The 230,686-nt window shown below is 68.7% G+C and carries 179 protein-coding genes and 23 pseudogenes (1 of these 202 running past the window's edge); 104 read left to right on the top strand and 98 right to left on the bottom strand.

Annotated elements, in window-relative coordinates:
- Both ACQEXA_RS50245 and ACQEXA_RS50240 read left to right on the top strand, forming a co-directional pair.
- Positions 1-1,447, top strand: partial view of a carbohydrate-binding protein gene (locus ACQEXA_RS50245; protein ID WP_433133266.1) — the 3' portion only. 806 nt of this gene lie to the left of the window's left edge; only the last 1,447 of its 2,253 coding nucleotides appear in the window; its start codon lies off the left edge, out of view; it ends in the stop codon at positions 1,445-1,447.
- Between the two features lie 266 nt (positions 1,448-1,713).
- Complete coding sequence (locus ACQEXA_RS50240; protein ID WP_433133264.1) at positions 1,714-2,052, top strand: hypothetical protein; 339 nt, start codon at positions 1,714-1,716, stop codon at positions 2,050-2,052.
- Positions 2,053-2,157: 105 nt separating this feature from the next.
- Here the strand turns inward: ACQEXA_RS50240 and ACQEXA_RS50235 are convergent, their stop codons facing one another.
- Both ACQEXA_RS50235 and ACQEXA_RS50230 read right to left on the bottom strand, forming a co-directional pair.
- The gene (locus ACQEXA_RS50235) at positions 2,158-3,801 is read right to left on the bottom strand and encodes a hypothetical protein (protein ID WP_433133262.1); all 1,644 of its coding nucleotides are present in this window, start codon (positions 3,799-3,801) and stop codon (positions 2,158-2,160) included.
- 261 nt (positions 3,802-4,062) lie between these two features.
- Complete coding sequence (locus ACQEXA_RS50230; RefSeq protein ID WP_432939048.1) at positions 4,063-5,490, bottom strand: IS1182 family transposase; 1,428 nt, start codon at positions 5,488-5,490, stop codon at positions 4,063-4,065.
- A gap of 502 nt (positions 5,491-5,992) precedes the next feature.
- Between ACQEXA_RS50230 and ACQEXA_RS50225 the strand changes: the two genes are divergently transcribed.
- Positions 5,993-7,387, top strand: coding sequence for a hypothetical protein (locus ACQEXA_RS50225; RefSeq protein WP_433133260.1), 1,395 nt, complete (start codon positions 5,993-5,995; stop codon positions 7,385-7,387).
- A 239-nt stretch (positions 7,388-7,626) separates the two neighbouring features.
- Here the strand turns inward: ACQEXA_RS50225 and ACQEXA_RS50220 are convergent, their stop codons facing one another.
- The 3 genes from ACQEXA_RS50220 to ACQEXA_RS50210 all read right to left on the bottom strand — a co-directional run bounded on the left by ACQEXA_RS50220 (position 7,627) and on the right by ACQEXA_RS50210 (position 11,356).
- A complete protein-coding gene (locus tag ACQEXA_RS50220; protein WP_433133258.1) occupies positions 7,627-9,210 on the bottom strand; it encodes an ABC transporter substrate-binding protein in 1,584 nt (527 codons plus the stop codon).
- Between the two features lie 649 nt (positions 9,211-9,859).
- Complete coding sequence (locus ACQEXA_RS50215) at positions 9,860-10,252, bottom strand: hypothetical protein (protein ID WP_432923414.1); 393 nt, start codon at positions 10,250-10,252, stop codon at positions 9,860-9,862.
- A gap of 126 nt (positions 10,253-10,378) precedes the next feature.
- A complete protein-coding gene (locus ACQEXA_RS50210) occupies positions 10,379-11,356 on the bottom strand; it encodes a helix-turn-helix domain-containing protein (RefSeq protein ID WP_432923417.1) in 978 nt (325 codons plus the stop codon).
- A gap of 105 nt (positions 11,357-11,461) precedes the next feature.
- Between ACQEXA_RS50210 and ACQEXA_RS50205 the strand changes: the two genes are divergently transcribed.
- Positions 11,462-11,752, top strand: coding sequence for a hypothetical protein (locus ACQEXA_RS50205; RefSeq protein WP_433133256.1), 291 nt, complete (start codon positions 11,462-11,464; stop codon positions 11,750-11,752).
- Positions 11,753-12,106: 354 nt separating this feature from the next.
- On the opposite strand, the gene ACQEXA_RS50200 is transcribed toward ACQEXA_RS50205, so the two are convergent.
- Positions 12,107-13,114: an IS110 family transposase gene (locus ACQEXA_RS50200; RefSeq protein WP_432933167.1), complete on the bottom strand. Its 1,008-nt coding sequence runs from the start codon at positions 13,112-13,114 to the stop codon at positions 12,107-12,109.
- Between the two features lie 269 nt (positions 13,115-13,383).
- On the opposite strand from ACQEXA_RS50200, the pseudogene ACQEXA_RS50195 reads away from it, so the two are divergent.
- Positions 13,384-15,300 (top strand): annotated as a pseudogene (locus tag ACQEXA_RS50195) (PHP domain-containing protein); the annotation flags it as partial.
- Between the two features lie 23 nt (positions 15,301-15,323).
- On the opposite strand, the gene ACQEXA_RS50190 reads toward ACQEXA_RS50195, so the two are convergent.
- Positions 15,324-16,592 carry an ISL3 family transposase gene (locus tag ACQEXA_RS50190; RefSeq protein WP_433128623.1) on the bottom strand — a complete coding sequence of 423 codons (1,269 nt, stop codon included), beginning with the start codon at positions 16,590-16,592 and terminating at the stop codon, positions 15,324-15,326.
- A 159-nt stretch (positions 16,593-16,751) separates the two neighbouring features.
- Between ACQEXA_RS50190 and ACQEXA_RS50185 the strand changes: the two are divergent.
- A pseudogene (locus ACQEXA_RS50185) lies at positions 16,752-18,283 on the top strand (OB-fold nucleic acid binding domain-containing protein); the annotation flags it as partial.
- A gap of 276 nt (positions 18,284-18,559) precedes the next feature.
- The gene (locus ACQEXA_RS50180; protein WP_433133254.1) at positions 18,560-18,781 is read left to right on the top strand and encodes a hypothetical protein; all 222 of its coding nucleotides are present in this window, start codon (positions 18,560-18,562) and stop codon (positions 18,779-18,781) included.
- A gap of 29 nt (positions 18,782-18,810) precedes the next feature.
- Here the strand turns inward: ACQEXA_RS50180 and ACQEXA_RS50175 are convergent, their stop codons facing one another.
- The 3 genes from ACQEXA_RS50175 to ACQEXA_RS50165 form a co-directional block, all read right to left on the bottom strand.
- Positions 18,811-19,086 carry a hypothetical protein gene (locus ACQEXA_RS50175; RefSeq protein WP_433133252.1) on the bottom strand — a complete coding sequence of 92 codons (276 nt, stop codon included), beginning with the start codon at positions 19,084-19,086 and terminating at the stop codon, positions 18,811-18,813.
- Positions 19,087-19,145: 59 nt separating this feature from the next.
- Positions 19,146-19,769: a DUF6000 family protein gene (locus ACQEXA_RS50170; RefSeq protein WP_433133250.1), complete on the bottom strand. Its 624-nt coding sequence runs from the start codon at positions 19,767-19,769 to the stop codon at positions 19,146-19,148.
- 414 nt (positions 19,770-20,183) lie between these two features.
- Positions 20,184-20,768 carry a hypothetical protein gene (locus ACQEXA_RS50165; protein WP_433133248.1) on the bottom strand — a complete coding sequence of 195 codons (585 nt, stop codon included), beginning with the start codon at positions 20,766-20,768 and terminating at the stop codon, positions 20,184-20,186.
- 288 nt (positions 20,769-21,056) lie between these two features.
- Here ACQEXA_RS50165 and ACQEXA_RS50160 point away from each other — a divergent pair, with 288 nt between their 5' ends.
- Positions 21,057-21,479, top strand: coding sequence for a DUF4259 domain-containing protein (locus tag ACQEXA_RS50160; RefSeq protein WP_433133246.1), 423 nt, complete (start codon positions 21,057-21,059; stop codon positions 21,477-21,479).
- 153 nt (positions 21,480-21,632) lie between these two features.
- On the opposite strand, the gene ACQEXA_RS50155 is transcribed toward ACQEXA_RS50160, so the two are convergent.
- From ACQEXA_RS50155 to ACQEXA_RS50135, 5 genes are all read right to left on the bottom strand, one after another.
- Complete coding sequence (locus ACQEXA_RS50155; protein ID WP_433134779.1) at positions 21,633-22,868, bottom strand: IS701 family transposase; 1,236 nt, start codon at positions 22,866-22,868, stop codon at positions 21,633-21,635.
- 166 nt (positions 22,869-23,034) lie between these two features.
- Positions 23,035-23,739 (bottom strand): SMI1/KNR4 family protein, encoded by a 705-nt coding sequence (locus ACQEXA_RS50150; protein ID WP_433133244.1) that lies wholly within the window; start codon positions 23,737-23,739, stop codon positions 23,035-23,037.
- A gap of 104 nt (positions 23,740-23,843) precedes the next feature.
- Positions 23,844-25,295: a hypothetical protein gene (locus tag ACQEXA_RS50145; protein WP_432923439.1), complete on the bottom strand. Its 1,452-nt coding sequence runs from the start codon at positions 25,293-25,295 to the stop codon at positions 23,844-23,846.
- 158 nt (positions 25,296-25,453) lie between these two features.
- On the bottom strand, positions 25,454-25,792 hold the full coding sequence (locus tag ACQEXA_RS50140; protein ID WP_432923441.1) for a helix-turn-helix domain-containing protein: 339 nt from the start codon (positions 25,790-25,792) through the stop codon (positions 25,454-25,456).
- Positions 25,793-25,796: 4 nt separating this feature from the next.
- Positions 25,797-26,984 carry a tyrosine-type recombinase/integrase gene (locus tag ACQEXA_RS50135; protein ID WP_433133242.1) on the bottom strand — a complete coding sequence of 396 codons (1,188 nt, stop codon included), beginning with the start codon at positions 26,982-26,984 and terminating at the stop codon, positions 25,797-25,799.
- Between the two features lie 111 nt (positions 26,985-27,095).
- Between ACQEXA_RS50135 and ACQEXA_RS50130 the strand changes: the two genes are divergently transcribed.
- Positions 27,096-28,286, top strand: coding sequence for a DNA polymerase Y family protein (locus tag ACQEXA_RS50130; protein ID WP_433133240.1), 1,191 nt, complete (start codon positions 27,096-27,098; stop codon positions 28,284-28,286).
- A 1,054-nt stretch (positions 28,287-29,340) separates the two neighbouring features.
- Here ACQEXA_RS50130 and ACQEXA_RS50125 read toward each other — a convergent pair.
- Positions 29,341-29,775: an ATP-binding protein gene (locus ACQEXA_RS50125; RefSeq protein ID WP_433133238.1), complete on the bottom strand. Its 435-nt coding sequence runs from the start codon at positions 29,773-29,775 to the stop codon at positions 29,341-29,343.
- Positions 29,776-29,789: 14 nt separating this feature from the next.
- Positions 29,790-30,275, bottom strand: coding sequence for an ATP-binding protein (locus tag ACQEXA_RS50120; RefSeq protein WP_433133236.1), 486 nt, complete (start codon positions 30,273-30,275; stop codon positions 29,790-29,792).
- Between the two features lie 162 nt (positions 30,276-30,437).
- On the opposite strand from ACQEXA_RS50120, the gene ACQEXA_RS50115 reads away from it, so the two are divergent.
- Positions 30,438-31,838, top strand: coding sequence for a helix-turn-helix domain-containing protein (locus ACQEXA_RS50115; RefSeq protein WP_433133234.1), 1,401 nt, complete (start codon positions 30,438-30,440; stop codon positions 31,836-31,838).
- Positions 31,835-32,716: a phosphotransferase family protein gene (locus ACQEXA_RS50110; protein ID WP_433133232.1), complete on the top strand. Its 882-nt coding sequence runs from the start codon at positions 31,835-31,837 to the stop codon at positions 32,714-32,716. Before ACQEXA_RS50115 ends, ACQEXA_RS50110 begins: the two co-directional genes overlap by 4 nt.
- Before the next feature lie 345 nt (positions 32,717-33,061).
- On the opposite strand, the gene ACQEXA_RS50105 is transcribed toward ACQEXA_RS50110, so the two are convergent.
- Positions 33,062-33,505 (bottom strand): hypothetical protein, encoded by a 444-nt coding sequence (locus tag ACQEXA_RS50105; RefSeq protein ID WP_433133230.1) that lies wholly within the window; start codon positions 33,503-33,505, stop codon positions 33,062-33,064.
- Positions 33,506-33,718: 213 nt separating this feature from the next.
- On the opposite strand from ACQEXA_RS50105, the gene ACQEXA_RS50100 reads away from it, so the two are divergent.
- Positions 33,719-34,816: an integrase core domain-containing protein gene (locus ACQEXA_RS50100; protein WP_433133229.1), complete on the top strand. Its 1,098-nt coding sequence runs from the start codon at positions 33,719-33,721 to the stop codon at positions 34,814-34,816.
- Here the strand turns inward: ACQEXA_RS50100 and ACQEXA_RS50095 are convergent.
- The gene (locus ACQEXA_RS50095; RefSeq protein WP_433133227.1) at positions 34,746-36,488 is read right to left on the bottom strand and encodes an ISAzo13 family transposase; all 1,743 of its coding nucleotides are present in this window, start codon (positions 36,486-36,488) and stop codon (positions 34,746-34,748) included. The two genes, ACQEXA_RS50100 and ACQEXA_RS50095, sit on opposite strands and share 71 nt — an antisense overlap.
- A gap of 60 nt (positions 36,489-36,548) precedes the next feature.
- Between ACQEXA_RS50095 and ACQEXA_RS50090 the strand changes: the two are divergent.
- Positions 36,549-37,134: pseudogene (locus ACQEXA_RS50090) on the top strand (transposase); the annotation flags it as partial.
- Here ACQEXA_RS50090 and ACQEXA_RS50085 read toward each other — a convergent pair.
- Positions 37,121-37,345: a hypothetical protein gene (locus tag ACQEXA_RS50085; RefSeq protein ID WP_432923476.1), complete on the bottom strand. Its 225-nt coding sequence runs from the start codon at positions 37,343-37,345 to the stop codon at positions 37,121-37,123. The pseudogene ACQEXA_RS50090 and the gene ACQEXA_RS50085 sit on opposite strands and share 14 nt — an antisense overlap.
- 407 nt (positions 37,346-37,752) lie before the next feature.
- On the opposite strand from ACQEXA_RS50085, the gene ACQEXA_RS50080 reads away from it, so the two are divergent.
- On the top strand, positions 37,753-38,157 hold the full coding sequence (locus ACQEXA_RS50080; RefSeq protein WP_432923478.1) for a hypothetical protein: 405 nt from the start codon (positions 37,753-37,755) through the stop codon (positions 38,155-38,157).
- Positions 38,158-38,261: 104 nt separating this feature from the next.
- Entirely contained in the window at positions 38,262-38,465 is a 204-nt protein-coding gene (locus ACQEXA_RS50075) for a hypothetical protein (protein WP_432923480.1), read from the top strand.
- Here ACQEXA_RS50075 and ACQEXA_RS50070 read toward each other — a convergent pair.
- Positions 38,462-38,779, bottom strand: coding sequence for a hypothetical protein (locus ACQEXA_RS50070; protein ID WP_432923482.1), 318 nt, complete (start codon positions 38,777-38,779; stop codon positions 38,462-38,464). The genes ACQEXA_RS50075 and ACQEXA_RS50070 overlap by 4 nt on opposite strands.
- Before the next feature lie 308 nt (positions 38,780-39,087).
- Between ACQEXA_RS50070 and ACQEXA_RS50065 the strand changes: the two genes are divergently transcribed.
- Together ACQEXA_RS50065 and ACQEXA_RS50060 are read left to right on the top strand one after the other, a co-directional pair.
- Entirely contained in the window at positions 39,088-39,516 is a 429-nt protein-coding gene (locus ACQEXA_RS50065) for a hypothetical protein (protein ID WP_433133225.1), read from the top strand.
- 196 nt (positions 39,517-39,712) lie between these two features.
- Positions 39,713-39,832 (top strand): annotated as a pseudogene (locus ACQEXA_RS50060) (IS21-like element helper ATPase IstB); the annotation flags it as partial.
- Positions 39,833-39,856: 24 nt separating this feature from the next.
- On the opposite strand, the gene ACQEXA_RS50055 reads toward ACQEXA_RS50060, so the two are convergent.
- Both ACQEXA_RS50055 and ACQEXA_RS50050 read right to left on the bottom strand, forming a co-directional pair.
- Complete coding sequence (locus tag ACQEXA_RS50055) at positions 39,857-39,982, bottom strand: hypothetical protein (RefSeq protein ID WP_432923486.1); 126 nt, start codon at positions 39,980-39,982, stop codon at positions 39,857-39,859.
- Positions 39,983-40,439: 457 nt separating this feature from the next.
- Complete coding sequence (locus tag ACQEXA_RS50050) at positions 40,440-41,750, bottom strand: hypothetical protein (RefSeq protein ID WP_432923489.1); 1,311 nt, start codon at positions 41,748-41,750, stop codon at positions 40,440-40,442.
- A 470-nt stretch (positions 41,751-42,220) separates the two neighbouring features.
- Between ACQEXA_RS50050 and ACQEXA_RS50045 the strand changes: the two genes are divergently transcribed.
- From ACQEXA_RS50045 to ACQEXA_RS50035, 3 genes are all read left to right on the top strand, one after another.
- Positions 42,221-42,475 (top strand): hypothetical protein, encoded by a 255-nt coding sequence (locus tag ACQEXA_RS50045; RefSeq protein ID WP_432923491.1) that lies wholly within the window; start codon positions 42,221-42,223, stop codon positions 42,473-42,475.
- 733 nt (positions 42,476-43,208) lie between these two features.
- Positions 43,209-43,508, top strand: a complete 300-nt coding sequence (locus ACQEXA_RS50040; protein ID WP_432923494.1) for a hypothetical protein — start codon at positions 43,209-43,211, stop codon at positions 43,506-43,508.
- Between the two features lie 9 nt (positions 43,509-43,517).
- Positions 43,518-43,766: a hypothetical protein gene (locus ACQEXA_RS50035; protein WP_432923497.1), complete on the top strand. Its 249-nt coding sequence runs from the start codon at positions 43,518-43,520 to the stop codon at positions 43,764-43,766.
- Between the two features lie 392 nt (positions 43,767-44,158).
- Here the strand turns inward: ACQEXA_RS50035 and ACQEXA_RS50030 are convergent, their stop codons facing one another.
- Positions 44,159-45,166: an IS110 family transposase gene (locus ACQEXA_RS50030; protein WP_433133223.1), complete on the bottom strand. Its 1,008-nt coding sequence runs from the start codon at positions 45,164-45,166 to the stop codon at positions 44,159-44,161.
- Positions 45,167-45,555: 389 nt separating this feature from the next.
- Positions 45,556-46,785, bottom strand: a complete 1,230-nt coding sequence (locus ACQEXA_RS50025; RefSeq protein ID WP_433133221.1) for an IS701 family transposase — start codon at positions 46,783-46,785, stop codon at positions 45,556-45,558.
- A 114-nt stretch (positions 46,786-46,899) separates the two neighbouring features.
- Between ACQEXA_RS50025 and ACQEXA_RS50020 the strand changes: the two genes are divergently transcribed.
- Positions 46,900-47,796, top strand: a complete 897-nt coding sequence (locus ACQEXA_RS50020) for an IS982 family transposase (RefSeq protein WP_433133219.1) — start codon at positions 46,900-46,902, stop codon at positions 47,794-47,796.
- 308 nt (positions 47,797-48,104) lie between these two features.
- On the opposite strand, the gene ACQEXA_RS50015 is transcribed toward ACQEXA_RS50020, so the two are convergent.
- Positions 48,105-48,344, bottom strand: coding sequence for a hypothetical protein (locus ACQEXA_RS50015; RefSeq protein WP_432923506.1), 240 nt, complete (start codon positions 48,342-48,344; stop codon positions 48,105-48,107).
- Complete coding sequence (locus tag ACQEXA_RS50010) at positions 48,341-48,841, bottom strand: hypothetical protein (protein WP_432923509.1); 501 nt, start codon at positions 48,839-48,841, stop codon at positions 48,341-48,343. The genes ACQEXA_RS50015 and ACQEXA_RS50010 overlap by 4 nt, the downstream gene beginning before the upstream one ends.
- A gap of 140 nt (positions 48,842-48,981) precedes the next feature.
- Here ACQEXA_RS50010 and ACQEXA_RS50005 point away from each other — a divergent pair, with 140 nt between their 5' ends.
- Positions 48,982-49,470 carry a hypothetical protein gene (locus ACQEXA_RS50005; RefSeq protein ID WP_433131810.1) on the top strand — a complete coding sequence of 163 codons (489 nt, stop codon included), beginning with the start codon at positions 48,982-48,984 and terminating at the stop codon, positions 49,468-49,470.
- Between the two features lie 81 nt (positions 49,471-49,551).
- Complete coding sequence (locus ACQEXA_RS50000; protein WP_433133217.1) at positions 49,552-51,072, top strand: ISKra4 family transposase; 1,521 nt, start codon at positions 49,552-49,554, stop codon at positions 51,070-51,072.
- Here ACQEXA_RS50000 and ACQEXA_RS49995 read toward each other — a convergent pair whose 3' ends face one another.
- Positions 51,073-51,456, bottom strand: a complete 384-nt coding sequence (locus tag ACQEXA_RS49995; RefSeq protein WP_432923514.1) for a hypothetical protein — start codon at positions 51,454-51,456, stop codon at positions 51,073-51,075.
- 17 nt (positions 51,457-51,473) lie between these two features.
- On the opposite strand from ACQEXA_RS49995, the gene ACQEXA_RS49990 reads away from it, so the two are divergent.
- The 4 genes from ACQEXA_RS49990 (at position 51,474) to ACQEXA_RS49975 (ending at position 54,598) form a co-directional block, all read left to right on the top strand.
- The gene (locus ACQEXA_RS49990) at positions 51,474-51,719 is read left to right on the top strand and encodes a hypothetical protein (protein ID WP_432923516.1); all 246 of its coding nucleotides are present in this window, start codon (positions 51,474-51,476) and stop codon (positions 51,717-51,719) included.
- Between the two features lie 619 nt (positions 51,720-52,338).
- Positions 52,339-52,980, top strand: a complete 642-nt coding sequence (locus tag ACQEXA_RS49985; RefSeq protein WP_433133215.1) for an Lsr2 family DNA-binding protein — start codon at positions 52,339-52,341, stop codon at positions 52,978-52,980.
- A gap of 259 nt (positions 52,981-53,239) precedes the next feature.
- The gene (locus tag ACQEXA_RS49980; protein ID WP_433133214.1) at positions 53,240-53,947 is read left to right on the top strand and encodes a hypothetical protein; all 708 of its coding nucleotides are present in this window, start codon (positions 53,240-53,242) and stop codon (positions 53,945-53,947) included.
- A gap of 132 nt (positions 53,948-54,079) precedes the next feature.
- Positions 54,080-54,598 carry a hypothetical protein gene (locus tag ACQEXA_RS49975; RefSeq protein WP_432923522.1) on the top strand — a complete coding sequence of 173 codons (519 nt, stop codon included), beginning with the start codon at positions 54,080-54,082 and terminating at the stop codon, positions 54,596-54,598.
- 368 nt (positions 54,599-54,966) lie between these two features.
- On the opposite strand, the gene ACQEXA_RS49970 is transcribed toward ACQEXA_RS49975, so the two are convergent.
- Complete coding sequence (locus ACQEXA_RS49970) at positions 54,967-55,845, bottom strand: IS3 family transposase (RefSeq protein WP_433133212.1); 879 nt, start codon at positions 55,843-55,845, stop codon at positions 54,967-54,969.
- A 29-nt stretch (positions 55,846-55,874) separates the two neighbouring features.
- The gene (locus ACQEXA_RS49965; protein WP_432940867.1) at positions 55,875-56,204 is read right to left on the bottom strand and encodes a transposase; all 330 of its coding nucleotides are present in this window, start codon (positions 56,202-56,204) and stop codon (positions 55,875-55,877) included.
- 126 nt (positions 56,205-56,330) lie between these two features.
- Here ACQEXA_RS49965 and ACQEXA_RS49960 point away from each other — a divergent pair, with 126 nt between their 5' ends.
- The 4 genes from ACQEXA_RS49960 to ACQEXA_RS49945 all read left to right on the top strand — a co-directional run bounded on the left by ACQEXA_RS49960 (position 56,331) and on the right by ACQEXA_RS49945 (position 59,539).
- Positions 56,331-56,537 (top strand): hypothetical protein, encoded by a 207-nt coding sequence (locus ACQEXA_RS49960; RefSeq protein WP_433133210.1) that lies wholly within the window; start codon positions 56,331-56,333, stop codon positions 56,535-56,537.
- Entirely contained in the window at positions 56,530-57,510 is a 981-nt protein-coding gene (locus ACQEXA_RS49955; RefSeq protein WP_433133208.1) for a DUF5131 family protein, read from the top strand. The genes ACQEXA_RS49960 and ACQEXA_RS49955 overlap by 8 nt, the downstream gene beginning before the upstream one ends.
- Before the next feature lie 596 nt (positions 57,511-58,106).
- On the top strand, positions 58,107-59,216 hold the full coding sequence (locus ACQEXA_RS49950) for a transposase (RefSeq protein ID WP_432920492.1): 1,110 nt from the start codon (positions 58,107-58,109) through the stop codon (positions 59,214-59,216).
- Between the two features lie 26 nt (positions 59,217-59,242).
- The gene (locus ACQEXA_RS49945; RefSeq protein ID WP_432920495.1) at positions 59,243-59,539 is read left to right on the top strand and encodes a hypothetical protein; all 297 of its coding nucleotides are present in this window, start codon (positions 59,243-59,245) and stop codon (positions 59,537-59,539) included.
- 76 nt (positions 59,540-59,615) lie between these two features.
- On the opposite strand, the gene ACQEXA_RS49940 is transcribed toward ACQEXA_RS49945, so the two are convergent.
- Entirely contained in the window at positions 59,616-59,942 is a 327-nt protein-coding gene (locus ACQEXA_RS49940) for a PH domain-containing protein (RefSeq protein ID WP_432920489.1), read from the bottom strand.
- Between the two features lie 88 nt (positions 59,943-60,030).
- Between ACQEXA_RS49940 and ACQEXA_RS49935 the strand changes: the two genes are divergently transcribed.
- From ACQEXA_RS49935 to ACQEXA_RS49910, 6 genes and pseudogenes are all read left to right on the top strand, one after another.
- Positions 60,031-61,197, top strand: coding sequence for an IS630 family transposase (locus ACQEXA_RS49935; protein ID WP_432920486.1), 1,167 nt, complete (start codon positions 60,031-60,033; stop codon positions 61,195-61,197).
- A 156-nt stretch (positions 61,198-61,353) separates the two neighbouring features.
- The gene (locus tag ACQEXA_RS49930) at positions 61,354-62,775 is read left to right on the top strand and encodes a transposase (protein ID WP_433133206.1); all 1,422 of its coding nucleotides are present in this window, start codon (positions 61,354-61,356) and stop codon (positions 62,773-62,775) included.
- Positions 62,776-62,801: 26 nt separating this feature from the next.
- Positions 62,802-63,398, top strand: a pseudogene (locus ACQEXA_RS49925) (DUF1643 domain-containing protein); the annotation flags it as partial.
- Between the two features lie 163 nt (positions 63,399-63,561).
- Positions 63,562-64,023 (top strand): annotated as a pseudogene (locus ACQEXA_RS49920) (VOC family protein); the annotation flags it as partial.
- The gene (locus tag ACQEXA_RS49915; protein ID WP_433133204.1) at positions 63,962-64,939 is read left to right on the top strand and encodes a transposase; all 978 of its coding nucleotides are present in this window, start codon (positions 63,962-63,964) and stop codon (positions 64,937-64,939) included. The pseudogene ACQEXA_RS49920 and the gene ACQEXA_RS49915, both read left to right, overlap by 62 nt.
- Before the next feature lie 21 nt (positions 64,940-64,960).
- Positions 64,961-65,168: pseudogene (locus ACQEXA_RS49910) on the top strand (integrase); the annotation flags it as partial.
- Between the two features lie 25 nt (positions 65,169-65,193).
- On the opposite strand, the gene ACQEXA_RS49905 reads toward ACQEXA_RS49910, so the two are convergent.
- The 5 genes from ACQEXA_RS49905 to ACQEXA_RS49885 all read right to left on the bottom strand — a co-directional run bounded on the left by ACQEXA_RS49905 (position 65,194) and on the right by ACQEXA_RS49885 (position 72,614).
- The gene (locus tag ACQEXA_RS49905; RefSeq protein ID WP_432923530.1) at positions 65,194-66,120 is read right to left on the bottom strand and encodes an ROK family protein; all 927 of its coding nucleotides are present in this window, start codon (positions 66,118-66,120) and stop codon (positions 65,194-65,196) included.
- Positions 66,117-69,176: an alpha-mannosidase gene (locus tag ACQEXA_RS49900; protein ID WP_432934958.1), complete on the bottom strand. Its 3,060-nt coding sequence runs from the start codon at positions 69,174-69,176 to the stop codon at positions 66,117-66,119. The genes ACQEXA_RS49905 and ACQEXA_RS49900 overlap by 4 nt, the downstream gene beginning before the upstream one ends.
- A gap of 218 nt (positions 69,177-69,394) precedes the next feature.
- The gene (locus tag ACQEXA_RS49895) at positions 69,395-70,321 is read right to left on the bottom strand and encodes a carbohydrate ABC transporter permease (protein ID WP_433129651.1); all 927 of its coding nucleotides are present in this window, start codon (positions 70,319-70,321) and stop codon (positions 69,395-69,397) included.
- Positions 70,321-71,244, bottom strand: a complete 924-nt coding sequence (locus ACQEXA_RS49890) for a carbohydrate ABC transporter permease (protein WP_433133202.1) — start codon at positions 71,242-71,244, stop codon at positions 70,321-70,323. The genes ACQEXA_RS49895 and ACQEXA_RS49890 overlap by 1 nt, the downstream gene beginning before the upstream one ends.
- Positions 71,244-72,614, bottom strand: coding sequence for an extracellular solute-binding protein (locus tag ACQEXA_RS49885; RefSeq protein ID WP_433133200.1), 1,371 nt, complete (start codon positions 72,612-72,614; stop codon positions 71,244-71,246). The genes ACQEXA_RS49890 and ACQEXA_RS49885 overlap by 1 nt, the downstream gene beginning before the upstream one ends.
- Before the next feature lie 451 nt (positions 72,615-73,065).
- Here ACQEXA_RS49885 and ACQEXA_RS49880 point away from each other — a divergent pair, with 451 nt between their 5' ends.
- Together ACQEXA_RS49880 and ACQEXA_RS49875 are read left to right on the top strand one after the other, a co-directional pair.
- Positions 73,066-74,256 carry an ROK family transcriptional regulator gene (locus ACQEXA_RS49880; protein ID WP_432923538.1) on the top strand — a complete coding sequence of 397 codons (1,191 nt, stop codon included), beginning with the start codon at positions 73,066-73,068 and terminating at the stop codon, positions 74,254-74,256.
- A gap of 88 nt (positions 74,257-74,344) precedes the next feature.
- A pseudogene (locus tag ACQEXA_RS49875) lies at positions 74,345-75,779 on the top strand (IS200/IS605 family accessory protein TnpB-related protein); the annotation flags it as partial.
- A gap of 106 nt (positions 75,780-75,885) precedes the next feature.
- Here ACQEXA_RS49875 and mgrA read toward each other — a convergent pair.
- The 3 genes from mgrA to ACQEXA_RS49860 are packed head-to-tail and all read right to left on the bottom strand — an operon-like array spanning position 75,886 to position 81,307.
- A complete protein-coding gene (gene mgrA / locus ACQEXA_RS49870) occupies positions 75,886-76,905 on the bottom strand; it encodes an L-glyceraldehyde 3-phosphate reductase (RefSeq protein WP_432923540.1) in 1,020 nt (339 codons plus the stop codon).
- A gap of 32 nt (positions 76,906-76,937) precedes the next feature.
- Complete coding sequence (locus ACQEXA_RS49865) at positions 76,938-79,976, bottom strand: alpha-mannosidase (RefSeq protein WP_432923542.1); 3,039 nt, start codon at positions 79,974-79,976, stop codon at positions 76,938-76,940.
- A 38-nt stretch (positions 79,977-80,014) separates the two neighbouring features.
- The gene (locus tag ACQEXA_RS49860) at positions 80,015-81,307 is read right to left on the bottom strand and encodes a glycoside hydrolase 5 family protein (RefSeq protein WP_432923544.1); all 1,293 of its coding nucleotides are present in this window, start codon (positions 81,305-81,307) and stop codon (positions 80,015-80,017) included.
- A gap of 223 nt (positions 81,308-81,530) precedes the next feature.
- Here ACQEXA_RS49860 and ACQEXA_RS49855 point away from each other — a divergent pair, with 223 nt between their 5' ends.
- The 4 genes from ACQEXA_RS49855 to ACQEXA_RS49840 all read left to right on the top strand — a co-directional run bounded on the left by ACQEXA_RS49855 (position 81,531) and on the right by ACQEXA_RS49840 (position 86,078).
- A complete protein-coding gene (locus tag ACQEXA_RS49855) occupies positions 81,531-82,664 on the top strand; it encodes a LacI family DNA-binding transcriptional regulator (RefSeq protein WP_432923546.1) in 1,134 nt (377 codons plus the stop codon).
- 265 nt (positions 82,665-82,929) lie between these two features.
- Complete coding sequence (locus ACQEXA_RS49850; protein WP_432923548.1) at positions 82,930-84,210, top strand: ABC transporter substrate-binding protein; 1,281 nt, start codon at positions 82,930-82,932, stop codon at positions 84,208-84,210.
- Between the two features lie 66 nt (positions 84,211-84,276).
- Positions 84,277-85,152, top strand: coding sequence for a carbohydrate ABC transporter permease (locus ACQEXA_RS49845; RefSeq protein ID WP_432923550.1), 876 nt, complete (start codon positions 84,277-84,279; stop codon positions 85,150-85,152).
- Between the two features lie 2 nt (positions 85,153-85,154).
- Positions 85,155-86,078, top strand: coding sequence for a carbohydrate ABC transporter permease (locus ACQEXA_RS49840; RefSeq protein WP_432938873.1), 924 nt, complete (start codon positions 85,155-85,157; stop codon positions 86,076-86,078).
- Between the two features lie 278 nt (positions 86,079-86,356).
- Here ACQEXA_RS49840 and ACQEXA_RS49835 read toward each other — a convergent pair whose 3' ends face one another.
- The gene (locus tag ACQEXA_RS49835) at positions 86,357-87,454 is read right to left on the bottom strand and encodes an integrase core domain-containing protein (RefSeq protein ID WP_433133198.1); all 1,098 of its coding nucleotides are present in this window, start codon (positions 87,452-87,454) and stop codon (positions 86,357-86,359) included.
- An 11-nt stretch (positions 87,455-87,465) separates the two neighbouring features.
- On the opposite strand from ACQEXA_RS49835, the gene ACQEXA_RS49830 reads away from it, so the two are divergent.
- The gene (locus ACQEXA_RS49830; protein ID WP_433133196.1) at positions 87,466-88,143 is read left to right on the top strand and encodes a M50 family metallopeptidase; all 678 of its coding nucleotides are present in this window, start codon (positions 87,466-87,468) and stop codon (positions 88,141-88,143) included.
- Positions 88,144-88,625: 482 nt separating this feature from the next.
- Here ACQEXA_RS49830 and ACQEXA_RS49825 read toward each other — a convergent pair whose 3' ends face one another.
- Positions 88,626-89,063 (bottom strand): universal stress protein, encoded by a 438-nt coding sequence (locus tag ACQEXA_RS49825; RefSeq protein WP_359411664.1) that lies wholly within the window; start codon positions 89,061-89,063, stop codon positions 88,626-88,628.
- Between the two features lie 548 nt (positions 89,064-89,611).
- A complete protein-coding gene (locus tag ACQEXA_RS49820; RefSeq protein ID WP_432923555.1) occupies positions 89,612-90,772 on the bottom strand; it encodes an MFS transporter in 1,161 nt (386 codons plus the stop codon).
- Between the two features lie 333 nt (positions 90,773-91,105).
- Here ACQEXA_RS49820 and ACQEXA_RS49815 point away from each other — a divergent pair.
- A pseudogene (locus ACQEXA_RS49815) lies at positions 91,106-91,261 on the top strand (transposase); the annotation flags it as partial.
- A 55-nt stretch (positions 91,262-91,316) separates the two neighbouring features.
- Here the strand turns inward: ACQEXA_RS49815 and ACQEXA_RS49810 are convergent.
- On the bottom strand, positions 91,317-93,227 hold the full coding sequence (locus tag ACQEXA_RS49810) for a Na+/H+ antiporter NhaA (protein ID WP_432923557.1): 1,911 nt from the start codon (positions 93,225-93,227) through the stop codon (positions 91,317-91,319).
- 175 nt (positions 93,228-93,402) lie between these two features.
- On the bottom strand, positions 93,403-93,921 hold the full coding sequence (locus tag ACQEXA_RS49805) for a hypothetical protein (RefSeq protein WP_433133195.1): 519 nt from the start codon (positions 93,919-93,921) through the stop codon (positions 93,403-93,405).
- Positions 93,922-94,614: 693 nt separating this feature from the next.
- Here ACQEXA_RS49805 and lpdA point away from each other — a divergent pair.
- Positions 94,615-96,009: a dihydrolipoyl dehydrogenase gene (gene lpdA, locus ACQEXA_RS49800; protein ID WP_432923561.1), complete on the top strand. Its 1,395-nt coding sequence runs from the start codon at positions 94,615-94,617 to the stop codon at positions 96,007-96,009.
- Between the two features lie 203 nt (positions 96,010-96,212).
- Here lpdA and ACQEXA_RS49795 read toward each other — a convergent pair.
- Positions 96,213-97,220 (bottom strand): annotated as a pseudogene (locus ACQEXA_RS49795) (ISKra4 family transposase); the annotation flags it as partial.
- Positions 97,221-97,290: 70 nt separating this feature from the next.
- Complete coding sequence (locus ACQEXA_RS49790) at positions 97,291-97,833, bottom strand: hypothetical protein (RefSeq protein ID WP_432923563.1); 543 nt, start codon at positions 97,831-97,833, stop codon at positions 97,291-97,293.
- Between the two features lie 270 nt (positions 97,834-98,103).
- Here ACQEXA_RS49790 and ACQEXA_RS49785 point away from each other — a divergent pair.
- A pseudogene (locus tag ACQEXA_RS49785) lies at positions 98,104-99,490 on the top strand (IS1380 family transposase).
- Positions 99,491-99,651: 161 nt separating this feature from the next.
- Here ACQEXA_RS49785 and ACQEXA_RS49780 read toward each other — a convergent pair.
- The 4 genes from ACQEXA_RS49780 to ACQEXA_RS49765 all read right to left on the bottom strand — a co-directional run bounded on the left by ACQEXA_RS49780 (position 99,652) and on the right by ACQEXA_RS49765 (position 102,205).
- Positions 99,652-100,050 (bottom strand): hypothetical protein, encoded by a 399-nt coding sequence (locus tag ACQEXA_RS49780; RefSeq protein ID WP_359411410.1) that lies wholly within the window; start codon positions 100,048-100,050, stop codon positions 99,652-99,654.
- A gap of 100 nt (positions 100,051-100,150) precedes the next feature.
- A complete protein-coding gene (locus ACQEXA_RS49775) occupies positions 100,151-100,675 on the bottom strand; it encodes a hypothetical protein (protein WP_433133193.1) in 525 nt (174 codons plus the stop codon).
- A 233-nt stretch (positions 100,676-100,908) separates the two neighbouring features.
- Positions 100,909-101,091 (bottom strand): hypothetical protein, encoded by a 183-nt coding sequence (locus tag ACQEXA_RS49770; RefSeq protein ID WP_432923567.1) that lies wholly within the window; start codon positions 101,089-101,091, stop codon positions 100,909-100,911.
- Between the two features lie 148 nt (positions 101,092-101,239).
- A complete protein-coding gene (locus ACQEXA_RS49765; RefSeq protein WP_432923569.1) occupies positions 101,240-102,205 on the bottom strand; it encodes a helix-turn-helix domain-containing protein in 966 nt (321 codons plus the stop codon).
- A gap of 104 nt (positions 102,206-102,309) precedes the next feature.
- On the opposite strand from ACQEXA_RS49765, the gene ACQEXA_RS49760 reads away from it, so the two are divergent.
- From ACQEXA_RS49760 to ACQEXA_RS49740, 5 genes and pseudogenes are all read left to right on the top strand, one after another.
- The gene (locus ACQEXA_RS49760; protein WP_433133191.1) at positions 102,310-102,915 is read left to right on the top strand and encodes a hypothetical protein; all 606 of its coding nucleotides are present in this window, start codon (positions 102,310-102,312) and stop codon (positions 102,913-102,915) included.
- A 43-nt stretch (positions 102,916-102,958) separates the two neighbouring features.
- Entirely contained in the window at positions 102,959-103,369 is a 411-nt protein-coding gene (locus ACQEXA_RS49755; protein ID WP_432923573.1) for a hypothetical protein, read from the top strand.
- 234 nt (positions 103,370-103,603) lie between these two features.
- Positions 103,604-103,791 (top strand): annotated as a pseudogene (locus tag ACQEXA_RS49750) (ISL3 family transposase); the annotation flags it as partial.
- Between the two features lie 819 nt (positions 103,792-104,610).
- Positions 104,611-105,171 (top strand): hypothetical protein, encoded by a 561-nt coding sequence (locus ACQEXA_RS49745; RefSeq protein WP_432923575.1) that lies wholly within the window; start codon positions 104,611-104,613, stop codon positions 105,169-105,171.
- Between the two features lie 755 nt (positions 105,172-105,926).
- The gene (locus ACQEXA_RS49740) at positions 105,927-109,679 is read left to right on the top strand and encodes a S8 family peptidase (RefSeq protein ID WP_433133189.1); all 3,753 of its coding nucleotides are present in this window, start codon (positions 105,927-105,929) and stop codon (positions 109,677-109,679) included.
- 390 nt (positions 109,680-110,069) lie between these two features.
- Here the strand turns inward: ACQEXA_RS49740 and ACQEXA_RS49735 are convergent.
- Positions 110,070-110,546: pseudogene (locus tag ACQEXA_RS49735) on the bottom strand (ISKra4 family transposase); the annotation flags it as partial.
- A gap of 681 nt (positions 110,547-111,227) precedes the next feature.
- Here ACQEXA_RS49735 and ACQEXA_RS49730 point away from each other — a divergent pair.
- The 3 genes from ACQEXA_RS49730 (at position 111,228) to ACQEXA_RS49720 (ending at position 112,761) form a co-directional block, all read left to right on the top strand.
- On the top strand, positions 111,228-111,608 hold the full coding sequence (locus tag ACQEXA_RS49730) for an STAS domain-containing protein (protein WP_432923579.1): 381 nt from the start codon (positions 111,228-111,230) through the stop codon (positions 111,606-111,608).
- Positions 111,609-111,663: 55 nt separating this feature from the next.
- Positions 111,664-112,050, top strand: a complete 387-nt coding sequence (locus tag ACQEXA_RS49725; protein ID WP_433133187.1) for a hypothetical protein — start codon at positions 111,664-111,666, stop codon at positions 112,048-112,050.
- Between the two features lie 150 nt (positions 112,051-112,200).
- The gene (locus ACQEXA_RS49720; protein WP_433133185.1) at positions 112,201-112,761 is read left to right on the top strand and encodes a hypothetical protein; all 561 of its coding nucleotides are present in this window, start codon (positions 112,201-112,203) and stop codon (positions 112,759-112,761) included.
- 111 nt (positions 112,762-112,872) lie between these two features.
- Here the strand turns inward: ACQEXA_RS49720 and ACQEXA_RS49715 are convergent, their stop codons facing one another.
- From ACQEXA_RS49715 to ACQEXA_RS49705, 3 genes are all read right to left on the bottom strand, one after another.
- A complete protein-coding gene (locus ACQEXA_RS49715) occupies positions 112,873-113,061 on the bottom strand; it encodes a hypothetical protein (protein WP_432923585.1) in 189 nt (62 codons plus the stop codon).
- 147 nt (positions 113,062-113,208) lie between these two features.
- A complete protein-coding gene (locus tag ACQEXA_RS49710) occupies positions 113,209-113,340 on the bottom strand; it encodes a hypothetical protein (protein ID WP_359393452.1) in 132 nt (43 codons plus the stop codon).
- An 80-nt stretch (positions 113,341-113,420) separates the two neighbouring features.
- Positions 113,421-117,131 (bottom strand): S8 family peptidase, encoded by a 3,711-nt coding sequence (locus tag ACQEXA_RS49705; protein WP_433133183.1) that lies wholly within the window; start codon positions 117,129-117,131, stop codon positions 113,421-113,423.
- A gap of 294 nt (positions 117,132-117,425) precedes the next feature.
- Between ACQEXA_RS49705 and ACQEXA_RS49700 the strand changes: the two genes are divergently transcribed.
- Entirely contained in the window at positions 117,426-118,394 is a 969-nt protein-coding gene (locus tag ACQEXA_RS49700) for a helix-turn-helix domain-containing protein (RefSeq protein ID WP_433133181.1), read from the top strand.
- A gap of 574 nt (positions 118,395-118,968) precedes the next feature.
- Positions 118,969-119,562, top strand: coding sequence for an endonuclease domain-containing protein (locus ACQEXA_RS49695; protein ID WP_433133179.1), 594 nt, complete (start codon positions 118,969-118,971; stop codon positions 119,560-119,562).
- A gap of 303 nt (positions 119,563-119,865) precedes the next feature.
- Here ACQEXA_RS49695 and ACQEXA_RS49690 read toward each other — a convergent pair.
- Together ACQEXA_RS49690 and ACQEXA_RS49685 are read right to left on the bottom strand one after the other, a co-directional pair.
- Positions 119,866-121,305: pseudogene (locus tag ACQEXA_RS49690) on the bottom strand (IS1380 family transposase).
- Between the two features lie 32 nt (positions 121,306-121,337).
- A complete protein-coding gene (locus ACQEXA_RS49685; protein ID WP_433134777.1) occupies positions 121,338-122,492 on the bottom strand; it encodes a group II intron maturase-specific domain-containing protein in 1,155 nt (384 codons plus the stop codon).
- Positions 122,493-122,563: 71 nt separating this feature from the next.
- On the opposite strand from ACQEXA_RS49685, the gene ACQEXA_RS49680 reads away from it, so the two are divergent.
- The 4 genes and pseudogenes from ACQEXA_RS49680 (at position 122,564) to ACQEXA_RS49665 (ending at position 125,633) form a co-directional block, all read left to right on the top strand.
- On the top strand, positions 122,564-122,941 hold the full coding sequence (locus ACQEXA_RS49680) for a hypothetical protein (RefSeq protein ID WP_359412606.1): 378 nt from the start codon (positions 122,564-122,566) through the stop codon (positions 122,939-122,941).
- A pseudogene (locus ACQEXA_RS49675) lies at positions 122,938-123,090 on the top strand (DUF5372 family protein); the annotation flags it as partial. The gene ACQEXA_RS49680 and the pseudogene ACQEXA_RS49675, both read left to right, overlap by 4 nt.
- 166 nt (positions 123,091-123,256) lie before the next feature.
- Positions 123,257-123,421 carry a hypothetical protein gene (locus ACQEXA_RS49670; protein ID WP_359412609.1) on the top strand — a complete coding sequence of 55 codons (165 nt, stop codon included), beginning with the start codon at positions 123,257-123,259 and terminating at the stop codon, positions 123,419-123,421.
- Positions 123,414-125,633, top strand: coding sequence for a recombinase family protein (locus ACQEXA_RS49665; RefSeq protein WP_433129891.1), 2,220 nt, complete (start codon positions 123,414-123,416; stop codon positions 125,631-125,633). Before ACQEXA_RS49670 ends, ACQEXA_RS49665 begins: the two co-directional genes overlap by 8 nt.
- Positions 125,634-125,657: 24 nt before the next feature.
- Here ACQEXA_RS49665 and ACQEXA_RS49660 read toward each other — a convergent pair.
- Positions 125,658-126,299 (bottom strand): annotated as a pseudogene (locus ACQEXA_RS49660) (reverse transcriptase N-terminal domain-containing protein); the annotation flags it as partial.
- Positions 126,300-127,074: 775 nt separating this feature from the next.
- Complete coding sequence (locus ACQEXA_RS49655; protein ID WP_433133177.1) at positions 127,075-127,353, bottom strand: VOC family protein; 279 nt, start codon at positions 127,351-127,353, stop codon at positions 127,075-127,077.
- A 230-nt stretch (positions 127,354-127,583) separates the two neighbouring features.
- Between ACQEXA_RS49655 and ACQEXA_RS49650 the strand changes: the two genes are divergently transcribed.
- Positions 127,584-128,837: an RNA-guided endonuclease InsQ/TnpB family protein gene (locus ACQEXA_RS49650; RefSeq protein WP_433133175.1), complete on the top strand. Its 1,254-nt coding sequence runs from the start codon at positions 127,584-127,586 to the stop codon at positions 128,835-128,837.
- Between the two features lie 59 nt (positions 128,838-128,896).
- Here ACQEXA_RS49650 and ACQEXA_RS49645 read toward each other — a convergent pair whose 3' ends face one another.
- From ACQEXA_RS49645 to ACQEXA_RS49635, 3 genes and pseudogenes are all read right to left on the bottom strand, one after another.
- The gene (locus ACQEXA_RS49645) at positions 128,897-129,670 is read right to left on the bottom strand and encodes an IS630 family transposase (RefSeq protein ID WP_432921848.1); all 774 of its coding nucleotides are present in this window, start codon (positions 129,668-129,670) and stop codon (positions 128,897-128,899) included.
- Positions 129,568-129,948 (bottom strand): annotated as a pseudogene (locus ACQEXA_RS49640) (helix-turn-helix domain-containing protein); the annotation flags it as partial. The pseudogene ACQEXA_RS49640 and the gene ACQEXA_RS49645, both read right to left, overlap by 103 nt.
- Positions 129,949-130,421: 473 nt before the next feature.
- Complete coding sequence (locus ACQEXA_RS49635) at positions 130,422-131,411, bottom strand: helix-turn-helix transcriptional regulator (protein WP_433133173.1); 990 nt, start codon at positions 131,409-131,411, stop codon at positions 130,422-130,424.
- A gap of 108 nt (positions 131,412-131,519) precedes the next feature.
- Between ACQEXA_RS49635 and ACQEXA_RS49630 the strand changes: the two genes are divergently transcribed.
- The 4 genes from ACQEXA_RS49630 to ACQEXA_RS49615 all read left to right on the top strand — a co-directional run bounded on the left by ACQEXA_RS49630 (position 131,520) and on the right by ACQEXA_RS49615 (position 138,222).
- Complete coding sequence (locus tag ACQEXA_RS49630; RefSeq protein WP_432923600.1) at positions 131,520-131,780, top strand: hypothetical protein; 261 nt, start codon at positions 131,520-131,522, stop codon at positions 131,778-131,780.
- The gene (locus tag ACQEXA_RS49625; protein WP_433133171.1) at positions 131,777-133,129 is read left to right on the top strand and encodes an APC family permease; all 1,353 of its coding nucleotides are present in this window, start codon (positions 131,777-131,779) and stop codon (positions 133,127-133,129) included. The genes ACQEXA_RS49630 and ACQEXA_RS49625 overlap by 4 nt, the downstream gene beginning before the upstream one ends.
- Before the next feature lie 437 nt (positions 133,130-133,566).
- Positions 133,567-134,559 (top strand): LLM class flavin-dependent oxidoreductase, encoded by a 993-nt coding sequence (locus ACQEXA_RS49620; protein ID WP_433133169.1) that lies wholly within the window; start codon positions 133,567-133,569, stop codon positions 134,557-134,559.
- Between the two features lie 189 nt (positions 134,560-134,748).
- Positions 134,749-138,222, top strand: a complete 3,474-nt coding sequence (locus tag ACQEXA_RS49615) for a phosphodiester glycosidase family protein (protein ID WP_433133167.1) — start codon at positions 134,749-134,751, stop codon at positions 138,220-138,222.
- Here the strand turns inward: ACQEXA_RS49615 and ACQEXA_RS49610 are convergent.
- Both ACQEXA_RS49610 and ACQEXA_RS49605 read right to left on the bottom strand, forming a co-directional pair.
- Positions 138,219-138,740 carry a hypothetical protein gene (locus ACQEXA_RS49610; protein ID WP_433134775.1) on the bottom strand — a complete coding sequence of 174 codons (522 nt, stop codon included), beginning with the start codon at positions 138,738-138,740 and terminating at the stop codon, positions 138,219-138,221. The two genes, ACQEXA_RS49615 and ACQEXA_RS49610, sit on opposite strands and share 4 nt — an antisense overlap.
- Positions 138,741-138,859: 119 nt before the next feature.
- A complete protein-coding gene (locus ACQEXA_RS49605) occupies positions 138,860-140,377 on the bottom strand; it encodes a hypothetical protein (RefSeq protein WP_433133165.1) in 1,518 nt (505 codons plus the stop codon).
- 216 nt (positions 140,378-140,593) lie between these two features.
- Here ACQEXA_RS49605 and ACQEXA_RS49600 point away from each other — a divergent pair, with 216 nt between their 5' ends.
- A complete protein-coding gene (locus ACQEXA_RS49600; RefSeq protein ID WP_433133163.1) occupies positions 140,594-141,391 on the top strand; it encodes an SAM-dependent methyltransferase in 798 nt (265 codons plus the stop codon).
- Positions 141,392-141,596: 205 nt separating this feature from the next.
- Here the strand turns inward: ACQEXA_RS49600 and ACQEXA_RS49595 are convergent.
- A pseudogene (locus tag ACQEXA_RS49595) lies at positions 141,597-141,659 on the bottom strand (hypothetical protein); the annotation flags it as partial.
- Positions 141,660-141,864: 205 nt separating this feature from the next.
- On the opposite strand from ACQEXA_RS49595, the gene ACQEXA_RS49590 reads away from it, so the two are divergent.
- Positions 141,865-142,266: a (R)-mandelonitrile lyase gene (locus ACQEXA_RS49590; protein ID WP_432923610.1), complete on the top strand. Its 402-nt coding sequence runs from the start codon at positions 141,865-141,867 to the stop codon at positions 142,264-142,266.
- 117 nt (positions 142,267-142,383) lie between these two features.
- Here ACQEXA_RS49590 and ACQEXA_RS49585 read toward each other — a convergent pair whose 3' ends face one another.
- Together ACQEXA_RS49585 and ACQEXA_RS49580 are read right to left on the bottom strand one after the other, a co-directional pair.
- Entirely contained in the window at positions 142,384-145,782 is a 3,399-nt protein-coding gene (locus tag ACQEXA_RS49585; RefSeq protein WP_433133161.1) for a phosphodiester glycosidase family protein, read from the bottom strand.
- Between the two features lie 386 nt (positions 145,783-146,168).
- Positions 146,169-148,235 (bottom strand): phosphocholine-specific phospholipase C, encoded by a 2,067-nt coding sequence (locus ACQEXA_RS49580; protein WP_433134773.1) that lies wholly within the window; start codon positions 148,233-148,235, stop codon positions 146,169-146,171.
- Positions 148,236-148,794: 559 nt separating this feature from the next.
- Between ACQEXA_RS49580 and ACQEXA_RS49575 the strand changes: the two genes are divergently transcribed.
- On the top strand, positions 148,795-149,205 hold the full coding sequence (locus ACQEXA_RS49575; protein WP_432923613.1) for a VOC family protein: 411 nt from the start codon (positions 148,795-148,797) through the stop codon (positions 149,203-149,205).
- A gap of 79 nt (positions 149,206-149,284) precedes the next feature.
- Here the strand turns inward: ACQEXA_RS49575 and gap are convergent, their stop codons facing one another.
- The 3 genes from gap to ACQEXA_RS49560 all read right to left on the bottom strand — a co-directional run bounded on the left by gap (position 149,285) and on the right by ACQEXA_RS49560 (position 152,300).
- Positions 149,285-150,283: a type I glyceraldehyde-3-phosphate dehydrogenase gene (gene gap, locus ACQEXA_RS49570; RefSeq protein WP_432923615.1), complete on the bottom strand. Its 999-nt coding sequence runs from the start codon at positions 150,281-150,283 to the stop codon at positions 149,285-149,287.
- A 208-nt stretch (positions 150,284-150,491) separates the two neighbouring features.
- A complete protein-coding gene (locus ACQEXA_RS49565; protein WP_432923617.1) occupies positions 150,492-151,445 on the bottom strand; it encodes a GlxA family transcriptional regulator in 954 nt (317 codons plus the stop codon).
- A 225-nt stretch (positions 151,446-151,670) separates the two neighbouring features.
- Complete coding sequence (locus ACQEXA_RS49560) at positions 151,671-152,300, bottom strand: TetR/AcrR family transcriptional regulator (protein WP_432923619.1); 630 nt, start codon at positions 152,298-152,300, stop codon at positions 151,671-151,673.
- 181 nt (positions 152,301-152,481) lie between these two features.
- On the opposite strand from ACQEXA_RS49560, the gene ACQEXA_RS49555 reads away from it, so the two are divergent.
- A complete protein-coding gene (locus tag ACQEXA_RS49555) occupies positions 152,482-153,471 on the top strand; it encodes a quinone oxidoreductase family protein (RefSeq protein WP_432923621.1) in 990 nt (329 codons plus the stop codon).
- A 125-nt stretch (positions 153,472-153,596) separates the two neighbouring features.
- Positions 153,597-154,163 carry a pyridoxamine 5'-phosphate oxidase family protein gene (locus tag ACQEXA_RS49550; protein ID WP_433133159.1) on the top strand — a complete coding sequence of 189 codons (567 nt, stop codon included), beginning with the start codon at positions 153,597-153,599 and terminating at the stop codon, positions 154,161-154,163.
- Positions 154,164-154,181: 18 nt separating this feature from the next.
- Here the strand turns inward: ACQEXA_RS49550 and ACQEXA_RS49545 are convergent, their stop codons facing one another.
- The gene (locus ACQEXA_RS49545) at positions 154,182-154,754 is read right to left on the bottom strand and encodes a hypothetical protein (protein WP_433133157.1); all 573 of its coding nucleotides are present in this window, start codon (positions 154,752-154,754) and stop codon (positions 154,182-154,184) included.
- A 207-nt stretch (positions 154,755-154,961) separates the two neighbouring features.
- On the opposite strand from ACQEXA_RS49545, the gene ACQEXA_RS49540 reads away from it, so the two are divergent.
- Entirely contained in the window at positions 154,962-156,581 is a 1,620-nt protein-coding gene (locus tag ACQEXA_RS49540; protein ID WP_433133155.1) for an IS200/IS605 family accessory protein TnpB-related protein, read from the top strand.
- A gap of 416 nt (positions 156,582-156,997) precedes the next feature.
- The gene (locus ACQEXA_RS49535) at positions 156,998-157,198 is read left to right on the top strand and encodes a hypothetical protein (RefSeq protein ID WP_432923627.1); all 201 of its coding nucleotides are present in this window, start codon (positions 156,998-157,000) and stop codon (positions 157,196-157,198) included.
- Positions 157,199-157,499: 301 nt separating this feature from the next.
- Here the strand turns inward: ACQEXA_RS49535 and ACQEXA_RS49530 are convergent, their stop codons facing one another.
- Positions 157,500-158,666, bottom strand: coding sequence for a cysteine desulfurase family protein (locus ACQEXA_RS49530; protein ID WP_432923629.1), 1,167 nt, complete (start codon positions 158,664-158,666; stop codon positions 157,500-157,502).
- A 516-nt stretch (positions 158,667-159,182) separates the two neighbouring features.
- On the opposite strand from ACQEXA_RS49530, the gene ACQEXA_RS49525 reads away from it, so the two are divergent.
- The 3 genes from ACQEXA_RS49525 to ACQEXA_RS49515 are packed head-to-tail and all read left to right on the top strand — an operon-like array spanning position 159,183 to position 162,057.
- Complete coding sequence (locus ACQEXA_RS49525; RefSeq protein ID WP_433133153.1) at positions 159,183-159,800, top strand: hypothetical protein; 618 nt, start codon at positions 159,183-159,185, stop codon at positions 159,798-159,800.
- The gene (locus tag ACQEXA_RS49520; RefSeq protein ID WP_432923633.1) at positions 159,797-160,468 is read left to right on the top strand and encodes a DUF5987 family protein; all 672 of its coding nucleotides are present in this window, start codon (positions 159,797-159,799) and stop codon (positions 160,466-160,468) included. Before ACQEXA_RS49525 ends, ACQEXA_RS49520 begins: the two co-directional genes overlap by 4 nt.
- Positions 160,465-162,057, top strand: a complete 1,593-nt coding sequence (locus ACQEXA_RS49515; protein ID WP_433133151.1) for a GMC family oxidoreductase N-terminal domain-containing protein — start codon at positions 160,465-160,467, stop codon at positions 162,055-162,057. Before ACQEXA_RS49520 ends, ACQEXA_RS49515 begins: the two co-directional genes overlap by 4 nt.
- 51 nt (positions 162,058-162,108) lie before the next feature.
- Here ACQEXA_RS49515 and ACQEXA_RS49510 read toward each other — a convergent pair whose 3' ends face one another.
- Positions 162,109-162,354, bottom strand: a complete 246-nt coding sequence (locus ACQEXA_RS49510) for a hypothetical protein (protein ID WP_432923635.1) — start codon at positions 162,352-162,354, stop codon at positions 162,109-162,111.
- A gap of 152 nt (positions 162,355-162,506) precedes the next feature.
- A pseudogene (locus ACQEXA_RS49505) lies at positions 162,507-163,082 on the bottom strand (alpha/beta fold hydrolase); the annotation flags it as partial.
- A gap of 435 nt (positions 163,083-163,517) precedes the next feature.
- Between ACQEXA_RS49505 and ACQEXA_RS49500 the strand changes: the two are divergent.
- The 6 genes from ACQEXA_RS49500 to ACQEXA_RS49475 all read left to right on the top strand — a co-directional run bounded on the left by ACQEXA_RS49500 (position 163,518) and on the right by ACQEXA_RS49475 (position 173,751).
- Entirely contained in the window at positions 163,518-164,525 is a 1,008-nt protein-coding gene (locus tag ACQEXA_RS49500) for a LacI family DNA-binding transcriptional regulator (protein ID WP_432923637.1), read from the top strand.
- Between the two features lie 257 nt (positions 164,526-164,782).
- Entirely contained in the window at positions 164,783-166,117 is a 1,335-nt protein-coding gene (locus ACQEXA_RS49495) for an ABC transporter substrate-binding protein (RefSeq protein ID WP_433133149.1), read from the top strand.
- 7 nt (positions 166,118-166,124) lie between these two features.
- Positions 166,125-167,075, top strand: a complete 951-nt coding sequence (locus ACQEXA_RS49490; RefSeq protein ID WP_432923641.1) for a carbohydrate ABC transporter permease — start codon at positions 166,125-166,127, stop codon at positions 167,073-167,075.
- A 47-nt stretch (positions 167,076-167,122) separates the two neighbouring features.
- Complete coding sequence (locus ACQEXA_RS49485; RefSeq protein WP_432938883.1) at positions 167,123-167,929, top strand: carbohydrate ABC transporter permease; 807 nt, start codon at positions 167,123-167,125, stop codon at positions 167,927-167,929.
- Positions 167,930-167,987: 58 nt separating this feature from the next.
- Entirely contained in the window at positions 167,988-170,717 is a 2,730-nt protein-coding gene (locus ACQEXA_RS49480) for an alpha-mannosidase (protein ID WP_432923643.1), read from the top strand.
- Between the two features lie 58 nt (positions 170,718-170,775).
- Positions 170,776-173,751, top strand: a complete 2,976-nt coding sequence (locus ACQEXA_RS49475) for a glycoside hydrolase family 2 TIM barrel-domain containing protein (protein WP_433133147.1) — start codon at positions 170,776-170,778, stop codon at positions 173,749-173,751.
- A gap of 40 nt (positions 173,752-173,791) precedes the next feature.
- Here ACQEXA_RS49475 and ACQEXA_RS49470 read toward each other — a convergent pair whose 3' ends face one another.
- Positions 173,792-174,502, bottom strand: a complete 711-nt coding sequence (locus ACQEXA_RS49470; RefSeq protein ID WP_432923647.1) for a histidine phosphatase family protein — start codon at positions 174,500-174,502, stop codon at positions 173,792-173,794.
- A 341-nt stretch (positions 174,503-174,843) separates the two neighbouring features.
- Between ACQEXA_RS49470 and ACQEXA_RS49465 the strand changes: the two genes are divergently transcribed.
- From ACQEXA_RS49465 to ACQEXA_RS49440, 6 genes are all read left to right on the top strand, one after another.
- Entirely contained in the window at positions 174,844-175,509 is a 666-nt protein-coding gene (locus ACQEXA_RS49465; protein ID WP_432923649.1) for a response regulator, read from the top strand.
- On the top strand, positions 175,506-176,609 hold the full coding sequence (locus ACQEXA_RS49460) for a sensor histidine kinase (RefSeq protein WP_432923651.1): 1,104 nt from the start codon (positions 175,506-175,508) through the stop codon (positions 176,607-176,609). Before ACQEXA_RS49465 ends, ACQEXA_RS49460 begins: the two co-directional genes overlap by 4 nt.
- Positions 176,610-177,047: 438 nt before the next feature.
- Positions 177,048-177,782, top strand: coding sequence for a carbonic anhydrase (locus ACQEXA_RS49455; RefSeq protein ID WP_432923652.1), 735 nt, complete (start codon positions 177,048-177,050; stop codon positions 177,780-177,782).
- A gap of 87 nt (positions 177,783-177,869) precedes the next feature.
- Positions 177,870-178,454: a TetR/AcrR family transcriptional regulator gene (locus tag ACQEXA_RS49450; RefSeq protein WP_432923654.1), complete on the top strand. Its 585-nt coding sequence runs from the start codon at positions 177,870-177,872 to the stop codon at positions 178,452-178,454.
- Between the two features lie 80 nt (positions 178,455-178,534).
- Positions 178,535-179,071 (top strand): NAD(P)H-dependent oxidoreductase, encoded by a 537-nt coding sequence (locus ACQEXA_RS49445; protein WP_432923656.1) that lies wholly within the window; start codon positions 178,535-178,537, stop codon positions 179,069-179,071.
- Between the two features lie 197 nt (positions 179,072-179,268).
- Positions 179,269-180,510: a cytochrome P450 family protein gene (locus ACQEXA_RS49440; RefSeq protein WP_432923658.1), complete on the top strand. Its 1,242-nt coding sequence runs from the start codon at positions 179,269-179,271 to the stop codon at positions 180,508-180,510.
- Between the two features lie 310 nt (positions 180,511-180,820).
- On the opposite strand, the pseudogene ACQEXA_RS49435 reads toward ACQEXA_RS49440, so the two are convergent.
- Positions 180,821-181,173: pseudogene (locus ACQEXA_RS49435) on the bottom strand (tautomerase family protein); the annotation flags it as partial.
- A gap of 65 nt (positions 181,174-181,238) precedes the next feature.
- Positions 181,239-182,459: an RNA-guided endonuclease InsQ/TnpB family protein gene (locus ACQEXA_RS49430; RefSeq protein WP_433133145.1), complete on the bottom strand. Its 1,221-nt coding sequence runs from the start codon at positions 182,457-182,459 to the stop codon at positions 181,239-181,241.
- 315 nt (positions 182,460-182,774) lie between these two features.
- On the opposite strand from ACQEXA_RS49430, the gene ACQEXA_RS49425 reads away from it, so the two are divergent.
- Positions 182,775-183,359, top strand: coding sequence for a TetR/AcrR family transcriptional regulator (locus tag ACQEXA_RS49425; protein WP_433133143.1), 585 nt, complete (start codon positions 182,775-182,777; stop codon positions 183,357-183,359).
- Between the two features lie 56 nt (positions 183,360-183,415).
- Here the strand turns inward: ACQEXA_RS49425 and ACQEXA_RS49420 are convergent, their stop codons facing one another.
- Together ACQEXA_RS49420 and ACQEXA_RS49415 are read right to left on the bottom strand one after the other, a co-directional pair.
- The gene (locus tag ACQEXA_RS49420) at positions 183,416-183,892 is read right to left on the bottom strand and encodes a tautomerase family protein (RefSeq protein WP_432923664.1); all 477 of its coding nucleotides are present in this window, start codon (positions 183,890-183,892) and stop codon (positions 183,416-183,418) included.
- A gap of 147 nt (positions 183,893-184,039) precedes the next feature.
- Entirely contained in the window at positions 184,040-184,216 is a 177-nt protein-coding gene (locus tag ACQEXA_RS49415; RefSeq protein ID WP_432923666.1) for a hypothetical protein, read from the bottom strand.
- Between the two features lie 270 nt (positions 184,217-184,486).
- Here ACQEXA_RS49415 and ACQEXA_RS49410 point away from each other — a divergent pair, with 270 nt between their 5' ends.
- The 7 genes from ACQEXA_RS49410 to ACQEXA_RS49380 all read left to right on the top strand — a co-directional run bounded on the left by ACQEXA_RS49410 (position 184,487) and on the right by ACQEXA_RS49380 (position 192,707).
- Complete coding sequence (locus ACQEXA_RS49410) at positions 184,487-186,892, top strand: SpoIIE family protein phosphatase (RefSeq protein ID WP_433133141.1); 2,406 nt, start codon at positions 184,487-184,489, stop codon at positions 186,890-186,892.
- 122 nt (positions 186,893-187,014) lie between these two features.
- Complete coding sequence (locus ACQEXA_RS49405) at positions 187,015-188,079, top strand: YihY/virulence factor BrkB family protein (protein WP_433133139.1); 1,065 nt, start codon at positions 187,015-187,017, stop codon at positions 188,077-188,079.
- Positions 188,080-188,307: 228 nt separating this feature from the next.
- Positions 188,308-188,760, top strand: a complete 453-nt coding sequence (locus tag ACQEXA_RS49400; RefSeq protein ID WP_432923672.1) for an SRPBCC family protein — start codon at positions 188,308-188,310, stop codon at positions 188,758-188,760.
- A 183-nt stretch (positions 188,761-188,943) separates the two neighbouring features.
- Entirely contained in the window at positions 188,944-189,801 is an 858-nt protein-coding gene (locus ACQEXA_RS49395; RefSeq protein ID WP_432938885.1) for an AAA family ATPase, read from the top strand.
- A gap of 11 nt (positions 189,802-189,812) precedes the next feature.
- The gene (locus tag ACQEXA_RS49390; RefSeq protein WP_432938887.1) at positions 189,813-191,162 is read left to right on the top strand and encodes a vWA domain-containing protein; all 1,350 of its coding nucleotides are present in this window, start codon (positions 189,813-189,815) and stop codon (positions 191,160-191,162) included.
- 351 nt (positions 191,163-191,513) lie between these two features.
- On the top strand, positions 191,514-192,137 hold the full coding sequence (locus tag ACQEXA_RS49385) for a DUF6230 family protein (protein WP_432923674.1): 624 nt from the start codon (positions 191,514-191,516) through the stop codon (positions 192,135-192,137).
- Between the two features lie 87 nt (positions 192,138-192,224).
- Positions 192,225-192,707 (top strand): DUF6114 domain-containing protein, encoded by a 483-nt coding sequence (locus ACQEXA_RS49380; protein ID WP_432923676.1) that lies wholly within the window; start codon positions 192,225-192,227, stop codon positions 192,705-192,707.
- Between the two features lie 89 nt (positions 192,708-192,796).
- On the opposite strand, the gene ACQEXA_RS49375 is transcribed toward ACQEXA_RS49380, so the two are convergent.
- Together ACQEXA_RS49375 and ACQEXA_RS49370 are read right to left on the bottom strand one after the other, a co-directional pair.
- Complete coding sequence (locus ACQEXA_RS49375) at positions 192,797-193,114, bottom strand: hypothetical protein (protein WP_359398441.1); 318 nt, start codon at positions 193,112-193,114, stop codon at positions 192,797-192,799.
- Positions 193,115-193,402: 288 nt separating this feature from the next.
- Complete coding sequence (locus tag ACQEXA_RS49370; RefSeq protein WP_433133137.1) at positions 193,403-194,644, bottom strand: aminotransferase class V-fold PLP-dependent enzyme; 1,242 nt, start codon at positions 194,642-194,644, stop codon at positions 193,403-193,405.
- Between the two features lie 256 nt (positions 194,645-194,900).
- On the opposite strand from ACQEXA_RS49370, the gene ACQEXA_RS49365 reads away from it, so the two are divergent.
- Positions 194,901-195,602: a FadR/GntR family transcriptional regulator gene (locus tag ACQEXA_RS49365; RefSeq protein WP_432923680.1), complete on the top strand. Its 702-nt coding sequence runs from the start codon at positions 194,901-194,903 to the stop codon at positions 195,600-195,602.
- A gap of 275 nt (positions 195,603-195,877) precedes the next feature.
- Complete coding sequence (locus tag ACQEXA_RS49360; RefSeq protein ID WP_432940042.1) at positions 195,878-196,069, top strand: hypothetical protein; 192 nt, start codon at positions 195,878-195,880, stop codon at positions 196,067-196,069.
- A gap of 20 nt (positions 196,070-196,089) precedes the next feature.
- Here ACQEXA_RS49360 and ACQEXA_RS49355 read toward each other — a convergent pair.
- The 6 genes and pseudogenes from ACQEXA_RS49355 to ACQEXA_RS49330 all read right to left on the bottom strand — a co-directional run.
- Positions 196,090-196,239, bottom strand: a pseudogene (locus ACQEXA_RS49355) (S1 family peptidase); the annotation flags it as partial.
- 194 nt (positions 196,240-196,433) lie between these two features.
- Positions 196,434-196,813: pseudogene (locus tag ACQEXA_RS49350) on the bottom strand (WhiB family transcriptional regulator).
- A gap of 225 nt (positions 196,814-197,038) precedes the next feature.
- On the bottom strand, positions 197,039-197,680 hold the full coding sequence (locus ACQEXA_RS49345; RefSeq protein WP_432923682.1) for a hypothetical protein: 642 nt from the start codon (positions 197,678-197,680) through the stop codon (positions 197,039-197,041).
- Between the two features lie 113 nt (positions 197,681-197,793).
- Positions 197,794-198,531: a hypothetical protein gene (locus ACQEXA_RS49340; protein ID WP_432923684.1), complete on the bottom strand. Its 738-nt coding sequence runs from the start codon at positions 198,529-198,531 to the stop codon at positions 197,794-197,796.
- A 367-nt stretch (positions 198,532-198,898) separates the two neighbouring features.
- Positions 198,899-199,891, bottom strand: a complete 993-nt coding sequence (locus ACQEXA_RS49335; protein WP_432923686.1) for a phospholipase D-like domain-containing protein — start codon at positions 199,889-199,891, stop codon at positions 198,899-198,901.
- A gap of 281 nt (positions 199,892-200,172) precedes the next feature.
- On the bottom strand, positions 200,173-202,035 hold the full coding sequence (locus tag ACQEXA_RS49330; RefSeq protein ID WP_432923687.1) for a M1 family aminopeptidase: 1,863 nt from the start codon (positions 202,033-202,035) through the stop codon (positions 200,173-200,175).
- 590 nt (positions 202,036-202,625) lie between these two features.
- Between ACQEXA_RS49330 and ACQEXA_RS49325 the strand changes: the two genes are divergently transcribed.
- A complete protein-coding gene (locus ACQEXA_RS49325) occupies positions 202,626-203,753 on the top strand; it encodes a metallophosphoesterase (RefSeq protein ID WP_432923689.1) in 1,128 nt (375 codons plus the stop codon).
- A 242-nt stretch (positions 203,754-203,995) separates the two neighbouring features.
- Here the strand turns inward: ACQEXA_RS49325 and ACQEXA_RS49320 are convergent, their stop codons facing one another.
- From ACQEXA_RS49320 to ACQEXA_RS49310, 3 genes are all read right to left on the bottom strand, one after another.
- The gene (locus tag ACQEXA_RS49320) at positions 203,996-204,790 is read right to left on the bottom strand and encodes an SDR family NAD(P)-dependent oxidoreductase (protein ID WP_433133135.1); all 795 of its coding nucleotides are present in this window, start codon (positions 204,788-204,790) and stop codon (positions 203,996-203,998) included.
- A gap of 102 nt (positions 204,791-204,892) precedes the next feature.
- The gene (locus ACQEXA_RS49315) at positions 204,893-205,468 is read right to left on the bottom strand and encodes a TetR/AcrR family transcriptional regulator (RefSeq protein WP_432923693.1); all 576 of its coding nucleotides are present in this window, start codon (positions 205,466-205,468) and stop codon (positions 204,893-204,895) included.
- Positions 205,469-205,570: 102 nt separating this feature from the next.
- The gene (locus ACQEXA_RS49310; RefSeq protein WP_432923695.1) at positions 205,571-206,365 is read right to left on the bottom strand and encodes an SDR family NAD(P)-dependent oxidoreductase; all 795 of its coding nucleotides are present in this window, start codon (positions 206,363-206,365) and stop codon (positions 205,571-205,573) included.
- 283 nt (positions 206,366-206,648) lie between these two features.
- On the opposite strand from ACQEXA_RS49310, the gene ACQEXA_RS49305 reads away from it, so the two are divergent.
- Positions 206,649-210,416, top strand: a complete 3,768-nt coding sequence (locus tag ACQEXA_RS49305) for a carboxypeptidase regulatory-like domain-containing protein (protein WP_432938889.1) — start codon at positions 206,649-206,651, stop codon at positions 210,414-210,416.
- Between the two features lie 154 nt (positions 210,417-210,570).
- On the opposite strand, the gene ACQEXA_RS49300 is transcribed toward ACQEXA_RS49305, so the two are convergent.
- The 3 genes from ACQEXA_RS49300 to ACQEXA_RS49290 all read right to left on the bottom strand — a co-directional run bounded on the left by ACQEXA_RS49300 (position 210,571) and on the right by ACQEXA_RS49290 (position 214,690).
- Complete coding sequence (locus tag ACQEXA_RS49300) at positions 210,571-212,823, bottom strand: LPXTG cell wall anchor domain-containing protein (RefSeq protein WP_432923697.1); 2,253 nt, start codon at positions 212,821-212,823, stop codon at positions 210,571-210,573.
- 53 nt (positions 212,824-212,876) lie between these two features.
- Complete coding sequence (locus tag ACQEXA_RS49295; protein WP_433133133.1) at positions 212,877-213,452, bottom strand: hypothetical protein; 576 nt, start codon at positions 213,450-213,452, stop codon at positions 212,877-212,879.
- Positions 213,453-213,958: 506 nt separating this feature from the next.
- Positions 213,959-214,690 carry a ferritin-like domain-containing protein gene (locus ACQEXA_RS49290; RefSeq protein WP_432923703.1) on the bottom strand — a complete coding sequence of 244 codons (732 nt, stop codon included), beginning with the start codon at positions 214,688-214,690 and terminating at the stop codon, positions 213,959-213,961.
- A gap of 321 nt (positions 214,691-215,011) precedes the next feature.
- Here ACQEXA_RS49290 and ACQEXA_RS49285 point away from each other — a divergent pair, with 321 nt between their 5' ends.
- A complete protein-coding gene (locus ACQEXA_RS49285) occupies positions 215,012-216,346 on the top strand; it encodes a glycoside hydrolase domain-containing protein (protein WP_432923705.1) in 1,335 nt (444 codons plus the stop codon).
- Between the two features lie 54 nt (positions 216,347-216,400).
- Here ACQEXA_RS49285 and ACQEXA_RS49280 read toward each other — a convergent pair whose 3' ends face one another.
- From ACQEXA_RS49280 to ACQEXA_RS49265, 4 genes and pseudogenes are all read right to left on the bottom strand, one after another.
- Positions 216,401-217,489, bottom strand: coding sequence for a metallophosphoesterase family protein (locus ACQEXA_RS49280; RefSeq protein WP_432923707.1), 1,089 nt, complete (start codon positions 217,487-217,489; stop codon positions 216,401-216,403).
- A gap of 28 nt (positions 217,490-217,517) precedes the next feature.
- Positions 217,518-218,738: an RNA-guided endonuclease InsQ/TnpB family protein gene (locus tag ACQEXA_RS49275; protein ID WP_433133131.1), complete on the bottom strand. Its 1,221-nt coding sequence runs from the start codon at positions 218,736-218,738 to the stop codon at positions 217,518-217,520.
- 10 nt (positions 218,739-218,748) lie between these two features.
- Entirely contained in the window at positions 218,749-219,384 is a 636-nt protein-coding gene (locus ACQEXA_RS49270) for a fibronectin type III domain-containing protein (RefSeq protein WP_433133129.1), read from the bottom strand.
- Positions 219,385-219,545: 161 nt separating this feature from the next.
- Positions 219,546-220,434: pseudogene (locus tag ACQEXA_RS49265) on the bottom strand (NAD(P)H-binding protein).
- Between the two features lie 129 nt (positions 220,435-220,563).
- Here ACQEXA_RS49265 and ACQEXA_RS49260 point away from each other — a divergent pair.
- Complete coding sequence (locus ACQEXA_RS49260) at positions 220,564-221,409, top strand: LysR family transcriptional regulator (RefSeq protein ID WP_432923713.1); 846 nt, start codon at positions 220,564-220,566, stop codon at positions 221,407-221,409.
- A gap of 2,003 nt (positions 221,410-223,412) precedes the next feature.
- On the top strand, positions 223,413-223,883 hold the full coding sequence (locus ACQEXA_RS49255) for a hypothetical protein (RefSeq protein WP_432923715.1): 471 nt from the start codon (positions 223,413-223,415) through the stop codon (positions 223,881-223,883).
- A gap of 106 nt (positions 223,884-223,989) precedes the next feature.
- Here the strand turns inward: ACQEXA_RS49255 and ACQEXA_RS49250 are convergent, their stop codons facing one another.
- Together ACQEXA_RS49250 and ACQEXA_RS49245 are read right to left on the bottom strand one after the other, a co-directional pair.
- Positions 223,990-226,392: a SpoIIE family protein phosphatase gene (locus ACQEXA_RS49250; protein ID WP_432923717.1), complete on the bottom strand. Its 2,403-nt coding sequence runs from the start codon at positions 226,390-226,392 to the stop codon at positions 223,990-223,992.
- A gap of 377 nt (positions 226,393-226,769) precedes the next feature.
- Positions 226,770-227,759 (bottom strand): alpha/beta fold hydrolase, encoded by a 990-nt coding sequence (locus ACQEXA_RS49245; RefSeq protein ID WP_433133127.1) that lies wholly within the window; start codon positions 227,757-227,759, stop codon positions 226,770-226,772.
- 512 nt (positions 227,760-228,271) lie between these two features.
- On the opposite strand from ACQEXA_RS49245, the gene ACQEXA_RS49240 reads away from it, so the two are divergent.
- On the top strand, positions 228,272-230,428 hold the full coding sequence (locus ACQEXA_RS49240) for an ATP-binding SpoIIE family protein phosphatase (protein ID WP_433133125.1): 2,157 nt from the start codon (positions 228,272-228,274) through the stop codon (positions 230,426-230,428).
- The last annotated feature ends 258 nt before the right edge of the window (positions 230,429-230,686 follow it).

Here is a 230,686-nt window from a genome sequence, read left to right as displayed (position 1 = left end):
CATCAGCATCGCCCAGCAGCAGAAGCTCGCCCTGGCCATGAAGCGTGAGTTCCGGGCTGCCCACCTCGATACCCAGCTCTACGTGCACGACTTCAACTTCTGGGACTGGCGGGATCCCAACAGCACGGCGACCAAGAACTACCACCGCATCTTCGACGACGCCCCCGACGGCTCGGTGACCGGCAAGCAGGTCCAGAACGCGGCGGACGCCATAGCCTTCCACCCCTACTGGGGTGATCCGCGCGTGATGCGCGACGCGTACGAGCAGACCGGAAAGCCGGTCCACCTCACGGAGACCAGCGACCTCTCGCCGCAGACCATCCTCAGCGACTTCCGACTCGATGCCGGCTCCTACATCCTGTGGGCCCAGACCACGGACCAGGACGGCGGGACTCTGCACTGGACGCCCGCCCGGGACAACAACATCGACTGGGAGAAGGTCGGCGCCACCACCAAGTGGCCCAACCGGCTGGTCACGGTGAACACGACGACCAAGGACTTCACAGTCCGCGACGAGCTGTACGGGATGGGGCAGTTCGCCAAGTACCTCTCCCCCGGTGACGTGCGCGTCGAGTCCAGCGCCGCAGAACACGGCATCAGCAACGTGGTGTTCCGCTCCGGTGCCGACAAGTACGTCGCAGTCCTCGGCAACAGCAACAGCACCGACGGCAAGATCCGGATCGTCGTCGCGGGCCAGTCGTTCGTGGTGACGGTTCCGGCGGGGTCCTTCGCCACCTACCGGTGGAAGGGCCAGGCTCCCTCGGGCCACCGCAACCACGCCCCGGTCCTCGCCGGAGCGGCCGATGTCGTCGCCGACCAGTACAGCACCGTACGCGTTCAGTTGCAGGCCACCGACCGCGACGGGGACCGGCTGGCGTACTACGCCGACGAGTTGCCGGACGGCGTCGACGTGGACCCGGCGACCGGCCTGATCACGATCCACCCGACCACCGCCGGCGAAGAGGACATAATCTTCTACGCCACCGACGGCCGAGCACGCGACCGGGTGAGCGTCCACCTGACCGTGCGGCCCCACGCCGTCCCGGTGGGCGAGAAGATCGAGGCGGAGGGCTACACCGATCAGCACGGCTGGTCCGCGGACGGCAGCAACTTCATCGAGAGCAACCCCGCTGCCAGCGCAGGCAGGGACGTGGGCTGGACGACCGCCGGCAACTGGCTCACGTACCGCGTCGACGTGCCGCAGGCAGGCACCTACGATCTCGAGCTGCGTGTCGCGAACGGCACCGGGGCCACCTCATCCAACGCCCTGTCCCTGCGCGACGAGAGCTCGGCCAAGCTGGCAACGGTGTCGGTGCCTGACACGGGCGGCTGGGGGACGTACCAGTCCGTCCATGTGCCGGTGAATCTCGTGGCCGGGGAACAGACGATCACCGTCTACTGCGAAACCGGCGGGTTCAACCTCGACTATCTGCGCTTCACCCACTAGCCGCCGGTTCTCCGACAGCCCGGGTGCCCCTGCCACGACTCCACGTCCGCGGCCCGCTGCGGGTGAGGACGGTAGCGGCACCCGGTGCTGCGGGGGGATGCTTCACGTCATCAGCTGACCTGAAGGTGGGCGCAGTGTTCGGCGACCTGCCGTTGCAGGTGCGGCGGCGGATGCCGTACCGCGAGCGTGGAGGCGGATACACCTTGATGCGCCACGGAACCGACTACCAGCGGGACCGATCAGCCGAGCAAAGGATCAAGGATCTCGTGGAGACACCCCATTACATCGACTGCTGTCACCGCCCTGAGCTTCGCGCCCTGCGCACCCTGTACGAGTCGACGCATGACATGGAGTCCCTGCAACGGTGTACCTCTTGCGGGACCTACTGGTTCTACCGCTTCCATGAGTACGTCAACTGGTCGACCGGCGACGACGACCTGACCTCGTGGTTCACAGCGCTCACCGACGAAGAGGGCACAAGGTTACGCAATGTGACGGACGGTCATGGGGAGGACTTGTCCTTCCTGACCACGCGCCCGAGCTGGAGAGACGACCGTGATGGCGCCCAGCGCGTCGATGGGGCACCCGATCGTCCTTGGACCTGAACCACGAGGGACCGTGACCCTCGCCGCTCCCGATGTGGGCGTGACGCTTTGCCGACGGCCCCTAGGTCTCCTTGGTGGTCAGAACACGTGCACTTTGCTTGAGTTTCATCCGGCTTTGAGTCGGGCGGTGCGGGTGTAGTGCGCGACGGACTTGTCGATCACGGCGAGGGCGTCGCGCAGCGGTGGGGGTGCGGGTGGGGTGTTGGCTGCCAGCAGGGGTCGTAACAGCCGGTCGTGGACCTTGGTGTAGAAGATCGCGACTCGTTGGCCGTCGTCGGTCAGCACGTAGGTGTTGGTGTGCTCCAGGCGGCGGATCAGTCCGTTGCGGCGTAGCCGGGCAAGGTCGTAGCCCATCTGATTGGTCGAGTATGGGGTGCCCAGCAGGGCGCTCACCTGGGCGCGAAGGCTCCGGTTGGTGAACCCGACGACGGTGGTTAGCAGGATGGACAGGGCGCCGGCCAGGGCCATGACCCGGGGGTCGCCGAACCGCAGGGCCGGGGCCCTCCTGCCGTCGGTGGTCACCGAGGGCAGCGCGACCCGCTCAAAGGCTGGGCTCGCAAGGACGCAGCCCTGGCCGACGCGTTCAGCGTGCAGCAGTCGGGCGTTGACGGCACGGGCTTTGGTCTGAAGTTCCTCGAGGTGGTCCAGGCGGCGCAGGACTGCGAGGTCCTTCGGGGAGTTGACGACGGTCTCGATGCGCAGTGCCCGGCCTTCTTTGAGGTACTGCTTGATCCTGGAGTGCTTGTAGAACAGGTTGACCGTGACGTCGACGCCGCGGGTGACCACCTTGGTGGCGAACCCGGTCTGGGTGTCCGAGCGGATGCGTCGGTCGAAGATGTAGGAGATCTCGTCCGGGCGGCCCAGTCCGAGGTTGTCGCTGACCAGGGCGTCGAAGAACGTTCGAGCGTTGCGGGGTGCGTCGAAGACCAGGGTGCGCGAGACCTCGATCTGGCGCATGGACAGCTCCCACCAGTAGCCGCCGTCGCGTTCGCGTGGACCGAAGGGCAGGGGCAGTTGGGCCATCCAGCGTTCGAAGAACACGGCGATGGCGCCGGAGTCCAGCCGGTCGCAGATCGCCTGTAGTCCGGGCGTATCGCCGCAGGAGGCGAACCCGTTGGACAGGGCCGTGAACGCGATCCCGGCTTGGGCGGCCTGCTGTTTGGCCCACTCGTGGCCGTTGACCCACACCTTGATCGGGTAAGGGAAGTAGGAGCAGATCTTGATGAACGCCGGGCCGAAGTCGGAGTCCCACAGGTAGAAGTAGAAGCAGGTCACCCGCCGGTCAGCCTTGTCGAAACCGAAGCACACGGCTCCGGGTGTGGTAGCCCGGTCGTAGCCGGTGAACACGCGTTGGAACTCTTGGGCCACGCCGATCGCGACCACCTGTGGGCGACCGGACGCCTGCGCGGCGGCCAGGTACGGCTTCATCGCGTCGGCCTTGCGGGCGTCCTTCGCGAAGCGGACCACCGGGATGTGCTCGTCGCGGGCAAAGCGGGCCACTGCCGCGCGGAAGCGGTCGCCGATCTGCCCCAGCAGTGCCGGCGAGGGGGCCGGGTGACCCAAGTGCCCGGTGAGGAACGTCACCACCTGGCCGCCGACTTGAAGGTTCGGCACATAGCCGTTGAGGTAGATCCGGTCCAGGCACTCCAGATCGAGCGCGACATGTCCGTCGAGTACGTCGTGGACGGTGACTGCTCCGGCTGCGTTGCCCGCTGCGATCGCCCTGCGCGCCTGTGCACCAGCCGTCACCCTGACCACCGCCCAACCGAGCACACGAACCAGCTGCTCGCAGCGTCCACCCACCCACCGCGGCTGTCATTCGAACGCCCGGACACCCACCTCGGCGGTCCGAGGCTGGCCTCACTGGGAGCGTGGGTCAGTAGCGAGCAAGCGGCCCGCTGGCCGTGATCGGTCGACGGCCGCTCCGTCGGCATCTGTGAGGCTGTGGTTGGGGCCTGCCTGTCAGGTGTCCGGCTGGTAGGGCCTGTGAGGTGGCCGGGGAGGCCTGGCTCAGGCGGCCAGGGCGGCGAGTCCGGTGGCCCCGGCGTATCGGAAGATCTTGCGGAGGTTGTGGCAGGCGGCCAGCAGTCGCCACTCGGCGCGGGCGCCGTCCTCGCCGCGCAGGAGGAGTTGGCGGCCGTTCTGGCAGGTCATGATCTGGCCGAAGACGGGTTCGACGATGGCCTTGCGGCGGGCGTAGGCGGCCTGTCCGGGCTTGGTCCGCAGCTTGCGGGCCATCCGCTCCTTCAGGGTGGCGCCGGCGGGGATGCGTCCGCGGGGCGCGGGCGGGACCTGTTCGTCGTGGCTGAGTCGGCCGGTGGCCATGAACGTGTCGGTGCCGCAGTCCAGTTGGCGGTCTTTCGCGGCTTCGAGGTTTGCTTCCGAGCAGTATCCGGCGTCGACCAGTGCCTGCCGTGGGTGGACGCCGGTGTTCTGGGCGGACTGGTCGAGCATGCTGGTGTAGTTCAGCGCGTCCGAGGGGTTAGTCGTCACGTCAGCGGCGGTGATGACCTGGTGCTTTTCATCCACGACGGCCTGGGCGTTGTAGGCCTGGATGTAGGCGCCGTCGCTGTTCTTCATGATCCGTGAGTCGGGGTCGGTGAAGTTGGCCTGGGCCTTCGGCTTCGGGCGGGCCTTCGCGGCAGCCGTGTCACCCGCGTCGGTCACGGCCTGCTCGTCGCTGGTACCGGTGCGGTCCTGACGGTGGCGTTCCTTGTCCTCGGCGTGCGCGCGGGCCTTGTCGGCGGCCTCGGCCTCGATCTGCGCGCGGGCGGCCTGCAGCCTGGCCAGGCGCTTCTCACGCCGGTCCAGCTCGGCAGGCAGGTCCACCTCCTTGCCGTCCACGCCGAAGGTCTGGTCCTCGGCTTCGTCGGCGGCCTCCGCGTCGGCCAACAGGGCCTGAGCCTTCGCTTCCAGCTGGGCGATCTCGGCCTCTGTCCGCTCTTCCTTGTCGATCAGTCGGCCGTAGCTCATCGCCTTGTGCTTGGAGGCGTTCGCTTCGAGCTTGGTGCCGTCCAGGGCGACGCGGCCCATCGTGACCATGCCGATCTTCTGGGCGAGGTGCAGCGACTGGGTGAACAGGTTGGCCAGGGCGTCCAGGTGCCGGCGGCGGAACCGAGCGATCGAGCGGAAGTCCGGGGCCTGGCCGGCGGCCAGGAAGCGGAACGCGACATCGTCGGCGCACCGGCGCTCGATGGCCCGCGAGGAGCGGATACCGGTGGTGTAGCCGTAGATCAGCAGCCGCACCATCAGCCGCGGATCGTAGGGCGGGTAGCCGCGCTTCTCGGTGTAATCCGCCAGGACCGGCCCGAGGTCGAGGACCTCGTCGACCAGGTCGGCGACGAACCGGGCGAGGTGGTCCTCGGGCAGCCAGTCGTCCAGCGACGGCGGCAGCAGCAGGACCTGGTGCGGATCGAACGCCCGGAACGTCTTGTCCACCGCCGCCGGACGACCCAGCGTCCTCTTCGGCTCGACTGGCTCGACCTCGAACAGCCCATCGCCACCATGCATACCGTGATCATCCCGCATGAATAACCACGAACCGCAGGCGGGTTGCCGTTACTGACCCACGCTCCCAGTGAGGCCAGCCTCGGACCGCCGAGGTGGGTGTCCGGGCGTTCGAATGACAGCCGCGGTGGGTGGGTGGACGCTGCGAGCAGCTGGTTCGTGTGCTCGGTTGGGCGGTGGTCAGGGTGACGGCTGGTGCACAGGCGCGCAGGGCGATCGCAGCGGGCAACGCAGCCGGAGCAGTCACCGTCCACGACGTACTCGACGGACATGTCGCGCTCGATCTGGAGTGCCTGGACCGGATCTACCTCAACGGCTATGTGCCGAACCTTCAAGTCGGCGGCCAGGTGGTGACGTTCCTCACCGGGCACTTGGGTCACCCGGCCCCTCGCCGGCACTGCTGGGGCAGATCGGCGACCGCTTCCGCGCGGCAGTGGCCCGCTTTGCCCGCGACGAGCACATCCCGGTGGTCCGCTTCGCGAAGGACGCCCGCAAGGCCGACGCGATGAAGCCGTACCTGGCCGCCGCGCAGGCGTCCGGTCGCCCACAGGTGGTCGCGATCGGCGTGGCCCAAGAGTTCCAACGCGTGTTCACCGGCTACGACCGGGCTACCACACCCGGAGCCGTGTGCTTCGGTTTCGACAAGGCTGACCGGCGGGTGACCTGCTTCTACTTCTACCTGTGGGACTCCGACTTCGGCCCGGCGTTCATCAAGATCTGCTCCTACTTCCCTTACCCGATCAAGGTGTGGGTCAACGGCCACGAGTGGGCCAAACAGCAGGCCGCCCAAGCCGGGATCGCGTTCACGGCCCTGTCCAACGGGTTCGCCTCCTGCGGCGATACGCCCGGACTACAGGCGATCTGCGACCGGCTGGACTCCGGCGCCATCGCCGTGTTCTTCGAACGCTGGATGGCCCAACTGCCCCTGCCCTTCGGTCCACGCGAACGCGACGGCGGCTACTGGTGGGAGCTGCCCATGCGCCAGATCGAGGTCTCGCGCACCCTGGTCTTCGACGCACCCCGCAACGCTCGAACGTTCTTCGACGCCCTGGTCAGCGACAACCTCGGACTGGGCCGCCCGGACGAGATCTCCTACATCTTCGACCGACGCATCCGCTCGGACACCCAGACCGGGTTCGCCACCAAGGTGGTCACCCGCGGCGTCGACGTCACGGTCAACCTATTCTACAAGCACTCCAGGATCAAGCAGTACCTCAAAGAAGGCCGGGCACTGCGCATCGAGACCGTCGTCAACTCCCCGAAGGACCTCGCAGTCCTGCGCCGCCTGGACCACCTCGAGGAACTTCAGACCAAAGCCCGTGCCGTCAACGCCCGACTGCTGCACGCTGAACGCGTCGGCCAGGGCTGCGTCCTTGCGAGCCCAGCCTTTGAGCGGGTCGCGCTGCCCTCGGTGACCACCGACGGCAGGAGGGCCCCGGCCCTGCGGTTCGGCGACCCCCGGGTCATGGCCCTGGCCGGCGCCCTGTCCATCCTGCTAACCACCGTCGTCGGGTTCACCAACCGGAGCCTTCGCGCCCAGGTGAGCGCCCTGCTGGGCACCCCATACTCGACCAATCAGATGGGCTACGACCTTGCCCGGCTACGCCGCAACGGACTGATCCGCCGCCTGGAGCACACCAACACCTACGTGCTGACCGACGACGGCCAACGAGTCGCGATCTTCTACACCAAGGTCCACGACCGGCTGTTACGACCCCTGCTGGCAGCCAACACCCCACCCGCACCCCCACCGCTGCGCGACGCCCTCGCCGTGATCGACAAGTCCGTCGCGCACTACACCCGCACCGCCCGACTCAAAGCCGGATGAAACTCAAGCAAAGTGCACGTGTTCTGACCACCAAGGAGACCTAGCCTCCCGGGCGAGACGGCGGCGCGGGTGACACCGACGCGTCCTAGGCTGCCGGGCATGGCGCGTTCCTGGACACGACTGCACGAGCACCTCGGGGCCCCGCCCGGCCCGCTTGACTTCGACATGATCCGCAAGGCCGCTGCCGACTGGCGAGGCGATGCTTGCTCCGAGCATCACACGTGTCCGTGCGGCCTCGGTCAGCCCTTTTTGATCTCCCAGAACCGGAACACCGTGGAGGCGTCGAGGCAGTACTCGAGTCCGTAGACGTTGTCCCGTGTGACGGCGTACTGCTTGGCCTGCCAGATCGGGATGATCGGGAGGTCCGCGGCGACGATGTCCTGGAGCCTGTCGTACGCCTTGTCGGTCGACGAACGGTCGCTCTCGGCGGCCGTCTTCGGGATCAGTTCGCCCGTGATCGTGCTGTTGTCGTAGTGGTTGTCCAGCACGTTGCCCTTGCCGAAGAACGGTGCGGTGAAGTTGTCGGGGTCGGGGTAGTCCGGGACCCAGCCCTTCACGTAGACGCCGTACTTGCCCGCCGCGATGTCCTTCTCGTACTCGTCGAAGGCGACGGACTTGACGGTGGCGTCGAACAGCCCGCTGGCGTTGAGCTGCTCGGCGATCGTCTTCAGTTCCTCGTCGGTGGCGGGCCCGTAGCGCGAGGGCGTGGACCACAGCGTCAGTTTCACCTTGCCGGTGATGCCCGCGGCGTTCAGCGCGGCGGCCGCCTTGGTCTTCGAGGGGCGGTCGCCGTAGGTGTCGAAGAAGGACGTGTGGTGGCCGGTGATACCGGCCGGGATGATCGAGTAGAGCGGGGTCGCCGTGTCTTCGTACACCTTGTTGACGAGGGCACCGCGGTCGAGCAGGTAGGCGATGGCCTTGCGGACGCCGAGCTTGCCGGCCACCGAGTCGTCCATGTTGAAGACGAGGTGCTGGACTTCGGCGCTGGAGCCTTCGATGACCTCGATGCCGTTGCCGGTGGAGGTGTCGTTGGCGGTATCGGCGATGTCGGCGGCGGCGAGACCGCGGTAGGCCAGGTCGATCTGTCGGCCCAGGAGGGCGCTCTTCAGGGCCGACTGGTCGCTGTGGAAGAACCGGAGGGTCACGCCGGAGTTGCGAACCTTGGCGGTGCCCTTGTAGGTGGAGTTGACGGAGAAGACGGCCTTGTCCTTGCCGAAGGAGTCCAGTTTGTAGGGGCCGGAGCCGACTGCCTTGCCGTCCTTGCGCAGCGCGTCGGCGGGGTATGCGCTGTGGTCCACGATTGAGCCGGCGCCGGAGGCTATCTTGCTGGGGAAGGTGGCGTCGGCGTACTTCAGTTTGAAGACAACGGTCTTGGGGTCCGGTGTCTCCACCGAGTCGAGCATGGGAAACATGATCGCGGGTCCGGCGGAGTCGTTGATCTTCAGCATCCGGTCGAAGGAGAACTTGACGTCCTTCGAGGTGAGCGGGTGACCGTTGCTGAACGTCAGTCCGTCCTTGAGGGTGCATGAGTAGACCCTGGTCGCCGTGCCCGTGAACGAGCACTCTTTGGCGGCCTCCGGCTCGGGTTCCGTGCCGCCCTTGGGAAAGCTCAGCAGGGACTGGAAGACGTTGTTGAACAGCAGCCAGGATCCCGGGTCGTAGCCGGAGGCGGGGTCGGTGGCCAGGACGTCGTCGGACATCCCCATCACGATGGAGGAGCCGGTGCCCCCGGAGTCGTTCGTGGAAAAACCGCATCCGGTGAGCAGGCCGGCGGCCAGCCCCGTCGCGACGGAAAGGACCGGCCACTGGGTGCGCATGTTCACGTGCATGTGCCTTGTCTTCGGTTGTCGTTGGGTCCCGACTCCGCGCGTTCCGGGGCCGTGCGGGAGCCTCCGGAGCGTATCGCGAACACGGTGAAGGCCCCCAGGCGGGATGCCCGGTTGCCTTGAAGCGGCCGGTCAGTTGCCCAAGCCGCGGCTGAGCTCCGAGCGCCCTTCAGTTGACCGTCACCATCGCCGCCCCCTCCGGCACCACCCTTCTGGCCCCGGTCGTGACGGATCCCTTCGGCTTCACCGACCGACCCGACTACGCCCGCCGTCCTCACCACGTCCAGCCCGTGACCGCCGCCCGACCCCTGCCGACGAGGACACGGGCCCTCGGCCCCAGAGGAGTTAGCGCGGCAGGCAGTCGTCCGACGCTGTGCGGCGCGCTGCGGCGCTGGATTTTCCCGCTCATCCCCTCGATGGGCAGATCCGGATCTGGGATGTGGCGTATTTCACCAGGTCACATACGCGGGGTGGCCACATCGTGCCACTAGGCATTTTCAGCCTTTCGCGCTAGGCGCAACCGTCTGACCTGCACCGATGCCCTACCACACCCTCGAGAACACAGCTCAACTGTGGAACGCAGGGGTATTTGCTGGATCTGACCGGCCCGCACGGGCGAACCTGTGCGGGCCGGTCACGGCATGGGTCAGTGACAGTCTCCGGAGTAGGCGGTGTCCACCCCGGCGAGCTGGCCGAAGGTGACCGGCTCGGCGTTGTAGACGGTGAGGTGGTAGTTGCCGTAGAGGCCGTAGATCTTTCTTGAGAACGCGTCGCACGAGGACGAGATGGTGCCACTCCCGACTACCTGACCGTTGCCGTCGTCGACCACTCGCCAATTGACGGTGTCCCAGAACGTGAGGTCGACGTAGACCTTGACCCAGTGCCCGGTGCTGTTGGCCGCTACCGAGCCCGTCTTGCACTGGGTGTTGAACAACGCCACCGTGCAGTCAGAGGCTGTCGCGGCAGCGCTCGCGGGTGACCCGGCCTGCAGAAGAGCTGCGGTCATGAACGCGATGACGCCGATCGTGCGCTTGGGCATGCGCATGCCTGTACCCCCCAGATAGGAAGCTGTGCATTGACTTTGCGGTCGGTGCCGCGTTCGAGCCTGCCGGGCGGGTGACGTAAGGGGCATTGTCCCGGCGCGACAGGATGTTGACGGTTCGCGTCATGTTTCGGAGCGCGTCGTGGTGAGGAGCTGGAAGCCCCTGGGGCTGACGCCGTAGGCGGCGCGGAAGGCCCGGGTGAAGGCGGCGGGGTCGCGGAAGCCCCAGCGGGCGGCGGTGGCGTGGATGGGGCGTTCGTGCAGGAGGGGGTCGGCGAGGTCGTGCCGGCAGCGGTCGAGGCGGCGGGTGCGGATCCATGCGGCGGGAGTGGTGCCGTGTGACTGGAAGAGGCGTTCCAGGGTGCGGGTGGAGATGTGATGCGTCGCGGCGATGTGACGGGGGGTGAGATCAGGGTCGGCGAGACGGTACTGGATGAAGGCCAGGATGCGTTCGAACAGCCCGAGTTGGCGGGCGGTGTGTGCGGAGGTGTGCCGGGGGTCCAGGCGATGAGCGAGGAGGGCGGTGATCAGGTCGAGGGTGACGGTGGCAAGGCGGGCGGAGTCCAGGGGGCTGTACTGGCCCGCTTGGGCCAGTAGCGCGCGGAGATGGGCCGCGGTGAGCGCGCCGATCCCCGACCGCCCCGGCAGCGCAGTCACCAGAAGCGACTGCAGTGCGGCCTCGGATATGGGCAGAAGTCCTCGGGGAATGGACACGGTCAAGCCCTGCGTATCGCCGGACTCGGCCCGCAGTGCGATGGTGTACGGACGTGAGGGATCGACCAGTACCAGGGAGCCGGCCGGTACCACCGCCGCACGGTCTGCCTGCGCGAACCACGCTGTCCCCCGCGTGATCAGCGCTAGCTGATAGACCTCTGGATCCGGCCGACTGATCTGTCTCGCGGCAGGTCTGGTCTCCAGGGCCGCTTGGTCGAAGGGCGTCACCTGCACCCGTCTCGCCTCGACGGCGTGGATGGTCGTGTCGAAGTCGGCCGTGTGATCGCTGTGGATCTCGAAGGGCGCCACCATCTGCTCGACCATTGCCATCCAGAAGCCGAAGCGCTCCCGCTGCGGTGACGCGCTCGTACTGATCCTCGTCGTCATGTACAGCCCCCCGTGATGGCCCAGCCGGTGACCGCCCCACGCGGTCCCGAAACATCTGACGGTAAGACACTGGTAAGACGGGGTCCACATAAAGGGATGACCGGGGTGAAGCTCAGCAACGACGTCAGCGCCGCGCTCGCCGAGGACCATCACGTCGTCCGCTACGACGTGCGAGGCGCAGGCCGTTCCGACGCCCCGGCGCGCCGCGGCGGCGACTACCGGCTGGCGCAGCGCGGCAGGCAGTCGTCCGACGCGCTGCGGCGCGCTGCGGCGCGCTGCGGCGCGCTGCGGCGCGCTGCGGCGCTGGATTTTCCCGCTCATCCCCTCGATGGGCAGGTCCGGATCTGGGATGTGGCGTATTTCACCACCCATGAGGGCCGGGCTTGTCAAGCGTAGAAGTGCCCCCGACCTGCGGCTTTTTGTTGTTCGCCGAGGTGCTTTCCTTTGTGGGTCTTCCTCGTGCTCGTCTGGCAGGGCTGCCGTGCAGGGCCCTGGACCGGGAGCGAGGAAGCGTCACCAATGTTCAGGGGTTTGGTCGTTGACGTCCCCGATGTGCTGATGGCCTTGGCGGAGTGAGCTCACATCCACCCATTCGGCGTCTGGCCGGGCGGGCCGGCGCCATGACCGTGGTTCGGGGGATCCGGGCTGCTCAGTCAGGTCATCGAGCACGGGCGACAGCCCGTGCTCGATGGGCAAATGCGAGCTCACCCGGGGTCTGCGACCGCCCCTGGCGGTTGTCGTCGGCTGGTGTCATCGAGTCCTCTGCCGGTCGGGTGGGGCCTGGACTGCGCGCAGCAGATGGTAGGCGCGGGCCAACAGGCGGCGGGCGATCGCGGTGGTGGCGATCTTCTTGCCCCGGCGCCGGGCGAGGCGCTGGTAGGAGGCGGCGAACTCCGGAGACCGCTTGGCGGTCTGGGCGGCTTCACACAAGATCCACCGTAGCCAGTCCGAACCTTGTTTGGAGATGTGGCCGTGCCGGACAGTCATGTCCGAGCCGCGGACCGTCGGGGTGAGCCCCGCCCACGCGGTGAGCTTGCGGGCGGAGGGGAAACGGCTGATGTCACCGATCTCGGCAACGATGATCAGGGCGGTGAGCGTACCCACCCCCGGCAGCTGGGTGAGGGATTTGACCCGCGGATCACCACGGGCGTGCGCGACCAGCTGCTGGTCCAGGGCGTCGATCGGCTCTTTGAGCGCGTCCATCAGGACCAGAAGATCGTCGACCACGCGGTGCGAGGCGTCCGGCAGGTCCAAGCCGTCGAGCCAGACCCGTCCCGGAGCGGTGAAGTAGCCGCCCGGCCGGTCGCAGCCGTAGTCCGCCAGGACGGCATGGACACGGTTGCGTAGCAGCGTGCGCAGACGCACCAGCTGGCAGCGGTGACGCAGCAGAGCCCGTTGCTGGCGCACATCCAGCGGGGCGATCCACGCCTCCGGCAGCAGATCCGCACGGAGCAGTTGGGCAAGGGTCGCCGCGTCGACCTTGTCGTTCTTCAGCCGCGCGGAGGCGATGGCCTTGCACCGCAGCGGGTGCACCAGGTGCGGCTCGAAGCCGTAGTCCTCCAGCAGTTCCACCAGCCAGCCCCAGCCGTAAGCGGCCTCGAAGGCCACCGGGGCTCCGATCGGAAGATCCCCGATCACCGAGAGCACCGTCTCGACCCCGTTGGGCACGTTCCGATTCACCTGCACCGCGCCATCGTGATCAACGACCGCGATCTGTGAGCGCTTGCGGTGCACGTCGATGCCGACGTAGACCGACATTGAGGGCCTCCTTCCCGAGCACGTATGGGACCCGGAACCAGAATCCACCGGGCTGTGCAGGGAAGGGGGCCCGGCCCTCATAGAGTCAGGTCAGTCATGGTGCCCGCGTGGGGCCGTGCGGCCGGTGTTCGAGCCACGCGGCAACGTGAGGAGCCGTGATTCACTCTTTCGAACACTTGCGCGACTCGTGTTTTTGAGAGGTACTGGAGACCCACGACAGGGGAGGGGCGCGCGAGAGACCGGAGGTACAGGACCGTGGATTTACTCATCTGCATGTCGCCTCCGGCTACGCCGCGAGATACGGCGCCTCCCTGCCCGACGTCCTGGTGCAACGGGCGGCCGAGCGCGGGATGAAGACACTCGCCCTGACCGACCGGGACACCGTCGCGGGCATGGTCCGCTTCACCCATGCCGCTACCGCTGCCGGGATCCGCCCGATCTTCGGTGTCGATGTCGCCGTCGCCCCGCTCACGCCGCCGGCCCGGCCCGCTGCCCGGCCTCGCACGCCGGTCCGCGGCGGTGCGCACGTGGTGGAGCCGCCAGTGCGGGTCACGTTGCTCGCTCAGAATGCGGCCGGCTGGGCGCGGCTGTGCCGTCTGGTGTCCGCTGCCTACGCCGAGGCCGACGGTTCACTGCCGGTTGTGTCTTGGCCGGTGCTGCGTCAGTACGCCGACAGTGACCTGGTGGTGCTGCTCGGTCCGATGTCCGAGCCGGTGCGGGCCTTGTCCGCTGGGCGCCCGGACGTCGCGGAGCGGCTGCTTACGCCGTGGCGGGAGCTGGTGGGGTCGCGGCTCCGGCTGGAAAGCGTGTATCTGGGTCGGCAGGGCACTGGTCCGGGGTCGCTGCGGCTCGCCGCACGCACCGTGGGCGCGGCCGACCAGCTTGGTGTGCCGGTGGTGCTGACCAACAGCGTCCGCTATGCCGACCCCGAGCAGCACCGAATTGCTGACGTGCTCGACGCAGCGCGCCTGCTCCGTCCGATCGACCGCCGGTCAGTGGATGACGGTGAACGCTGGCTGAAGGGCCCGGCCGCGATGGCCGATGTCGCCGAACGGATCGCGCAGGCCGTCGGCGAGGACCGCGCGCGGGCCGCGCGGCTACTGGCCGAGACCGAGGCGACCAGCCAGTCCTGCGTCCTCTCCCCCGCCGATCTCAAGCTGGGGCGGCCGCACTTCCCCGAGGCGTCGGTGGTGGGTGCGGGGCCGGAGCACGGTTCGGCGATGCGTCTCCTTCGGCAGCGATGCGATGCCGGGATGATCGCCCGTGGCCTGGACAGGGACGACCGCGCCGTCCGGCAGCTCGAGTACGAGCTCGACGTCATCGGCCGCTTGGGGTTCGAGTCGTACTTTTTGGCTGTGGCCCAAGTCGTGGCCGACACGCGGGCGTTGGGCATCCGGGGCGCCGCGCGCGGCTCGGGCGTCGGCTCCATGGTCAATCACTCATTGTTCGTAGCCAACGCCAACCCCCTCTCGCACCGGCTCCTTTTTGAGAGGTTCTTGTCCGAGCGCCGGACGTCTTTGCCGGATGTCGACCTGGATGTGGAGTCCGCGCGGCGCCTGGAGGTCTACGACAAGATCATCGACCGGTTCGGGCGGGAGCGGGTCGCGGTCACGGGGATGCCCGAGACCTACCGGGCCCGGCACGCCCTGCGTGATGCCGGCCTCGCCCTCGGGCTGCCGCCCCAGGTCGTCGGCGAGGTCGCCAAAAGCTTTCCGCACATCCGCGCCCGGGACATCCGCGCGGCGCTCTCTGAACTGCCCGAGCTGCAGAAACTCGCAGGGCAGAGACAGGACTTCGGGCCGCTGTGGGAGCTCGCCGAAGGCCTGGACGCGCTGCCGCGCGGCTACGCCATGCACCCCTGCGGCGTAATTCTTTCTGATGCGAGCCTGCTGGACCGGGTTCCAGTGCAACCGACTCCGGCCGGCTATCCGATGGTCCAGGCGGACAAGGAGGACGTCGAGCTCTCAGGCTTCGGTCTCCTGAAGCTGGACGTCCTCGGCGTCCGTTCCCAATCAGCGATGGCGCACGCTGTCGCGGAGATCCGGCGCGTCACCGGCCGCCAGTTGGACCTCGACAGCCCAGACCACGTCGACCTTGCCGACCCCGACACCTTTGAACTCATCCGGCGCGGCCTGGTTCTGGGATGCTTTCAGATCGAGTCGCCTGGTCTGCAGGATCTCATTTCCGGCTCTCCGGGCATGGATGTGGGTCAGCCGGTCCGGGTTCGGGGTCGTTCGTGGGGTAGGACAAGGGTGATGGGTCCGCAGGTGAGCATGACGAGGGCGAGGGCGGCTGTGGCGGTGTGGAAGCCGTAGGCGCGGCGGATCAGTAGCCTGACGTGGTTGTTGAGGCCTTCGGCCCGACCATTGTTGATCTTCAGGCGGATGGAGGCCAGGATCCCGTCGCGGAACTTGCGGATGGTCTTGGCTGCCTTGATGAACGCGGGCAGTTGGGAGCGTTGGGCCTGCGAGATCCAGCGGTCGATCAACTCGCCTGCCTCGCCGGCGTCCAGGTCCCCGGCGAAGATCGCGCGGAAGGATTCCTTGAGCCGGTAGGCTCGCCAGACTCCGCCGCCCTTGCGTTTGAGCTTGCGCAGGGTCGTGGCCTGCTCGTCGGTGAGGTTCTCCGGGTTCTTCAGCAGGCTCCAGCGGGCGCCCTTGAACTTCTTTGCCGCAGCCTGATCGCCGAGTTGGCGCAGCTCGTTCCATGCCTCGCGGCGCACGGCGTCCAGGGCGTCACCGACGAGCTTGACCGCGTGGAACGGGTCGATGCAGATCACGGCCTGCGGGGCGTGGCCTTCTTCGCCAACGCTCTTGGCGAAGGCCGGCCCCATGTCCATGCTGACCGCGGCCAGTTCTGCAGCGCGCTCGGGGCCGAGTTCATCGAAGAACTCGTCCAGGGTCTCGCTGTCCTTGCCCTCGGATCCCCAGACGATCTTCTTGCCGGTGTGGTCGGTGACCAGGGTCAGGTAGTTGTGGTGCTTCTTCCAGCTGACCTCGTCCACCCCGATGGTGACCAGGTGGTCGAGTCTGTCCTCGTCGAGGCCGTCGGCGACGACGCGGGCGCAGATGCGGCCCACGGTGTGCCAGTCGATGCGCTGCAGGCGGGTGATGGTGGTCTTGTCGGTGCGGGTGGCCAGGTAGGCGATGACATCCTCGAAGTCGCGGGTGAAGCCGCAGTGGTGCCGGGCGAAGGGCACGGCTTCGATCTTGACGCCGTGCTCGGGGCAGCGCAGGCGGCGCAGGCCGGCCCGGACGACCAGGCCCCAGCGGCCCAGGTCCAGGTGCCTCCAGCAGGAGGACACCGGCCTGGTGTCGTAACGCGTGCGGGTGGTGAAACCGCAGCCGGTCTCCGGGCAGGCCAGACACCGGCGGGTCAGCGCCACGTCCACGATCACCCGGTCCTCGCCGAACGACACGTCGGTGACGCTCACGCCAGGAAGCTCCAGGAGGCGGTTGAATGCGGTGGTGACGCGCACGGTGCGTGGACTCCTGTAGCTTCGGTACGGCCTTCGACAGCCTCCGAATCTACGGTCCGCCCCGTGCGCGTCCTACGTTTCACCACCCCAGGCGGAACGATCCAACCCGATCAATACATTGACCCCGAGATCCCACCCACCAGCCCACACTCATGCCCGGAGAGCCTCATTTCCAGACTGCAGCCCCGTCACATGAACGATGTGATCGCCGACATCAGTCTGTTCAGGCCCGGCCCGGTTGCGGGGGGTATGCCGGCCCGGTTCATTGCCGCACGCCACGGCGAGCCGCCCCGCTACGCGCACCCTGACCTCGAACCGATCCTCAACGACACCTACGGGGTCGTCATCTGGCATGAGCAAATCATCGCAATCTTCGCAAAAATGACGGGTTGCGATCGGGCCGCGGGTGACGTTGCCCGCCGTGCTCTCGCCGACGCCGACCGCCTCTTGAAGGTCGAGGACTGGTTCCGGCGTACCTCAAGCAAGCGCGGCTACGACCCGGCTGTCATCTCGGAAATCTGGAACACGATCAAGGAATTCGGCGCGTACGGGTTCTGCCGTGCGCACGCTGTCGCCTTCGCCGTGCCCGCCGTCCAGTCCGCCTGGCTGAAGGCCCACTACCCGGCAGCTTTCTACGCCGGCCAGCTCGAGCACGACCCCGGAATGTGGAATTCGCGCGTGATCGTCTCGGACGCTCGCCGGCTCGGTGTCCCTGTTCTCCCCGTCGACGTCAATCACTCCCACGTCGCGCACCGCGTGGAGCCCACCGACCGCGGTTGGGGGGGGTGCGGCTCGCCCTGTCCATGGTGCGTGGGATCACCGATGCCGAGTCGGCTCGGATCGAGGCCGGGCAGCCGTACCACTCGCTGCAGGACTTGTGGCGGCGAGCACGGCCGTCGCTGCCGACCGCCCAACGACTCATCCAGATCGGCGCGCTCGGGGAACTGCAGGGCACGCAGACTCGACGGGATCTGCTGCTGCAGGCCACCGAACTGCACCAGCACTCCCGAAACCGGAACGCTACCGACGGCCAACTGCCGCTCGGCGACGAGATGGTCACCGCGGAGGCAAGTGGGCTGCCGGAGATGACCGGACGCGAGCAGTTGACCGCCGAGCTCAACGTCCTGTCCGTAGACGTGACGACACACCTCATGGAGCACCATCACCGCCTCCTGCGCGAGCTCGGCGCCACCGACGCCGCCCACCTGCAGCAACTCCACCCTGGGCAGCGCGTCCTCGTCGCCGGCGTGCGCGCCTCCACCCAAACTCCACCCATCCCGTCCGGAAAGCGAATTATCTTCGTCACACTTGAGGACGGCTCGGGACTGGTGGACCTGGCATTCTTCGAGTCCAGCCACGATGCGTACGCTCATACGATTTTCCACTCTGGGCTCTTGTTGGTTCGCGGCGTTGTCGAGCGGCGCGGCACGCGTCGCACGGTCGTCGGCGAGGCCGCCTGGGACCTGGAAGCGGTTGCCGCCGCACGCCGCGATCACGGCCCGCAAGCGGCACTCGACCTGCTCGGCCAGGCTGCACCCGCTCCGACCCCGGCGCAGCCGACCGCACCAGCGCGCACGCTGACGGACGGCACCGCCGGGGCGCGCCTTCACGCATTCGCTGACCGAAGTGGACGGGTTCCCGGATTCCTGGAGGGGGCTCAGCGGGAACCCGCTGGCCCTCGGGGTGGATGAGGGGGTGTCTGCGATGGGTTCAGCATCCGTAAGGCGATCTACCCGGCCGAGACCATCGAGGCCCATCGCGCCTTCATCGCCCGCCGCAGGGCTATCCGGCCCAGCGATGAGTATCGGACCCCCACCGAGGAGGAATGGGACGCCTTCCTCGCGCACTTCGAGAAGCGCAAGGTCTCCATCGGCACCTGCGCTCGTGCCTTTTCAAGCCCTTGTGTTCATGAACACGCTTGTATTCGTTGCTCGCTCCTCCGGCCGGACCCGGCCCAGCGCGGCCGGTTGGAAGAGATCCGCGACAACCTCGTCGCCCGCATCGCCGAAGCCGAACACGAGGGCTGGCTCGGCGAGGTCGAAGGACTCCGGGTCAGCTTGGCCGGCGCCGAAGACAAGCTCGCCCAGGTCGACGCACTGGCCGAGAGACAGTCGGCTGCGGTCCAGCTCGGAATGCCGGGCTTCAGCTGGTCCGGAGGAACCGCTGGGACGCCGAGACCAACGTCATGATCGAAGCCAGAGGCGAGCGAAGGCGAAGATCAAAACGGAACCGACAGCCCAGCCTCACGCAGCTGGGACAGGGCTGTGGACATGCATTGCTGCACAGTCCTCCCGTCAGCACGCATGCCGTGCTCCAGGGGACCCCCACTGGCGGCGAACGTCCACGCCGGCGCGTTGTCGGCCACCCTCTCGGCGTCCACCCTGATCATGGCGTTTACGCCCTGCTCACCCAGCCATTCCAGGATGAGGAGTGTCACGTCCTCGATGCCACCATCCTGGTCGAACTTTGGCCAGCGGCCCTGGTTTTCTGTCATTGCCCAGACTCTACCGAGAGGTCCGAAGCAGTCGGCGTCCAGCGGTCAGGCCGGAAGGATCAGCGCCCGATTTCCATTCCGGCAAAGAGTTCAGCGCACTCGCTGGCGAAGGAACAGAGCTGCTCAACGACCTGCCGGTACTCCTGCGGATCCCGCACCGTATTCGGCGTGGCATCGGCCCACTGCTGCCACAAGCCACCGGCGGCAAGGTATGGAGCTGCTCGCTCAGTCCCAAGGACGGCATCGAGGTGAAGCAGCGTGCTGAGAACCCCGGTCTGGTCCCAGCGAAGGTCGGGTTGAGGCAAGTAGCGATCAAGGTATCTGCAGACCAGATCGGCGTCCGCGCTGGTACCGAAGGTGGCAAGAGCGATGCAGAGAGACCCCCGGTAGGGACCTCCGCTGGCCAGCAGGAGTTCGCCGATGCGGCTGCGGAACTCGGTCCTGCCAGCCACGGCAACCAGCCAGGAGGCAGTCCTGCGCTCTCGCCATCCGCCCTCGAAAAGGATGCCGAGTTCAGTGGGAGTGATCTCCACGGCAGCCTGGACCAGCTCCCTCACGAACAGGTCGCGCTCAGGCCCGCTCAACCGCAGTGAGCTTCCACCCAGCCGAAGGTACCGCCGGCCGGGCGTGACGAATCGTCGGACCAGGTCCATAAGCTCCGGGTCGGTGTTGGCATAGCGCATGAGTGCATCTTTGCCGGGCGAGGACGCAGCTGCCAGCGGTTTACCCAGGGGCACCGAGTAGCGATGGCTAGTTCAGAGAAGCCTGCGTCCGCTGCCCCGTCCTGATCGTCAACCCGGCCGAGCGGCCCCGGCTGGTCGAGATCCGCGACAACCTCCAAGACCGCATCGCCGAGGCCGAACGCGAGGGCTGGCTCGGCGAAGCCGAAGGCCTCCGCGTCAGCCTGGTTGCGGCCGAAGAGAAGATCACCCAACTCGACTCGCGACAAGAGCGCAGGTCATCGCCGGTGTTCCTCGGAGTCCCCTCGTTCGACCAGATCGGGGCCCGAACCAGTGGGCAGACGTGATCCGGCATCAGGATCTCAGCCGGGCCGCCACGCGGCCCGGCGGCTCCCTAGCCCGGTGCCTGTCCTGGTGTCATCGCCAGAGACGGTTGCGACTCGGCAGCCAGGGGCCGAATAGAGATTCGTACGTCTCACCCGTTTCGACGGTGAGCACGAAGTCAGGCGTGGTGGCCGAGACCGCATCGTGCAGGCGGACAAGCAAGATCGGGACAGGTCGCAGTTCCATGCCCAGGGCTGTCGCCAGATGCGCTCGCTGAGCGCCCAGTTCGGGCTCGTCGCCGAGTTCGTCCTGGCCCAGGTGCTCGGCGGCTGTTCGCATGACCGCCTGGTCGCCACCCCCAGAGAACTTCAGACAGTCCCACCAGGAGGGCAGCCCAACCATGATCTCCAGGGCTTCGGCCAGGCTTTGACCGATCAGGCCGGCCTGACCCTCGGAACTGGCATAGAGCACCGGCCGAGTCCTTTGAGGATCACCGCAGAGGAAGAAGGTCCCGCCGGTGAAGTCGCCCGCGACACCTTCCAAAGCCAGCCCAGACGAGAGCCGAACGGGCTCGCCATGATCGCCACGAGATAGATCGAACTCGCACACGTTCCACAGCAGCTCTGCGAGCTCCGAGTCTTTCCGGATCGAGTCCAGGATGGCGTTGTCGCTCGTCATGCGGCGGACCATAGCAGTGACCGGCCCGGCCAAAATTGCGACGCGATCAGTCGCGCTCCGGACCGACCGCTTCTCGCGCAAGGCGGATGGCCGGGCAGCCCATCGGCGACATATAGGGCAACGAGCAAGGCTCGGGGTCCACCGGGCAGTCCGCAGCCCGCTGGTCTTGTCCACGGGTGGTGAAGTCCGTTCCTCATGACTGCGGGTTCTGGCTCTCGTGCCATGCCCAATGTCAGTGGCTGGTGGAATGCTGCGTTCGTCCGAGATCAGCGATACCAGGAGTAGTGCATGGGAACGTGGGGAACCGGCCCGTTCGACAGCGACCTCGCCGCCGACTTTGTTGATGGACTCGAGGGTCTTGCTCCCCAGCAGGTCATCAACGTGCTCGAGCAGGCATTCCAGCGAGTTGCGAACGCTGGCACACGGGTGGACGGCGGGGACGGTGTCGAGGCAGTCGCCGCTGCGGCGCTCGTCGCGAGCACGATCGCGAACAGCCAGATCGTGATCGATCCAGAAGACGGGCCAGGAGAGCCACTGCCTGAACTACCCGCATCGATTCGCGCAATGGCCCGCAAAGCACTGCACCGTGTCCTCCAAGAGGGATCCGAGTTGATTACTGGGTGGGTGGACAGTGCCGACGCCGACCAATGGCGCCAGGAACTCCAGCAGATTCTCGATGCCCTCGACGCAGACGATGATCACTTGCGGTGAGTCCGCCATGAAGGGTCAGCCAGAACCCGGAGTCCTGCACAGCGGCTCGGCACCGACGGCCAAGATGACTCCCGAGCGCTGTCGAAACAGTGCTCTTCCACGTGCACAGGCCAGCCCGCAGCCGTTTAGTACTCCAGCCGTAGATCGTGATCTTTATGTCTGCGCTGCTTGCCGTCGGTAGTGGCTGGCGCGGGATCGGGCCTGGTGGCAGCGTCGCCAGGTGGACCAGCGGAGCTGGTGGACGGTGTCGGGGACGGGTTGGACAACGAGTGCGGTGAACAGTCGCTGGATCTCGTTGCAGGTGAGTGGGATTAGTTCGTCCGGACCGAGGTGACGGGCGTGTTCATCTGCGCGGACGACGGCCAGGAAGGCATACGCAAGCATGGCCAGGGTGACCCAGCGGGACCAGGACGTGTGGCGGCGGACCTGGTGCTCGTCCAGTGCGGCCAGGCCCTTTCCGGACTGGAAGAACTCCTCCACTCGCCATCTTGATCCAGCCACCCGCACCAGCTCGGTCAGCGGGACTGGCGCGGGCGAGTAGCAGCGGTAGTAGGCAAGTTCTCCGGTGCCGCGGTTGCGGCGGATCAGCAGCTGTCGGCTCCCGGGCCGAGGGTCGGTGAGGTCGATGACGGCCCAGTCGTAGTAGCGGTGGCCCTTCGCTCCGGTCCCGGCGGACAGCTTATGCCAGGCCCGCTTTGGCACCTTCTTGGCCAGGGTGTCCACGCGGAACTTCCCGGCTTTGGTGGTGACTTCGTGCGAGCAGGCCACCGCGAGGACGTAGCCGATGCCGCGTTCCTCCAGCGCGGTCCGCAGCTTGGTGTTGCCTCCGTAGACCTCGTCGCCCGCGACCCATGCGGCCCGGTGGCCAGCGTCCAGGAACCGGGTGACCATCCGGGCGGCCAGTTCCGGCTTGGTGGCGAAGGAGATCTCCTCGGGCAGGCCCGCGGCCCGGCAACGGTCCGGGTCGGTGGTCCACGAGCGGGGAACGTAGAGTTCCCGGTCTACCGCCGCGTGTCCTCGCTCTCCCGCGTAGGCCAGGTAGACGGCGACCTGGGCGTTCTCAATCCTGCCGGCGGTGCCGGTGTACTGGCGCTGGACGCCGACCGTGTGCGTGCCCTTCTTCACGTCGCCGGTCTCGTCGACCACCAGCACGGCCCGGTCGTCGTGCAGGTGCTCCACCACGTAGCCGCATACGTCGCCACGGACGGCGTCGGCGTCCCACTTGGCCCGGCCCAGCAGGTGCTGCATGCCGTCCGGGGTGGTGTCCCCGGCCCACTCGGCGATCGTCCAGCAGTTCTTCCGCGGGAGGTCCGACAGTAGACCGAGCACCAACTGCCGGACGCGACGGCGGGGTTCAACACGGGCGAACCGACACGCGACCCGGCTCATGAGGCCCTCGAATGCCTCCTGCCAGCGGGCAGGGTCTACGCTGCTACCCGCGGCCACCGCGAGATCGTTAGTCTTCACACACCGATGATCAGCGGTGGCCGTTCCCGTGCCCGTCGCCAGCCTCCACCGGTGGGATGGTGGTGCCTGCCACCATGAGTCTTGGACTCTACGAGCCGAACCAGCGAAACCAGATGGGCCTGCCTACGCCCGCGTGCCAGCTCTGGAAAGCGGCACGCCGCTGTTCGGGCGTCGTCAGCGACTCCTCGTGGGTGAGCCAGTCCAGGTACCACTCCGCGAATGTCGCAGCTTGCCGTTCATCGTTGAGCAGCGGGTTCAGGCGATCGCACGTCGCGCGCCCGTCGAACCACATGGTCCCTCGCATGGGCCCGCTGACCACGAGAAGCGTGTAGAAGCCGCAGCCGTCGTCGTTGAGAAAGACGGCCCCGGTGACCCGAGCGGCTTCGATCGCGTCCGCGGTCTCCTGCCAAGCGTCGTGAGCAGTTTGGTAGGCCGCATCAGAGATGTAGTCCTCCCTCTTCGGTTGACTGTCCCACGCGTCCTCGCTCTCCGCCAGCGCGCTGTCATGGTCGGGAAAGGGGACATGAAGCTTGTCGTGCTCCTCATGCCGGGCGCCGTCCCAATCCCAGCGCGAGCCGTTGAACTGCAGCTTCCGCACCCGGCCGCCCGCGCTGACACGCAGCAGGTACTGGCGGTAGTCCTCGGGGAACTCCACGCCGAACTGTTCCTCTGCCTGGCGCACCTGCGTCTCGCTCAGGACTTCCGGGAGACCTTGTCTGCCGAGGCCCATGCCAGGCCGCGCGTACAGAGCAACGGTCCGATCCCGCACCTCATCCCAGTTCACTGCCTGCATGCCCGGCAAGATAGCCGGTCAACCGACTACAGCGTCGGCTTGGCCGGCGCCTCAGAGCCACCACAGCGGCCCGGCTACGAAGATCACGATCTACGGCTGGAGTATTAGGCTCGGATTGGGTCAGGACGCTTGTCCGGGTGGGCTGCGGTGATGTACTTCATCGCGGTTGTCGTGCCCAGACCGAACAATCGCATCAGGTGGACAGGATCCGCGGTGTGTCGGGCCTCGTCGTAGATGCGGTCTCCACGCAGCTTGCGAGCGCTGATGCCCACCCGCTCGAAGACGGTCTTCGTCACTTCGGTGCTCATTCTCGGTCCGGCCTCATCTGCTGCAGAGACCCTGCTCACCAGCAGGTGAGGGTTACCCGTTCGAGGCCAGCGTCGGTATCGCTCTCGCAACCAGGATGTCGCCAGCTCGGAGGTGAGCTCATCGAGGTAGATGACGTGGTCCAGCCGCCCGCGGCGGCGGACGCGCAGCTGACCGCGGGAGCGGTCAAGGTCGTCGAGCAGCAGTGCCGGCAGATCGTCGTGGACAAGGGCGTGAACAGCGACCAGGGCGACGATGAACTGACTTCTGGCGTCCTCGACCTTGCCCAAAATTCCCCTCACACGATCAGAGGGAAGCGGGGTCGGGAGCTTCACCGCCACAGGCAGCGAGACGCTGCGCGCGGGATCTCGGAAGATCTTCCGTTCACGTCGCAGTGCCCGGAACAGCGACCGCAAAGGCGGGTGCACGGAGTGGCGACGAGCGGACGGCAGGCCCATGATTGCGGCTTCGACGTCCTTCTTGGTGATCTCTCTCAAGTCGGTGATCCCGGAGTCCGCCCAAGACTTCAGGGTCGGGTGCGCGTTCTGGACATAGCTGTAGATCGTTCCGGAGGCAAGAGCGGGGCTCGACCGACTGCCCTGGCCCAGGAGCACATCGATCCAGAGGTCTACGGCTCCGGCGAACGGGGCAGGGAGGGAGGCGGCCACTCTCCGGGCCCGGATCAGTTCCGCATCACGCATCGGCTCGGGCTTCAGGATGCCTCGCTGGCGAAGGAAGCAGACCACGCGTCGTCCTTGGTAGTGGCCTCCAAGGGTTGCGATGGCCTTCACGTCCACTTCGCGGATGGGCGCCTCAGCTCCGAGTTGCGCGGTCAGGACACGCAGCGTGCGCAGGCTCGCCGCCCCGCCGAAACGGGGGTCGACTCCCTGATCTCGCAGGTAGTCGGAGAAGTCTCTGAGCAACACATTGGCCGTTGGGGTGAGCGCGAATTCGTCCTGGAGATTCAATCGATCCCAGTCCCGTGGCGGCGTGGGGAACAGTTCCAGCTGCGCAGGGTCGACGAGGTGCGGCGACGTGGGCCGTTTGGCGCGGGACGCGGCTCGGCCTCGCCGTTCCTTGGCCTTGAAGCGGCCCTGGGCGCCGGTCCCGCTCAGGTATCGGTCGCTCTTGCGCAAGGCGAGCTCACGGCCGAACCAGAGCTGGTCGCCGCCATCAAGGGCGATGCCGCTGACGTCGACCTCTGTTTCTCGCAGCAGCAGCGTGCAGAAACGGCACTTGCCCTGCTTCAACGGACGGCGACGCCGGCAACGTTCACACTCCGACACATCGGGGTGCAACTGCCGCCACCCTCGGCAGCCATAGCAGAGGGTAAGTCGGTCGTTCGCCCAGGCCAGGCAATGAGCGCAGCTTCCGTCGGCCCGGTTCTGGCGGGGCATATATCCGTCCTTCAGTTGGGCGGCAGCGAGCGACGTCGGCCCCCGCTGCCTGGCTTCGGGAGCGGACGGACCCGCTCCGTGCTCCCGTTTTCGCCGACGGCGCGCTGCTCGGTCTCGGGCCGTTGCACGACGGCGACCGGCTCGGCCTCCATCAAGTCTGCGACCGTGCATTCCAAGGCCGTGCAGATCATGTCCAGATCGTCGAGCCGGATTGTGATCGGTTTACTCGACCATAGAGCTGCGGTCTTGCTCAGCGATGGGTTGAAGCCGACCTCTTGGAAGGCGGCGAGCAGTTGGGTGGGCCGCCAGATATCGCGGCGAGCAGCGGCCCAGCGCAGGTTCCATTTCATCGGTTCACGACTCCCAACTCAACCGGCGAACTGCTCGCCGGGAAGACTCCAGACTTTGCCGCTCCGGGTCGCCCTTCGCTGTGGCGAGGTAGCCGACCGTGGTGGACGCCCAGGTATGCCCCAACAGAACCTGTACGTCCCAAAGCGGCATACCTCCCTCGTAGTTGTGGGTTGCGCAGGCGTGACGGAGCAGATGCGGGTGGAGCTCCGTGATCGCGTCATTGAGGTGCTGCCTGGATGCTTCCTTGAGCACCTTGCGGAAGGTGTCTGGTACGAGGAACGGCGCCACGGGCAGGTTCAGCGCGGCGATCGCGCTGGGCACACGCTCCGATGGGAAGAGGGGCGCGTGCGGGTCGCTGGGGTCGTCGCAGAACTCGCCACGAACGTCTTCGATGTACCACCACAGCAGGTCACGACCCTCCCGGAAGAGAAACGCTTCTCGCTCACGAGGGCCGGAGCCTTTCGAGCCCTTGCCACGCACGAGGAAGCGGCCCCACCGGCCGTTCTCCCAGTGGATGTCTCCGATCCGGACGCTGCACAGCTCCGCGGCACGCACGCCCGAGATGTAGGTGAGCTTGCCCATCACGTAGTTGCGGGCGGCCACCGGGTACTTCCGGGCAGAGGGAAGGGACTCCCGCCAGGAGGCGAAGAACTCCTTGGTTGCCCGGGCCGAGGGAGGGATACGCAGGCCGAAGTCTCCGCGGTGGCGTGGCCGGTTGAAGGCGTCGATGGGCGATTCGACCGCAGTGCCGAAGCGACGAAGGATCTCGCCTGCATACCGCTGCTCAAGGAAGGCGAAGAAGCCGTCGACTCTGGTGATCTTCGACCTTGTCGTGGAGTGCTTCGGCGCCTTGCCCGGCCCGGCGAAGTACCGGTCGACGTCCCGGGGCGACAGGCGCCACGGCACGGTGTCGTAGAAGGCGCAGAGCTGCAGGACCGGCTTGACCAGGGACTCCAAGGTCGACGGCGCCAGACCAGCAACATCGCGAGCCCACAGATACTCCGCAACCGTGTCCTGAAAGAGCGCACGCTCGTCAGCTGGACTCGAAGACTCCGCTGCAGCGCTCTGCAGCGTGCGCACGTCGGCGAGGCCGGGTTCCTGCCCATGCTCGTCCGGCCGTTCCCTCTGATCGCCACTGCTGCCGCCCACGATGACGGAGAAGCGACGAGTTCCGGAATCCGTCACGAGCATGCAAATTACGGGCCGATCTCCAGGAATCTGCCAGCAATCGTCAGAACCTCACACCATCGAGTGGAAGTTCCTTGAGACCCCTTGACCAGCCTCAACAGCGGTGTTGGCGGAGTGAGGGCAGCCGGAGAACCCGTCGGATCTCCACTATCCAGCCCGCCGGCACCCGCTCGGCAGACCTACGTCGGCTCGGCCACCGCAGCCAGGGAAGCGAGGGTGAGCTCCATGGGACGGAGCATCCTCCACGTCCGTTTCGACCTGCCGCCCAGTCCCGACGCCGACCTGATGGAACGGGTGCGACACCTCCTCGAGGACTTCACGCCGCGCGTTCAGATCATCGAACCGGACAGCACCGTTCTCGACCTCACGGGCGCCCGCCGGTGGTGGCAACGCGACGCCCGCGGCATCACCGAGATCCTCCAGTTGAGACTGCTCGCCCACTACGGGCTGCGCACCTCCGCCGCCGTGGCAGGGAATCCGATGATTGCCGCCATGGCCTGCGCCCTCACCCCGAGCGGGCAGCGAACGGTCGTCGAAGACACCCCCGAGGCGATCGACGCGTTCTTGCGGCCCCGACCCGTGCGGGAACTGCCAGGCGTCGGACCGAAAACAGCCGTCACGCTTGCCCAGTACGGCCTGCACACCGTCGGCAACGTCGCCGACGTCCCCCAAGCCACGCTGCAACGCCTGCTCGGAGCCCGCGCCGGCCGCACCCTCCACGAACGTGCCCACGGCCACGACACCGCAGTGGTGGATCCAAACCCGGCGCCAGCGAGCATCAGCGCCGAGCACCGCTTCGCGCAGGACGAACTCGACCCTGCCGAGCACCGGAGGGCCCTGCTCGCCCTGGCCGACGACCTTGGCGCACGGCTCCGCGACTCCGAGCAAATCGCTCAGGGCTTGACCTGCACCCTCCGCTACGCGGACCAGTCCAGCTCCCGTCGCAGTCGCACCCTGCCCGAGGCGACCCAGCACACGGTGGCTCTGGCCCGGGCCGCATACGGTCTGTACGAGTCGCTCGGTCTGCAGCGGGCCCGTGTCCGCAGCATCGCCCTCCGGGCTGACGCTCTCAAGCCCGCTGTTCACGCCACCCGGCAGCTCACCCTCGACAGCCGCGACGAGAAGCCGCTGGCGATCGAAGCCGTCGTCGATCGGGCCCGCGCCCGGTTCGGACACGCTGTGCTCTATCCCGCTGCCCTCGCGATCAGTGCACGCTCGGCATTGGCCTCGGCCCAGGCGCCGGACCTCGCCCCTTGTCGAGGTGGTCCGCGCAGGCGGTCGCGGCCGGCAGGAGAGACCCGCTGAAAGTGTCTGTCCTCTGGTGTGCGGGCCTCCGATGCCGGTTCGGGGACACGCGGCACCGGACGCCCGTCCTCCAATTTTCCGGCCACGGCGAATGAAATGTCGCGCCGTGACCGCGCCATCTACGTCGGTCGGGTGCAGGCACAGGTTCTATCGCAGGGCCTGCGGTCCTCCTCCTGCGGTGAGCGCCTCGGCCCGGCTGTGTGTCGTGGCCGCTCAAGAATCCCCATACCCCTCGTCGACTCCCGAGGCCCCACGAGAGTGCAGACACTCAAATTCTCATCTCTCACCCACCGCTTACGCTGCAGTGATCCGCGTCGCGTACGGTCGGTGCTGCCGGGCTGGCCGCGACGCAGCGCGGCCAGCCCGGCAGCGCGCATCCGTAGGGGCCATGGTCGCGCCCCATCGCGCGTGAACAGCGGAGTAGCCCGACGACCCGGCCACGCGCCACAAGGCCTCCGACACTTCGGGGGGCCTCGACCGGCAGCAGCACCGTGAGCAGTCGGCCGTGCCGGGTGATGACCGTGCCCTCACCGCAGGCGGCGGACGCCTGCAACTCCGTAAGATGCGCCTCGCTTCGGACTCCGCTCTCGGGCACGGGAGCCGACCCCCGCGCCTGGCGTGATCTTGGCGGGGTCTGCACGGTGTGGGTGGTGAGGTGGACTGCGAGAGCCGTGTGGCGGGGCGGGTTCAGGTCGGAACTGGGCTGGCGCCGGTGCAGGCGCCGTGGGTGTGTGGGTCCCATGTGCGGGATGAGCCAGGAGGGGCGAGCTAGTACAGCCATCCGCTCTCGGGGTCTTCGATGACGGGCCCGCATCCGCTCTGGATCTTGTCGAGCATGGTGGCCACGGCGCGGCCTTCCACCCCGCCGCCGCTGATCACTACGTCGTAGAGGGGGCCGCCGAGCTGGATGCGGATACCTCGCCTTCTGTCGAGGTCGAGCAGAGTGGCGGATCAGGTGTGCGAGGTCCTGCATGTCCGTGGACGGCAGGTGGATTGGGGCCTGCTTTGTCGATCAGTTCGCACATCATGGCCGGGGCGGGGCGGACGGCGGCGGTCACAGGGCCACCGGTCCTGGCAGCATCGTGGCGCGGACCGTCTTGCCGCTGCAGTCGGGAGGCGTGAACCAGGTGACCTCTGCTTGGAGTTGCTGAACGTGCCACAATCCGCAGCCGCTGGCCATCCGGACTCGTTCGAAGTCGGGGAACGCCGGTTTGGGGTCGAGCACGTCGATGATGAGCCGGCCGTCTTGGGTGATGCTCAGGTTGACGGTGACCCCTTCGCCGAGGAGGTCCGGCATCACAGCGTGGGTGACGGCGTTCTCCACGAGGGCGGCGACTACCTCCGTGGCGGCGACGACGTCACCCTGCCATCCGATGACGGTGAGGCCCTCTCGTGCGCGGGTTCGGGCCCGCCTGGGGGCTGTGGGGTCTCCCGGGAGGAAGATTGCGGGGTACTCACGTAACACCGGGACGGGGGTTGCGGGTGGCATGGAGCGTCGGGTCCTTACCTGCGATCCAGATTCGCTTGGCTGTTGTTGATGAGGAAGTTCGCCCACACGTCTTTGCCGCCGGTGACTGGTGAGCAGCCGAAATCGTCGGCGACAGCGATGACAAGGTGCAGTCCTCGGCCGTCCTCTTCAGCGTCGTCCACCGGGGAGAGCTTGGGCGGTGCGGGGTCGAAGTCGCGCACGCAGACGTTGAGCGCTTCGGGCAAGCGGGTGACGGTCAGTTGCGCATTTCTTGATCCACTGCGTGTATCGGGTCGGGCGTGCTTCAGGACGTTGGCAAGCAGTTCCGAAACCGTGAGGGCCGCCGGGTCGATCAGTTCGTGCAGGCCCCACAGCTGCAGGTGAGCGCGCACGATTGTCCTGATGATGGGAACGGTCTCTGGCATGACGTCGAGGTCTATGGCCAGGTGTCCCGTGTTGCTGCGCGTGGTGGCACGCACGCCGACTGCTGGCGCATTGGTCAGTCCTAAGAGGTTGGCCATCACAGGTCCACTTCGGTCTGGCGGGAAACTCACCAACGAGGCTTGATTGCGGTGTGTACTGGTGTGCAACCGGTCGGCAACCATTCAGTCAGGCCGGGAGACCCGCGTGCAGATCCGGATGCGGAGAGTTCAGATATCCGCATCACGACCCAGGGACCGTTGATGCCGCAGCCAGAAAAGGTGCTTACCCCGGACGAGTCGCCGCAGCACTGGTTTGGTGCCGAGCTGCGGTTCTGGCGAAAGCGGCGCCCAGGGCTGCATGCCGCACAGTTAGGCCCGATGGTGCAGGTCAGCTCGGACGTGATCTCCAAAATTGAGAAGGGGCATTATCGGTGCCGGCGAGATCTGGCAGAGCGGCTGGACGCAGTCCTGGAGACGGGCGGCGTGCTCACTCGTGCCTGGGGAATGGTGTTCGGTGATGCGGACAGAACACGGCGTCAAGCGGATAGTGCCCATGAAGGGTTGGTAGAAGGGGCCATTGAGGTCCACCGAGGCCGCATCCTGGGCTCAGACATCACAGCCGCGCTACCTCGGAGCCTTCCGCCAGTGGACCGCCGTGCCTTCCTTGCAGCCACCAGTTTGGCCGCCATCGCCCCGATAGACCTAGCCACTCTCGTAGCCCCGGCCGCACCGCCCGAAGTTCCCAAGCAGGTCCGCCCCACAGACCTGGAGCAGTTGCGCCTCATCGCTGACGGCATCCACCGCTGGGACAACGCCCAAGGCGGCGGCGGCCTGGTTGGCGACTTCGCCAGCCGCTCTTTGGAGTGGGCCGTGCGCCTGCTGCCCGTCAGTTGTCCCGAGGAGCTGCGCCTGCAACTCCTCGGGGCTGTAGCACGGCTGGGCATCGTCGTGGGCGCGACGCACTTCGACGCCTACGCCCACGATGACGCCAGGGTCGCGTTCAAGATTGCGGCTGAATGCGCCGAGGAGGCCGGGGACTGGTGGCTGCGCGCCAAGACATTCTCCTTCCTGTCCCGCCAGGCCAGCTGGCTCGGTGATCCGGACGAGGGCCTGACGTACGCCGAGAAGGGCCTGGTGCGCTCCGATCGGCTCACCCCGACCATCCAGGCGATGCTCCACAGCGCCCGCGCCCGGGCATTCGGCAAGATGCACGACGTTCAGGGAACCTTGGCGGCAGTGGGCGCGGCTGACGACGCCTTTGCGCGCTCGAATCCCGCTGCGGACCCGTCTTGGATGGCGTACTACGACGAGGCGCAGCACAACGGCGATACGGCTCACGCGCTGTTCGACCTGGCCATTCACGCCGACCAGGATCCGGGCCGGGCCGGTGATCGGTTCGGCGCGGCAGTCGCAGGTCACGGCGACGACTACGCCCGCTCGCGTGGCATTTCCCGCACAAAGTGGGCCTCGCTACTCATGGCGAAGGGAGACCCGGTGCAGGCCATCGCTATCGGTCATGAGGCTCTCGACGACGTCGGCCGGCTCACCTCGCGCCGGGCAGCCGACGACCTCAAGGAACTACGGCAATTGGCCGGACGGCACCGCAGGTTGGAGGAAGCCGTGCACCTGCGGCAACGGATCACGGCTACCTTGCCGGCATGACACTCTCGGCTGTCCCCGCCCGCGCCGCGCTGGAGGAGGCCTGCGCTCGTGCCGGTTTCACGCCTGCGGGCGCCGTGCCCGTGCGGATTGCAGAGAACGAGATATGGCGCCTGTCGGGGGGAGTGATCGTCCGCATTGCGCGGCCGGGCCAGTGGCGAGCCGCCGTTCGAGAAGTTCTTGTCGCGCGGTGGCTTACAGATAGCGCGGTCTCAGCCGTCCGCGCAATGCCGATTGAGCAGCCCATCGAGGCAGCGGGCCGACCCGTTACCTTCTGGGTTGAACTTCCACCGCACGAGATCGGCACCGTCATGGACGTCGTGACCTTGCTGAAGCAGCTCCATGCTTTGCCGGTTCCGGATCTGCCGCTTGACGAGCTCGACCCGTTCGTCCGAGTAGGCGAGCGAATCGAGGCGGCCACGTCGCTCCCGGAGGAAGATCGCTTGTGGCTGCGAGATCGGCACGCGGAACTCCGCGAGCAGTGGGCGCACCGGCCGGCGGGTTTGCGGGAATGCGTCGTGCACGGCGACGCGTGGGTGGGCAACGTCGCCCGCACCGCGCGAGGACCGGTCCTGCTCGACTTTGAGCGCGCTTCGATCGGGCCGCCGGAGTGGGATCTCGTGTCCACGGCGGTCAAGATGACCACCACCGGCGCGGTGACCCGGGCAGAGTACAGAGAGTTCAGCGCGGTGTACGGCACGGATGTCACAGAGTGGGAGGGGTTTGGGCTCCTCGCCGGTGCCCGCGAACTACGCATGGCCACCTACGCGGCGCAGCACGCCGCAACACGCCCTGAGTGGCAAGCCGAGGCACAGTATCGCGTCGATTGCCTCCGTGGTCGCACTGCGGCGCCGCCCTGGCACTGGAAAGGCATCATGTAGGTTCGGGGCCGGTCCCGACGGCAACGCTCGCGGTGCGTTGAGGGGAGAATGCGGGCTGCGGTGCCGACTGGTGCTCGGATGTCACGGTGGAACGCGTGATGCACCGCCGCGGCCGAATAGCTGGAGTTCTCGCCGGACGGGGGTTGAGTGGTGTGGTCCGCGCCTCCCGAGCCGGGTGGAAATGCCGAGCCATCGCAAGGCCATCGCATGCTCGGTCGGATGGAATCGGCGTGTAGCCGACCAGGCTGGCCTGCGGAACTAGCAGTCTCCGCATTGTGATGCGGATTTCTGAAGTCTCCGCATCCGCATCTGCACGGGACTGCCCCTGGCCCAACGTCGCTTGATTTAGGCAGCTGATGCCATCTGTCGAGGCAGAGGCGACGTCTCGTCATATGTGGTGATCTGCGGGATGGCTGGGCTGTTCGGTGGTGCGGGGCGTTGGTCTTGGGGGAAGAGCTGGAGCTCGATGGTGTGGGTGACGTGGGTGGTGGCCGGTTCGTCGGGTCGCAGGCTGCGGTAGCCGGTGCCGCTGCGCTTGGTGGCGCGGGGTGCGGCGCGTCCGGGGCGGGGCTTGACGGCCTCGCGGATCAGGTCGTCCTGGACGTCACGGACCTTGGCGGTCAGCTGGCGAGGGGAAAAGTCCGCGCCGACGGAGCGTCGGGCGGCGGCGAGGGTCTGCTTGAAGCTGATGTGCGAGACGGGGAGGTGGGCACGGTGGGCGGAATCGGCGGCCAGCTGGTGGAGGGCCTGGTAGACGCACAGCATGGCCCACAGTTCCTGCTCGACCATGGCGGGGCTGTTCGAGCGGAGGGTGGCGGTTCGCCCGCCGCGCTGCTCGATTTTGATGTGTTTGAAGATCGTTTCGCTGGTCCAGCGCTGCCCCTGCCGAAAACCTCATCCGTGCAGGTGAGAGGCGGTATGCGGGTTCTGCGGGCCGGCGGCCCGCGTGCTCGGGTCGGGGCTCTGGCGCGAGTGCCCAACCCTGCGGGAACATGATCGATCGTGCTGCTGCGACTGGCCTACCTGGGTGTGACGAACGCGTTCGCCATGCTGCGCTTGCTACCGATGAGCGACCGGGACAAGGACGTCGAAATCCTGGCGTTGCGTCATCAGATCACCGTGCTGGAGCGGCAACTGGGAGGGGACAGGCCGCGCTTCAGGCCAAGCGATCGGGCGTTCCTGGCCGCGTTGCTGCACCAGCTCCCGCGCGATGCACTGCGTCGGCTGCGGTTGCTGGTGCGCCCCGACACGGTTATGCGATGGCACCGCGACCTGATCGCGCGCCACCACGCGGCCCGTTCTCGGCCGAAGCGCTCGGGTCGGCCACGCACCGTGCACTCCATCCGCGTGCTGGTGCTGCGCCTGGCGCGGGAAAATCCCACGTGGGGCTACAGGAGGGTGCACGGCGAACTGCTTGTGCTGGGGATCAAGGTGGCCGCCTCCACGGTATGGGAGATCTTGAAGGGTGCCGGGATCGATCCCGCGCCCGGACGGAGCTCCAGTACGTGGGCCGACTTCTTGCGCTCCCAGGCCGAGGCGCTGCTGGCGTGCGACTTCTTCGAGACGGTCACCCTGACTGGAGCGCGGCTGTACGTGTTCGCGGTGATCGAGCACGCCAGCCGCCGGGTCCGCGTCCTGGGCGCCACGGCTCACCCGTCGGCGGCCTGGGTAGTCCAGGCCGCGAAGAATCTCGTCATGGACCTGGAGGACACGGGCTGCCGAGCGCGATTCATGATCCGGGACAGGGACGGGAAGTTCCCCGAGCTGTTCGACACCATCTTGAAGGACGCGGCCATCGAGGTCGTGTTCAGCGGCGTCCAGATGCCCCGAATGAACTCGATTATGGAGCGGTGGGTGCAGACGTGCCGGCGTGAACTGCTGGACCGCACGTTGATCTGGAACCAGCGCCACCTCTGCCACGCTGTGCGGGAGTTCGAGCGGTTCTACAACTCCCATCGGCCCCATCAGGGAATCGCGAACGCCCGACCGCTCCACCCCTTGCCCCAGGCGATCAGCGATCCAGGGCAGATCACCCACCTCGACATACGAAGGCGTGAACGCCTGGGTGGCATCCTCCACGAGTACGAACATGCCGCGTGACCTGGGCGGACGAGGTTTCCGGCAAGGGCACCGTTGGGGTGCGGAATCTGGCTGTCGACGGCGGGATCGTGTGGCCGGCCTCGGCCAGGAGGGGTCGCACTTCCTGGACAGCGCGGGTGAGGGTGCTTCTGGTGACGCCGAAGAGCTGGGCAAGCAAGTCATGGGTGCCGATCTTGCGCTGGTAGAGCACGGTGGCCAGGATCCGGTCGGCGTCGGAGAGCTTGTCCTTGGCCCCTGCGCCGCGTGTTCGGTGTCGTTCGCCGCCCCGTCGCTCGTGGCGGAGCCGCTCGCGCTGTTCGGCCAGGGCAGGGATCAGATCGTTGAGCAGGGTGTCCAGTTCGACGAAGGTCATGCCGGTCAGCTCAGGGTCCCAGAGCATGGAGCCGTCGATGCGAGCCGGTGCTGCAGCCGGCCGGGCGACGGTCGCGGGATCCGTCCTCGGGCCGGGAGTGGGCGGGGCATCGGCGGGGTGGAGCGTGTAGTTCCAGTCTCCGTGGAAGCGGTGCCTGCTCATCGCCAGGGCGTCGATCTCGGCGTCGGTGACTTTGATGCCGGTGTCGTAGGTGTTGGTGTCGAGTGCGGCCTCGACCCGGAGCCCGGTGCCGGTGGTGGTGGCTGCGATGGTATTCACGATGACGTCGTGGCTGGTCAGCGGTCTGCCGCGCCAGTTCATGGAGATGTGGGAGAACAGCCGGTGCTCCACTCTGTTCCATTTCGATGTGCCGGGCGGCATGTGGCAGACCGTGATCTGCAGGCCGGTCTCGGCCGCGAGGGCTGCGAGTTCGGTCTTCCATGCGCGGGTGCGGTAGCCATTGGAGCCGCCGGCGTCCGCGGTGATCAGCAGCCGTGCGGCATGCGGGTAGTCGTGCCGGCCACGGGCATGCCACCAGCGGCCAATCGAAGCGACCGCGAAGGCCGCGGTGTCGTGGTCGCACCCGACGTTGACCCAGCCGGTGTTCGCCGTGATGTCGTAGATCCCGTAGGGGATCGCCTTGCCCGGCCCCTGCCGGTCGAGGAAGTCGTGCGTCTTGACCTGCACCGGCTCGCCCTGAGGCTGCCACTCACGCCCAGCGTTCTTGTACTCGCCGACCAGCTCTTTCTTCTTCGTGTCCACGCTGATCACCGGATCCCCGGCGTCTCGGTGATCGCGGGCCTGTTCGTTGATGTAGCGGAACTGCGCGTCGCGGTCGGGATGCTGGCTGCCCTCGATCGTCTTGGCGTTGGCCTGCAGACTGAAGCCCTCCTCGCGCAGCAGGTCACCGACGGTGTCCGCCGAAACGCGATGGCCCTGCCGAGTGAGTTCACCGGCGAGTTTGCGCGTCGACTTCGTCGTCCAGCGCAGCGGCGACATCGGATCCCCACGCATATCCGGCTCGACCAGCGCCAACAGCGCAGGACGCAACCCCTCGTCCACCTCGGCCGCCCTCTTACGCCCGCCGCCGGGGCGGCGGACCCGTCCCGAAGGCTCCGCACCCGCCTCCAGCTCGTCGACGCCCTTGCGGACGGTGGTCTCGCTGACCCCGGCCGCCTGCGCGACCGCCCGGATCCCGCCGTGTCCCAGGATCCGGGCCTCGGTTCCCATCAGCAGACGGCGCTGACGCTCGTCCAGGTGCGGAACCAACACCGCTAATCTCACAAAGAGTTGATCACGAGTCTCCTGCGATATGGCCATATCACATCAACGAGCCAGATCCACGGAAGCAACACCTTGATTCTCTGCGCGCCCTAAGACCCGCGGCTGATGGTGCGCCTGCTGATCTACGGTTACACCACCGGGGTGCGCTCGTCGCGGGCGATCGAGCGCCGTTGCGTGGACGACGTTGCGTTCCGGTTCCTGGCCGCAGACCAGGCCCCGGACTTCTGGTAGATCGCCCGGTTCCGCCGCCGCCACCTAGACGCCCTGGCCGGCCTGTTCCTCCAGTCCCTGCACCTCGCGCGCAAGCTCGGCATGGTGGGTCAAGATGGGCCGCGTCGCCCTGGACGGCACGAAGCTGGAGGCGAACGCCTCCAAGCACAGAGCCATGAGCTACGGACGGCTGATCGACAAGGAGGAACAGGCCGAGGCCGAGATCGCTGAACTGGAGGCCACGGCCGCTGCACTGCTGGCGGATGCCGAGGCCACCGACACCGCTGAGGACGAGCGGTTCGGCACCGATGGCAAGGAAGTCGACCTGCCCGCCGAGCTGGACCGCCGCGAGAAGCGCCTCGCCAGGCTGCAGGCCGCCCGCGCCCAGATCGAGGCCGAGGCTGCCGCCACCACTCGGTCGGGGCGTCATCGAGCCGGGCGGTCCGCGGCGGACGTTCTCAGCTGTCGCGGTCCTCAACCTCGCCCTGCGCCGTCCAGGTCTTGCGCACGCGTTCGGCGCCGTCGGTCTCCTCGATGAGCCGGATCACCACGGACGGGTTGCTGCCGTAGAGCCCGACCCACTCCGTGTACCGGTCCTGGGTGGTGCCCGGGACGGTCCACTCGCCCTCGACGGCCGGGCCGTCCGCCTCGAACTGCAGCCGGGCGAAGTGCCTGGTCCCCATGTGCTGCTCCTCGCCTCGCTCGGTTTCCATCATCCCGCCCGCGCCCTGCTCCGGCGGGACCAGGGCGTCACGTGCCGGGGCGTCCTCGGCGGCGTCTCGACCGATGCCGGCATGTCCTCCGCTGAGTCGCCTCCGCCCCAGGTCCGGGTGACCCTGCCGGACGGGCAGGAGTTCTCTGGGGGTCGAGCTGTTGCAGCGGCCACGTTCCCGCTTCGCGTCGGAAGACGGCGACGGTGCGTTGACACGTAGCGACGATCATGTCAGTCCGGATCCCCGACGAGTGCCGCCCGGTGTGCGTCGGGATGGTCATCTGGGAGGAGCCGCGGCGGCACGGGTTGCTGCCGCCGGCCTGGCGCTCGCTCGTGTGACAGCCGGGGGTGTCAGTGCGTCGCCTTACGCTCGATCGCATGACCGACGCCCCCGACAGACCGTTCAGCGCGCTCGACTTCCCCGCCGACCTGCGCGCCGCCCAGCGCACGGCCGCCGAGCTGTACGCCGCGCTTCACACCTACCAGGCCACGCTTCCGTGGTCCCGGGAGCCGCATCCCGGCTGGCCGGAGGACACCGAGCGGGGCACGAAGAGCCGCCAGCGCTCCGCGACGGACGGCTGGAGCCCGGACCAGGCCGCGGAATACGACCGGCTGTTCGCTGAGCTTCGCGCCGCCACCGCCGCCGTCCAGTGCGACCCGTGGTGGAAGCGCTGCAAGCACGAGGGGATCACGGGCGCCGACCTGGTCGCCACCCGGCAGGCCCTCAAGCGTGCCGAGGGCGCCGTCCCCCTCGGCCAGGACGACGTCGCACAGACCGCCTGAGTGGCCCGCACGCGGCCAATCCTGTCCGGTCGGACCTCGAGGCCCCCGGAAGGGGTACAGGGCGGGCCCACAGGGGGCCATGCCCCCGCTCGAGAGGCCAGACCATGACTGGGCCCGTCCGCACCTACCTGGTAACCAACTCCAGCGAGCTGTTCGGCCCCTGCGCGCGCGTCATCATCCGCAGCTCCGCCCCGGCCGGTTCGGTCATCGACCGCGTCGTCGACGGCCGCCCGGTCTGTGTCCTGCTCACCGACAACCCGCTGCCCGCCTACGGCAACGTGTTCGCCGCGGAGCTGCAGGACCGCTAGTCGCCCTGGTGGTTCGTGTCGACCCCCCTGGACGGCTCGAAGCGGCTCCGGTGCGCCACCTTCAGCCCCGGCTGACCCCACCGGTACAGGCGCGCCGACACCAAGTTGCCGCCGTGCAGGTCAACGGCCACCTGGTAGTAGATCGAGCCGTCCGCCCAGTCCTGCCGCGCCATGACCGTCGCAAACCGCCACGCGCCGCCCGACCGCACCCACAGTGCTGGGGGGTCGCTCCTGGGCCAGGTCCACACCACGGGTTCCCGCCCGTCCTCCGGGCGCCACGGGCGGGCCGGCTCCGGCTCGGGGATGGTGTCCATGCCCTCGACTGTAAGCCGCCGCACCGCAGGTCAGGCAGTAGGGAGCGACGCAAGGCCTTCAGGCCCTCGAGCATCCGCGGCCTCAACCCTCCCGTCTGAAAGGCGACGCCGTGGAACCCCGACTCCGAATGCTCGAGCGGCTCCGGCGGCGCCAGCGGCACCCCGGGCCCGTAGCGTGGCACCCGGACACACCACCGCGCCCCGGTCGACACCTGACGTCCGGGGCGCGCCCCCTGTTGGCGTCCGCCCGTAAGGTGCGGGCATGACCGACTCCGCCCCCCCTCACCGACAGCCAGACCGACCAGCTCGTGACCGCGCTCCGGACTGGTCAGACCATGGACGACGCGGCAACCATCCTGGGCCTGGACCTGCCCGCGGTGTGGGCCAGGGCGCGCACCGACACCCGGCTGACGATCGCCCTGGCCGGCCGGGACCCCGAAGCGGCCGACGAGCGCCACAGGGTCGCGCGGGCCGAGTACCTGCGGCTCCTGGCGCTCGGTGTGGCCCCGACCCGGGCGCAGCTCATCCTGGGCGCCGGGCACCCGGGTTCATGGCGCGGCGACGATCCCGCGTTCGCGCAGGCCTGCGACGCGGTCTCCGCCGCCTCCGCGCCGTACGGCTACACGGGGATGACCCGCCTCACCACGGAACGGGTGGCCCGGTTCCTGCAGGCGCTGCGCCAGCCCGAGACGACGGTCCTCGCGGCCGCGGCCGCCCAGGAGGCCGGCCGTGTGTGACGTGGGCGCGGCTGCTTCGTTTGGTCTGGTGGCGCGTCTGGTCCGGCTCCCTCACTTGGACCGTCGCGCCCTTCGAGGGGCCCCGTCACCCGGGTGCGGGGCCCCTCCAAAGAGTTGGACCCACTCGGACGGTCCGAAGTGGCCCCATGCGGGGGCGCATTGGTGGTGCACAGGGGTTGTGACGGCTTGAAGTGGCCCCCGTCTCTGCGCGGCGATCGTCGACCGCCTCACCTTCAACGGAGCGATCATCGAAACCAGCACCCAGTCCTACCGCCTCGCTCACACCAAGGCCCAGCAGCTCAGGGCCGTCCCCTGACCCTGCAGCCCACGCGGGAAAGGGTCATCGGCCCCGCTCGGCCCACTCCCTCACGCTGAGCGCCCGCCTCATACGGACAGCGATGTCCGCCTTCGCCGTCGCGTCCAGCGTCTCCTCCAGCTCCTCGAAGCTGGCGGGCCGGATGTCCAAGACTCAGTACTTCCTTGCCGGTCCGGACCGTGAGCAACAACTTGCACCGCCACTGCGGTGACACTTCCGGTCGATGAGTGAGCCAGTGCTCCATCACCGGCAACAGATAGTGCACCGCCGCCATGATGTCGCGACTCAAGGTCGTCGCCGTGACCGGTGCGGACGTGGTTCGTTGGTCCTGGTGGTGCGCCTGTTCGATCCCCCTCCCTTCGAACGCCGCACCCGCTCGAGGGGCCCCGAGACCTTGCAGGCGGGGCCCCTCGAGTGCGTCACGCACCTGACGTTGGCGCCACGTCTGTGCCCGGTCCAGGCGGGCATTTCGTAACTGTGCGCGGCACTTGGCCTTCTCAGCCAAGTGCGGCGCCCGGCTTTGGCGACACCCAGGTGTGGGGCCGGTGTCCCGGAGGTCGCCGGCCCCACACCGTTGTGACGGGCTCGGGCAAACTGCCTGGCCTGGTCAGCCGACGAACTCGACCATGACGGTCGCCGTGCCGGGCACATGCTGGGCGTCGCCCGCGTAGGTGACCGTGTACTGGGGATACGTGTTCCAGTCGGGCGGGGTGTCACTGAAGCTGAAGGTGCCGTTCTGTTTGACCTTCACGTCGGGCAGCTGCACGCCGCTGCGCGTCACCGTGACCGTTCTGTGCTTGGGGAAGGGGGCCAGCGAGGTCAGTTTCCCCATCACGGTGACCGGCGTGCCGACGGGGTTCGTCGGCGGGGCGGACAGAGTGATCGTGCTGGATGCCTTGGCGACGTCGGTGACGATGTCGAGAATGACTTCGCCCGAGTAGGGGAAGCGGGTGGTGAACAGCCTGTTGCCGTCGGGCGCCCAGGCCACGCCTCGGTCAAGCAGATCCGCGTACCCCGGCGACAACGCGACCGTGCGGTAGGCGGCGGTCTCTCCCGGGCGGTAGATGTAGACGTCCCACGCCCCTCCCGCCACGATCCCCGCGGCGACCGTGCCGTGGGAGTCGACAGCGACGGAGTTGGGATAGGGGCCGGTGTCGTACTGGGCCTCCTCCGTCAGGTCCGACAGGCGCCACCGCTGGTGGTAGTAGTTGGAGCCGTTCGCGGTGATCGCGCTGCTGCCGTCCGGGGTCACCGCCACGTCTTCGACATCGCCGACGGCGCCGGTGTAGGCGGTCTCCTGAAGTGTGCCGGAGCCCACGTCGTACACGCGCATGCCCCCGGCGCCCTGGCTCTCCGCGGCGACGAGCCGGTCGGGCGCGCCCGACGACGAGGCGAGTCGCGGCTTGCCGTACCAGACGGGGTTGTCGTCCAGGCTGACGGTCGGGGTCGCCTCGGCGATGGCGACCGACCCGATGCCGGCGTAGAAGGGGTCGGCCTGGTAGCCGAAGAACAGCCGGCCGCCGGCGAGGGCGAGACTTTCCGGTGCGGTGCCGACCCCGGTTGAGATGCGCCGCGTCTCGGTCAAGGTCGCGGTGTCGATGACGGAGATCGCGTCAGCGCCCGGGAGCGCCACGTACAGGCTGGACTCGTCGGCCGACTCGGCCATGCCCCGCGCCCCGACGAGACCCTCCACCTTCTTCACGACCTGCCCGTCGTGGTCGGTGGCCAGGACCGCGTCGTCGCCGGGCGCGCTGACGTACACAAGGCGGCTGTCGGCGAGGGTCTGCCAGTGAGAGCGCACGGGCAGAACGATGCCGCCCTGGGGCTCTGCCGCTGCCGTGCCGGGGGCACCGAGCAGATTGAACGACGCGGCCGCCAGGATGAGCGCGACACCCGCCGCACGTCTTCGTATACGCACCTTAAGGGCTCCTTCCTGAACGGATCCCGGCCGCACGGGCGCGGTCGGTACAGCAACTGTAGTAATCCGCACCGGCATTGGGCCCGCAGGATGACCGCGTGCGGAGCGCACGTCAGGCCACGGACTCGCTGCAGCTACCGCCACGCGTCGCCCGACCACACCCACAGCGCCTGGGGGGTCGCTCCTGGGCCAGGTCCACACCATGGGCTCCCGGCCGTCCTCCGGGCGCCACGGGCGGGCCGGCTCTGGCTCGGGGATGGTGCTCATGACCCCTGACTGTGGGCGGGCCGCGCACGGCTCGGCGTGAGGCGACCCGTACGCCAAGACGGTCTGGTGCGAGGTCACTCTCGGGTGATTGTCAGTACCGTCTGCGACTCAGTCCGGGGGCGCATTGCGGCACGGGCACTTTCGGAGCACGGATTCGCCACGCAGCGCTACGACCGCACCATCCGCGGGGAATGTGTGGATGTATGGACCTGGGCAAAATGTTGGCGCGCCTGGCCGGATACAGCCTGCTGAGCATGGCCGGATTCGCAGTCGGCCTGGTCTGTCTGGTCGGGCTGCTGCTCGGTGCGGTCGCCGTCATCGGGCACTGGGCCCACCGCTGGGGCGGCCACCACGAAGACGGACACGCCGACACGGACGAGGAAATCAACACCCTCGCATCCTTCAGCTGGGAAACGGCGCAGGACCCTGGCGAAGCCCAGGAGAACCAGACCCACTGACCGGTCACGCACACCGCGGCGGGCGACTACGTCCCGGCCGGACCGCGGCCGTGCACCCTGTACGGGACCAGCCACAGCGGCACGGGCGCCGCGGGTACCAACGATTCCTCGAGCACCCGGCAGCCCGCGAAGACCAGCCCGAAGGCCCCCATCGCGAAGCTCGCGGCCGCGAAGGTCCCGGCCGCGCCGAAAGCGCCCGCTGCCCCGCCGGTCGTGGCGGCCGCGTGTGACCCGGCCGCGGCCGCTTCGTTGGATCTGATGGCGCGTCTGATCCGCTCCCCCCACGTGGGCCACGCGCCCACCCGAGGGGCCCCAACCCTGACCGACGGGGCCCCTCGAGGACCGCGCGACCGTAGACAGCGTGTCCGCCGGGCCCCGGTTCGTTGCCCTCGGAAGCGACCGCGACGGGCCGGAGGGGTGATTCACCTCGTTCGAGGCAGGCGAGGGCGTCACGCTGCCCCGGCAAGGGGCTGGAGGAGTGCGACTCAGGCCGAATCCCACACCAAGATCATTCTTGCCCGATTGCGCAAGCCTCTCGGATCAGCCTTGAGCGTTCATCTGTCAATGAAGGACAAGGGTGCTCTCGTACCACCCTGAGTACGGAGGGCAGAGCAGGAGGCGGCCACGCGGCCCGCGCCAAGATGTCGTCACCCATTCGGTCGGTGTGCTGGCACACCGCCGTTCCTCCCGGATACCCTCGCAATCACGAATGGTGATTCCACTCGGAGGAAGCATGAGCGCCCAGCCCGCGGACACCGGCCCCTTCCCTCAGGCCGGGCCCACCATCCGCAGCGTGCGCGCTGCCCTCCCGGCCGAATCCCGCGCCGCCTTCAATGACGAGATCGACAGCACCGAGCTGCCCGGCATCGGAAAGGTTCTGGCTGCCTGGGACGCACGTGCGCGCGGCCTTGCCAGCCCCGCCGTGGTCGCCATGGCGCAGCGCATCGCAGACGAGCGGGCTGGCCGTGCCGAACGCCCTGCCATGCTGTCCGATGCGGTAGTTCGGGCCATCGCCCCTTCCCTGCGGCCGTAGTCTGGCCTCGTGGCCTACGAGATCGACCTCAGCGCCGAGGTCTCCGACGACCTCCAGCACCTCCTGCCGTGGGCGCGACGTTCCCTCGATGCGGCCCTCTTGACGGCCGCTGCTGACCCGTTTCAGCTCCCCACGCTCCCGCAGCATTCCGTGCACGCGCGGATCGTGAGCTTCGCGGACGGACGGGGCCTGTGCATGGTGGAGGTCGACGAGGACAGCAAGCGGCTCGCGGTTCGCCTGATCCAGCCGCCCCTCTGATCATTCCCCCACCCATGAGGGCCGGGCTTGTCAAGCGTAGAAGTGCCCCCGACCTGCGGCTTTTTGTTGTTCGCCGAGGTGCTTTCCTTTGTGGGTCTTCCTCGTGCTCGTCTGGCAGGGCTGCCGTGCAGGGCCCTGGACCGGGAGCGAGGAAGCGTCACCAATGTTCAGGGGTTTGGTCGTTGACGTCCCCGATGTGCTGATGGTCTGGCGGAGTGGGACTCACATCCACCCATTCGGCGTCTGGCCGGGCGGGCCGGCGCCATGACCGTGGTTCGGGGGATCCGGGCTGCTCAGTCAGGTCATCGAGCACGGGCGACAGCCCGTCTCATGGGCAAATGCGAGCTCACCCGGGGTCTGCGACCGCCCCTGGCGGTTGTCGTCGGCTGGTGTCATCGAGTCCTCTGCCGGTCGGGTGGGGCCTGGACTGCGCGCAGCAGATGGTAGGCGCGGGCCAACAGGCGGCGGGCGATCGCGGTAGTGGCGATCTTCTTGCCCCGGCGCCGGGCGAGGCGCTGGTAGGAGGCGGCGAACTCCGGAGACCGCTTGGCGGTCTGGGCGGCTTCACACAAGATCCACCGCAGCCAGTCCGAACCCTGTTTGGAGATGTGGCCGTGCCGGACAGTCATGTCCGAGCCGCGGACCGTCGGGGTGAGCCCCGCCCACGCGGTGAGCTTGCGGGCGGAGGGGAAACGGCTGATGTCACCGATCTCGGCAACGATGATCAGGGCGGTGAGCGTACCCACCCCCGGCAGCTGGGTGAGGGATTTGACCCGCGGATCACCACGGGCGTGCGCGACCAGCTGCTGGTCCAGGGCGTCGATCGGCTCTTTGAGCGCGTCCATCAGGACCAGAAGATCGTCGACCACGCGGTGCGAGGCGTCCGGCAGGTCCAAGCCGTCGAGCCAGACCCGTCCCGGAGCGGTGAAGTAGCTGCCAGAGCGGTCGCAGCCGTAGTCCGCCAGGACGGCATGGACACGGTTGCGTAGCAGCGTGCGCAGACGCACCAGCTGGCAGCGGTGACGCAGCAGAGCCCGTTGCTGGCGCACATCCAGCGGGGCGATCCACGCCTCCGGCAGCAGATCCGCACGGAGCAGTTGGGCAAGGGTCGCCGCGTCGACCTTGTCGTTCTTCAGCCGCGCGGAGGCGATGGCCTTGCACCGCAGCGGGTGCACCAGGTGCGGCTCGAAGCCGTAGTCCTCCAGCAGTTCCACCAGCCAGCCCCAGCCGTAAGCGGCCTCGAAGGCCACCGGGGCTCCGATCGGAAGATCCCCGATCACCGAGAGCACCGACTCGACCCCGTTGGGCACCTTCCGATTCACCTGCACCGCGCCATCGTGATCAACGACCGCGATCTGCGAGCGCTTGCGGTGCACGTCGATGCCGACGTAGACCGACATTGAGGGCCTCCTTCCCGAGCACGTATGGGACCCGGAACCAGAATCCACCGGGCTGTGCAGGGAAGGGGGCCCGGCCCTCATAGAGTCAGGTCATACGCACCACAGACCCTCCGACACTTCGGGGGCCTCGACCGGCAGCAGCACCGTGAGCGGTCGTCCGTGCCGGGTGATGCGCCCCGCTTGGGCTCCGCTCTCGTGCACGGGAGCCGTTGTGCACGCAATCCCTGGCGCACGATGTGACGTCAGCGCTCCTCAACCCCGCCCCTAGTAGGGCTTGGTCAGGTAGGGGGCGAGCGTGTCGTATCAGGGCCAGGGTCTTCGGCAGGTGGGGCACGCCCCGGCCCAGCAGACGAGGAGGACTTGGAGCCCGGCCACGACCTGGTAGATCGTCAGACCGTGGCCGGTGCTGGCGGGCACAGTCGCTCCAGGGTGCAGAACGCCTGCGCCACCGAGGCCAGCGTGAGATGTCGCAGGAAGCCCTGGTAGGTGCGTCCCTCGAAGTGGCCCAGCCCCAGGGCGGTCTTCAATTCCCGGTAGTCGTGCTCGACCCGCCAGCGGATCTTCGCCAGCCGCACCAGGCGCCGCAGGGGAACGTGGGCGGGCAAGGTGGACAGCCAGTACTTGGTCGGCTCCGGCTCTTTGGCGGGCCACTCGGCCAGCAGCCAGCACACCGGCAGGTCCTCACCGGGGTGCGCCCGGCGGACCCGCGCTCCGGCCGGCCGGACCCGCAGCGCGACGAAGTACGAGCGCAGCGGCCCCTTCGAGCCGCGCCGCCAGGTGACGCGGTGCCGTGCGCCGCGCCCGGCGGCCAGCACGATCTCGCGGACCGACACCGGCTTGTCCCGGTAGCAGGGCACCGGCGGCCGCCCGGTGCCCGACCACGGCGGGGCGGTGCGCGCCGCCGTCTGGGGCAACACCGCGGTATCCGACTGCACCCCGACGACATACGCGATCTCCCGCTCCTCCAGTGCCAGGCGAAAGGCCCCGTCCTGCCCGTAGCCCTCGTCGGCCACCACCAGCGGCGGATCCAGGCCCCAGCAGCGCAGCTCGTCGACCATGTCCACGGCCAGCTGCCACTTCGGCACGTGCCCGACCTCATCGGGGACGCGCGCCCGACGGCGCCGCAGGACGGCGCTCTCGGGCTCGTCTGCGGTGGCCGGATCCCATTCGGCGGGCAGGAACAGCCGCCAGTTCACCGGGCAGGAGGCGGCGTCGGTGACCAGGTGCAGACTCGGCGCGACCTGGCAGTTGGCGGTCTTGCCCAGCGCGCCGCAGTACTGCGCGGCCACCCCCGGGGAGGCATGACCGTCCTTGGGGAAGGACACGTCGTCGATCACCCAGGCTGCCGGGTGGATGGCCGGCTCCATCCGCCAGGCCAGCTCGGCCAGCACCATCTGGTGCGACCACGGGGAGTCGGCCAGGAACTGCTGCAGGCCCTGCCGGTCCACCCCCAGCCGGGCGGCCATCGGCTCCATCGACTTGCGCCGCCCCGCGCCCAGCAGCCCCCGCACATACCGCTCGCCCCACCGCCGCTGATCCACCCGCCCGAACGAGCCGAACACCTCGGCCGCGAGCGACTCCAACCGCTGTTGGGCCTCCGTGAGCTCCTGCGGTGTCATTCCCCTCACCTCCGAGAGACGACACACCGCTACTCACCCAAGGTAACCAAGCCCTACTAGGCGAGTCTGTCCAAATGCCTGCGGGCATGAAGAGAGGGTGTTCAAGATCCGTTTGTGACGACAGAACTGAACACCCTCGTGACCGCACTGTACGTGAAGATCGACGACGAGTGGGCGGGGATCGGCCGTCTGCCCGGACGGCCGCCGAAGCTCAGTCACTCGGAGTTGCTGTGCCTGGCCGTCATGCAGGCACTGCTGGGCTTCCATTCCGAGGCCCGCTGGCTGCGGCACCTGCGTGCGCACTACCGACCCCTGTTCCCGTTCATCCCGCAGGACTCCGGCTACAACAAACGGCTGCGGGCCGCGCTGCCGCAGATCAAGCGGGTGATCCGGATACTGGCGAAGGACACGGACTTCTGGCACGACACCGTATGGATCGCCGACTCGACCCCGGTGCCGTGCGGGATGTCCCGTCCCACCGTCAAGCGGTCGGAGCTGGCGGGATGGGCGAACTACGGCTACTGCGCGTCGCATTCACGGTACTTCTGGGGGCTGCGGCTGTACCTGGTGTGCACGCCGGCCGGGATGCCGGTCCTGTGGGCCCTGGCCGACCCGAAGCTCGGCGAGCGGGAGGTGCTGGCCGCCATGCTGGAGATTGACGCCCGTCTGGTTAGTGAGCGGCCCGGTCTGCTGCTGATCACCGACAAGGGCTTCGCATCCAAGCCGTTCGAGCAGTCACTGTCCGCACAGGGCATCACGCTGTTGCGGCCCTCCCGTAGGAAGGAGGTCCTGCGTCCGGGCGAGCCGATGCTTAAGAAGGTCCGCCAGCTCATCGAGTCGGTCAATGACACCCTCAAAGGCCAGCTCGACCTGGAACAACACGGTGCACGCACCCACGAGGGCGTCGCCGTGCGAGTCGCTCAGCGCGTGCTGGCGCTGGCGGCCGCAATCTGGCACAACTTCCAGACCGGCCAGGCGGTCAGCCGCTCACTGACCGCCTTCGATCACTGAACGTATTTGGACAGACTCGTCTAGCGCGATCTGGGAAGGGGAAACGACCTTGCTGGTCCCCCCTCGCCCGCGAAGGCGACTTCCCGCCCGGCCAGCGCCCGCAGCCGAGAGGTCACCGGTGCCGCCCAGGGGGTCGAGGCCCGCGCCGCCGAGGCGGCGACCACGGAGGCGCAGCACATGCTGCAGCTGGCCCAGCACAACGTGGCCGAGGCCCAGCTTCGCGAGCGCCAGGCCCAGGGTGCGGTAAGTGCGGGGCGGGCCGCACTCACCCAGGCCGGGAAGGACCTCGTTGCCGTCCAGCCGCGCGGTCAGCCGGCGCGGCGGCGCAGGGCACGGAGCCCGACGTCGTACGCCATCGCGCCGAGGGCGAGGACCACGAGCGGCCACACGAGCGGAGATGCTGCCGGGATGGTGCCGTGGACCAGGGCCGCGCCGACGCCGCCGGTGCCTAGTATCGAGGTACAGGCCGGAATGCTCGGCAGGGCGATCCGCAACACCACCTCCCGACGCCGGGCCGGGCGGGCTGAGACGGGGTTGAGGGCGCTCATCGGCTGCTCCCCGTGATCGCCTCGGCCGCCGGAGAGCGGTCGGTGCTGCGCGCAGCGAGCCGCTTCACCTTCCGGCGGACCCGCTCGCCCTGGAGCTCCGGCTGCGTAGCACCAGCGGCCACGGCCGCTTCGGCCCAGGTGGTGACCCCGGGGTCGGCGAGGGCGAGTGCCACCGCTCGCTCGGCCGGCGAGAGGGCCTCCAGAATCTCGGTCAGGCGTGGGTCCTCGAAACCGGGCTCCACTCCGGTGTCGGCATCGGCCTGTCCGGGGACCAGGTCGTACAGGGTCAGCCCGTCGCCGAGCGGGGTGTCGAGCAGCAGCAGCCGCGACCGGTTGATCTTGCGGCGCCAGACCGGGGTGAGCTGCCGGTGGATGACGCTGGCCTCTGACCTCAGCTTGTTCAAGTCATCAAGGGTCAGGCGGCCTTGGTGGTAGAGAGGGTCCGCCCAGTTGCCGAGCAAGGCGGTGGAGACCGGCTCATTCCATCCGCTCCACATCCCCAGCACCTCCGACGTGAAGGAGTGAATCGTGGATGGGTGCGGATCCTCTCGGGGGACGGTTGAACTGGGGTTTTGCTGATCTGGGTGTGGGTGGGGTGTTGTCGTCTCTACCGTGCGGGTAGAGGAGGCGGTGCCGGATGGGCTCGTTGATCGGGGAACTGGAGGCTCGGCAGGCGGCGGTGCGGTCCCGGGTGGAGGAACTCGAGCGGGAGATCGCCGTGTTGACCGTGCGGCTGGAGGCTGAGCGGGACCGGCTGGAACGGTTGACCGTGACGCGGGAGACGCTGGAGGAACTCGCGGCTGAGGGAGTGGCCGTGGACGCGGTCGAGCCGGTGGGCGGGGGCCGGGTGGTGGGAGCGCAGACGGTGACCGTGTGGCGGGAGGGGATGAGCAGCGCGGATCTCCCTGCGGTCTACCGCGACATCGTGGACGTGATCGACGACGGGCCCGAGTCGGTGCAGGCGAAGCAGGTCGTGCCGAGGATCGGCCTGCCCGCGCAGACGTCGAAAATCGAGGGGACGCGGTCGAAACTGAAGCGGCTGGTCGAGCGGGGCTGGCTGGACGAACAGACACCCGCACTGTTCACCGCGTCGGCCGGAAGGACGGCGACCGGTTCGGTGCGGTGAGCCAACTCCCGGTGGTCAAGGGGCTCTTCTTCCTACCGTCGTAGGTGCCAACCAGGAACGACGGCCGGAAGAAGAGCCCGGATGGAACGCTACGACACCCACGATGTCCCTGACCCGTTTGCCTGCTCGATGGAAGCGGTGGAGTCGCTGGCAGCACGGCTGTCGGCACCCGAGACCGCCGAGTTGGACCATGCCGCGGTGGAACAGCTGATCGAGACCGATGGCCGGGAGATCCTGCGCCGGTTCTTCCAGGACCACCTCGACCTGCGGGCGGCCCGTGAAGAGCAGGCGCCGCCGCCTCGGGCGGTCTTCGGTCCGGACCGCGAGGTGCGGCCGTACCGCGAGAGGGGGCATGCCCGGCAGCTGACCTGCTTGTTCGGCACGGTGAGTGTGACGCGGTGCGCCTGGCGGAGCCGGGGCCTGTCGAACGTGCACCCGGCCGACGCCCAGTTGTCGCTGCCACGCGGCCGGCACAGCCACGGCGTCAAACGCCTCGCCGTGCGCGAGGCGGTCCGTGGTTCCTACGCGCAGGCCGTCGCGGCGATCACCGACCGGTGCGGGCCGGTACTGGGCAAACGCCGGGCCGAGAGCCTGACCGTCGAGGCCGCCGGCGACATCGACGCCTTCTACCACCACAAGATCGCCTCCCCGTGCACGGCCGACATGCCGCTGGTCATCCAGGTCGACCAGAAGGGGGTGGTGATGCGGCCCGAAGCGTTACGCGAGGCCACCCGCCGCGCGGCCGAGGCAAAGAAGCGGCAGGGCAGGCAGGCGCGGCTCGCACCGGGCGAGAAACCGAACCGGAAACGCATGGCGACCATCGCCTGCGTCCACGACACCCACCCCGCCCAGCGCCGTCCGCACGACATCGTCCACCCACCCGGCGGCCGTACCCGCCTGCGGACGGTGCGGCCCGGCCCGAAAGCGGTCAACCGGTGGTGCACCGCCTCCCTGATCCACGACCCCGACGACGTGATCGCCGAGGCATTCACCCAGGCCACCGACCGTGACCCGGGCCATCACCGGCCCTGGCTCATCCTCGTCGACGGCGCCCGCCACCAACTCGACCTCGCCGAAGCCGAAGCACAGCGCCGCAACGCCAAGATCCACATCTTGATCGACTTCGTCCATGTCGCCGAGTACGCGTGGACGGCCGCGCACGCCTTCCATCCTGTCGGCAGCCTGGAGGCCGAGACTTTCGCCGCCGAGACACTCACCGCGATCCTGCACGGACACGCCGCCCGCGTCGCCGGCGAGATGACCGCCCGCGCCGAGAAGGAACAGCTCACCGGGGCGAAACGGGACAGCGTCGACACCTGCGTGCGCTACCTGTCCGGCCACCTCGACCAGCTCCGCTACGACACCGCACTGGACAAGGGCTGGCCCATCGCAACCGGATCGGTCGAAGGCGCGTGCCGGCACCTCGTGGGCGACCGCCTCGACATCACCGGAGCCCGCTGGGGCCTCGCCAGCGCCGAAGCCGTCCTCAAACTCCGCGCTGTCCACGCCAACGGCGACCTCGACACCTACCTCGCCTACCACCACACCCGCGAGCATCAGCGCACCTACCCCGACCAGCACCACAACCAACCCAGCACTTGATCAACAACCTTCCCTCAGAAGGATCCGCACCCAGTCGAGATCGCCGCGCTCACAGCCGCCGTCCAGCGCGTCGCCCTGGTCTCCAAGGCATCGCACCCGATCCGGCTCACCTTCGGGTCCCATGGCCCACTCGTACTGGAAGCCGGTACTAACGACGACGCTCAGGCCGTCGACAACGTCGACACGACCCTCGACGGCGGCGCAATCAGTATCGCCTTCAATCCCCAGTACCTCATCGACGGACTCAAAGCGCTGACCTGCGAAGCCGTCGACTTCGGGTTCACCTCCCCCACCAAGCCAGCACTCCTGCGCGGTCACGGCACCGATGACCAGGCGCTGCGCTACCTCCTCATGCCAGTCCGCCTTTCCCAGTAACCGTTCCACCCGAAAGGACACCTGAAATGACAACGTCCGCCACGCTGCCCCGCGTACTCGACGCCGCGCAGGCAGTCGCCCTGTCGCTGCTCCAGGACGGATTCAGCGCAAGCGACATCAGCTTGCTCACCGGCGTCACAGACGAGCTGTACGACCTCGCCACCGAGCACGGCATCACCGCTCCCTGCGGCGGCGTGGAAGGCCACGAATGCCATGAGGCCCGCGGCGAGAGTCCCTGCCCGGGCTGCACCCTCGCCTTCGGGAGCGCCTAGTCCCGGGAAAGGGCCGCCGACCGGCGGGAACTCGACTCCCTCCCTCCCGAGCTTCGCTCCCGAATCCCTCGCCAGCCCGCGGGACGTTGAACACACCGCCCTCAGGGCCCGCAGGCAGATCCGGATCTACCCTCGGTGATCTCCTTGGGAGCATCTCGGCGACGTGAGTGCGCGCCCGTCCAGCGCGCAGAGAACACCCGCGTCCAGATGCTTCACGCACCCTCCGCTGACAACGTCGGCGAGGTCGTGATGCCCTGCCCCGTGGGCGGATCGCGAACCCGCCCCCAAGGCTGCCGCCGCCCCGGGTCGGAGAACCGGCGCCTCTGCACGCATCTCGGGCCTCATCGCGGCGTATGAACCCGGTCCGCCACGGGCGGCATGGGACGCGACGGACCGCTCCCCCACCCCCACTCCGGCTGGCAGGACAGCGTCATGCAGGCGCTGCCTGCTGGCCGGAGCCGGTTCTCCAGCATCGAGCGGCACCGCAGCGCCTCCCTAAGGCGATTCGTCTCTCCCGCGCACGGTCCGCCGCGAGCGATGGGGCCATCTGCGGTTGCCACCAGCGGGTATGCGGCGCCTCCGCGCCAAGAGGGCGGCGCTCATCGAAAGGAGCGATTTCATGACCACGCTCACGCACTCCAACACAGCCGTGAGCCGCCGATCTGAAGGGTGCCGACAGCCCTCTGACCTGGACGCCGAACTGAGGCGCGGACTCGCGTCCCTGCAGTGGGCTGAGCGGCAGGCCCACAACCAGACCAGCAAGGACCAGGCCGCCCACATTCGTCGCCTCCTTGACGACTTCGTCGAAACCACTCGAGTTGAACGCCAGGACCAGCTCAGGGAGCAGATCCAGTTAATGAATCGGGAGATCCGCGCTGCGCGCGCCCGGATTCGACGACTCGGTGGCCCAGGACTGGCCACGGCGCTGATCAGGTTGTGGGCGAGGCAGCAGGGCCATTCCGTCAACTCCGGTGGCCCCGTTCAGCGAGACATCATCGACGCTTTCGAAGATGCTCTCGGAGATCACGCTCAACCCCACCGCAGGACCATCGCGATCGCCCGCGCAGAGGCTGACATTGCCACACTGAGGATGAGGAGGACGAGCGCACAAGGGCAGCTGAACCGTCTGCGCTACAGCACACCGCCGACAGCCGTCATCCGAGCCTGGGCGAGAGCAGAGGGCCTGGACGTGCCGACCACCGGCCGGCTCCCCCAGCACGTCATCGATGCCTTCAACAGGCAGCGCCCGCCCCGCGCCTGACCACACTCCGAACACCACAGGCCGATACAGCACTCACAGCGGCTGCCGACTGACGGCAGACCGCAGCAGCCGCCGCGAACTCCCTCCGCGGCAGTACCCACACCCGTCGGGAACTGGGCCTTCGGCCAGTGCAGTGCACCCCGCTCCATCGATCGGCGGGGCAGCACCGGCTCCGCCCTGCCCGCCACCCATCGACGCGAAAGGCACCGACCAGATGCCCCTCCCCAACCCTGAACGCAGCTCCTCCAAGCAGCACTGGATGGCTGTTTCACCGGCCGCGTCATACGCCACAGCGCAGGTCGATGAACGCATCGAGCACCCCGACGGCCCCCGCGCCGAACTGCCCTTCGATGCCCCGCCCGAGGAGTGGCTCCACGCGCACACCTCCAAAGCGGAGACAGTCGACACGCTCGCCGGATGGGCGCCCCACACCCCGCTCGGCCAGCTGACCAGCTGGCGGCTTCTACAAGTCGAGCCGATCGGCACCCACCACTACGGCGCACATCAGCAGCGGCCGCATTGGATCAAGATGCGCAGCCTCCGGGTCACCGGCGAAGCAACGATCCGGGAGGCCCTCGGCCCGAACGGGACAGACGTCCTCGCCCTGTACGAACGCGTCACCGAGCTGACCCCCCAAGACGCCGAGCGGCTCGCCGCCCGATGGCACGCCCGCGATCGTCTGGCCTGGCACACGGCCGACCGGCGAAGGACCGCCGCCCTCGCCGACGGACGCCGTGCAGCTGGCGAGGCTGCCCGTCAAGCCGGCAACGCCGTCCTCTTGGATCTGACGAAGGGGCTGTGCGCCCAGACCCGCAACGCCTCAACCAGCCTTGTCGAAGCGCTCATGGAGACCCTCGTCGTTCGCGACCTCCTCGACGACAGGCACTACTGCACCCTCACCCGCCCGTGGCAGCAGGCCCTGGGGGCCCTGTCCGAACCCCACGGCTTGGTCACGGCAGGCGCCTGAATTTCGCACCGCAACAGCCACAACGCACGTGTGCGAACCGACGCCAGACCGCGCGCACCCGTAAAGCCGCCCGATTCACGCAGTCGGGCCGCGCGCCGCCGCCCACCACCGACGTAAGGAGCCCACTGCAGCATGACTACTGGAACAGCGCACCCCATGGCGCAGGAGGGGCGCCGCGTCACATACGCCTTCTGTCGCGAACCGGACAGCGACCTGTCCGGTGTCATCACGCGCGTCGACGGTGCACACGTGTATGTCCGCCTCGACGGGACGCGCTCCAACCTGCGCGTCCACGCCGACTACGCCGGCCTACGCTACCTCGACGAACTCGGGCCGGTGCCCGAGCTCCCCATGGGCCGGTTCCACCCCACCGCCCATGACTTCAACGACGTCCAATACGAGGGCGTACTGCTGGCCGAGCTCGCCGACGACGACATGGTCGCGCTCACTGCGGACCCGGTGAAGGCCGTCGCCGCGATGAACGCGCACCTGAGGCGCATGGACGCCTACGACGACGTCACAGACAAGGACGTTGAACTCCGCTGGGCGTACTTCGAATGGGAGCCTCCGGACGCCGAATACCCCTGGACCCTGCACTGGGCCACCGCAGACGACGACATGGCCGTCCGACTTCACTACCTGCCCGCATGAGCAGAGCGTCGCCATGACCATCACGCCTCAATCGCACCAATCGTCCTGACCGCAGGAATGTGCACGGCCTGCCGCACGACAGCGTCGTGTCAGGCCACGTTCCGTCGCCTACGGGACCCCCCGATCGGCCCGGGGCGGCCGTTGACCACGAGCCCGGCCGCCCCGGCTGCCACACCACCGCATCGCCACTAGATCCAAGCAGGAGACTCGATATGCGATTCAGCGCCCTTCGACGTGCGCTTGCCCGCGAAAGCAATCCCACCTGCACCCCTGACTGCGTCCAGGTACTGAAGAAGTACACGCAGTTGCGGCGCTTGGCCACGGAGCTCCACATCCCTCTGTCAATCCCCTCGAACTGTGGAGGCCTGCTAAGCGGCCAGCTCCAGGACGGAGTTAGCCCGGTGGTCGTGTTCGTAGTCGATCGGACTGCGGTAGCCGCACACGCTGTGTAGCCGATGGGTGTTGTAGAACCCGGTGATCCACGTGGCGATCTTCAGTCGGGCCTCGGTGCGGGTGGCGAAGGTGTGCCGGTGAACGTACTCGACCTTGAGCACGCTGTTGAACGCCTCGCTGACGGCATTGTCGAAACACGAGCCGACCCGGCCCATGGACTGGGTCACGCCCAGGCGGCGGCAGGTCCGCTTGAACCGGCGAGAGACGTATTCCGAACCCCTGTCGCTGTGGAAGATCACGCCCTTGACGTCGCCGCCTCGGGTGGCGGCGGCCATGTGCAGGGAGGCCACGACGAGTTCGGCATCATGGTGGGCGCTCATCGCGTAGCCGAGCAGGCGGCGTGAGAACAGATCGATCACGGTGGCCAGGTGGAGCTTCCCCTCGCTCGTGACGATCTCCGTCATGTCGCCCGCCCAGACCTGATCGGGTGCGTCGGCGGTGAAGTCACGGCGCACGAAGTCCGGGGCCGCGGCCCGCCTGCCGGGACGGGTGAGCCCACGCCTGCGGCGTATCTTGCGTCCGGCCAGGCCGAGTTCGGCCATGAGCTTGGCGACGGTGTTCACCGATACCCGCCATCCCTCCCGTATGAGCATGATCCAGATCTTCGGGGAGCCGTAGGTGCCGCCCGAGGCGTCGAAGATGTGCTTGATCGCGTCGGCCAGTTCCCCACGCCGCACCTCGCGCGCGGTGACGGGTCGATCCCGCCACTTGTAGAACCACGACTCCGACACGCCCAGCACACGGCACGCGAGGTTGTACGGAATGTTCTGCCCGGCCTTGCAGTCGCTGATCATCCTGGCCACCTGGGCCGGGTCCGCAGCAGCTACTTCACCCACAAGGCCATGCAGCGTTTGAAGACATCACGCTCCATCTCCAGCTCGCGGATGCGCTTGTTCTTCTCGCCCATCTCCCGCCGCAACCGCTCCAGCTCGGCGCGTTCGGCCTCCCGCAGCCGACCACTCGCCTCGGCCGGCGCGGGCCGGTCGGAGGAAGCCGAGCCGTTGCGGCGCCACCGCGAGACCCAGCTGTGCAGCGTGCCGGGATGGACCCCGAGTTCCTCGGCGACCTCCGGGATCGGCTTCCCCGTCTCGATCACGATGCGTACAGCACCCTCACGGAACTCAGCGTCGTACCTCTGTTGCTTGGACCCCATGAACCTCAACTTCCCCTGGTATCACGGACTCCACGCTACGAGGGGACCCTCACTCTGCCCAACAAGGCAGGTGGCTACGGCGAAATCGTGATTCAACGATGGACTCTCGGCACGGACCGATGGGCGGTGACGGATGGCGCCGCCCAGAGCCGGCGGGTGTGGGTCGACAACGACTGGCAACAGCTGTCCCGAGTCGGCAGCGCCGCCTTCATGTACGGGCTGGACGACGCAATGACCGTCGCCTACCAGGTCGCCGGGTACCAAGCCGCCGCCATCGAAGCTCAGGCAAACGCTCTCGGCGACCTGCCGCCCGAAGGCGGCCCTCGTGGGTGAAGGCAGCTCCATCGAATGGACCGAGAACACCTTCAATCCGTGGTGGGGATGCGCCCGGATCTCACCAGCTTGCCGAAATTGCTACGCCGACCGTGACGCCCGCCGCTGGGGCCAGGACCTCTTCCACCTCAACGGGCCACGCCGAATGATGTCGGACCGGTACTGGCAGGCACCGCTGAAGTGGAACCGCGAGGCCGAACGCATCGGTCTCCCCGCCAGGGTGTTCTGCGCATCCATGGCCGACGTTTTCGAGAGGCACCCGGGCGTCATCGACGCCCGTGAACGGCTGTGGCGCCTCATCGAGCAGACGCCCTGGCTGCGGTGGCAACTTCTCACGAAACGGCCCGAGAACATCGCGGCTATGTCCCCCTGGGGCGGCTCGTGGCCCCCGCACGTGTGGATCGGCGTCTCGGCCGAAGACCAGGAGCGCGCCGACCAGCGGATCCCGATCCTCCTGCAGGTCAAGGCGAGCGTCCGCTTCCTGTCATGCGAACCTCTCCTCGAGGACCTCGACCTGCACCCGTACCTCACCAACCGGTCCGCCGGCACCAACCCACACCCGGACGCTCCCGACGGGGCGGCTGTCGACGGCATGGAGCGCGTCGGCGGCCAATGGGTGCGCATCGAGTCCCTGCACTGGGTGATCGCTGGAGGTGAGTCCGGCCCTCGAGCCCGGCCGACGCATCCGAACTGGCTCCGCAGCCTCCGCCGTCAGTGCGCGGAGGCAGGCACCGACTTCTTCCTCAAACAGTGGGGCGAATGGGCACCCGCCGACGGGCTCACCGCCCGGATGCGGCCGCAAGCGCGACGGGTCCTCTTGCGAGACCAGGTTGACGGCCTAGGGCAGCCCGTCGAAATGATCCGCGTCGGGAAGAAGCTTGCTGGAGCCCTCCTGGACGGTCGGCCACACCGCGAAATCCCGCCACTCACTCGCACCAGGGTGCGCACGCCGTCCGAAGGAGAACCGCTATGAGTGGCCACACGCCCCTCCCCGAGCAGCGACTTGTCGCGATCGAAGGTCGCCTCAACGCCGTCACCGCGGGCACCTGACTGTCGACTCGGACTGGCAACACCGCAGTCGTCTGCGTCAACCGCACAACGCCGGAGGACCCCACTCATTCCAGCATCCTCTGGACGGCGGACTCGGCATCGGATGCTGACGCCGAGTTCACGGCCCACGCCCCGGACGACGTCCGGATTCTCATCGAAGAAGTCCGCCGCCTCAATGCCGAACTGGCGGGACCCAACGCCGAGGTACTCCGCGCAGCGGGCTGGGTTGAGTGCTCCCCCGAGTGGATTGCCGCCTACCCCGGCCAGTGCGCCAGTGCGGCACGCATCCCCGGCGGCACGGCCGTCTCGCACTGGCATCCGCAGCACCCCGAGCAACCTCGACTCGCCTCCTACCAGACCTGCCCAGTCTGCGGGGCTGGCTACGAGACCGGCACTAAGCTTGCGATTTTAGGACGTGAAGATCGTTTAGGTTTGGATTCTGCTGTTCGCCGGACATGGGAACGGCCTTCGGGTGACGCTGGGTTCTCGCCAGAGATCCAGCTGCACCAGAAGGCCGTGATGGACAGTCTGCAAGACACCCCTGCCCGCGTCGAGGCGTTGTCCGAGTTATCCAGGTTCCGTGCGGGTCTCCATGCCTGCTTCACCCGCCGCGGGGATGCCCTGTTCGAGTTGGCGGACGCGATGCTGTGCGCGCAGGGCCCGGTGCGATCACCGGTTGAGCTGTCCTTGGAGCCGGAGTTCCGCCGACGACACGGCTCTGTCTACGACGCCCTGGCCCATGGCCAGATAAGCAGTAGCCGCTTGCGGTACCTGCTGATCGGCCTGTCGGCCCCGGCCAGGGCGGGCGAGCCGCTGATGTTCGCGATCGACACCACTCCGCACGCGCGCCCCGACGCCGAGTACGCCGACGAGCGGACGATGGTGCAGGTCCGCGGCAAGGGCGGGGACCGCTGGCTGCCCGGCTGGCCCTACAGCCTGCTCGTCGGCATCCAGTGGGGGTCCTCCTCCTGGGTCGACCCCATCGAGGCACGCCGACTGCGGCCCGGCGAGGAGCACACCGACGTCACGATCGACCAGATCACCGGGCTGCTCAAAGACCTGACCGCGACCGGGAAGTGGCAGCCCGGCGACCCGCCGCCGCTGGTCCTGCTCGACGCCGGCAACTACGCCACCGACCTCACCCACGCCCTGGCCGGCCATGACGTGCAACTGCTGGTCCGGCTACGTGCCACCCGGGTCTTCTACCTCGACCCCCCGCCCCGGCGACCGGGCCAGATGGGCGCGCCGCTGCGCCACGGCGCGGAGTTCTCCTGTTCCGACCCCGCCAAACGACACGCCCCCGACTTCGAACGCACCGTGGAGTCCGAGCTGTACGGCACCGTGACCGTCCGCGCCTGGAGCGGACTGCACCAAAACTCGGCAGCACCGGCCGCTGGGCCAACTGGCCGCGGGACAAGCAGTTGCCGATCGTGCGCGGCACGGTCCTGCAAGTGGTCGTCGACCACCTGCCCGACGGCCGCAAGCCACCCAAGGACCTGTGGCTGTGGCACGCCGGCCCCGTTCCGGCCGACCCGGACCTGCTCTGGAAGGCCTACCTGCGGCGCTTCGACCAGGAGCACTTCCACCGCTTCGCCAAGTCCTATCTCGGCCTGGCCAGCGCCCACCTGAGCTCGGCGGCAGCCACCGACCGGTGGGTGTCCCTGACCATGGGCGCCTACGCCCAACTACGCCTCGCCCGCCACCTCGTGGACGACCTGCGCCGCCCCTGGCACCCAAGACCGGACCCGGGTAAGCCCCTCAGCCCCTACAAGGTCCGCCTCGGCTTCCGCCGACTCCGCGCACGCATCGGCACACCCGCCGACTCGCCGAAACCCACCCGCCCCGGCCCAGGCCGCCCGAAAGGCTCGAAGAACCGCCCGAAATCCAAGCGACCGCCCTACCGCAAGAGCGAACCGACCACCGTAAACACACAGAGTGACGACAGAAGCTAAAATCGCAAGCTTAGTGGTCCGTGCCGGAAGTCCTTCGGGGGTTGACGCGGGAGCCGACGTTGTGTGTATCGCCTGGTCAGGTGCCGAGTGCGGCGAGGTGGAGGTGGCAGGCGCAGTCGAGGGCGTCTTGGGGGGTGCCGGCGAAGCCGCCGGTGGGCAGGAGGGAGTCCTCGTAGCGGTCGCTGCTGGCGTAGTAGAGGGCGAAGCCCCACCTGCTGGCGGTTCCGCCGTAGCGCAGGCGCATCAGCGTGACCCGTTCGCCGTCCGCCAGTTCCGCCTCCACGTAGGCAAAGGCTCCGCGGTGACGGACGTGCAGCCGCCTGATCTGCGGCCAGGTGGTGCGGGCATGCTCGCCAAGGCGCTGCTCGAGTGAGAGCCGGGTGGACTCCGAGGGTGTGGGCATGGCAGCCATCCTGCCCGAGGGGCCGCAGGGCGGGGCACGGCAGGATACGGGCTGTCGTGATCCACTTCTCCCGATCGGCCGTCGTTGCATGCCCGTTGCCCCGGCCCGCCCGATAACCCTGACCGCCGCCGAGCGAAAGCGGCTGAAGAAGATGGCCTACGGCCACAAGACCGAGTACCGGCTGCGGATGCGCACGCACATCGTCCTGCACGCGGCACGCGGACGCTCCAACGCGCGTATCGCCCGAGAGACGGGCCTGCACCTGGACACGGTGCGCCTCTGGCGGAGCCGGTTCGCCGAACACGGCCTGCCTGGGCTGTCCGACCGTGAACGCAGCGGCCGTCCGCCGGTGTTCACCGCGCTGCAAGTCGCCGAGGTCAAGGCCCTGGCCTGCCATCTGCCCGCCGAGACCGCCACGCCGTTATCGCGCTGGTCATGTCCGGAACTGGCCCGCGAGGTGGTCGCCCGGGCCATCGCCGGATCGGTCTCCGCCTCCACCGTGCGGCGCTGGCTCAAGGACGACGTGCTCAAGCCCTGGCAGCACAGGTCGTGGATCTTCATCCGCGACCCGGACTTCCGCACCAAGGCCAGCCGCATCATGGACCTGTACGCCCGCGCCTGGGACGGCGTTTCACTGCGCGAGGACGAGTACGTGATCTCTGCGGACGAGAAGACCTCCATCCAGGCCCGCTGCCGCTGCCACCCCACCCTGGCCCCCGGCCAGGCCCGGGCGATGCGCGTCAACCACACCTACGAACGCGGCGGCGCCTTGGCCTACCTGGCCGCCTACGACGTTCACCGGGCGAAGGTGTTCGGCCGCTGCGAACCCACCACCGGCATCAACCCGTTCATGAATCTGGTCACCCAGGTCATGAGCCAAGAGCCGTACGCCAGCGCCGAACGCGTCTTCTGGATCGTCGACAACGGCTCCTCCCACCGCGGACAGAAGGCCATCGACCGTCTGACCCGCGCCTTCCCCAACGCTGTCATGGTCCATACCCCAGTCCACGCCTCCTGGACGAACCAGGTGGAGATCTTCTTCTCGATCGTCCAGCGCAAGGTCGTCTCGCCCAACGACTTCACGGACCTCAATCAGGTCCGGGATCGGCTCCGATCTTTCGAAGACCGCTACAACGCCACGGCACAGCCGTTCCAGTGGAAGTTCACCACCTCCGACCTGGACAATCTGCTGGCCAGACTCGACCGGCATACCGCCGATCACCAGGAAGAATCCTCCGTCGCCAAGGCAGCGTGATCAACCCCCGAAGGACTTACGAACTCGACCACTAAGCTTGCGATTTTAGGACGTGAAGATCGTTTAGGTTTGGATTCTGCTGTTCGCCGGACATGGGAACGGCCTTCGGGTGACGCTGGGTTCTCGCCAGAGATCCAGCTGCACCAGAAGGCCGTGATGGACAGTCTGCAAGACACCCCTGCCCGCGTCGAGGCGTTGTCCGAGTTATCCAGGTTCCGTGCGGGTCTCCATGCCTGCTTCACCCGCCGCGGGGATGCCCTGTTCGAGTTGGCGGACGCGATGCTCTGCGCGCAGGGCCCGGTGCGATCACCGGTTGAGCTGTCCTTGGAGCCGGAGTTCCGCCGACGACACGGCTCTGTCTACGACGCCCTGGCCCATGGCCAGATAAGCAGTAGCCGCTTGCGGTACCTGCTGATCGGCCTGTCGGCCCCGGCCAGGGAGGACGAGCCGCTGATGTTCGCGATCGACACCACTCCGCACGCGCGCCCCGACGCCGAGTACGCCGACGAGCGGACGATGGTGCAGGTCCGCGGCAAGGGCGGGGACCGCTGGCTGCCCGGCTGGCCCTACAGCCTGCTCGTCGGCATCCAGTGGGGGTCCTCCTCCTGGGTCGACCCCATCGAGGCACGCCGACTGCGGCCCGGCGAGGAGCACACCGACGTCACGATCGACCAGATCACCGGGCTGCTCAAAGACCTGACCGCGACCGGGAAGTGGCAGCCCGGCGACCCGCCGCCGCTGGTCCTGCTCGACGCCGGCAACTACGCCACCGACCTCACCCACGCCCTGGCCGGCCATGACGTGCAACTGCTGGTCCGGCTACGTGCCACCCGGGTCTTCTACCTCGACCCCCCGCCCCGGCGACCGGGCCAGATGGGCGCGCCGCTGCGCCACGGCGCGGAGTTCTCCTGTTCCGACCCCGCCAAACGACACGCCCCCGACTTCGAACGCACCGTGGAGTCCGAGCTGTACGGCACCGTGACCGTCCGCGCCTGGAGCGGACTGCACCAAAAACTCGGCAGCACCGGCCGCTGGGCCAACTGGCCGCGGGACAAGCAGTTGCCGATCGTGCGCGGCACGGTCCTGCAAGTGGTCGTCGACCACCTGCCCGACGGCCGCAAGCCACCCAAGGACCTGTGGCTGTGGCACGCCGGCCCCGTTCCGGCCGACCCGGACCTGCTCTGGAAGGCCTACCTGCGGCGCTTCGACCAGGAGCACTTCCACCGCTTCGCCAAGTCCTATCTCGGCCTGGCCAGCGCGCACCTGAGCTCGGCGGCAGCCACCGACCGGTGGGTGTCCCTGACCATGGGCGCCTACGCCCAACTACGCCTCGCCCGCCACCTCGTGGACGACCTGCGCCGCCCCTGGCACCCAAGACCGGACCCGGGTAAGCCCCTCAGCCCCTACAAGGTCCGCCTCGGCTTCCGCCGACTCCGCGCACGCATCGGCACACCCGCCGACTCGCCGAAACCCACCCGCCCCGGCCCAGGCCGCCCGAAAGGCTCGAAGAACCGCCCGAAATCCAAGCGACCGCCCTACCGCAAGAGCGAACCGACCACCGGTAAACACACAGAGTGACGACAGAAGCTAAAATCGCAAGCTAAGTGCAGCACCTGCGCATTCAACGCCCGCATGGCCATCGAGACGCAGCAGCCCCACCACCCCCGCACAGTCCGCTACCCGTCGGCCAGCGCGGCCGCCCCACTGTCGAACCCCGACCACGAAGAAGAGGACCCAAGATAGTGACGGCCTTACCGCCCGTGTCCCTCGAACTGCGGCGGTCCGCAGTTCTCTCCCCTTGCGGCCGCTACCGCCGTCTCCTCGTCCGCGAGTGGGGTGACCTGGGAAAGACCGCGGTCTTTGTCCTGCTCAACCCGAGCACCGCCGACGCCCAAACCGACGACCACACCAGCAGGCGCTGCATCGCCTTCGCCCACGCTTGGGGCTGCTCGGCGCTGCACATCGTCAACCTGTACAGCTGGCGGGCCACCCACCCACGCGACCTATGGACCGCAAAGGACCCGGTGGGACCTGAGAACGACGACTACCTTTGCGCAGCGGCCGCCGTCGCCCGGGAGACAGGTGGCCCCCTCGTCGCAGGGTGGGGCAATCACGCGAAGCCCGATCGTGTCGCCGAGGTCCTCGCCCTGCCCGGGATGCAAGGCATCCACGTCCTCGCCGTCACGCGGGCCGGGAACCCCCACCACCCTCTCCGTCTCACCAACTCCCTCACTCCGGCCCCCTGGAAGCCGTCCATCGCCGCGGCGACCGGACGCAACGCCCCGACCCCGTGTCAGCTGAGCGTCGTAGTCAGCCGGCCCCGCCTCCCCGACGTACGTATCGGACCGTTCGACTTGGCTGTAGCTCTCCTGCGGCGCGCAGCACGCCGACGTCGGCCAGGGACCGGACGCATCCCATGTGGTGCTGGCCGATCCCGAGGGCAACGAGTTCTGTGTCATCGAACCGGGCAACAATTTCCTCGCCGGCTGCGGCTTCATCGGATCGCTCGCCTGTGATGGTTCGCAGGCCGTGGGCTACTTCTGGAGCGCGGCACTGGGCTGGCCGCTGGTCTGGGACCAGGACGAGGAGACCGCCATCCAGTCGCCGAACGACGGCACGAAGATCACGTGGGGCGGTCCGCCGCTCATGCCGGACCCCGGCAAGGACCTGCACTTCGACCTCGCGCCGGACGACGATCAGCAAGCCGAAGTCGAGCGCCTGCTCTCCCTCGGGGCGAAGCGTCTCGACCCCGCCCACGGCAGGGATGGCGCTGTGCTGCTGGCCGACCCTGACGGCAACAACTTCCGCGTGCTCAGGCGCCGGTGAAACCGGAACCGACAAGAGCCGCGGTGGCGGTTGCTACTGGGAGGAGCGCAGCACAGAGCCGGACAGGCCCCGTCACCAAACGGACAGCTCAACGCGTCCCACGAGGAGAGCTACACCCATCTGGGAACGCACCCGCACCTTCCAACGGCTGCGCAGCACGCTGCGCGAGCACTTCCCCGCCGCTCTTGACGCCTACGCGGACCTGACGCTGACCAGCACGGATGCGCTGGAACTGCTGATCAAGGCGCCTACCCCGGCGGCCGGGGCGAAGCTGACCCGCACCCAGATCACCGCCGTCCTGGCCCGCGCCCGTCGGCGGAACCGGGACGCGAAAGCGGCCACGATCCAGGCCGCGCTGCGCGAACGGCAGCTCGGCCTGCCCGAGCCGGTCACCGCCGCCTACGCGGCCACCGCCACCGCCCACGCCCGTGTGATCATCGCGCTGAACGAGCAGATAGCCGCGATGGAGGAGCAGGTGAAGGCCCATTTTCGAGCGCACCCGGACGCTGAGATCTACCTCTCGATGCCCGGCATCGGACAGATCACCGGCGCGCGGGTGCTCGCCGAGTTCGGGGACGACCCCACCCGCTACGCCTCCGCCAAGGCCCGCAAGAACTACGCGGGCACCAGCCCCATCACCCGGGCCTCCGGCAAGAGCCACACCGTCCAGGCCCGCTACGTCCGCAACAACCGGCTCGCCGACGCCCTGCAAGCCCAGGCGTTCTCCGCGCTGCGGGCCTCACCAGGCGCCCGCCGCTACTACGACAAGCAACGCGCCCGCGAAGCCGACTACAACCCCGCGCTCCGCCAGCTCGGCAACCGCCTCGTCGGCATCCTCCACGGATGCCTCAAGACCCGCACTCTCTACGACGAAGCGACCGCCTGGTCGCACCACGCACAACCCCACGCCGCTTGACACTCAACGACATGGGGTGTCTCAACCGTCTGGGAGATCCTCCGCGAGCGCGGCATCCCACCCGCGCCGGAACCTAAGCACCACTTGGGCCAACTTCCTGCGCGGTCACGCCGAGGCGCTGCTTGGCTGCGATCTGTTCGAGACCCGTACCCTGACTTGGGCGCGCCGGTGCGTCTTCGCGGTGATTGTGCATTCCACCCGGCGTATCCGGAACCTGGGCGCCACCGCCTGGGGGGAGCGTAGCTCTGGTCTCCCTAAAGATCGCGGGCCAGGGCTGCAGCACCTATGATGCCGGCCTGCTCGCCCAGAGCTGCCGGGCGGACGGTGACGCCGCGGACGAAGCTGAGACGCGTGACCCTGTCGATGTGCGAGCGGAGCGGGCGGAACAGGACGTCACCGGCGTGGGCCACACCACCGCCGATGACGGCGAGCCGGGCCTCGGTGAGGTTGGCGACGGCACCGACGGCGACCGCAACGGCTCTGGCGGCGCGGTCGAAGGCTGCGAGGGCGATGGGGTCACCCGCGCGTGCGGCTTCGGCAACCGCCGCCGTGGTCGTAGCCCCCGAATCATGGGGGCGCCAGCCGTGACGCAGCGCCCACGCCAGGATCGCCGGCCCCGCGGCCGCCGTCTCCACACACCCCCTGGCCCCGCAGGGGCATTGCTCGCCGTCAGGCTCGGCGATGATGTGGCCAAGGTGTCCGGCGTTGCCGGTGGGCCCGGCGCACAGGGAGCCGCCGAGGATCAGGCCGCCGCCGACGCCCGTGGAGACTACGAGGCAGACCGCGTCCTGAGCCCCGGCGGCGGCACCGCGCCAGTGCTCGCCTGAGGCCATGGCCGCACCGTCACCGACGAGGCCGACTGGACGATCGTCGACCAGCGCCCGCACTCCTTCAACGAGCGGGAAGTCACGCCAGGCGGGAATGTTGATGGGACTCACCGTGCCCCGCGACCCGTCGAGCGGTCCGGCGCTGCCGATGCCGACGGCCCGGACCGCCGCCCATTCTGGGCGGGCCGCGAGTTCACCGATCACCTCACCCAGAGCGGCCATCACGAGGGCGGCATCCTCGCCGGCCGGGGTGGGGCGGCGGGCGCCGAAGAGAAGGGCGCCCGCCATGTCCGTGATCCCTGCCGCGATCTTGGTGCCGCCGATGTCGATCCCGGCCACCAGGGTGGGCTTCACCGCAATCCTCGTACGCTCAGCCGCAAGGTGACGATCTGGAACGGACGTAGCGCCAACTGGATCCCCTCGCCTGTGACTTCGTAGGCTCCGGGCTCGTCCAGCGGGCGTTCCAGCAGGTCCGTGGAGATGGCCGATTCCAGCTCGAACCCGGTGACCAGCCGTGCCCGGGCACGACCGCCGTGGGCTTCGTAGATCCGGACGACGACATCGCCCGAGAGGTCGTCGGCGAGCTTGACCGCCTCGATCACGACCGCCTCGTTGTCCACGGAGACCAGCGGAGCGACCTGTGCGGTGCCGGGGAGGGTCCGCTCGGGCAGGTTGAGGTGGTAGCCCTCGCGCACCGCGTCGGCGATGTCCGAGCCGATCACGAACGCGTACCGCAGCCGGTGACTGCCCTGGTCGGCCTCGGGGTCGGGGAAGCGCGCCGCACGCACCAGCGACAGCCGGACGGTGGTGGTGGTACCGCCGTCGGCACGCATGTCGCGGGTCACGTCATGGCCGTACGTCGAATCGTTGACCAAGGCCGCTCCCCAGCCGCGTTCACCGACGTGCAGGAAGCGGTGGGCGCAGATCTCGAACTTGGCCGCGTCCCAACTGGTGTTGGTGTGCGTGGGCCGCTGGACATGGCCGAAGGGGATCTCGGCGCTGGAGTGGTCGGCGCGCACATCGAGCGGGAAGGCGGCCTTGAGCAGCTTCTCCGTCTCGTGCCAGTCGATGCGCGTGTCGATGTCCAGGCGGCGGGCACCGGCGCGCAGGCTGAGCCGCTGCTCGACACGTGAGGCTCCGAAGGTCCGTACGACGTGCACGGCCGAGCCGGTGCTGTACACCTCGTCCGCGTCCGTCAGGTCGCGCACCGAATTGCGGTAGAAGGCTTCGATGTCCCAGGCGTCGTACTGATTGGGGAAGTCCTGGTGCAATTGGAGCAGGTTCGCGACGCTCCCGGGTGCGAGGGCCTCCCGCTCGGCGACGAGGTCGTAGGCGGAGGTCACCAGGCCGCGGGCGTCGATCGCGATGCGCACCAGGCCGTTGTCCAGGACGAAGCCGGCGCCCTCGCCGGCCGAGGGAGCGACCGCGTCGGTGTCCGCGGCGGCCTCCCGGGGCGCGGCTGCGAACGCGGCGATGCCGCCGCGGGCGTGCGGTGCGCCGTTGAACACCACCACGCTGTCGTCGGAGGCGGGCCCGGCCAGGGCACGCTGGGCCGTGTCGATCAGCCCGTTCAGCTCTTCGGTGACCTCGGCGTAGGTCTGCTCGGCCTCCTGGTGGACCCAGGCGATGGAGGAGCCCGGCAGGATGTCGTGGAACTGGTGCGTCAGCACGATCTTCCACAGCCGGTCCAGGGCCTCGTACGGGTACGGTGCCCCACTGCGCACCGCGGCGGTCGCGGCCCACAGCTCTGCCTCCCGCAGCAGATGCTCACTGCGCCGGTTGCCCTGCTTGGTGCCGAGCTGGCTCGTCAGGGTGCCTCGATGGAATTCCAGGTAGAGCTCGCCGACCCAGACCGGCGCGTCGGGGTATTCGGCATGGGCCTGGGTGAAGAAGTCGGCCGGCTTCTCGATGGCGATCCGGGCAGAGCCCTCCAGGTCGGCGAGCCGGGCGGCACGCGCCAGCATCTCCCGGGTGGGGCCGCCACCGCCGTCCCCGTAGCCGAAGGGGATCATGGAGCGGTTCGCGGCGCCCTTGTCCTGGAAGTTGCGGACGGTGTGGGCGATTTCCGCACCGGACAGTTCGCTGTTGTACGTGTCGACGGACGGGAAGTGGCTGAAGATGCGCGTGCCGTCGATGCCCTCCCACCAGAAGGTGTGGTGCGGGAACTTGTTGGTGGTGTTCCAGGAGATCTTCTGGGTGAGGAACCAGCGGACACCCGCGAGCTTCATCAACTGCGGCAGCGCCGCGTTGTAGCCGAAGGTGTCGGGCAGCCACATCTCCTCGGTCTCGACGCCGAACTCGTCGAGGTAGAAGCGCTTGGCGTGCACGAACTGGCGGGCGAGCGACTCACCGCCGGTGATGTTGGTGTCGGGCTCCACCCACAGGCTGCCGGTGGGCAGGAACTGCCCCGTTTTGGCCTTCTCCACCGCTCGGGCATACACCTCGGGGCGGGACTCCTTCAGCCAGGCCAGTTGCTGGGCCTGGGACATCACGAAGCGGAATTCCGGGTGGTCGTCCATCAGCGCCGTGACGTTGGAGACCGTACGGGCGACCTTGCGGACGGTCTCGCGCAGGGGCCACAGCCACGCGGTGTCGATGTGGGCGTGTCCGATCGCCGAGACGCGGTGCGCACTGGCGTGCGCGGGCGCGGCCAGAGCCGGGACCAGAACCCGGCGGGCGGCGGTGGCGCTGCCGCTGATGTCCTGCAGGTCGACGACGTCCATCGCGCGGTCGAGGGCCTTGAGGATCTGCCAGCGCCGCGGGGACTCCAGCGGCAGCTCACGCATCAGCTGGGACAGGACCTCTATGTCCTGCACGAGCTCCCACACCTCCTCGTCGAAGACGACGAGGTCCATCCGGCTGAGCACGTACTGGGGTTCACCGGTCGGGGCGTTCTCGTCGAGGAGCCAGGCCGCCCGGTCCCCGGCCCGCGTGGGGAGGAACTCGTTGCCCCAGGGCGGCAGGATGAGCGGGTTGGCGGCGGCCTCGATGAAGTACGTGAACGTCTCGCCGCCGGCCGCGGGCGCGGCGATCGGCACGTGCGTGTTGCGAGGGTTGAGTGCCTTGACCGCGCTGCCGTCCGGCCGGTAGATGAGCCCTTCGGCGGACATTCCCGGCGAGATGGTGTCGAAGCCGAGGTCCAGGATCGCCTCGACGGTTCGTCCGGCCCACTCCTCGGGAACGGTGCCGCTGACCTTGAACCATCGGGTGGCCCACGCGGGTCCCCACGGCTCACCGATCCGCGTGGGCCGGTAGGTCGCCGCCAGACCGATTTCGACCGGGACCGGTTCGCCGGGTACGTCCCACACTCCGACGTCGAGCGCGACGGACCGGGCGTGGACCGCGGGCCGGATGCGCTGGTTCAGCACCCGGTCGACGCGCCGCTCTGTGACTTCACGCTCGTCATGCAAGGTCATGCTCCGTTCATCTGGTAAGTCGCACTTCATGGCAGTGCTGTACGCGCTGCTCAGCGGGAATCCGGCCGCTCGGGCGCGCGGCGAGTTCGACCCGCGCCGTCACCGCTGGCCGTGCACGAACTGGTCCTGGATCACCTCGCGGCAAAGACTGATGGCCCCCTCGTTCTGGTCGTGCTCACCGACCGGGAGCAGAACGAACTCGGTCCGGCTCATCAGCCCTTGAGGGCTCCGCCGAGTGCGAACCCGCCGCCGAGCTTGCGGGCGAGCAGCAGGTAGAGCATCACGACAGGAATGCAGTAGAGGATCGAGAAGGCGGACAACTGCCCGTACTGGCTCGAGGAGTGGGAACTGAGGAAAGTGAAGACGCTGATCGACGCCGGGAGCTTCTCGGGGGACAGCAGCAGTGCGAAGGGGACGAAGAAGTTGCCCCACATCCCGATGAAGGTGAAGATCGTCACCACGGTGACGCCCGGCCACATCAGCGGCAGCACCACGCGCCACAGCACCTGCATGGTGTTGGCCCCGTCGATCCGGGCGGCCTCCTCCAGCACGATCGGCACCCCGTCCATGAAGCTCTTCATCAGCCAGATGCCGAACGGAAGCGCCGACGCCGCCAGGAACAGCGTGGTGGCCGGGATCGAGTCGATGAGGTTCACCTGCACGAACATGCTGTACACGGGGATCATGACCGCCGTGATCGGCAACCCGGTGGAGAACAGAATCGTGTAGAGGAACGGCCGCCGCATCCGCGAGCGGTAGCGCGACAGCGGATAGGCGGCCAGGATCGAGCACACCACGCACAGCAGGGTGCCCCCGCCGCACAGCACAAGGCTGTTGAGCATGGGCCGGAACGTGGTGTCCACGTTCAGCACCGCGTCGAAGTTGTCCAGCGTGAACGGCGAGGGCAGCGAGAGCTGGAAGGTGGCGTGGGCGTTCACCGATGCCAGCACCATCCACAGCAGCGGCAGGACGTACACGAGCGAGATGGCGAGCAGCACGGTGTTGGCGGCGATGCGGCCGAGGCGGGAGCGGCGTGCGCGGCTGGAGGCGGGCAGGATCGTGACGGGCATCGTGTCCCGGCCGGCCGCCTTCGTCGTGGAGGCGGCACCGGGGGTGCCGGGGGCGTCGGTCAGGGCCATCAGGAGTCCTCCAGCTTGAGAATCCGGACGTAGATGGCGGAGAACAGCGCACCGACCACGAGCAGGACAAGGGCGATGGCCGTTCCGTAACCGATGAGGCTGTTCTGGAACGCCTGCCGGTACATGAAGATCGGCAACGTCTCGCTCTTGTTGCCCGGTCCGCCACGGGTCATGGTGTAGATCAGCCCGAAGACGGAGAGGGTCTGGAGCGTGATCAGCATCAGGTTGGTCGTGATGGTGCGGCGGATGACCGGCAGGGTGATCAGCCGCAGCCGCTGCCAGGGGCCCGCGCCGTCCATCTCGGCGGCCTCGACCAGCTCCCGCGGGACGTCGTTGAGAGCGGCGGTGTACACCATCATCGAGAACGCCGTCCCCCGCCAGACGTTGGCGAGGCACACGGCCAGGATCGGCAGATTGACGAGCCAGTCCTGCTGCGGCAGGTGCAGAGCCGAGAGGATGGCGTCGAGGGTGCCCTGGTCGTAGAAGAACGCGTACATCAGGTAGCCGGAGACCACCTCGGGCAGGACCCAGGCGGCGATGACGACCGTGTTCGTCACTGCCTTGACCGGCTTGGAGGCCTTCTCCATCAGGACGGCCAGGGCCAGACCAAGCGTGTTCTGCCCGATGACGGCGGATCCGACGGTAAACACCACGGTCAGTACGACCGAGTTGATGAAGTCGGGATCCGCGAAGGCCCGGCTGAAGTTGTCCAGGCCCACGAACTGACTGGTGGAGGCGCCCGTGAGCTGGAGGTTCGTGAACGCGTAGTAGATGCAGTAGGCGATGGGTCCCGCCATGAAGACCAGCAGCAGGACGACCGAGGGAAGTACAGGTAGCCCGCGCAGCAGGTTCTGCACGAGGGCCGGGGCCTGCCCGGCCGACGTCCTGGGACGTCGGCCGGGGGCCTGTGTTGCCGCACTCATCACGAGCCCTTGACCGTGCTGCCACTACCGACGGCGGCCGCGACCTCGTTGTCGTACGCGGACGCGGCCTTCTCGGCCGAGCTCTGTCCGCTGGCCACGGCCTCCATGGCCTTCTGGGTGGCGGTGGAGACCTGGTTGTACGCGGGCAGGCTGGGCCGGTAGAAGGTGTCGGGGACCAGATCGGTGAAGAACTTGTTGCTCGGCAGGCCCTTGATGAAGGTCGGGTCGGCGGCCACGTCCTTGCGCACCGGGATCTGGGCGTTCACGACGTCCCACTTGGCCGCGGCGGACTCCGTCTGGATGGACTTGAGGAACTTGAAGGCCAGGTCGGGGTTCTTGGCCTTGGCGGGAATGGACCAGGCGAAGCCGCCCGACATGCTGATCTTGCCACTTCCCTGGCCGTGTTGGGTCGGCATCGGGGCCACACCCATCACCGAGCTCCAGTCCTTCCACGGCGCGCCGCCGGACGGCAGCCAGTTGTTCGGCATCCATGAGCCGTCGATGTCCATCGCGAGCTTGCCCTGGGGCAGCAGTTGCGTACCGACGGTGTCGCTGAAGTTGGCCCCGAGCGCCTGCTGGAGCGAGGGACCGAGGCCTCCGCCGTAGACGCTGTGGACGAAGTCGAGGGCGTCCTTGAAGCCCTGACTGCCCGTCATCCATTTCTTCTTGGTCCAGTCGTACTGGGAGTTGTGGGCGGCGGGCGTGCCGTACAGGAGCATCTCCATGCCCTGCATGGAGGACGCCTCGCCGCTGGCGACGCTGCTGTAGAGGTTCAGCGGGGCGACGCCGGGGACCTTGGCCTTGACCTGCTTCGCGGCGGCCAGCACGTCGTCCCAGGTCTTGGGCTGCCACGGGACCGATATGCCGGCTTTGGCGAAGATCTGCTTGTTGTACCAGATCCCGCGGGTGTCGGTGCCGTCCGGCACCCCGTAGGTCTTGCCGTCCGAGAAACCCTTGACCGAGCCCTTGGAGACGTCCTCGAACTGCGCCCAGTCGGACCACGTGGAGACGTAGGGGTCCATCGGCTTGAGCAGGCCGGCAGCGATGTCGGAGTTGATGACCGCGGTGTCCTCGTAGACCAGGTCGGGTGCCGTGGCCGGGGACTTCATCAGCAGGTCGATCTTGGTGAAGTAGTCGCTGTCGGAGGCCGTGACGGGCACCAGCTGGACGTGGGTGCCCGGGTTGGCCTTCTCGAACGCCTTGACCATCGGGGCCAGGTAGTTCGCCTGGACCTTGTTGCCGTTGTTCGGATTCTGCTTGTAGACGACCTTGATTGTCTTGGAACTGCTCCCGGAGGAGGTACTGCAACCCGTAACGGCCAGGGCGGTGGCGACAGCGATGGCCGCGCCTGTGAGAAGCCTAGAACGCACTGCAATCCTCCGAAAGGGGTGGGATGCGGGTGGGAAACAGCGTCGAACGCGTGCGCGGACGGCTCTCGGGCGCACGTCGACCGCCGAGACCGTCGGGCCGGGCGGGTGTCGGTTAGCTAAATCCAATGGATTGATAGAGTCAACACCTGGGGTTGAATTGAATACTTGTATGCAAGCCCTGAGCGGTGCGCCGGGGTGGATGCCTGGCGGCCGACACCCCGATGAGCTACGGTCCGCTTGACCCTGGACGCAAAACGTGCGCCCACCGCCGGTCGGCGATCACGGCCTGCTTCCGCCTGCACCGCTTACCGCTTCCGCACCGGCCCTGACCAGCCTTGCCACACGAACCCATACCAGACAGGCCGGCGGCACCTGTCACCCCAGACAGAGGAGACGACGAGTGATTCCAGGGGGGACGAACCTGCCGCGGGTCGGAGGCTACAACCAGACGGTGGTCCTGGACGCGATCCGCGCGCGCGGGCCGATCAGCCGCGTCGAACTCGTCCCGCTCACGGGACTGACGGCCCAGACCATCTCCAACGTCGTCCGCCGACTCCTCAACGAAGGTCTGGTCGAAGAGTCGGGCCACTCTTACTCCGACGGCGGCAAGCGCAGGACCCTGCTGTCGATGCGCGCGCGCGGCGCCTACGCCGTGGGCGTGCACCTCGACCCGGACTTCGTCGTGGTCGCCCTGGTCAATCTGGCCGGCCAGGTGGTGCGAAGCGGTCGCATTCGGCTCACCGGGTCGGTCGACCCTGCCGACCTGGTCGAAGAGGTCGCGCGTACCGTGAAAGACCTGGTCAGGGAAGCCGCAGTGGATCCGGCCCAAGTCCTCGGGACCGGCATCGCCACCCCCGGCCCAATTGACGGCGCCCGGGGCGCCATCGTAGATCCACCCAACTTCCCCGGCTGGGGTCAGGTTCCGCTCGCAAAAATGTTCGAGGAGGCGACAGGCATGCCGGTCGCCATGGACAAGGACGCCACCGCCGCCGCCATAGGTGAGCGCTGGATTGGGGGCGCGGAACGCTCCGGCAGCTTCCTGTTCATCTATATCGGCACCGGCATCGGCGGTGGCGTCAGCCTGGGCAGCGCCATCCTGCACGGCGAATCGGGCAATGCTGGCGAATTCGGTCATATCGTCGTCGAACCCGGAGGTCGAACCTGCAGCTGCGGCGGCACAGGCTGCCTGGAGACCTACTGCTCCCCCGCCGCCATCCTCGCCGACCTGTCCCAACGCCATGGAGAACAAACGGTGTCCCGTCTCGGACTCACCGCCACCCCCGAGTCCCTGCACAGCGACTGGACACGGCTCCGACAAGCCGTCCGGCAGGGCGACCCGGCCGCCACCGACGCCGTGCGCCAGGCCGCTCGGCGGATCGGCCAAGCCTCCCGCAGCGCCGTCAACCTGCTCGACATCGGCCGCATTATCCTCGGCGGCGAAGCCGTCAAGGGAATCGAACCCATCCTGTCCGAGGAGATCGACGCCGCAGTCAACGGCGCGTCCATCGCGCGCGTCGTCCGCCGCGTCAGAATCGAACCCAGCCTCATCGGAGACACAGTCGGCGCCGTGGGGGCCGCCTCCCTGGTCCTGCACGGCAATTACGCTCCAGGGTGGCAGCAACTCACGGAAGCCCCGAGGTAACTTGGCCCCATCTGTGCGACCGCGCCGAGACGGCAGAGGCCGACCCCGTAGATGTCAGTAACTCCCGTGCGAGGAGCTGCACATCGAGGCCTCGAAGGATCTCAAACGCCGGTGCGCTGACGGCCTGGAGCACTCCTCGGATACGTGGGCCAAGCGCAAGCGGGCCCTGACCGACGAGTCGTCCTCGCGGTGGGCCGGTTCGATCACGAAGGCCACCCACGATCAGTGGGCGCTTGCGCGGCGTACCCGGTCGGCGCACATCCAGAGCCTTGAGGCCGGCATCAAGATGATCGCGCATCGGTTGTCACTGCCGGAGGGTGAGAAGGGCACGAAGCGGGCGCCCGGCGGATACCGCACGCGGCAGGAGTGGTTCCAAAAGACGCGGCGACTGCGCCTGCTGGAGGACGGACTGGAGCGGGAGCAAACCGATCACGAGATGGGGCGAGTCCGGGTAGTGCGAGGCGGTAAACGCCTGCTCAATACCCGACACCGCCGTGCGCGGCGCAGCTCACCGAGCACGCGTGGCGGCGGCGTTGGGAGGCTGAGCGCTGGCTTCTGCAGGCGGTCGGCGAGTCGGGGAAGCGGTTGGGGAACGAGACGATCCGCGTCACCGTGGGCGGTAGGGTGAGCATCAAGCTCCCCGTCCCGCTTGCGCACTTGGCGAACGCCCCGCATGGCCGGTACGTCCTCGCCCAAGCCGTGGTCTTCCACCACCGGCGCGAGGAATGGGCCGACCGCGTCTCGGCGAACCGGGCGTGGCCTACCGCATCCACTACGACACAGGCCGATGCCGCTGGTACCTCACCGCCTCGTGGACGATCCGCCGGTCAAGACCGTCCCCCTGTCCCACGCCCGCAAGGGCGGCCTGATCGGTGTCGATACGAAACCACCTCGCCGCCTGGCGCCTCGATCAGCACGGCAACCCATGCGGCGAACCGCGCCGGTTCTTCTACGACCTGCCCGGCACCGCGATGCATCGTGATGCCCAGGTACGGCATGCACTGATCCGGCTCCTGCACTGGGCCGAACGCCACGGCCTGTCGATCGCGATCGAAGACCTCGACTTCAGCGCAGACAAGACCCGGGAGAAACACGGCCGCCAGAAGCGGTTCAGGCAGGTGATCTCCGGCATGCCCGTATCCAAGCTGCGGGCCCGGCTCGTCAGCATGGCGGCCGAACTCGGCATCATCATCATCGCCGTCGACCCCGCCTACACCAGCAGATGGGGCGCCCAGCACTGGCAGAAACCCCTCACCGGCAAGAGCAGGAAAACCACCCGTCACGATGCAGCGAGCATCGCGATCGGCAGGCGCGCCCTGGGGCACCGCATCCGGCGACGGACGGCACCGCCTTCTGCCCACCAGAGCGATGGACAGCAGCATCGGACCGCCCAGGCCGGACACGGCACCCCAGGGCGTGAGGAAACCCGCCCCCGCATCCTTGGACCACGGACACGATCCGTGTCGCCGGACGCGGCGCGAACGCGGGAGACCAGGACGCCCAACACCGTTCGGAGCGTCCGACTGAGCCCGTGCAACTCAAGCTCAGTCCTCAGGAACGGTGAGTCACGGACTTCTGAGTCAGGAATCGGCGTGTCGGCCTGGGCGGATGGAGGACGTTACCGGCGTGTCAGGCCGAGGTCGCATCCCTGCCCAGGCAGGCGTCGATCTCGGCCAGTTCCTCGGTGCTGAGGGGCGCCGACCTGACGGCTGCGAGGTTGGCCTCCAGCTGGGCGACACTGGATGCACCGGTGAGTGCGGACGTCATCCGGGGGTCGCGCAGGACCCAGGAGATGGCGAGTTGGGCCAGGGTCTGGCCGCGGCGACGGGCGATTGCATCAAGGGCCCGCAATCGCGCGATGAGGTCGTCGGTGAGCTGGTCGGGGCCCAGGGAGGATCCCCGGGCCGCCCGGGAGCCCACAGGGATTCCGTTGAGGTACCGGTCGGTCAGCAGGCCCTGTGCCAGGGGGGAGAAGGCTATGCAGCCCATGCCTTCCTCCTCGAGGCTGTCCAGCAGTCCGTCGTCCTCCGCCCAGCGGTTGAGCAGCGAGTATGCGGGCTGGTGGATCAGAGCCGGGACGCCCATGTCGCGCAGCAGCCTGGCGGCCTGGCGGGTGTCCTTGCTGCTGTAGGAGGAGATACCGACGTACAGCGCCTTGCCCTGCTGGACAGCGGACGCGAGGGCGCCGACTGTCTCCTCCAGCGGCGTGTCGGGGTCGAAGCGGTGGGAGTAGAAGATGTCGACGTACTCCAGGCCCATGCGGCGGAGGGACTGGTCGAGGCTGGCCAGCAGGCTCTTGCGGGAGTTCCACTCACCGTAGGGACCTGGCCACATGTCCATGCCCGCTTTGGTTGATATGACCAGTTCGTCACGGTGGGGGCGGAAGTCCTGGGCCATCAGTGTGCCGAAGTTGCGCTCGGCCGCGCCGTAGGGCGGTCCGTAGTTGTTGGCGAGGTCGAAGTGGGTCACGCCCAGGTCGAAAGCGCGGCGCAGGATGGCACGCTGCGTCTCCAGCGGCCGGTCGTCACCGAAGTTCTGCCACAGGCCGAGCGACACGGCCGGCAGCCGCAGACCGCTGTGTCCGGTGCGCCGGTACTCCATGCCCGCATAGCGCTCCTGTGCAGGCCGGTAGGGGGTGAGGATGTTCACGCGAATTCCTTTGGTGGGGGTGCGGCAGCCGGTCAGGAGGCGCGTCGGGTCAGCCGGAGGGTCACGAGCTCGAACGGGCGCAGGGCCAGTTCGACGGTGCTGCCGTCCGACTCCAGGGACGAGAGGGGGCGCTCCAGCAGGTCGCACGCATGTACCTGGGCCACCTCGAAGCCGGCACCCAGCTGGGTGCGGACCCGGCCGCCGTGGGATTCGTACAGCCGGACCACCACGTCGCCGCTCGCATCGTCGGCGAGCTTGACGGCGCTGAGTACCACCGCGTCGTCGTCCACGGTGACCAGGGGCCGGACGTCGGCGTCCCCGGTGATCCGCCGCTCGGGCAGGTTGATCCAGTAGCCCTCGCGAACCGCGTCACCCACCCGAGTGTTGACGACCAGAGCGTGGCGGAAGCGGTGGATGCCGTGGTCGGTCTGCGGGTCGGGGAACCGCGGCGCGCGCAGCAGCGAGACGCGCACTGTCGTGGTGGTGCCCGGCGCTTCGTCGCCCGTGCGCACCGTCCGGGTGACGTCGTGGCCGTACGTGGAGTCGTTGACCAGGGACACGCCCCACCCGGGCTCCTCCAGGTGGACGAACCGGTGGTTGCACGCCTCGAACTTGGCGGCCTCCCAGCTGGTGTTGGTGTGGGTGGGCCGGTACAGGTGGCCGAACTGCGTCTCGGCGGCGTAACGGTCGGTGTGGATGTCGAGCGGGAAGGCGGCCTTGAGGAACTTCTCGGTCTCGTGCCAGTCGACCTCGGTGTCGATCTCCAGTCGCTTCGTGCCGGCTGCGAGTGTGAGCGTCTGCACTGCCGTGGAGGAACCGAAGGAGCGGCGGACGCGGACCGCGACGGCTTCGGAGGACTGCGCGGCCGCGGTGACCTCGTCCGCGTCCGTCAGGTCGGTGACGGTGTTGCGGTAGAACTGGTCGACGTCCCAGGCGTCCCACATGTTCGGGAAGTCCGGGTGGATCTGGAGGAGGTTTGCCGCCTCCCCGGGCGCGATCGCCTCACGGTCGGCCTCGAGGTCGAAGGCGGACACCACGAGTCCGCGTTCGTCGACGGTGATCCGTACCAGGCCGTTGTCCAGGATGTACCCGCCGGTCGCTCGTGCCATCACGGAGCACTTGCCGGCCGCCGGTGCCGCCGGGCGCGCCCCGCCGGCCGCGACGCCTGCGCGGGTGTGCGGTGCGCCGTTGAAGACGACCTCGCCGCCGGAGGCGGGGTCTCCCGCGAGGGTCTGTTGGGCGGCGGCGATCACGGCGTTCAGCTCCTCGGTCACCGCGGCGTGCGTCTGCTCCGCCTCACGGTGCACCCAGGCGATGGACGACCCGGGCAGGATGTCGTGGAACTGGTGCAGCAGCACGGTCTTCCAGATTCGGTCCAGGTCCTCGTACGGGTAGGCGAACCCGGTGCGGACGGCGGCGGTGGCTGCCCACAGCTCGGCCTCCCGCAGCAGGTGCTCGTTGCGGCGGTTGCCCTGCTTGGTCTTGGCCTGGCTGGTGAGCGTGCCGCGGTGCAGTTCGAGGTACAGCTCGCCCGCCCACACCGGGGCGTGCGGGTATTCCGCCTCGGCCTTGGCGAAGAAGTCGGCGGGCGCCTCCCACTGGACCGTGGCAGAGCCCTCCAGGTTGCGCAGCCGGGCGGCCTTGGCGATCATCTCGCGGGTGGTGCCGCCACCGCCGTCGCCCCAGCCCGTGGGGGCCAGCGAGTGCCGGGCGCTCCCCTTGTCCTTGAAGTTCCGGGCGGCGTGGGCGATCTCACTGCCCTTGATCGAGCTGTTGTAGGTGTCGATCGGCGGGAAGTGGGTGAAGATCCGGGTGCCGTCGACGCCCTCCCACCAGAAGGTGTGGTGCGGGAAGGTGTTGATCTGGCTCCACGAGATCTTCTGGGTGAGCAGCCACTTGGATCCGGCGGCCTTGATGATCTGCGGCAGACCCGCGGCGAAACCGAAGGTGTCCGGCAGCCAGACCTCATCGTTCTCGACGCCGAACTCCTCGAGGAAGAACCGCTTGCCGTGCACGAACTGCCGGGCCATCGCCTCCGAGCCGGGCATGTTGGTGTCCGACTCCACCCACATGCCGCCGGTCGGCAGGAACCGCCCTTCCGCGACGGCGGCCTTCACGCGTGCGTAGACCTCGGGGCGGTGCTCCTTGATCCAGGCGTACTGCTGGGCCTGGGACATGGCGTAGATGAAGTCCGGTTCGTCCTCGAGCAGCGAAGTCATGTTCGCCGTCGTGCGGGCCACCTTGCGGACCGTCTCGCGCAGCGGCCACAGCCAGGCGGAGTCGATGTGCGCGTGGCCCACGGCGCTGATCCGGTGTGCGGACGGCGCAGCCGGCGCTGCCAGCACCCCGGCCAGCCGTTCGCGGGCCTGCGCGGCCGTGCCGTTCACGTCCTGCAGGTCGACGGCGTCCAGTGCGTGGTCGACCGCGCGCAGGATCTCCCAGCGGCGAGCCCCGTCCGCCGGGAGTTCGGCCATGAGCTCGCCCAGCACCTCCAGGTCGTGGACGAGTTCCCACACGGTGCGGTCGAAGACCGCCAGGTCCATCCGGGCCAGCTTGTACTGCGGCTCGGAGCCCGCCGTCTCCTTGTCCCCCAGCTGGGTGGGCACGAAGGGGTGGTAGTCGAGGATCACCGGGTTGGAGGCGGCCTCGATGTGCAGCACCACCTGCTCACCGCCGGCTACCGGGGACCCGATGCGGACCCACTGGTTGCGGGGGTTCAGACCCTTGACCGGCTCGCCGTCGGACCGATAGAGGAGCCCCTCGCACTGGAACCCGGGCATGTTCTCGTCGAAGCCCAGGTCGAGCAGTGCCTCCACGGTCCTGCCCGCCCACTCCTGGGGGACCGTGCCGGAGACGGTGAACCAGCTGGTACCCCAGGGGGCTCCCCATGCGTCGCCGACGGCGATGGGGGTACGCGGGGCGGCGAGCCCCTCGGCGACGGGAACGGGCTCACCGGGCGCGTTCCAGACGGTCACCTCCAGCGGAACGCTCGCGGGGTAGACGGCGGGGCGGATGCGTTCGTCGAGGACGCGCTTGAGGCGGCCTTCGATGAGGCTGCGGTCGTCGTGCATGGCGGGCTCCTGGTGACGGGTGGCGTGGTGGAGGGTGTTCAGGCGACGTCGGCGGGGACGACGATCTCGGTGATGCCGCGGGCGGCGAGATGCTCGGCGTCTGCGGCGTTTTCCGCCAGGACGGTCGTGGGCCGCAACCCCTGGTCGGTGAGGCGCATGAACGCCTCGAAGACGGGGCCGCCGGGCGCGCAGGCCGACGATCGGCCGGACGCTTGCGGATCGCCGGGATCGGCGGCACCAACGACCAGGGCGGTGGTACGCGGCTTGGGCTGCGGGGGCTGCTCGCGGACCGCCTCGGCGACCTGGGCGATACGGCGGCCGACATCCTTGACCTGGCGGTCGTTGGTGAGCAGGCCCAGGCTGTACTCGAGTTCGGGGAAGTCGGCCAGGCGCCGGTCCACGTCGTGGGAGCACCACCAGGTCACCCCCCACACGTCAGTGCAGTCGAGGGCGGCGGCGATCGTCGCCTCCGCGAAGTCAGCCGCGTACGAGGGCGGTATGTGTGGAACGGGCGCCCCCACCTCCTGCAGCCACACCGGTCGGTGCGGGTCGTGGGCGAACGCCTTGGACAGTTCGATCAGGTAGGCGGCGTGGTGGGTCGTCGCCGTGGAGTGCGTCCCGTACTTCTGGGCCGTGCCGTTGAAGACCCAGGAGTGGATCGCGGTGGCGCCGCCGAGCCGCGAGCAGTGCTCCGGGGTGAAGGGATGGCCGTCGAGGTACCAGGCCGCGTCGTATTCGGCGTGCAGGTGCAGGCGGTCCGGCGCACCCTCGTGGCATGTGGCAAGCATCACCTGCAGCCACGACTCGGCGTCGGAGGCGGTGATGCGGTCGGGGTCCGGGTGGGGGTCTGCGGAGAACTGGTTGATCTCGTTGCCGACCGTCATGCCGAGGAAGTTGGGCCGGTCGGCCAGAGCGCTGGCCAGCGTCCTCAGGTACTCGGCCTCGCCGGCGACCACCTCGGGGTCGGTGAACATGTTGCGCCGGTGCCAGGTGAGCGTCCACGAGGGCTGGAAGTCGAAGCTGGACAGGTGTCCCTGCAGGCCGTCGACGTTCACGTCGAGGCCCCGTTCCGCCGCGGCGTCCACCATCAGCAGCAACTGCTCGACGGCGCGCGATCTGATCAACGTGCGGTTGGGCTGGAACAGCGGCCAGAGCGGGAAGACCCGGATGTGGTCGAGCCCCAGCGCCGCGACGGAGTCCAGGTCGTGGCGCACGGCGTCGAGATCGAAGTCGAGCCAGTGGTGGAACCACCCCTGAGAGGGCGTGTAGTTGACGCCGAAGCGGGGTGCTCGTCCGGCTGGCTCTGGGGGTTCGCTTCGATCAGCGGTCATGCTCAGGACGCGTCCTTGCGGGAGATTGATGGGTCACGCAAACCTGCACGGCGGCCCCGAGATTTGTCAACATAACCCCTTTCCGTGAGACGTGGCGAATGTCCGGCCGAGCCACGGGAGTGCCAAGGGGGGTTGCGCGGTCAACTAATGCGCTTTACAGTGACCGAACTCAAGCGCATTAGCAGACTCGGCGACGGAGCCGCAGACAGCCGAAGGGGGTGCCATGTCCGGAGGGGCCCAGCCCGAGGATGGAGCGTCAGCGCCAGCGGGGCAGGGCCGCCGCACACCGCCCCGCCAGGCCACCATGAAGGACATCGCCCGCCGAGCAGGCGTGTCCGAGAGCGCAGTCTCGTTCGCGCTCAACGACCGCCCCGGCGTCTCGGAGGCGACCCGCGCCCGCGTCCGCCGCGTCGCGGAGCAGTTGGGCTGGCGGCCGAACTCGGCGGCCCGGGCGCTGTCCGGCGAGGCGGTCGGCGCGGTGGGGCTGGTCCTCACCAAACGGGGTCGCACGCTCGGGGTGGATTCGTTCTTTCTCGAGCTGATCTCGGGTGTCCAGCAGGTCTTGGCCGATCACCACCTCGGCCTGCTCTTCCAGGTCGTAGAGGACGTCGACGCCGAGTGCGCGACGTACCAGCGCTGGTGGGCCGAGCGGCGAGTGGACGGCGTACTCGTGGTGGACCCGCGGTCCTCCGATCCGCGGCCCGAGCTGCTGGACTCGCTCGGTCTGCCCGCCGTCGTGATCGGCAGCCTGTCCGACGAACTGGCCGAAAAGCTCGATTCTTTCGAAGCGATGACCAACCTGCGAACGGACGACGACGCCGCGATGGCCCACGTCGTCCGGCATCTGCACGGGCTGGGCCACCGCCGCATCCTGCACATCGCCGGCCTCCCCGACCTGGCGCACACCGCACGCCGGATCCGCTCGCTGCGGCGGGAGGCGGCGAACCTGGGTCTGGCCGAGGTCCGCTCGGTGGTCACCGACTACTCCGACGCCGAGGGCGCAGCAGCGACACGACGCGCGCTGCAGGAGGCGCGTCCACCGACCGCGATCATCTACGACAACGACGTGCTGGCGACAGCAGGCGTCTCCGCCCTCGCCGCCCACGGACTGTCCGTCCCGGAGGACATCTCGGTCGTCGCCTGGGAGGACTCCCTGCTCTGCCGCATGGTGCACCCTTGGCTCACCGCCCTCGCCAGGGACACCGTCGCCCTCGGGCGAAGCGCGGCAGAGCAGTTGACCGCACTCGTCCAGGGCGGTCGCGCGAAAGCCACCGACCCGCTGCTGCCCGAACTGATCGCCCGGGAGAGCACCGCTCCGCCCGCGCGGACGGTCGGCGGAGCATCAGGCGGTACTTGAGCAGGGCCAGCTCGGCGCACCCGGGCCGGGCGCGAGGACTTTTCGCGTCCGCCGGTATTCGGTGCTACCCACACCACGGTCGGGCAGCCAATTTCCGAGCCGCTGAACAACTCTTGACAGGGCAAGAAAAACCTGCCCATAGTCTTGGTTAACTTTAGCGGTTTAGTTACACGCGTGGCCTTTTCTCCAAAACTGATGTGATCTCAGCTTTTCAAGAATTCTGACAGTCCGGCAGGAGGAGCCAATGAAAAGGCGGAAGTCATTCGTGACAGCCCTTGCGGGGGCGGCGGTACTGGCCGTGGCCGCGACCGGGTGCGGTGTGGGCGGCGGAGGAGGTACCAAGGCCTCGAACACACAGGTGGCGAGCGACGCACCGATCAAGGGCACCATCACCTTCCAAACCTGGTCGCTAAAGAACCCCACATTCACTCCGTACTTCAACTCCCTGATCAAGTCGTTCCAGACGGCCCACCCAGGTACCACCATCAAGTGGATCGACCAGCCCGGTGACGGATACGCGGAGAAGGTGGTCAGCCAGGTCACGGGGGGCAGCCTGCCCGACGTCGTCAACCTGCCGCCGGACATCGCCTACTCGGTCGTGAAGACCGGCGGCCTGCTCGACCTGTCCAAGAACGTGCCGACACTCACAACGGACTACGTCGCCAACGGCCTCAAGGCGTACTCGTACACCGGCAGGCAAGGCACCTACGGCTTCCCGTGGTACCTCGGCTCGGACATGAACTGGTGGAACAAGGCCATGCTCGTCCGGGACGGCCTCGACCCCAACAAGCTGCCCACGACTTTCGACGAGCTCCTCGCTCAGGCCAAGACCATGCACGACCGGTCCCACGGCAAGGACTACCTCATGAGCCGAACGCCCTGGCTCAACGACATCGTCCAGAGCGGCACGCCGATGATGAACGCCGACAGCACCAAGTTCGTCTTCAACACCCCGGCCGCCGCTGCGATGCTCGACAAGTACCGTGAGGCGTACAAGGACGGCTACCTTCCGTCGGACGTGCTGGCCAACACCTACCAGGGCAACAACGCGGCCTTCCTGAAGCAGGAGGTCGCCTGGACCACCGGCCAGGGCAACGAGATCCAGTCGGTCCAGCAGACCAACCCCAACCTGGCCAAGGAGATCATCCCGTCCGCGTCGATCGGCGCTCCGATCCTCAACGTCCAGGGCATCTCGGTGTCGTCAAAGAGCAAGGACCTGCCGCTCGCTCTGGCCTTCGCCCAGTACGTAACGAACAACCAGAACCAGGTGAACTTCGTCAAGCTCGCCCCCGGTTTCCTGCCCGGCACGACGGCTGCGGCCAAGGACCCGGCCTACTCCAAGAGCGACGGCACCCCCACCGGGGAGGCGGCCGTGATCAGCTACCAGGGCCTACAGAAGGCTGTGAACTACCAGCCGCCGCAGTGGACCCAGGACATGACCACTCTCCTCAACCAGCAGGTGGCGCTCGCGATGTCGGGCAAGGAGTCGTCGAAGCAGGCGCTCGACAACGTGGTCACCAAGGCAAACCAGTTGCTGTCCGACTGACGGCTCACCCGACCAAAGCGGGGCGGCGCGCCGGGCGTCGCCCCGCCATCAAGACAGGATCCCCTCATGCGATTCCATCGCTGGTACACACCCTGGCTGCTGATCCTCCCCGCGCTGGCATGGCTGATCACGTTCAGCCTCTGGCCTGCGGTGAACACCGGGGTCCTGTCCTTCACCAACGTACGGCTCCTCACCGGCGGCCAGTTCGTCGGTCTCCACAACTATGACGTCATCCTGCACGATCCGCAGGTACGGGACGCCCTGCTCAACAGCGTGCTCTACATGGCCATATGCGTGCCCCTGCTGACCGTGTTGCCCCTGCTGATGGCCCTGCTGGTGGAGCGCAACCTGCCCTTCATCTCCTTCTTCCGCACGCTCTTCTACTTCCCGGTCGTCGCGTCGGCAGTGGTGGTCGCCGTCATCTGGCAGTGGCTGCTGGACGAACGCGGGGTGGTCAACGGTCTGGCACAGCAGATCCACCTCACCCACCAGGCCATCCCGTTCCTGACAGGACGATGGCTGCTGCTCTTCAGCAGCATCTCCCTGACGGTGTGGAAGGGCCTGGGCTACTACATGATCATTTACCTGTCGGCGCTAGGCAATGTCAGCCGCGATCTACATGAAGCGGCAGCCGTCGACGGCGCCGGCGCCGTCCGCCGGTTCTTCTCCGTCACCGTCCCCGGTGTGCGGCGGACCATGCTCCTGGTCGCAGTCCTAGTCGCGGTCTCGGCGCTGAGGATCTTCACTGAGCTGTACATCCTCGGGGGACCCTCGGGCGGCGTGGGAGGCCAGGACGTGTCCCTGGTGATGCTCATTCAGAATGCTGCAGGCGGCACCACCGGTCGGATCGGCTACGCCTCCGCGCTGAGCGTCCTGCTGTTCGTGGTCACGATCGTGCCGATGCTCGTGCTGGCACGCCTGAACAGGAAGGCAGACGCATGACCATGCTGTCCGCTCGACGCACCGGTCCGGCACCGACCTCCGGTGACCGGCGTGCACCTGAGCCGGCCCGGCGCCGCCTCCGGCGCTACCGCGGCTTCGCGCAGCCCAGCCCTGCCGGACTCGCCGCCCGCTACATCATGCTCATGATCGTGCTGGTCATCAGCGTCGGCCCACTGCTGTGGGAACTGTCGACGTCGCTGAAGGGCGTGGCCGAGGACGTCTACACCGCCACCCCTCACTTCCTGCCGCAGTACCCCACCCTGCACAACTACAGCAAGGTCGCCCAGACCATCCCCGTCTGGCGCTTCGCGGAGAACTCGCTGATCGTCGCCTTCATCAATGTGGCGGGCAACATCATCGGATCCTCCATGGCCGGCTTCGCCCTGGCCCGACTGGAGTTCCGCGGACGCAAGCTTGTCGTCGGCCTGTTCGTGGCGGCCCTGGTCCTGCCCGGCGAGGTGACGATCATCTCGCAGTTCCAGACGATCACCAGCCTGGGACTGGGGAACACCCTGATCGGTGTCGCCCTACCAGCCGCCATCGCCACGCTCAACGTGCTGTTGATGCGCAACGCGTTCCAGGCCATTCCCGTGGAGATCGACCAGGCAGCCGTGGTCGACGGCGCCAACGTCTGGCAGCGGCTGCGCTACATCGGACTTCCCGCGGTCAAGGGCACCATCACCGTGGTGGCGCTGCTGTCCTTCATCGGCGCCTGGGACGACTTCCTGTGGCCCCTTCTCGTCCTGCAGAGTCCCGACAAGCTGACCCTGACCGTCGGACTGTCCTATCTGCAGAGCACTTTCTCCGTCGACCCACGCACCGTCGCCGCAGGCGCGATGATCGCGCTGGTGCCGATCCTGGTGCTCTTCATCTGCGTCCAGCGCTTCTTCTTCAAGGGAGTCGGCGAGGGCGCTGTCAAGGGGTGAGGCCTGTAGGTACCGCCCCAGGTCAACCAGTCTGCTCAGCAAGGGACCCAACGGGTGACGCGTTTGCTGTACGACCACGAGTAAGCCATATCGCGGCATACATCTCTGCGGGTGCCGATCAATCATCCGGCCTGCTCAGGCGGCGTGTTGGTATTCTCAACCTGCGGTGCCGCCAGGGCCGGCCGCAAAATCCACCTGCTGGCCGCACTCAATCACACCAGCCCCCTGGTCCTCGACCAGCAGGACGTTGTGCTTGCCGAATACCTCATCCATGCTGCTCAGGCCGCATGCGCGTACTCGTGGAGGATGCCGCCGAGTCGCGTGTGTCGTTGGATGTCGAGGCGGGCGATCCGCGCCGGATCCTCGATCGGAGCGGGCAGCGGCTGGAGGGGCCGGGCGTTCGCGAGGCCTTGATGCGGCCTGTGCTCGTTGTAGAAGTTCTCGAACTCGCGTAAGACATGCAGGAGATGGCGCTGGTCCCAGATCAGGGTGCGGTCCAGCAGCTCTCGCCGACAGGTCTGCACCCACCGCTCCATGATCGAGTTCATGCGCGGCATCCGGACGCCGCTGAGCACGACCTCGATGCCCGCATCCTGGAGGACCGCATCGAACAGCTGAGGGAACTTCCCGTCCCGGTCCCTGATCAAGTAGCGTGCCCGGCAGCCAGCGTCCTCAAGGTCCATCACAAGATTCTTCGCACCCTGGACCACCCAGGATGCGGTCGGATGCGCGGTCGCGCCCAGGATCCGAATCCGCCGGCTCGCATGCTCGATCACGGCGAACACGTACAAGCGTGCCCCGGACAAGGTGACGGTCTCGAAGAAGTCGCATGCCAGGAGCGCGTCCGCCTGAGAATGCAGGAAAGCTGCCCAGGTGCTGCAGGCCCGCTCCGGCGCCGGATCGATCCCGGCCTCCTTCAAAATCTCCCAGACCGTGGAGGCTGCCACCTTCACGCCGAGCACCAGCAGCTCACCGTGCAGGCGACGGTACCCCCAATTCGGGTTCTCCCTGGCCAGGCGCAGCACCAAAGCTCGGATCGAGTGCACGGTGCGCGGCCGACCCCCGCGCCTCGGTCTCGACTGGGCAGCGTGGCGTCGGGCGAGTAGGCCCCGGTGCCAGCGCAGCACCGTATCGGGTCGGACCAGCAGCCGCATCCGGCGCAGGGCCTCCCGCGGCAGGCCATGCAGCAGCGCCGCCAGAAGAGCCCGGTCGCTGGAGTGGAACCGCACCCGCTGCCCACTCAGTTGCCGCTCCAACACCGCAATCTGATGACGGAGAGCCAGGATCTCAACATCCTTCTCTCGGTCGCTCATCGGCAGCAGCCTCAGCAGCGCGAACGCGTTCGTCACACACAGGTACGCCAGTCTCAGCAACACGGCCGATCATCATGCCGCGCTCACCGTCAGCGTGCGAGAGCATCGACTCGGGCTGTCCCGGCCGGCACCCCGGGAAACCCACTCCCACCTGCACGGATGAGGTATTCGGCAAGGGCAGCCTTCGGTGCACCGACGAAACCACCGGGCCTGGAGCGATACGCACGTGTACAAAGACCACTTCCCGAGTTGTTGCAGATCGCTTCCCACCGCGTTGGGCGCACCAGTCCGTTGGGAGAATGAACGTCATGACGAGCGAAGAACCTGCAAATGCGCAGGCGCTGACGGCCGCGCAGTCCGATTCCCTGCACATCCAGACGCACACCCCGTTCCTCACTGCCCACCCAGAACTGTTGGATGCATCGCGCCCTGCAGAGCCGCACCAAATGTGGTGCACGGCAAAAATGCCTTACGACGTCTTGAGGCGATCGAGCGCGGTTCACGAAGCGGCACACGCGCTGCTCGCCTGGGTCCTCGGGCTGGAGGTGGAGCGACTCTCCCTCGCCAAAGACCGCACCACGGTGGAAGGGGGCGGCTGCTCGGTGACTGGAACGGGGGACGCGCAGCACTACACGCTCGTGTGGTTGAGTGCTGGGTACGCCTCCTGTTCGGTGCCGGGCCCGAGGACAAGGGGAAAGGGTTCGCGTCGCGGCCGAAGCGCTGGGTGGTCCAGCAGGTCAACGGCACGTTGATACCCGACCGGCATCTGGTATGCGAGTACGACCGACGACCCGAGAACGTCGCGTCCCGAGGCTACTGGGCGGCGACCGCCAACATGGCGCTCAGGCTCACCGCGCACCGCTCGGCCTGGCGCACTTTCTCGAGCCGGCCGTGTGAACGTCGCCGACCTCCTTCACCACCCGCGGACCGAACGCAACGAAGCCGCGGAACATGTCGGCAAGGCCGTCGCCGCAGACACGAGCAGCCGCATGGTCCTCCTCGGCGCCCTGAACGGCACCACCGAGTGCCTCCGGAGGAGGACAGGAGGTTGGCATACCTGGTCCGGCGGCGGATCGCCGGGGCAGCGGAGATGTACCGCGGGCATCCCCTACGGCAGTGGGCTTCGGCGGTGTCGATGACGCGGTGGCCGCTGTTCGGGGCAACGCGGACAGCGGCCACAGTGCGCATCAGTCAGCTCGCAAGAGTGGGTTGGGTGTTCACGCCGGGCTCAGGTTCAGTTCAGCTCGCCCGTCGGCGCCTCGGGCGCAAGGAGCACGGCGATCCGGCTGGTGTGGGCGACAGCATCGCTGACGCGCCGGTCGAAGAAGGCGACCAGCGAACTGCGGTGGTGGGGGCTGAGGACGAGGAGGTCGGCGTTGAATTGCTCGGCGGCGGTGGAGATGGCATCCGGGACCTCCTCCGTCAGGCCGGGGACGAGCTCTCCGTCGGCCTCGATGCCGGCATTGTGGAAAGTCGCGACGGCCTCGTCGAGGACAGCGTGCGCCTCGGGGCTGTCCTCGAGGCGGACCAGGGTGTCGAAGGCGACGGTGGAGGCGAGGACGTGCAGGATCTGCACACGGCCCCCCGTCAGGGAGGCCATGTCCTTGGCCAGACCGAGGGCCTGGTGGCGGTTGGAACTGGCGTCGATGGCAACCAGGATGCGCTGGAACACGGGGATCGTCCGATTCTCGGCCGGAGCCGGGGTGGTGAGCAGAGAAGGTGAAACGGGCTGGTTCGGGTCGGGACAGACAGTGGGAGGCAGGGCGCACCTAGGCCGAGCCGGGGTCGTGAGGGGCCTCGAGTCATATCGGCGCTGCCGGAGCGGGCCCATGCAGAGGTCGAGCTGGATCTCCAGCGCGGACAGGCGCTGGTGTTCGGTGCCGGTGTCGATCTGGTGGCTATCGAGACTCCCGTTCGACCGGCACCTCTCAAGATCGGAACGACAACAGCCACTCGCCCGAGACGCGAAAGGCCACGAACAAGAGCAGCGGAATCGGCGTCGGTACAGCCGCCCACGGTGGGCGGCTGTACCGACGTTGTCCGCATACCAGCAGACAAGTCCGTGATCCCCTCGTGCACGCCAGGGGCACTGGCCGCATCTAGTGGCGGCGTGTACGTGACGCCATGCCGCCGTGCTTCCCCACCGAGTCCTCGGGAGCCGTTCCGTCGGACTGAGGGGACGGCACGTCGGCAATGCTCTGACGGTGAGGTTCGTCATGCCTACTCACCATGTTGGCTGGTCAGGTCCGTATGCGGGTTGCGTGCAGCGAGGACACTGATCACCGTGGCAACAAGGGCGAGTGACCCGTACCCGAGGGCGATCTGCGGTAGCGAGAAGGTGTTCGAGAGTTGCCCGGAGACGAAGCTGAGGACGGCGGCGCCGACGTAGCAGAGGAGGTAGATCGCACTGAAGATCGGTGCCCGGTCGGCCAGGGTGCTGCCGTACAGCAGGCCGCGGGTGGCGGCACTGATGGCGATGCCTTGACCGGCGCCTGCGACGATCGTTGCGGCGATGAACAACGCCAGTGTGCCTACGTCGATCGCTGTGATGATGCCGATCCATCCGGCCAGGAAGATGGCCATGCCGATGCGTTGGGCCGCCGCGGATGTGAACCGGCCGCCGAGGGGAGCGCCGAGAACGCTGGGGGCCATATAGGCGGCGAACACCAGTCCGAGGACGAGTGAGCTGTGGGTGTGGAGTTGATCTTCGACGAGCGCAGGCATGAAGGCCTGGTAGAAAGCCCCGGTCGTCCAGGTAGCCACGAACACCGCGGCCGCGACAGGGAGCAGATGCCTGACCCGGGCCGGTACGCCGATCCGGGGTACCAGTGATCGCCAAGCGCCAGGCGTCGGCTTCGCGGTCTCCGGGCTGATGACGATGAGTGCGGCAGACAGTACGAGGAGACCGGCGGAAACCAGGTAGATGAGGTGGCGTGGCCAAGGGCCGAACTGGACCAGGGCGCCGGAGGCGATGGCGCCGAGGGAGAGGCCGAGCATGGGTCCTTGGCTGGACGCGACAGAGGCCAACCAGGCCGGCCTGCTAGGCGCGGCGTCGACGATGTAGGAGGTGAGGCTGCTGCTGGCCAACCCCGTACCGACGCCCATCAGGAGCCGGCCGGCCAGCAGAATGTCGATGTCGTGCACGTTCAGCAGCAGCAGACAGCCCAGCAGAAGCAGGCCGAGGCTGGCGATCGCGGTGAGCCGTCGGCCCAGATGATTGGACAGTCGTCCCAGCACCAACAGCGCGGCGATGGTGCCGACGGAGTTGGCGACGACGGCCAGCGCGATATCGGCGTTGGTGAACCCATCCTCAGCCCGATAGGTGTTGAACAGGGGGATCGGCGTGACCAACGCGGCAAACGAGGCCACCAGGGAGACCACCGCAGATGAGAATGCCAGCCGGAGCGTTCTGCCCTGGCGAGGCCGGTTGATCACTGGTGCCACGTCTTGCATCGAGCGGTGCCTTTCCATTCTTGCGTCATCGTCCGTCTGATTCGCGTCGATCCAAGGCGCCGTCTTACCAACAATGTCGCGATCTCACCCGTGCTTCGTCGCCCTCCCACCGCAGCCGGCTGCGCCCGCAAGAGCCGCTGCTGCCCGAGTTGCATGCCGCCGACCTGCTGGGCCGGTCGAGGGCGGTGATCGGCGGTTCTCACGCCTGGGCCCTGAAGGGCGGTCCCGAACCGGACCCAGCGAGCCGGTACCCGCGACGTGGGCCGCCCGGCCGCCCACGTCGGCCTGGCACCCGTCCCGCGCGACTCCGGACGCCGCACCGGCAACCTGCACCGACCCAATCGGTACGATCGCCGCCCGCGCTGGGTCTTCTGCCTCTCTGCACGGAGCGCCACGATGCAACCAGCCCCGGGGCGGGAAGCAACACGTTGAATCTCTGCAAGCCCTGACCACCACCGTGTGGACGGGCTGTCTACCTCGTATCGACGCCCGCACGACGGCCGCCCGCGTGGGCCCGCTCACGGGCGTCGCGCACGGCGGCGGACAGGCTGGCGATGTCATAGGCGCCGTGGTGCCGGAGCCCGTTGACGAAGAACGTGGGCGTCCCTGCCACGCCGCTGAGGTCCGCGGACTCCACATCCTCTGCCACGCGCGCCGCCCCCGCCCGGGCACGCAGGTCGTGCTCGAAGCGCCCGGCGTCCAGTCCGATCTCGGCCGCGTAGCGGCTCAGGTCGTCCGGCCGCAGGGAGCCCTGGTGGGCAAGGAGCAGATCGTGCATCTGCCAGTAGCGACCCTGCGCTGCGGCCGCTTCAGCCGCTTCGGCCGCGATCTGGGCGTGCACGTGGACGTCCACGAGGGGCAGGTGACGCCAGACGTAGCGCACGTCGTCGTGTCCTCCCAGCAGCTCGCGGATGACGGGCTCGGCCTGGCCGCAATACGTGCATTCGTAGTCGCCGTACTCGAGCACCGTCACCGTCGCCGGGCGGGGCCCCCGCACGTGGTCACGGGCGGGGTCGACGTCGACCGCCAGGTCCACGATGCGCTCCGCCGTCCCGATTCGGGCCCTGAGCCGTGCCGTCTGCGGGAGGAGCCCGATGGCCCCGTTGACCGCCCAGGCGAGTGTGAACGAGACGACGACGGCGCCCAGCACGCCTGCCTTCGCCAAATCGAGTTGAGCGCCATGGAAGGCGCGCGCCGCGATGAGCAGCGAGACGGTGAATCCGACGCCCGTGAGCGTCCCTCCTGCGGCTACGGCGCCCCAGCCCGCCGAAGGGCGCAGGCGGCCCCGGCTCAGCCAGGCCGTCGCCGCAGAGGCGCCCAGGATGCCAAGAGGCTTGCCGAGCACGTATCCGAAGAAGATGCCCAACGTGACCGGGGAGGTGGCGGCCCGGCGAAGGAGGTCGGCGTCGACCGGGATCCCGGCGTTGGCCAGGGCGAAGAGCGGCACGATCACGTAACTGGTCCACGGGTGGAACAGCCGCTGCATGCGCTCGTTGGGGGAGACGGCGGAGGCGAGGCCCTCGCGCGCGGAATGCGCCAGCTCCGGGGTCGGCTGCTCACGGAAGAGCTGGAACAGCCCGCTCGCACGCTCAAGGTCGCCCCGCGAGGCCGGGGCGGCGTAGGTCAGCAGGCCCATGGCGAGTCCGATGATGACGGGGTCCACCCCCGACTGTGCCAGGGCGACCCAGGCGACGGCGGCGAGGAGCCCGTAGACGGCAGCCCGGCGCACACCGAGGACGCGCACGAGGAGCACGGCGGCGAAGACGGCCAGAGCCGTGAGGAGCGGTACGGCCTCGATGCGGCTGCTGTAGGCGCCGGCGATGACGGCCAGCGCGAGGAGGTCGTCGGTGACCGCGATCGTCAGGATGAAGATCCGCAGCCCGGGTGGCATGCGCCGGCCGAGGGTGGCCAGCATGCCCAGGGCAAAGGCGGTGTCCGTCGACATTGCCGCCCCCCACCCGTGCACCGACGGGTGGCCGGCGTTGAATGCCAGGTAGATGGCGATGGGGGTGAGCATGCCGCTGACGCCGGCGGCGAGGGGCAGGGTGAGACGCCTGCGTTCCCGCAGCTCGCCCATGTCGAACTCGCGCCGGGCTTCCAGTCCGACCACGAAGAAGAACAGTGCCATGAGACCGCTGTTGACCAGATCGCGGAGCGGAAGCGACGCGATGTGGGAGGCGGCCTGCACCGAGATCCGCGTGCTCCAGAACGAGGTGTAGCCCGACGGCGCCGTGTTCGCCCATGCCAGTGCGGTGAGAGTGGCCGCCAGGAGGACGACGGCGCTGCCCGTCTCGGTGTGGAGGAAGGCATAGAGCGGCGAGCGGGCGCTGCGTCCGCGTTCCGTCCGGCCGGAGAGCTTTACGGGGCTTGGAGGCAGGCTCATCGGACTAGCCCGCCGTCGGATGGCTCAGGGGCCGGCGGCAGTCGGTCGGCCGTGGGCCGCCCCGCACCCATGCGGGCGCACTTCCGCGGGCCGCGCCCTCCGACTGCCCCTTCCCAGCGGATGCTCCGTTCCTGCTCCCCTCGAACGCCTCTCCCAGCAGCGTACGACCGCCGCCTCATCGTGCCTCCTCCCGCTCCCCGGGCCCCATTGCGCCGGTCCCTTGCGCAGACCGCGGAGAGACTGCGGCCCGTTGCGCAGACCGCGGAGAGACTGCGGCCCGTTGCGCAGACCGCGGAGAGACGGCGGTCCCTTGCGCAGACCGCGGAAGCACGGCGGGAAAGGCCCACTGCCGGGCCGCGGCGTAAGTCTGAGCAGACCACAGGGCGACGCGGCGCACCGTGGTGAGGGGAGCGAGTGATGCGGCGTCGCCGACGCCCACCATGCCCTCCTGGTCGATAACCCCCTCCGCGCCGCCCGCGGCGTCTGACACGCGACAGTAGATGGTCATGGCCGCCGCGGTGGAGATCTGCCGGCCCGCGATGTGCAGGGCCCTGACCTCGAAGTTCGTCGACGACAGGTCATCGCGCTCGGTCCAGGTGAACGGGTTGGGCCGGCCGACCCGCGCGATCAGCTGCGCAAGGACGGGGTCCGCGGCGGCCAGATGGCTGTAGGCCGCCGCATCGCGGAGGTGCATAGCTGCTCCATGCATGTCGTGGCGGAGCCAGGTGGTCGGTCTCGCCCGGTGCGTGCTCTGTGCGGCACGGACGGCCGCGCTCTCGGGCTCAGGCAGGGGCGGAACCTTTCGATCGGCTCGCCCACGAACCTCCCCCTGCGCGCCAGTTCGCCGGCCCACGCCTTCCCGAGTGTGGTTTCCAGTACTCCTGAATACCTGAAAGGCGCGCGACGGGTGCATCCTCGGCATCTACCCGGCGTACACAATCCTGACAGGGCAGCAGCGCCGGATCACGCCCGGCTTCCGCATCCCACCCATCCCCGGAGCCGGAACATCTTGCGGACCACGATACGGAGTAGACGCGGAGTCGACGCCGGCCGGTCTTTCATGCAACTGCGGGTGCCACTATCCCCCCAGGCCACAGGACGGACAGGACGGAGGAGAGCATGTGCGGGTTCATCCCCAACGGCACGGAAAGTCGGCGGACTCCTCCAGCTCGGAGTCCGATGCGTGAGCACGGGTTCTCCGCCCTGCTGCGCCGCCGTCGGCGCCGCCGTCCGGGAAACCGCCGGCAACCCGCGACAGCCCGACCCGGCCTGCGGTGACGCCATACCCGAACATGCAGCAGCGACGCGCCCGCTTCGCCGAGGCGACCTCCACACGACGGCTGCGACCTGCTGTCCAAGAACCAACACCACAACCGGAAGGAACCGCATGACCGACGTTTCCGAGGACTTCGACCTCGTTGTCCTGGGGGGCGGCAGCGGTGGATACGCCGCCGCTCTGCGCGCGGCCCAGCTGGGACTGCGCACCGCGATGATCGAGCGGCACAAGCTGGGCGGCACCTGTCTGCACAACGGATGTATCCCTGCCAAGGCCCTGCTCCACGCTGCCGAGATCGCCGACCGGGCCCGCGACGCACAGCTCGTCGGCGTGAGGGCCACGTTCGAGGGCATGGACATGCCCGCGGTGTTGCGTTACAAGGACGAGACGGTCGACGGCCTGTGCAAGGGGCTGACGGGCCTGGTCAAGGCACGAGACATCACTTACATCGAGGGTGAGGGCCGACTGTCCTCCCCGACCTCCGTCGACGTGAACGGCCGGCGGATCCGGGGTCGCCACGTGCTGCTGGCGACCGGCTCCGTGCCGAAGTCCCTGCCGGGCCTCGAGATCGACGGCAACCGCATCATCTCCTCCGACCACGCCCTCGTCCTGGACCGCGTGCCGAAGTCCGCGATCATCCTGGGAGGCGGTGTCATCGGCGTCGAGTTCGCCTCCGCGTGGAAGTCCTTCGGCGCGGACGTCACGGTCGTCGAGGGCCTCAAGCACCTCGTCCCGGTCGAGGACGAGGACTCCTCCGAGCTTCTCGAGCGCGCGTTCCGCAAGCGCGGCATCAAGTTCAACCTCGGCACTTTCTTCTCCGAGGCCGAGTACACCCAGGACGGCGTCAAGGTCATCCTCGCCGACGGCAAGGAGTTCGAGGCGGAGGTCCTCCTCGTCGCCGTCGGCCGCGGTCCGGTCTCCCAGGGTCTCGGCTACGAGGAGCAGGGTGTCGCGATGGACCACCGGGGCTACGTCCTGGTCGACGAGTACATGCGGACGAACGTCCCGACCATCTCGGCAATCGGCGACCTGGTCCCGACCCTCCAGCTCGCTCACGTCGGCTTCGCCGAGGGCATCCTGGTGGCGGAGCGTCTGGCCGGCCTGAAGGTCGTTCCGATCGACTACGACGGTGTCCCGCGGGTGACCTACTGCCACCCGGAGGTCGCCTCCGTCGGCATCACCGAGGCCAAGGCCAAGGGGATCTACGGCGCGGACAAGGTCGTCGTTCTCAAGTACAACCTGGAGGCCAACGGCAAGAGCATGATCCTGAATGCCTTGGGCGAGATCAAGCTCGTCCAGATCAAGGACGGTCCCGTGGTCGGTGTCCATATGGTCGGAGACCGCATGAGCGAGCAGGTCGGCGAGGCCCAGCTGATCTACAACTGGGAGGCGCTGCCGGCCGAGGTCGCTCGGCTCATCCACGCATACCCGACGCAGAACGAGGCCCTGGGCGAGGCCTACCTGGCCCTGGCCGGGAAGCCCCTCCACACCCACGACCAATGCTAAGGTCGCACTAGATCCCGACGCGCCGGGCAGCGGACGTCTCCTCTGCTCGGCTCAAGGCAGCGCTCGGTCCGAGGGCATGTGTTTGTTGTGGCGGACAAGTCCGATGACATCGTCGGGCACCAGGCGGCCGATGGCGCTGGACGACTGGAAGATCACTGAAAATGGTGCGGTTCTGGCCCCGGGGCGGTTGCGTCGGGGCCAGTGCTGTCGGCATGCAGGTCGAGCTGGTGGCGGGCGCCGTCGACCAGGACGACCCACGGCCGCAGGTGCTTCGGGTCGCGGGCCTCGGCCTGGTCGAAGACGTCAGCGATGACCTGCTCGGGCGGGCGGACCAGCGAGGCGGTGCACCACTTGTTCTCCGCCCTCGGCCCCGGACGGACGGGACGCTCGCCGCTGCGGCCGCCGGGCGGGTGGATCACATCGTGCGGGCGCCTGGGCGCCGGACGGGTGTCGAAGACGCAGGCCACGGTCGCCATCCGCTTCCGGTTCGGCTTCTCGCCCGGCGCGAGCCGGCCACGATGGCCGGCAGCGGCTTTCTCGGCGGCCCGGCGGGTGGCCTCGCGCAGGGCCTCCGGGCGCATGACCACGCCCTTGCCGTCAACCTGGACCACCAGCGGCATCTCCCGGCTGCACGGCACTGGGATCACGGTCCGGTAGAAGCCGCCGACGTCGACCGCGGCGGCGACCACGAGTTCTTCCAGCCTGCGCTTGCCGAGCACGTTCCCGCAGCGGCGCTCGACCGCCTGGTGGGCCTGGTCGAACGAGCCCTGGACGGCCTCGGTTACCGCGAGCCGCCGTAATCCCGTCGAGTGCCGGCCCGCCGGTAGCGACAGCACAGCGTCAGCGGGATGGACATTGCCCACACCCCGGCCCCGGTGGGCGACCCGAGTAACCCGGACCATCCCGAACACGCTGGCCAGCCAGTGTGAGTGTCCCGTCTCCCGCCAGGGCCGCACCCGGCCTTCCGGCCCCACCACGACCGGGCCGGCACCGGAACGAACTTGTTCCTCCTCCCGCACCGCGCGCAGGTCAAGATGGTCCTGCAGCAACAGGCGAAGCAGTTCCCGCCCGGCCGCGTCGAGGTATTGCTCCAGTTCAGTGTGGGTCCACGTGCCCGCATCGCTGCCCGACAGCATGGTGGTCAGCGTCTCGAAGGCGCTGAAGGAGTCGGCAAAGGGGTCAGCGATGGCATGAGTGTCGTACGGTGTCATCTCCAGGGCTCTTCCCGTCCAGCATCGATTGGGTCGCACCTTCGAATGTAGGCGCGGAAGAGCCCTGCTGTTAACGGGAGTTGGGCGAAACACCACTGCGGCGGCGGGCCGAAGTGAACAGGCCGGGGACATCCTCGTCCAGCCAGCCACGCTCCACCAGTCGCTTCAACTTCGATCGCGTGCCCTCGATCTTCCCCGTCTCGGCCGGCAGCCCGATCCTCGGCACGATCTGCTTGGCACGGACCGGCCCCGGCGCATCCGCCACCACCTCCACGATGTCCCGATACACCCCCGGCAGGACCTCCGCCCCCATCCCCGGCTGCCAGTTCGGCACCGTCAGCACCCCGATGACGTGCCGCTCCGCCCCCGCATACGCCGACACCACCGGCTCACCCGCGGTCGGCCGGTCGGCATCGATCGCGACAGCCGGCTTCTCCGGCGTCATCTCCGCCAGCACTTCAGCGACTGTCTCCCGCGTGATCCGGAGACGCTCCAGCCCCGCCCTGGCCGACTCCAGCTTCCCCGACAGCTCGGCGACCTCGGCTTCCAGCTCCTCCACCCGAAGCCGGGCGGCTGCCTCGCGCGATTCCAACTCCTCGAACAGCGAGCCCATCCGCCACCCCTCCTCCACCACCACGGTAGAGACGAGAAAACCCGAACACAGCCCCGCTGCCCGGTGACTTCGAAACTCAACCGTTTGCCGCTGAGGGTTGATCGGCAGCGCGGACGATCAGAACCAGCCGTCCATGCGGACAGCTCAGCCCGGATCCACCGGCTTGATGCCTGTGGACGGTTTCTCGGGGAACGAAGAAGTGCCTTGTGACCTGCGATGATGGGGTTTCTCTAGGACCACATCAGGCACGATCAGCAAGGCACTTCCGAGATGCAATCTTCCCATGCCGCGGCGGCGGTCTCATCCGCGTTCGACGACCCGAACCTGATCGCATACGGCGGCCTGGAGCCGGTGGTGCGGTTGGCCGAGCGATGCGGTCTGCCCGCACTGGTCGGGGAGTACATCCGTCTGCCGGCCTCGAAGGACGGCACCGGTGCCTTCCCCGCGGCGAAAGTGATGTCGCTGGTGGGTGGCATGGTCGCGGGCGCCGACAGCATCGACGACATGCACCGGGTGCGGCACGGCGCGATGGGCCGCCTGTTCTCCGGTGCGCGGGCCCCGTCCACGCTGGGGTCGTTCCTGCGCTCCTTCACCCACGGGCATGTGAAGCAACTGCACGCTGTGGCCCGCCGGTTCCTTCCCGAACTGGCCCGTCACGCCCCGCTGCTGCCCGGCGCGGACCAGGTCGCCTACGTGGACATCGATGACACCATCCGCCGCACCTACGGCTACGCCAAGCAGGGCGCCGGTTACGGATACAGCAAGGTCAAGGGCCTGAACGCGCTGCTCGGCATCGTCTCCACACCCCTGGCCGCCCCGGTCATCGCCGCCACCAGGCTACGCAAGGGACCCTCGAACTCCGCGCGCGGAGCGGCGGCGTTCGTCGCCGAGACCATCCACACCGCCCGCGCCTGCGGCGCCAGCGGCCTGCTGGTGATGCGCGCGGACTCGGCGTTCTACGGCGCCGATGTCGTCAACTCCTGCCGGGCGCTGGGCGCGCGGTTCTCCATCACCGTGCGGATGAACGCTTCCGTCAAGACCGCCATCGCCCGCATCGATGAGGACGCCTGGACGCCGATCAAGTACCCCAAGGCGGTCTGGGACGAGGAGGGCCAGCGCTGGATCTCCGACGCCGAGATAGCCGAGACCACCTACACCGCCTTCACTTCCAAGCCGAAGAAGCAGCAGGTCACCGCCCGTCTGATCGTGCGCCGCGTCAAACGCCTGAGCGCAAGCCGTCCCCGCCGGACAGGGCACGCTGTTTGACACCTGGCGCTACCACGCCGCGTTCACCGACTCCCCGCTCTCCGTGAACGATGCCGAGCGTGACCATCGACGGCACGCCGTCGTCGAGCAGGTGATCGCGGATGTCAAGAACAGCGCCTTCGCCCACGCGCCCTCCGGGCATTTCCAGGCCAATGCCGCCTGGCTCGCCCTGGCAGCCCTGGCACACAACCTGACCCGCGCCGCCGGCGCACTGGCCGGCACGTTCCATGCCAGAGCGACCACCGCCACCATCCGTGACCACCTGATCAACGTGCCCGCCCGCCTGGCCCGCTCGGCCCGCCGCCTCACCCTGCACCTGCCCGAACGCTGGCCCTGGAGCACCAACTTCACCCAGCTCTTCAACATCGTGCACGCGCCACCAGCCCCCTGAAACTCCCTGACCGACCTGCCCGAAAGAGCCCGAGACCTGCGGAAAAGTGGAAGAGCTGGACAGACCAGCGGCCACCCCACGCCCGAATCCGCAACTCAACCCCGACACGGCCTGCACGACCCCGAAACGATCACACCGAAATCAAGCCGGTGGATCCGGGCTCAGTCGGGCGAAGTCGCGCCGCGGTACTGGACCACCTCATCGAAGATGCTCCAGCCGTCGATCTCTTCAGTCACGGGATCGTCGGTACGCCAACCGCGTTTCAGGGCTGCGTCGAGCAGGGCCCTGACAGTGCCCGGCTCGTGCAGGTTCACCGTTCTGCCGAGCTCCGTGCCGACGGCTCCGGATGGCATGAGGTACCCGTCAGGGACAAGCCTGTCGGAGCCTGCCTGGAAGACGATGCAGAGACGCCCCCTCGCTTTGAACTGGCGGATGACGAGGGTTTCGCAGCAGTCCTCGTATTGACCGTTGCCCAGGGCGCGGTGGGTGTGGCTCAAGGTCCAGAGGAAGTTCTCCCCCTCGACCACGAGACGTCGTGCCCTCTTATCGCTGCGAGCCATCCGCCAATGCTAGCGAGAGCCCGTTGACCAGCGCGATCAATCTTCAGCGTCAGAGACACCCCCTCAGCAATCCCCAGCCCGGCCCCTCCCTTCAGAGGAACTACACCCACTTCAGATAAGCCAGGCCAGCGAGGAAGCCAACGGCCATCCCGATGTTGGCGGGGGTATCTTCCGGGTTAGCCGCTCCTGAGGCCCTGGCTATAAGGACGGCGAGACCGCCCCCAGTGGCAGTGCATGAAGCAAGGTAGAACAGGATTCGGAACACGCTTCTCCCCCCGCATCGAGCGACTGACGACAGTATGACGACCACGGGTCTCTTCATGGCATGTGGTGGCGAGGCATGTGCGGACCTTTGAAGTTTCAGCGCCTCGGTCGGCCAATGCCGCACGTTCCAGCGAGAGCAGTTGCAGGGCTGTCGCGAGATCTGGAGCCGGGCTTCGACGGACCGGCAGTGCTCCTGAAGGTTGGCGTGCTTCTTCTTCAGCTCCTCGAAGGCGTCGGCGGACCGCGCATGCTTCGACCTCTTGGCCCCGTCGCGAGCGGCCTCGGCCTGGAAGAGGTCCTTCAGGTCGGGGTGCTGGTGGGTGAGGTGCCACCGCTTGGGGTCGGCCTCGTCGAGCAACAACAGTCACTGGACACAGAACCGCACTTCTCCAACGGAGAAGGGTGCAGATCTTCTGAGGGCGCCGACAAGACCACCGTGACCTGCGGAGTCACACCACCGCCCCTCCTGGGGACGTCTCGCCCAGGAGGCGTTCCCGCTGGTCGGCGCGACTCGCACTGCGCCTCGAGTGTGCCAGCGTCGAAAGGACGCGACGCGGCCTCTCGACCTGAGTTCGACAATGACGAACCTGCTGGTCAACGATGACGGCCAAGACTGGGAAGATCTGCACCCATCTGCTGTCGCCGCCACCAGGGCAGTTGGGCCACCTCGCGGGTCAGGATGTCGTTGCTCACCTCGGCGTCGTTGGCGCTGACGTTGCCCGGGTGCAGGGTCGCAGCCAGCTGTTCTCCGGTGGTGTCACAGGTGGCAACGAACACATGGTGTCCGAGGAACCCCTTGTAGGTGCCGTGGGCTCACTCCTTCTGTGACGGTGCCGGGATCAGCGTCCCATCGCTGTCGATCACGGTCCAGCCGGTAAGCGACACTCCTTCCACCTCCACCTCGGGGATTCCGCGTCACGCTACGTCACCCTCCAGTGGCACTGTCAGGGGCGGCCGGCTGCATGCACGCAGTACGAGCGCGAGCGCCCAGGTGTCCGCTCTGTTCCACGTACGCCTCCACGTACACACAACCGGGACCGGTGGACAGGACGTTGCCCCAGCTTCCCGGGAGCGTCTGATCTCCGCTGTACTGGGACGGAGCCGACGCCCGATCCGGGTCACGGTGAGCGTCGATATGGGTGATCCAGGTTCGGGACTCGGGTCCCTGCAGGTATCCCCACGCCGCCCTGCACGCCGGGGAGTACATCAGCAGGACGGTCCCGTAAGTTCGCCCGTCGGGCCATTGAACCGGCTGCCAATCCAGCTGTTTGGCATCCGCCCGGCAGCCGTCGTCGTAAGGGTCGGTCCCGTCCCGCGCCAGGAGACCCTTCGCCACCGTGTGGGAAGGCGCAGCGGGGTCGCTCGCGGCGAGAACGGTGACCCACGCCGCCGCCACCAGTGCGGCCGCACCCGCCGTCGCCGCCAGCCAGCGTCGTGGGCGGCCGGCAGACCGCGGTCCTCCGCCGGTTACGGAATCGGTGCCGGTGGCGGGGGGTTTCCCGGGCGAGGACGCGCGCTGCGCCGCAGGTGCAGCGTCAAGAGCAGGCGGGTCCGGGTCGGCTGCCGGGGCCGTTGATTCGGATTGTTCAGCCGGGCTGGCAGCGCTGGCGACCTCCCAGAGCTGCCGCCAGGCGTGCGGATCGGCCCCGCAGCCCTGCACGAACGCTTCCGTCACTGCCCAGCTCGGCACCGTCCTGCCGCTCTCCGCTGCGCTCAGGGCAGCCGGCGAGTACCCGGTGCGGGCGGCGAGCTGTCGCAACGTCAGGCCTTGCTGGTCACGTAGGTCGCGAAGCCGCTGCGCGAGTTGTCCTTGTGGCTGTAACGCCTCGATGATCGGCTTGCGCTTGCGTCCTGCCACGTCTCCCCCTCGCCGGAGCCTTCGGCTGCTCATTGTTCAGCAATGTCCATGGCCCGGCCAAGGCCCTGGATCGATCTTGACGCCCTCTGGCTCCATGGGGCGAACGAGATCGCCGCCTTCCGAAGGGACCCGCTTTCATGCGCTTGCGCATCCTGTCGGCTGCAGTCACCGCGACCGCCGCCTTCCTCGCCCTCGGCTCTGCTCCGGCCCATGCCAACATGCGGGGCTGGACAGGACAGACCAGCTCCTGCGCCGCACTGACCGGAACGGATGGGAGCGTCGGGGCTGGCTGCCTGCAGCCCAGCGTCCAGACGCTGGAGCGCAACGACGCCAACTGCCCCGGCAACGACCAGTACTTCCCGGCCACCGACGGCTATGGCAAGCCGATCCAGTGGACCTACTCGAACGGGTCGCACGCCTGCATCAAGGTCTCCTACAGCACCCCCTTCCCGATCACACTCGGCGACTGCGAGTACTGGTTCTACGCCCCTGCCGGCCACGCGACCGGGACCATCTACTTCGGCTACTGGGTCGGCGGCGCCAAGCACATCTTCGCCCTTAACGAAAACCCCGTCGAAGGCTGGCAGCCTCTCTTCACCGACTTCCAGCACGGCGTCTTCGGCGTCTCACAGCAGCCCACCCACATCGAATTCCAGGACAACAACGGCCAAAGCGGAAACCAGATCGCCTGGGGTGCCAACAATCAGTACGGCATCATCCAGACCTGCTACGGCGCCGGCTGAACCGCACAACACCCGAATCTCACACACCGAAGGAGTGGACCGGATGTCACCGCAACGCCTCGTCGCAGCCCTCACTGCCTCCACCCTGAGCCTCAGCGCCCTACTGTTCTGCGCACCCTCGACCTCCGCCGCCACGTGCCCGGACGGTGCCGGCGGCTGCGGAGCGGCGGGCGCATACACCGTCGTGGGCACCGACGGCACACTCGCTCTCCAGAGCAGCCCCAACGTCGGCAACGTCGTCGGTTGGGCACACGAAGGCCAGACCCTGCAAATCTTCTGCCAGGTCAACAACGGAGGCACCGACTACCCCGACAACCTCTGGAGCCACACCTGGGACAAGGTCCTCATCTCCCTCGGCAACCCCGACCAGCTCCACTGGGTCTGGGTATACGACCACTTCATCAACACCCCGCTCCAGAATGCGGACGGGTGGTCGCTCGCACCGCGCTGCTGACCCACCAACGCGCTGTCCGGCCCGCGTGGCGCCACTGCCGAGACGAGCATCAAGCACCCGCGGGCCGGCATCGGCGCCGGCCCAGATTTCAGGATCAGCACGTCGAGCCGGTCACCAGCGGCTCGCCCACCCACCGGAACTGTTCCTCAACGGCAAGATCGACGGTCGGCCCGGACGCGGTCTCACGGACAGGCTCGCCCAGCTTCCGCGCCAAGTTGGTGCATTCGCGCCCAGAAGGAGTTAGCGGGCCGAGTAAGCGCCCGCCTGGCCCGTGCCCTGGCCGCCGATGGCGTTCGACGGCGTTGCGGCTGCTGATGCGGCTGCCGCTTCCCCCGCTGCGGTTGCTGAGGGTGCTGGGCGTGGACGACTTCGCGCTCAAACGGCGCCACCTCTATGCCACCGTCCTGACTGACGCCGAGACCGCAAGGCTTCGGCGTTCTGGCGTGAAGTCCGGTTGCGGCGTTTTGCAGGCTCGGTGGTGTCCCCGATGCGTGAGCAGGCACGGTTTCCAAGATCATGGAGTTCTCGACGCCGCGTGATCCGAGTGGAAGACCGTGCCGCGGACCGGCAACGCACCCCGCGCGATGGCGACCTGGCGCAGCTCGCCGGCCACTCCGCGCCCACAACGGGGAAGTCCGCCTTCGCGGCATCGATCTCTTTAGCCGACACCTGGTCCTGCGGCGGTCAGCCTCCCAACCGCGGCCGCGATCTGTGCCCTGCGGCCGCCGTGTCGAGGAGCAGCAGCCCGTCGGGAGACTTCCCCCACCGCCGGGTCCTCTCCCCGACGCGAAGTTTCCCGCCCTAACTGGAGCGGTCCCGCGCGACGTGCGATGGAAGCGCGGGACCGCCATGCCCTGCTGTCCTGTCAGAGCCGGGCAGTGGAACAGTACGAAGTGCTCCCTGACTCCGCATGCTGTGCAGCGCGTTCGAGTGAGCGCCGGCAATGCCACCCCGGGACGGCTCGGACGCTATCCCCCGTGTTCGTTAGTCCTCCGCAGGGCCGCGTCGGACACCGCTGCTGCCCCGATCATCCAGGTCCGCAGGACTCAGACAGCCCGCACTGCGGGACTTCCGTGCACCACCTGCGCGTGATCCGCCCGCCCCACGGGACGCAAGCACCAGCCACGGGCCCCGGCCTGCCACTGCTGTCGATGATGGGCGCGTTTCCGTGACCCGGCATTCATGGCAGGAAGTTGATGACGACTCACCACCCCACGCACCCCCGACGTCGCCTAGGTGCGGTGACCCTTGCAGTCCTCGGCGGCGCGGTGTTGACCGCGTGCAACCCGGGCGCCACCAACTCCTCCGGCGTAGGCGGCGCCGGCCCAGCCGCCGAGGCGGCCACGAAGACCCTCGCGCTGGGACAGCCGAGCCCAGAGGACCAGGAGATCTCCCGGTACGGCAAGACCGCGAGGTTCTCTATCACGCCCCTCAAGGTGAAGGCAGGCTCGCCCAGTGACGTGCGGGAACTCGGGAACGATCAGAAGTACGCAAACAAGCGGCTGGTGTGGGTGTACGTCCACGTCCGGGACGTGGGGGGCCCGACCATCCAGGGGCCGATGGTGATGACCGACATCGGTGTCGAGACCAGCGTCGGCAAGGCGACCCGCCTGATCCTCATCGGCGACCTGATCAGCAGGCCCCACGACTGCGTCAGCGAGAACCCCGACCTGATCTGGCGGAAGGGCGACAGTTGGACGTCCTGCGAGCCGTACGTGATCGACGCCAACGCCAAGGTCACCAAGATCACGTACTTCCAGGGCTACTACAACGACCCCCTCAAGTGGGCCGTGTCCCGGTGATCGCGCATCTATCCCATCCGGCACGAGTAGATGCCGCTCCGTCGTCGGCCGAACGGAGGATGAGGGTTCATCCGGCTGTGAGGCGCGGCGATCTCGCCAGGGATACCAGCAGGGAGCTTGGTCGTCAGCCCGCCCCGGGAGCATCCCAGCCGGTGATCGTCGGGCTCGGTGAAGACACCACCTGGCGGCTCGACCTGCAGATCCCCCTTTGCGGTCACCCGCCACATGCTGGTGGGCGCGGGCGACCCGAGCGCACCGTCGAGACCTTGACCTGGCACGACTTCGTTAACCGCTATCAGGGAACTTCTGCCTGACCACGGTTACAGCCAGCGAGTGGCGCCCCAGCCTTGTGGGACAGCCGTCAGCGGCTGACTGCCGCCCCGGATCTACGTGCCGTCGACCGCAGCGATGCGGACGGGAAGGGGCGAACTTGCCCGCAGCCAGCTTAGTTGGCTGTGGGCCGAGCAGCTTCCGAGAGGCCTCCCCACGTTGCCGCACGGGGTGAGCACTGCCACTGTGCCCTCGGTCCTCCCGCTGGCGCATCTGTGCCATGACCAACGGCGACACCTCTCCGGTATGGCTGGCCGGAAAGTTAACACTGCATCATCTGCCGGTACTGCACCCGCAAACACGGCGGTGAATTCACATTGCCCTTCATATCTTCTCGTAGAGGACGGCTGACGGCACTCGGCATCACAGCGGCCATGCTGTCCCTTTCGACCACAACATCCGCAGACGCGCAGCCCGTTGGGCAGGTGGAGAGCACGGCACCGGCCGGTGCATCCGGCCCGGCCGCAGCGGCCCCGCAGCCCGGCCCACGTACCGTCACCCTGATCACCGGTGACAAGGTCGTGGTCACGCCCGCCGGAGGCGCCGGCACCGTGACGGTGAGCGGTCCGCACGGTGAGCCCATCGCCGCGCACACCGACACGGTCGGCAAGGACCTGTATGTGTACCCCGAGTCGGCCGCGCCGTACGTCACCGCCGGACTCCTCGACAAGGAGCTCTTCAACGTCACCCAGCTGGTGGCCGACGGTTACGACGACGCCCGGGTGAACCGGCTGCCGCTCCTCGTCACCTACATCCGCAACTCTGCCGCCCGCGCACAGGCCGCACCACGCGGCGCGGCCCGGGTCCGCACCCTTTCCAGCATCAACGGTGCAGCTCTCACCGAGGACCACGGCAAGGCAGCCGAGTTCTGGTCGGCGATCACCTCAAAGGTGAGCGCATCCGCGATGGCCCGCAGCAGCCCCCTCCTCGCCTCGCCCGCACCCAGGCCCACCCTGGCCGGCGGTATCTCCAAGATCTGGCTGGACGGCAAGGCCAAGGCGACCCTCGCCGACTCGACCGCGCAGATCGGTGCACCCGAGGTGTGGCACGGCGGCAACACCGGCCAGGGCGTGGACGTCGCCGTGCTGGACACCGGCGTCGACGACGGTCACCCCGACCTGGTCGGCCAGGTCGCAGAGGCGACCAGCTTCGTACCCGACCAGGACCCCGGCGGCGGTGGCGGCCCCCAGGGGCAGGCGACCGCCGACACGGACACCGTGGACCGCCACGGACACGGCACCCATGTGGCCTCCACCATCGCCGGTACCGGCGCGGCCTCCAGCGGCAAGGAGAAGGGCGTCGCCCCCGGCGTCCGGCTGCACGTGGGCAAGGTCCTCAACGACTCCGGCCAGGGACAGGACTCCTGGATCCTGGCCGGTATGGAGTGGGCCGCCCGGGACGCGCACGCCAAGATCATCAGCATGAGCCTGGGCGGGAGCCCGTCCGACGGGTCCGACCCGCTCAGTCAGGCCGTCAACCAGCTCAGCGCCGAGACCGGAGCGCTGTTCACCATCGCCGCCGGAAACTCGGGCCCGAACTCGCAGACGGTCGCTGCGCCCGGCGCCGCGGACGCGGCGCTGACCGTCGGCGCCGTGGACGGCAACGACCAGCTGGCCTACTTCTCCAGCCGCGGCCCCCGCTGGTCGGACAGCGCGCTCAAGCCGGAGATCACCGCCCCCGGCGTCGACATTCTCGCCGCCCGCTCGCGGTACGCCGGCGGCACCGGCGACTACACGACGATGAGCGGCACCTCGATGGCCACCCCGCATGTCGCCGGAGCCGCCGCGCTGCTGGCCGCAGAGCACCCCGACTGGACCGGCCAGCAGATCAAGGACGCCCTGGTCAGCACCTCCAAGCCGACCCCGGACTACACCGCCTTCCAGGCCGGTGCCGGCCGCGTGGACGTCGCGGCCGCCACCAAGGCCACCCTGTTCGCCACCGGTACGGTCTCCCTGGGCCGACACCCCTGGCCCGCCGAGCCCGGCGCGACGGCCGACAAGACGGTGACGTACACCAATACCGGTGACGCCCCGGTGACGCTGGACCTCGCGGTCTCGGCCCCGAAGGCCCCCACCGGCCTGTTCACCCTGTCCCAGGACAAGATCACCGTCCCGGCGCACGGCACCGGTACGGTCACCGTGACCGCCAACGTCGACCAGGCCGCCCGGGGGAAGAACTACGACGCACGTATCGACGCCTCGGCGGCGGGCGTGCACCTCGCCCACACCGCCGTCGGCTTCACCACCGCCAACCAGACCTTCAAGGTCACCATCATGCCCAAGGACCGGTCGGGCGCGATCTACACAGGCCCCGCGGATCTCATGGGGGCGTCCGACGAGGACTCCGACCCCCTTGTGAACAACTGGGATCTCCCCCTCGGCCTCTTCACCGGCACGTCGCCCGGCGTGATGACCCTCGAACTGCCGGCCGGCACCTGGTCGCTGGGCGAGTGGATGCAGGTCGAGGGCGTTCATGGTCCACAGTCCCGCGGACGCGCCCTGGTCATGGCGCCGGAGTTCGACCTGGACCACGACACCACCATCGTGCTCGACGCCCGCAAGGCCCGCCAGATGAAGCTGCTGACCCCGCGGGAGTCCACGAGCACCGCGCTTCGGGTCGACTACACCCGGACCTTCCCCGGTGTGAGCAACCAGGTCGTGTCCTTCCTCGCGCCGCGCACGGAGGACAGCCTCTGGGCGACGCCGACCCCAAAGGTGACCAAGGGAACCTTCGACGTCCGTACGCGGTGGCGCAACGAGCAGCCCGCGCTGAAGATCTCCATGGGCGGCACGTCGTTCGACGACCTGCTGGTGCGGCGCGGGACCAAGCCCCTGTCCAAGGGTTCGCACCGGCTCGAGCCCGTGTATGTGGGGCAGGGCGCCGCGGCGGACTACACGGGACGTGACGTCCGCGGCAAGGCCGTCGTCGTCGACCGTAACGACACGGTGGGGCTGCCCGACCAGGCGGCCACCGCAGCGGCAGCGGGCGCCCAGCTGCTCCTCGTCGTCAACGACGGCCCCGGCCTCGTGGAGCCGCTTGCCTTCGACAGCATTGCGCCGCTGAACATCGCGACGCTGGACCAGGAGGAAGGCCGGCGCCTGATCTCCCAGGCCACCAAGGCCAGCACCGCACTGGACGTGTACTCCAACCCGACCACTGAGTACCTCTACGACGTGGTGCGGAAGTACCACAACGAGATCCCGGCGGATCTCTCCTACCGTCCGGACACCAGCGACCTTGCGCGGGTCGACATGTCCTTCCGCAACTACCGCCCCGCCCCGGCGACGGACTTCCGCTACGACGTGTGGCCGGAGTCCGATTGGTGGGCCATCGGGTGGCCGGAGATTCCGGGGCAGGGCCAGGGCAATCGCACCGACTACGTGTCCCCCGATGTGCAGTACCAGGAGAGCGCGATGGTCACCGGTGAGACCCGGGTCATCGCCGCGGACAAGCACTACAGTGCGGGCAGCCACACGGCGGAGAACTGGTTCTCCCCGATCCAGCGGCCGCGCATCTCGTACGGCAGCACGATGCTGTCCCGCCAGGACGACGCCCTGTTCGCGTTCGTCGCCGGATGGGGCGACGCGGGCGCCGACCGCGTGGGATACGCCTCGGACCCGGGTGTCCAGGCGAGCACGTCGATCTACCAGGGCGACACCCTGCTCGCCCAGACGCCCAACTACTACACCTATGCGACCGGGCTGAAGCCCGAGCGGCTTCCGTACCGGATCGTCTCGGAGTTCTCCCGGGGCACCTGGGTCAGCCCCTACTCCACCCGCACCCGCACGGTCTGGGACTTCACGTCCGCGGCTGGTCAGCGGTACCAGAACCTGCCCTTGCCGCTGGTCCAGCTCGACTACGACGTCAACACGGACTTCTCGGGCAAGGCGGGCCGCGACGCGGCGTTCACCATCAAGCCGGCCAAGCCGGGCCAGTGGCCGACCGCCTACGCGGAGCTGCCTCCGGCCGCCTTCCATGACGTGACCCTGCAACTGTCCTACGACGACGGCGCCACCTGGCACGAGGCGCACCTGGCCCGGACGCCCGACGGCCGTGGCTGGCGGACCGAGCTGAACGCCCCGAAGGACGCCCGCTTCGTCACCCTGCGGGCAAGCGCTCGTGACTCCGACGGCAACGCCGTGGAGCAGACCATCACCCGGGCCTTCGGCCTGAAGTGACGCCAGCTCACCACCGCTGAGAACGGAACGCAGCCGCCGGGGGCGGGGCCAAGACACGGTCCCGCCCCCGGTCGGCGTACCGGGCACCCTGCGGTGCGTCATGCCCGGAGGAGTGGGATTTCACGTCCGCTGCTGGTCAGCGGTTCCAAAATCTGCGGATCAACCAGTGGACGCGTCCGCAGTCGACATCCCGCGTCGAGGCCAGAATCGACACCATCGGCAACGGCGCTCACAGCGGGCGCCGAGAACGACCAGCCTGAAACTCACCCCGAAGTCGTCGCCGACCGTGCCCACTACGTCTGGCACCACGTCAACGACACATGCCAGGCACGCGAGGTAGGCACCGACCTACTGAGCTGGGTGCGGCTCTTCTGAAGTGAAGGTCGCGGATCAGGCGGTCAGTCTGAATATGGCCTGGTCAGGGTTGGGGTAGAGCCGTTCGTGTTCGCGAGCGGTGTGGAAGGCCCAGTAGTCGTCGAGGTCGCCGTTGCTGGTCACGGCGCGGAGTTTGAGGACGGCTTCGGCGCCGTGCAAGCCCCAGCGGGCGCCGGTGATGTCGAGGCGGTCGGCGATCAGGTGCCGGCAGGCGCCTTCGATCGCGCCGGTCGCGATGGGCCAGCCCTTGTCCAGGGCGGTGTCGTAGTGGAGTTGCTCGAGATGGCCGGTGAGGTAGCGGTGGCAGGTGATGACCGCCTCGCGGCGTGAGGCCGCCAGGTGGGCCTGGTCGGCCAGGGCGAGGAGTTCGTCGGCGACGCGGGCGGCGTCACCGGCGAGGATCGCCGTGAGACGGTCGGCGGTGAAGACTTCGGCCTCGCGGCTGCCGGGCTTGTGGAACGCGTGCGCGGCGTCCCAGACGTATTCGGTGACGGGCCCTCCGGGCCCTTTGAAAATCTCAACACGCTGACTTGACAGGGATGCGCAGCGGCTGATCGTCAGCGTCCAGCAGGAACAGGGCAGTTCCGTCCGCGCGTGGGCGCAGTACAACCCGCGTGTTCAGGCGGGCAGTGAGGAGTGCTGCCAACTCGGCGGCGTGCTGGTCGACGACCACGCCACGGGAGATCTCCGCCTGGGCGCGGCGGTTCTTGCCGAGCCATCGCTCAGGTATCCAGCGGCTGACTTTGGAGCGTGGATGCACGGGAGCCCTCCCCTTGAAGTGACGCAGAATGTTGCCGAGTCGCCCCCTCCGCCGCCGCGGGCTTCCGAAGGTCGGCTGGGGGCTCAGCTGCTGTGTGACATTGAAGCCTCTCTCTGTCTCACGCACCTGGCGTTCCGCCGAAGCCCGTTCTCGACGGGCGGGAAGTGCACTGTCGTGCCGGGCTCGTCGTCCGCGCGAATCGACTCTCGGTCTGGAGCGGGAAGGACCGCAGCGGCGGCTCTCTCGGAATCAGTGATGATCAGCTGGGCCATCACCGGTTCGCTTCACGGTGTTCTGCGGAGGGGGACGACATCGGGAATGGTGGGCATAGCCCGGCCTCGTGAATATGCAGAACGAACGTGCGCAAGGTATGCGCCGCGGTCTCGGCCCATGGCATGGCGGATAGTTGGGCCGTGCAGCACGAATTCCAGATCAGTCACCGCAGCGACAGCGGCTGGACCGTCGTGGAGGTCTACGGTGAGGCGGATGTGTCCACGGTGCCGCAGATCCGGGACCACGTAGTCGAGCTCATCCGGGAAGGGGATCGCCGCTTCATCGTCGATCTGCTCGGTGTGACGTTCATCGACTCGACAGGACTGGGCGTGCTCGTCGGAATCCTCAAGCGCATCCGCGCTTGTCGAGGCGAGCTGCGACTCGTCATCGCCAATCCGGACGTCCGTCGGATCTTCACCATCACGGGACTGCACAATGTGTTCTCCATCTACGACTCAGTCGACTGGCGAAGGCGACACCCTGACCCGCAAGGAGAAGCCGGTGTCACCAGCCGTCCCTGAGTACCTGTCACCTCTGCGGTGGAGGTGGATCCTGTTTGCTACCCGCCGTCAGGAGGTGAGGTTCGTCTACTGGCCGCCCCGGCAGCCGACCGGACACCGCCGCATCCGGATGTTCGACCGAAGCGGGTACGACATCGGCGTTCTGGTGTGGAGGGTGTGCGACGTGTGCCGCGTCGGCAGCATCAACCAGATCTCCATCACAATGCAGCGTCAGGGCCTCGGTCGACGCCTGATCCGCCGTGTACTCGCCGACGGGCCCGGCTACGCCTGGCAGACGACCGGCCAGTCCCCGGAAGCCAGGCAGTTCTTCCCCGCCATGGAGCGGGAGACCGGCGTCGCGTTTCCGGAGTCCGACGGGGTGCGCGACCACTTCACCGCACCGCCCGGTCCCCGGCTGCTCCCAACGCGACGCCGTCCGCGGCCGGTTTTGGAACGCATGTGACGGGCGCTCGGTCCCTCGGCGGCCGAAACGCCATCCTGGTACGCCGCCGCGCGTGGCGGATTGATCAGTCAGGGTCCGACCAGGGCAAGTCCAAAGGTCAGAAAGGCGTGATCCTGAGACCTCACGCTCCAGACTGTGCAAGATATCGGCATGGGAGAGCAGTGGGGGACCGTCACAGCCGCAGTGATCGCAGCGGTCGGGGCATTGGCCGGAACAGGGCTCGGCGTCTTTGTGGGCCGACGGCAGGTCGTCGACCAGGCGGCCGTGGAACACGGCCAATGGCTACGCGGGCAACGTCAGGAGGCGTACATCGCGCTCCTGACTTCGTGGGACACGGGTGTGAGTCAGTTCCGCGACCTGATCGAGGGCTGGGTGCGCGAAGAGCGCCCCGACGAGGAGGTATGGGAAGAGGTGGAGCGGGAGGTCTGGACCGCCGTCACCCCCGTCTCGGAGTCTATGCAACGAGCCATTGAGCGGGTCGAGTTGCTGGGTCCGCAGAGTGTTGAGGATGCGTGCGTCCACCTGAACGACGCGCTCAAGGCGTTGCGTGACGCAGTTACCCAGAAAGGGACCATCAGGAACTGGGGAGACTCGACGGCGTACGAGAATGCATGGAGTCAAGCGACAGCGGCTCGCGTGACGTTCTTGACCGCGTCGAGGAACGCGTTGCGTGTTGCCCCCGCTCCGGGTCGCTTACAGCGTGCATCGTAGATCACTTGCCGCCTCCGTCCGCGTCGGGCGCGGCCGGAGGCGGCAGCTGGTCGCAGCAGGCTGTCGCCGTCTCAGACGCCTCGCGCGAGTAGGCGCAGTTCCCGTATGGGCTCAGCCGTCGGACGCTCCCAACGCCGGGACTCCCATCAAGAGGGTGCCCGTCTGCCCTGGCTCGGCGGTGGGATCGATGGCGGGCCCATAGCGGCGGATCACGTGCACGGCGGCGTCGGACATGGTGGCCCCCGACTCGCCGACGTGGCCCACCGGCGTGCCTGGCACCGCTTCCAGGTGAATCGTCACCGGTAGATCGCGCGCATACCACAGCCGACGGGCCCGGCTACGCCTGGCAGACCACCGGGCAGTCCCCGGAAGCCAGGCAGTTCTTCCCCGCCATGGAGCTGGAATCCGGCGTCCCATTTCCCGAGTACGGCAGGGTGTGCGACCACCTCACCGCGCGCGCAGCGCGATCAGGTCGTTCTCGACGAAAACGCCGACGTTCTCGCGGACCTCGAAGTGCAGGTGCGAGAAGGAGGCGTGGAAGGCCGCGTAGTACTTCTTCGTGGCGGTGCGGCTTCGCACCCCGTGCGGCGGGCCACCCCTGGAGGGGCGACCCGCCGCACAAGTGGTTCAGGTCCCGCGTTTGAGTGGCCGGCTCTTGGTCAGCGGAGACCGAAGGCCCGGATCACGGTCTGCGCGACCGCGTTGCCGGCACTGTCGTGGGCGTGAGCCCGCAGTGAGACGAACTGGGCCTGCTTCGGGGCGGACAGTGCGAACCGGCCGTCCTTTCCGCCGGTGATCTTCCGCCACGTGTGTCCGTCGTCGTAGGACACCTCCAAGGTGACCGCCGACAGGGTTCCGGCGCCGCCGGCGTGAGCGAGGTGGGCGACGGACGCCGCCAGCGTCGCGTTCCTCGCGGCCTTGCCCGCCGCGTTGGTGTCGACTCCGTAGTTGATCTGCATGAGCGGCAGGACTGACGTCTCGTCCCCCGCCGGAGCCTGGGAGGTGAAGTCCCATTCGGTGTGCGTGGTGGAGGAGTACGGGCTCACCGTGCTGTCCCGGTTGGCGTCCAGGACGAGGCGGTACGGCAGTTTGCCGGCGCCGGGGGCGTCAGCCTGCACCTCGGTGTTTCCCGAGTTCTGGGACAGTTGGGTGTCACCCTGGTACAGCGTGAGGGTGTGATGCATGCGCTGGTAGTCCATGGACATGCCGACGTGGTCCGAGCCGCCCCAGGCGGGGACGTCGAGGACCAGGTGGCTCCCGCTGCGGGTGGGCGGCTTGTAGTTGTTGTTCAGGTACGGGCGCTCGATGGGCTTGAACCACTCCTGCGTCTGCGTGCTGCCCGCCCGGTACGTGGTGCGCGGCTCGATCTCGTAGAGCAGACCGTCGATGTACGCCTCCTGGCCCCAGGAGTATCCGGGCCCGGTCGAGACCCAGTCGACCCGCTGTGAGTTCACCGGCTCCGACATGGGCATACCGATCCCCCACCTCGGGTTGTAGACCGGCCAGTCGTAGCGGAACTCGCCGCCGCCCCGGGTCGGGTCGGGGCTGTCGAAGGTGACGTTCACCCGCGCGAGGTTCTCCGGTCCGCCCTGGACGATCAGGTTGTCCGGGATCTGGTTGTGCCACGTCCACATCAGGTCGTACACGTAAGGGCTGACCGGCTGCGAGTCCACCGAGAGCACCGCCCCGTGATCGGAGGCCTGGCCGAAGAGCTTCTCGCCCTCGTCCGTGCTCAACAGCGTGACGTCGATTCGGGCGGGGGTCCCCGTCCACGGCGTCTTGCTGTAGCTCCGGAACCCTCGCCCGGGTGTGTTGTTCACGACCAGCAGGAGCTTGGCGCCCGCCTCGATCGCCGCGGCGGCCTGGTCGGCGTCGCTGATCGTGTCGTTGCGGCGGACGACCACCGCCTTGCCCCGCGCGTCCACACCGGCGTAGTCCGCGCTCGTGCCGTCGCCGGCGGCCACGAGCGGGAGCCTGTAGTGACCCTGTGGCAGCGGGGTGACGTCCCGTTGCCGGAAGGCGTCGGTGAACTCGGTGGTCTTGGTGGCGATGGCGAGTGCCGGCTGCTCCTTGCGCCAGCGGGCGCCGAGGTCGAAGTCGCCGTGGGTCACCTTGTGCGTGGTGGGCTGGGCCCACAGGCTGTCGTAGTTGGTCTGGGTCTCCATGTAGTCGCGCCAAAGCTGGCCGCTCATCGAGCGGGTGTACTCCAGGCGCTGGTAGGTCGCCTCGGTCCGCTGCGGCGTGGTCATCTCGATCTGCTTGATCTTCGCGACGTCCAGGGTGACCGTGGTGTCGTGGTCCATCACGACGTCGGGGTCACCGAGCAGCGCCATCCCCATCGAGTGCGGGCCGTGGATGCCCTGCACGGCCTTCCACGACAGCACCGAGTAGACGTCGTCCGGGAGGTAGCCCTCCGCCGTGCCGGTCTCGTCGACGAACCACTGCTGGGGCGCGTCGTCGCCGGACCGCAGCACGTCGACGATCCCTGACATCGGCTTTCCGTGTGCGTCCTTGAGGACCAGGGTCAGCTTGTGGGCGAGGTCGCCCAGCGACACGGCCGTGTGGGTGACGACCTTCCCCGCCGTGTCGGCCGCGACGACCTGGCCGGTCCAGCGGCCGTTCCCTGTCGCCGTGGAGCCGTCGATGGTGACCGTGACCTCGGCGGTGCCGTGCGCCGGCACGACGACCTGGGGGGCGGACAACTGGAACATTCCCGCAGGGGAGTTCGGGGCCTGAACGGACAGGTCGAGGGTGACCGGCACGTCACCGATGTTGGTGTACGTGACCGGGCGTTTCACCGCGCCGGACCCGCCCGCCGGCACCAGGGGGGCGAACGCGGTCGCGGAGGCGAAGACGCCGGCACTCAGTGCCGACGGGACGTCCACCCGGCCGCTGCCCACCTGGAAGGCGTTGTACTTGGGCAGCTGCTTCGAGCTGCTCACCAGGAGGTCCTTCAGCTGGGAGCCGGTCAGCCCGGGGTGCGCGGCCGCGAGCAGGGCCGCGGCGCCCGCGACATGCGGGGTGGCCTGGGAGGTCCCGCTGAACGTCAGGTAGCTGCCCTCGCCGAACTGCGCGTATTGGGAGCGTGCCGCCAGGATGTCGACGCCGGGCGCGCTGATCTCCGGCTTGAGCCCGCCGTCGATGCGCGGGCCCTGGCTGGAGAAGTAGGCGACGTCGTCGGAGGAGTCGACAGCCCCCACGGTCAGGGCGGCGTCAGCCGCGCCGGGGCCGCCAATGCTGTGGTCCGTGCCGGTGTTGCCCGCGGCGACCACGAACAGGGCCCCGGTCTCGGCGCTCAGGCGGTCGACCGCCGCGCTGAGGGGGTCGGTGCCGTCGGACGGGGTTGTGGAGCCCAGGCTCATGTTGATGATGTCCGCGTGCTGGTCCACCGCGGCCCACTCCATGCCGGCCAGCACCCAGGATTCCTCGCCGGAACCCGCGTTGGAGAGCACCTTGCCGATGTGCAGGCGCGCGCCGGGGGCGACGCCCTTCTCCTTGCCGTCCGATGCGGCCCCCGTGCCGGCGATGGTGGACGCGACGTGGGTGCCGTGGCCATGGCGGTCGGTCACGTCCTCGTCCGGGACGAAGCTCTGCGAGGCCGCTATCTGGCCGGCCAGGTCAGGGTGTTCGGCGTCGACGCCGGTGTCCAGGACGGCGACGTCCACGCCCTTCCCGGTGTCGCCGGCCTCCCACGCCTGTGGCGCGCCGATCTGAGAGGTGGACTCGGCGAGATCCGCCTTCACGACCCCGTCGAGCCAGATGTGGGAGATACCCTCGCCGAAGGCCGGTTTGCCGGACGCGGCTGCGGTGGTCCTCGAGCCGGACGGCGGCGCGGAGGTGACAGCACGCCAGAAGTCGGCCGATCGGTCCCGGTCCTCGGACAGGGCGGCACCCTGGACGCTGCCGAGGGCCCTGACGCGGGTGGCGCCCTCGGGGGTTGTGGAACGCAGCCCTGAGGCGGCCTTGCCGCCGTACGAGACGATCAGCGGCAACTGGTCCCGATGTGCGTCGTCGTAGCCGTCCGCGACGAGCTCGCTGATGTTGAACAGGCGCTTGTCCAGCGTGCCCGCCGCCACGTAGGGGAGAACGGAGTCGGGATAGACGTACAAGTTGCCGTTCGACTCCGTGATGCGCGCCTGGGCTTGTGTCCCGGCGGGACCATGCACATCGACGGTTCCGCGGCCAGCGCCGGACTGCCGTGTGACCACCACGTCACCCGTGATCAGGGTGACCGAGTGGGTGCCCGGAGGCACGTTGCGCTGCGCGGCGGGAGCGGCGGAGTCGGTGGTCGCGGATTCCGCGGCGTGTGCGGCGGACAGGGCGGCGGGTTGTGCCAACGACAGGAGGGCGGTGCCGGCGACGGCGAACACGCTCCAGCGTCTCGGTGATGATCTCAAGGGATTCCCTGACTGTTCCGTGGGGCCGGGTCGGCCCGCAAGGGGTTCGTCACTGAAGTGACGGATCGGCGGGGGATCGGATGGCCGACGCTGTGGACCGATCGTGGGGGTTCTGGGATCGCGCGGCAGATTGGCGTGGACAACCAGAGTTAAGGCTTGTGAACGGGAGATGTCTAGATCAGACTCGTGTCTGACATCGCCAGCTGGCGAATCGCGCCAATACCGGCCCGACGGCTCGCCGGGCGGAGACGACCAGGAGGACGCCCGGTGCTCGGTGCCCTTGGGATCAGCGAGTTCGACGAGCGGGTCTACCGCGCTTATCTGGCCAAGCCGGACCGGACAGCGCTGGAGATCGCCGGAGACCTGGGCGCCACGCCCAGCCAGATACGGCACGCGGTGGCCCGGTTGGTGGAACTGGGCGTGCTGCGAAGAGAACAGCACGGCCAGTACTGGCCGGTCGGCCCGCGGACCGCGTTGAGCGCACTGCTCGCAAAGCGCCGAGCCGATTCCGAGGCGGCGTTCGCCGCGGTGTTGGACGCGGTCGATGACCTGGCCAGTGAGTACCGCGCCAACCGGCTGCAGAGGGATCCGACCGAGCTGGTGGAGGTGATCACTGGTGAGGCGGCGGTCACCCTACGGGTGGCCGAGCTGACCCAATCGATGCGCACCCACTTCTGGGTGCTGGACCGGCCCCCGTACCTGGGCCCGTACAGCACCGAGTTGGAGGAGACCTTCACGAAAGACCTGCTGGACCGCGGCCTCGACATACGGTCCGTCTACACCCCGGAGGCGCTGGAGCTGCCCGGCCGATTCGAGCTGATCACCCGCCTCGCCCAGCTCGGCGAACAGGCCCGGTTCCTGCCGACCCTGCCGTTCAGGCTGCGGATCATGGACCGTCGTGTCGCACTGGTCGCACTAATCGGAGGACAGTACGACAAAATCACCGTCGTCCATCGGTCGGGTCTGCTCGATGCAATCCTCGAGCTGTTCGACGTCTACTGGCAGCGGGCACAACCCATCGTCTCGACGGACCCGGAGACCCCCGACCAGCCGAGCACGGATGATCTCTTGCTGTTGAAAATGTTGCAGGCGGGCTATAAGGACCAGGCGATCGCCCGGCAACTGGGCACGAGCGAGCGCACCGTGACCCGCCGGATCGCCGCGATCGCGTCCCGGCTCAGCCTCGAGACCCGCTTCCAGTTGGGCACCGAAGCCGCCAAGCGAGGCTGGATCTGAGCTTGGCGTTTACGTAACACCGAGCTTCCAGGGCAACAAGACGGCTGCGGCACTCACGGGTCGCGGACTGATGCAGACGCTTGGATCCACTGTCAGTTGACGGGCCCCACGAGTCCGCGGCCGTGAGTCGGCGGGCGGTGGTTCACGCCAATCGCAATCTCAGCGGAGCAGCCCTTGCGGACATGCTCCAGCAGCTGGACGAGTTCTCGACCGGGAGTGGGTATCTCCGGTCCGCAGATACGGAGAGAATCCGGACTCTGATCCTCGGGCATGAGTCGCCCACTGAGCCACCGACCGCCGAGTGAGGCGTCCCCATGCCTTCGCAGTGGGTCAGACCAAGGCCAGCGCATCCCGTTGTGTCAGTGCCGTACGGCACGATGCTGGCCATGCCGACTCTGGATGACCTCCCCCGTACCGGCGGGCGAAGCTGCTGTGGGAGTACGCCCACTTCGGCGTGGACGGGATCGAGGAGATGGTTCGGGAACGGGCCGGGAAGCCGTGCCACCTGTCCGGAGTTTCCAAGCCATCCTTGCCCCGGGTAGCGGTACTGGGAGCTGACGGCCGGTACCACCTGATGAGCGATGACCAGATGATCTGCGCCAAGGGCCGTACCGGGCAAGGTTGGGAGCACGAGCAGTGGTGCGGGTGGACGGAGATCGACGGAGGGCTGGTCTATGGCTACCGCGCCGGCGGGACGCACGACTCCCTCATGCACCGTTGGTTCGTGCAAGCCTCGCCCGAGGGCGTACCCCCTTCGTCGGTGCCGCCGGTACAGCGCTGCCAGCGCGGGTCTTACGGCGTCTTCCACTACTGGCCGCCGCCCTCAGCCAAGACGTCCGCCGTTCGGCGGCTGCGGGCGGTGCTGGTTGACGCCCTCGGGCCGGACTGCCACCTGTGCGGCGCCCTGACCGGGGCGATGGTGGATCACGACTACTCCACGGGCATGGTGCGCGGCCTCCTGTGCAAGTTCTGCAACCGGACCGTGGAGAAGTGTCCGCACGTCGCTGGCTGCCCGAAGGCCGAGTACATGGACAATCCGCCTGCGGCACGCCTGGCGCTTCCGTACCCGCCCTACCTGGCGTGCGAACCGAAGGAGTCAACGAGGCAGCACAAGATCGAGTTGCTCGGATTCGATCCGCTGGCCGAGTGGAGATCGGGGCGCCGGTGACCCTCCCGGGATTCTCGGTCTCCCGGCCCCCGGTCGTGAGGCCGGTCAGAACAGCACTACCGCGCCCAGCAGTCCGTCCCACAAGTGGACCTTGCTGGCCATCGGGCGGCTCCTCTCTTGTGGCGCCCGTCCACGGGCCGGTGTTAGCCTCCCTGTTTCGCTTGAGGTGGCCGAGTTGGGCTCATCGCGGTGGACTCGTGATTTTGGGTGCTGGTCGCGGTGCGGGCAGGGCTGGGGCCCGACGCGCGGGTCGGGTGCTCCAGGGTTCCTCGGGTCGTGGGTGGGCAGGGAGGGTGCCGCGGTTCAGGTGGCCGGCCGTGGCAGGGCTGTGAGGCGGGTGAATGCGCTGGTCAGCTCGTGTCGCCAGGGCCAGGTCGCGGAGATCCGCAGGTGGAGTCGGCGGCTTCCGCGGGTGATGCGGGCGGCGGTGTGCAGGAGCCGGTAGCGGAGCTTCTTCGGTTCGGCGGTGGCCAACTCGCCTTCGAGCAGCAGTGTTTGGGTCCAGGCGAGTAGGTCGACGGCGGTCAGAGCCAGTTCGAGCCAGGCGGCGTTGATGTGGAAGTGTCGGGAGGGGAAGCGGCCGAAGCCGGTGGTCTTGCCGCTGCGGATGCGGTCTTCGACGCGGGCGTGCGCGCGGTGACGGACCTCCAGCAGCTGCAGGGAGCCTTCGCCGTAGGCGGTGTCGGTGAGGAAGACCTGATGGCGCATGCCTTCGTCGAGGTCGAACAGGGAGAGCTGGGCGCCTGGATGCGGACGCTCGCGCCGCACGAGGATGCGTGTGCCGTCGGGTTAACCGGCCAGGTCCACCATGCCGGTCAGCTCGGCGACCTCGGCCCCCTCGCGCAGGGTGCCGTCCTGTTCCAGCGCGGGATGCCAGACATGGTCGGGCAGGGCTCGGATTGCTTGGCGGACTGGTCCGGTGACGGGGTGTCCGACGGAGAAAGAAGCGTGGACGCCCCGGTCGCGCAGGGCGCGTATGCGGTGCAGGAATGCTTTCGAGCCTCCGGCGCTGTCGGTGCGGATGAGGATGTCGGTGCCGTGGCGGTGGGCGTCGGGGATCTGGGCCAGGGCGGCATCCAGGACGGTGATGTGGTCGCTCGCGGTGTTCGCGCCGGCGTTGCCCGGCCTGAGCAGTCCGGCCAGGGCTTCGCCGGTGTTGTCCAGGAAGCACAGCAGCGGGTGGTAGCCGAAGCCGTGCTTGTAGGTGGCTGCCGCCTGCTCTTTCTCGGAGTCGCAGGTGACCAGGGTGGCGTCGATGTCCAGGACGAGGCCGGGGAGGTCGCGCCCGCCGACGTGGGCTGCCGGTATCTCGCGCCCGGCCTCGGCGGCCTGGAGCCAGGCGACCTCCCGGGCTGTGGCCCTGGCTGTCTGCAGTGCAGCCAGTGTGGTGGGGTCGATGCCGGCCAGCAGGCGCCATGCGGTTGGGGTGGAGGCGACGGGGCCGAACACATCCGCCTGGTCACGCAGAAGGGCCAGATCCGCGATTGCCTCGCCGCCGCCAGCGAGCATCACCGCCAGGTCGACGGCGATCCGCCCAGGGTCATGTCCGGTACCACGCGGCCGCAGCCGGCGCAGGGCGTCGGTCAAGGAGGCGGACAGGCCGGTGGCATCGGCGAGATCGGCCAACAGGCGGGAGCCGGCATGGCTGACCACCCCACGGCCGTCGGCTGATACGACGAGTTTGGGGCGCGACTCGGTAGTGTCGGGTAGCGGGGACGCATTGCTGCGTCCCCGCCCCCTCAGAACCGTACGTGCGCGTCGTCCGCGCATACGGCTCAAGCAAGCCCTGAAGGCTCTTGGGAGTGCAGTGTTGTGCCGTTGTTCGACGTGTTCGGCCGTCGTAGGCACGTGGCGTGGGCGAGGCGGAGTTGAACTCCGTCCGGCGTCTTCGCTCCCTGATAGGCGATGTGACGTGTCTTGATCGCCTTCCGGGTGGTGCGGAGCCATTGCTCCCACCCGGTCGGGGACTGCGGGGGTCGGTCGGTGTGCAGCAGCAGTTGCTCGCAGAGCTGGCAGCGGCCCTTCTGCGTCTGGAGCAGACGCATCGTGGCCCGGTCCAGCGGCGGCGGAGCGCTTCTGCGTCGCCGGTCGGCCCAGTAGTCGGTCAGGGCGGGATCGTCCGGGGACGAGGTGCCCTTGACCAGCTGATGCCGGACGATTTTCGTCCAGGCGAACTTGACGAGGTAGGCACCGTTGTCACGGTGGCCGAACACCCATCTGTCCTGCCGGGCGGGGTTGAATCGGCCGAAGTACCGGTTGGTGATCCAATGCTTCGACTTCTTCGGATGCCTGCGCAGGGCCCACCGGTAGGAGAGCTGCCACAGGTAGGCGTCCAGCGAGGCGAAGACCTCCTTGGACACCACCGTCCGGTAGTAGGCCGCCCATCCGCGGACGATCGGATTGACCGCCCGCAGCACTGCGAGGGTTTCCGCGCCTCGCAGTGCCCGGATCTCCTCACGCAGCCTGACCCGTATCCGCCTGACGGCCGCCCTATTGGGCTTGATCAGCAGCTTGCCGCTCCGGTAGCGGCGCACGTTGAATCCGAGGAAGTCAAAGCCGGTCTCCGCGTGGACGATGCGTGTCTTGTCCTCGTTGAAGACCAGCCCCCTCGGCGCGAGCCACTCGGCGAGCCGTGCCTTGACCTGCTCAGCCGCTGCGCGGCTGTGGCACATCGCCACCAGATCGTCGGCGTATCTGACCAGCACCGGGGCGTCCGGCATGATCTCTCCGGCCCGTCGGCCCGGAGGGTAATACCGCACGCCCGCGGCCGCCTCCATCCCGTGCAAGGCAACGTTCAGTAGCACGGGGCTGATCACTCCGCCTTGAGGGGTTCCCTCCTCGGTCGCAGTGAACCGGCCGCGCTCCACCACCCCGGCCTTCAGCCACTGTCGAACCATGCCCCGGGCGGGGAAGGTGCCGAGCTGGGCCAGAAGCCGGTCGTGGTCGATGCGGTCGAACGAAGCCCGGACTCACTACCCGCATCGAGGACCTCGCGGCCGCGTTGCGCGCTGGGGCCGCGGGGTTGTACTGCGCGGTGGCGGCCGTCGAGTTGCTGATTGGCCAGGAACGGTGGCTGCGCCGCGACGACTTCATCGCGGACTTCGTCGAGATCGTCCCTGCTGCGGACGGGACGCCGATGGCGTTCGTCGACTGGTCGCGGGTGGCAGCCTGTCTGAAGCGCGGGCGGCTGGCCTGCTCCACCGGCGAGGGCCAGGTGCTGCGGCTGTGCGCGAGCCTGGTCGAGGGCGTCCCCGTTGACCTGGGCACCGTGTTGACCAGCGTGGACGCACCCACCGTGGTACTGGTGGCCCGCGCCGTGCTGCGCGCCGGCGGCTGTGCGGAGGTCGCTCTGCCCTTGCGAGACGGTGGTGCGCGGTGAGGTCCGTGCAGGTGGTCAGGGACCACCACCCGCTCAAGGGCCGCAGCCTTCAGGTACTCGGCCAGATGCACTGCCGGGGACGGCTGGAGCTGCTGCTGGTCCTGCCGGACGGGAGCAAGTCGCTCATCCCGGCCGCCTGGACTGACTTCCCTCAGGACAGGGAAGAAGCCACCGGCGCCGGAGACGATCGCATCAGGCAACTTGCCTCGTCGGACAAGCTGTTGGAGGCGCACGGGCTGGTTTCCTCGCTTCTCGCCCGGGCGATCGCTGGGCGGGAGCAGGCTGCACGGCAGTCACCGTGCAAGGAGGACGACCGTGCAGCCTGTCCAACTCAGTCTGCTCCCCGAGCAGGTATCCCCGCCGCAGAACCAAGTGATCGGCCGACTCCCGCAGCCCCAGCTGCAAGAGGCCGTCACCCAGCTGGCCCATCTCATCGCCAAGATGACCGCCGCACGCCGAACGGAGGCTGACGATGAGTGAGCACAGTAAAGTCACCGCGTCCCATCGACAAAGAGCGGCGATCGTCTACGTGCGCCAGTCCACTCTGCTTCAGTTGGAACGCAACAGGGAGTCCACGGCCCGCCAGTACGATCTGGGCCAGCGTGCGGTGGCGCTCGGGTGGTCCCGTGCGCAGGTCAGCGTCGTCGATGAGGACCAGGGCATCTCCGGCGCCAGTGCCCTGGGGCGGTCCGGGTTCGCCGGGCTGGCCGCCCGGGTCGGCCTGGGCCAGGTCGGGATCATCCTCGCGCTCGAGGTGAGCCGGCTGGCCCGCAATAATGCGGACTGGTACCGGCTGCTCGACCTCGCGGCGATGACCGACACGCTGGTCGCCGACGCGGACGGCGTCTACCACCCGCGCCGGTTCGACGACCGCCTCGTGCTGGGCATGAAGGGGACCATGGCCGAAGCTGAGCTGCACATTCTGCGGGCCCGCCTCGACGGCGGGGTGCGCAACAAGGCCGCCCGCGGGGAACTGCGACGCGGCCTTCCCGTCGGTCTGGTCTGGGGCGAAGCCGATGGCGAGATCCTCTTCCATCCCGACGAGGCCGTGGTCGGCGTGATCCGCGCGGTCTTCGAACACTTCGCCGCCTGCGGCTCAGCGCGCGGGGTGTGGCTGTGGTTGCGCGAGCAGGGCCTGAAGTGGCCGCTGCAGCCGACCGGGTACGTCAACGGCACCGAGATCGTCTGGGTCGAGCCGACCTACCACGCGGTGCACAACACGCTCACCCACCCCGCCTACGCCGGTGCCTACGTCTACGGCCGCACCCGCTTCGAACGCCGCCTCGACACCGACGGCACCGTGCGCACCCACCGCCGCGTCCTGCCCCGCGACCAGTGGCAGGTCCTGATCGAGGACCACCACGAGGGCTTCATCACCTGGGAGGACTACCTGGCCAACCAGGAGAAAATCAGTGCAAACACCCGCCCGCGGCGTCACGAGCCCGGCACCGGCGCGGTCCGTGAGGGGTGCGCGCTGCTGCAGGGCCTGGCCGTCTGCGGCATCTGCGGGCGCAAACTCGCCGTCTTCTACCAGGGCCCTGCCAAGGCCACCCCCGGCTACTACTGCACCGGATCCGGACAGCTGGTCGACGGCCGCGGCACGCGCCACCTGCAGGTCGGCGGGCAGGCCATCGACGCCGCGGTGGCCGCCGCGTTCCTGGCCGCGCTCACCCCCGCCGCCCTGGAAGCCTGCCTCAAGGCTGCCGACCAACTCGAAGCCGACCACGACACGGCGCTTGCCCAATACCGGCGCGAGGTCGAGCGCGCCCGCTACGACGCCTTGCGCGCCGAGCGCCGCTACCGAGCCGTCGACCCGGACAACCGCCTGGTCGCCCGCGGCCTGGAGGCCGACTGGGAGAAGACGCTCACGGCCCTGGCCGCCGCCGAGGCCGAGCTCGCCCGCCGCGATCGCCGCCGGCCCACCGCCCTCACCGCGGCCGAGCGCGCCACGGTGCTCGCCCTCGCCGACGACCTCCACCCGGTCTGGACCGCCGAGACCACCACCGACAAGGACCGCAAGCAGCTGCTGCACACCCTGCTCGAGGACGTCACCCTCACCGTCCACCGCGACGACTCCGACCCGCGCGCCGAGGCAGTCATGCGCTGGAAAGGCGGCGCGATCAGCAAACTGGTGGTGCCGATCCGCCGACCGCAGCCGAAGATCCGCACCGACGAGGACACCGTCGACCTCATCCGCCGCCTGGCGGTGCACTACCCGGACGCCCAGATCGCCGGGATCCTCAACCGCCAAGGTCGGCGCACCGCCCGGGGATTGTCATACACGGCCAGTAGAGTCCAATCACTACGGCACCACTGGGGCATCCCCTGCCACACCAAGAGCGACAAGCCGCAGGAAGGAGAGCTGGTCACCGTGGCCCAGGCCGCCGACCGACTCGGTCTCGCGCCCTCCACCCTGCATCGCTGGCTGGGCGACGGCTTCATCGCCGGCGAGCAGGACACCCCCGGCGCCCCCTGGCGCATCCGCCTCACCGACGAACTCCGTGCCCTATTCGTCGAGGACGCCCCCGACGGCTGGCTCGCCATGCTCGAGGCCACCCTCGCCTACGGCGTCTCCCGCCAGACCCTGTTGCAGCGTGTCAAGCACGGCGAACTGAAGGCCGTCCACGTCCGCACCGGACGCAGAAAAGGCCTGCGTATCGAGCCCCCGACCCCTCAGAACAGCCTGTTCTGACCCCCACAATCAGCACAAGGAGCAGTGTGACGATGCGTCAAACGCCGCTGCCAGGTCTGCGTCCAGGATCCACACACGCTGCGGGTTCTTGCCGTTGAGCGTGTTGTAGATGACCCCGATCGCGTCGTGGCAGCCCCGCCCCGGGCGGAAGCCATACGACCTCGCCTCGAACCGGGCCTCCCACTCGGGTTCCAGCGCCGCCGAGACCCGAGCCTGGTGGGCCCTGTCGACGATCACGGGAATGCCGAGCGGGCGCCGTTTGCGTCCCCCCGCCTTGGGGATGAAAACCCGCCGGACCGGACGGGCCTGCCAGATGGTGCCGCGCTGCTGGATGAAGCGCGCCAGCTCTGCCTTGCCCGGGGCGGTCAGCACGACCTGACCGTCGATCCCCGCCGTCTTCCGTCCGGCGTTGACCTCCGTCACCCGGCGCACGCTGACCAGCGTGTTACTCAGGCTCCGGAGCATCAGTTTCTGCAGGTTCCTGACTTTCGCCAGGTCGCCGTCCCTCGATGCCGTGAAGATGCGCTGGCGCAGGCGACGTACGTTCTTCTCCGCCCGGTCCCAGTCGATACTGTCCCAGCCCGCGAAGAAGTCGCCCTCCGGTCCGTTCACCCCGGCCGCAGCCGTGGCGTCCAACTTGTCCTTCGGTGCTGCCGCTGTCGTCATCGTCCCTCCCCACAGGCTCACCCGGCTCACGTCAGCGTCCTTACGAACCCGGACAACGGTCCGGTATCCGGCGAGTTGGCCGGGACCGCCGCGGAGAGGCCGCCGCTCGTGCTGTCCCGGTTTCCTCTGACCTTTCGGCCTGCCGGCCTTTGCTTCTTGAGCCGTCCTGTCCCGCCGGAGACATCAGCCTTCCTCACGGTCAGCCCACCGCCGCCCATGCCAGGGCGACGGCCTCCGTCGGGGTTTCCACGTTCCGCGCGTGTGAGATGCGACCGGAGTGGGCGCCCTCTATATCCCGGGGCGGCGGTGTCCTCCCGGACGGCGTGCATATCCGCCCGGCGCCTGCCGCGTCTCAGCGGCCCGCCCTGCACCCTGCTGCTGCATCCCACCGGCAGGGCTTTTCTTCACGAGACGTCATCGAGGGTTTACGGGTGTTCGCCCGCCCGGTCTTCCCCTTGCCTGTTGCCGCCGGGTGGAACGGCGGAACTTGGGCTTCTCCCCGGAGCTCCGCACCCCGCCGTTACCAGCGACGCACGTCCGGGTGGGGACAGGCCATCGGACACGAACCCGGGGTTACCCTGTCGTCGGCGCCATCGCCGACCCCCTCTCCAAGAGCACCCACTCAACACACGCGACCTCGTGTCGCACGTGCACGCAGAAAGTGCCTTCCTGCTGTGATGACAGAAGCCCTAGACAAGCCTCATCATCCCAGCTCAGAAGGCACTTTCGCGTTCCCGCTCAAGATCCGGACGCCACCGCAAGTGAAACGCGGAGGCTAGTCGGACTCCGTGGTGTAAGTGTGCAGCCCGATCAGGAGGCCGGCGGGGTCGAGGATGTAGCACCCCCGTCCGATCCCGGGAAGGGTGAAGGGCTCCACGGCGACCGTGCCGCCACCCGCGGTGACGCGCTCCAGGCTGCCCTCCAGATCGGTCACGCGGATGACCGGGATCGCGCGCGGCTGGCCGTCGCGTGACGGCATGACGCCCGTGTCGATGCCAGGGCCGTCGCCGTGCGGGGCGACGAGGCCGGCGCGGCGAAGGGCTGGAACTGCCATCCGAACACATCCGAGAGGAATCGGTTGGTGGCCTGGAGATCGGGGCTGTTCAGCATGATTCTTGCGATGTGCCCCGAGCGTTTGCGCCCGGGAGGAATCGCATCCTCAAGCGGGCGGCACGTAGTGCCGCAGCCTTGTGTCGGCGTGGAGCGCTGTACGGCTCAGTCCGGGCGAGGGAAGTTCCCGTGTTCGAATGCGCGGGCTCGAGGGGGCCGGGTAGCGTCGCGGGTGTGAAGCTGGTGGTGCAGGTGAAACTGCTGCCGACGCCCGTGCAGGCGGCGGCACTTGAGGCGACCCTGCGCGCCTGCAACGAGGCCGCCAGCTGGGCTAGCGGTGTGGCGTTCGAAAAGGATGTGAAGCGGAATTTCGCGCTGCGCGAGCACACCTACGGTGAGATCAAGGCTCGGTGGGGGCTGGGTGCGCAGGCTGCCCAGCACGTGATCAAGAAGACGTGCGACGCGTACGCCGCATTGAAGGCGAACCTGAAGGCCGGAAACCTGGGCAAGCCCGGGTCCCGACGCTACTGCAACGCCACCGGGAAGCCGATCGCGTTCCGGCCGCAGAGCGCGCAGCCGTACGACGACCGGATGCTGTCCTGGCAAATGGCCCAGCGGCGGATCTCTATCTGGACGGTTTCGGGGCAGGTGAAGGATGTGGCGTTCACCGCCAGTGGGGAGCAGTTGGCGGCCCTGGCCCTGTACCGCAGGGACGAGTCGGATCTGCTGGTGCGGGACGGCATGTGGTTCCTGTTGGCCACGTGCGAGGTCCCCGAAGCCGCGCCGAACACGGATCCCGCAGACTTCCTCGGTATCGACCTGGGCATCGTCAACATCGCCACCACGTCCGACGGCGAGATCATGGCCGGGCGGGCGCTGAATCGGGTCCGGGTCCGGGAACGGAAGTTGCGGACCAAGCTGCAGAGGAAGAATACTCCGTCCGCCAGGCGCCGGCTGAGGAAGCGGCGGCGCAAGGAGGCGCGGCGGGCGCGGGACATCAACCACAAGATCGCGAAACATGTGGTGGCCGAGGCAGAACGCACCGGTCGCGGAATCGCCCTGGAGAATCTGGCAGGCATCCGCGAGCGGGTACGGCTTCGCAAGCCCCAACGGGCCACCCTGCACAGTTGGGCTTTTCACCAACTGGGGCAGTTCATCGCGTACAAGGCCCGCCGGGCGGGGGTGCCGGTGGTGTACGTCGATCCGGCCTACACCTCCCGCACCTGCGCCGAGTGCGGCCACCTCGACAGAACGAACCGGGTCTCGCAGGCCTGGTTCGCATGCCGGTCCTGCGGCGTCGTTGCGCACGCGGACCACAACGCCTCCCGCAACATCCGCGCCCGCGCGTGGCGGTTGTGGCGACGCGGGGTGCAGTCAACCACCCCAGCCCCACCCCCGAGACAACCGGGTGGAGCAGGACGCAAACGCAGCGTCACAGCCAGTGACGCCCGTTGTGCAAGCCCTGTCGCTTCAGCGACAGGTAGTTGACTTCGACATAGGTGACAGGCTGGTTCACGGGAGTCCTTACTGACTTCGGCGTTTTGAGGTCAGGGCGGTGGTGAGTCGAGTTGGAGTCCGGTCTCGGTCATGAAGCCGTTGAGTGTTGCGGGGCGGTACTGCAGGCTCTTGAGCCGATTGCGGACCAGGGATTCCAGCCGGTCGACCGTACCGGCGGCGAGGTTGGCCAGACTGCGCTTGCACTGCGACCACACACCCTCTACCGGGTTCAACTCCGGTGCGTACGTGGGCAGGAAGAAGACGGTCAGCCACGGGCGGGCGGCCACCAGTTGCTGCATCGCCTTCGAGACATGGGTGCTGAGCCGGTCCCAGACCAGCACGATCGGCGCCCGCAGCAGTTGGTGGGCGCCATCGACCAGCCGCATGTAGTCGGTCTCCGACAGGCTGCGCCGCTCGCCCCTGCGGCCGTGATGGACGCGGATCCGGTAGCACAGTCGGGTCCGGGAACCGGGCCGCAGTGCGATCAGGCCCGCGATGGAGATGCGGCCCGACCGGCGGCCGGACACCGTCACCACCGGGGTGCGGCCCCGCCGGCCCCAGGTGCGCCCGGTGGGCGGCCGCTGACGCTGACCGGCCTCGTCCTCGAAGCAGATCCAGCCGCCGGTGGCCGCCTGTGTCCTTTTACCTCCGGCCAGGCGCCTTCCTTCCAGGCGGTCACCGCTGCCTCGTCGCGCTCGGCAGCCCGCCGGGCGGGCTTCTGCGGGGTGAAGCCGAGTCGGCGCATCAGCCGGGTCGCCCCCGAGACGCTGTAAGAGACGTGGAACTTCCGGCCGATCAGGGTCGCCACCCGGGCACCGGTCCACACCTGGTCCTCATCCCAGCCGTGCGCGGCCGGGCCCTGCTCCAGCATGGCGGCCAGCTTCCCGCGCAGGGCCGGGCCGAGTTTGCACCGCTGCCCGCCCGGCCCGGTGGAGGCCAGGGCCGCCGGGCCGCTGGCGGCCCAGTTCCGCCGCCACTGGTAGACCGACTTCGGCGACACCCGCAGCTGCCGGGCCACCTCCGGGACGCCGGCCCCGGCCGCGAACAGCTCGGACGCCCGCAGGCGTACTGCCTCACGCCGTGCACGCTCTTTGGCGTTCATCCCGCCACCGTCTGCGTACCTCATACCTCCCGGTCTACCGCCGCATCCGGAGGACGCCAACAGGACCAGCCCCAGCCTGACCTCAAAACGCCGAAATCAGTAAGGGTTCTGTCCGGTACGCAGAGCCGGGGGCCTTATCGTGCCGGGCTGCCACGTCTGTCGCCCAGTGGGCGATGACGTGCGGAGGGGCTGCGGATTGAGTGCGTGGCATCGGTTCCGGCCCACGAGCGTGGTGTGGACAAGATCCGCGCTTTGAAGGATCTTCAGGTGCTGGGAGACGGCCCGGACGGCTGATGGGCAGCAGTTCGGCCAGCTTCCCGGTCGTCGCGGGTCCTTGCGCCAAGCGCGCCAGGAGCCTGCGACGCGAACCATCCGACACCGCCACTGGCTTCGGGTACGGCCCCCTGTCCGCGCCGCCGCCCCGTGGGGGACCCGGTCTGCCGGCGATGGGGGGCCGCCTCCGGTCCCGCCTGTCATGCCGGGCCGGCCGATGCTCCGTAGATGTGGGCCAGCGCGGCAACGGTCTTTGCGATCAGTGCCCTCAGCTCTGTGGGGGCCAGGACCTCGGCCTCCGTGCCGAGGCGCAGCAGCATGCCCGCGGCGTGCTCCACGGACTCGATCGGGATGACGACCTGAACTCGACCGTCGGGACGTGGTGGTCCGGCGGTGTCGTGGGCCGCGCGCACCACCGCCGGTTCCATGAAGTCGGGCAGCTGTTCCATGATGTGCGGTGACAACCGCACCACTGCTTCGCCCTGGTAGCGGCGTGCGTCGAACTCCTCGAGATACGACCCCCAGTGCGCGGCCAGGTCGAAGTCGTGGGGCCGGTCGAAGTGGTCCTCCAGTATCCGGATCCGCAGGATCTGGGAGATGCGGTAGGTGCGGACGGAATCCGAATGGCTTGCCGCCAGGTACCAGCGGCCGGCTTTGAGCACCAGCCCGTAGGGCTCCAGCGTCCGGGTCACCTCCTGGGGAGCTTTCCAGCGGCGGTAGCGGATCCGGATGCGCTGCTGGTGCCATACCGCGTCGACCACGGCAGCCAGGTGAGGGGTGGGCTCCGTTCGGGCGTACCAGCCGGCGGTGTCCAAATGGAACCGCTGCCGCAACACGCCGGTCCGGTCGCGCAGTTCGTTGGGCAGCGCGGCCATCAGCTTGAGCTGGGCGGTGGCGAGCACACTGCCCAGGCCGAGGTCGGCGGCCGGCCCGGGCAGTCCCGCGAGGGAGAGCGCCTCCGCCTCTTCGTGCGTCAGTCCGGTCAGCCGTGTCCGGTACCCATGCACCAGCCGGTAGCCGCCGTCGTGCCCTGGGTCGGCGTAGAGCGGGACTCCGGCCGCGGCGAGCGCCTCCATGTCCCGGTACACGGTGCGGACGGACACCTCCAGCTCGTCGGCCAGTTGCTGGGCGGTCATGCGCCCGCGGTCCTGGAGCAGCAACAGGACGGACAGCAATCGGCTCGCACGCATGAGGCGAGTCTGCCGCACTCCCCTGACACCAGGTGTCAGGGATGTCGGGCTAGGTTTCCCGCTGGACCGCACATTCAGCACACGAGAGACAGCAGAGGGCAAGGACGCATGCACTCCTCGTTCAGTCGCAGAACCGGCACCGGTGACCCCGGCTTCCCCGTGGGCACCCGCGGTGTCACGAACCGGCCGCTCGCCGCGCCGTTGACTGGAAGCACTGCGTGGGATGAGTTTCAGGGCACCGCGCCGTGTCACGGCGCCCTGTTCGACGCGGCCGCCGCGTTCGGCGAGATCGCCATACCCACCAAGGGAGTCACCGGCCTGACGCTCGGGCTGGTGGGCTTCCGCCGCAACAGTCAGGTTGCGGCATGACCGACGGACTGGCCACGCGCGAAGTCTCGGCTCAGCCGGTCGGGCGGCTGACCGTCTGGCAGGGAGCCGCGCTGTACATCGGCGCCGTCCTCGGTACGGGCGTGATCGCTCTCCCCGCGCTGGCCGCTCGGGCTGCCGGGCCGGCGTCTTTGCTGGCCTGGCTGACGCTCGTACTGATGTCGGTGCCCCTCGCCGCCACGTTCTCGGCCCTGGGCGCGCGATACCCGGACGGCGGCGGAGTCTCCACCTACGTACGGCATGCCTTCGGGGCACGGGCCGCGGCTGCGGTCGGCTGGTGCTTCTACTTCGCCGTACCGGCGGGGGCTCCGGCGGCGGGCATGTTCGCCGGCGCGTACGTGACGAGCGCCCTTGGTGGCGGTCAGCGGACGACGACGGCAACGGCGGTGGCACTGGTGATCGTGGTCGCCACGGCCAACTGGTTCGGTGTGACCGTCTCCGGCCGACTGCAGCTCGTACTCGCCGTGCTCCTCGTCACGCTGTTGCTGACCGCCGTGCTTGCGGCACTGCCTCACGCCCACGTCGCCAACCTGCGGCCGTTCGCGCCACACGGCTGGCTGGCCATCGGTCCGGCGGCGGCCTTGTTGGTCTGGAGCTTCGCAGGCTGGGAGGCGATCACCCACCTCGCCGGGGACTTCCGCCATCCGGCGCGGGACCTGCCCCGAGCCACCGGCATCGCGGTCGTGGTCGTCGGCGTTCTCTACCTCGCGGTCGCCACCGCCGGCGTGATGGTGCTCGGCCCGGCCGCCGGCACGACGGACGCCCCGCTCGCCGAACTGCTCGCCCTCGGCATCGGTGGCACCGTCCGGGTCCTCGCCGCTGCCGCCGCAGTCCTGCTGACCCTCGGCACGATGAACGCCTATTTCGCCGGCGCCGCCAGACTCGGTGCAGCGCTCGGCCGTGACGGCGCGCTGCCGGACTGGCTGGCCCGAGGCAGCAGCGTCGGCGAGGTGCCACGACGCAGCCTGGCCGTCGTCACTGCGCTGTCCGGCCTCGCTCTCGTCACCACGACGGCCGCAGGCGTCGGCCCCAGCCCACTCGTGCTTCTCACGACCGGATCGTTCGTCACCGTGTACGCGTTGGGCACGGCCGCGGCCCTACGGCTCCTGCCGCGCGGCAGCCTCGCCCGCCGCGCCGCCTTCCTTGCCCTCGTCGCAGTCTCCGCGCTCCTCGTCATGACCGGCTGGTACCTGCTCTGGCCGCTGGTCCTCACTGTGAGCGCGCTGTGTTACCTGCGCCGACGCGCCCGTGCCGACGGCCGCAAGGCGGGAAAACCAGGACAGGGACGCGTGACCCCGCGGCAGACGGGTGACGTTCCCGGCGAGCGCTGATCAGGTGGGCGCGCTGCGGAGCGGCAGGGGTGTCGACGAGGAAGGCGACGTCGGGGCGGAACGACGTCGCCTTGGTCGTTGACGAAGGCGACATCGAGGGGCTGCCCGGTGGAGCGGGTGCGGCGCAGAGCGGAGGGGCCTGCCGGGCGCGGCATGTGCGTGTCTCCCCATAGCTGCAAGTCTGCAAGGACGAGATCGAGGTCGCGGCCGGCGGCGGTGAGGTCGTAGGCGTCGCGGGGGCGGCTGCCCGGCTCCTGGTAGGTGCGGGCCTCCAGCACCCGGCCGACACAAGCGTCTTCAGACGGGCGCTGAGGACAGCCGAGGGGCCGGTCGGGCCGCACCGCATGGCCGCCGCGCCGGCACACCTCTCCCCTGGAGACCGCCACCTGGAGCGGTACGCGGGTGGAACAGGGCGCATGCGGCCGCGCCGACGAGCGGTGTGGCGCTACGGCGCGCCGCCGCTGACGAGAAATAACGTTGTGCCTGTGCAATTCGCGATCTCGATCCCACAGTTCCACGCGGATGGTGAGTTCGATCCCGCCGCGTTCCGCACCTATCTCACACGGGTCGAGCAGTTGGGCTTCGACAGCGCCTGGACGCAGGAACAGACACTGGGTTTCAGTCCGCAGCTCGGACCGATGGAGACCATGACCTACGCCGCTGCCTGCACGGAGCGGCTGCGTCTCGGATGCGTGGTCTTCGTGTCCACGCTGCACAGTCCGGTGCACTTGGCCAAGAGCATCAGTTCGCTGGACCAGATCAGCCGAGGCAGGATCGAGGTCGGCTTCGGTACGGGCGGCAAGCAGCGGCCGTTCGCGGCTTTCGGTGTCGACCAGGAGCGTTACGTCGCGCGCTTCTGGGAGGGCGTCGAGCTGATGACCCGGCTGTGGCGCGACGACCGGGTCGACTTCTCCGGCGAGTTCTGGCAGTTGACCGACGCCGGCATGGAACCGAAACCGTTCCAGAAGCCCTCCCCACCGGTGTGGTTCGGCGGGAGCGGGCGCATCGCGTTGCGACGCGCCGTGACGAGTGGCCTGTTCAGCGGCTTCTTCGGTGCGGGACAGGTCCAGACGGCGAAGTTCGCCGATCAGATCGAGATCGTACGGCAGGCACTGGCCGAGTCCGGCAGGCCGACGGATGACTTCCGTATCGCCAAGCGTATCTACATCGCGCTGGACGACGATGCGCAGCGGGCCCGCAACCGGATCAACGCTGCGCTGGCCGCGCTCTACATGAAGCAGTCACCTGACATCGAGGCCGCCGCGATCGCGGGAACGCCAGGGGAATGTGCACGCCAGTTGCGTGACGTCGTCGCTGCCGGCGCGGAACTCATCTTGTTCACGCCGCTTTTCGACCCCGCCGAACACCTCGAACGGCTGGCCGCTGAGGTCATCCCGGAATTTGCTGCGTCCGGCCACGGTTCCGGCTGAGGCAAAGGGGATCGACGCCGGGTGGACCGCCTACGGCAACGCGTAGGCCCGCCTGGTGGCCGCGCCGAAGAATGCCCGAGCGGCCTTGACAGGTTCCTGTTGCCCAGGCGTGGGCGCATTCCAAGACGACGTCCAGCCATACCTCGTCGTTCATCTCGCCGTTCACCGGCGTGAATAGCGTCTCGGATCATGGACAACCGTCACAACAGCGCCGCAGGCATGACGCGACGCGGGCTCATCGTCGGCGCTGTCGCCGCCGGGCTCGCCGCGACCGGCAGCGGCGTCGCAACCGCCAGTACCGCCCAGGAGAGCAGACCCGGGCAGCTCGGGGACACCCCCGCCTCCCCCGTCGCGGCGTCGAACAAGCGATTCGGATACACAGTTCCGACGTACCAGACGACCGTACCCGGGGAGTCGGTCGAGGCCGATCGGGTGGACTGCCCCGTGGCACCCGGGATCGTCCTGACCTCCTTCGACACCTTCGGCCGTACCGGCTGGATGCGGGTCCATGTACTCAACGCCGACCTGGCCGACGGGTCGGTCGGCGTGGACCTGATCGCCGACAAGGTGAGCGAGGCACGGGCGCTGTCGCAGGCGGCCGGCGCCCAGCATGCGGTCGCCGCCGTCAACGGTGACTACTTCAACATCACCGAGACCAACACGGCCGAGGGGCCGGAGATCAAGAGCGGCGAGCTCCGCAAGGGCACGAACCAGTCGTCGACCGTCGCGGCGATCGGCGCGGACCGGGTCGCCCGGCTCGCCGATCTCATGCTCACCGGTACGGTCACCGTGGCCGGCACCCAGCGGCCGCTCGCCGCGCTCAACTCGTCCACCGTGCCGGCCGACGGCATCGCCGTGTTCACCCCGCTGTGGGGGCCGGGCGACCGCACGCTCATCCACGATGCGGGTCCCTACACCGAACTCGTCATCGTGAGCGGCAAGGTCACCGCGGTCAACAGCAAGATCACCGATACGGCCGTACCGGACGGCGGTCTGATCGTCCTCGGTCGCGGCGCCGCCTCCGGCCAGCTGGCCACCGCCCGGCCGGGTGACACCGTCACCGTAGGGTTCAAGCCGCAGAGCGACACGACCGCCCAGCTGCGCATGGCGCTCGGCAGCGGGTCGGTGCTGGTCCGCAACGGTGCCGCGATCGACTTTCCGCCCAGCACGGGCAACGACGCGCCCAAGCCCCGCACGGCCATCGGCTGGCTGGACGGCGGGCACAGGCTTCTGCTGGTCGCGGTCGACGGCTCGGCGAACTTCTCCCCCGGCCTCAGCTTCGACGACATGGCCAAGCTCATGGTGCGCCTCGGCGCCACCGAGGCATTCATGCTCGACGGCGGCGGCTCCACCGAACTGGTCGCCCGACGACCCGGCGACGCCGGGGCGGGAGTCATCAACACTCCGTCGGACGGGAACGAGCGGCCGGTGCCGAACGGCGTCGGCCTGTTCGCGCCGCAGGGCTCGGGCACCCTGCGGGGACTGGACGTACGCCCCCAGGCCGACCGTGTGGTTCCCGGCCTCACCCTGGACGTTGCGGTCGCCGGTTACGACGAGACGTGGGCCCCCGTCGCGGTCGACAAGCAGCCGGTCAAGTGGACGGCCGAGCCGGGCTCACTCGGCAGGGCACGAGACGGCGTCTTCCGCGCCAAGCGGCCGGGATCCGGGACGCTGCGCGCCCGTTCCGGCTCCGCGGACGGCGAGCACGAGCTGCGCGTCGTCGGCGATCTGCACCGGTTGGCCTTCACCCAGCGTGCGATCACCATCGACCCGGACGCGACGGCGCACGTCAGGCTCACCGGGTACGACGCCGACGGATTCGACGCACCGGTGGCACCGCGCGATGTGACGCTCGACTACGACAAGTCCGTGATCACGGTGACGGCCGAGTCCGACGGAAGCCTCGCCATCACCGGCGGTTCGGACGCGGGCGGCAAGGCGGTGACCCTCACGGCGACGGTGGAGGGGGTGACGGCCAAGCTTCCGGTGACGGTGGGTCTGATCGATGTCTCGCTGGCCGAGTTCGAGCCAGCCGAACGCTGGACGGCGGCCTCCGCCCGGGGTACCGCGTCGGTCGCCTTCGTCGCTGCCCCGGACCGACCCGGCGCCGCCGCGGACAACCACGCCCTGCGGCTCACCTACGACTTCACCGGGCAGTCCAGCACCTCTGCGGCCTACGCGGTGGCCGGCGCCGGTCCGATCACGCTGCCCACCGGGGCGAAGAAGCTCGCGCTGTGGGTCAACGGCGACGGCCAGAAGCACTGGCTGCGCGCCATGATGTCCTCGCAGGGCACCACCAACGTGCCGTTCACCTTCGCTCTCACCGTCGACTGGACGGGCTGGCGCCGGGTCGTCGGCGACATACCCGCCGGCTTCTCGGAGCCCATCACGCTGCAGCGTGTCTACATCGCCGAGACGTCGCAGACCAACAAGAACGCCGGCCAACTGGAGTTCGACGCGCTCGCCGCGCAGGTCGGGCAGCAGGCCGACACCAGTGAGCCGCCGCAGCCGGATCCCTACGTGGTCGAGCAGGGCGGCGTTCCTGAGGACCGGTGGACGTTCGCCGTCCTGTCCGACCTCCACATCAGCGCGGCCGCCGGCCTGAACTCCTTCTCGGGGCGGCAGGCCGCCATCGCGCTGGACCAGGCCGTGGCTGGCAAGCCCGACTTCATCCTCATCAACGGCGACTTCGTCGACAACAACACCCCCGCCGACTTCGAGCTCGCCAACGGACTGCTGCGCGACCACGTACCGAGCGACCTGCCCGTGTACTGGACGCCGGGCAACCACGAGGCCGGCCTGTCGGAGACCGGCGGGCTCGAGGCGTTCCTCACCGCGACCGGCCGTCCCAACCGGATGGTCTTCGACCACAAGGGCACCCGCTTCATCCTGCTGGACTCCCACACCGGCGACATGCGGACGTCGGACTGGGACCAGGTTCCGCTGCTGCAGTCCGAGTTGGCGAAGGCGGCGAAGGACTCCTCGGTCACCGGCGTCGTGGTCTCGTTCCACCACCCCCTGCACGACCCGTCCGGCGCCGCGGCCTCACAGCTGTCCGACCAGCTCGAGGCGGACCTCCTCAAGCGCTGGCTGGCGGACTTCCGGGAGAACTCCGGCAAGCCGATCTCGCTGTTCACCGGTCACGCGCACACCGCGTCGGTGACCCGCGCCGACGGTGTGCTCGAGGTCACCACTCCGGCTGTGGGCAAGACGCCGTACAGCTCGCCCGACCAGGGCGGGTTCTTCGGCTGGATGCACGTCGGAGTCGACCGGCGGCCCGCTCGGGTGAAGGCCGGGCAGCCCAGCCCGGAAACCCGGGACTGGCTGCAGGCGGAGAGCCGGCCGCTGATCGACAAGATCGAGCTGTCGGCCCCCGACCAGGTCGCGGTGGGCCACTCGGCGACGGTCTCCGCGACGGGCATCACGAGCGAATTCGGCCTCAGGTTCCCGCTGCGCTTCCCCGCGACGGTCACCTGGGGCGGCGACTCCGGGCTCGTCGTCGTGGACTCGGCGTCCGAGGCGAAGCGCGCCGAGGGGAGGCCGAGGACCCTGGCCGTGCTCGACCTGACGTCCGGCACGCTGACCGCGGTGCGGCCCGGGACGATCACCCTCACGGTCACCTCGGGCGGCCAGACGGCCTCGGCGACCGTCACGCTCGCCTAAGAGCCATCACGTAATGCTGTGATGTCCGCCCGATGTCTGTGCGGGGCTGGCATGCCTGGGTGGCGTGCCGGCTCCGTGCAGCCGGCTGTTCCGACGTGGGCCTTGTGCCGCTCGTTGGCGGGTCGGGTCTCATTCGGGGTAAGTCCGGTACCGGGTGGTGGTGTTTTGTCGAGCAGAGGCCCGTGGCGGGAAGCATCCGGCTTGTGGGCTGCCGCGTGGGTGCGGCCCCGGCTGGGGCGGGCACCGCGCTGCGGTTGACTCGACAGGGCTTCTTGCAGCCCTTCATGGAACACGATCTGTGTGTGGCGCGCCTGGACTCTGTCCAGGCGCGCGGTGCTTGGGCGGTCGGGGTCGGTGAGGTGGACGTGGGCGCAGAGGGCGGCGGAGACCTTGTCTCGGTCGCCGGTCAGCCCGCAGGCGGGGCAGTGGTGGATGCGGTCGGCGAGGGTTTTAACGACCTTTTCGCCGCAGAAGCAGGCCTGGGAGAGTGTGGTGGTGAAGGTGGAGGCCCGGAGCATCCGCCCGCCGGTCTTCTCGCATTCCCGGCCAAGAGCGGTGATGAGCCGTCCGGGTGTGGTGGCCTGCAGTGCTTTGCCCCACCTGCGGTACCAGGTGCGGATATCGCAGTCCTCGACGATCAGGTTCGCGCCGTGCTCGGCGGTGATCTCTTCGGCGATGCGGCGGGCGCGGTGGTCTTTTGCCGCAGCCTGCGTGGCCGCGGCTTCGGCAAGGCGAGCCCGGTCGAGCCGGAAGCCGGCTGACAGGCTGTCGCGCCGGTAGGGCTGCTTGGGCACCCCAGCCTTGTTCGCTGCCCTTGCCCCGCCGGGCGTTTCGACGATCCGTTGGGGAAGGCCCGCGGCCTGGCGCCTTTCGGCCCGGGCCTGTTGGCGTTTCGATGGCCGGTACTGGCCGGGGTTGGACGCTCGGCGGGAGCGGTCCAGGGCGCGCCTGCGGCCGCGGTCCTTGCGGCGGGCTTTCGCCAGCGCGGCAAGCTCCGCGTCGCTTGGCTCGATGCGGGTTGTTTCGACGTCGCCGTCGGCGGGGTCGAAGGTGTGGGGAAGGAGACGATGGAGAGGTTGGAGACGTTGCCGTCGATGCCACCGACCCGCTCGAGTGCGGCCGCCGCCGCACGCCGGGCCTTCGTGGCGGGGGACGCGTAGCCGCCGGTCAGGACCATCAGGTGGGCTTCGTAGGCCCACCCGCCCGGCGCTGAGGTGTCGCGGCGGCGCACGAGGTCGATCTTGTGCCAGGTACCGGGATTGGTCAGGAAGTGCACCAGGCGCGGCCAGCGACCCGAACCCGAGGGCAGCCGGACGGACAGGACCAGGTCACCACGACGTGAACCGGCGCCGCCGGTGAACACGACGACCAAAGGCCCGGTGTGGTCCCACCACGTCGCGGCCCGCGTCTTCGTCGTGTCCTTCGCCGTCACCTCGCCCGTCTGAATACGTCCCGTAGGGCGCATAGGAGCAGGCAGGTGCCGAGGCTGCTCGAGCACCCCGGTCCCTGCAGAAAGCGCGGCAGCCTGCTCCGGGGTGGTGACCGTATGGTCGAGGTTGCGGTTGCGGTAGGTGTCCAGGTGCCCGGCCAGGGTGCCGTGCAGCCGGAAGGTCTCCCACTTCCGCGAGATGGTGTGGGAGCGGGCGCGGCCTGGGATGCGGGTGTAGTCCCACCACCGGCCCGCGCGGGGCCGGCCGTGCCTGCGGCCGGAAGAGTCCGGGAGCAGATGCCGGCTCACGGAAGTCTCGAAGACCTCGTCGGCCTGGTGCATCACCAGTGCTTTGGTGACGTGATGGGCGAGGTGCCTGGAGTTTTCCATGTGCCGGTAGGCGCGGCGTTCCATCCCTTCCCGGGACAGACCCAGCTGAAGCCGCCAGACTTTCGCGTCCCTCTCGCGGCGGACATCGCCAGCCCAGTACGCGTCGACGGCATCCCGCCCATCACGCTGCAGTGCGCGTTTGACGGACCGCATCGCCCAGAACAGACCCTCGGTCCGGTGCCGGATGCCGGGATCGTGGACATCCAGCGGCAGACGGATCACCGCAAGCTCGATGTCCGCGCCTCGCGTCCAGCGCTTCCCCTTGTTCCTTCCCCGGTATCGACGAGCAGGAGCAGCATCGAAGCAGGCCGCGGTCTCACACAGTTCTGCGGTCACCGATGCTCCACCTCCTTCTTCGCCCCATGCCGGACGCCGTCACCTGTCCGCCGCTTGACCAGCACGGCAACCAACGCCAAGCTACAGAACCCCACTGACAACGCCCCGTGCCACGACAAGACTTCGGTCTCTACGAAATGCCTGCACCCGCTACCGAGTTGATGTGGGATGCTGTCGATCGCCAGGTGCCGTGGCGGTCGTCGGGAGGGGCGCGGCGTGGGAGAGAACGGCCTGCGGGCTGAGGACATCGACACCACCAGGCCGCACCCCGCGCGGATCTACGACTATCTGCTGGGTGGCAAGGACCACTACGAGGTGGACCGGCTGGCCGGCGACGAACTCGCCGCCGCGGCGCCTGAGGTGCGGATCGGCATGCGGGCCAACCGCGCCTTCCTCCGACGCGCAGTCCGCCACGTGGTCGGCAACGGCGTCCGCCAGATCCTCGACATCGGCACCGGGCTGCCCACCTCTCCGAACGTGCACGAGGTCGCCCAGGAAGTGGCGCCCGACACGCGCGTCGCCTACGTCGACAACGATCCGATCGTGAAGGCCCACGCCGACGCGCTGCTCGGCCACTCCGGCACGACCAGCACTGTACTCGCCGACCTGCGCGATCCGCAGGCCGTCGTGGACCATCCCGACGTCCGCCGAGTGATCGACTTCGGGGAACCGGTCGCCCTGCTCCTCGTCGCCGTCCTCCACTTCCTCACCGACACGGAGAAGCCCGGGCAGGTCGTCGCCACCCTGCGCGACTCGCTGCCGGCGGGCAGCTTCCTGGTGCTGTCGCACGCCACGGGTGACTTCGCCGATCGCAGCAAGGCCCAAACCGTCTACAACAGGGCCAGCGCCACGCTGAATCTGCGGTCCCACACCGAGGTCGAGGGACTCTTCGACGGCTTCGAACTCGTCGAACCCGGCCTGGTCCAGGTCCCGTTCTGGCAACCGGACACTCCCCCGCCGGCCAGATCAGGCGAGATCGGGTTCTACGGAGGTGTCGCCCGCAAGACGGGCTGACCTCGTAGGCCGCCTCAGCGTGCGGCCGCCCGGCAGCCGACTCCGCCACCCCACGCCCTGTGTCCGCACGGGATCGCGGACGTCATCTGGCGGGCCGGTCCAGGACGTCTACGGGCAGCATCCCCTCCGCGGCAGCCCAACTGGCCAGCAGTTCGAGGGCGTCTGCGTCGGAAGAGCCCGGTTCCGCGCTCATGACCGTCAGGCTCAGTGAGGGTTCCGCGGGCAGCTGCATGGCGTCGAAGGCGAGGGTGAGGTCGCCGACGACGGGAGCTCGCCGAGGCGCTGACCCACCTGGCCTTCTACGCCGGCCGGCCCACCGCCATGACCGCCGTCACCCAGCTGAGGAGCCTCGTCGAGGACACGGAGAGCCCCGCCACCTGACCCGGGCGACCGGCCCGGTCCATCCGCGGCACCCGATCACCGCGCGTCCATTCTGGACCGCACGGCACGTACGAGCACGGAGAAGACACACCATGGAACTGCTGAAGAAGCAGGCGACCGCCAAGCTGCCCGGGAACTGGTTCACAGGGGACGCCTGGGCCGATGTCATCCACCGCGGCGAGGAACCCTCCCGCGTCCGGGTCAACTCGGTCCACTTCGCTCCCGGCGCCCGCACCGCCTGGCACTCCCACGGCCTCGGTCAGACCCTCTATGTCGTGGAGGGCATCGCCCTGGTCCAGTCCCGCGGCGGCGACATCGTCGAAGCGCATCCAGGAGACGTGATCTGGACCCCGGCGGGCGAGGAGCACTGGCACGGCGCCGCCCCCGACCGCTTCATGACGCACATCGCCCTGTGGGAGACCGACGAGGTCGACTGGCTGGAACACGTCACCGACAGCGAGTACGGCGGCCTGCGCCGCAGCACCCGCGCCTGACCGGTCCGGACAGTCGGCCCGGCACCGCGCCGGGCGGACCGCATGAGGAAGGCGGGAGCCGGAGAACGCCGGCGGGGTGCCCGAGACTGCTCGGGCACCCCGCCGTCATGGGTCAGGTCACTGAACGACGACCTGGGTGCTGCCCGTGACGCCGCCGGAGGTCACCGAGACGGTGGCGGTGCCGGAGCGGTGGGCGGTCAGGGCGCCGGTGAGCGGGTCCACCGTGGCGACCTTGGTGTTGCTCGAGGTCCAGACGTGGGACGCGGGGTCCGCGATCGGGATGGTGAGCGGTGCGATGTTGTCGCCGGCGATCTGGTCGCCGGTCGCGGTCAGGGTGACGTGGTCGCCGTGGGCGATCGGGTCCTTGGGGCCCTTGACGGTGATCGACGCGAGCGCGGGCTCGACGCTGTACTGCAGGTCACCGTCGTCACCGATGCGGATCAGACCGAAGTGGTAGATGCCACCCTGGTCGGCCGGGGCGTAGGCCGGCATACCGAGGTCGGCGAAGGTGAACTGCGGGATGCCGCCCTCCTCGGTGGTCACGCTCTGGCCCTCGGGGTTGAGGATCTGCTCGGCGAAGCCGCGGGCGTGGCCGTACATCATGATCACGTGCTGCTTCGGGTGCGTCTGCTGGAAGCGCTGCACCAGCCGCAGGTACATCCGCGCCTCCCAGCGGTCCGTGAACTGGCTGTTCGCGGCCGGGTGCGGGTCGTACGCGGGCATGTGGGTGATGACCAGCACGTCCTTGGCGGTGGCGTCCGTCAACTGCTGGACCAGCCACGGGTACTGCACGCCTTCGGGGTTCTGGAACGGGTCCGAGGACTGCAGGCTGCCGTGCGAGTTGTCGGTGACGATCATCTGCGCCTGGCCCTGCGTGTAGGCGTAGTGGGTGTCACCGAAGGTGTTGCTGTAGTTGCCGTTCTCCGAGTCGGCGCCCTGAGTGATCTCGTGATTGCCGACGATGTCGCGCTCGGGAATGCCGAGGGCGTCCATCTTGGACTTGGCGTACTGCAGGTCGGCCAGCTTGCCGTCGTCGGACATGTCGCCGAGGAACTGGGCGGCGTCCGGCTTCGCCTGCGGGGTGAGGGTGGGCAGCCGCTTGGCGATGGAGTCCATCACGTTGCTGCTGACCGAGCCCGGGTCGCCGGCGAGCATGTGCGCGTCGTCACCGGCCAGCAGGGTGGTGCCCTGCTTGGCGAAGTCGGCGGAGTCCTCCTCGAAGGACAGCCACTTCGGGTTCTGCGGGATCGCGTGGTACTCGGGCGCCGTGACCGGCCGCGGCGAGTACAGGGCCTGCAGACCCGCGACGTTGAGCGAGCCGCTGTAAGCGGTGCTCGGGCTGATCGCCAGGAAGTCGATGAAGCTGATGGTCAGCGGGAACTGCATACCCGCCGGCAGCTGCGCGACCGCCAGGTGCCAGTCCTTCCAGGTGACGTATGTCGGGTAGAGCGTCGTGGACGTGCCGTTGACGCCGATGTACTTCTCGGCGAGCTCGATGCCGTTGCCGTCACCCTTGATCCACACGCCGATGGCGGTGGGGACCTGACCGTTGTTCGTGTCGGTCTTCAGGGTGGTACGCGGCGAGAGCACCAGCTGCTTGACGCCGGAGCCGGCGGGCATCGAGTAGTCGAGCCGCAGCGATCCGGAGTCGGTGGAGCCCGGCGGGACGACGCCGGCGTCGGCGTTGAGGGTGGCGGGCTTGCCGGTGGTGTTGTTGCTCAGCCGCCAGACGTCGAGACTCGTCATCGGGTCGATGACCTTGCTGACGCTACCCACGGCGATCGACGTCGTCGCGGTGGCGCCGGCGACCTGCGCGCTCACCTCGGCGAGACCGCCCTTGTCGGCGTCCGCGGTGAACAGGCCATGCGCGTCGACCGAGCCCAGGTTGTCCGGGGTGACCTTCCAGGTGGCCGCCTCAGCGGGGATCTGCACATCGCCGCCCCCCTTGACGCTGCCGGAGAGGGCGAGCTGCTGGGTGGCGCCGTTGTTGAGGTCGGCCTTGTCGGGCGAGACCGTGAGGGAGTCCAGCTTGCTGACGACCTCGAGCTTCTCGGAGGTGGTCACCTCGCCGTTGGTGGCGATGATCCGGCCCGTGCCGCTGCGCTGCGGGGTGAGCTTGCCGTCCTCGTACGTGGCGAGGTTCGAGGGCTCGATCCGGACGTCGACCTGGCCGGCCGAAGGGTTGGCGAACCGGTCGACGGAGTACACCGGGAGCGGGATGGAACCGCCGGCGACGGTGGTGACCGTCTTGCCGCCGTTCACCACGACCTTGACGGCCGGTCCGGCCTCCTCGGCGGTGGAGTAGAAGAAGATGCCGTTGGCGACCGGGCGCTCGGTGTTGCCGGGCAGGTCGGACGGCGTGTTGACGACCTCGGCCCGGTCGGCGCCGGGGGCGCGGCTGACCATGCCGGTGGAGCCGCCGCCGTCGAACAGCATCGCGGTGTAGGCGCCGTGGGCGACCATGTAGCCCGCGGCCTGCTCCGGCGTCACACCGAAGGCGGTGGAGGCGCCGCCGTGGCCGTCGATGGCGACGACGATGGCGTGCTTGCCGTCCTGGGTGATGCCGACGGCGGTCTCCGGGTTGGCGCCGCTCGGCGGGGTGCCGGTCGGGTCCTTGTAGACCTTGCCGTCCTTCACCAATGTGTCGACACCGCTGATCAGCTGGGTGACATCGTTGTCGGGCGAAAGCTGGGTGGCGATCGCCACCTTGTCGCCCGCGTGCTGATTGTCGGAGAGCCACTGCCCACCGGCGCCGGCGCCGAGGAGACCGAGCTGGTCGGCGGAGAGCCGGGGCACGGTGGTGACGCCGGTCCGCACACTGTCGACCACGAAGCCGCCGTCGGTGGCGTGGCCGAGCACCAGGGTGGAGGACTTGGACGGGCCCGGGGTCTCGCCGAGGTCGGGGGTGACCTCGGTGATGCCGCCGGTCGCCACGTCGTTCACGGTGTTCACCGAGGTGAGCTCGTGGGTCGCGGAGCCGGTGGAGACCGTGCCGGAGAAGGTCTCCGGGCCCATCACCATGGTGCCGTCGGGCTTGACGCCCAGCTGGGATTCGAAGCCCGGCTTGGGGCTCTTCAGCAGGTGCCCGTTGGTCATGATGCCGCCGAGGGGGCGGCCGCTGGCGTGGATCTCGAAGTAGTCGCCGTTGACGCCCGCCACCGCGTGGGTGCGGTGGGCCATCGACGACGGGGTCTCGTCCGCCGGGTTGGTGATGGTGTCACCGGCCTCGACCATGCCGACCCGGAGGTTCCGGTCGCCGAGGTCGGCCTGCAGCACCTGGATGTGCTGGCGGCCGCCGACGGTGTCGTACGTCTCGCTGTAGTGCTTCAGGCCGCGGGTGACGGTCTCGGGCCGCGTCCGGGTGTAGTCCACGACCAGCGGCCAGTTCTCCGGCGTGTCCGGAAGCCAGCTCTGGTGCGCCGCAGGGCTGTCGGCGGCCGTGTCATCGGCCGAGCCGAAAGCGGTGCCGGCTCCCGCCACAGCACCGCCGAGCACCAGCGCCGCCGCGGTCGCCACTGCGGTTCGGCGAATCCCCGTTCCCGCAGGTCTCTTTGCGTGAATTCTCATTGCGTGTGTTTTTTCCTTACGGACATACGTGCAGGTGGGTCACCGGCACGCCCCTCCACCGCACACCAGCCCGGGGGATCACGGGTATCCGTTCGGGGTGACGCAGATGAGCATCAGATGTGATCCCCCGGAGGATTCGGTCAAGTCGCGTTAACCTCGGCCTTTCGCACACCGCGCATACCGGGGGGGCGTCATGACCTGGATGTCTCGGGCAAAGCGCAGGCGTCCCCCGTGCTCGTCCGGCGTCTGAGGCGGTTGGGTGCCGCCGGTGGCCGCCTGCCGCGGCACTGTGTTCCGGTCCGCACCTCACCCGGCGTGAGGTGCGGACCGGTGGCTCAGCCGGTGATGCTGGCAGCGCCCGTTTCGATGTGGCCCACGAAGCGCCGCGAGAAGGAGCTGTCGGCGCTGACCGTGACGGTGAAGTCGTACCAACCGCTCGTGTAGGCGACGGCGTTGAAGAAGTCGTCCGTGAACTGTCCGGCGGTCACCTGGTAGGTCCAGGGACCGTCACTGCGGTAGTTGTTCGACTTGATGGTGAAGGTCACGTCGGCAGCCGACTGGTTGGTCATGCGGAACCAGACCGCCTGCTTGCCGGTGGTCGGGGCGGTGGCGTAGTAGCAGCCGACCTCGATGTCCTTGGCCGGGCCGAGCGCGTTGCCGGTGAAGCGGCGCAGGAAGCGGTTGGGGCCGACGACGCTCAGGTCGTAGAGCCCGTTGCCGTAGCCGCTGCCGACGTTGAAGTAGTCCTCCACGACGCCGTCCGTGCGCGTGGCGGCGTTGCAGGGGTCCACCGTGTACTGCCAGGGGCCGCCGCTGCGGTACGCGTTGGCGTAGGCCGAGAAGTGGACCGCCTCGGCGGCCTGGACGCCCTGGTTCGCCATGTCGATCCAGGCCAGGATCTGGCCGTTCGCGTTGTAGTCGAACCGGCTGATGTAGGCGTTCGGCTGGTACGGCAGGGCACGGGCCGGCTTGGTGCCCGGCTCCTGCGCGGGCAGCGCGTTGGTGTTGGCGGAGGGGTTCGGCAGCAGATAGCAGTTGATCTGGCCGATGACCGCACTGGTGGAGGGCAGGGACGGCATCCCGTAGACGGGTGCGGTGAAGTCGAAGGCGCTGGTCAGGTCGCCGGTGACCTTGCGACGCCAGGCGCTGATGCTCGAACAGCGGGTGGGGGTGCCGAGCGCCGTGGTCCAGGTCTCCATGAACTGGATGACCGACGTGTGGTCGGTGACCTGGGAGCTGACCCAGCCACCGCGGCTCCAGGGCGAGACCACGAACATGGGCACCCGGAAGCCGAGCCCGGTCGGCGTGCCGTTGACGAACTCGTCCGGGGTTCCGGTCGGCGGGACCGGCGGCGGCACATGGTCGAAGAAGCCGTCGTTCTCGTCGTAGTTGATGAACAGGACGGTGGAGTTGAAGACGGCCGGGTCGGCGTTGAGCGCCTGCATCACCAGGTTGATGAAGTGCGCGCCGTCGTTCGGCGGCGCCGAGGGGTGCTCCGAGAAGCCCTGGTTGGCGACGATCCAGGAGACTTGGGGAAGGGTGCCGCTTTGCACGTCGTGCCGGATGGCGGCGGCGATGTCGTCCGGGGTCGACCCGGTGGTCCGGGGCACCGAGGCCATGCCCCGGTCGTACAGCGGATTGCCGGCGGAGGCGTTGTCGAACACGGAGAAGTACGCGAGCCCGTTGTCGCCGAAGTTGTCGCTCGCGTTCTGGTAGACCTTCCAGCTCACGCCGGCGTTCTGCAGCGCCTCCGCGTAGGTCTGCCACTTCAGGCCGGACTCGTCCGCCCCGTCGTAGGCTGGACCGCCGGCGGTGCCGTTGGGGTCGATCATGCCGCCCCACAGATAGGTGCGGTTGGGGCCGGTCGCGCTCAGGATCGAGCAGTGGTAGGCGTCGCAGATCGTGTAGGCGTCGGCGAGGGCGTAGTGGAAGGGGATGTCACCGCGCTTGAGGAAGCCCATGGTCCGGTTGGTGCCTTTGGCGGAGACCCAGCTGTCCATCTTGCCGTTGTTCCACGCCTGGTGCTGCGAGGACCAGCCGTGGTCGAGCGAGCCGTCGCACTGGGCGAGCCGTTCGCCGTCGACGCCCAGCCAGGGGGACGTGGCGCTCATCGGCCAGGGGTACTGGCGACCCGATCCTGAAGGCTGGTTGAAGACCGAGTAACCGCCCGGCAGCATGACGGTGCTGCGGTCGGCGAAGCCGCGCACACCCTTGAGCGCACCGAAGTAGTGGTCGAAGCTGCGGTTCTCCTGCATCAGGATCACCACATGCTTCACATCGGTGATCGACCCGGACGCGGCCGACGCAGCTCCGTGCTCCCCCGCGGGAAGCGCATCCAGGCCCAGAGCAGTACCGACAACGGCTGCTCCTCTGAGGAAAGTACGGCGGTCGAGCGGTGACACATGGACCTCCGAAGTGCGATGAGAGGAGATGAGGGCGGCGTTACTGTCGGGGCGTCGCATGGCCGAGGATCGAGGCCCGGCCGACGTGAGCATGAACCTTTCAAATCCGTTGGACCAGACTCGTTATCGATTCGAGATGCAGGGTGTCCGGAAACGAATGACCCGCCCGCCCGAGAGGGGCTGCCGGGCGTGGCGGGCTGTACGACGACGGGAGCCGCCGGGCGCGGTTCACCGCGCTGCCCATGAGCCTTCGGCGGACCTGACTCCTGCCGCGCTGCGGCGAGTTCGATGACGCAAGGCCAGCGTTTCGCGCCGACCTGCTGCCCAGGGGGCGAACTCGCCCGATTTCCACGGGTTCCTCGCCGGTGTCACAGCCGACGCCATCCATTTCTGCCAGGGCACAGGGGGGTCCACCGGTCGGGGGGCGATCAGCCAGGATTCGTCACGAAGTGGCTTCGAACCGACACTTCGGAGGTCGGACACGTTCTCGGCGGGCCGTTGTCAGTGCCCCGCGCTACTGTGCGCGCAACTGACCGCTTGTCCCTCTCCGGGAGGAATCATGGCCTCGCGTCTCAACCCGTATCTCATGTTCGCCGGCGACGCCCGGCAGGCGCTGGAGTTCTACAAGGAGGTGTTCGGCGGCACCCTGGCGCTCAACACCTACGGCGAGTCCGGTCACCAGGACCCGCCCATGGCCGACAAGATCATGCACGGCATGCTCGAGACCCCCAGCGGCTACACCCTCATGGGAGCCGACACTCCGACGACTGAGCACAACCCCGGGAACACCTTCTCGGTGAGCCTCAGCGGCGACGACGAGGCCGAACTGCGCGGCTACTGGGAGAAGCTGTCCGAGGGCGGCTCGGTGTCCGTCCCGCTGGACAAGCAGATGTGGGGCGACGTGTTCGGCATGTGCACGGACCGCTTCGGTATCGCCTGGATGGTCAACGTCGCCCAGCCGCGGGGCTGAACCGGGCCCCGGAGTCGGCCGGGCGTACACCGGCGCCCGGCCCTCCGGCTGTGCAGGACGCACCATTCGGTCCTGCGCGTCAGTCGCGCGCGAGCAGTTCGAGCGTGTCGACGACGCGGTTCGAGAAACCCCACTCGTTGTCGTACCAGGCCACCACCTTGACGTGCTTGCCGTCGACACGGGTGAGGGCGGCGTCGAAGACGGAGGACGCCGGCCGGCCGGTGATGTCACTGGAGACCAGCGGCTCGTCGGCGTACTCGAGGATGCCCTTGAGCTTCCCGTCGGCGGCGGCCCGGTAGGCCGCGAGCACATCGTCGCGGGTGACTTCACGTGCGACCGTGGTGTTCAGCTCCACGATCGAACCGACCGGGACCGGCACGCGGATCGAGTCGCCGGAAAGCCTGCCGTGGAGGTTCGGCAGAACCAGGCCGATGGCCTTGGCCGCCCCGGTGGTGGTGGGCACGATGTTCACGCCGGCGGCCCGGGCGCGACGCAGATCGCGGTGGGGGCCGTCCTGCAGGTTCTGCTCCTGCGTGTAGGCGTGCACCGTGGTCATGAAGCCGTGCTCGATGCCGGCCAGATCGTCCAGCACGGATGCCAGCGGAGCCAGCGCGTTCGTGGTGCACGAGGCATTCGAGACGACCACGTGCTCGGCGGGGTCGTAGACATCGGTGTTCACCCCGTAGGCGAGCGTGACGTCGGCGCCGTCGGAAGGGGCGCTCACCAGCACGCGTTCGGCGCCGGCGCGGATGTGTGCGCGGGCGGCGTCCGCCGCGGTGAAGCGGCCGGTGGACTCGAGCACGATGGCGACGCCGAGTTCGGCCCACGGCAGGTTGGCGGGCTCGCGTTCGGCGAGCACCTGGATACGGCGGCCGTCGATCACGAGCTCGCTTCCGTCGACCTCGACGGAGTGGGCGAGGCGTCCGAGCGAGCTGTCGTACTTGAGCAGGTGCGCGAGGGTCTCCGGGGCGGTGAGGTCGTTGATGGCGACCACCTCGAGGTCGCTGCCTCGGTCGAGCAGGGCGCGGAGGGTGTTGCGTCCGATGCGGCCGAACCCGTTGACGGCGATGCGGGTCATGGGGACTCCTTTCGTTCCGCTCTCCATGATCGACATCCGGCTCCCAGGCCGACAGTGGCCTGAATGACACCATGCGCAAGGATGCCGCCAGAACTTTGGCCATGGTCCGCAAGGATCTCGCCAGCCGTGCCTCTGCCCCTTTGACGGGACCGATACGTCAGTACCGGCCGGTGCCGTGGTTCATACAGCACCGGCACGCTCGGGGAGCTCAGGCCGAAAAGGTGTGCCGGTACTCGGTCGGGGAAGTGCCGAGAATGCGCTGGAAGTGCAGACGCAGGTTCGCCCCGGTGCCGAGCCCGACGCGGTCGGCGATCTGCTCCACGCCCAGATCGGTACGTTCAAGCAGCTCCCGCGCCAGGTCCACCCGCGCCCGGAGCACCCACTGCATCGGCGTGTAGCCCGTGTCCTCAACGAACCGTCTCGAGAAAGTGCGCGTGGACACCCGAGCGTTGCGGGCGAGCATCTCGAGGGTCAGGGGTTCGGCGAGATGCGACAGAGCCCACTCACGTGTGCTCGCGAAGAGGTCGCCGAGCGGCTCGGGCACGCTCCGCGGCACGTACTGAGCCTGTCCCCCGCTGCGATAGGGCGCCGCCACCAGCCGTCTCGCCACATGGTTGGAGAGCCCGACACCGTGGTCGCGGCGCACCAGATGCAGGCAGAGGTCGATACCGGACGCCGCTCCGGCCGACGTGAGCACATCGCCCTCGTCCACGAACAGCACGTTCTCGTCGACCTGTACGAGCGGATGCCTTTCGGCCAGCGCCTTCGTGTAGTGCCAATGGGTCGTCGCTCGTTTGCCGTTGAGCAAGCCGGTGGCCGCCAGCGCGAAGGCCCCCGTGGAGATGGCCGCGAGTCGTGCCCCGCGCTCATGGGCGGCCATGAGCGCCCCGACGACCGCTGCCGGCGGTTCTGTCGTCGCCGGCTCCCGGTAGCCGGGGATGAAGATGGTGTCGGCGTGCTCGAAGGCCTCGAGTCCCTCGGCCACGTGATACGAGAGACCGTCACCGCCGGTCACCAGTCCGGGGGCGGCGCCGCACACGCGCACCTCGTAGGGCATGCTCGGCCGGCTGGAGAACACCTGCGCGGGGATGCCGACGTCGAGCGGCTTCGCGCCCTCGAGCACGAGCACGGCAACGTGGTGGTTCTTCCGGCTCATCGGCATTCTCCCCGCATTGGAACAGGCAGTCGCTCGCACCCGTGGCGTCAATGACGGCTGCCGCAAACATCCTGCCACCGGCCGGTGGAGGCCCGGAGTCACCGTCAGTTCTCGGACGTCGGCGGGCCGCTGCTCCCGGTGCCGCGCGGGTCGCCTCTTGCTCTGCGCGCTTGTGCACAGCCGTCGCCGCCGGGGAAGACCGCTCCTCACCGAACTGGGCGGATCACCGTCTCAGGAGGCGGGCTGCGTTTCGGGTACGGCGTGATCGACCAGTACGCGGGCGACCTCGAGCGCGTCATTGCGCGGGCCGCGGCTGTCCAGAGACGTCGACAGAGCGGTGGCACCCTCGAGGAGGACGGCCAGATGTCGGCCCAACTGCTCCGGGTCGGCTGCACCCGCGCGGGCGGCGAGGTCGGTGAGCTGCTGGACGACGCCCTGCTTGTTGTTCTGGACCAGTTCCCGCACATCGGGCATGTGCCCCGCGGCTTCGACGGCCGCGTTGTGGAGGGGGCAGCCGCGGGTCTCCGCTCCCCCCGAAGTCCCCGACGCCGTCTCGGCGACCATGGTGAACAGAGTCAGCAGCTGCTCTTTGGGGGTGAGTCCCTCGCCGGTCAGCTTCTGCTCGATCCGGCGCGCCAGCCCGGCCTCATAGCCGCGCAGGTACTCCTCCACCAGGGCCGTCTTGGTCGGGAAGTGCTGGTAGAAGGTCCGGGTGGACACCTCTGCGGTCTCCACCAGGCGCGCGACGCCTGTGGCGTGAATGCCCTCTTCGTAAAAGAGCTTCGCAGCCGCCTGCAGGATCCGCTCGCGCGCCCCGCGGCCGCCACGGCGCCGCGTCACCGGCGTGCTCTCTGTCTCCACGGCATAAGTATAACACTCACTTTACTTTGAGCTCCGGCTCCACTAGCGTCGAAGGAAAGCGATCGCTTTACTTCGAGCGGGCTGTGCCCTCGGCGCGCCATGACACCGCCTCGGGTCGAGGCGCCACCACGCACCGAAGCGAATCGCCGAACCATGACAGATATGACCGAAGGGCTTCACGATGCGAGCGATCCAATACGACCAGTTCGGCGACTACGACGTACTGCGCGCGGTCGACATCCCCAAGCCCGTTCCCGACAACGGCCAGGCTCTGGTGCGGCTGACGCTGGCCGGCACCCACCCCCTGGACAACACCGTGCGCTGGGGCAAGCTGCCCCCCGGTGCGGTCAAGCCGTTCCCGGTCACGCCCGGAACCATCGGCGTGGGAACGGTCGAGGTGCCCGGAGCCTCCGGGCCCGCTGCGGGCAGCCGTGTGATGATCAGCGGCGGCCGGTACGGCATCGCCCTCGACGGCACCTGGGCCGAATACATCGCGGTCGACCCGGCCCACCTGCTGGCCATTCCCGACGACATCGACGACACCAGCGTGGCGGCGCTGTCCGCGGGCGCCGGCTACCTCACCGCCTATCTCGCACTCACCGAACTGGCCGGATTCCAGCCGGGCGGTACCGTGCTCGCCCCCGGAAGCGGCGGCGCGGTGGGCCAGGGCGGCGTCGAGATCGCCCGGCACCTCGGCGCGTCCCTCGCGATCACCACCGCCACCACCACGGCCAAGGCCGAGCTGAGCCGCGCGGCGGGATACGAGGTCATCGACCTCACCCGCGAATCGCTGCGCGAGGGTGTCGCCCGGCTCACCGGCGACAAGGGCGTGGACGTCGTACTCGACGGTGTAGCCGGGCCGATCACCGGTCAGGCACTGGGCGCTCTCGCCAGGGGCGGAACACTGGTCAGCATCGGCTACTCCGCCGGCATTCAGGCCGACATCAACGTCACCGACCTGATCTGGAAGGCGGCAAGCGTACGCGGATTCCAGTTCGCCATGTTCACCCAGGAACAGATCAACAGGACCAACGCACTGCTGCTGGACCTGGTCGCCCGCAAAGAGATCACTCCCCTTGTCGACCGCGTCTTCCCCCTCGAACAGGCCGCCGAGGCCCAGCGCCACCTCATAGAGGGCGGACCCTTCGGCCGAGTGCTCCTCAGCCTCTAGTACATCGCTTCGCCGTCTCTCCTGGGCCGGCAATCCGGGCACAGGATGGCGATGAGCCCGGCGGGCGGGCGGAGTCTCCCCTTCAGGGAGACCATGTGAAGGTCCGAGGCCGAGAGGGGCCCGTCATGCCGGCACAACCGCGGGCGCAGGAACCACACACCGATCTGGACGCGCGCTACAGCTCCCCCGGCGCCACCGCCAAGTCCTGGGCCGAGGCCGCATCCCGCCTCAAGGAAGCCGAGATCTTCTGGCTGTCCACGGTCCGTCCAGAGGGCCGCCCCCATGTCACACAGCTGATCGCCGTGTGGCTGGACGGGGCGCTCCACTTCGCCACCGGTGAACGGGAACGCAAGGGGATGAACCTCGCCGCCAACCCCCAGGTCGTCCTCACCACCGGCACCAACGCCTACGGCGAGGGCTGCGACGTGGTGGTCGAGGGCAAGGCGGTTCCGGTCACCGACGAGAAACGGCTGGTCGAACTCGCGGCGGCGTGGGAGGCGAAGTACGGTCCGAACTGGCACTTCGAGGTACAGGACGGGGCGTTCAGCACCGCGAAGACAACGGCCGCCCCGCCGCCGACCGAGGAGAGCACGGACGCGGGTCGGGCCCTGGTCTTCGCGGTGGCGCCTCGTACCGTCTTCGGATTCGGCAGGGACGCCGGGTTCACCCAGACCCGCTGGCGCTTCACCTGATTCCGCCGAGGCACGCGCTCAGTGCGCTTGGGTGCCCCGTGTCCGACGTTCGGCTGGGGCCGGCTCCCCGTGCGTCGCGTCGGGGGTCCCCAGCCGCGCCAGCGCTGCCGTCACCAGCGCGGCCGTTCCGGTCTCCAAGGTCAGGCGAACGCTGGGCAGGAAGCGGGGCGAGTGGTTGGCGGGCAGAAAACCCAGCTTTACGGCGGCGCCCGAGCCTGTTGCGGCCGCCCACTGGGCCGGGCCGGTCGCGCCGAGCATCCAGTAGGCGCCCCGGATACCGGGCCTGCCGTGAAGGTGAGCGCCGGAACCCGTGAGGAGCGGGAAGTCCTCGGTGGCGGGCGAGCCCGGCCAGCCGGTGACACGGGCGGCACCGAACTGCGCCCGGTGGGCACTACGGACGGCGGCGGTGACGTCCGGATCGGGAAGGGTGACGCCGGAGCGCGAGAGCAGGGTGACCGTGACCTGGGGCGGGAGTGCAGCGGCGGCGGCCTCGGCACGCACCACTCGCTCCACGGCGGCGGCAGCGCGGTCGAGGGCGGCTTCGGAGAAGGCACGGGCCCTGACGTGCAGTTCGGCGTGGGTGGCGATCACGCTCCCGGTGTGTCCGCCGTCCCCGGTGCGCAGCGAGGAGGGTTGGGAACTGTTCGTTTTCAGATGTGCAGGAGCGTGCGTGAGTGGGCATGAGCATGTACTGGTTCGTGGTATTGCAGCACGCACACGTCGCATGACGGGCACTGTCAGTGTCGGCCGGTACCGTTCTTCCTGCTGCCGATCAAGCGTTGGGGAGGGAGTACATCGATGCGTGATGAGTCGCTGCGCACGATCGCTGCCCCCTTCGTGGCCGTCGGCCCGTCCGGCGTAGCGATCCGCACCCGCCTAAAACACCTGAGCGCCGCCGACGAGCAGGTGTTGCGCCTGGTGGGCGCGCACCTTGGCTCGCTGGCCTCAAGAGACCTCAAATGCCGGTGCGCTGAGGGCCTGGAGCACTGCACGGATACGTGGGCCAAGCGCAAGCGAGCCCTGACCAAGGAGTCTTCGTCGCGCTGGGCCGGGAGCATCACCAAGGCCACGCATGATCAGTGGGCGCTTGCGCGGCGTGCCCAACTCGCGCACATTCACAGCCTTCAGGCGGGCGTGCGGACGATCGCGCACCGCCTGTCCCTCCCGATCGGCGAGAAGGCGAAGGGGCGAGCGCCAGGCGGCTACCGCAGCGCACGCGAGTGGTTCGCCAAGACCCGACGCCTGCAGGTCCTTCACGACCGGCTGAGTGCCGAACAGGCCGACCACGCCGTCGGCCGGGTCCGCATCGTGCGCGGCGGGAAGCGGCTCGCGCGCATGCGGCACCACCTGCACGCCGCCCAGCTCACGCAGGCCCAGTGGCGGCAACGGTGGGAAGCATCGCGCTGGTTCCTGCAGGCGGACGGGGAATCGGGCAAGCGGTTCGACAACGAGACGATCCGAGTCACGCCTGAGGGCGAAGTGTCGCTGAAACTGCCTGCGCCGCTCGCCCACCTGGCCAACGCCCCGCATGGCCAGTATACGTTCACCGGCGCTGTCCTCTTCCACCATCGCGGCGAGGAGTGGGCCGACCGCATCACCACGAACAAGTCCGTGGCCTACCGCATCCACTACGACACAGGCCGCTCCCGCTGGTACCTCACCGCCTCCTGGACCATCCCGCCGGTCAAGACCGTTCCCCTGTCCCACGCCCGCACAGGCGGCCTCATCAGTGTCGACACGAACGCCGACCATCTGGCTGCGTGGCGGCTCGATGCCCACGGCAATCCTTGCGGCGAGCCGCGCCGGTTCTCCTACGACCTGTCCGGCACCGCGATGCATCGTGACGCCCAGGTACGGCATGCACTGATCCGGCTCCTGCACTGGGCCCAACGCCACGGCCTGTCGATCGCGATCGAAGACCTCGACTTCAGCACGGAGAAAACCCGGGAGAAACACGGGCACCGGAAGCGGTTCAGGCAGGTGATCTCCGGCATGCCCGTATCCAAGCTGCGGGCCCGGCTCGTCAGCATGGCAGCCGAACTCGGCATCACCATCATCGCCGGCGACCCTGCCTACACCAGCAGATGGGGCGCCCAGCACTGGCAAAAACCCCTCACCCACACGACCAGGAAGACCACCCGTCACGATGCCGCGAGCATCGCGATCGGCAGGCGCGCCCTCGGGCACCGCATCCGGCGACGGACGACACCGCCCCCACACCACCAGAGCGATCGTGCGGGGCATCGGACCGCCCAGGCCGGACACGGCACCCGCGGGCGTGAGGAAACCCGCCCCCGCATCCTTGGACCACGGACACGATCCACTGGGACCAGACGCGGCGCGAACGCGGGAGACCAGGACGCCCAACACCGTTCGGAGCGTCCGACTGAGCCCGTGCAACTCAAGCTCAGTCCCTAGGAACGGTTGCAGTACGACGGTCTCGCGGCCGTCGGTGATGGCCAGCAGACCGAGCACCAGGAACTGGGGCGGCCGGGGGACGGTGCGACGGTGAGTTGATCGGGAAGGGGGCCAATGAGCTTGGGGGAAGTGGTCTTTTCCACGGTCTCTCATCGCACGGTGGTGTGGTGCAACAACGGACCTGCCGGAAGGTGCACTGCCCACAGGGGGTTGTGGTTGTGGGCAACTCATCTTCCAGGAGGGCAACTTAGAAGCCACTGACGGCGCCCGTCCAGCGGTTCGTATGGTAACCACAAGTAACTTCTGAAGTGCGTGTGCTTGACGGTGTGCGACGTTGGCGAGCCGACCGCGAGGGCGTACCCTGCGACGGGAGCGCAGCTAGGCTCCCTGGAACACCGACCCAGGGGGGAGGATCCATGCCGTGGTGGGCGCTGATCCCGGTCGTCTCGATGATAACCGGGCCCGCCGCTCTGTACATCCTCACCCGGCGCAAGCGCCGGGTGGACGGCAACGAGGCGCAGTACGAGGAGCTCTCGCGCAAGTACACCGCGCTGCTGGAGGAGTCCACCTCGGGCGAGCTGCCCAATGGCCGGGCGCGCTACCCGGAGGCGCCCTGAGTCCGGGAGCCTGACACGGCGAACGGACGGCGTGCGCGCCGACTGGCGTCCCGGCGGCCGTACTTGTGACCGCGGATGGGTGTGCGTGTGCGTCTCGCCGAGGAGCGCTTGAGTGCAGTCGACTGGCGTAGCCCCGTCACCGAGGTACGGCGGCTCTTTCCCGAACCTCGGTCGAGGCGCGCCTGGTTCAGGGTTTCGAGGGCGACGTGGCGGGCGCCGCCGTCACCGCACGGTGGACTCCGCCCCTGGCGGGTGCGTCCCGTGGGGCGGTCACCGGTTGCGTGCGACGCTGGCGGGGCCGTCAGGGGGCGACGGCGGTGAGCGCCAGCGCGGCTGAGACGACATCGTCCGGCGTGCTCCAGCGGCCCAGTGACAGCCGTAGCGCGCCCATGGCCCGTGAGGTGTCGATGCCCATCGCGGACAGGACGGGCGAGGGCGCGCTGCTGCCGCTGTGGCACGCAGATCCGGTGGAGGCCGCGATATGGGGCGCTGCGGCGAGGAGTTCGGGTCCGACGGCGCCGTCGATGCTCACATTCAGGGTGTTCGGCAGCCGTTCCTTCTCCGGCCCGTTGAGGCGGACCCGATCGGGCAGGCAGCCCTCGAGTCTCCGGTGCAAGTCGTCGCGCAGGGACTGAACACGTTCCGGGCCGTCGTCGGCGAGTTCGTCTTCGCACAGTCGAGCGGCCGCGCCCAGGGCGACCGCGAGCGCGACGTTCTCGGTGCCGGCGCGCAGCCCGCGTTCCTGGCCGCCGCCGTAGACGACGGGCTCCAGCCGGACGCCGTCGCGTACGTAGAGGGCGGCGATTCCCTTGGGCGCGTACATCTTGTGGCCGACGACGGTGAGGAGGTCCACGCCGAGGGCTTCGACGTCAAGGGGGATCTTTCCGGCGGCCTGAGCGGCGTCGCAGTGGAAGAGCGCGCCGTACTCGCGGGCGCGGGCGGCGAGTTCGGCGATGGGCTGAAGAGCGCCTGTCTCGTTGTTGGCGGCCATCACCGACACGAGCACGGTGTCCTCGTCCATGGCCTCGCTCAGCGCGTCCGGTTCGACCAGACCGGTGCCGTCCACGGGCAGCACCGTCACCCGGATCCGATGCAGGCGCTGCAGAACGCGGCACGTGGCGAGCACGGCCGGGTGCTCGGTCGCCTGAGTGATCACATGCGGGTGGCGCCGGCTCGAGGCGAGGACAGCACCCCGCAGGGCGAGCAGATCGGCCTCGGAACCGGAACCCGTGAAAACGATCTCCTCAGGGCCGGCACCGATCAGACCGGCGACCTGAGCGCGGGCGACAGCGAGAGCGGCGCGCGGCTCGACACCGAAGGGGTGACTACTGGACGGGTTCCCGAAAAAGGCGGACAGGTAGGGCGACATCGCCTCCACGACTCGCGGGTCCACCGGGGTGGTGGCGTTGTAGTCGAGGTAGACCAGCCCGTCGGCCAGACCCGGATGCTTCGGCAGAGTATGCGTCATTCCATCGCTCCGGCAGTCTCAAGTGGAGGGCACGGCACCCCCTGTCGAGCATGCCGCCGTTCGGGCGGATGACGCGGCGACGCGCCGGGGCACTGCCGGACCACCGGGATCCGGCCCCAGAACCGCCAGGCCTGAGATCCCACGACCTCCAGCGCACCGCGCCCCATACGCACCGGTCCTTCCAGCCCTTCCCCGCCGCCTCGGCAGCCGCCATCGATCGGCCCGGCACCCCTACTCCCCCTCCATCGGCCCCAGTTCGCTGGCTCAGTGGATGAGTCACTGACCCAGGTCTTTACTGACTGGTAGTCATGCTCCACTCTGTGGGGTGTGCCGGACCGCCCCACGGCCCGGCGCCGGCTCACGGCCATGCCCGCACGCGTGAGCGATGTCCGTGTGTCCGTACGCCGCTCGAAGACCGCCACCCGCCCCCAAGCGACCGCGCCCCGCCGCCGGGCCGATCGCTCGTCGAGGAAGGCAATCATGTTGTCCGGTTCGCATCGATTCCGTAGATCTGTCATGCCCCTGGCAATCGCGCTCGGGGTGTGTGCCGCAGCCCTCGTACCGGGGACCGCTTCGGCCGCGCCGCGCACGGGAGCCGCAGACACCAGTGCCACGGCCCGAAGCCTGACCACGACCTCGTCCGTCGCGCCGTTCACCGAGCCCGCGTTCGCCGCCGGCTGTGAGTGGCACCGCTTCGGCGAGGGCGAGATCCCGCCGTGGTGGCTGATGTTCCGCGATCCGCTCTGCGTGGAGTACAGCAAGCGTGACATCACCTTCGACAACGGCGGCGCCCTGCGCTTTCTGGTCGCCGAACCCTCACGCTTCGCCCTCGCGATGGTGACGTGCCGCTACTACCAGAAAGACCACTGGAGCGTGCAGACGACCACCGGCGCGACCCCCTGGGTGACCTGGGACGGCCAGTACTGGTGGGACAAGACCGGGCAGCGGGCCGGCGCTCGCCTGACCAACTTCCGCGTCCACGGCACCAGCGTCGGCATCGGCGACGCCGTCGCAGCGCTGCGACCCGCCTTCCCGGAGTTGGCTGCCGTGCTGGAGGACTACGGCCGGGACGCGGGCGAGAGCGGACTGACCGTCACCCTGCCCTTCGATCTGCGCTGTTCTCTGGCCGGGTGAGCACAGTGCATCCGCCGAACCGGAGGACTCTCCTCAAGGCCCTCGCGGCGACCGCCACCGCCCTCTCCGCCGGTCGGCTCCCGGCCGCCGCGGCCGGGACAATGACCGCCGACGCCGAGGCCTCGGGGTGGACGGTGCAGACGATGGAGGCGTTCGCAGACACTGTGATCCCCGGCGAACGCCGGTTCGCCGGTGACCTGGCCGTAGCGGGCGCCGTCACCGGCCCCGGCGCCGTGCAGGCCGGTGTGATCCAGACACTCACCTCCCCCGAACTGCCCCTCGCCCCCCTGCTGCCCGAGATCGCCACCTTGCTGAACGCCCGGGCGGTCGCCTACGCCACCACTCATCTGATCCTGCTGCCGATCACCGTCCCTGCCTTCGTCGGCCTGTCCTTCCGCCACCGCACCGCGCTCGTCCGGGGCCTGTTCGGCTCCGACGAACCGGACCGCGTCGTCTGGCAGATGCTCAGCCTGCTGACGGGCCTCGCCTTCGACACCGCCGCCCACCTCGACACCCGCGAGGCGGTGGACACACACCACCCCGGGCTGACCTGGCTGGGCTTCCCCCCGTCCGGCGCCGACGGCCTCTGGCGCTTTGCCGACTACTCCTACGGCAGGGCCCTGGCCGCCCTGCACCCCGCCACCACCGCCTCGGGGAGCCCGGCATGAGCGCCCAGACCACCGACGTCCTCGTCATCGGCAGCGGATTCGGCGGCGCGATCCCCGCGTACTATCTCGCCGCCGCGGGCGCCCGTGTCACCGTCCTCGAACGCGGCCCGCGTCTGGCCGCATCCGACTTCGCCCACTCGCTGCGGCTGGGCACGTACAACCGGATCGTCGACGTCGTCCGCGGCGAGGGCATCGCCGTGGTCGCCGGTAACTGCGTCGGTGGGGGCAGCGTGGTCTACTTCGCCGCGTCCCTGCGCGCCCCTGCCTACATCTTCGAACGGCGCGGCAGCCTGGGCCGGCGGATCTGGCCCGCCTCGCTCACCCGAGCCGCGCTCGACCCCTGGTACGACCGCGTGGAGCAGGCGCTTCCGGTCACCCGCACCGGCTGGCCGGACGTCTCCTACGCCGGTGGTGTGCTGGCGGCCGCCTGCCAACGGGCCGGCCACACCTGCAATCCCGTGCCCGTGGCCGTGGACACGCAACAGTGCACGAACTGCAACTGGATGCTCTCCGGCTGCCGTTTCGACGCCAAACGCTCCATGCTGCTCAACTACCTGCCCGCCGCCGAGGCGCACGGCACGACCATCAAGCCCCTGCACGAGGTCCAGACCATCGCCCCGTCGCCCCTGTCCGGCTATCGATACGCCGTCACGTACACGGTTCTCGACCCCGACGACTACACGTGCACTCTCGAGGTGGGCACCATCCACACCAAGGTGGCCGTCCTGGCCGCCGGGGCGGTCGGCACCCCCGTCATCCTGCAGCGCTCCGCACTGCTGCTGGGCGGAGTCCCGGGCGCGGTGGGACGGTACTTCTCCGGGAACGGCGATCGCGTCAGCGTCGCCGACGTGGACGAGAACAAGGTGCGTTCGCTGCTGGGGCTGTCCCGCCCGGACGGCGTTCCGTACGAGGGACTGCCGATCGGCCGCCCCATCACGGCGGCGGCGTACGACTACCTGGACGCAGCGGCACCCGAGTACAGCCGCTTCATGCTCCAGCAGATCTACTTCCCGCCGGTCACCAACATCCTCGCCCAGGCCGCCGACCCGCCGAACTGGTTCGGCATCCCCGCCCGTGACCTGCGCTCCCGCTGGAAGTCCTGGCTCACCCTCCTCGCGATGACCGAGGACGACAACGAAGGCACTTTCAGTTCCGTGCCACCCCTCACCGGCAGCTTCACCCGGCTGGCACCCGGACTGGGACTGGGCACGATGACCTACCGTCCCACCACCCGCACCCGCGACGCCTGGCAGCAGGCCGACACAGCCCTGCGCGGCATCCTCGAGAAGGACGGACTGGCCACGGTCCGCCCCTGGAGCGAAGACGTGGCAGGAAGTGTGACCGCCCACCCCATCAGCTCCGCCCGCATGGGCGACAACCCCGCCACCAGCGCCCTCGACGACACCAACGAACTGCGCGGCCACCCGGGCCTGTTCGTCACCGACGGCTCCGCCGTCCCCACCTCCCTGACCGTCAACCCCTCCCTCACCATCGCCGCCCTCGCCGAACGCGCCTCCCCCGTCATCGCCCGACGCGCGGCGGAGGCGGGCGTGCCGGTCGGGTACGGCGCACCACCGCCCGCGCCATGACCGGGCACCCGCACAGTGGTCGTGCCGTCGGTCCGGTCGGCCGGGCCGACGTCACGGGGTGGGCCCTCCGCCACGGTCCGCGCCCTGGTCCGTGGGGTGCATCTCGGCCGCGGCAGCCGGCGGCGGGCCGGGCCGCCCGCTGAAGCCGGTGCGGTGCAGCACGCCCGCGAGGTGATCGGCCCGCGGCGTCGCCTTGCTCGCCGGGCGCTCGGTGCCCGATGGGCAACGGACGGAGCCGGGACTGCCGAGCCCCCTCGCCGGACCGGGGCTGCTCACCGCACGGCCAGTGATCTTCACCGTGGCGGCACCTCGTCCGCATGCCGCGCGGTCGTTTCTTCCGGCGCCGGCCGGGTCAGGAGGCGAGGAACTCCACGAGCGCCCAGTTGACGATGTCGGAGCGGGTCCATGCGACGTTGTGGGGTCCACCTCCACGGTGACGAATTGAAGCTGTTCCACGCCTGTTCACTGATGCGCGAGCCACCGAGCACGTCGACGTTGTAGAAGTTGTCCAGAAGTCCTTGAAATAGGCGGGACGGTCGGCCACCACGGCCTGCTTGATACCGTCGAAGACGGATTGATCGACGCCCTCGGGATTGTCGTCCGTCTTGAGCAGGAAGGGCAGGATGGCGCCCATCAATACCGCCTTGCTGACGCGCCTTGAGCCGTACGTCCCCAGATAGCGGGTGACCTCCCCCGTGCCCATGGAGAATCCCACGAGGCTGAGGTCCGTCAGGTCCGGGTGGTCGAGCAGGGTGTTCAGGTCGGCGGCGAAGGTGTCGTGGTCGTAGCCGACCGTGGGCTGGCTGGACCGGCCGACGCCGCGGCGGGCGTAGGTGATGACGCGGTAGCCCGCCTCGAGCAGGACGCGCTCCTGCTTCTCCCAGGAGTGTGTGCGTTGAGCGGGTACCCGTGGATGAGGATGACGGGCGGTCCGCGCCGTGATCCTCGAAATAGATCTCGGTGGGGTGGCCGTTCTGCTCGCCGACGGTAACTTTGGACGTGAGAAGACACTCGTCCTCTGGCAGAAATTCTGTTGACTATTACCGTCGCTCGTACGGGGATGCCTCGGCCTCGAGAATTCGTCCCGGATGTCGGCAGGAAAATAGTCGATCAAGAGAGCGAGAAAGACGCTTCAAGAAACACAACGAAGCCATCGATGAATAAAGGCTGTTGCGTACGCACTGCTTCTCTGTTTATCACCCGCTGTGTCCCACGTCGAACCCCTGTGTACGCCGGAACCGCGGCACTCGGTGCAGCGCGAAAACGTCCGACCCGACGACGGCAGCATGCCGACCACCTGCCGCGACGCCGGCCAGGCGGAACGCGGAGGCTCGACCGGTCCGCGGGACCCGTGCACGGGGGAAGCAAGAAGACCCGATATCGCGCAGCCGCGTCCGGCACAGGCATACTCGGGCCCTGCGGACGCATCGGTGGCCGCGAACAGCGGGAGGTGGGCGACGGTGTCGTCTTCGGTGTCGGGGACAGAGCCCCGGAAAGTCACGATCCATGACGTCGCCCGGTCCGCCGGGGTCTCACGGCAGACCGTGTCGCGGGCACTCAACGACAAGGACGAGATCGACGACTCCACCAAGCAGCGCGTCCTCGACGCCGCCCGTGCGCTCGGCTACCGGCCGAGCCGGTTCGCCCGGGGCCTGGTCCGGCAGGACACCACCACGATCGGGCTGGTCATTCCCGACCTGCTCAACCCGTTCTTCACCGAGGTCGCCGCGGCCGCGCTGGAGGCCGCCCGGGCCCGTGGCTGGCACGTCGTCGTCTACGACACCGCCGACCGGGCCGAGGAGGAGCTCGGCACACTCCAGGTGATCAGCTCGCAAGTGGATGCGGTCGTCGGCTATTTCAGCTGCCCCGAGGACGAGGTCGAGCTGTTCACCCGGGGCATGCCGGTGGTGCTCATCGGCCGTGAGCACCGCACCGCGCGGTTCAGTTCGATCCGGATCGACGGTGAGGACGGTGTCCACGCCGCGGTCGCGCACCTGATCGCGCAGGGCCACACGAGGATAGGCATGCTCGACCATGACGGCCGCGCCGAGCCGAGCCTTCGACGCGAGTGGTTCACCTCGGCCGCCGCGGCGCACGGCATCGACTCGAGCATGGTGGTCGGCGCCCACCAGTCGGCCGACGGCGGCGGAGCGGCGCTCGATGCCCTGCTCACCGCCCATCCGGACGTGACCGCGGTCCTGACCTTCAACGACATCATCGCGATCGGCGCCCTGCGCGAGGCACGCCGGCTCGGCAGGAGCGTCCCCCAGGACCTGGCCGTGATCGGCTTCGACGGCCTGCAGCTCGGCGCGGTGGTCGAGCCCCCGCTCTCCAGCGTCGCCCTCGACACACGCAAGCTCGGCGCGCTCGCCATCGAGCAGGTCGCACGGCTGCTGACCGGGGCGAACGCGCTCGACGCCGACGACCTCGTCGTCCGGGCCGAGCTGCGACTGAGGGGATCCGCGTAATCTGCCGGATTTGTGCGCGACACGAAAGTCTTGACACTCGACCGCACCGGAGCGCACACTTCCGAGCGATTCCAGCTCGCCGTGAACGTTCACGTGAACGCTCACGGCAACGGAATCCATGGTTGCCAATCCCGCCACGGCGTTCGGCACTACCGACACGGTGGCGTTTTGTCCCTTCCAACCAGAAGGCATCCCGCCTGAGGTGTCAACGTCGACCCGTCTAGCGTCGTCGCTAGTCGTTCTCTGGAACGGAAACTATGAGCAACACAGTCACGCGCACCCGCCTCGCCGTCGCCGCCGCGGCAGCAGGTATAGCCGTACTCGCCGGGTGCTCGTCGCCCGCTCCTTCGGGTAACGCATCCGCGTCCTCGTGTGAGCCCTCGAAGGGCAAAGTCACCCTTCAGTACTGGAACACCGTTCCGGGCATGGACCAGGTCGTCGCCCTGTGGAACAAGAAGAACCCGAACATCCAGGTCGAGACGAAGAACATCTCCAACGACCAGTACGGCACGATCGGCAACGCCCTCAAGGCGGACAAGGCGCCCGACCTCGCCCAGGTCGGTTACGACGAGCTCCCCAACCTGCGCACCCAGGACGCCTTCGTGGACGTCTCGGCCTGCTCCGCGGCCACCGGCGCCAAGTCGAAGTTCGTGCCCTGGACCTGGTCGCAGACCAGTTTCGGCGGCACCGGCGTGTTCGCCTTCCCGCAGGACACCGGTCCGATGGCCCTCTACGTGCGCAGCGACATCTTTAAGCAGCACGGCCTCACGATCCCGAAGACCTGGGACGACTACGCAGCGGACGCGAAGAAGCTGCACGCCGCGGACCCCAACCTCAGCATGACGTTCTTCGACCCGAACAACGCCGAGTGGTTCAACGGACTCCTCTGGCAGAACAACGCCGAGATGTACAGCTACTCCGGCGACAAGTGGCACGTGACCGTCACGTCCGACCAGAGCAAGCAGGTCGCCGACTACTGGCAGAAGCTGATCGACGCCAAGCTCGTCCGCACCGACCTCGCCCACGGTTCGACCCAGATGTACGCCGCGTACCAGAAGAACCAGATCGCCACCTACGTCGGCGCGGCCTGGGGCTACAGCATGTTCCGCGACAACCTGCCGAAGCAGGCCGGCAAGTGGTCGATCGTCCCGATGCCGACCTGGGGTTCGAGTACCTCGTCCGGCGACTGGGGCGGCTCCACCGTGGCGTTCATGAAGGGCAACAAGCACCTGTACGAGTCGGTCAAGTTCAACGAGTGGCTGAACACCGACCCTGAGGCCCTCGCCCTTGAGAACAAGCTGGGCGGCCTCTACCCGGCGGCCAACGACGGTCTGAAGCTCCCGGCACTGTCACAGGGCGTCCCGTACTACAACAACGAGAAGATCTTCGACGTCTTCGCCGACTCGTCCAAGAACATCGACACCAGCTTCAGCTGGGGCCCCACCCAGAAGACGGTGAACCTGGCGCTCCAGGACGCGATGGCCAAGGCGGCGGCTGGCAAGGGCACCGCCGGCGACGCGCTCTCGGCCGCCCAGGAAGCCGCGCTGAAGTCGATGAAGGATCAGGCGATCCCGGCCACGGCAGGCAAGTGACCGCAGCATGACCGACATCGCAACCCGCGCGACACGTGTGGTGACTGCGACCACCGAGGGCCGTCGCCGTCGTATCGGCGGCGGCCCCCGGGCAGGCACCATCGCCGCGTTCCTGATCCCGTTCTTCCTCCCGTTCGTGCTGTTCTACCTCGTGCCGATCGGCTACGCGATCTGGCAGAGCCTGCTCGTCGTGCGGCGCACCGGCGGTCAGTACGGCACGTCGTACACGACCTTCGGCGGTTTTGATCAGTATGCGCAGGTGTTCCAGAACACCGAGTTCTGGAACAGTATCGGGCGCATCGGACTGTTCGGCATCGTGCAGGTGCCGGTCATGCTGTTCGTCGCGCTGATCATGGCGCTGCTGCTCGACACCCCGCTGCTGAAGCTGAAGTCGTTCTTCCGCATCGCGGCGTTCATGCCGTACGCCGTGCCCGGCGTCATCGCCGCGATCATGTGGTCGTACCTCTACTCGCCGCAGCTCAGCCCCGTGGTCGACCTGCTCAAAGGCCTCGGCCTTCAGCCCGACTTCCTCGGCCCGGATGCCGTGCTGTGGTCGGCGGCGAACGTCTCCACCTGGCTCTGGACCGGCTACAACATGCTGATCATGTTCTCGGCGCTGCAGTCGATCCCGCAGGAGCTCTACGAGGCCGCCAAGCTCGACGGTGCCGGCAACTGGAAGATCGCCTGGCAGATCAAGGTCCCGATCATCGCCCCGTCGATCATCCTCACCACGGTGTTCTCGATCATCGGCACCCTGCAGCTCTACGCCGAGCCGGCCGTGCTGCGCCAGATCTCCTCGAACATCTCGAGCACGTTCACACCCAACATGCTCGCGTACGCGGTGGCCTCCGGGAACAACTACCAGCAGGCGGCAGCGATCTCCGTGGTCATCGCCGTCATCACCTTCGTCTTGAGCTTCGGGTTCATGCGACTGACCTCGAAGAGGGCCGGACTGTGAGCAACCAGCCCCCGATCCGCGAAAGCCACGTCAGCCGGACGGCCGTCATGGCTCTGATGTTCCTGCTGGCGATCTACTTCCTGCTGCCGATCTACTTCCTGATCGTCGCGGCGACGAAGCCACAGGGCGACCTCGCCTCCACCAACGGACTGGCGTTCTCGCACTTCAACCTGTTCGACAACCTGAGCATCCTGTTCAGCCGCAACGGCGGCATCTTCGGGCGGTGGGCCCTGAACAGCGTGGTCTACGCGGTGGTGGGCGCGGCCGTCGGGACCCTGATCTCCGCCTTGTGCGGCTACGCGCTCGCCAAGTTCACCTTCCGTGGCCGCGAGTTCCTGTTCTCCGTGATCCTCGGCGGCATCCTCGTGCCCACCACGGCGCTCGCGCTCCCGCTGTTCCTGCTGTTCTCCGCGACCGGGCTCGTGAACACCTACCTCGCGGTGTTCCTGCCGAGCATCGTCAGCCCGTTCGGCGTCTACCTGGCCCGTATCTTCGCCTCCGCCGCCGTCCCCCAGGAGATCCTCGAATCGGCACGCCTGGACGGCGCCGGCGAGTTCCGCACCTTCTTCTCGGTCGCGTTCAGGCTGATGACGCCCTCGCTGGTGACCATCTTCCTGTTCCAGTTCGTCGCCATCTGGAACAACTTCTTCCTGCCGATGGTGATGCTGCAGAAGGAGTCGCTCTTCCCGATCACCCTCGGCCTGTTCGAGTGGAACGGCCAGACCGCCCGCGCACCGCTCCTCCAGGAATCGGTGATCACCGGCTCGCTGGTCTCGATCGTGCCCGTGATCGTCCTGTTCATCCTCCTCCAGCGGTTCTGGCGCACCGGACTGGCCGCCGGCTCCCTCAAGTAACCCCGCGCCGCTCCCCCGTCGTACCCCTCGCTCCGCCAGCACAGAAGGTCCCGCCCGCATGCGCAATCCCGCCGTCTTCGTGCCCCACTTCCACTGGGACCGGGAATGGTATGAGCCGTTCCAGGTGTTCCGGCACCGCCTCGTCACCGCTCTCGACACCGTGCTGGAGACGGCCGAGGCGAACCCGGACTTCCGGTTCACCGTCGACGGGCAGATGGCCGCGGTCGAGGACTACCTGGAGATGCGGCCGGAGAACCGGGAACGCGTCGCCGCCCTGGTCGCCGAGGGCCGGATCGCCATCGGGCCGTGGCTGATCCTGCTCGACGAGTTCCTCTGCTCCGGCGAGACCATCGTCCGCAACCTGCAGATGGGCTGGGCCGCAGCAGCGGAGCTCGGCGGCTCGATGCCCATCGGCTATCTGCCGGACATGTTCGGCCACGTCGCGCAGATGCCGCAGATCCTGGCCCGTGCCGGTATCGAGCACGCGGCGCTGTGGCGCGGGGTGCCCGGTTCCGTCGACGGACACGCCTTCCGCTGGCGCGCCCCCGACGGCTCCGAGGTGCGGACCGAGTTCCTCTTCGACGGCTACGACAACGGGCTCGACGTCCTGCTGGTCCCCGACCAGATCAGGCGTGCGCTCGGCGAGTACGCGGAGATGACCGCCGAGCGGTGGGGCGACGACCCGGTGCTCGCGATGGCCGGCACCGACCACAACGCGCCCGACCCGCAGCTGGCGGCCTGGCTGCGCCGGGCCTCCAGCGACGAGCGTCCCATCATCATCGCGACGCTGGACGAGTACATTCGCAAGCACGTGCGCGACGAGGTCTCGGCCGTCGTCACCGGCGAGCTGCGCAGCCATGTGCGCGGCAACATCCTGCCCGGAGTGATCTCCGTGCGGCGCGGGCTGAAGCAGCGGATGGCCGTCGCCGAGCGCATCGTCGACCACGCCGAGCGGCTGAGCGCCCTGTGGTCCCGGCGCGACGACTCGCGGTTCCTCTCGCTCGCCTGGCACAAGATCATCGAGTCGAGCGCGCACGACTCGGTCGTCGGCTCCGGCACGGACGAGACCGCCGACCAGGTCGACGCACGTCTCGCCGAGGCCTCGCAGGCGGCACGGGCCGTGCGGGACGCGGCGCTCAGCGAGCCCGCCGCCCTGGTGCCCAGCGACGCCCACCTGGTCGCCAACCCGCTGCCCCTCCCGCGCACGGCGCTGGTCGAGGTCGATGTCGTCGCCCCGCCCGAGGGGAGCGTGCTCGTCGCGACCGCCGCCGACGGTTCGACGCACCCCGTGCAGCTCGTGTCGCAGGCCCCGACCGTGCTCAGCGACGAGCGCATGGACGCCTCGCAGCTCGAACGGGTACTGCGCCGCATCCACCGCCGCGAGCTCTTCGGCCGGCTGATCGACCACTACGAGCTCACCCCCGGATCGCTCGTCTTCCACCTGGCCGAAGTGCCGACCAGCGGACCGTTCGACCTGCTGATCCTGCGCCGGGAGGTCGCCGCGGCGGCCGCCGCGCACCCGGGCGAGTGGCGGGTGCTGACGGTGGAGGAGGCGCGCGCGACCGCGCTGGTGCCCGTACACGTCCCCGCCTCCGGACTCGCGAGCTTCCGGGTCGCACCGGACGAGGCGGCCGCCGTGCAGCCGACGGCGTTCACGCCCGCGACGGCGACGGCCCGCACGCTGACCAACGGCCTGGTCGACGTGGCGGTCGCGGCCGACGGGACCCTGGACGTGACCGGGGCCGACGGCACGGTGCTGCGCGGGGTCGGCCGCCTGGTCGACGGCGGTGACCGGGGCGACAGCTACAACTACGCTCCCCCGGCGCGGGACGTGCTCGTGTCGGAGCCGGACGAGGTCGCCGTCGAGCTCCTCGAGAACGGCCCGCTGCGTTCGCGGATGCGCGTCACCCGCGTCTACGCGTGGCCCACCGCGCTCTCCCCGGACCGCGACCTGCGCGGCACCCGTACCGTGCCGACGCCGGTGGAGACCCTCGTGGAGGTGCGCGCGGGTGAGCCGTTCGTCCGCGTGTCCACCGCGTTCCTGAACCAGTCGGCCGACCACCGGCTGCGCTTCCACCTGCCGCTGCCCGAGCCGGTGGCCGGGTCCGCGTCGGCCGGGCAGTTCGCCGTCACCGAGCGGGGGCTCACCGCGGAGGGCGGCTGGGGCGAGTACCCGATCCCGACCTTCCCCGCGAGCACGTTCGTGTCGGCCGGTGCCGCCACGGTCCTGCTCGACCACGTCACCGAGTACGAGGTCGTCGGTGACGGCTCCGAACTCGCTGTCACCCTGCTCCGCGCGATCGGCTCGATCAGCGTCAACATCCACCCCCTCCGTGACGAGCCCGCGGCGAGCGAGATCCCCGCGCCCGGCGCGCAGGACCTCGGCGTGCGCATCGAGAACCGTTTCGCCGTCGTCCCCTCGGCCACCGGCTGGCAGGCCGCGAACGCGGTGGCCCTCGCCGAGGAGTTCCGCAACGACGTGCTGGTCACCCGTGGCACCGGCGCCGCCGGCGGCGACCTGCCCGCCGATGCGACCGGTGTGCGCGTCGAGGGCGCGGACGTCCTCGTCTCCAGCATCCGCCGCGTCACCGACGACGAGCACGGCGCCGGCACCGAGGTGCGGCTCGCCGCCCTGAGCGACACGGGCTCGACCGTCCGCATGACCGGCGCGTTCACGGAGGCCACCACGGTCGACCTGCTCGGCCGGCCACTCTCCGCGGCGCCGGTCGCGGACGGGCTGGAACTCGCCCTCGGCCCGTGGGAGATCCGCACGGTCGTGGTCCGGTAGCCGACTCCTGCCGGCGCTTCGGATCCCCCCTTGCTAACCAAGAAAGAGTTGTGACCCCGTGCACTCCGAGCCTTCCGCGTACGTTTCGGACACCACACCAGGTCGTGGCGCACTGCGCCCGGCGCGCTCGTGGCTGCACTCCGACGCCCCCTCTCGATCGCTCAACGGGCCCTGGCACTTCCGTCCGTCGCCGACGGTGCCGGCGACGGAGGACTTCGCCGCCGAGGGCTTCGAGGACAGTGGCTGGGACACCATCCCGGTGCCGTCCCACTGGGTGCTGCAGGGCGACGGGGCATACGGCCGGCCGATCTACACGAACGTGCAGTACCCGTTCCCGATCGACCCGCCCCATGTCCCGGACGAGAACCCCACCGGTGACTACCGCCGCCACTTCGAGGTGCCCGCCGACTGGTCGGACGCCGAGCGCGTCGTGCTGCGGTTCGACGGGGTCGAGTCGCTCTTCAGGGTGTGGGTCAACGGCGACGAGATCGGCAGCGCCAGCGGCAGCCGGCTCGCCCACGAGTTCGATGTGACCTCGGCCGTCCGCCCGGGCGACAACGTCGTCGCCGTGCGCGTGCACCAGTGGTCGGCGGCCAGCTACCTCGAGGACCAGGACCAGTGGTGGCTGCCGGGCATCTTCCGCGACGTCACCCTGCTCGCACGTCCGGCCGGAGGCATCGAGGACGTCTGGCTGCGCACCGGGTTCGACCGCGGCAGCGGACGTATCGAGCCCGAGGTCGTCGCCGACGAGGCGGCGTACCCGATCACCCTTCGCGTGCCCGACCTCGGCGTCGAGCAGGTCTGGACCGGGCCGTCCGAGGTGGCTCCGCTCGACATCGACGGCGTGGAGCCCTGGTCCGCGGAGCGGCCCCGCCTGTACGACGTCACCGTGTCGACGGCCGCGGAGACCGTCTCCCTGCGGCTGGGTTTCCGCACCGTCGAGATCCGCGGAGACCAGTTCCTGGTCAACGGCCGACGTGTGGTGTTCCACGGGATGAACCGCCATGAGACCCATCCCGAGCGCGGCCGCGTCTTCGACGAGGAGCACGCCCGCGAAGACCTGGCCCGCATGAAGCGGTTCAACGTGAACGCCATCCGCACCAGCCACTACCCGCCGCATCCGCGGCTGCTCGACCTCGCCGACGAGCTCGGATTCTGGGTCGTCCTCGAATGCGACCTGGAGACGCACGGCTTCGACAAGGTCGGCTGGACCGGCAATCCGAGCGACGACCCGGCGTGGCGGGAGGCGTACCTCGACCGCATCCAGCGCACCGTCGAGCGGGACAAGAACCATCCCAGCATCGTGATCTGGTCGCTCGGCAACGAAGCGGGGACCGGCAGCAACCTCGCCGCGATGTCGGCGTGGGTCCACGGCCGCGACCCCGAACGGCCTGTGCACTACGAAGGCGACCACGCCGGCGAGTACACCGACATCTACTCGCGCATGTACGCGTCCGTGCTCGAGACCGAGCAGATCGGCACCGACGGCTCACGCGCCGCGCTGCTGAACTGCACTCCCGCGCAGGGCGCCCGCCAGCGCACCAGGCCGTTCGTGCTCTGCGAGTACGCGCACGCGATGGGCAACGGGCCGGGGGCGCTGGACCAGTACGAGGCGCTTGTGCACGAGCATCCGCGGCTGCACGGCGGCTTCGTCTGGGAATGGCGCGACCACGGCATCCTGACGACGACCCCGGACGGTACGCCCTTCTACGCGTACGGCGGCGACTTCAAGGAGGTCGTACACGACGGCAACTTCGTGATGGACGGGATGTTGTTGAGCAACGACGTCCCGACTCCCAGCCTGCACGAGTACAAGGCCGTCGCGCAGCCGGTCCGTTTCACCTTCGACGGCGACGACGTCGTGATCACAAACCTCCGGCACTCCGCTGACACCTCCGACCTGCGTTTCTGCTGGCGCGTCGAGCACGACGGGACACGCGTGGACTCCGGGGACCTGAAGGTCGCCGCCATCCCGGCAGGTGAGTCGGAGCGGGTCCCACTTCCCCAGTTCCCGATGTCGCAGGACGCGGAGTCGTGGCTGACCATCGATGCGGAATTGGCCGCCGGAACCGCCTGGGCACCCGAAGGGCATGTGATCGCGACCGCTCAGCTGGACCGTTCGGCGCCTCGTCCGGCACCTGGTGTGCGGATCCGAACCGATTGGCAGCGGAGCGACGGGACGCTGACGCTCGGCATCGCCGAGTTCGTCGACGGGGCCCTGGTGCGCCTCGCCGGCCGCGCTGTGGCCGGCCCGCGGCTGGAACTGTTCCGTGCCCCCACCGACAACGACGAAGGCACGTCGGAACAGGTCGAGGAGAGCGACGCCAGCGTGGCAGGGGTTTCCAATGCCGAACTGTGGCGTCGCGACGGTCTCGACCGGCTGACCACGCGGCGGCTGTCCGTGGAGCGCACCTCCGATGTGCTGCGAACGATCGCCAGGGTCTCCGCGGCGCACTCCGCCCTCTCGGTGATGGTGGAGACCGTCTGGTCGCTCGAGGGCAACGAACTCGAGCTGCGGGTGGAGATCGAGCCCTCCCGCGGTTGGCGCACGGTGTGGCCGCGGATCGGCATCCGTTTCGATCTGCCCGACGGGACGGCCCCCGTCGATGCCGCCGAGTGGTTCGGTCTCGGCCCGCACGAGTCCTACCCGGACAGTCTCCGCGCGGCGCGCACCGGCCGTTTCCTCTCCACCGTCCGCGAACTCTCCGTCGACTACGCCCGGCCTCAGGAGACGGGGCACCGCTCTCAGCTGCGACAGCTGGCGCTGGCGAGTGCCGGAAGGACGGTGTTGCGCCTGAGGACGGTCCCGGACACGCACGGACGGCTCCCCGGCTTCACGCTCAGCCGTCACACCCCGCAGCAGATCGCGCAGGCCGCACACCCGTTTGAGCTTCCGGAATCGGCGACGAGTCATCTGATCGTCGATGCGGCCCAGCACGGGCTCGGCTCACGCGCCTGTGGACCGGATGTGTGGCCTGAGTTCGCGCTTCGCCCTGAGTCCCGCACGATCAGGCTTCGCATCACGGCGGGATGAGGGCGGCGGACATCCCCCGTGGTGGCCGCCCCCGGTCGGGTCAGGCTGCGGTGCCCTTGCCGTCGGCATCGGCGCCGCAGAACACCCTGGCGCGCTCTCCGTACGGCTGCGTCGTGCGCCGGGCGTTCGTGTGCCAGAGGGCGGCCGGCACGGTCGTCCGGAAGGGAGCGGATCGACCGACGCCGTGCGGGGTGGTTCCGTCGACCGACCGGATGCGCCAGTCGTCACCGCGGCCCACGAGGGAGACGGCGTACATGGGCGGTATCTGAAGTCCCCACAGGGCCCGGGCCGGCGCGGACAGGGCATGGACGAGCAGCGCCCGGAACACCGCTGGTTCGGCGATGGCCACCACGCGACCGGTGTCGGAAGGCAGGCCACGCAGCCATGCGCCGGTCCGGCGGCAGAGGCGGCGCACGGATTCACCGCCGTGTGGCGCGGCATCGGGGTCGGTCAGCCACGCGCTGTACCCGAAAGGATCCTCGGCGACGACCTCGTCCACCGTGCGGCCGCACCAGGTGCCGTAGTCGAGGTCGCGCAGCGCCGGCTCGACGACGGTCTGGAGTCCGAGCGCTGCCGCCGTCATGGCGCACCGGGTCGACGGCGACCGCAGGGCCGGCGAGTAGGGAGGAAGCGCCGACCGGGCGGTGCCGGTCTCGTGCAGGTCGTGGTCGCCTTGGGCTCCGTGACCGAAAACCGCGTCCACGGAGTCGTCCGTGGTGTGCGCACACAGTAGTGTCAGGCGGATCGTCATGCGACTGCCCTCCTCCATTGGTCCGGCATCCATGGCCGGGTGCCCGAAGGACCGATCGGCGCTGATCAGCCGTCCTGGTGAGGTTGTGCCGACGCACGCCAGCGGTCAGCCGCCACCGGTGGCTGCGAAGTGGGAGAGTGGTCGGCAGCTAGTGCGTTGCCTCCAGGGTTTGTGAACCCTGGTGCCGTAGCCATCCGGCAGGAGTCCGAATTCATCCCCGCCGACTGGCTGGCGACCGCCCGCCGAGTGGACGGTCCCGGTGCGCCGCGAGCGCTGGACTGCGGGGCGCTTCCCGACGTGATACGAATCGAACAGTGATCCGGTGGCAAGTTGGAGCACGCGTGATCCGGGTACTGGTGGTCGACGATGAGGCCCTCATCCGTACGGGCTTCCGGCGCATCCTGGACGCCGCGGACGACATCGAGGTCGTGGCGGCGGTTCCCGGTGCGGACGCTGCCCGGATGGCACAGGAGATGCGTCCCGACGTCGTGCTGCTGGACATCCGCATGCCGGACGTGGACGGACTCACCGTTCTCGCCGATCTCCGCAGGCTGAGCGAGCCTCCGGTGGTGGCCATGCTCACGACGTTCGACATGGACGAGTACGTGGCCACAGCCCTTCGCTGTGGCGCGGCAGGCTTCCTGCTCAAGGACACCGACCCCGAGGAGCTGCCCTTCCTCGTGCGTGCCCTGGCGGACGGTGGCACCGTACTGTCGTCCAAGGTCACGCGGACGGTCGTGGACGGGTACCTGGAGGCCGGCTGCCGGGAGCCGGCTGCCCGCACCATGGAGCGTCTGACCGGCCGAGAACGCGCCGTGCTCGTCCTGATCGCCGAGGGACTGTCCAACTCCGAGATCGCCGCCCGGATGCATCTCAGCACCGGAACGGTCAAGGACCACGTGAGTGCCATCCTCACGAAACTGGAGGTCAGCAGCCGCGTCCAGGCGGCCCTGCTCGCCGAACGCGCCGGACTCCTCAACCCGCCCCGCAATCTGGAACCGGGATGATGACCCGCGCCCGCGCCCGAACACTGCGCGACATCGCACTCGTCAGCGCAGCACTGCTCGACGTGTGGATCCAGGTCAACCTCGACCAGCCGACACGGATGGCCTGCGCCCTGGCCGCCGCCTGGCTGCTTCTGCTGCGTCGGCGTCTGCCGCTGCTCACCTTCGTGGTCACCCTGCCCGCCGTCCTGGTCTCCGATGCGATCTTCGCCTCGCTGGCAGCGCTGTACTACCTGGCCACGGTCACCCGGCGGCGGGCTCTGCTGGCTGTCTGCGCCCTTGCGTACACGCTCTGCGACATGACGTCGTGGCCTTCGTTCCGGCTCGGCCTGTGGACCACAACAGCCCTGATCACCCTTGGCTACACCGCGGCGACCGCAGCGGCTCCGGTCTTCCTCGGCCAACTCGTCCAGGCCCACCGCGACCTGTCACTGCGGCTCGGCGAGGTCTTCGAGGCACGCGACCACGAGCGGCAACTGGCCGCTCAGGCCACCCTGGCCAAGGAGCGGGCACAGCTCGCACGCGAGATGCACGATGTGGTCTCCCACCAGGTGAGCCTGATCGCGGTACGAGCCGGGGCACTGCAGGTCGGCACACAGGACGCCGAGGCCAAGGAGGCCGCGAACACCATCCGGCGGCTGAGCGTGCAGACCCTGGACGAACTGCGCCACATGGTCAACGTCCTGCGCGATTCGCAGGGCATCCCGACGGAACTGACCCCGCAGCCCTCCCTCACCGATCTGCGGCGGCTGATCGACGGCAGCGGCCTCGATGCGGCCCTCACGACCGACCTGCCCGGCGGCCTCCCCCCGACCGTGCAGCGCGCCGTCTACCGCACCGTTCAGGAAGCCCTGACCAACGTGCGCAAACACGCCCCCGGCGCCTCCGCCACCGTGTACGCCACCTGCCAGAGCGACACCGTCCGTGTCACCATCACCAACAGCGCTCCCACCCGCCCCGCCCTGCCCCTACCCAGCGCCCACTACGGCCTGATCGGCCTGCAGCAGCGCGCTGCCCTCCTCGGCGGCACCGTCACCTCCGGGCCCACCCCCGAGGGCGGTTACGAGCTCCAGCTGGAACTGCCGGCCGAGCCGGCGCCATGACCGGGCCGACCCCGGACGGCCCACACGTCTGCGCGCGGCCAGGGGGTGCGCATGTCGGGAGGTCCATTCCCGTCTCCCGCCCGGCATACGCGGGCCTCCGATGCCGGCTCGGGGAAACACGGCAACGGAGGCCCGCATTTCTATCTTCCGGCCTGGGCGCGCGAAATGCCGCGCGGCGGGCACATCGGCTACTCCCCATCGGCACCAGTCACCGGTTCAGGGGTCTGCCGCGCCGTGGCCGGCCGCGCACGGTTCGCCGATCGGCCGAGCGGTTGCGACCATACGGCGGTCGGACACTCGAGCCGGCGCTGTGGGCCGTCGGTGGGCAAAATCCCCCGCGCCCCCTTGCGCCTGCCGCCGGGTCGCCCTTGCCGGGTTGAACAATTGCCCTGGTCAAGACGCACGTATGCGTCTGAGCGGCACCGAGGAGGACGACCGATGGACGCAGCAGGACGTCCGGATCGCAGAGCTCTGCTCACGGGTGCACTGGTGAGCGCCGCGGTCGGGCTGGCGGGGTGCGCACCAAGGAGCATGGTCGCGACGGCGGCCAGCCCTTCGCCGCAGGCACGGCCGACCACCCCGGCGGCGGCCTTCGCGAGACTGATGGAAGGCAACAAGCGCTGGGTGAGCGGAGATCTCGAGCACCCGGACCGCGACCCGGACCGGCGCCAGTTCGTGGCACAGGAGCAGATGCCCTACGCGGCGATCCTCTCGTGCATCGATTCCCGGGTGCCGCCTGAGCTCCTCTTCGACACCGGGCTGGGTGACCTCTACGTCATGCGTACAGGCGGGCAGACGATCGGACCGGAGGTCACCGGTTCCATCGAGTACGGGCCCATGACGAGTGGCACCCCACTCGTCGTGGTCCTCGGCCATCAGCGCTGCGGCGCCATCGACGCGGCGTACAAGTCCATGCGTGCGGGCAAACCGCTTCCCGGCAATCTGCAGGCGATCGCCAAGGCCCTGCAGCCGGCCTACGAGCAGGCGGCGCGCGAGGGCGGCACCGACCCGGTCGAGACGATGGCCCGGGCCCAGGTCAAGTTGACCGCGACCGATCTGCGCTCCAACCGGGACCTCGCCCCGCTCGTGGCGAAGGGCACTCTTGCCGTGGTCGGCGCCTACTACTCGCTCGACACGGGCCGGGTTGAGGTACTGGCCGGCGTACCGTCCTGAGCCGGCACATGGAAACAGACAGACCTGTCTGTTAGGTTTGGGTGGACGCCGGGGCTGCCGAACCCTTCCTGAGACGAGGTGACACCCATGCCCGCCACCGTCAAGCGACCGCCCGCACGCGAACGGATCCTGGCCACGGCCGGCGATCTGTTCGAGGCCCACGGGCTGCGCGGCGTGGGTGTGGACCGCATCATCGCGGACTCGGGCGTCGCGAAGGCCACCCTGTACGCACACTTCCCGTCCAAGGACGAGCTGGCGGCGGAGTACCTGCGCCGCACCGACGAGTCCTGGCGGGGCAAGCTGCGCCGCGCGGCGCTCGCCGCGGGAAGCGACCCCCGTGATCAGCTGGTCGGCCTGTTCGACGCCGTCGCGGAGTCCTACGGGCGCCATGGTTTCCACGGCTGCCCGTTCATCAACGCGGCCGCCGAGAGCGAGCCGGGAAGCGCACCGCATGCCGTCACGGTCGAGCACAAGGCGACCATACGGACCTGGGTGCGCGGCCTGGCCGAAGGAGCCGGCGCGCGGGACGCCGACGAGTTGGCGCTGCAGCTCTCCCTGCTCATCGACGGCACTCTGGCCGCCGGCAAGCTGGAGCAGAACCCCGCCATGCCCGTCGCCGCCAAGGCCGCGGCTCGCGCGCTGGTGGACCAGGCCTGCCCTTCCACCCCCTGACAGCTCCCCCATTCCCTGACTGCGGTCGGGGGATTCTCAGCCCCCAAGGAGACAGACCTGTCTGTCTGGAAAGAAGCTCCGTGACAACCCGCACCCTCGTTCTGCTCGCCCACCCGGCCCTGGACCGGTCGCGGATCAACTCCGCCCTCGCCGAGGCCGTGCGCGACCTGGAACACATCACCCTGCACGACATCTACGCCGTCTATCCGGACCGGGTCATCGACGTGGCCGCCGAGCAGCGGCTGGTGCGCGAGCACGACGTGATCGTCTTTCAGTTCCCGTTCCACTGGTACTCGGTCCCCGGCTTCCTCAAGCAGTGGCTGGACGACGTGATGCTGCGTGACTTCGCGTACGACTCCGGCCCCCTCCTGCAGGGCAAGACCCTCCAGCTCGTCACCTCGACCGGCGGCATCGAGGAGGCCTACCGGCCCGGCGGCTTCCACCGCTTCCCCATGGAGGAACTGCTGCGACCGCTGGAGCAGACCGCCCACCGCATGGGCCTGGCCTATGCCGAGCCGCTCGTCCTGCACGACGCCCGTGGCACCAGTGACGAGCAACTGGCCCTGCACGCCAAGCGCTACCGCGCGCTGGTGGAGGACTTCCGGCACCGGGTGTAGCGAGAGCGGATCCCGACCGCGACACGATCCCTGCCGTCCTCACCCCACGTCACCCGCCCGCGGCCGGCATCGGCCGCGCAGGCGACCGGTCTCCGGCCTCGACCCGGCCAAATCCCGAATTAGACCGAACCGGCACATACAATCTCAAAGCCTGACAGATTCGCCATGCGCACTCGCGGCGTGTTTCCGGAGGCATCATGAGTCAGCAGCCGGTCCTGCTTCCCTACTCCGACCCGGCCTTCGTCACGGACCCCTTCCCGGTCTACCGGCAACTGCGCGACGACGGCCCGGTCCAGCGCGCCCTCATCGCCGGCGGCCTCGAGGCCTGGCTGGTCATGCGCTACGAGGACGCGCTGGCCGCCCTGTCCGACCCACGACTGAGCAGCGACGTCCGCGACGCGTCGGACCCTCGGCTCACGCAGCAGCTGCCCGCGACGGAGCGCGAGTCCTTTCTGCGCAACATGCTCCGCGCCGACCCGCCCGACCACACCCGCCTACGCCGCCTGGTCTCGAAAGCGTTCACCGCGCGCAGGGTGGCCGAGCTGAGGCCCCGGGTCCAGGAGATCACCGACCGTCTGCTCGACGCAGTCGTACCGAACGGCCGTGCGGACCTCGTCGCAGACCTGGCCCTGCCGCTTCCCGTCACCGTGATCAGCGAACTGCTCGGCGTCCCTGCCGCAGACCGCCACGACTTCCAGCACTGGACCGACGACATGATCCGGCGGGGAACCGAACTGCCGGACCCGGCCGTCGTGGACGCGGCATGGCGGCGCATGCGCTCGTACCTGACCGACCTCCTGCGGGCCAAACGAACCCGGCCGGCAGACGACCTGCTCAGTGCGCTGATCGTCGCCCGGGACGAGGAACAGCGGCTGGACGAGGACGAACTCGTCGCCATGGCATTCCTGCTGCTGGTCGCCGGATACATCACCACCGTCAATCTGATCGGGGGCGGCATCTCCGTGCTGCTCGCCCACCCCGACCAGTTGCGGACACTGCGCGACGATCCGGCACTGCTGCCGGACGCGATCGAGGAGTTCCTCCGCTACGACGGGCCGGTCAACCCGGGGATCGCACGGTTCGCGCGCGAGGACGTCGAGATCGGGGGCGTGACGATCCCGCGCGGTGCGACGGTGCTGATCGCCTCCGCGATCGCCGACCGTGATCCAAGCCGGTTCACCGACCCCGATCGCCTGGACATCGCCCGCCGGGACAACGCACATCTCGCGTTCGGGCACGGGATCCACTACTGTCTGGGGGCGCCGCTGGCCCGGTTGGAGGGTCAGATCGCCATCGGTACCGTCCTGCGCCGGCTTCCCCGGCTCGCTCTCGCCGTGCCACCGGGCGACCTGCGGTGGAGACCCAGCGGCCTGCGCGGCCCCGAGCGCCTGCCCGTCACCTTCACGGCCGGCTGTCCCGAGCCGGCCTCAACGGCTTGAGCCGTCTCGCTTCCACGGAACAGGGTTCACGCATCGCCCCGGTCCCCCTTGTCCTGCTGGGCGAGGGCGACCGGGTCGGCGTAGCGGACGACCGAGCGTCTCTGATTGGCCTAGTGAGCCTGAGCGTTGCTCAGCCTTGGGAGCCAATCGCCTTCGTGCCCTGGTACTGAACGACAGGAGCCGCCAGCCCGCGTGGCACGTCCCTCCGGACGCTGGTCGACCGGGCCGCAAGACCCGACCGAGGAGGGTGCCCGACGTCGCCTGGGCGCCGGGCGTGCGCGCAGCACTCTGCCACAGGCTCACTACGCTTCGCTAATCCAACTGGTGAGCCTCCGGCACCCCATGTGCCGTCCGGGTGCTCATGGACCAGCACCCACACGCGCAGCGCGTCATCGGGTGCCCGTCCGGCGGCCTTCAGCACGGTCCGGGTCGCGTCTCGACCAGCCCGGCCTTTCGGCGCTCGGAGAGGGCGCCCTCGGGCACGGTGACGTCCACCAGGAACCGCGGCTCCTCGTCGTGCGCGGTGGTCTGCGCACCGTCCGGCAGTTCGATCAGGTAGCTCCACGCCTGGGCGCGGAAGAAGGGCGTGTCGGGCGCGCCCTCCCAGCGCAGCAGGACCTCGGCGAGGTCGCGCTGAACGGTCTTGCAGCCCTCGTGGGTCATTGAAGGCTCCCCTCCCTGAAGGGAGGGGATTCTCCACCCTCCAGGGCTGCGTGGGGATTCACGGCTCAGGCCGCCACCGGAGCCCGCGGCTCAGGTGGTCTTACGCCCTCGGCACCGTCCGGGTTCCAACCTGCCCGGACCAGCATCACGCGGGCGGAGTTCTTGTCCCTGGGCGAGACGGCTCCGCACACGGTGCAGGCATAGGTTCTCATCGAGAGAGGGAGTGCGTGCTTGGTTCTCGCTCCGCACTGCGCGCAGTCCATCGTGGTGTGCGCCGGGTGCACGAGGCGGACGTCCCGTGCGTGCTTGCGCCCCATCTCGACCAGAGCGCGTTTGGTGGCGGCGATGGCGGCATCGGCCGCCTTGCGGGCCATCGTGGTTTTCGCGAGGAACTTCGGGCGGAAATCCTCCACCGCCACCCCGTCATGATCACGCATCACGGACTTGGCCCACTTGCGGCCGGTGTCCTCCCGCTGCCGCGCGACCTTCTTGTGCAGCTTCGCGGCCTGTGCCTGCGCCTTCCGGTAGCCCGCGGATGCGGGCCGGCCCTTCGGACGCCGGCACCGGGCCATCATCCGCTGGTAGCGGGCGAGCCCCTGCGCGGCCCGCTTGCCGTGCTCGGCATGCGGGAGATCGTAGGCGTCATCCGTGGTGGTGGCCGTCTCCTTCACACCCCAGTCCACCCCGAGCACCCGCCCCGTGAGGGCAAGCGGTTCGCTCTGCGCGGGGGCGACGAAGGACACATACCAGTGCCCGAGCGTGTCCTGGTACACGCGCACACTCGACGGGTCGGCCGGAAGAGCCCGCGACCACACCACGCTCACCACGATCTGGCCCGCAAGGTGCAGACGACCGTCCTTCAGACGGAAACCCCGCCGCGTGTAGTTGAGGCTCGGGCGGCTGTCCCGCTTGCGCTTGAAGCGGGGCATCCCGGCCCGGCGGTGCACCGGAAGCCCGTCCTTGACGTCCTTCAACGCCTTCGCCCGCGACTTGGCGAAGTCCCGAATCACCTGCTGCTGCGGCACCGAGGCACCCTCGGCCAGCCACGGCGTCAACCGACGCGCCTCAGTCAGCATCCTGTCCAACTGCGCCGGACCACACGTCAGCTTCTCTCCGGACTCCTTGGCTCGCTGGTGGACCTGCTTGGACTTGGCCACGCATTCATTCCAGAGCCACCGGCAGCGGTCCCACTCCGCTTCAAGTGCGCGCCGCGCGGTAGCCGACAGGCGCACACGGAAGGAGTACCGGGCATGCCCGGCCCCCTCCGTGGTCGCGTCTGTCGTCACGCATCCGAACCTACCCGGGAGGACTGACAGTTGAGACCTCTTGATCGCCACGGGCTCGCTCACCTCGTCGCGGGTGGACGGTCTTTCGCCCTGGAGGCGAAACCCCTATTTCCCGTCCTGCTCCGCAGGAGTCCGATTCCTCCCCGGCCTGAAGGCCGGGGCATCCTCGGAGGAACCCGGTGAACCGGTCGGGGCGGTCAGCCGGATCATCGGCACGGCAGCTCACTCCTCGTCGTCGCGAAGCTCTATGACAGTCGTTATGGGCGGGCGTCACGCTAGACTATGACGGTCGTTATAGCCAGAGGGGGTGCCCGCGTGACCAGAACGAGTCCGCAGGCCCGCGAGCGGATCGTGGCGGGCGCCGCCGACATGATCAGCCGACGGGGTCTGAGCGCCACCAGCATCCGGGAGATGGCCAAACACGCCAAGGCTCCGCTCGGCTCCACGTACCACTACTTCCCCGAAGGCAAGCAGCAACTGGCCACCGAGGCGATCCGCCACACCGGGGAAACCATCGCCAGGAGTCTGCGCAAGGAACTCCAGGCGGGCCCCACCGCCGGGCTCAAGGCGTTCCTCGCACTGTGGCGCAAGATCGTCGTCGACACCGACTTCCACGCCGGCTGCCCCGTCCTGGCCGTCTCCATCGAGGAACCCCCGACCGAGGAGATCCCGCCCGCCCTGGCGGCCGCGGCCGAGGTCTTCGAGGACTGGGAGACCCTGCTGGCCGCTTCCCTGCGTGAACACGGCGCCGATGCCGAGCACGCCGCCCAGCTCGCCACGCTCATCGTCGCGGCGGTCGAGGGGACCGTGGCCATGTGCCGCGCCAAGCGCAGCACCCAGCCCCTCGACCGCACCTCCGAGCAGCTCCTGGCGCTCGTCGCGAGGGCGACCACGAGCTGAACCGCGTCCCGCACCCGGCCCCTGGCCGAACGGCCGAGGGACCGGCAGCTCTTCCCTCAGCCGCCGAGTGCGACGCGGATCGCCTTGGCCTTCTCCTCGGTGAAAACGCCGCTCTCGAGGAGGGACAGAGGGGACAGCACGCCGCCACGCGATCCCCAGCTGCCCTCGTCGATCACACGGAAGTTGACCCACCACGCCGGCGACGGCTCGTCCACGCCACAGGCCTCGGTCATGGCGGCCAGAGTGCGCTCGATGACCTCGGCCCTGACCTCCTGGCGCCAGTCGCCGTCCATGACCGCCACGTCGATCAGCATGACGTCGGGGTCCTGTTCGGCATCCGTGAGGAGCCGGCCGCCGATGGCCAGCATGTCGTGCTCGCGCTCGACGAAGTGCACCTGGAAGCCGACCCGGGCCGGCTGGGCGAACCGGCCTACCTCGGGGACCAGCACCGCATCCGTCAGCGTCTCGGCCAGCTTCCGGCGCTGCTCCAGACTCAGACGCCCCTTGGCGCTGTTCACGGTGATGACGGTCACCGCTGCCTCCTATAACGATCGTTATAGGAGGCAGCGTACATCGTTATAACGAGTGTCATATCCCGGTTGCGGACGTCTCTCCCCGCACCGGCACGAAGCGAACTCGTATTGGTGCCACGAGCCGACGGCCGTGTCGGTCAGCGACGGTCATGCCGTCCCGACGTCGTCCACCCGCTCGCCCTCAGCCTGGGACGGTTCGCTCCTGGGGACGTCGGGGTGCTGCTCCGTGACCGCGCGCTCGGATGGTTCATCGCGCTCGCCCTCGGCCTGGGAGGGGGTGCGGGAGTACAGCCCTGCATCGTATTCCGAGGCTCGGTTCGACATGGTGGGTCTCCCTTTTCCGCTCATCTCCCATGGTCCTCCTCGGACACCCGCAGGGCGACAGCAGCCGGCCCCGCAATCCCGCCCGGAAGGCGGCGGCGCACGCCCGGGAGGCATGGCACCTGCCGGTCGCAGGGCTCGCGGAGAACACATCAGGACACTCAAGACGCGGGAGCGGGAAGCCGGGTGCTGCGACACATCGGGGTCGATATGAGACGGTGGTCCGAGGAAACCCCCGCCCATGAACGGTCGTGCAGCATGGGTTTTACGGACATGGCGCACGAACATCGGGGCGATCCGCTCGGCATCACTTCCGCCGCCGTCGCCCTGGTGGACGCCTACGGCTTGATCCAGTACTGGAGCCGCAGGGCACAGGCTTTGCTCGGCTATTCGGCGGCTGGTGTGCTTCGGCGGCCCGTGACGTCGCTGCTGGCGAGCGAAGAAGCGCTCTCGTCCGCACTGGCCGAAGGGCGGCGGGTCGGGGACGGCTGGGAGAGCGTGGTCACCGCACGTCACTGTGCGGGGCATCGGATCGAACTCGCACTGCGCGCATGCCCGCTGCGCACCGGGGAGGGGTCCAGCTGGCTGTTCGTTGCCTGCGACATCAGCGCATCGCACAAGTGGGAGCAGGAGCAGACGGTGATGGGCCGCCTGCTGGAATGGGCGGTGACGGCAGGCATCGTCGGCGATGTCGAGCACTCGGGCCACGGGGAGGACCGCGTGCCGCAGGGCATGGAAGACCTGCTGCGGTCGCACCCGCCCCCTCTGACGACGTCTGCCGGGGAGTCCGGGCAGACGGCGCCGGCTCGAAGCGGGCAGGGCACGCCGTTGCTGCTCTCGGCGCCCGTGAAGCCCACCTTCGGACTGCCGGCGACGGCTCCGGAGGGGAAGACGCTCCCTCCGCGCCCCACCTCCGCTGCCGCCACAGCGCGGGACGGAGCGCGCGAGCGGCTCGCGTTGATCAACGAGGCGGGGCATCGCATCGGCAGCACGCTGGATCTCGACTGTACGGTCAACGAGTTGGCTGAAGTGCTGGTGCCCCAGCTGGCCGATTTCGTGGCGATCGACCTCTTCCAGGGCGGCTTCGCCCCCGCGGACCTCACAACGGGGTCAGCGACCGGGGGCACCCTCACGCGGGCGGCCCATCTCTCGATCCACAAGGATCTACCGGAAGTGGTCGTGGCCATCGGGGAACCGACCAGGTACCCGCCGAGGTCCCCTCAACAGCGCTGTCTGAAGGCCGGGCGGTCGGTCCTCGACGCGGTGCTGGCCCCCACGACATCGTGGCTCACCGAGGATCCGCTGCGCTTGGAGACACTGCGCCGACTCGGCGTGCACTCGCACCTGTCGGTCCCGCTCGTGGCCCGGGGAGTGACCATGGGAGTGGTCACCGTGCTGCGTTGGGAGAACCCGAACGCGTTCGACGAGGACGACCTGCTGCTCATCGAGGAGTTGGTGGCCCGGGCGGCGGTGTGTGTGGACAACGCCCGGCGGTTCGCTCGCGAGCACAACGTCGCGCTCACTCTCCAGACCAGCCTGCTGCCACCCGACCTGCCCGACTCCAGCGCTGTCGAGATCGCGTACCGCTATCTGCCGGCCGATGCCGAGGCCGGCGTCGGAGGCGACTGGTTCGATGTCATTCCCCTGTCCGGTGCACGGGTCGCGCTGGTGGTGGGTGATGTCATCGGCCACGGCATCCATGCCGCGGCGAGCATGGGCCGTCTCCGGGCGGCCGTGCAGACGCTCGCCGATCTGGATCTGCCGCCCGACGAGCTCCTGGCCCAGGTCGACGACCTCGTTCTGCGCCTGGCGGACGAGGCGGAAGCGGCCACGGACGGTCCGCTGGTGATCGGAGCGACGTGCGTCTACGCCGTGTACGACCCGATCTCGAGGAAGCTCAACGTGGCGCGCGCCGGACATCCAAGCCCCGCCATCGCCCATCTGCGTGAGCCCGTCGAGTTCCCGGACATCCCCGCCGGACCTCCACTGGGGCTGGGTGGCCTGCCCTTCGAGTCGGCGGAGATCGAGGTGGAGGAGGGGAGCGTCATCGCGCTCTACACCGATGGCCTGATCGAGGCGTCGGACCGCGATGTCGACGTCGGCTTCGAGCGGCTGTGCTTCGCGCTGGCCCATCCTGATCGGCCGCTGGAGGAGATCTGCGACACGATGGTCCGCACCCTGCTACCGGACCACCCGCATGACGACGTCGCCTTTCTGATCGCCCGCACGCACATCCTCACCTCCGACCGCTTCACCTCCTGGGAGGTACCGGCCGACCCCCGGGCCGTGCACGAGGTACGCGGCAAGGCCGCCCGTCAGCTGACGGCGTGGGGCCTGGAGCGCCTCGCCTTCACCACCGAGCTCATCGTGAGTGAACTGGTCACCAACGCCATCAGGCATGCCTCCGGGCCGATCGGCCTTCGCCTGATCCGGGATCGCAGCCTCATATGCGAGGTGTCGGACACCAGCAACACGGCTCCTCATATGCGACGTTCACACGTCACCGACGAAGGGGGGCGAGGTCTGTTCCTGGTCGCGCAGGTGGCCCAGCGCTGGGGCACCCGCTACACCGGCACGGGCAAGACGGTATGGGCGGAGCTGCAACTCCCGGTCGCACACGCCAAGCGCGACGCCACACCTTCCATCGGTCCTGGCAGTGGCGGCGGCGCTTCGGGGTAGGCGTTCCACCGCCGCTCATCCGCCCACCGTTTGCGTATCGCGCATCCCGGCCGGCGGCGCCGGCGTCGGCACTCATGGGCGAGCCTGAGCGTAAGGCCGTGGTCCGGGGATACCCGGCGGCCATGGCGAAGATGCATGTTCCAGGGCGAAAAGCCCATCACAGTGACGAGCAGGCACCGGCCCGTGGTGTGCCGGACCCGGAAGAGGCCGGGCCGGGGCCGGAGGTCGAGGAGTCGGCGCCCGACCGTCCGACGAAGCTGCCCAAGCGGGCGTGGGGCAAGGTGCTGACGGGGAGCTTGCGGGAGTTCAAGGACGACGAACTCACCGACCGGGCCGCCGGGCTGACGTACTACGGGGTGCTGTCGCTGTTCCCGGCGCTGCTGGTGCTGGTCTCGCTCCTGGGCATCGCCGACAAGTCGGCGACCGACAAGGTACTGGCGAACCTGCGCCATCTCGCTCCGGGATCGGCCAGGGACATCATCACCCGGTCCGTGGAACAGCTGCAGAGCCATGCGGGTACCGGCTCCCTCATGGCGATCGTCGGTCTTGTGCTGGCCGTCTGGTCGGCCTCCGGTTATGTCGCCGCCTTCATCCGCTCGGCGAACGCCGTCTACGACATGCCGGAGGGCCGACCGGTGTGGAAGATCCTGCCGGTGCGCGTGGGCGTGACGATCGTGCTGATGGTGCTGGCTGTCGTCAGCGCGTTGATCGTCGTCTTCACCGGCGGCATCGCGCGTCAGGCGGGAGCCGCGCTCGGTATCGGGGACACCGCGCTGACGGTGTGGTCGGTCGCCAAGTGGCCCGTCCTGGTCATTCTCGTCACCGTGATGATCGCCATCCTCTACTGGGCGAGCCCCAACGCCAAGGTCAAGGGCTTCCGGTGGGTCACGCCGGGCAGTGTCCTGGCCCTGCTGATCTGGCTGGCCGCGTCCGCCGGTTTCGCGCTGTACGTCGCCAACTTCGCCTCGTACAACAAGACGTACGGCACCATGGCCGGAGTCATCGTCTTCCTCGTTTGGCTGTGGATCAGCAACCTGGCCGTCCTGCTGGGTCTGGAGTTCGACGCGGAGACCGTACGGCAGCGGGCGATCGCCGGCGGCCTCCCCTCGGAGGCGGAGCCGTACACCCAACCGCGCGACACCAGGAACTGGGACGAGGAGGACCTGCGCCGCCTGGGCGAGATCTGAGCTCCGCGGCAGACGCCGGGATGGCGTCGGGCATGGGTTGCCGACCCCGGGATACCCGCTGTCGAAGCGCCCTGGAACCGGTGCGGCAAGGACCCGCTCCCCCGGGCCCGCCACCGGCGATCGGCTCACCGGGTCGGGCAGTGGCCCGCGAGTGAGCGTTTCCGTGGCACACGGTCCGGCACCGAGCCGGGCGTCAAACCATCGACACCATGAAAAGGGGGCTTCGGCATGTCGCAGGTCGAGGAGTCCATCGAGGTCAATGTCCCGGTCCGCACGGCGTACAACCAGTGGACCCAGTTCGAGACCTTCCCCGCGTTCATGGACGGCGTGGAGCGCATCGAGCAGCGCAGCGACACTCTCACCCACTGGGTGACGAAGATCGGCGGTGTGCAGCGGGAGTTCGACGCGGAGATCACCGAGCAGATCCCCGACGAGCGGGTCGCCTGGACCACCGTGGACGGCGAGGCCAAGCAGGCCGGCGTCGTCACCTTCCACCGCCTGGCCGCGGACCGCACCAAGGTCATGCTGCAGATGGCCTACGAGCCCGAGGGCCTGGCCGAGTCCGTGGGCGACAAGCTCGGCGTCGTGAACCGGCGGGTCACGGGAGACCTCAAGCGGTTCAAGAACTTCATCGAGCAGCGCGGCGGCGTGGAAACCGGCGCCTGGCGCGGCGAGGTCTGACCTCACCTCGTCGCCCGAGAGGGCGGTGCCCTGGACCTCCACCAGGGCACCGCCCTCTTCGGCTGCCGGCCGAGTGGCCGTAGTCCGGCATGGCGTGGGCTGCGTCACACGTGACAGAACGCATGAGCAAGCGCTTAGATAGTGAGTGCGTCAGATGCGTCGTCCCGGCTGGAGGCCACGTTGTTGTTCACATCCGTCGACGACGTATCCGCGCGCCTCGCCGAGACCGGGTATCTGGCCTCCCCCGCGGTCGCCACGACGGTCTTCCTGGCCGACCGGCTCGGCAAGCCGCTGCTGGTGGAGGGCCCGGCGGGGGTCGGCAAGACGGAACTCGCCAAGGCCGTCGCCCAGGTCGCCGGGGCCCGGCTGGTCCGGTTGCAGTGCTACGAAGGCGTCGACGAATCACGGGCGCTGTACGAGTGGAACCACGCCAAGCAACTGCTGCGCATCAGCGCGGGCCGTGACGAGACCTGGGACGAGACGCGTACGGACATCTTCAGCGAGGAGTTCCTGCTGGCGCGTCCCCTGCTGACCGCGATCCGGGGCGACGGGCCGAAGGTCCTGCTGATCGACGAGACCGACAAGGCCGACGTCGAGGTGGAGGGTCTGCTGCTCGAAGTGCTCAGCGACTTCCAGATCACCGTCCCGGAACTGGGGACGATCACCGCCACGAGCCGTCCGTTCGTCGTGCTCACCTCGAACGCGAGCCGCGAGTTGTCGGAAGCGCTGCGCCGCCGCTGCCTCTTCCTCCACATCGGCTTTCCCGAGGAGGAATTGGAGCGCAGCATCGTCCGGCTGAAGGTGCCGGGCCTCGACCAGGCCCTGACGGAGTCCGTGGTGCGCGTCGTGGGGGCGCTGCGTGCGATGGATCTGCGGAAGGTCCCGTCGGTCGCCGAGACCATCGACTGGGCGCGCACCCTGCTGGCACTCGGGGCGGACACTCTCGACGAGACCGTCGTACGTGACAGCCTCGGAGTGCTGCTCAAGCACCAGGACGACGTACTCAAGGCGGCCGCCAAGCTCGACCTGGACGCCGTGTGAACTCCCCGGACGTGGGGGTGGCGGAGCGGCTGGCGGGGCTCGTCGGCGCGCTCCGCTCGCACGGCCTGCGGATCGGCACCGGCGAGACCGTGGACGCCGCGCGGGCTCTGGAGGCACTCGGCCTGACGGACCGCGAGCTGCTGCGTGAGGGACTGGCCGCCACACTGCTGCACGGGGAGACGCAGCGCCGCGTCTTCGATCCGGTCTTCGACGTGTACTTTCCCAGCCGTGTCGGGACACCGGGCGCAGACGCGACCCCGGACCGGGAAGCACTGCGGGAACGGCTCGCCGCCGCCCTCGCGGCCGGCGACGAGGCGATGACGGCACGGTTGGCGACCGAGGCGGTGAGCGGCTTCGGTGGTTACGGCGCCTCACCGGGCTCGGACGGCTGGTCGTCGTACCAGACGCTCGACCGGCTGCGCCCGCAGACGCTGCTGGCTCGCGTCCGGGACGCCGTCAGGGCGCAGTCCGGGGCGTCGGGGTTCACCGACCGGCTGCTGGAGGACGAGATCCGCAGGCGCATCGAGGTCTTCCGCGCTCAGGTCGCCGCCGAGGCGCGGCGCCGGGTCGCCGAGCGCCGCGGCAGGGACGAGATCGCCCGGCGCGCGGTCGCCCCGACCCCCGACCGGGTCGACTTCCTCTTCGCCGGACGGGATCAGCTCGCCGAGCTGCGCAGGGTGGTTCAGCCACTCGCTCGCAAGCTGGCCACCCGGCTCGCGGCCCGCCGTCGTCGTGCCGCCCGGGGCACCATCGATCTGCGGCGCACCCTGCGTGCCTCACTGTCGACGGGCGGCGTCCCGATGCATCCCGTACTGCGCCGGCGCCGCCCCGTCCGGCCCGAACTGGTGCTGCTGTGCGATGTGTCGGGTTCGGTGTCGGGATTCTCCGACTTCACGATGCTCTTGGTGCAGGCGTTGCACGACCAGTTCAGCAAGGTCCGGGTCTTCGCCTTCGTCAACCGCGTCGACGAGGTCACGGGGCTTCTGGTGCGCGGCGCGGCGGATCCCGGCCACCTCAGTGCCGGAATCCTGTCGCAGGCGGCGGTGACGGGATGGCACGGCAGCAGCGACTACGGTGTCGCGTTCGGCGAGTTCACGGAGCGATACGCCGACGCGGTCGGTTCCCGTACGACCGTGTTCGTCCTCGGTGACGCTCGTACGAACATGAGTGACCCGAATCTGCCGGCGGTTCGGCACATCTCCGAACGGGCCCGCCGTGTGTACTGGCTGAACCCCGAGGCACGTTCCCAGTGGGGCACGGGCGACTCCGCCGCGCCCGACTACGCCGCGCTCGTCGAGATGTACGAGTGCCGCAACGCCCGGCAGCTCAGTGCGCTGATCTCTCGGCTGCTGCCCGTGTGACCACATCCCGACACCGGCTCCCCCGGCGTGGGTGATGTGGATGCCCCGGACCCATGTGGACCGGGCGAGACGGACGGCCAGACGCCTGTCCGCGCCGATCCCCCGCGCAAGATGACTGCCGGTCAAGGCCGTGTTGCGCCGGCGCGGAGTGTCTGCGGACCTGTTTCTGCCGCTCAACGCGGTCGACGCCGGGGCAGTCGTAACCGGCGCCGAGCGTGCATATCACTCGGCCGGCCGACCTGACGTGCCGTCGGCCATCGTGCCCGGAAGTCTAGACTCCGTGACGGCACCAGCACCTCGCCCGCATTTGTCCGGTACGGGTGGAGCCACCTGCGCGACGGAGGAGGCGTAATGCTGCATCGCTCCGGCCGGACTTGCTGGAGGCGCTTCGCCGCGTTTCTCGTCACGGGCGTCGCCGCCGCGGCGGCACTGTGCATCGGTATGGCACAAGGAGCGCTGGCCGCGTCGTTCTTCATCTCGGGCCAGCGTTTCCAGGTCGCCGCGAACAAGCTCAACGCCCGTGGCCTGGCCCTCTATCCCATGGTCGACGTGGCCAGGAAGGGCACGCTCGTGCCGGTCGTGGTCCTGGGGTTCCGGCAAGCGAACATCAGCCGGCTGTGCCTGTCCGTGAATCTCCCGGTCCCGGTACTGGGTACCTACACCCTCTTGCTCACCGGCGGTGACCGCAGCCGGGTCGAGGCGACGAACCTGTTCATCGACGCGACCTCGATCTCGGCCGATCAGGCGAACAGCAACAACATCGACATCGGTGTGGCGGCGGGCTCGGTCACGAAAGGGCCGATCAATCCGGGAGACAGAAACTCGCGGTTCTTCGACCCCAACGTCTTCGCCCAGCAGGCCGATTCCATCGACCTCACCAACGTACGCGTGACCTCGGTCGCGGTATCGGCCGCCACGCTCGACATCCCCGGCCTCAACGTGCAGATCGAGCCAGGCAGCCACAACTGCTTCTGACCCCGTGCCGCCCCGGCACGGGCACATGCGCGCGTCGGCGCCCGCTCACCGCATGTCCTGTCCGTCCCCCCACCACGGAGAGCACACGTGTTCTTTGATCCGTTCGAAACAGGCTCGGGACTACGCGCCACCGTCTCCGGCATCCGGCGCAGATTCTGGGTGTGGCGGGGCGAGCGGCCCTTCTGGGCAGGGCTGTTCACCCTCACGGCGGGACTGCCCATCATGTACTTCCCCTACACGCACCTGAGTCTGCAGGGCATCGCGCTGGCGCTCTCCACCACGTCCGGGGCGGCGTCCCTGGTCATCGGAGTCCTGCTCATGACCTTGGGCATCTCTCTCTGGTTCCACCAGGAGGTCCGTGTGTTCGCCGGGATCGCGACCCTGCTGCTCGCCCTCATCTCGCTTCCCGTTGCGAATTTCGGGGGCCTGTTCTTCGGCCTGTTCTTCGGCCTGATCGGTGGTTCCCTGGCCTGCGCCTGGGCTCCGCCCACGGGCGCCGCCGAGCCGCCGCCCTCAGCGCATCCGGCAGCCACCCCCGTACCGGCAGGAAAAGAGCAAGGACGTCCGTGACCCCGCCGGTCGTGCGCCACGGGCTCGCACGACCGGCGCATGAAGGATCCACGGGTGGCCCGCCGTCTGGGGCCGACACCGGCGGCTTCTCAGATGTCGGAGTCGATGCCGGTGATCACCGACGGCCCCAGGGGGGCGCTGGCTTCGTCCAGCCCCGCGGCACGCAGAGCGGAACCCGCGAGGTGCTGGGCGTCCTGCTCGGCGTGGGGTCCGCTGTCCGCCTCGACGGTGAGGCGCATGGTGAAGGTGTTGTCCTCGTTCACGGTGAGGATGTCGAGGTCCTCCTCGTTCCCCTTCTGGGTGTGGTGCGGATCGGCCGGGCGCAGGGCCCGGACCAGGTCGGCTCTCGTACCGGGTGCGATGGGGCCGGTGAAGGTGCCGGGCACGGTGATCACGTACGTCGTCATGTCGCTCCCTCGTTCGGCTCTTACACCGCGTACCCAGTTCCCGGCCTCGGCCACGTCGCCCGAGGACAGTCCGTAACCGGTCATCGCGCACGCGGGGCGGCGCCGTGCCCGCCGAAGGGGCCGGCGGCAGCCCGTCGACACCCCGGTCGGGCAGCCGGCCCGACGGCGCAGCGAACAGCGGGCCGACCCGGTCGGGGCCCCAGCGCGGCCGCGCGCCGAGGAATGGAGCCGGGCTGTTCCCCCCGCATGCGCCCCGAGCCGGTCCCGCTCCGATGCGATGCCGCGCCGCTACGCCGTGCGGTGCTGCTCGCGGGCCTCGCGAGCCCACCGGCCGAGGACGGGGACACAGGACTCGGCGAAGTACTCGTAGTCCGCGGCGGTGTTGTAGACATGGGCGGACAGCCGCATGTATCCGATGCCGTCGAAGCTGGTGAAGGCGGCTTCCACGTCCAGTTCTCCGGCCACCCGGTCACGCAGCGCGTCGGCCGCGACACGGGATGTGCCCAGACCGTCCGGCAGCCGCACCAGCCGCATGCCGGGGACGGGCATACCGACGTCGACGGTGCCGCCGACCCCGGTCAGGTCGGCGAACGCGGTGCCGATCACGTGTGCGGCGTAGTCGGCCAGCTCGTCCATGTACTGGCGGGCGGCCTGCCAGCCCCAGGTGCGCTCGATGAAGTCCAGCGCTGTCGGTGCCGCCAGGTAGGCGGTGGCATCCAGGGTGCCCTGCTGGTCGAAGCGGTCGGGGTAGGGATCGGCGGCACCCCAGGAGTCGATCAGGGGGTAGAGGCTGTCGTGCTGCGGCCCCCGGGCGATCAGCGCCGCGGTGCCGCGCGGCGCGCAGCCCCATTTGTGCAGGTTGCCGACCCAGAAGTCACAGCTGACGCCGGCGAGGGGCGCGGCAAGCAGACCGGGCGCGTGCGCGCCGTCCACGAGCAGCGGTATCCCCCGCTGCCGGGCCGCCTCGCCGATCCGGTCCACCGGCATCAGGCGGGCGGTGGCCGACGTGATGTGGTCGAGGACGACGAGGTCGGTGGCCTCCCCGATCTCCGCGATCACGGCCTCGTACGCCTGCTCCTCGTCCACGTCCAGCGGCACCCGGGCGGTGCGGACCCGGCCGCCCCAGCGGCGCGCCAGCCGCTCGGCGCCCATGGTGACGGCACCGTAGCCGTGGTCGGTGACGACGATCTCCCCGCCACGGCGCCGCTCGAGTCCCGCGAACACGACGCTGGCGCCGGCGCTCGCGTTCGGCACCAGCGCGAGATCGTCGGCGGACACACCGAGAAAGGCGGCGAGCTCGGACCGGGTCTCGGCGATCCGCTGCGGCTGCGCAGGGAACCAGACCACGGGTGAGCGTTCCATCTCGGCGCGCAGTTCCTGCTGCCGTGCCTGTGCCACAAGGGGGACCGCGCCGAACGAACCGTGGTTCAGGTGCTTCAGGGCGGGGTCCAGCGACCACGCCTCGGCGGCAGGCCTGCCGTCGGCCAGTAGCAGGGGGTGCGGCGCGGTGGTGACCTCGGTCCCGCTCACTTGACTCCCGATCCTTCGAGCCGGAATGTCCGATGCGGTGCACCGGACTCTTCCAGAGAGACGTATGACGACCTGGGGATCCTGTCATCGCCGTTTCCCTGGACGCAAGCGGCTGAAGTGGAACTTCATCGGACGACTCCTGCTTGACCCGCCCAAGACATCTGATGACTCGCTACAGTGCCGAGGGGCTCCGGCGACGACGTCGCAGTCCCTCAGGGGTGCGAGCCGCAGCCCACACAGCGGCGAGAGGAGTGGGATGTCCGCAGTCGAGAAGGCGTTCCACGGGCTACGGCACATGATCGCGGCGGGGCGTCTCGGCCCGGGTGAGCGCATTCCGCCCGAGGGCGAGCTGTGTGAGGAGCTGGGCGTCTCACGAGGTTCCCTGCGCGAAGCCGTACGGATGCTCGCCGCCCTGGGGGTGATCGAGCCGCGCCACGGATCGGGCACGTACGTCTCCCAGCTGCGGCCCGAGGACGTCATCGGCAGTCTCGCGCTGACCTTCGAGCTCCTCCCCCTGACCGGCCTGCTGGAGGTCTACGAGATCCGGCGGGTACTGGAGGCTCACGTCGCGGCGCAGGCCGCCGCGCGCAGCACGCCGGAGACGGTGCGTGGGCTCTACTCGCTCATCGAGGCGATGGAGGCCACCGACGACCCCGCCGAGGCCGCGGAACTCGACCATCGCTTCCACGCGGAGATCGCCCGGATCGGCGGCAATCCCACCCTGGCGTCCCTGCTGTCGGTCTTCCGCGCCCGCTCGGGCAAGTACCGGGTCTTCACGCTCCCCGAGGGCCCTCGGCTGCGCAGCAAGAGCGACCAGGACCACCGCGTCCTGGCCGATGCCATCGCCGACCGCGACCCCGTCGCGGCCGCAGGCGCCGCACAGGCCCATGTCGCCCAGACGGAGCGCTGGTTGCGCGCCTTCATGCCCTCCGTGGAGGACGACGACGTTCGCGACTGACGGCTGCGTCGGCCGCTCTGCGGCCGGAACGAGCTACGCGACTGAGTACGCATACGGATGGCACGGCGCGGCGACGCCGCAGCACGATGCTCCGTATGACGGATCTTTCCGCAGAGACGGCCAGACGGACGCGCCGCACCGTTGTCGCCTTCCTCGTGGTGACCGCTGTGCTCCTGCTGCCGCTGTTCGGCTGGCTCTGGTAGGCCGCCGAGGATGCGCTCCGGCTCAAGAGCACCACCGACTGGGTCGCCAATCACCGGGCCAAGGAATCGCTGGTGCACGCCGCCCTGCTGCTCTGCGGCGCTCCGCCGGCCGGAGCCGTGTGCGGCTGGACCGGCGCCACGGTGCTGGGCCGTCGCACCGGCGTGCCTGCCGCCGCGGGCGCCATGCTCGGCGCGATCGGGCTCTGGGTATTCGGCCTCGTGGTGATTGTCATCGCCTTCAGGAACGCCACGTTCGACTTTTGAGGCGACCGCACCGGGGCCGTTCCTCGAGCCGGATCGCAGCTGATGAAGGAGCCCCCGGAGTCGCCTGGTTCGGTGCACACGGTCGTCTTCGTCACCTCGTGCACGGCACCCTGGCTGCAGTTGACGGTCTCGTTCTTGGCCAGCACCGTGCCGTAGTGCCAGAAGGTGGTCTCCGCCGGACAGTCGCCCCGGCGGGTCGTCACGCCCCTGCGACCGGAGTTGCGGGCAGCCGCCAGTGCCGGGCCGACTCGCTCCCACACACGTCGCACGCCATGCGGATGATGATCGCAGGCCTTCTGACGTCGTCCATGGGCGACGTCAGAGAACGAGAGCGAGCGCCCGGCGGACCTTCCCGGTCAAATCATTAGGCAGAAACCTGACGGCCGGTGGGCGTGCCGCCTCGCGAACGGTTCTGGTGCTCCGTGCGCGCCGCCTCCAGCAACCGCCTCCAGGACGTGACCGTCGGACGACGACGCAGAAGCGACCGTCGCTCCCGTTCGGTCATCCCTCCCCATACGCCGTGCTCGATCCGCTGGTCCAGGGCGAATGCCAGACACTCCGTCCGCACCGCGCAGCCCGCACACACCGCTTTGACCCGATGCTGAGCCGAAGCCTCGACGAACAACTCCTCCGGGTTCAATCCCCGGCACGCCCCGCGTTCGGCCCAGTCGTCAACCGCCTTCATCCAGCGCCACCCTCTCCCCGCCCGGCCTGTCAGCAGTCCCGGCTATCTGCCGGTGGCATAGGACGCTACGCCCAACTGCCATGGGCTTCGCAATACCCCGACTTCCCCTTCACACTCCTTCGAGTGAAATTCCTTGACGCCGGGCCGCTCGCCATCTATGGCCTGTTGGCAAAGTCATGGCACTGTCCAAGACCCCAAGGGCAGTCCGCAAAGATCCAACTGGCCATCTCAAGCCTGCGGACCGCTGCCGACGAATCCGAGGTAGTGCCCCGACACGTAGGCCTCTACGGGGTCGGCCGTATCACCGGTGCGGGCAGGTCCAGAGCACGGCCGAGGGCGGAGGTGACAGGCGTGGCGTAATCGGGCAGGTGCCGAGCCGCCCAGGCGGCGGCTAGGTGGAGGAAGTCGAGCAGGTCGCGCTCTGCGCCGGCGAGCAGGCGACGCAGGTCCGCGACGGGTAGCTCGATCGCCGGGCTGTTGTGCTGCTCGGCGTCGACGGTCAATCCGACGACATCGCCCTGCCGTTCAGCGAGCGGAGAGGGATCGTGTCCGAAGGAGGCCCAGCCCTTGCCGTCGACGACCTCAAGCCAGTCACGCCTCTCGTCCAGCCCGTTGCAGCAGCCCGGCAGCAGCGTGGTGCCGGTTGCGGAGTCCGAAATCCGCAGACCGCCGGGTGCGACAAGGTCGTCCATGGTCAGCAGTCCGTGCAGGAAGCCCCCGAGTGGGTCGGCGGGACGCGGTGGGCGACCGTCGGTCTCGGGATGGATGTCGTTGTAGTCGGCGATGCGCATCACCGCTGTGGCGACCTCGGCAGGATCGAGTGCGCCGCTGAGCGGCAGAAAGCCGTACAGCTCGGACTCGGTGACAGGCCAGAGGGTGAAGCCGTCGGAGGCGTGGATCTCCAGGACAGGCTGCAGAACGATCACCCAGGAAGTCTGCGGCACGCGTGCTCGCGCCGCACCGCGATTACTGCGCGACAACCCGCCGTCTCGGATCCCTACCGGCTGTCACACCGCCGACGGGGGCTGGGCTGAGGGCGCTATTGCGGTCGCATAAGGTCGAGGTCCTCGCCCCATGCGTCCAGCACCTCGCCGTGTCCGGCTTGTCGGGCCGCTGCCTCGACCAGGGTGAAGAGATGCCGCTGTAGGGATACGTCGCCGGTTGCCGTGATGCGGTCCGCAGCACGGAGCAGCATGTCGGTGTCCCAGCCCGGCAAGGGGTATCGGGCGAGCTCCCACTCCAGGTACTTGTTGTAGGGCCGGGGGCGATGGTCCAGAGCGAAGAGCAGCTCCAGCAGAAACCGAATGGCGTCCGCGGCGTCGAGGCGGGCGGCGAGTGCATGGCCGTCTCGGTGGTTCTTGACGGAGCGGTAGAGAGAGTTGGCATAGGCGTCGAGCCAGTAACGGGAGTCTTCGCGCCCCTCATCGGCGCGAAGACTCGCTTTGTCGGCCAGGATCTTGGCGATACCCCCGTCGAGCCGGTCGAGCACGATCCGGGCACGGGCGAGGGCGTAGCGCTCGAAACCGGGCATTCCAGCTGCACGGAACTGGGCGAGCGAGACGATGACGAGGTCGATTTCGGGGGTGCGGTGGCCCGCGAACCGGGTGAGATCTGTTGTTGCGTCGTCGGCGAGGACCACATACAGGTCGTGATCGGAGTGCCGGGTGATCATGTCCTCATGGGCTTGGGAGCCTTTGAGGACGAGGCCGACGACAGCTGGATCAGCGACGGCGAGTTCAACGAACGTCTCGTAGGTGAGGGGCTGCTGAGCAGTCATGATGTAGATCTCCGGTGGGGGTGGTGACGGGTACGCCTGCTGGGGCGGCTCCTGTTGAGGGAGGCGCCCTGCACCGTCTGCGGCTGCGCATGGCCGCCGCCCGGAAGATCAACGCACATTCGGACTCTATCGCCTGGCCGGACGTGAGGCGTGCCGTTCGGGCGGTCGTCAGGATGTCGGTTCGCAGTTGGGCACAGCCCTCAGGGCTGTGCCCAGCACGGTCGCCTCGACAGCGGACGGCGAGTTTGCCGTAGCTCGTCGGGACAGCCCAGGGTTCCCTCGCGAGCGCACCCGCGGGTGAAGGCCCGGCCCCGAGCCCGACGGCAGGCGGGTGCCGCGGGATCGAGGCCGGGCCGACCGTTCGGGGTCACGCCCGGGTGCCACCCGCGAAGTCACTGCCGAAGGTGGTCTCAACGGTGGTGGCCACGGACTCGGCCACCCCGGTGCCCGTCAGGATCAGGCCCAACTCGCGGTTGTTGTCCAGCGAGTTGCTGCTGATGTTCATGGAACCCGCCTCCACCTTCTGGGTGGACAGGCCGTAGTCGGCGACCATCGCCTTGGCGTGGATGTAGAAGCCGTTGGGGTCGGAGTATCCGACGACGGTGCCGCCCGCCGCCTTGATCGCGGACACCTGGCTGGAGTAGCTGGACGGGCTCTCCAGGACCACTCGCACGGCAACGCCCGCCTTCGCCCGCGCCACGATGGCGTTGACGACCGCGCTGTCACCGAGCTCCAGTTCCTCGATGTCCAGCTTCGCGGTGGCGCCGTTGATCAGGGACAGCAGGCGGTTGCGGGAGTCGGTTGGCGACCAGAGCAGATGGTCGCCGTCGGTCGGCGTGATCGAGCTGCCGGCGTAGTCCGCGTTGAAGACCTTCTCGATCGACGCGACGTCACGGGTGTCGTCGTCGAACACGCCGTAGTCACGGCTGGTCGTGTAGTACTGGGAGGTCAGGTTGCCTGTCATGATCAGTGACTTGACGCCGTCGACGGTGATGGTCTTCTGGTGGGTGTAGACGAAGGCGGAGGGAGACCACACCACTCCCACGCCCGCGTTCTTCAGGGCGTTGTAGGCCGAGTTGTTGGCGGTCTGGTGCTGGCGGTCCAGTACGACCTGAACGGTGACCCCCTTCTTCTTCTCGGCTATCAGATCGTTGACAGCCGTGGTGTCCTCCAGCTCGTACATCGTCATGTCGAGCGAGGTGGTCGCCGAGTTGATGAAGTCGTAGATGGTGGGCTGGCCGCCGCTCTGCGAGAAGGCGAACGCGGAGTACGTGGCGGCGTTCGCGGGGACGGCGGTGGCGAGCACTGCGGCACCTGCCGTCAGGGCGACACCTGCGCGGCCGAGGACCTTCCACAACATGCCTGTCTCCTAGTCGAGTTGACGCACCCGTGGGGGGTGGCGAGCGCGGGAATGACACCACGCGCGTAGAACGCCTAGGAGGTGCAGCCTGGTGAACATGCTGTGACGGGCAGACCCAGGATGCAGACAAAATGGACAATGCGCAGGTGGAAGGCGGTTCGAGGGATCCCCGCGAAATCGCAAAAGCTTCGTATCCGACCGTGACGGCGGGGGCCGCGACTTGTCGGACGGCATCGGTTCGCCGCGCCGGGAGGCGCCCGCCGCGGCGAACCGATGTCCGGTCAGCCTTCGATGCGGTGCGTGGTCCAGAACGAGGTCAGGTCCGTGGTCGTGGCGGCCTGCGCGGCTGCCTTGAACTCGGCCGTGGTCGAAACGCCGTACCAGTGCGCCGTCGCATAGTCCTTCAGCAGCTTGGCCATGGCAGTGTCACCGAGGACGCGCCGCAGATCGTGCAGGGCGCACTTTCCGTAGCCGTAGACGACGGTGGAGTACCGAGAGGAGTGGGCGTCCCAGTAGGCCATCGAGTTGGTGATCTTTTCCGCCGAGGAAGCCCAGGAGACGCTGTTCCAGCAGTTGGCGCCGGTCTTGTTCAGTGCCAGATCCGTGGCGTAGTCGGTGAACACCTCATCGAGCCAGGGGCTGTTGTACTCGTCGTCGCCGACGATGCCGTACCACCACTGGTGACCGATCTCGTGCGTGAGCGCCGTGGTGCTGACCAGATCGAGGACGAACCCGGGGTACTCCATCCCGCCGAACCAGAAGTTGTTGTCGATCACCGCGTCCAACTCGCCGTACGGGTAGGCGCCGAAGCGTGTCGCATGGGCGTCCACGGCGGACTTCGCGGTGGTGAGCATCGATTGCGCGCTGGAGGAGCTGATGCCCGAGACGGAGTAGACGTTCACCGGGACCCCGGCGGTCGACGTGCCCGAGATCTTGCTGAAGGGGCCTGCGGCCCAGGCGAAGTCACGGACCTTCGCGGCGGTGGCAGTGGTGATCGTACGGCCGCTGGAGCCGGGAGTGTCGCTCGACGTGCCGGTGGCGGGTACCAGCAGGGTGCTGGGGTGGTCGAGGGTCACCTTGAAATCGGCGGCCAGCGAGTAGAACGACTCGCCGTTGTTGGTGTACGGGTCGAGGTGCCAGCCCGCCGCGTCCCTGACCGCGAGAACGGGCAGCGCATTGCCGATGAAGCTGAAGGCCCCGTCGTACCCGAACCGGTCGGCGCCGCTGGGGACGGTGATGCCCAGGTCGAAGCCGATCGTGGCGGTCTGCCCCTGAGCCAGTGGACTGGGCAGATCGACCTTGAGAGCTGTGCAGTTGACGGACAGGGCGCCCGCGGTGCCGCCGGTGACGTTGCTGACCGAGATCGGCATGGCGGAGCAGGTGCCGTGGTAGTTGTCCCAGAGCCTCAGGTACACCTCGCTCAGAGCGGTGGAGGAGACGTTGGTGAAGGTCGCGCTCTCGTGGCCGGTCCAGACGGTGCCGGTGCTGTTGCCGCTGAGGCTGACCGTGTACGAGGGCGCCGCGGGGGTGCGCGTGGAGTCCGTCGGCGGGGTCGTGCCGCCGGAGGTGTTGAGTGCGACATCATCGACGACGAAGCTCGTCTGCAGGCTGGAGTCCTCGGTACCGGTGAAGGCGAGGCTCACGGTCTGGCCCGCGAACGCCGACACGTCGAACGACTTCTGCACATAACCGGTGTTCTTGTCGAGGTTCGAGTACGTCGCCAGCGTGGTGGTGCCGATCTTCGCCGTCAGCTTGTCGTAGGCGACGGAGGAGGTCGTCTCGGCGGTGTCGATGTGCAGCCAGAAAGTGAGAGTGGCGCTGCTGCACCCGGCCGGGATCGTGACGGACTGGGCGAGGGTGTCGGTGTGTGTGCCACCGACCCCGTCCAGCCAGGCGAAGCTGGTGCCGCCGTGGGCGGCCTGACCGGCACGATTGGTGATCACGCCGGCCGACGACTGGCTCCAGGGCGAAGTCCCGCTCTCGAAGCCGCCGTTGCCGACCACCTGTGCCGGGCTGCAGTCGGCGGCCCGAGTGCCGATCGTGGGCTGCGCGGCTGCCGCCGGCGTGGCGGGAAGCGCGAAGGCGACCGACGCGACGGCGGCAAGTGCGCTCACCGCGAGGGTCTTGTGGGGGGTTCGTCTCACACGAAACTCCTTTGAAGCGGCCGGGTTTCCGGCTTGCTCGGAGGCCGCCCAGGGGGCTTGGGTGCGCCGTGGGCGGCCGCGGATTGCGCGCATCGCTTGCGAGATCGCTGGTGAGATTTCCGCCGTCGCCCACTGGGGTTGGGACGACGGCATCCGGAAGTTTGACAGACTTGACCCGAACATGCCATGACGCGTTGGAGCTCCTGACGCGGTCGGGTCCGGCCCGGCATCGCAAGGACCCTTTCCCGACGCGGCTGGCCGCCAGAGCGCTTGTCCGACGTGGCTGATCGCCGGGGCGGTTGTCCGCCGTAGCTGGTTGCCGGGGCGATCGATCGACGTGGCTGGTCGCCGCGGGCCAGGAGGGCAGCGGGCGGTGCAGGTCGGCACGGGACTGTGACGTCGCCCGACACCCGGCCGGTATCGGCCACCGCCGGCGCACCGAGCCTGGCGGAGTCGGCCCACCGGTCCAAGGGCCCTTCGCGTACCGCTATCGGCGCGTTGGGCGCCGTTCAGCTCACCGTCTCGAAGCGGTCAAGGCCCTTCATGACAGTGCAAACCACTGGTCCCTCACAAAATGCTCAGGAGCAGACATGAGCGCAGCGGACTCCAACCGCCCTGACAGACAGCCGCTGTTGCAGGCCGCGGTGACCAGACCCGTCGTCGGCGCGGCCGATGGTGCCCTTGTCACGAGCACCGCCCCCGTTCACGCTGCCACGCCGGCTGCGGCGGAAAGCCGGTACGACCCCTCTTCACCTCGCTTCACCCTCGCGGTTCTGCCGGACACCCAGCGTCTGTTCGACGCCGACGGCGCCGACCCGGAACCTGTCAGGGCAACCTTCAGATACCTGGTGTCCCAGCGCGAGGAGGCCGGCATCGCCTTCATGGCACATCTCGGCGACATCACCGAGCACGGGTCGCGCGAGGAGATCACGCTCGCCGCCGGCACCTTCGATGCCCTCGACGGCAAACTCCCCTACAGCGTCCTGGCCGGCAATCACGACATCGGCTCCGGTGACGACCAGCGCGGGGACAGTCCGTATCTTCACGCCTTCGGCCCCCACCGCTTCGCCTCGATGCCCACCTTCGGCGGGGCGTCGCCGGACGGCTACAACAGCTACCACGTGCTGACCGCGGGCGGCCGCCGGTGGTTGATCCTCGCCCTGGACTGGCGGGTCTCCGACTCCGGCCTGCGCTGGGCCCAGGGCGTGCTCGACGCCCATCCCACGCTGCCCGCGATCCTCACCACCCACAACCTGGTCTGGGCGGCGGGCGACGGCGGGGCCCATCTCTCCGACAACGGCCGGCGTCTGTGGGACGGCCTCATCAGCGGCAACGACCAGATCTTCCTCGGGCTGGGCGGGCACTTCCGGCCGCCCGGGCGCACCGTCCTGACCAACGACGCCGACAACGACGTCCACCTCCACATCACCAACTACCAGGACCGGTACTACGGCGGCGCCGGCATGATCCGCCTCTACAGGTTCGACCTCGTACGGAACGTCATCGACGTCGAGACGTTCTCCCCCTGGCTCCTCGCCCGCGATGCGGCCGACAGGACGCAACTCGAAGCTGAGACCGCCGAACTCGCCGGCCCCGTCGACCGGTTCAGCATGAGCATCGACTTCGACGACCGGTTCAAGGGTTTCTCGCCCGTCGTCGCGCCGAAGCCGCGCCCCGCCCCCACCCCCGCCGTCATGCCGCACGGCACGATCGCCTGAAGGGGGTTCGGCTCCACGGCGGTGTCCCAGCCCGCGGCCGGTATTCCGATCCCAGGACGGCACCGTGCTCAGCGGCTTGTCGGGCAACGGCAACGACCTTCGGGCACGACGCCGAGCCGGTCCGGTCACCAAGCACCGGACCGGTCACCAGGCCATCGAGCACCACGCGGCTTCCATCGGCCGGGCGGCTTCAGAGGCACAAGTCGCAAGTCAGCGAACGGTCCGGGTATGCGAGGCCGACTTCAGGTGGTCTTGATCTGACCGCCGTCGATGACGAATTCGGCACCGGTGATGTTGCCTGCGACCGGCGAGGCGAGGAAGAGCGCCAAGTCGGCGACCTCGTGGGGCTCGGTGACCCGTCCGGTCGAGATGCCCATGCTCTGCGGCACGACCACGTCGATGGCCTCCTGCGCGGTGGTGCCGGCGGCCGCCGCGGTGACGTCCGCGAAGCCGCCGGGCGCGGTCCAAAAGGGGGTGCGGACAGGGCCGGGGGCGATCGCGTTGACCCGTACGCCGCGCGGTGCGAACTCCTCCGAGAGCGACTTGGTCAGGCTGGTCAGTGCCGCCTTGGCCGCGGAGTAGTCCACGACCATGGGGAAGGGCAGCCGGGCGTTGATGGAGCTGATGTTGACGATGGCGGCGCCCTCCGACTTCAGCAGATGGGGCAGGGCCGCGCGTCCGGCGCGTACGGCGCTGAAGAAGGTGAGGTCGAAGATGCGCTGCCACTCGGAGTCGTCCAGCTCGAGGAAGCTGGTGCGAGGGCTGCCCGCGCCCAGGTTGTTGACCAGGATGTCGAGCCTGCCGTGCCGGTCCACCGCCCGTTCGACGAGGCTGTCCGCTCCGTCCGCCGTGGAGAGGTCGACGGGCACGACGGTGACGTCGTACTTGTCCCGGAGGGCGTCGAGCTCGGGCGTCGAGCTCCGGCTGCCGGCCACTACATGGGCGCCCTCGCGGCTCAGCGCCTCGACGATGGCCAGACCGATGCCCTTGCTGGCCCCGGTGACGATGGCGACCTTGTTCTTGAGGTGCAGTTCCATGATGATGCTCTTTTCTGGATTGATTGATACATAATGAGGGTGCGCAAGACCGTGTCGCGGCGCCGCCGAAGGGTCGCCACGCCCGGCCGGACCTGGCGTCGATCAGTCCAGGGCGCGCAGGGCCGTCGACACGGCGTCCTCGACGAACGCCCGGCCCAACTGGGCCTGACCGACCACCCGTAGGCCCTGGACGAAGGTGGTCAAGAAGCGGGCGAGCTCCACCGGGTTCTTGTCGGGCGACAGCTCACCCCGGGCCTTCGCCCTCTCCAGAGCGCCGGCAAGAGCCGATTCGAGTACCCGCATGGCGGCCGCGACCCGGTCCACCGTGGCCGGATCACCCCCGCGCTCCGTGGCGGAGTTGACCACCAGGCATCCGCGCTCGGGGTCGGCGAGATCGGCCTCGGCCATCTCCACCAGCACCTCGCGCACAGCGGACCTCACTTCGGTGGCGCCCTCCAGACGCTCCGCGATGCCGCCCGCTTGCAGCGAGCAGTAGCGCTCCAGCGCGCGGGCATAGAGCTTGTCCTTCGAGCCGAACGCCGCGTACAGGCTCCCGCTGCCGATCGACAGTTCCCCGAGCAGATCCTGCAACGACGTCGCGGCATAGCCGCGGCGCCAGAACAGATCCATCGCACGGTCGACCGCCTCGTCGACGTCGAACTCCCGATTACGTGCCATGACCCCACTGTAGCTTTTGTGGATCGTTCAATCAAATAACGGCGATGTGCGCGTCACCACCGCCGCCGCAACGCCATCGGCCCTGCGGCCGCATGGAATGGGTCAGGGAAGGATGGAGTCGACGCATCCGCCGTCCACCCGCAGTGCGCCTCCGGTGGTGGCCGAGGCCTGGTCGGAGCTGAGGTAGACGACCATGTGGGCGATCTCCTCCGGTTCGATCAGCCGCTGCAGCAGTGACTGCGGCCGGTGCTTGCGCATGAAGACCCGCTCCGCCTCTTCCCAGGGCAGCTCGCCGCCGACGAGTTCGCGGACGAAGTCCTCGACGCCTCCGGTGTGGGTGGGACCCGCGATCACGGAGTTCACCGTGACGCCCGAGCCGGCGGCCCGCTTGGCGAACCCCCGGCCCACGGCGAGCAGCGCCGTCTTGGACATGCCGTAGTGGATCATCTCCGCGGGGATGACGACCGCCGACTCGCTGGCGATGTACTGGACACGCCCCCACCCCCGTTGCATCATGCCCGGCAGATACTGGCGGGTCAGCCGCACCGCGGCCAGCACGTTCACCTCGAAGTAGCGCCGCCACTCCTCATCCGTGATCTCCAGCGGCTCCTCGGCGCCGAAGATCCCGAGGTTGTTGACGAGGATGTCCACCTGCGGCAACTGTTCCAGCGTCAGATGTGCGCCCTCCTCGGTCGTGACGTCAGCGGCGATCGGCACCAAGTCGGCCGCGGCCACCTCCTGTGCCAGTCGCGCGACGCTGTCCTCCACCCGCTGCGGGGTGCGGCCGTTGACCCCCACCCGGGCCCCGGCACGGGCCAGCCCGGCCGCGATCGCCGCACCGATGCCCTGCGTCGAGCCGGTGACCAGCGCCGTGCGGCCCTTCAGATCGATCTGCATCTCCTCGTGCCCTTCCGTATGTCCGTCCCGCTCCGCCTACCGGTGCCGACGCCCTTCGCTCATCGACGTCGATCACGGGTCACCCGGTCGACCATACCGGTCAAAAGGGCACAAAAGGCCTTCCGGACAGCGGCCGAAAAGTTCTGCGATCGGACCGTGAACTTTTCCGGAGTTTCCAGCAACTCACTTGTCCAGGGGCGGCATCGGCCGTCACCATCCGGATGTCCACGGGAGCTGTGTTTTGTCCATATATCGGAGACCCCTCCCCCACCGGCGGAGACGTCTGTCCGTCGGTGTCGGGCTGCTGAGCGCCGCCATCCTGGCGGCGCTCGGCGTACAGGGCCCCGCCCAGGCCACCCCAGAGGAGACGACGGCTCGTTCAGCGTTCGCCACCTCGCTGCCGGGGCACGTCGAGCCGTTCTGCGGGCCGCCCAAGCCGCACCAGTTCACCTGTTTCGGCCTGCGTCGCACCGACGTCCAGGCGCGAAAGGGGCTGCGGACCGCTGCGGACGCCCCGCAGGGCTTCGGGCCGACCGATCTGCGCGACGCCTACGGTCTTCCCGGGGACGGCGGGGCAGGCAAGACGATCGCCATCGTCGACGCCTTCGACAACCCGAACGCCGAAGCAGATCTCGCGGTCTACCGCGCACAGTACGGACTGCCCGCCTGCACCACCGCCAACGGCTGCTTCACCAAGGTCGACCAGCGCGGCGGAACCGGCTACCCGTCGGCCGACCCGGGCTGGGCCACCGAGATCTCCCTCGACCTGGACATGATCTCCGCCGTCGCCCCGAACGCCCGGATCCTGCTGGTGGAAGCGGACAACGCCGGCATCGACGATCTGGGCGCCGCCGTGGACCAGGCCGTGGCGCTCGGTGCGGGATACGTCTCCAACTCCTACGGCTCCAACTACGCGTACTTCCCCGAAGACCCCGGCGAGTCCGCGGCCGACGTGCACTACGACCACCCGGGCGTGGCGATCGTCGCCTCGTCCGGCGACTCCCGCTACGGCGTCGCCTATCCCGCGGCATCGCCCCGGGTCACAGCGGTCGGCGGCACCACACTCACCCGGGACGCCGGCAGCACCCGCGGCTGGTCCGAGTCGGTATGGAGCCACGACGGCAGCGGCACCGGTTCCGGCTGCTCCCTGTACGAGCCCAAGCCCGCCTTCCAGCAGGACTCCGGCTGCCCCGGTCGCACCGTCGCCGATGTCTCCGCGGTGGCCGACCCGGCCACGGGTGTCGCGGTCTACGACAGCTACGGCGGCTCCGGCGGCTGGGGCGTGGCCGGCGGGACCAGCGCCTCGGCGCCGATCATCACGGGCGTCTACGCCGACGCCGGCACTCCCGTCGCCGGCACCTACCCCAACATCTACCCGTACGCCTCCGCCGGCTCGGCTCTCCATGACGTGACCACGGGCTCCAACGGCCGGTGTTCCCCGGCGTATCTGTGCACCGCGGGCCCGGGCTACGACGGACCCACCGGCCTCGGCACCCCTGACGGTCTGGCGGCCTTCCGGATGGGCCCGCACGGCACTCTTTCGGGAACGGTCGTCGACACGAGCGGCGCACCGGTGGCGGATGCCTCGGTGACGGCCGGCATCTCCAGCACGACCACCGACGGGAAGGGCCATTACAGCCTGCCGCTGCCGGTCGGCAGCCACGACGTCCGTGTCGCGGCCTACGGCTACGCACCGGAGCAGGCCTCGGGCGTCGATGTCGGCGACGGCGCAGTCGTCACCCGCACTTTCACGCTGCGCAAGCTGGCCACCCACCGCGTGTCGGGCACCGTCACCGACGGATCGGGCCACGGCTGGCCGCTCCACGCGAAGATCACCGTGGACGGAGTGCCGGGCGCCCCCGTGTGGTCCGACGCCTACACCGGCGCCTACCACCTCGATCTGCCCGAGAACAGCACCTACACCCTGCGCATCGCCGCCGACGACCCCGACTACCAGTCGGCGGTACGGCACGTGACGGTCAAGGGCGCCGACCAGACGCTGAACCTGCCGCTGCCCGCGGACACCTGGGCCAGTGGCAACCCCGCCTACACCTTGAAGGTGAACACTCTCGAGAACCAGCCCTTCGACTCCACGGGCGGTGCACCGCAGGGCTGGCAGGTCGTCAACGCCCCGGGTACCGCAGGCGGTTGGGCGTTCGACGATCCGGGTGGCCGGGGCAACAACACCGGCGGCACGGGCGGCTTCGCCGTCGCCGACAACGACCACGCCGGCTGGGACAAGCCCTTCGACACCCAACTGATCACGCCGGTGTACGACTTCGGGGCGGCGGGCGACCCGGAGCTGGCGTTCAACACCGACTACGAGGGATCCGCCGAGCAGGTCGGCGACGTTGACGTCACCGATGACGGGGGCAAGACCTGGACCACGGTGTGGCACCAGGACCAGCTGTGGGGGAACGGCCGCGTGGAAATCCCCTTGACCGCGTACGCGGGCAAGCACGCGGTGCAGGCACGCTTCCACTTCACCGGGCCGGGCATGCTCTGGGCCGTCGACGACGTGACGATCGCCCAGCGGATTCTCACCCCGGTCCGCGGTGGCATGCTCACCGGCACGGTCAGCGACGCCAACACCGGACGAGGGCTGGTCGGCGCCACCGTGCACACCGACGCGCACGGTCCCGCTGCCCCGACCCTGGCGACCTCGGGCGACCCGCTCGTCGGCGACGGCCTCTACCGCCTGTTCGTCCCCGGCGGCGGCAGCCACACCGCCACGGCCGCCAAGCCGTCCTATCGCGCGGCCACCCGTACCCTGACGATCCCCGCGGACCGGGCCGTCAAGGGCTCCTTCGTCCTGAAGGCAGGGCAGCTGTCGGTCGGCACCACCGGGATCGACATCACCACCTCCCCCGGCGGCAAGGCCGTCCGGAAGGTGACCGTGCGCAACACCGGCACCGCTCCCGCTACCCTCCGGCTCGGCGAACGCACCGGCACCAGCCCCGGTTCCGCGACTCCCGGGACCGCCTGGCGCGGGCTGCCCGACCTCCCCGCACCGGTGATGGACAACGCCGTGGAGAGCTATCACGGCAAGCTCTACTCCACGCTCGGGTTCGACGGCACCGGCCCCGTCGCCGACCTGTACATGTACGACCCGCAGGCAGGCACCTGGAAGCGCGGCGCCGCCGCGCCCGAACCCCGGCAGGCCACGGCGCACGGCATCGTCGACGGCCGGCTCTACACCGTGGGGGGCTGGGGCCCGCAGGAGACGGTCAGCGACACCATGCAGGTCTACGACATGGCGAGCAACACCTGGTCGAAGGGCCCGAGCATTCCGCAGGGACGCTTCGGCGGGGCGAGCGCGGTGATCGACGGGCGGCTGTACGTGGTCGGCGGATGCACCAACGCCGAGTGCGGAAGCGCCGTGTCCGTCTACGACCCGCACTCACGCTCGTGGTCCAAGGCCGCCGACTACCCGCAGTCGATCAGCTGGGCCTCGTGCGGTGCCATCAGCGGCAAGCTGTACTGCGCGGGCGGCATCCACGAGTACGTCGAAACGGACGCCGCCTATGTCTACGACCCGGCCTCCGACAGCTGGCAGCCCATCGCCGCCATGCCCGTGGGGCTCGCCACCGCTGCCTACACCGCCGCCAACGGGCAGTTGCTGATCTCCGGCGGTTTCAAGCGGGTCGGCGTGAACAGGGTCCTCACCGCGGAGGGCTACGCCTACGATCCGGGCAAGGACAGCTGGACGGCCCTGCCCGACACCCCGACCGCGGTCTACCGGGGCGGCGGCGCCCCCGGGATGTACCGGGTGGGCGGCAGCAGCCAGAGCCGCTTCCCGGTGCCCGTCGCGACCGTGGAGCAGCTTCCGGGTTACGACCAGACCGAGGCGAACGTGGACTGGCTGTCCGCGAACCCCACCAGGCTGACGCTGCGGCCCGGCGAGAAGGTGTCGTTCACGGTCACGGTGAACGCACAGGACATCAGCCGGCCCGGTGACTGGACGGCGTCCTTGGTCCTGCGCAGCGACACGCCGTACTGGCTACCGGCGGTCCCGGTGACCCTGCACGTCGTCAAGGGCCACACCGCATAACCCCGCGAGATCCCGCAACCGCGCGCCCCGAGCGGACAGCACTTGCTGCTCGGGGCGCGCGGCCTTTTCGGCCGAACTTCCAGCACACCTGAAGGAGCGCCCCCCGTTCTGAGGCACCCCTTCAGGCTTTGCGCTTTGTTGCCGTCAGACGGTGTTACCCAGCGCCGGTGGTCCTGCGGCGACGCCACCAGACCAGACCTGCGCCGGCCGCGAGAAGCGCGAGTGCCGCGCCCACGATGCCGGCGATCTGCGTGCCGGTGTTCGCCAGTCCGCCTCGGCCGCTCTGGTCGCTCGGCGGCGCGGTGGTCCCGCCGCCGCCCTGCCCGGAGTGCCCGGGGTTCGGAGTATGACCGGCCGGGGGCGTGGACGGCGGGCTCGTCGGGGTCCCCGTCCGGCTCGGCGTGGGCGTCGGGGTCTGACCGCCGCCATCGCCCTTGTGCGCTGCCGTGTTGCCGCCGAGGGCGAGCAGGCCCTTGTTCTCGGCGTCATCCGTCATGGCCTTGACGGAGATGTCGGTGGTGCGGGGCAGGTGCTTGTGCTCGGAGGTGAACCGGGCCTTGCTGATGTTCTGCTTCGGAGCCTTGGAGAAGTCGACACCGCCCATGACGCAGGTGGCGTTCTGGCCGTCCTTCTGGCACGGGTAGCTGTAGTCGCCCTGTGTGAAGGACTTCAGGTACTCCTTGTACGTCTGCTCCGGTGTCCAGGACTTGTTCTGCCCGCGCAGCGGCCAGTCGGTCACCTTGTTGCTGTTGATGATCGCGTGGTAGTCCGTCGGCGTCTTCGCGTCCTGCAGGCGGATCCACTCGGCCGCGACCCGCGCGTTGTAGACGCGGCGCAGATCGGCGTACTTGGCGGTGGTGTTCACCTTCGCCTCGATGTCCGGGACGATCATCGTGTCGAGCAGTTCCTGCACCCGCTTGTGCTGGGCCTCGGTCAGGTTGCACTCGCCGTTCGGACTCGGGGTCTTGAAGTCCTGGGGGACGGAGTTGACCTTCAGCGGCGCGTCGAGGATGTACACACCTCCGTCCTGCTCGCGCACCACGGCGGGCTTGGGGACGATCCAGTTCCGTACGCCGTGGGTGCAGGGGATGTTCTCCGCCTGGAGCTTCGCCCAGAACTCCTTGCCGATCCCGGTGCGCGGATCCATGTCCTTCGCGTAGTCGTGCTTCATCTCCAGATCGGCCTGGAGCAGGACACGGCCGGCGTCGGTCTTGCCGAACGACTTGTCCATGATCTTGTCGGGCTGGTCCGGGTTGAGGTTGACCCAGAACTTGTCCGGCGTCAGGGCGAGCCAGGTGAAGAAGCTGTCCGAGATCAGCTCGGCCTTCTCCTGGCCGCCGTAGCCGAGGCCGTCGGACTCGTCCACCTTCTTCGCGGTGAACGAGTAGTTCAGGCCCTGTCCCTTGACCGGCGCGCCCACATACCGGAGTTCGACCGTGGAGAAGTCGACACCGCCGGGGCCGCGGACACGCATGCCGGTGGGGTCGTTCAGACGGATGCGGTCCATCTGCCGCTTCATGTCCGCCGGTGTCGGCGGGGACTGCCGGATGACATCGGAACTGCGGCCGATGCTCTTCAAGGTGTCCTGGGCGGTGTACTTGCCCGGTTTGAACTCCGCCTCCGGAGTCGACGTGTGCTCGTACGTCGTCACCCGGCCCGGCCCGGCGAGCTGTTTGAGGCCGTTCGTGTACCGGGCGGTGTCCCCGGACTGTGTCTGACCGAACGCGTACCGGAGCTTGTAGTCCTTGTACGTGGGGTCCTTCAGGAACGCCCGGTCCTTCGGGGCCTGCTCACTGTCGTGATTGCCACCGGACTTGATCTCTACGGCCTCTTTGGTCTTACGGTTGAAGGCGTCGAACCGGCGCTCATAGGTCTTGCCGGTCTCCGGGTCGGTGACCTTGACGGTCTCCTCACAGATCCAGTCCGGTCCGATCAGTCCGAGATCCTTCACGACCTTCCCGTGGAAGGCGTTGCCGCGCGGGTTGCGCCCGTAGACCTCGATGTACGCCTCGTTCAGCCAGTTCTTGAAACCGCCGTATTTGGCGTCCGTGCCGCCGTTGCGCGTCAAGTAGTCCTTGTAGGTGGCGTAAACGCGCTCGGGGGTGCCCTCCTTGTACTTCTTGTAGGGCTTGTCGAGCTTGTCGAGGATCTTGTCCCGCTCCGCCGGATCGTCCGGCAGGGTCAGGCCGTCCATGGCCTTGCGCTGGTTCGGGTACTCGTAGGAGTCCCAGTCGGCCTCCGGCCGGATCGCATCACCGTTCGCCCACGGTAACTTGCCGGGGTCCGTCGGGTTGCCTCTCAGCTTGAACATCTCGTCACAGCGCTGCGCCTTCACCGCCGCGTCCGCCGTGCCCTGCAGGTGCGACAGGCCGCCGAAAGAGAGGATGCCGACGGTGGCAAGTGCCACCGCCGCGCGGGCTAACCCACGGCGACGTGCGGTTATCGGATGGTTCACTGCAGTCAGTCTTCCCCGGGAGCCCATTGCCAGTGGGGGGAAAGAGCGCTGCGACGCCAGGGGCCCCCGTGGTCAGTGGCGTCGCGCGAGCACCCCACGGTAACCTCCCGGACGCACAGGAATCCCATGGTTCTCCGGGCGCGCCGCCCCCAACTCCCTTTGCACACGGGATTGTTACATTCCCGCCGGGCGCTGTCCCGCCCGCTGCCCCCGGCCCACGCCGTGGAGCGGGCGTGGGTCGAAACCCTGTGGCCGCTGTACGGGAGCTGCCAGTAGCGTCGGCCTCCCTGCCGGCCGCACAGGCGGTTGCCGCGTCCAGGGAGCGATTCTGTGAAGCCGAGCCGCTCCCAGCTCGACTTCAGTTCGTGGTCGGCCTCGCCGACCAAGGTGTAGAGCGGCTCAGGGAGTTCCGCCAGCATCGCGGCGGCGAGCTGGTCGAAGATCGCGTCCTGCCACACATCGATGCTGACGAAGAGCCGCCCGTCGGGCCGGTGCGAGACATCTCCGTGGCCGACGATCCGATCGTTGGCCACGGCCTCCCACTGCGCCTCCGCGACCCGCGTGATCATCACAGTGTTCATAGGTGTTCGCCTTTCAGGAGTGCCTTGTTGGAGAGGCGCTCCCGACGACACCTGGATCAGTCGCACACCGTGACGGAAAGAGGGAGCACCCACCTCGATACAGCGTTCATGGGTCTCACCTCCTCTGGCGAAGTCACGGTCGACTGCAAGCTACCAGCTCGATCATCAGCGCGCCCAACCCTTTTCCCGGCCACGTGATCAGAACACCCGACAGGCCGTAGCCAGCGTCCGAGCGGCGCGGCCTGCCGTGCGAGGGCAGCCGCGGATGACCTCCGACGGCACTACCGCAGAGGTCTCTCCTCCAAGTCTCGTGTCCAGAAGCAGCCATACACATTGCGCACGGCTGTGAGACCTTCCCAAAAAAGTGGCGCGACCTGATCGCTGACGAGGCGCGAGAGGTCGCGTCCGGCACGTTGGACCCCAAGTGCGTGTCCATGGCGGACTCGCACTCCGAGACCTTCCTAAGTGATGGCGAAGCTGTGCTTGCAACGCTCGAGTGGCTGCTGTCAGCCCGCGCTTGTCCACGCATCCGGTCGGGGCGCCAGCACCGCGGAGACGACCGCGCCGGACGAGGCCATGACATCTGCCACGAATCGGAGGCGTCGGATGGCCAGTCGTCGCAGCGCCGGACCGTGGTCGACGGCAACGACGAGGGAGGCCGCGACAAGAAGAAGCCGCCACAGGGCCATCACCGGGCGGCGCATTGCGCGGGGCAGCTCCGCCAGGGAGGCATGCAGCCGCTCGCAATGGAAAGGGACGTGGCGCTGCTCGTCGGACAGGATCCGCCCCGCTACATCCGAAGTGAGCAAGTCGTCGGTCCCGTCGCGTAGGACCCGGTAATAGCGCAGCGCCACCACTTCCGCGATCATCAGCACGAGCAGTTCCATGCGCAGGCCCATGAGACGCCGCAGCCGCACGAAGACCGTGTCGCTCCAGTGGCCGGTCAACGTCGGCATGCCACCTGCAGTCAGCAGCCGAGCGAGCAGACGGGCGTGGTTCTGTTCCTCGGCCACGAAGAGGCGGACCGCCTGCGCGTAATCACAGTCCCCGGCCTCATCCGCTTTGCCGACGAGGTTGGCGCCGTCACCGTCCTCGCCGACCTGGAAGCGCTGAATGCTGGCCCACACCGCCGGATGCAGCGTCGCACCTTGCCCCCAGTCCGGGTCGCCTTGGACGCGCCTGCGCTCGCGCTCGTCCTCGAACTGCCTTGTCCACTTGGCGAAGCCGCTCGTATGCATCCAGTGTCCCCTCCCCGGGGCACAGCCACCGTGCCCCGGAGAAGGACGACGCCGTCTGACACCAAATCGTTCCACTGTTGCGACGCCGCGAACTTCTGAGTGTCGACTACTTCTTTACGAAGTGGACGCGATACGGTGCGGATTGTGCCGAGAAAGTGCTTGAACTGGTATTGTATGCTGAGAAGTTCACACGCCCGGTGCTCGTCCACGTACCAGCACGGCTGTGAACTTGGCGCGGGACGGGCCGCTCGGCCCCTGACAGCGGGCGGGGAGCCTCGCCCACTGTGTCGGCAACTCCATTGATCTCTCCGGGTGGTCGTCATGCCGTACCCGTATTCCGTCCTGCGAAGATTCCTCGCCGTCTCCTCCGTCTGCGTCCTGGGCGGGACCGCCGCCCTGGCGTTCGCCCCGGTCGCTGCCGCCGAACCGGCCACACCCGTCACCTATCCGGCGGCCGCCACCGCGACCCGTTACTCGGGACTCGCCTTCGACACCTGTACCGCTCCGCCGCTCGCGTCCGTGCAGGCCTGGAACAGCTCTTCGTACCGCGCGCTCGGCATCTACGTCTCAGGCGTCAACCGCACTTGCGCCCAGCCGCAGTTGACCGCTTCGTGGGTGGCCTCGGTATCGCAGCTGAAGTGGCGTCTGCTGCCCATCCACAAGGGGCTGCAGCCTCCGTGCGGTGCCCGACCGACCGACGCCAAGATCAGCACGAACGCCGCCACCGCCCGTTCGCAGGGCACCGCCGCAGCCGGGGAGGCGATCACGGCGGCCAAGGCGCTCGGCCTGCTGCCTGGCAGCGCCCTGTACAACGACATCGAGAACTACAACCAGACGGACACCGTGTGCCGCACCGCCGTACTGAGCTACGTCTCGGCGTGGACCAAGGAATTGCACCGCCTCGGCTACGTCTCCGGCGTCTATATGAATCTCAACCTGGGCGCCAAACAGCTCACTGATGCGTACACCTCCACTACGTACGCACGGCCGGACGCTCTGTGGATCGCCCGCTACGACGGCGTCGACTCCCTCAAGGGCTGGGCCGGCATCGCGGATACAAAGTGGGCTGTCCACCAGCGCGCCAAACAGCTCCGCGGCGGCCACGACGAGACGTACGGCGGTGTCACTCTCAACGTCGACACCGACCGCCTGGACGCTCCCGTCGCCACGGTGGCGTATTCCTACAAGGTCACCAGCACCACGCCGCTCAACGCCCGCACCGGCCCCTCGACGACCTACCCGGTCGCCTCGACATACGCGCCCGGTTCCGCCCTCAAGGTGGTGTGCCAGACAGCCGGCTCCAAGGTCGGCACCACGTCCGTATGGGACAAGCTCTCCAACGGTGGCTACGTCTCGGACTACTACGTCAGCACACCCTCCAAGACCGGCTACAGCTCGCCCCTGCCCCGCTGCACCCACCCATACCAGGTAACCGTCTCGTCCGGCCTGACCGAACGCAGCGGCCCGGGCTCCGCATACACGGCCGTCGGCACCTCGCCGAACGGAGCGCTTGCCTGGGTCACCTGCCAGCGCGCCGGTTCCACGGTCGGCACCACCAAGGTCTGGGACCGTCTGGACAACGGCCACTACGTCTCGGACTACTACGTGGCGACGCCCAGCAAGACGACGTACAGCAAACCTGTTCCGCGCTGCTGAGCGCTGCACAAACATCACGGCGCGGGCCGGCTTCAGCCGGTCCGCGCCGTGGCGTCAGGCGGATATGTGCTGCTCGCTGCCGTGCCCGTGCGAGGCGTGGTGGTCGCGGCGGTGGGGACGCAGGCCGGAGAGGTCATGGCGTACCACGGTGTTGCGGTCGGCGACACTCGCACCGAGGGCGAACTGCGGCCAGTAGCCCAGGATCTCCATGCGACTGCGCTCGCTCCACCGGCGGGCCGGCTCGCTGCGGCTCTTGTAGAAGTTGAGGGCGTAGCCGCCCGTGTACAGGCGCAGCAGGGAGAACCCGCCGGGGTACTCCTTGGCGGCGGCGATCTCCTGGTGGGTCACGTTCGGGGCCAGCGGGCTGATTGTGCGCTTGTTGCGGTGGGTGTGGCCCGCATGATGCAGGAATAGGCCCGGCATCCCGGAGTAGTCCTGCAGGATCGTGGCCGCCTGCGTGCCGTCCAGCGAGTTGCTGGGAGTGATGGGGAACGCCGAGTCCTGGACGACGAGCGGGTGGTGGCCGAAGACGATCGTCGGACGGTCCTGGTCGCGGTGCAGCTGGTCGCGGAACCATGCCATCTGGTCGGGAGAAAGGGCTCCGGCGTCACCTCCGTTGCCCGGCTTGTCGTAGGTGTCGATCCCGATGACCCGCAGCTCGTTCAGGGAACGGGTGAAATAGGTGCGCTCGGCCTGCGCGGGGAAGAACCGGTCCGCGAAGCAGTCGTTGCCCTGCCACAGCCCGGCGCGGCAGTACGCGTACGGATCGCCGAGGTGCGCCCGGTCGTGGTTGCCGGGGGTGACGAAGTAGTCGTCCCGGTACGCGCCGAACCTGCCCAGCAACTGGTGGGCCTTGCTGAGGTCGACGGGCACGGCCTCGGCGGAGATGTCGCCGGCGGCGAGCAGATAGTCGGCGCCGAGCGCCGTCACGTCCCGCACCAGGGACTCCAGCATGACCTCCGGATACGGCGGCAGGCCCGGCTCCTGTTGGATGTCTATGTACTGGGGCTGGCCGCCGACAAGTCCGGCCTGGGTCTCGCCCATGTGGAGGTCATTGCAGAGCGCGATGGAGAACAGGTAGCGCCCGGGCGGGGGTTCGGGCGTGTTGAAGGCTCCCCTCCCTGAAGGGAGGGGATTCTCCACCCTCCAGGGTTGAGCGGGGATGTACGGCTCAGGCTGCCACCGGAGCCAGCGGCTCAGGTGGTCTTACGCCCTCGACACCGTCCGGGTTCCAACCTGCCCGGACCAGCATCACGCGGGCGGAGTTCTTGTCCCTGGGGGACACGGCTGCGCACACGGTGCAGGTATACGTTCTCATCGAGAGAGGGAGTGCGTGCTTGGTTCTCGCCCCGCACGTTGCGCAGTCCATCGTGGTGTGCGCCGGGTGCACCAGACGGACGTCCCGTGCGTGCTTGCGCCCCATCTCGATCAGGGCGCGCTTCGTCGCCGCGATGGCCGCGTCGGCCGCCTTGCGGGCCATGGTGGTCTTCGCGAGGAACTTCGGGCGGAAGTCCTCCACCGCCACTCCGTCATGATCGCGCATGACGGCCTTGGCCCACTTGCGGCCGGTGTCCTCACGCTGCCGCGCGATCTTCCTGTGCAGCTTCGCTGCCTGTGCCTGCGCCTTCCGGTAGCCGGTGGATGCACGCTGTCCTTTCGGTCGCCGGCGCCGGGCCATCATCCGCTGGTACTTCGCGAGCCGCTGAGCGGACCGCTTGCCGAGTTCGGCATGCGGAAGGTCGTAGGCGTCATCCGTGGTGGTCGCGGTCTCCTTTACACCCCAGTCCACGCCCAGGACGTGGCCGGTCTCCACAAGCGGCTCGACCTGGGCCGGGGCGACGAAGGAGGCGTACCAATGCCCGAGCGTGTCCTGGTACACGCGCACGCTCGACGGGTCGGCCGGAAGAGCCCGCGACCACACCACGCTCAGCACGATCTGGCCCGCAAGGTGCAGACGGCCCTCCTTGAGGCGGAAACCGCGCCGGGTGTAGTTCAGCGACGGTCGGCTGTCCCGCTTGCGCTTGAAGCGGGGCATCCCCGCCCGGCGGTGCTGCGCAAGCCCGTCCTTGACGTCCTTCAGCGCCTTCGCCCTCGACCTGGCGAACTCCCGAATCACCTGCTGCTGCGGCACGCTCGCGCCCTCAGCCAGCCACGCTGTCACCCCGCGGGCGTCGGTCAGCATCCTGTCCAACTGCGCCGGACCACACGTCAACTTCTCGCCGCCCGCTCTGCTCTGCCCGTGGGCCTGCCGGGACTTGGCCACGCATTCATTCCAGAGCCACCGGCAGCGATCCCACTCGGCTTCGAGTGCGCGCCGGGCTGTCTTCGACAGGCGTACACGGAAGGTGTACCGGGCATGCCCGGTGTCCTTCGTGGTCGCTTCTGTCGTCATGCATCCGAACCTACCTGGGAGGACTGACAGTTGAGAGTTCTTGACCGTTGTGGGCGGCATCACGGCCGTGCGGGGTGGACGCCGGATCGCCCTGACGGCGATCCGGCTGTCCCTGCCCTGCTCCGCAGGAGTCCGATTCCTCCCCGGCCTGAAGGCCGGGGCATCCTCGGAGAAAGCCGGTGAAGCTGTAAGGGCCGGTGCCGTCGAGGCCGTAGTCCGAGGTTCCGACAGCGTTGCCCTTGATCAGGGTGAAGGCCGTCGGAGGGACCGGCTCGCCGTGTGAGGTGGCCTGGTAGTAGTAGGTCCGGCCAGGCTCCAGGCCGGTCAACTCGACGTAATGGTACGGCGTGTGAGAGGATATGCCGGTCGCGACGCGGTTGAGGCGGTCAGGGTGGGTTCCCCAGCGCACCTCTCCGTCGGAGGGCGTCGGCACCATGCGGCCCAGTCCGTCGTCGCTACCGGTGTACCAGGTGATGACAGCGCGGTCCTCGGTGAGCGTGACCAGCTCGAGGTTGGCGGGAGAGATGTCGTCCCCGCGGGTCGCGGCCGAGGCGACGCCGTGGAACGCGGTCGCTCCGACGGGCGCCGCCGCGGCCACCGCCGCCCAGCGCAGAAGGTCTCTACGGGTGAAATCACATCCAGGCATGCCCTTGTGAGTAATCGCCGCCGTTGAACACGGCATGTACGACGCGCCACGTCCGTCATTACTTTGCCGCTCGGGGCACGAATGAGGAGATGGGGCCCGGATGACGGATGTGGTGGCGGTGGCCGGTTCGGGGGAAAGGCAGCCCCCTGTCGGTGCCGGCTCTAGCCCAGGACAGCGGGCTTGAGCACCTCCTCGCACCACTCGCGGAAACCGGTGGGCGCAAATTCGGGGGTGCTCGGCTCAGTGGCGCCGTAGAAGTCCTGGTCGTTCAGGGCGTCCACCATGTCGACCAGTCCTTGGGCCCACGCCTCACTCGCGCCGAGACGCAGAGCCGACGCCTTGTAGTCCGCGCTGCTAATCAACTGGGCGCTCACGGGCCGGTCCAGCACCTCGGTGACGACCTGTGCCATGCCTCCAGGCAACAGTGCGTCGGGTCCGACCAGCGGGACGTCGTGCTGCCCGGTCCAGGAGACGTCAAGCAGCAGCCGGGCCGCCGTGGCGGCGATGTCGCGGGTCGCGCATGTGCGCAGTACACGGTCCTCCGTCATCGCCAGGAAGAACACCCCGGCGTCACGGATCGACGCGGCCTGACCCAACAGATTCTCCATCAGGAACGGCGGGCACAACGCGCGGTAGCGCACACCCGTGGCCATGATCGCCTCGTCCATGGCGAGTGAAGCGGAGATCTGCCCGGCGTGCTTCGCCACTGCGCGGCCCAGGGTCGAGACGCTGACAACACGCTCGACACCCTGGCGCTGGATCACCTCGCACAGTGGCTCGGTGAAGTCCTGGAAGTGGCGCTCGACACTGTCGGCCCGGGGTATCGGGGGCACCAGCCAGAACAGGCGCTCCGCACCCTCGCACGCCGCCTCCAGCACTGCTGGATCGGCGTGTGATCCCCGTACTACCTCGACGCGTTCACGCACTCGGGCGGAAAGCCGGGCGGGGTCGCGGGCGATCACTCGGATCCCCGCCGTGCCGTCCGGCGCGTCCATGAGGTGGTCGAGGACCTGCCGACCGATCTGACCGGGGGGTGGTGACGACGATCATCAACGACTCCAAGAGAGGGGCGTGGCTGGATGTCGTCGAGCCTGCTGCAGGGCTCCCCCGAACTGAAGGATCGATCCGCTCACGCTTGTTACCCTGAAGGCAATACCGAACGGAAAAGAGGGGGCCGGCGTGGAGTCCCGTCCGCTGCGCTACTTCGTCACCGTCGCCGAGGAACTCAACTTCACCCGCGCCGCCGAGCGGTTGGGCATCTCCCCGCCGCCCTTGTCCCGCGCGATCCGGCAGTTGGAGAAGGAGATGGGCGTCACCCTCTTCGAGCGGAACACCCACAGCGTGGCGCTGTCCCCGGCTGGAGAGGTGCTCCTCGCGGAAGCGAGGATCGCCCTGGACGCCCTGCAGGCCGCCGAGCGGCGGGCCCAACGCGCCGCGGCGAGAGAGCCGCAGCTGATACTGGCCGTCAAGGCCGATGGAGACGCAGGCCTGTTGGAGCCGATCCTCGCCCGCTTCACCTCGGAAGCCGCGGCCATACCGGTCACCGTCCGGCTGTGCGGCTGGCACGAACAGCCGCGACTGCTGCGCCAAGGCGAAGCCGACGCAGCCCTGGTCCATGAGCCCTTCGACCGTACCGGCCTCGACTCGGAGACGCTGATCGCCGAACCGCGCGTCGCCGCACTCGCCGCCTCCCACCCCCTCACCGCCCGTGGCCGCCTGGCCCTCGCCGACCTCGGCCTGCACTCCGACGATGTGCCCTCGTTCATCGACCAACACCGCAGCCAGGGCCGCGATCTCGCCCAACTGCTCACGCTCGTCGCACTCGGCGGCCCCACTCCCCTGCTGCCCGCCTCCGTCGCCGCTCGCTATCCGCGCCCCGGTGTCGTCTACCGGCCGGTTGCGGACGCACCACCGTCAGTCCTGACCATCGCCTGGCCCCAACACTCCCGCTCGACCGCCACCGCGGCGCTCGTCCGCGCCGCAGCCTCCGCGGCAGACACCGTCCGTCAGTCGAAAGCGGCCTAGTTCTGTGGGGCACCGCCGTGCCGGAGGCCCAGTGCCGCCCCCGCGGTGCACGGTCAGCACTGGCCGGGCGAAACGAGGGAACAGCCGGCCGGTCGCCCCACGGCCACCGCATACCGGATCGAGGGCGGCGGTGCTGCACTCCGTCCTCACCAACGGCTGACCGACTGGTTCGGCTGCCGTGGGACGGAAGTCGCGGGCCTTCACCATGCGGTACGGCCATCCCACGCAGCCGGCACTGAGCGCGGCGACAACGGCGTGGGCGAGCTGCAGATCCTTGGAGAGCACGCTGGTGAGGTCGGCAGCGGACGCCCGGTGGCTGCCACCTCTGCCCTCGCTCGCGGGGGCATCCTGCACATCACGAGGACGTCTTTATCCGGTCCTGAAAACGACGGGGTACGACTTGAAACACGGAACGCGTCAGGGCCGCACCCGACACTCGGGTGCGGCCCCCTGTCTTTCCCCCCAACCGCACCACGCCACCAGATCCCCGCACGGCGATCTCCCGGGCCAACCGGTTGCGTTGCCGGACAACGACCCCCCGCCCCGCACCCCCACCACCGCCTTTATCCGGACCTGAAAACAACCGGGTACCACTAGAAACACGGAACGCGTCAGGGCCGCACCCGACACTCGGGTGCGGCCCCCTGTCTTTCCCCCCAACCGCACCACGCCACCAGATCCCCGCACGGCGATCTCCCGGGCCAACCGGTTGCGTTGCCGGACAACGACCCCCCGCCCCGCACCCCCACCACCGCCTTTATCCGGACCTGAAAACAACCGGGTACCACTAGAAACACGGAACGCGTCAGGGCCGCACCCGACACTCGGGTGCGGCCCCCTGTCTTCCCCCCAACCGCACCACGCCACCAGATCCCCGCACGGCGATCTCCCGGGCCAACCGGTTGCGTTGCCGGACAACGACCCCCCGCCCCGCACCCCCACCACCGCCTTTATCCGGACCTGAAAACAACCGGGTACCACTAGAAACACGGAACGCGTCAGGGCCGCACCCGACACTCGGGTGCGGCCCCCTGTCTTTCCCCCAACCGCACCACGCCACCAGATCCCCGCACGGCGATCTCCCGGGCCAACCGGTTGCGTTGCCGGACAACGACCCCCCGCCCCGCACCCCCACCACCGCCTTTATCCGGACCTGAAAACAACCGGGTACCACTAGAAACACGGAACGCGTCAGGGCCGCACCCGACACTCGGGTGCGGCCCCCTGTCTTCCCCCCAACCGCACCACGCCACCAGATCCCCGCACGGCGATCTCCCGGGCCAACCGGTTGCGTTGCCGGACAACGACCCCCCGCCCCGCACCCCCACCACCGCCTTTATCCGGACCTGAAAACAACCGGGTACCACTAGAAACACGGAACGCGTCAGGGCCGCACCCGACACTCGGGTGCGGCCCCCTGTCTTTCCCCCCAGCCACACCACGCGGCCTGCCGTCCCGGGCACCCACCACCAGCAGGCACAGCACATCGTGCGCCTCCTCGAGAGAGCGTGACCAAGCGCTTGGGCACGCGCTCGACGGAAGCGAAGTCGATCTCATCGAGGTCTCGGTGGTCGCCGTACCCCGTGCCTGGGCAAGGCGGCCGGCCTCCCGGACACGCGCGTCCGGTGACGTGAACAGCCCCGGCCGGCGAGGGCACCGGTCGGAGCTGATGAGCGAAGTATGGTCGTGAAGGGCAGTCGCCTCTCGGCGAAAGGCTCCATGAGGCTTCAGTCGAACGATCGTCCTCATGGGCAAGAGGTGAAGCCCGGGGACACTGTTCCCCTCACCACTACGTCCCCTTCAACCACCAGCACCCGGCGAATGTTCCCGCGCCGCCGAAGGCACGTATCGGCAGTGCCGAGAAGGCCCGGACGGCTGAGAAGCTTTCCTCTATGGAGGACAAGGCAGGCGGGGTCGTGGGCCGGTCGGTTCGCCCGGGCAAGTACTCACGTGTGGAGCGGGAGAGACGGTTTCTGCTGGCCAGGCCCCCGAGACCGTCTGCGGTGACTGCCACGCGCGTGATCACGGACCGGTACGTGGTCGGTACACGGTTGAGGCTGCGGCGAGCCGACTTCGCGGACGGTCGCCGCGAACTCAAGCTCACTCAGAAGGTTCCCCTCCCCTGGCCCGGCGCCGTCCAGGGCCTGATCACGAACACGTACCTGTCACCGGCCGAGTACGACGTGCTCGCTGCGCTGCCGGCCGGACTGTTGTCCAAGACTCGCTTCAGCGTCCCTCCCCTGGGTGTCGACGTCTTCGACGGCCGCTTTCAGGGCCTGGTGCTCGCGGAAGCCGAGTTCACCAGCGACACGGAGGCACAGTCATTCGTGCCCCCTGCCGAGTGCGTGGCGGAGGTCACCGACGACGCTCGCTTCACCGGAGGACGTCTTGTCCAGACCTCCCGCGAGGAACTGCTCGGGTGGCTGGCCGAGTACGGGCTCCATCCGGGGAGCTCCGAGCATGCCGCTCAGTGATACCAGGAGTAGTGGTCGCGTCGTCAGCGACGGCGCCGACGAGCGGGCCCGGGCGCGTCCTCCTCATCAGCGGCCTTCATGTACCGCGGATCGAGGGGCGCGATCCTCACGCCACGGGCTCAGGGATGCTCTGCTCGACCCAGACGGTTTTGCCGTCGTCGGTGTAGCGGGTTCCCCAGCGTTCGGAGAGCCTGGCGGCCAGGAGCAGCCCTCGGCCACCTTCGTCGGTGATGCGGGCGTGGTGCAGCCGTGGGGACGTGCTGCTGCCGTCGGAGACCTCGCACGTCAGCACATGGCTGCGGATGAGGCGCAGTCTGACGGGGGGTTTGGCGTAGCGGATGGCGTTGGTGACCAGTTCGCTGGCAATGAGTTCGGTGGCGAACGTCGTCTCGCCCATGTCCCATGCCGCGAGCTGCTGGGTGACGAGCGATCGGGCTGTGGAGACCACGGATGGGTCACAGGGCAGGTCCCATGACACGACTTGTGCGGGGCTGAGTGTGTGGGTGCGGGCGATCTGGACGGCGGCGTCCTCCCGAGGGTGGGCCGGGACGAGTGCGTGGGTGAACATGCTGCATGCCTGGCGGACGGGTCCTGTGTAACCGGTGAGAAGCTCGGCCATGCGCCGGCGGGTCTGGGCTTCCGACTGTTCTTGGAAGAGGCCGGGCGTGTACAGGGCGAGCAGCGAGTTTTCGGGGAGGTCTATGTCGATCTTCTCGAAAGGTCCGTCGGAGCAGCACAGGGGGGCGCCTGTGGGATGGTCCAGGGTGGCGGTCGTGCCATCCGGGTGCACGATCACGGGCCAGGGGTGGCCGGCGCTGGAGAGGGAGCAGTGCAGCGACACGGGGTCGTAGATCAGGTAGAGGCAAGTGGCGCCGGCCTCGTTCGCGTCGGCGTCCCGCACCGGCCGTGGCTTTTGTGTTCTGTGACCGTCGTCCTTGCTGAGCCGGCGCGCCAGGTCGTCCAGTCGGGCGAGTAGTTCGTCCGGTTGCAGGTCCATGTCCGACAGCGTGTGGACCGCGGCGCGGAGCCGTCCGGCGGCTGCGGCGGTCTGCAGACCGTGGCCCGGCGCACGGCCGGCCACGAGGGCCACGCGCGCTCCGGAGAGGGGCACGGCATCGACCCAGTCACCGCCGGAGCCTGCCTGTACGTACGCGTGGCCCTCATCCAGCGTGTGCTCAGGCAGGTGGCCGTCCGAGCGCAGGGCGTGTTGCAGTGCGGCCAGGGAGTTGCGTTCACGCAGGTACCGGCGGGCGTTGTCGAGGCATGCGGCGGTGCGCTGGGCGAGTTCCGCGGCCAGGGTCAGGTCGTCCTGTTCGAACGGTCTGCGATCTGCCCAGCGGCAGAACGTGGCGACTCCGAGGGCGCGGTCCTGGGCGACCAGGGGGACGACCATCAGGGAGCGGGCCTCTTCCCGGTGTGCCGGCAGATCGGGCAGTGTCCGGCGCCCGGCGGCGCCGAGCGGATCGAGGATGCGCGGCTCGAGGTCGGCGAGAGCCTCGGCGGCGGTCACCGGGGGGAGGGTACCGTCCGGATCGCCGGGCGTTGTGGGGTCTTCGTCGTTCCGGGTGCGGGAAGCCGCGCGGCGCAGCACGATGTCGGGTTGTACGGGGCCCGGTTCCAGATCCTCTCCGGCAAGTACCGGCTCCAGAACTTCCACCGCCATGCTGTCGGCCAGCCCCGGTACGGACACCTCTGCCAGACCACGAGCAGTGTCGAGCACGTCGAGGGTCGCTCCGATCCGCGTGCCGGCCAGCGCCAGCACATTCAGCCGCTCCTGCGCCAGATGACGGGCGGTGACATCGACGGTTGCGTCCGCGATGCCCAGCAGCCGGCCTTGCTCGTCCTCCAGTGGGAAGACGGAAGCTGAATAGACATGCTCATGCTCGGGGTCTCCTGGAGGGCGCATCCGCTTTTCGACGCCGATCGCCGACCGTCTGGTGACGAGGACCTGCTCCATCACACGCTCTACCGACTCCACGGCGAAATCCGGCCATACCTCGGTGGGGCGCTTGCCGACGGCTTCTTCGACCGAGGTGCTCTCCATGCCTTCGGCTGCGGGGTTGAAGCGGATGATCCGCAGGTGGGGGTCGAGGAGGTACAGGCCTACGGGTGAGACCGTGAAGAGTGTTTCCAGGAGGGCGTGGTCGAGTTCGGCTGTCGCACTCGCCTCGTGTGCGGGGGCGAGCGTCACCGTCCACCTCGTTGCTGCGCCACCTGCGCGCTCGGGTCGGATACCCAGTCGGCAGGACACGATGGCACTGTTCGCGTGTCGCAGCCGGACGGCGAGGGTGTCATCGGCGGCGTCCGGCTGTGGAGGGGGGCCGGCATCGACCAGCAGGTCCGTCACAGGGCGCCCCAGTATCGCGTTCGCGGGGTAGCCCAGGAGCCGTTGGGCTGCGGAGCTCCATCCGACCACTGCGCCCTTGTGGTCGATGAGGATGTGGGCCGCCTGCTCTTCTGAGACCACCTCATGGTGGCCGCCGCGCTCGGTGGCATGAGATGCACCCATGTTCGTCAGCTTTCAGTCGCCTCAGAGCTCGGTATGCCCCCAGTGTCCTCCGCGCCGGGCACCCACGACATCGGAGCCGCGTCGCGGCCGGGAGCACCTCGAGGTGCGCCCCGCCGTTGGCCGACCGAGGTGAGGAACATGGAAGGAGCGGGTGGCTCCAGCAGTTTCTCGATCCTGGCCGCGAGGAGTTCGCACTCGTCGGGCACGGTGGTGCGCGAGGCGGCCAGGTACGACAGCGCGGCATGCGCCCGGCGAGTACAGCCCCACACCGCGCAGATCCGAGCATGTCCCGGTGGGTCGTGCAGCGGGGCGTATCCCGTCCTACGGCTTGCGCCGCTCGCGCACCGGCTGGGACACCCCGTTGTCCGGTCTGCGCCTCACGGAGTTGTGGGCTGCTGCGCCAGGAACCCCAAAAGCTCCCGGTTGACCTCGTCAGGCCGTTCCTGCTGGGTCCAGTGGCCGCATCCGGGCAGGATCACGCCACGCACCAGCTGCGGCGCCGCCTGTTCCACGGCGCTGAGGGTGGCGTCGGGGCCGCGCAGGCCGACGACCATGTCGCGGTCACCGCCGATGTACAGCGCCGGCATCTCGATCCGGCGGCCGCGGAAGGCTGCGAGCAGTTCCCAGTTGCGTTCGATGTTCCGGTACCAGTTGAGACCCCCGGTGAAGGCCCGGTCGCCGTGGCGGACGTAGTCACGAACGAAAACGTCGATGTCGTCCTGGGTCAGCCAGCCAGGCAGGCTTTTCGGCTCCGGCATCACATCCAGCAGCGACCCACCGTCGGGGACGATCCATGGACCGGGCGGGTTGGCGTACGGGCTGTCCCCCGAGGCGCCGAAGAGCATCCGGCGGAACGTGGTCTCCGGGTCGCGGGCCAGCACCGCGTCCGCGACCCCGGGGTCCTGGAAACCGACCTGGTAGAAGCCCTCGCCGAACCTCTCGCGTGTGACCGATGGCGGAGTCATTCCCCCGGGCAGTACCGGCGGGACGCTCAGGCCCGCCACGGCGCGCACGACGTCCGGGCGCAGCATGGCCGTCACCCAGGCGACGGGGGCGCCCCAGTCGTGGCCGACGAGGACCACACTCTTCTCGCCCAGCGCTTCGACCAGGCCGATGACGTCGCCGGCCAGATGGAGCAGGCTGTACGCCCCGACGGCCTCCGGCTGCTCACTGCGGGCGTAGCCGCGCTGGTCAGGGGCGACGACCCAATACCCCGCCGCAGCCAGCGGGCCGATCTGATGCCGCCATGAGTACCAGCTCTCCGGGAATCCGTGCAGGAGCACAACCAGCGGGCCCTTCCCCTGCTCGGCGACGTGCAACCTGACGCCGTTGGCCGTGACGAACGTGTGCTGGACCGTGTCCGACATGCGACCTCCGAGTTGATCTGCGTTCCCAGCCGGCCGCCCCCTATCACTGAGCGTAGGCCGGGCGGAGAAGAAGGTGTCGTCTGTGACCACCAGGAGAGTCGGAGCTGTGGCCCGCGACGGCTGGCACGTCCTGTGGGTTTCCCCCTTCTCCGGTGTCGCCGACGCCGACCACCAGGGCGGGATCCCCCCTCCTCCGCGATCTCGGCGACCAGGCAGGATCCGGGGTGCGCCGAGGTGCGGGTCCATGACGCGGCGCGTGCCTTGCCCCGCGTCGCGGCCGGTACCTTCGGCCCCGCCGTACGACGCCCGGTGCCCTCGTTCATGGAAGCGCCACGCCACAGCATCGGACATTCTGGACGCGCGGGGAGAAAATAGGAATTCCCGACTACGTTCGATTGCTGCGCCTCAGAGAGACCAGAGCTTCGCCAGTACCCGGTACCCGCGCGCGGATGTCACTGCCCAGCCCGTTTCCTGGTCGCCCGGTGCACGACAGGCGACCTGAGGAGGACGTCATGCACAGCACCCCGCTGGACCCTGACCGGGTCGTGACATCCTCGCCCGTGCGCGCTGTTGCAGGACCGCAGCATCGCGACGCGCACAGCGGCCGTATCCGGCTGAGTGGAGGCTTCGCCCTTCTACTCCTTTGCGTTGCGCTGTTCGCCGGTGTGCGGCTGATTCTGGCCGCCATGGGCCTCGAGATCATGGGGATGGCCGAGTACTCGGCGCTGATCCCGGTCGTGGCCGCCGCCGTGCTGCCGCTGCGGCAGACCTTGATCGTGGGCGTTGCCAACCTGGCCGCCGCCACTGCCGTCTACGGCATCCTCCTGCGGGACATGTCCCACGCGAGCCAGGTCACGGTTCTCACGGCGCTGGCCGCCGCGCTGCTCATCAGCCTGGCCGTCTGCCGCGCCCGGATCGCAGGGGAGAGGCGCCTGAAGCGACTGATGATCGCTCGCGAGCGGCTCGCACTCCTCAGTGAGGCCAGCCGTCGCGTCGGCAGCACCCTGGATGTGGCCCGCACCGCCGACGAGCTGACCGAGGTCGCCGTCCACCGCTTCGCGGACCACGCCGCCGTGGATCTCTTCGATCCCGTTCTGCAGGGCGAGGAGCCCGCCCGGGGGCCGCACCGGGGCCCGATCACCCTGCGCCGCACCGCTGGGCGATCGGCCTCGACCGGGCTCCCCGCAACGGCACCGCCGAGCCCGGCCGTCACCTACCCCCAGGGATCGGTGCCCGCCCTGAGTCTGACGACAGGCGAGCCGGTGCACGTGGAGGTCAAAGATGCCGCCGACCGCGGCTGCTGGCCTGCCGATCCGGGCGACGTCGGCGCGCAGGCGCTCCACTCCGCGCTGGCCGTGCCGCTGCGCGCCCGCGGAGTGACCCTCGGCATGGCGCTGTTCACCCGCTCCGAACGCAGGGATGCCTTCGACGCCGACGACGTGCTGCTGGCGCAGGAGATCGGGGCACGTGCCGCGGTGTGCGTGGACAACGCGCGCCGCTATACCCGCGAGCGCAATACCTCGGTGGCCCTTCAGCGCAGCCTGCTGCCCCAGGTGGTCCCCCCGCAGCCGGCCGTTCAGGCGGCCACGCGCTACCTGCCTGCGGACCTCGGGGCCGGGGTGGGCGGCGACTGGTACGACGTGATCCCGCTGTCGGGGGCCCGCGTCGCCCTGGTCGTGGGCGACGTGGTCGGCCACGGCGTCCACGCGTCGGCGACGATGGGGCGGCTGCGCGCCGCGGTCCGTGCTCTTGCCGACATCGACCTGCCGCCCGACGAGCTGCTCACCCACCTCGACGACGTCGTCATTCGGCGACAGGCGGAGGAGGCCCGCGCACTGGCGGGCGGGGGCGTGGCAGCAGCGGATATCGGCGAGGTCGTCGCGACGTGCCTCTACATGGTCTACGACCCGATCTCACGCTCCTGCACCGCCGCGCGTGCCGGTCACCCGCCACCGGCTGTGGTGCGTCCGGGAGCAGGCGCCGAGTTTCTCGACGTTCCGGACGGACCTCCGCTGGGTGTGGGCGGACTCCCCTTCGAGACGGCCGAGGTGCGCCTGCCCGAGGACAGCCTGCTCGCCCTGTACACCGACGGCCTCGTCGAATCCCCCCACCATGGCCTGGGCGAAGGGCTCGAACGTCTACTGAAGGCCCTGTCCGAGCCGATGTGCTCTCTGGAGGACGCCTGCGACCACGTGCTGGACATGCTGGTCGACGATCGCCCCCGAGACGATGTCGCCCTCGTCGTCGCCCGCACTCAGGCACTCGACAGCACGTGTGCCGCCGCCTGGGAGCTGTCGGAGGATCTCGCCGAGGTCGCCCGCGCTCGCGATCTGGCCGCGCTCCAGCTGGCCGGGTGGGGTTTGACGGAGGCGGCGTTCACCATGGAACTCGTGGTCAGTGAACTGGTCACCAACGCCATCCGCTACGGCGGCGGCCCCATACAGCTGCGCCTGATCCGCGACGACACCCTGATCTGCGAGGTGTCCGACGGCTCCACCACCGCCCCTCACCTGCGGCGGGCCCGGACCTTCGACGAGGGCGGGCGTGGGCTGTTCATCGTGGCACAGCTCGCCGAGCGCTGGGGCACCAGGCAGGGGACCGACGGGAAGACCATCTGGGCCGAACTCGCTCTCCCGCCCACACCCGTCCCCGCGACCGCCGCGCCGTGACCCGGCGAAGACCGCACACGCCGATGGCACGGACAGGGGCGGGAACACCTGCTGCTGCTGACGGCCGCACAGGGGGTGACAGCCGGTCGTGGCGCGCACAACCTACCTAATGCGGAATGATCCGCTTTTTTCTGCAGCGGTCCCATCTCGCCGCTGTGCGACATATCACCCCGTTATGCCCTATCTGTTCTTTCGTGTCGCGTATTTAACTGTCCGGGAATGCGTGGGGGGGAAGCCAGGCGTATTCAGTGCGACGCA

This window comes from Streptomyces sp. CA-106110, assembly GCF_050936285.1.
Taxonomy (GTDB): Bacteria; Actinomycetota; Actinomycetes; order Streptomycetales; family Streptomycetaceae; genus Streptomyces.
Note: the sequence above shows the minus strand (reverse complement) of the source record. Positions and strands in the feature narration are given on the sequence as shown.

What these genes read in the sequence shown, in the direction of transcription:
- ACQEXA_RS50215 (WP_432923414.1), bottom strand. Translation starts at nt 10,252, where the DNA reads ATGCCCAAGCGCACGATCGGCGTCATCGCGTTCATGACCGCAGCTCTT.
- ACQEXA_RS50210 (WP_432923417.1), bottom strand. Translation starts at nt 11,356, where the DNA reads ATGACGACGAGGATCAGTACGAGCGCGTCACCGCAGCGGGAGCGCTTC.
- ACQEXA_RS50200 (WP_432933167.1), bottom strand. Translation starts at nt 13,114, where the DNA reads ATGTCGGTCTACGTCGGCATCGACGTGCACCGCAAGCGCTCACAGATC.
- ACQEXA_RS50175 (WP_433133252.1), bottom strand. Translation starts at nt 19,086, where the DNA reads ATGACAGAAAACCAGGGCCGCTGGCCAAAGTTCGACCAGGATGGTGGC.
- ACQEXA_RS50170 (WP_433133250.1), bottom strand. Translation starts at nt 19,769, where the DNA reads ATGCGCTATGCCAACACCGACCCGGAGCTTATGGACCTGGTCCGACGA.
- ACQEXA_RS50165 (WP_433133248.1), bottom strand. Translation starts at nt 20,768, where the DNA reads ATGACGAGCGACAACGCCATCCTGGACTCGATCCGGAAAGACTCGGAG.
- ACQEXA_RS50160 (WP_433133246.1), top strand. Translation starts at nt 21,057, where the DNA reads ATGGGAACGTGGGGAACCGGCCCGTTCGACAGCGACCTCGCCGCCGAC.
- ACQEXA_RS50155 (WP_433134779.1), bottom strand. Translation starts at nt 22,868, where the DNA reads ATGAGCCGGGTCGCGTGTCGGTTCGCCCGTGTTGAACCCCGCCGTCGC.
- ACQEXA_RS50150 (WP_433133244.1), bottom strand. Translation starts at nt 23,739, where the DNA reads ATGCAGGCAGTGAACTGGGATGAGGTGCGGGATCGGACCGTTGCTCTG.
- ACQEXA_RS50140 (WP_432923441.1), bottom strand. Translation starts at nt 25,792, where the DNA reads ATGAAATGGAACCTGCGCTGGGCCGCTGCTCGCCGCGATATCTGGCGG.
- ACQEXA_RS50135 (WP_433133242.1), bottom strand. Translation starts at nt 26,984, where the DNA reads ATGCTCGTGACGGATTCCGGAACTCGTCGCTTCTCCGTCATCGTGGGC.
- ACQEXA_RS50125 (WP_433133238.1), bottom strand. Translation starts at nt 29,775, where the DNA reads ATGCCACCCGCAACCCCCGTCCCGGTGTTACGTGAGTACCCCGCAATC.
- ACQEXA_RS50120 (WP_433133236.1), bottom strand. Translation starts at nt 30,275, where the DNA reads ATGGCCAACCTCTTAGGACTGACCAATGCGCCAGCAGTCGGCGTGCGT.
- ACQEXA_RS50115 (WP_433133234.1), top strand. Translation starts at nt 30,438, where the DNA reads ATGCCGCAGCCAGAAAAGGTGCTTACCCCGGACGAGTCGCCGCAGCAC.
- ACQEXA_RS50110 (WP_433133232.1), top strand. Translation starts at nt 31,835, where the DNA reads ATGACACTCTCGGCTGTCCCCGCCCGCGCCGCGCTGGAGGAGGCCTGC.
- ACQEXA_RS50105 (WP_433133230.1), bottom strand. Translation starts at nt 33,505, where the DNA reads ATGGTCGAGCAGGAACTGTGGGCCATGCTGTGCGTCTACCAGGCCCTC.
- ACQEXA_RS50095 (WP_433133227.1), bottom strand. Translation starts at nt 36,488, where the DNA reads ATGGCCATATCGCAGGAGACTCGTGATCAACTCTTTGTGAGATTAGCG.
- ACQEXA_RS50085 (WP_432923476.1), bottom strand. Translation starts at nt 37,345, where the DNA reads ATGGGGACCAGGCACTTCGCCCGGCTGCAGTTCGAGGCGGACGGCCCG.
- ACQEXA_RS50080 (WP_432923478.1), top strand. Translation starts at nt 37,753, where the DNA reads ATGACCGACGCCCCCGACAGACCGTTCAGCGCGCTCGACTTCCCCGCC.
- ACQEXA_RS50075 (WP_432923480.1), top strand. Translation starts at nt 38,262, where the DNA reads ATGACTGGGCCCGTCCGCACCTACCTGGTAACCAACTCCAGCGAGCTG.
- ACQEXA_RS50070 (WP_432923482.1), bottom strand. Translation starts at nt 38,779, where the DNA reads ATGGACACCATCCCCGAGCCGGAGCCGGCCCGCCCGTGGCGCCCGGAG.
- ACQEXA_RS50045 (WP_432923491.1), top strand. Translation starts at nt 42,221, where the DNA reads ATGGACCTGGGCAAAATGTTGGCGCGCCTGGCCGGATACAGCCTGCTG.
- ACQEXA_RS50040 (WP_432923494.1), top strand. Translation starts at nt 43,209, where the DNA reads ATGAGCGCCCAGCCCGCGGACACCGGCCCCTTCCCTCAGGCCGGGCCC.
- ACQEXA_RS50030 (WP_433133223.1), bottom strand. Translation starts at nt 45,166, where the DNA reads ATGTCGGTCTACGTCGGCATCGACGTGCACCGCAAGCGCTCGCAGATC.
- ACQEXA_RS50025 (WP_433133221.1), bottom strand. Translation starts at nt 46,785, where the DNA reads ATGACACCGCAGGAGCTCACGGAGGCCCAACAGCGGTTGGAGTCGCTC.
- ACQEXA_RS50015 (WP_432923506.1), bottom strand. Translation starts at nt 48,344, where the DNA reads ATGAGCGCCCTCAACCCCGTCTCAGCCCGCCCGGCCCGGCGTCGGGAG.
- ACQEXA_RS50010 (WP_432923509.1), bottom strand. Translation starts at nt 48,841, where the DNA reads ATGTGGAGCGGATGGAATGAGCCGGTCTCCACCGCCTTGCTCGGCAAC.
- ACQEXA_RS50005 (WP_433131810.1), top strand. Translation starts at nt 48,982, where the DNA reads ATGGGCTCGTTGATCGGGGAACTGGAGGCTCGGCAGGCGGCGGTGCGG.
- ACQEXA_RS50000 (WP_433133217.1), top strand. Translation starts at nt 49,552, where the DNA reads ATGGAACGCTACGACACCCACGATGTCCCTGACCCGTTTGCCTGCTCG.
- ACQEXA_RS49990 (WP_432923516.1), top strand. Translation starts at nt 51,474, where the DNA reads ATGACAACGTCCGCCACGCTGCCCCGCGTACTCGACGCCGCGCAGGCA.
- ACQEXA_RS49985 (WP_433133215.1), top strand. Translation starts at nt 52,339, where the DNA reads ATGACCACGCTCACGCACTCCAACACAGCCGTGAGCCGCCGATCTGAA.
- ACQEXA_RS49980 (WP_433133214.1), top strand. Translation starts at nt 53,240, where the DNA reads ATGGCTGTTTCACCGGCCGCGTCATACGCCACAGCGCAGGTCGATGAA.
- ACQEXA_RS49975 (WP_432923522.1), top strand. Translation starts at nt 54,080, where the DNA reads ATGACTACTGGAACAGCGCACCCCATGGCGCAGGAGGGGCGCCGCGTC.
- ACQEXA_RS49970 (WP_433133212.1), bottom strand. Translation starts at nt 55,845, where the DNA reads ATGATCAGCGACTGCAAGGCCGGGCAGAACATTCCGTACAACCTCGCG.
- ACQEXA_RS49965 (WP_432940867.1), bottom strand. Translation starts at nt 56,204, where the DNA reads ATGGGGTCCAAGCAACAGAGGTACGACGCTGAGTTCCGTGAGGGTGCT.
- ACQEXA_RS49950 (WP_432920492.1), top strand. Translation starts at nt 58,107, where the DNA reads ATGGACAGTCTGCAAGACACCCCTGCCCGCGTCGAGGCGTTGTCCGAG.
- ACQEXA_RS49940 (WP_432920489.1), bottom strand. Translation starts at nt 59,942, where the DNA reads ATGCCCACACCCTCGGAGTCCACCCGGCTCTCACTCGAGCAGCGCCTT.
- ACQEXA_RS49935 (WP_432920486.1), top strand. Translation starts at nt 60,031, where the DNA reads ATGCCCGTTGCCCCGGCCCGCCCGATAACCCTGACCGCCGCCGAGCGA.
- ACQEXA_RS49930 (WP_433133206.1), top strand. Translation starts at nt 61,354, where the DNA reads ATGGACAGTCTGCAAGACACCCCTGCCCGCGTCGAGGCGTTGTCCGAG.
- ACQEXA_RS49915 (WP_433133204.1), top strand. Translation starts at nt 63,962, where the DNA reads ATGGCGCTGTGCTGCTGGCCGACCCTGACGGCAACAACTTCCGCGTGC.
- ACQEXA_RS49895 (WP_433129651.1), bottom strand. Translation starts at nt 70,321, where the DNA reads ATGGCCCTGACCGACGCCCCCGGCACCCCCGGTGCCGCCTCCACGACG.
- ACQEXA_RS49890 (WP_433133202.1), bottom strand. Translation starts at nt 71,244, where the DNA reads ATGAGTGCGGCAACACAGGCCCCCGGCCGACGTCCCAGGACGTCGGCC.
- ACQEXA_RS49865 (WP_432923542.1), bottom strand. Translation starts at nt 79,976, where the DNA reads ATGCACGACGACCGCAGCCTCATCGAAGGCCGCCTCAAGCGCGTCCTC.
- ACQEXA_RS49860 (WP_432923544.1), bottom strand. Translation starts at nt 81,307, where the DNA reads ATGACCGCTGATCGAAGCGAACCCCCAGAGCCAGCCGGACGAGCACCC.
- ACQEXA_RS49855 (WP_432923546.1), top strand. Translation starts at nt 81,531, where the DNA reads ATGTCCGGAGGGGCCCAGCCCGAGGATGGAGCGTCAGCGCCAGCGGGG.
- ACQEXA_RS49845 (WP_432923550.1), top strand. Translation starts at nt 84,277, where the DNA reads ATGCGATTCCATCGCTGGTACACACCCTGGCTGCTGATCCTCCCCGCG.
- ACQEXA_RS49840 (WP_432938873.1), top strand. Translation starts at nt 85,155, where the DNA reads ATGCTGTCCGCTCGACGCACCGGTCCGGCACCGACCTCCGGTGACCGG.
- ACQEXA_RS49830 (WP_433133196.1), top strand. Translation starts at nt 87,466, where the DNA reads ATGCCGCGCTCACCGTCAGCGTGCGAGAGCATCGACTCGGGCTGTCCC.
- ACQEXA_RS49810 (WP_432923557.1), bottom strand. Translation starts at nt 93,227, where the DNA reads ATGAGCCTGCCTCCAAGCCCCGTAAAGCTCTCCGGCCGGACGGAACGC.
- ACQEXA_RS49805 (WP_433133195.1), bottom strand. Translation starts at nt 93,921, where the DNA reads ATGCACCTCCGCGATGCGGCGGCCTACAGCCATCTGGCCGCCGCGGAC.
- lpdA (WP_432923561.1), top strand. Translation starts at nt 94,615, where the DNA reads ATGACCGACGTTTCCGAGGACTTCGACCTCGTTGTCCTGGGGGGCGGC.
- ACQEXA_RS49790 (WP_432923563.1), bottom strand. Translation starts at nt 97,833, where the DNA reads ATGGGCTCGCTGTTCGAGGAGTTGGAATCGCGCGAGGCAGCCGCCCGG.
- ACQEXA_RS49780 (WP_359411410.1), bottom strand. Translation starts at nt 100,050, where the DNA reads ATGGCTCGCAGCGATAAGAGGGCACGACGTCTCGTGGTCGAGGGGGAG.
- ACQEXA_RS49765 (WP_432923569.1), bottom strand. Translation starts at nt 102,205, where the DNA reads ATGAGCAGCCGAAGGCTCCGGCGAGGGGGAGACGTGGCAGGACGCAAG.
- ACQEXA_RS49760 (WP_433133191.1), top strand. Translation starts at nt 102,310, where the DNA reads ATGCGCTTGCGCATCCTGTCGGCTGCAGTCACCGCGACCGCCGCCTTC.
- ACQEXA_RS49755 (WP_432923573.1), top strand. Translation starts at nt 102,959, where the DNA reads ATGTCACCGCAACGCCTCGTCGCAGCCCTCACTGCCTCCACCCTGAGC.
- ACQEXA_RS49720 (WP_433133185.1), top strand. Translation starts at nt 112,201, where the DNA reads ATGGGAGAGCAGTGGGGGACCGTCACAGCCGCAGTGATCGCAGCGGTC.
- ACQEXA_RS49695 (WP_433133179.1), top strand. Translation starts at nt 118,969, where the DNA reads ATGAGCGATGACCAGATGATCTGCGCCAAGGGCCGTACCGGGCAAGGT.
- ACQEXA_RS49665 (WP_433129891.1), top strand. Translation starts at nt 123,414, where the DNA reads ATGAGTGAGCACAGTAAAGTCACCGCGTCCCATCGACAAAGAGCGGCG.
- ACQEXA_RS49655 (WP_433133177.1), bottom strand. Translation starts at nt 127,353, where the DNA reads ATGGCAGTTCCAGCCCTTCGCCGCGCCGGCCTCGTCGCCCCGCACGGC.
- ACQEXA_RS49635 (WP_433133173.1), bottom strand. Translation starts at nt 131,411, where the DNA reads ATGCGTGCGAGCCGATTGCTGTCCGTCCTGTTGCTGCTCCAGGACCGC.
- ACQEXA_RS49630 (WP_432923600.1), top strand. Translation starts at nt 131,520, where the DNA reads ATGCACTCCTCGTTCAGTCGCAGAACCGGCACCGGTGACCCCGGCTTC.
- ACQEXA_RS49625 (WP_433133171.1), top strand. Translation starts at nt 131,777, where the DNA reads ATGACCGACGGACTGGCCACGCGCGAAGTCTCGGCTCAGCCGGTCGGG.
- ACQEXA_RS49615 (WP_433133167.1), top strand. Translation starts at nt 134,749, where the DNA reads ATGGACAACCGTCACAACAGCGCCGCAGGCATGACGCGACGCGGGCTC.
- ACQEXA_RS49610 (WP_433134775.1), bottom strand. Translation starts at nt 138,740, where the DNA reads ATGCTCCGGGCCTCCACCTTCACCACCACACTCTCCCAGGCCTGCTTC.
- ACQEXA_RS49590 (WP_432923610.1), top strand. Translation starts at nt 141,865, where the DNA reads ATGGAACTGCTGAAGAAGCAGGCGACCGCCAAGCTGCCCGGGAACTGG.
- ACQEXA_RS49575 (WP_432923613.1), top strand. Translation starts at nt 148,795, where the DNA reads ATGGCCTCGCGTCTCAACCCGTATCTCATGTTCGCCGGCGACGCCCGG.
- gap (WP_432923615.1), bottom strand. Translation starts at nt 150,283, where the DNA reads ATGACCCGCATCGCCGTCAACGGGTTCGGCCGCATCGGACGCAACACC.
- ACQEXA_RS49565 (WP_432923617.1), bottom strand. Translation starts at nt 151,445, where the DNA reads ATGCCGATGAGCCGGAAGAACCACCACGTTGCCGTGCTCGTGCTCGAG.
- ACQEXA_RS49555 (WP_432923621.1), top strand. Translation starts at nt 152,482, where the DNA reads ATGCGAGCGATCCAATACGACCAGTTCGGCGACTACGACGTACTGCGC.
- ACQEXA_RS49550 (WP_433133159.1), top strand. Translation starts at nt 153,597, where the DNA reads ATGCCGGCACAACCGCGGGCGCAGGAACCACACACCGATCTGGACGCG.
- ACQEXA_RS49540 (WP_433133155.1), top strand. Translation starts at nt 154,962, where the DNA reads ATGCGTGATGAGTCGCTGCGCACGATCGCTGCCCCCTTCGTGGCCGTC.
- ACQEXA_RS49535 (WP_432923627.1), top strand. Translation starts at nt 156,998, where the DNA reads ATGCCGTGGTGGGCGCTGATCCCGGTCGTCTCGATGATAACCGGGCCC.
- ACQEXA_RS49530 (WP_432923629.1), bottom strand. Translation starts at nt 158,666, where the DNA reads ATGACGCATACTCTGCCGAAGCATCCGGGTCTGGCCGACGGGCTGGTC.
- ACQEXA_RS49525 (WP_433133153.1), top strand. Translation starts at nt 159,183, where the DNA reads ATGCCCCTGGCAATCGCGCTCGGGGTGTGTGCCGCAGCCCTCGTACCG.
- ACQEXA_RS49515 (WP_433133151.1), top strand. Translation starts at nt 160,465, where the DNA reads ATGAGCGCCCAGACCACCGACGTCCTCGTCATCGGCAGCGGATTCGGC.
- ACQEXA_RS49495 (WP_433133149.1), top strand. Translation starts at nt 164,783, where the DNA reads ATGAGCAACACAGTCACGCGCACCCGCCTCGCCGTCGCCGCCGCGGCA.
- ACQEXA_RS49490 (WP_432923641.1), top strand. Translation starts at nt 166,125, where the DNA reads ATGACCGACATCGCAACCCGCGCGACACGTGTGGTGACTGCGACCACC.
- ACQEXA_RS49485 (WP_432938883.1), top strand. Translation starts at nt 167,123, where the DNA reads ATGGCTCTGATGTTCCTGCTGGCGATCTACTTCCTGCTGCCGATCTAC.
- ACQEXA_RS49480 (WP_432923643.1), top strand. Translation starts at nt 167,988, where the DNA reads ATGCGCAATCCCGCCGTCTTCGTGCCCCACTTCCACTGGGACCGGGAA.
- ACQEXA_RS49470 (WP_432923647.1), bottom strand. Translation starts at nt 174,502, where the DNA reads ATGACGATCCGCCTGACACTACTGTGTGCGCACACCACGGACGACTCC.
- ACQEXA_RS49460 (WP_432923651.1), top strand. Translation starts at nt 175,506, where the DNA reads ATGATGACCCGCGCCCGCGCCCGAACACTGCGCGACATCGCACTCGTC.
- ACQEXA_RS49455 (WP_432923652.1), top strand. Translation starts at nt 177,048, where the DNA reads ATGGACGCAGCAGGACGTCCGGATCGCAGAGCTCTGCTCACGGGTGCA.
- ACQEXA_RS49450 (WP_432923654.1), top strand. Translation starts at nt 177,870, where the DNA reads ATGCCCGCCACCGTCAAGCGACCGCCCGCACGCGAACGGATCCTGGCC.
- ACQEXA_RS49440 (WP_432923658.1), top strand. Translation starts at nt 179,269, where the DNA reads ATGAGTCAGCAGCCGGTCCTGCTTCCCTACTCCGACCCGGCCTTCGTC.
- ACQEXA_RS49415 (WP_432923666.1), bottom strand. Translation starts at nt 184,216, where the DNA reads ATGTCGAACCGAGCCTCGGAATACGATGCAGGGCTGTACTCCCGCACC.
- ACQEXA_RS49410 (WP_433133141.1), top strand. Translation starts at nt 184,487, where the DNA reads ATGGCGCACGAACATCGGGGCGATCCGCTCGGCATCACTTCCGCCGCC.
- ACQEXA_RS49405 (WP_433133139.1), top strand. Translation starts at nt 187,015, where the DNA reads ATGGCGAAGATGCATGTTCCAGGGCGAAAAGCCCATCACAGTGACGAG.
- ACQEXA_RS49400 (WP_432923672.1), top strand. Translation starts at nt 188,308, where the DNA reads ATGTCGCAGGTCGAGGAGTCCATCGAGGTCAATGTCCCGGTCCGCACG.
- ACQEXA_RS49385 (WP_432923674.1), top strand. Translation starts at nt 191,514, where the DNA reads ATGCTGCATCGCTCCGGCCGGACTTGCTGGAGGCGCTTCGCCGCGTTT.
- ACQEXA_RS49375 (WP_359398441.1), bottom strand. Translation starts at nt 193,114, where the DNA reads ATGACGACGTACGTGATCACCGTGCCCGGCACCTTCACCGGCCCCATC.
- ACQEXA_RS49365 (WP_432923680.1), top strand. Translation starts at nt 194,901, where the DNA reads ATGTCCGCAGTCGAGAAGGCGTTCCACGGGCTACGGCACATGATCGCG.
- ACQEXA_RS49340 (WP_432923684.1), bottom strand. Translation starts at nt 198,531, where the DNA reads ATGACTGCTCAGCAGCCCCTCACCTACGAGACGTTCGTTGAACTCGCC.
- ACQEXA_RS49335 (WP_432923686.1), bottom strand. Translation starts at nt 199,891, where the DNA reads ATGTTGTGGAAGGTCCTCGGCCGCGCAGGTGTCGCCCTGACGGCAGGT.
- ACQEXA_RS49325 (WP_432923689.1), top strand. Translation starts at nt 202,626, where the DNA reads ATGAGCGCAGCGGACTCCAACCGCCCTGACAGACAGCCGCTGTTGCAG.
- ACQEXA_RS49320 (WP_433133135.1), bottom strand. Translation starts at nt 204,790, where the DNA reads ATGGAACTGCACCTCAAGAACAAGGTCGCCATCGTCACCGGGGCCAGC.
- ACQEXA_RS49315 (WP_432923693.1), bottom strand. Translation starts at nt 205,468, where the DNA reads ATGGCACGTAATCGGGAGTTCGACGTCGACGAGGCGGTCGACCGTGCG.
- ACQEXA_RS49310 (WP_432923695.1), bottom strand. Translation starts at nt 206,365, where the DNA reads ATGCAGATCGATCTGAAGGGCCGCACGGCGCTGGTCACCGGCTCGACG.
- ACQEXA_RS49295 (WP_433133133.1), bottom strand. Translation starts at nt 213,452, where the DNA reads ATGAACACTGTGATGATCACGCGGGTCGCGGAGGCGCAGTGGGAGGCC.
- ACQEXA_RS49290 (WP_432923703.1), bottom strand. Translation starts at nt 214,690, where the DNA reads ATGCATACGAGCGGCTTCGCCAAGTGGACAAGGCAGTTCGAGGACGAG.
- ACQEXA_RS49285 (WP_432923705.1), top strand. Translation starts at nt 215,012, where the DNA reads ATGCCGTACCCGTATTCCGTCCTGCGAAGATTCCTCGCCGTCTCCTCC.
- ACQEXA_RS49275 (WP_433133131.1), bottom strand. Translation starts at nt 218,738, where the DNA reads ATGACGACAGAAGCGACCACGAAGGACACCGGGCATGCCCGGTACACC.
- ACQEXA_RS49270 (WP_433133129.1), bottom strand. Translation starts at nt 219,384, where the DNA reads ATGCCTGGATGTGATTTCACCCGTAGAGACCTTCTGCGCTGGGCGGCG.
- ACQEXA_RS49250 (WP_432923717.1), bottom strand. Translation starts at nt 226,392, where the DNA reads ATGGGTGCATCTCATGCCACCGAGCGCGGCGGCCACCATGAGGTGGTC.
- ACQEXA_RS49245 (WP_433133127.1), bottom strand. Translation starts at nt 227,759, where the DNA reads ATGTCGGACACGGTCCAGCACACGTTCGTCACGGCCAACGGCGTCAGG.
- ACQEXA_RS49240 (WP_433133125.1), top strand. Translation starts at nt 228,272, where the DNA reads ATGCACAGCACCCCGCTGGACCCTGACCGGGTCGTGACATCCTCGCCC.